At 61.3% G+C, this 222,727-nt stretch carries 226 protein-coding genes, 1 tRNA gene and 5 pseudogenes (1 of these 232 cut by a window edge); 104 read left to right on the forward strand and 128 right to left on the reverse strand.

Going from position 1 to position 222,727, the window contains the following annotated elements; all coding sequences use genetic code 11:
• From EFD55_RS16510 to EFD55_RS16525, 4 genes are all read right to left on the reverse strand, one after another.
• Positions 1-495: porin (locus EFD55_RS16510; RefSeq protein WP_148102905.1), on the reverse strand; the 495-nt coding region annotated here is incomplete at its 3' end.
• A 566-nt stretch (positions 496-1,061) separates the two neighbouring features.
• Positions 1,062-1,152: transfer RNA gene (locus tag EFD55_RS16515), tRNA-Ser, on the reverse strand.
• Positions 1,153-1,409: 257 nt separating this feature from the next.
• A complete protein-coding gene (locus tag EFD55_RS16520; protein ID WP_125846138.1) occupies positions 1,410-2,627 on the reverse strand; it encodes an NAD(P)/FAD-dependent oxidoreductase in 1,218 nt (405 codons plus the stop codon).
• Between the two features lie 87 nt (positions 2,628-2,714).
• Complete coding sequence (locus EFD55_RS16525) at positions 2,715-3,830, reverse strand: Gfo/Idh/MocA family protein (RefSeq protein ID WP_125846139.1); 1,116 nt, start codon at positions 3,828-3,830, stop codon at positions 2,715-2,717.
• A gap of 210 nt (positions 3,831-4,040) precedes the next feature.
• On the opposite strand from EFD55_RS16525, the gene EFD55_RS16530 reads away from it, so the two are divergent.
• From EFD55_RS16530 to EFD55_RS33190, 9 genes and pseudogenes are all read left to right on the forward strand, one after another.
• Positions 4,041-4,916 (forward strand): MurR/RpiR family transcriptional regulator, encoded by an 876-nt coding sequence (locus tag EFD55_RS16530; protein ID WP_125846140.1) that lies wholly within the window; start codon positions 4,041-4,043, stop codon positions 4,914-4,916.
• Positions 4,917-5,008: 92 nt separating this feature from the next.
• Positions 5,009-6,943: a bifunctional 5-dehydro-2-deoxygluconokinase/5-dehydro-2-deoxyphosphogluconate aldolase gene (locus tag EFD55_RS16535; protein ID WP_125846141.1), complete on the forward strand. Its 1,935-nt coding sequence runs from the start codon at positions 5,009-5,011 to the stop codon at positions 6,941-6,943.
• Positions 6,944-7,120: 177 nt separating this feature from the next.
• A complete protein-coding gene (iolD, locus tag EFD55_RS16540) occupies positions 7,121-8,971 on the forward strand; it encodes a 3D-(3,5/4)-trihydroxycyclohexane-1,2-dione acylhydrolase (decyclizing) (protein ID WP_125846142.1) in 1,851 nt (616 codons plus the stop codon).
• 66 nt (positions 8,972-9,037) lie between these two features.
• A complete protein-coding gene (gene iolE / locus EFD55_RS16545; RefSeq protein WP_125846143.1) occupies positions 9,038-9,955 on the forward strand; it encodes a myo-inosose-2 dehydratase in 918 nt (305 codons plus the stop codon).
• Between the two features lie 30 nt (positions 9,956-9,985).
• Positions 9,986-10,081: pseudogene (locus EFD55_RS34320) on the forward strand (endonuclease domain-containing protein); the annotation flags it as partial.
• A gap of 44 nt (positions 10,082-10,125) precedes the next feature.
• Entirely contained in the window at positions 10,126-10,923 is a 798-nt protein-coding gene (gene iolB, locus EFD55_RS16550; RefSeq protein ID WP_125846144.1) for a 5-deoxy-glucuronate isomerase, read from the forward strand.
• An 89-nt stretch (positions 10,924-11,012) separates the two neighbouring features.
• Positions 11,013-11,240, forward strand: coding sequence for a DUF1127 domain-containing protein (locus EFD55_RS16555; protein ID WP_125846145.1), 228 nt, complete (start codon positions 11,013-11,015; stop codon positions 11,238-11,240).
• A gap of 72 nt (positions 11,241-11,312) precedes the next feature.
• The gene (locus EFD55_RS16560; RefSeq protein ID WP_125846146.1) at positions 11,313-12,149 is read left to right on the forward strand and encodes a helix-turn-helix transcriptional regulator; all 837 of its coding nucleotides are present in this window, start codon (positions 11,313-11,315) and stop codon (positions 12,147-12,149) included.
• A 97-nt stretch (positions 12,150-12,246) separates the two neighbouring features.
• Positions 12,247-12,408: a hypothetical protein gene (locus EFD55_RS33190; protein WP_164737525.1), complete on the forward strand. Its 162-nt coding sequence runs from the start codon at positions 12,247-12,249 to the stop codon at positions 12,406-12,408.
• 44 nt (positions 12,409-12,452) lie between these two features.
• Here the strand turns inward: EFD55_RS33190 and EFD55_RS16565 are convergent, their stop codons facing one another.
• Positions 12,453-13,820 (reverse strand): MATE family efflux transporter, encoded by a 1,368-nt coding sequence (locus EFD55_RS16565; RefSeq protein WP_125846147.1) that lies wholly within the window; start codon positions 13,818-13,820, stop codon positions 12,453-12,455.
• 86 nt (positions 13,821-13,906) lie between these two features.
• Complete coding sequence (locus EFD55_RS16570) at positions 13,907-14,347, reverse strand: glyoxalase superfamily protein (protein WP_125846148.1); 441 nt, start codon at positions 14,345-14,347, stop codon at positions 13,907-13,909.
• Between the two features lie 356 nt (positions 14,348-14,703).
• On the opposite strand from EFD55_RS16570, the gene EFD55_RS16575 reads away from it, so the two are divergent.
• The gene (locus EFD55_RS16575; RefSeq protein WP_125846149.1) at positions 14,704-15,036 is read left to right on the forward strand and encodes a hypothetical protein; all 333 of its coding nucleotides are present in this window, start codon (positions 14,704-14,706) and stop codon (positions 15,034-15,036) included.
• Here the strand turns inward: EFD55_RS16575 and EFD55_RS16580 are convergent.
• Positions 14,987-15,238, reverse strand: coding sequence for a hypothetical protein (locus EFD55_RS16580; RefSeq protein WP_125846376.1), 252 nt, complete (start codon positions 15,236-15,238; stop codon positions 14,987-14,989). The genes EFD55_RS16575 and EFD55_RS16580 overlap by 50 nt on opposite strands.
• 91 nt (positions 15,239-15,329) lie before the next feature.
• Here EFD55_RS16580 and EFD55_RS16585 point away from each other — a divergent pair, with 91 nt between their 5' ends.
• Positions 15,330-16,196, forward strand: coding sequence for a LysR family transcriptional regulator (locus EFD55_RS16585; protein ID WP_125846150.1), 867 nt, complete (start codon positions 15,330-15,332; stop codon positions 16,194-16,196).
• A gap of 52 nt (positions 16,197-16,248) precedes the next feature.
• Here EFD55_RS16585 and EFD55_RS16590 read toward each other — a convergent pair whose 3' ends face one another.
• Positions 16,249-16,695, reverse strand: a complete 447-nt coding sequence (locus tag EFD55_RS16590) for a baeRF12 domain-containing protein (RefSeq protein ID WP_125846151.1) — start codon at positions 16,693-16,695, stop codon at positions 16,249-16,251.
• A gap of 161 nt (positions 16,696-16,856) precedes the next feature.
• Between EFD55_RS16590 and EFD55_RS16595 the strand changes: the two genes are divergently transcribed.
• The 3 genes from EFD55_RS16595 (at position 16,857) to EFD55_RS16605 (ending at position 19,086) form a co-directional block, all read left to right on the forward strand.
• Entirely contained in the window at positions 16,857-17,258 is a 402-nt protein-coding gene (locus EFD55_RS16595) for a DUF2177 family protein (RefSeq protein WP_125846152.1), read from the forward strand.
• A gap of 206 nt (positions 17,259-17,464) precedes the next feature.
• Positions 17,465-17,866 carry a PilZ domain-containing protein gene (locus EFD55_RS16600; RefSeq protein WP_125846153.1) on the forward strand — a complete coding sequence of 134 codons (402 nt, stop codon included), beginning with the start codon at positions 17,465-17,467 and terminating at the stop codon, positions 17,864-17,866.
• 104 nt (positions 17,867-17,970) lie between these two features.
• The gene (locus EFD55_RS16605) at positions 17,971-19,086 is read left to right on the forward strand and encodes a pyridoxal phosphate-dependent aminotransferase (protein ID WP_125846154.1); all 1,116 of its coding nucleotides are present in this window, start codon (positions 17,971-17,973) and stop codon (positions 19,084-19,086) included.
• A gap of 132 nt (positions 19,087-19,218) precedes the next feature.
• Here the strand turns inward: EFD55_RS16605 and EFD55_RS16610 are convergent, their stop codons facing one another.
• Positions 19,219-19,485, reverse strand: a complete 267-nt coding sequence (locus tag EFD55_RS16610; protein WP_125846155.1) for an SEL1-like repeat protein — start codon at positions 19,483-19,485, stop codon at positions 19,219-19,221.
• A gap of 246 nt (positions 19,486-19,731) precedes the next feature.
• On the opposite strand from EFD55_RS16610, the gene EFD55_RS16615 reads away from it, so the two are divergent.
• The 4 genes from EFD55_RS16615 to EFD55_RS16630 all read left to right on the forward strand — a co-directional run bounded on the left by EFD55_RS16615 (position 19,732) and on the right by EFD55_RS16630 (position 22,255).
• On the forward strand, positions 19,732-19,929 hold the full coding sequence (locus EFD55_RS16615; RefSeq protein ID WP_125846156.1) for a hypothetical protein: 198 nt from the start codon (positions 19,732-19,734) through the stop codon (positions 19,927-19,929).
• Positions 19,930-20,268 carry a DUF2147 domain-containing protein gene (locus tag EFD55_RS16620; RefSeq protein WP_125846157.1) on the forward strand — a complete coding sequence of 113 codons (339 nt, stop codon included), beginning with the start codon at positions 19,930-19,932 and terminating at the stop codon, positions 20,266-20,268. It begins immediately after the preceding gene.
• 216 nt (positions 20,269-20,484) lie between these two features.
• On the forward strand, positions 20,485-20,664 hold the full coding sequence (locus tag EFD55_RS16625; protein WP_125846158.1) for a hypothetical protein: 180 nt from the start codon (positions 20,485-20,487) through the stop codon (positions 20,662-20,664).
• Between the two features lie 88 nt (positions 20,665-20,752).
• Positions 20,753-22,255: an AMP nucleosidase gene (locus EFD55_RS16630; protein ID WP_125846159.1), complete on the forward strand. Its 1,503-nt coding sequence runs from the start codon at positions 20,753-20,755 to the stop codon at positions 22,253-22,255.
• A 9-nt stretch (positions 22,256-22,264) separates the two neighbouring features.
• Here EFD55_RS16630 and EFD55_RS16635 read toward each other — a convergent pair whose 3' ends face one another.
• The gene (locus EFD55_RS16635) at positions 22,265-22,480 is read right to left on the reverse strand and encodes a hypothetical protein (RefSeq protein WP_125846160.1); all 216 of its coding nucleotides are present in this window, start codon (positions 22,478-22,480) and stop codon (positions 22,265-22,267) included.
• A gap of 155 nt (positions 22,481-22,635) precedes the next feature.
• Here EFD55_RS16635 and EFD55_RS16640 point away from each other — a divergent pair, with 155 nt between their 5' ends.
• The 4 genes from EFD55_RS16640 to EFD55_RS16655 are packed head-to-tail and all read left to right on the forward strand — an operon-like array spanning position 22,636 to position 24,979.
• The gene (locus EFD55_RS16640; RefSeq protein WP_125846161.1) at positions 22,636-22,995 is read left to right on the forward strand and encodes a YciI family protein; all 360 of its coding nucleotides are present in this window, start codon (positions 22,636-22,638) and stop codon (positions 22,993-22,995) included.
• Between the two features lie 10 nt (positions 22,996-23,005).
• Positions 23,006-23,365: a YciI family protein gene (locus EFD55_RS16645; protein WP_125846162.1), complete on the forward strand. Its 360-nt coding sequence runs from the start codon at positions 23,006-23,008 to the stop codon at positions 23,363-23,365.
• Positions 23,366-23,368: 3 nt separating this feature from the next.
• A complete protein-coding gene (locus tag EFD55_RS16650) occupies positions 23,369-23,728 on the forward strand; it encodes a YciI family protein (protein WP_125846163.1) in 360 nt (119 codons plus the stop codon).
• 9 nt (positions 23,729-23,737) lie between these two features.
• A complete protein-coding gene (locus EFD55_RS16655) occupies positions 23,738-24,979 on the forward strand; it encodes an RNA polymerase sigma factor (RefSeq protein ID WP_125846164.1) in 1,242 nt (413 codons plus the stop codon).
• Here EFD55_RS16655 and EFD55_RS16660 read toward each other — a convergent pair.
• A complete protein-coding gene (locus tag EFD55_RS16660) occupies positions 24,947-25,909 on the reverse strand; it encodes a lysylphosphatidylglycerol synthase domain-containing protein (protein ID WP_125846165.1) in 963 nt (320 codons plus the stop codon). The genes EFD55_RS16655 and EFD55_RS16660 overlap by 33 nt on opposite strands.
• Positions 25,910-26,080: 171 nt before the next feature.
• On the opposite strand from EFD55_RS16660, the gene EFD55_RS16665 reads away from it, so the two are divergent.
• From EFD55_RS16665 to EFD55_RS16680, 4 genes are all read left to right on the forward strand, one after another.
• Entirely contained in the window at positions 26,081-27,568 is a 1,488-nt protein-coding gene (locus EFD55_RS16665) for an ArnT family glycosyltransferase (RefSeq protein WP_125846166.1), read from the forward strand.
• 148 nt (positions 27,569-27,716) lie between these two features.
• Entirely contained in the window at positions 27,717-28,733 is a 1,017-nt protein-coding gene (locus EFD55_RS16670) for a glycosyltransferase family 2 protein (RefSeq protein ID WP_125846167.1), read from the forward strand.
• 12 nt (positions 28,734-28,745) lie between these two features.
• On the forward strand, positions 28,746-30,245 hold the full coding sequence (locus EFD55_RS16675) for a glycosyltransferase family 39 protein (protein ID WP_125846168.1): 1,500 nt from the start codon (positions 28,746-28,748) through the stop codon (positions 30,243-30,245).
• Position 30,246: 1 nt separating this feature from the next.
• Positions 30,247-31,731 carry an ArnT family glycosyltransferase gene (locus EFD55_RS16680; RefSeq protein WP_125846169.1) on the forward strand — a complete coding sequence of 495 codons (1,485 nt, stop codon included), beginning with the start codon at positions 30,247-30,249 and terminating at the stop codon, positions 31,729-31,731.
• A gap of 76 nt (positions 31,732-31,807) precedes the next feature.
• Here EFD55_RS16680 and EFD55_RS16685 read toward each other — a convergent pair whose 3' ends face one another.
• Positions 31,808-32,308: a hypothetical protein gene (locus EFD55_RS16685; RefSeq protein WP_125846170.1), complete on the reverse strand. Its 501-nt coding sequence runs from the start codon at positions 32,306-32,308 to the stop codon at positions 31,808-31,810.
• A gap of 258 nt (positions 32,309-32,566) precedes the next feature.
• Here EFD55_RS16685 and EFD55_RS16690 point away from each other — a divergent pair, with 258 nt between their 5' ends.
• Positions 32,567-33,088 (forward strand): tetratricopeptide repeat protein, encoded by a 522-nt coding sequence (locus tag EFD55_RS16690; RefSeq protein ID WP_125846377.1) that lies wholly within the window; start codon positions 32,567-32,569, stop codon positions 33,086-33,088.
• A gap of 116 nt (positions 33,089-33,204) precedes the next feature.
• Here EFD55_RS16690 and EFD55_RS16695 read toward each other — a convergent pair whose 3' ends face one another.
• The 14 genes from EFD55_RS16695 to EFD55_RS16760 form a co-directional block, all read right to left on the reverse strand.
• Positions 33,205-33,780 (reverse strand): hypothetical protein, encoded by a 576-nt coding sequence (locus EFD55_RS16695; protein WP_125846171.1) that lies wholly within the window; start codon positions 33,778-33,780, stop codon positions 33,205-33,207.
• A 60-nt stretch (positions 33,781-33,840) separates the two neighbouring features.
• Positions 33,841-35,145 (reverse strand): DUF8689 domain-containing protein, encoded by a 1,305-nt coding sequence (locus EFD55_RS16700; RefSeq protein ID WP_125846172.1) that lies wholly within the window; start codon positions 35,143-35,145, stop codon positions 33,841-33,843.
• Positions 35,146-35,160: 15 nt separating this feature from the next.
• Positions 35,161-36,105 (reverse strand): type II secretion system F family protein, encoded by a 945-nt coding sequence (locus tag EFD55_RS16705; RefSeq protein ID WP_125846173.1) that lies wholly within the window; start codon positions 36,103-36,105, stop codon positions 35,161-35,163.
• Between the two features lie 7 nt (positions 36,106-36,112).
• A complete protein-coding gene (locus tag EFD55_RS16710; RefSeq protein WP_125846174.1) occupies positions 36,113-37,066 on the reverse strand; it encodes a type II secretion system F family protein in 954 nt (317 codons plus the stop codon).
• Positions 37,063-38,496: a TadA family conjugal transfer-associated ATPase gene (locus EFD55_RS16715; protein ID WP_125846175.1), complete on the reverse strand. Its 1,434-nt coding sequence runs from the start codon at positions 38,494-38,496 to the stop codon at positions 37,063-37,065. Before EFD55_RS16715 ends, EFD55_RS16710 begins: the two co-directional genes overlap by 4 nt.
• Positions 38,497-38,515: 19 nt before the next feature.
• Complete coding sequence (locus EFD55_RS16720) at positions 38,516-39,088, reverse strand: L,D-transpeptidase (RefSeq protein WP_125846176.1); 573 nt, start codon at positions 39,086-39,088, stop codon at positions 38,516-38,518.
• Positions 39,085-40,227, reverse strand: coding sequence for a response regulator/pilus assembly protein (locus tag EFD55_RS16725; RefSeq protein WP_125846177.1), 1,143 nt, complete (start codon positions 40,225-40,227; stop codon positions 39,085-39,087). The genes EFD55_RS16720 and EFD55_RS16725 overlap by 4 nt, the downstream gene beginning before the upstream one ends.
• 29 nt (positions 40,228-40,256) lie before the next feature.
• Entirely contained in the window at positions 40,257-40,880 is a 624-nt protein-coding gene (locus EFD55_RS16730) for a TadE/TadG family type IV pilus assembly protein (protein WP_125846178.1), read from the reverse strand.
• Positions 40,874-41,353, reverse strand: coding sequence for a TadE/TadG family type IV pilus assembly protein (locus EFD55_RS16735; protein WP_125846179.1), 480 nt, complete (start codon positions 41,351-41,353; stop codon positions 40,874-40,876). The genes EFD55_RS16730 and EFD55_RS16735 overlap by 7 nt, the downstream gene beginning before the upstream one ends.
• Complete coding sequence (locus tag EFD55_RS16740; RefSeq protein ID WP_125846180.1) at positions 41,350-42,951, reverse strand: TadE/TadG family type IV pilus assembly protein; 1,602 nt, start codon at positions 42,949-42,951, stop codon at positions 41,350-41,352. The genes EFD55_RS16735 and EFD55_RS16740 overlap by 4 nt, the downstream gene beginning before the upstream one ends.
• 94 nt (positions 42,952-43,045) lie before the next feature.
• Entirely contained in the window at positions 43,046-43,351 is a 306-nt protein-coding gene (locus tag EFD55_RS16745) for a hypothetical protein (RefSeq protein ID WP_125846181.1), read from the reverse strand.
• A complete protein-coding gene (locus EFD55_RS16750) occupies positions 43,332-44,819 on the reverse strand; it encodes a type II and III secretion system protein family protein (RefSeq protein ID WP_125846182.1) in 1,488 nt (495 codons plus the stop codon). The genes EFD55_RS16745 and EFD55_RS16750 overlap by 20 nt, the downstream gene beginning before the upstream one ends.
• Positions 44,820-44,875: 56 nt before the next feature.
• A complete protein-coding gene (cpaB, locus tag EFD55_RS16755; RefSeq protein WP_125846183.1) occupies positions 44,876-45,793 on the reverse strand; it encodes a Flp pilus assembly protein CpaB in 918 nt (305 codons plus the stop codon).
• Between the two features lie 99 nt (positions 45,794-45,892).
• Positions 45,893-46,090, reverse strand: a complete 198-nt coding sequence (locus EFD55_RS16760) for a Flp family type IVb pilin (RefSeq protein WP_125846184.1) — start codon at positions 46,088-46,090, stop codon at positions 45,893-45,895.
• A gap of 259 nt (positions 46,091-46,349) precedes the next feature.
• On the opposite strand from EFD55_RS16760, the gene EFD55_RS16765 reads away from it, so the two are divergent.
• Together EFD55_RS16765 and EFD55_RS16770 are read left to right on the forward strand one after the other, a co-directional pair.
• Entirely contained in the window at positions 46,350-46,880 is a 531-nt protein-coding gene (locus EFD55_RS16765) for a prepilin peptidase (protein ID WP_125846185.1), read from the forward strand.
• Between the two features lie 38 nt (positions 46,881-46,918).
• Positions 46,919-47,125, forward strand: coding sequence for a hypothetical protein (locus EFD55_RS16770; RefSeq protein ID WP_125846186.1), 207 nt, complete (start codon positions 46,919-46,921; stop codon positions 47,123-47,125).
• Positions 47,126-47,131: 6 nt separating this feature from the next.
• On the opposite strand, the gene EFD55_RS16775 is transcribed toward EFD55_RS16770, so the two are convergent.
• A complete protein-coding gene (locus EFD55_RS16775; RefSeq protein WP_125846187.1) occupies positions 47,132-48,499 on the reverse strand; it encodes an aspartate aminotransferase family protein in 1,368 nt (455 codons plus the stop codon).
• Positions 48,500-48,582: 83 nt separating this feature from the next.
• Here EFD55_RS16775 and EFD55_RS16780 point away from each other — a divergent pair, with 83 nt between their 5' ends.
• Positions 48,583-49,935 carry a glutamine synthetase family protein gene (locus EFD55_RS16780; protein ID WP_125846378.1) on the forward strand — a complete coding sequence of 451 codons (1,353 nt, stop codon included), beginning with the start codon at positions 48,583-48,585 and terminating at the stop codon, positions 49,933-49,935.
• Between the two features lie 19 nt (positions 49,936-49,954).
• Here the strand turns inward: EFD55_RS16780 and EFD55_RS16785 are convergent, their stop codons facing one another.
• Positions 49,955-50,899 carry a diacylglycerol/lipid kinase family protein gene (locus tag EFD55_RS16785; protein WP_125846188.1) on the reverse strand — a complete coding sequence of 315 codons (945 nt, stop codon included), beginning with the start codon at positions 50,897-50,899 and terminating at the stop codon, positions 49,955-49,957.
• A 300-nt stretch (positions 50,900-51,199) separates the two neighbouring features.
• Between EFD55_RS16785 and EFD55_RS16790 the strand changes: the two genes are divergently transcribed.
• The gene (locus tag EFD55_RS16790; RefSeq protein WP_125846189.1) at positions 51,200-52,429 is read left to right on the forward strand and encodes an MFS transporter; all 1,230 of its coding nucleotides are present in this window, start codon (positions 51,200-51,202) and stop codon (positions 52,427-52,429) included.
• On the opposite strand, the gene EFD55_RS16795 is transcribed toward EFD55_RS16790, so the two are convergent.
• Positions 52,388-52,792, reverse strand: a complete 405-nt coding sequence (locus tag EFD55_RS16795; protein WP_125846190.1) for a winged helix-turn-helix transcriptional regulator — start codon at positions 52,790-52,792, stop codon at positions 52,388-52,390. The genes EFD55_RS16790 and EFD55_RS16795 overlap by 42 nt on opposite strands.
• 103 nt (positions 52,793-52,895) lie before the next feature.
• Between EFD55_RS16795 and EFD55_RS16800 the strand changes: the two genes are divergently transcribed.
• Together EFD55_RS16800 and mgtE are read left to right on the forward strand one after the other, a co-directional pair.
• Entirely contained in the window at positions 52,896-53,909 is a 1,014-nt protein-coding gene (locus tag EFD55_RS16800) for a zinc-binding alcohol dehydrogenase family protein (protein WP_125846191.1), read from the forward strand.
• Between the two features lie 275 nt (positions 53,910-54,184).
• Entirely contained in the window at positions 54,185-55,558 is a 1,374-nt protein-coding gene (mgtE, locus tag EFD55_RS16805) for a magnesium transporter (protein ID WP_125846192.1), read from the forward strand.
• A 28-nt stretch (positions 55,559-55,586) separates the two neighbouring features.
• Here mgtE and EFD55_RS16810 read toward each other — a convergent pair whose 3' ends face one another.
• Complete coding sequence (locus EFD55_RS16810) at positions 55,587-56,108, reverse strand: Lrp/AsnC family transcriptional regulator (protein ID WP_183604852.1); 522 nt, start codon at positions 56,106-56,108, stop codon at positions 55,587-55,589.
• Positions 56,109-56,204: 96 nt separating this feature from the next.
• Here EFD55_RS16810 and EFD55_RS16815 point away from each other — a divergent pair, with 96 nt between their 5' ends.
• Positions 56,205-57,110 (forward strand): DMT family transporter, encoded by a 906-nt coding sequence (locus EFD55_RS16815; protein ID WP_125846379.1) that lies wholly within the window; start codon positions 56,205-56,207, stop codon positions 57,108-57,110.
• 47 nt (positions 57,111-57,157) lie between these two features.
• Here EFD55_RS16815 and EFD55_RS16820 read toward each other — a convergent pair whose 3' ends face one another.
• The 3 genes from EFD55_RS16820 to EFD55_RS16830 all read right to left on the reverse strand — a co-directional run bounded on the left by EFD55_RS16820 (position 57,158) and on the right by EFD55_RS16830 (position 59,934).
• Positions 57,158-57,388 (reverse strand): DUF6719 family protein, encoded by a 231-nt coding sequence (locus EFD55_RS16820; protein ID WP_125846194.1) that lies wholly within the window; start codon positions 57,386-57,388, stop codon positions 57,158-57,160.
• 126 nt (positions 57,389-57,514) lie between these two features.
• A complete protein-coding gene (locus tag EFD55_RS16825; RefSeq protein WP_125846195.1) occupies positions 57,515-58,135 on the reverse strand; it encodes a L,D-transpeptidase in 621 nt (206 codons plus the stop codon).
• 134 nt (positions 58,136-58,269) lie between these two features.
• The gene (locus EFD55_RS16830) at positions 58,270-59,934 is read right to left on the reverse strand and encodes an electron transfer flavoprotein-ubiquinone oxidoreductase (protein WP_125846196.1); all 1,665 of its coding nucleotides are present in this window, start codon (positions 59,932-59,934) and stop codon (positions 58,270-58,272) included.
• 254 nt (positions 59,935-60,188) lie between these two features.
• Here EFD55_RS16830 and EFD55_RS16835 point away from each other — a divergent pair, with 254 nt between their 5' ends.
• Complete coding sequence (locus tag EFD55_RS16835; protein ID WP_125846197.1) at positions 60,189-60,977, forward strand: SDR family oxidoreductase; 789 nt, start codon at positions 60,189-60,191, stop codon at positions 60,975-60,977.
• 10 nt (positions 60,978-60,987) lie between these two features.
• Here the strand turns inward: EFD55_RS16835 and EFD55_RS16840 are convergent, their stop codons facing one another.
• Positions 60,988-61,866, reverse strand: a complete 879-nt coding sequence (locus tag EFD55_RS16840) for a phosphotransferase family protein (RefSeq protein ID WP_125846198.1) — start codon at positions 61,864-61,866, stop codon at positions 60,988-60,990.
• A 268-nt stretch (positions 61,867-62,134) separates the two neighbouring features.
• On the opposite strand from EFD55_RS16840, the gene EFD55_RS16845 reads away from it, so the two are divergent.
• From EFD55_RS16845 to EFD55_RS33195, 6 genes are all read left to right on the forward strand, one after another.
• The gene (locus EFD55_RS16845; RefSeq protein WP_125846199.1) at positions 62,135-63,430 is read left to right on the forward strand and encodes an efflux RND transporter periplasmic adaptor subunit; all 1,296 of its coding nucleotides are present in this window, start codon (positions 62,135-62,137) and stop codon (positions 63,428-63,430) included.
• Positions 63,427-66,543: an efflux RND transporter permease subunit gene (locus EFD55_RS16850; RefSeq protein ID WP_125846200.1), complete on the forward strand. Its 3,117-nt coding sequence runs from the start codon at positions 63,427-63,429 to the stop codon at positions 66,541-66,543. The genes EFD55_RS16845 and EFD55_RS16850 overlap by 4 nt, the downstream gene beginning before the upstream one ends.
• Before the next feature lie 216 nt (positions 66,544-66,759).
• Positions 66,760-68,052 (forward strand): Hsp70 family protein, encoded by a 1,293-nt coding sequence (locus EFD55_RS16855; protein WP_125846201.1) that lies wholly within the window; start codon positions 66,760-66,762, stop codon positions 68,050-68,052.
• Positions 68,053-68,120: 68 nt separating this feature from the next.
• Positions 68,121-69,008, forward strand: coding sequence for a uracil-DNA glycosylase (locus EFD55_RS16860; protein ID WP_125846202.1), 888 nt, complete (start codon positions 68,121-68,123; stop codon positions 69,006-69,008).
• Positions 69,009-69,140: 132 nt separating this feature from the next.
• Positions 69,141-69,332 carry a hypothetical protein gene (locus EFD55_RS16865; RefSeq protein WP_125846203.1) on the forward strand — a complete coding sequence of 64 codons (192 nt, stop codon included), beginning with the start codon at positions 69,141-69,143 and terminating at the stop codon, positions 69,330-69,332.
• 45 nt (positions 69,333-69,377) lie between these two features.
• On the forward strand, positions 69,378-69,536 hold the full coding sequence (locus EFD55_RS33195; protein ID WP_164737526.1) for a hypothetical protein: 159 nt from the start codon (positions 69,378-69,380) through the stop codon (positions 69,534-69,536).
• Here EFD55_RS33195 and EFD55_RS16870 read toward each other — a convergent pair whose 3' ends face one another.
• Both EFD55_RS16870 and EFD55_RS16875 read right to left on the reverse strand, forming a co-directional pair.
• On the reverse strand, positions 69,537-70,409 hold the full coding sequence (locus EFD55_RS16870) for a hypothetical protein (protein WP_125846204.1): 873 nt from the start codon (positions 70,407-70,409) through the stop codon (positions 69,537-69,539).
• A gap of 246 nt (positions 70,410-70,655) precedes the next feature.
• Positions 70,656-71,594, reverse strand: a complete 939-nt coding sequence (locus EFD55_RS16875) for a DMT family transporter (RefSeq protein WP_125846205.1) — start codon at positions 71,592-71,594, stop codon at positions 70,656-70,658.
• Positions 71,595-71,934: 340 nt separating this feature from the next.
• Between EFD55_RS16875 and EFD55_RS34110 the strand changes: the two genes are divergently transcribed.
• From EFD55_RS34110 to EFD55_RS16900, 4 genes are all read left to right on the forward strand, one after another.
• Positions 71,935-73,041 (forward strand): methyl-accepting chemotaxis protein, encoded by a 1,107-nt coding sequence (locus EFD55_RS34110; RefSeq protein WP_125846207.1) that lies wholly within the window; start codon positions 71,935-71,937, stop codon positions 73,039-73,041.
• Positions 73,042-73,224: 183 nt separating this feature from the next.
• A complete protein-coding gene (gene pepN / locus EFD55_RS16890) occupies positions 73,225-75,873 on the forward strand; it encodes an aminopeptidase N (protein ID WP_125846208.1) in 2,649 nt (882 codons plus the stop codon).
• A 192-nt stretch (positions 75,874-76,065) separates the two neighbouring features.
• Positions 76,066-78,375, forward strand: coding sequence for a PAS domain-containing sensor histidine kinase (locus EFD55_RS16895; protein WP_125846209.1), 2,310 nt, complete (start codon positions 76,066-76,068; stop codon positions 78,373-78,375).
• 477 nt (positions 78,376-78,852) lie between these two features.
• Positions 78,853-80,799 (forward strand): methyl-accepting chemotaxis protein, encoded by a 1,947-nt coding sequence (locus EFD55_RS16900; protein ID WP_125846210.1) that lies wholly within the window; start codon positions 78,853-78,855, stop codon positions 80,797-80,799.
• A 33-nt stretch (positions 80,800-80,832) separates the two neighbouring features.
• Here the strand turns inward: EFD55_RS16900 and EFD55_RS16905 are convergent, their stop codons facing one another.
• From EFD55_RS16905 to EFD55_RS16970, 14 genes are all read right to left on the reverse strand, one after another.
• A complete protein-coding gene (locus EFD55_RS16905; RefSeq protein WP_125846211.1) occupies positions 80,833-83,790 on the reverse strand; it encodes a bifunctional [glutamine synthetase] adenylyltransferase/[glutamine synthetase]-adenylyl-L-tyrosine phosphorylase in 2,958 nt (985 codons plus the stop codon).
• 133 nt (positions 83,791-83,923) lie between these two features.
• Positions 83,924-84,400 carry an SRPBCC family protein gene (locus tag EFD55_RS16910; RefSeq protein WP_125846212.1) on the reverse strand — a complete coding sequence of 159 codons (477 nt, stop codon included), beginning with the start codon at positions 84,398-84,400 and terminating at the stop codon, positions 83,924-83,926.
• Positions 84,397-84,762, reverse strand: a complete 366-nt coding sequence (locus EFD55_RS16915; protein ID WP_125846213.1) for an ArsR/SmtB family transcription factor — start codon at positions 84,760-84,762, stop codon at positions 84,397-84,399. Before EFD55_RS16915 ends, EFD55_RS16910 begins: the two co-directional genes overlap by 4 nt.
• A gap of 103 nt (positions 84,763-84,865) precedes the next feature.
• Positions 84,866-86,275 (reverse strand): sensor histidine kinase, encoded by a 1,410-nt coding sequence (locus tag EFD55_RS16920; protein ID WP_125846214.1) that lies wholly within the window; start codon positions 86,273-86,275, stop codon positions 84,866-84,868.
• Complete coding sequence (locus EFD55_RS16925; protein WP_125846215.1) at positions 86,272-87,018, reverse strand: response regulator transcription factor; 747 nt, start codon at positions 87,016-87,018, stop codon at positions 86,272-86,274. Before EFD55_RS16925 ends, EFD55_RS16920 begins: the two co-directional genes overlap by 4 nt.
• A gap of 74 nt (positions 87,019-87,092) precedes the next feature.
• Positions 87,093-88,676 carry a Do family serine endopeptidase gene (locus EFD55_RS16930; RefSeq protein ID WP_125846216.1) on the reverse strand — a complete coding sequence of 528 codons (1,584 nt, stop codon included), beginning with the start codon at positions 88,674-88,676 and terminating at the stop codon, positions 87,093-87,095.
• Positions 88,677-88,906: 230 nt separating this feature from the next.
• Positions 88,907-89,362 (reverse strand): cytochrome c-type biogenesis protein, encoded by a 456-nt coding sequence (locus tag EFD55_RS16935; RefSeq protein WP_125846217.1) that lies wholly within the window; start codon positions 89,360-89,362, stop codon positions 88,907-88,909.
• Positions 89,359-91,347, reverse strand: a complete 1,989-nt coding sequence (locus EFD55_RS16940) for a heme lyase CcmF/NrfE family subunit (RefSeq protein WP_125846218.1) — start codon at positions 91,345-91,347, stop codon at positions 89,359-89,361. Before EFD55_RS16940 ends, EFD55_RS16935 begins: the two co-directional genes overlap by 4 nt.
• Positions 91,344-91,826, reverse strand: a complete 483-nt coding sequence (gene ccmE, locus EFD55_RS16945; protein ID WP_125846219.1) for a cytochrome c maturation protein CcmE — start codon at positions 91,824-91,826, stop codon at positions 91,344-91,346. The genes EFD55_RS16940 and ccmE overlap by 4 nt, the downstream gene beginning before the upstream one ends.
• Entirely contained in the window at positions 91,823-93,001 is a 1,179-nt protein-coding gene (ccmI, locus tag EFD55_RS16950; protein ID WP_125846220.1) for a c-type cytochrome biogenesis protein CcmI, read from the reverse strand. The genes ccmE and ccmI overlap by 4 nt, the downstream gene beginning before the upstream one ends.
• 81 nt (positions 93,002-93,082) lie before the next feature.
• Positions 93,083-93,505, reverse strand: coding sequence for an RT0821/Lpp0805 family surface protein (locus EFD55_RS16955; protein WP_125846221.1), 423 nt, complete (start codon positions 93,503-93,505; stop codon positions 93,083-93,085).
• Between the two features lie 118 nt (positions 93,506-93,623).
• On the reverse strand, positions 93,624-95,027 hold the full coding sequence (locus EFD55_RS16960) for an ATP-binding protein (protein WP_125846222.1): 1,404 nt from the start codon (positions 95,025-95,027) through the stop codon (positions 93,624-93,626).
• Positions 95,017-95,688, reverse strand: a complete 672-nt coding sequence (locus EFD55_RS16965) for a response regulator transcription factor (protein WP_125846223.1) — start codon at positions 95,686-95,688, stop codon at positions 95,017-95,019. Before EFD55_RS16965 ends, EFD55_RS16960 begins: the two co-directional genes overlap by 11 nt.
• A gap of 54 nt (positions 95,689-95,742) precedes the next feature.
• A complete protein-coding gene (locus tag EFD55_RS16970; protein ID WP_125846224.1) occupies positions 95,743-95,991 on the reverse strand; it encodes a hypothetical protein in 249 nt (82 codons plus the stop codon).
• Positions 95,992-96,238: 247 nt separating this feature from the next.
• Between EFD55_RS16970 and EFD55_RS33200 the strand changes: the two genes are divergently transcribed.
• Positions 96,239-96,394 carry a hypothetical protein gene (locus EFD55_RS33200; RefSeq protein WP_165504819.1) on the forward strand — a complete coding sequence of 52 codons (156 nt, stop codon included), beginning with the start codon at positions 96,239-96,241 and terminating at the stop codon, positions 96,392-96,394.
• 78 nt (positions 96,395-96,472) lie between these two features.
• Positions 96,473-97,696 (forward strand): MFS transporter, encoded by a 1,224-nt coding sequence (locus EFD55_RS16975; protein ID WP_125846225.1) that lies wholly within the window; start codon positions 96,473-96,475, stop codon positions 97,694-97,696.
• 222 nt (positions 97,697-97,918) lie between these two features.
• On the opposite strand, the gene EFD55_RS16980 is transcribed toward EFD55_RS16975, so the two are convergent.
• On the reverse strand, positions 97,919-98,224 hold the full coding sequence (locus EFD55_RS16980) for a Dabb family protein (protein WP_125846380.1): 306 nt from the start codon (positions 98,222-98,224) through the stop codon (positions 97,919-97,921).
• Between the two features lie 9 nt (positions 98,225-98,233).
• A pseudogene (locus tag EFD55_RS16985) lies at positions 98,234-98,928 on the reverse strand (hypothetical protein); the annotation flags it as partial.
• Between the two features lie 156 nt (positions 98,929-99,084).
• Here EFD55_RS16985 and EFD55_RS34115 point away from each other — a divergent pair.
• The gene (locus tag EFD55_RS34115; RefSeq protein ID WP_281015403.1) at positions 99,085-99,216 is read left to right on the forward strand and encodes a hypothetical protein; all 132 of its coding nucleotides are present in this window, start codon (positions 99,085-99,087) and stop codon (positions 99,214-99,216) included.
• Positions 99,217-99,425: 209 nt separating this feature from the next.
• On the opposite strand, the gene EFD55_RS16990 is transcribed toward EFD55_RS34115, so the two are convergent.
• The 4 genes from EFD55_RS16990 to EFD55_RS17005 form a co-directional block, all read right to left on the reverse strand.
• Positions 99,426-99,986 (reverse strand): TetR/AcrR family transcriptional regulator, encoded by a 561-nt coding sequence (locus EFD55_RS16990; RefSeq protein WP_125846226.1) that lies wholly within the window; start codon positions 99,984-99,986, stop codon positions 99,426-99,428.
• A gap of 18 nt (positions 99,987-100,004) precedes the next feature.
• The gene (locus EFD55_RS16995; RefSeq protein ID WP_125846227.1) at positions 100,005-100,466 is read right to left on the reverse strand and encodes a nuclear transport factor 2 family protein; all 462 of its coding nucleotides are present in this window, start codon (positions 100,464-100,466) and stop codon (positions 100,005-100,007) included.
• A gap of 78 nt (positions 100,467-100,544) precedes the next feature.
• Positions 100,545-101,477: a pyridoxamine 5'-phosphate oxidase family protein gene (locus EFD55_RS17000; protein WP_125846228.1), complete on the reverse strand. Its 933-nt coding sequence runs from the start codon at positions 101,475-101,477 to the stop codon at positions 100,545-100,547.
• Positions 101,478-101,523: 46 nt separating this feature from the next.
• On the reverse strand, positions 101,524-102,135 hold the full coding sequence (locus EFD55_RS17005) for a glutathione S-transferase family protein (RefSeq protein WP_125846229.1): 612 nt from the start codon (positions 102,133-102,135) through the stop codon (positions 101,524-101,526).
• A 149-nt stretch (positions 102,136-102,284) separates the two neighbouring features.
• Between EFD55_RS17005 and EFD55_RS17010 the strand changes: the two genes are divergently transcribed.
• Positions 102,285-103,211, forward strand: a complete 927-nt coding sequence (locus EFD55_RS17010; RefSeq protein WP_125846230.1) for a LysR family transcriptional regulator — start codon at positions 102,285-102,287, stop codon at positions 103,209-103,211.
• On the opposite strand, the gene EFD55_RS17015 is transcribed toward EFD55_RS17010, so the two are convergent.
• The 4 genes from EFD55_RS17015 to EFD55_RS17030 form a co-directional block, all read right to left on the reverse strand.
• Positions 103,181-103,549, reverse strand: a complete 369-nt coding sequence (locus EFD55_RS17015; protein WP_125846231.1) for a DUF983 domain-containing protein — start codon at positions 103,547-103,549, stop codon at positions 103,181-103,183. The genes EFD55_RS17010 and EFD55_RS17015 overlap by 31 nt on opposite strands.
• 258 nt (positions 103,550-103,807) lie before the next feature.
• A complete protein-coding gene (locus EFD55_RS17020) occupies positions 103,808-105,211 on the reverse strand; it encodes an aminotransferase-like domain-containing protein (protein ID WP_125846381.1) in 1,404 nt (467 codons plus the stop codon).
• 173 nt (positions 105,212-105,384) lie between these two features.
• Positions 105,385-105,597 carry a hypothetical protein gene (locus EFD55_RS17025; protein ID WP_125846232.1) on the reverse strand — a complete coding sequence of 71 codons (213 nt, stop codon included), beginning with the start codon at positions 105,595-105,597 and terminating at the stop codon, positions 105,385-105,387.
• Between the two features lie 34 nt (positions 105,598-105,631).
• Positions 105,632-106,585, reverse strand: a complete 954-nt coding sequence (locus EFD55_RS17030) for an SDR family NAD(P)-dependent oxidoreductase (protein ID WP_125846233.1) — start codon at positions 106,583-106,585, stop codon at positions 105,632-105,634.
• Positions 106,586-106,709: 124 nt separating this feature from the next.
• Here EFD55_RS17030 and EFD55_RS17035 point away from each other — a divergent pair, with 124 nt between their 5' ends.
• Entirely contained in the window at positions 106,710-107,654 is a 945-nt protein-coding gene (locus EFD55_RS17035) for an AraC family transcriptional regulator (protein ID WP_125846234.1), read from the forward strand.
• Between the two features lie 157 nt (positions 107,655-107,811).
• A complete protein-coding gene (locus tag EFD55_RS17040) occupies positions 107,812-108,717 on the forward strand; it encodes a S1C family serine protease (protein ID WP_125846235.1) in 906 nt (301 codons plus the stop codon).
• 24 nt (positions 108,718-108,741) lie between these two features.
• Here EFD55_RS17040 and EFD55_RS17045 read toward each other — a convergent pair whose 3' ends face one another.
• Positions 108,742-109,746: a LacI family DNA-binding transcriptional regulator gene (locus tag EFD55_RS17045; protein WP_125846236.1), complete on the reverse strand. Its 1,005-nt coding sequence runs from the start codon at positions 109,744-109,746 to the stop codon at positions 108,742-108,744.
• 189 nt (positions 109,747-109,935) lie between these two features.
• On the opposite strand from EFD55_RS17045, the gene EFD55_RS17050 reads away from it, so the two are divergent.
• The 3 genes from EFD55_RS17050 to EFD55_RS17060 are packed head-to-tail and all read left to right on the forward strand — an operon-like array spanning position 109,936 to position 112,988.
• Positions 109,936-110,850, forward strand: a complete 915-nt coding sequence (locus tag EFD55_RS17050; RefSeq protein ID WP_125846237.1) for a sugar phosphate isomerase/epimerase family protein — start codon at positions 109,936-109,938, stop codon at positions 110,848-110,850.
• Between the two features lie 40 nt (positions 110,851-110,890).
• Positions 110,891-111,814 (forward strand): TIM barrel protein, encoded by a 924-nt coding sequence (locus EFD55_RS17055; protein WP_125846238.1) that lies wholly within the window; start codon positions 110,891-110,893, stop codon positions 111,812-111,814.
• Positions 111,815-111,821: 7 nt separating this feature from the next.
• On the forward strand, positions 111,822-112,988 hold the full coding sequence (locus tag EFD55_RS17060) for a Gfo/Idh/MocA family protein (protein ID WP_165504820.1): 1,167 nt from the start codon (positions 111,822-111,824) through the stop codon (positions 112,986-112,988).
• Positions 112,989-113,082: 94 nt separating this feature from the next.
• Here the strand turns inward: EFD55_RS17060 and EFD55_RS33205 are convergent, their stop codons facing one another.
• The 4 genes from EFD55_RS33205 to EFD55_RS17075 form a co-directional block, all read right to left on the reverse strand.
• A complete protein-coding gene (locus tag EFD55_RS33205; RefSeq protein WP_165504821.1) occupies positions 113,083-113,253 on the reverse strand; it encodes a hypothetical protein in 171 nt (56 codons plus the stop codon).
• Between the two features lie 66 nt (positions 113,254-113,319).
• Positions 113,320-113,712, reverse strand: coding sequence for a hypothetical protein (locus tag EFD55_RS17065; RefSeq protein ID WP_125846240.1), 393 nt, complete (start codon positions 113,710-113,712; stop codon positions 113,320-113,322).
• Positions 113,713-113,778: 66 nt separating this feature from the next.
• A complete protein-coding gene (gene groL, locus EFD55_RS17070) occupies positions 113,779-115,413 on the reverse strand; it encodes a chaperonin GroEL (protein ID WP_125846241.1) in 1,635 nt (544 codons plus the stop codon).
• Positions 115,414-115,460: 47 nt separating this feature from the next.
• On the reverse strand, positions 115,461-115,778 hold the full coding sequence (locus tag EFD55_RS17075; RefSeq protein ID WP_125846242.1) for a co-chaperone GroES: 318 nt from the start codon (positions 115,776-115,778) through the stop codon (positions 115,461-115,463).
• Between the two features lie 514 nt (positions 115,779-116,292).
• Between EFD55_RS17075 and EFD55_RS17080 the strand changes: the two genes are divergently transcribed.
• The 4 genes from EFD55_RS17080 (at position 116,293) to EFD55_RS17100 (ending at position 117,792) form a co-directional block, all read left to right on the forward strand.
• Complete coding sequence (locus EFD55_RS17080) at positions 116,293-116,556, forward strand: hypothetical protein (RefSeq protein ID WP_125846243.1); 264 nt, start codon at positions 116,293-116,295, stop codon at positions 116,554-116,556.
• Positions 116,553-116,882, forward strand: a complete 330-nt coding sequence (locus tag EFD55_RS17085; RefSeq protein WP_125846244.1) for a hypothetical protein — start codon at positions 116,553-116,555, stop codon at positions 116,880-116,882. Before EFD55_RS17080 ends, EFD55_RS17085 begins: the two co-directional genes overlap by 4 nt.
• The gene (locus EFD55_RS34195) at positions 116,879-117,208 is read left to right on the forward strand and encodes a hypothetical protein (RefSeq protein ID WP_125846245.1); all 330 of its coding nucleotides are present in this window, start codon (positions 116,879-116,881) and stop codon (positions 117,206-117,208) included. The genes EFD55_RS17085 and EFD55_RS34195 overlap by 4 nt, the downstream gene beginning before the upstream one ends.
• A gap of 203 nt (positions 117,209-117,411) precedes the next feature.
• A complete protein-coding gene (locus EFD55_RS17100) occupies positions 117,412-117,792 on the forward strand; it encodes a VOC family protein (RefSeq protein WP_125846247.1) in 381 nt (126 codons plus the stop codon).
• A gap of 6 nt (positions 117,793-117,798) precedes the next feature.
• Here the strand turns inward: EFD55_RS17100 and EFD55_RS17105 are convergent, their stop codons facing one another.
• On the reverse strand, positions 117,799-118,761 hold the full coding sequence (locus EFD55_RS17105) for a LysR family transcriptional regulator (protein WP_125846248.1): 963 nt from the start codon (positions 118,759-118,761) through the stop codon (positions 117,799-117,801).
• 123 nt (positions 118,762-118,884) lie between these two features.
• Here EFD55_RS17105 and EFD55_RS17110 point away from each other — a divergent pair, with 123 nt between their 5' ends.
• From EFD55_RS17110 to EFD55_RS17125, 4 genes and pseudogenes are all read left to right on the forward strand, one after another.
• Positions 118,885-120,279, forward strand: a complete 1,395-nt coding sequence (locus EFD55_RS17110; protein WP_125846249.1) for an MFS transporter — start codon at positions 118,885-118,887, stop codon at positions 120,277-120,279.
• Positions 120,280-120,372: 93 nt separating this feature from the next.
• On the forward strand, positions 120,373-120,750 hold the full coding sequence (locus tag EFD55_RS17115; RefSeq protein ID WP_183736757.1) for a hypothetical protein: 378 nt from the start codon (positions 120,373-120,375) through the stop codon (positions 120,748-120,750).
• Between the two features lie 23 nt (positions 120,751-120,773).
• A pseudogene (locus EFD55_RS17120) lies at positions 120,774-121,108 on the forward strand (hypothetical protein).
• 811 nt (positions 121,109-121,919) lie between these two features.
• Positions 121,920-123,023, forward strand: coding sequence for a fatty acid desaturase (locus tag EFD55_RS17125; protein ID WP_125846251.1), 1,104 nt, complete (start codon positions 121,920-121,922; stop codon positions 123,021-123,023).
• A 9-nt stretch (positions 123,024-123,032) separates the two neighbouring features.
• On the opposite strand, the gene EFD55_RS17130 is transcribed toward EFD55_RS17125, so the two are convergent.
• Complete coding sequence (locus EFD55_RS17130) at positions 123,033-123,947, reverse strand: SDR family oxidoreductase (RefSeq protein WP_125846252.1); 915 nt, start codon at positions 123,945-123,947, stop codon at positions 123,033-123,035.
• Between the two features lie 115 nt (positions 123,948-124,062).
• Between EFD55_RS17130 and EFD55_RS17135 the strand changes: the two genes are divergently transcribed.
• Positions 124,063-124,623, forward strand: a complete 561-nt coding sequence (locus tag EFD55_RS17135) for a TetR family transcriptional regulator (protein ID WP_125846253.1) — start codon at positions 124,063-124,065, stop codon at positions 124,621-124,623.
• 6 nt (positions 124,624-124,629) lie between these two features.
• On the opposite strand, the gene EFD55_RS17140 is transcribed toward EFD55_RS17135, so the two are convergent.
• Positions 124,630-125,106, reverse strand: a complete 477-nt coding sequence (locus EFD55_RS17140) for a YcgN family cysteine cluster protein (RefSeq protein WP_125846254.1) — start codon at positions 125,104-125,106, stop codon at positions 124,630-124,632.
• Positions 125,107-125,302: 196 nt separating this feature from the next.
• On the opposite strand from EFD55_RS17140, the gene EFD55_RS17145 reads away from it, so the two are divergent.
• The 4 genes from EFD55_RS17145 to EFD55_RS17160 all read left to right on the forward strand — a co-directional run bounded on the left by EFD55_RS17145 (position 125,303) and on the right by EFD55_RS17160 (position 130,923).
• Complete coding sequence (locus EFD55_RS17145) at positions 125,303-127,465, forward strand: transglycosylase domain-containing protein (protein ID WP_125846255.1); 2,163 nt, start codon at positions 125,303-125,305, stop codon at positions 127,463-127,465.
• Between the two features lie 149 nt (positions 127,466-127,614).
• The gene (locus EFD55_RS17150; RefSeq protein WP_125846256.1) at positions 127,615-128,202 is read left to right on the forward strand and encodes a DUF1214 domain-containing protein; all 588 of its coding nucleotides are present in this window, start codon (positions 127,615-127,617) and stop codon (positions 128,200-128,202) included.
• Entirely contained in the window at positions 128,195-128,743 is a 549-nt protein-coding gene (locus tag EFD55_RS17155; RefSeq protein ID WP_125846257.1) for a DUF1254 domain-containing protein, read from the forward strand. Before EFD55_RS17150 ends, EFD55_RS17155 begins: the two co-directional genes overlap by 8 nt.
• A gap of 1,130 nt (positions 128,744-129,873) precedes the next feature.
• Entirely contained in the window at positions 129,874-130,923 is a 1,050-nt protein-coding gene (locus EFD55_RS17160; protein ID WP_125846258.1) for a DUF2336 domain-containing protein, read from the forward strand.
• 12 nt (positions 130,924-130,935) lie between these two features.
• Here EFD55_RS17160 and EFD55_RS17165 read toward each other — a convergent pair whose 3' ends face one another.
• The 3 genes from EFD55_RS17165 to EFD55_RS17175 all read right to left on the reverse strand — a co-directional run bounded on the left by EFD55_RS17165 (position 130,936) and on the right by EFD55_RS17175 (position 133,919).
• Positions 130,936-131,280: a DUF1491 family protein gene (locus EFD55_RS17165; RefSeq protein ID WP_125846259.1), complete on the reverse strand. Its 345-nt coding sequence runs from the start codon at positions 131,278-131,280 to the stop codon at positions 130,936-130,938.
• A gap of 166 nt (positions 131,281-131,446) precedes the next feature.
• Positions 131,447-132,367, reverse strand: a complete 921-nt coding sequence (locus EFD55_RS17170; RefSeq protein WP_125846260.1) for a peptidoglycan-binding domain-containing protein — start codon at positions 132,365-132,367, stop codon at positions 131,447-131,449.
• Positions 132,339-133,919: a sensor histidine kinase gene (locus tag EFD55_RS17175; RefSeq protein WP_210276242.1), complete on the reverse strand. Its 1,581-nt coding sequence runs from the start codon at positions 133,917-133,919 to the stop codon at positions 132,339-132,341. Before EFD55_RS17175 ends, EFD55_RS17170 begins: the two co-directional genes overlap by 29 nt.
• A 412-nt stretch (positions 133,920-134,331) precedes the next feature.
• Here EFD55_RS17175 and EFD55_RS17180 point away from each other — a divergent pair, with 412 nt between their 5' ends.
• Both EFD55_RS17180 and EFD55_RS17185 read left to right on the forward strand, forming a co-directional pair.
• Positions 134,332-134,826: a DUF5330 domain-containing protein gene (locus tag EFD55_RS17180; RefSeq protein ID WP_125846262.1), complete on the forward strand. Its 495-nt coding sequence runs from the start codon at positions 134,332-134,334 to the stop codon at positions 134,824-134,826.
• A gap of 334 nt (positions 134,827-135,160) precedes the next feature.
• On the forward strand, positions 135,161-135,583 hold the full coding sequence (locus tag EFD55_RS17185) for a SufE family protein (RefSeq protein WP_125846263.1): 423 nt from the start codon (positions 135,161-135,163) through the stop codon (positions 135,581-135,583).
• Between the two features lie 282 nt (positions 135,584-135,865).
• On the opposite strand, the gene EFD55_RS17190 is transcribed toward EFD55_RS17185, so the two are convergent.
• The 9 genes from EFD55_RS17190 to EFD55_RS17230 form a co-directional block, all read right to left on the reverse strand.
• Positions 135,866-136,297, reverse strand: coding sequence for a Ros/MucR family transcriptional regulator (locus EFD55_RS17190; RefSeq protein WP_008528845.1), 432 nt, complete (start codon positions 136,295-136,297; stop codon positions 135,866-135,868).
• Positions 136,298-136,737: 440 nt separating this feature from the next.
• Complete coding sequence (gene mnhG, locus EFD55_RS17195) at positions 136,738-137,070, reverse strand: monovalent cation/H(+) antiporter subunit G (protein WP_125846264.1); 333 nt, start codon at positions 137,068-137,070, stop codon at positions 136,738-136,740.
• Positions 137,067-137,420 (reverse strand): cation:proton antiporter, encoded by a 354-nt coding sequence (locus EFD55_RS17200; protein ID WP_125846265.1) that lies wholly within the window; start codon positions 137,418-137,420, stop codon positions 137,067-137,069. The genes mnhG and EFD55_RS17200 overlap by 4 nt, the downstream gene beginning before the upstream one ends.
• A complete protein-coding gene (locus tag EFD55_RS17205; protein ID WP_125846266.1) occupies positions 137,417-137,890 on the reverse strand; it encodes a Na+/H+ antiporter subunit E in 474 nt (157 codons plus the stop codon). Before EFD55_RS17205 ends, EFD55_RS17200 begins: the two co-directional genes overlap by 4 nt.
• Complete coding sequence (locus EFD55_RS17210; protein ID WP_125846267.1) at positions 137,887-139,440, reverse strand: Na+/H+ antiporter subunit D; 1,554 nt, start codon at positions 139,438-139,440, stop codon at positions 137,887-137,889. The genes EFD55_RS17205 and EFD55_RS17210 overlap by 4 nt, the downstream gene beginning before the upstream one ends.
• Before the next feature lie 58 nt (positions 139,441-139,498).
• Positions 139,499-139,876 carry a Na+/H+ antiporter subunit C gene (locus EFD55_RS17215; RefSeq protein WP_125846382.1) on the reverse strand — a complete coding sequence of 126 codons (378 nt, stop codon included), beginning with the start codon at positions 139,874-139,876 and terminating at the stop codon, positions 139,499-139,501.
• Entirely contained in the window at positions 139,876-140,295 is a 420-nt protein-coding gene (locus tag EFD55_RS17220; protein WP_125846268.1) for a Na(+)/H(+) antiporter subunit B, read from the reverse strand. The genes EFD55_RS17215 and EFD55_RS17220 overlap by 1 nt, the downstream gene beginning before the upstream one ends.
• Positions 140,296-140,299: 4 nt before the next feature.
• The gene (locus EFD55_RS17225) at positions 140,300-142,666 is read right to left on the reverse strand and encodes a putative monovalent cation/H+ antiporter subunit A (protein WP_125846269.1); all 2,367 of its coding nucleotides are present in this window, start codon (positions 142,664-142,666) and stop codon (positions 140,300-140,302) included.
• Positions 142,667-142,796: 130 nt separating this feature from the next.
• The gene (locus tag EFD55_RS17230; RefSeq protein WP_125846270.1) at positions 142,797-143,012 is read right to left on the reverse strand and encodes a hypothetical protein; all 216 of its coding nucleotides are present in this window, start codon (positions 143,010-143,012) and stop codon (positions 142,797-142,799) included.
• Between the two features lie 187 nt (positions 143,013-143,199).
• On the opposite strand from EFD55_RS17230, the gene msrB reads away from it, so the two are divergent.
• Together msrB and EFD55_RS17240 are read left to right on the forward strand one after the other, a co-directional pair.
• Entirely contained in the window at positions 143,200-143,613 is a 414-nt protein-coding gene (gene msrB / locus EFD55_RS17235) for a peptide-methionine (R)-S-oxide reductase MsrB (protein ID WP_125846271.1), read from the forward strand.
• A gap of 110 nt (positions 143,614-143,723) precedes the next feature.
• A pseudogene (locus tag EFD55_RS17240) lies at positions 143,724-144,246 on the forward strand (GNAT family N-acetyltransferase).
• A gap of 62 nt (positions 144,247-144,308) precedes the next feature.
• Here the strand turns inward: EFD55_RS17240 and EFD55_RS17245 are convergent.
• From EFD55_RS17245 to EFD55_RS17260, 4 genes are all read right to left on the reverse strand, one after another.
• Positions 144,309-145,010 (reverse strand): pentapeptide repeat-containing protein, encoded by a 702-nt coding sequence (locus EFD55_RS17245; RefSeq protein WP_125846272.1) that lies wholly within the window; start codon positions 145,008-145,010, stop codon positions 144,309-144,311.
• 149 nt (positions 145,011-145,159) lie between these two features.
• Positions 145,160-145,675: a GNAT family N-acetyltransferase gene (locus EFD55_RS17250; protein ID WP_125846273.1), complete on the reverse strand. Its 516-nt coding sequence runs from the start codon at positions 145,673-145,675 to the stop codon at positions 145,160-145,162.
• Between the two features lie 181 nt (positions 145,676-145,856).
• Positions 145,857-146,525, reverse strand: coding sequence for a PAQR family membrane homeostasis protein TrhA (trhA, locus tag EFD55_RS17255; protein WP_125846274.1), 669 nt, complete (start codon positions 146,523-146,525; stop codon positions 145,857-145,859).
• A 134-nt stretch (positions 146,526-146,659) separates the two neighbouring features.
• Positions 146,660-147,079, reverse strand: coding sequence for a universal stress protein (locus EFD55_RS17260; RefSeq protein WP_125846275.1), 420 nt, complete (start codon positions 147,077-147,079; stop codon positions 146,660-146,662).
• Between the two features lie 319 nt (positions 147,080-147,398).
• Here EFD55_RS17260 and EFD55_RS17270 point away from each other — a divergent pair, with 319 nt between their 5' ends.
• The 3 genes from EFD55_RS17270 (at position 147,399) to EFD55_RS17280 (ending at position 150,914) form a co-directional block, all read left to right on the forward strand.
• Positions 147,399-148,259, forward strand: coding sequence for a VOC family protein (locus EFD55_RS17270; protein WP_125846277.1), 861 nt, complete (start codon positions 147,399-147,401; stop codon positions 148,257-148,259).
• A gap of 177 nt (positions 148,260-148,436) precedes the next feature.
• Positions 148,437-149,603, forward strand: a complete 1,167-nt coding sequence (locus EFD55_RS17275; protein ID WP_125846278.1) for an AI-2E family transporter — start codon at positions 148,437-148,439, stop codon at positions 149,601-149,603.
• Between the two features lie 18 nt (positions 149,604-149,621).
• Positions 149,622-150,914, forward strand: a complete 1,293-nt coding sequence (locus EFD55_RS17280) for an NAD(P)/FAD-dependent oxidoreductase (protein WP_125846279.1) — start codon at positions 149,622-149,624, stop codon at positions 150,912-150,914.
• Positions 150,915-150,948: 34 nt separating this feature from the next.
• Here the strand turns inward: EFD55_RS17280 and EFD55_RS17285 are convergent, their stop codons facing one another.
• Both EFD55_RS17285 and EFD55_RS17290 read right to left on the reverse strand, forming a co-directional pair.
• Positions 150,949-151,746: a polysaccharide deacetylase family protein gene (locus EFD55_RS17285; RefSeq protein WP_125846280.1), complete on the reverse strand. Its 798-nt coding sequence runs from the start codon at positions 151,744-151,746 to the stop codon at positions 150,949-150,951.
• A gap of 102 nt (positions 151,747-151,848) precedes the next feature.
• On the reverse strand, positions 151,849-152,238 hold the full coding sequence (locus EFD55_RS17290; RefSeq protein WP_125846281.1) for a DUF930 domain-containing protein: 390 nt from the start codon (positions 152,236-152,238) through the stop codon (positions 151,849-151,851).
• A 249-nt stretch (positions 152,239-152,487) separates the two neighbouring features.
• Between EFD55_RS17290 and EFD55_RS17295 the strand changes: the two genes are divergently transcribed.
• A complete protein-coding gene (locus EFD55_RS17295) occupies positions 152,488-154,596 on the forward strand; it encodes a S9 family peptidase (RefSeq protein WP_125846282.1) in 2,109 nt (702 codons plus the stop codon).
• Between the two features lie 92 nt (positions 154,597-154,688).
• The gene (locus EFD55_RS17300) at positions 154,689-155,213 is read left to right on the forward strand and encodes a DUF1697 domain-containing protein (protein ID WP_125846283.1); all 525 of its coding nucleotides are present in this window, start codon (positions 154,689-154,691) and stop codon (positions 155,211-155,213) included.
• Between the two features lie 7 nt (positions 155,214-155,220).
• On the opposite strand, the gene EFD55_RS17305 is transcribed toward EFD55_RS17300, so the two are convergent.
• Positions 155,221-156,672, reverse strand: coding sequence for an MFS transporter (locus tag EFD55_RS17305; protein WP_125846284.1), 1,452 nt, complete (start codon positions 156,670-156,672; stop codon positions 155,221-155,223).
• 275 nt (positions 156,673-156,947) lie between these two features.
• Here EFD55_RS17305 and EFD55_RS17310 point away from each other — a divergent pair, with 275 nt between their 5' ends.
• The 3 genes from EFD55_RS17310 (at position 156,948) to EFD55_RS17320 (ending at position 161,561) form a co-directional block, all read left to right on the forward strand.
• Positions 156,948-158,450 carry a protein adenylyltransferase SelO gene (locus tag EFD55_RS17310; protein WP_125846285.1) on the forward strand — a complete coding sequence of 501 codons (1,503 nt, stop codon included), beginning with the start codon at positions 156,948-156,950 and terminating at the stop codon, positions 158,448-158,450.
• Between the two features lie 209 nt (positions 158,451-158,659).
• Entirely contained in the window at positions 158,660-160,999 is a 2,340-nt protein-coding gene (locus tag EFD55_RS17315; protein ID WP_125846286.1) for a glucose/quinate/shikimate family membrane-bound PQQ-dependent dehydrogenase, read from the forward strand.
• Between the two features lie 97 nt (positions 161,000-161,096).
• Complete coding sequence (locus EFD55_RS17320; RefSeq protein ID WP_125846287.1) at positions 161,097-161,561, forward strand: hypothetical protein; 465 nt, start codon at positions 161,097-161,099, stop codon at positions 161,559-161,561.
• 57 nt (positions 161,562-161,618) lie between these two features.
• On the opposite strand, the gene bla is transcribed toward EFD55_RS17320, so the two are convergent.
• The 3 genes from bla to dmeR form a co-directional block, all read right to left on the reverse strand.
• The gene (gene bla, locus EFD55_RS17325) at positions 161,619-162,536 is read right to left on the reverse strand and encodes a class A beta-lactamase (protein WP_125846288.1); all 918 of its coding nucleotides are present in this window, start codon (positions 162,534-162,536) and stop codon (positions 161,619-161,621) included.
• Between the two features lie 106 nt (positions 162,537-162,642).
• On the reverse strand, positions 162,643-163,647 hold the full coding sequence (dmeF, locus tag EFD55_RS17330) for a CDF family Co(II)/Ni(II) efflux transporter DmeF (protein WP_125846289.1): 1,005 nt from the start codon (positions 163,645-163,647) through the stop codon (positions 162,643-162,645).
• 24 nt (positions 163,648-163,671) lie between these two features.
• Positions 163,672-163,944 carry a Ni(II)/Co(II)-sensing transcriptional repressor DmeR gene (dmeR, locus tag EFD55_RS17335; protein WP_125846290.1) on the reverse strand — a complete coding sequence of 91 codons (273 nt, stop codon included), beginning with the start codon at positions 163,942-163,944 and terminating at the stop codon, positions 163,672-163,674.
• 336 nt (positions 163,945-164,280) lie between these two features.
• Between dmeR and EFD55_RS17340 the strand changes: the two genes are divergently transcribed.
• Positions 164,281-164,775: a GNAT family N-acetyltransferase gene (locus EFD55_RS17340; RefSeq protein WP_125846291.1), complete on the forward strand. Its 495-nt coding sequence runs from the start codon at positions 164,281-164,283 to the stop codon at positions 164,773-164,775.
• A gap of 65 nt (positions 164,776-164,840) precedes the next feature.
• Here EFD55_RS17340 and EFD55_RS17345 read toward each other — a convergent pair whose 3' ends face one another.
• From EFD55_RS17345 to EFD55_RS17360, 4 genes are all read right to left on the reverse strand, one after another.
• Positions 164,841-165,116 carry a hypothetical protein gene (locus EFD55_RS17345; protein WP_125846292.1) on the reverse strand — a complete coding sequence of 92 codons (276 nt, stop codon included), beginning with the start codon at positions 165,114-165,116 and terminating at the stop codon, positions 164,841-164,843.
• A gap of 72 nt (positions 165,117-165,188) precedes the next feature.
• On the reverse strand, positions 165,189-166,103 hold the full coding sequence (locus tag EFD55_RS17350) for a cytochrome c (protein WP_125846293.1): 915 nt from the start codon (positions 166,101-166,103) through the stop codon (positions 165,189-165,191).
• 184 nt (positions 166,104-166,287) lie between these two features.
• Positions 166,288-166,728: a c-type cytochrome gene (locus EFD55_RS17355; RefSeq protein WP_125846294.1), complete on the reverse strand. Its 441-nt coding sequence runs from the start codon at positions 166,726-166,728 to the stop codon at positions 166,288-166,290.
• A 131-nt stretch (positions 166,729-166,859) separates the two neighbouring features.
• Complete coding sequence (locus EFD55_RS17360; protein WP_125846295.1) at positions 166,860-167,495, reverse strand: LysE family translocator; 636 nt, start codon at positions 167,493-167,495, stop codon at positions 166,860-166,862.
• A 129-nt stretch (positions 167,496-167,624) separates the two neighbouring features.
• On the opposite strand from EFD55_RS17360, the gene EFD55_RS17365 reads away from it, so the two are divergent.
• Entirely contained in the window at positions 167,625-168,320 is a 696-nt protein-coding gene (locus tag EFD55_RS17365) for a helix-turn-helix transcriptional regulator (protein WP_125846296.1), read from the forward strand.
• A gap of 18 nt (positions 168,321-168,338) precedes the next feature.
• Here the strand turns inward: EFD55_RS17365 and EFD55_RS17370 are convergent, their stop codons facing one another.
• Together EFD55_RS17370 and EFD55_RS17375 are read right to left on the reverse strand one after the other, a co-directional pair.
• Entirely contained in the window at positions 168,339-169,184 is an 846-nt protein-coding gene (locus EFD55_RS17370) for a metallophosphoesterase (protein ID WP_125846297.1), read from the reverse strand.
• 139 nt (positions 169,185-169,323) lie between these two features.
• Positions 169,324-169,926 (reverse strand): superoxide dismutase, encoded by a 603-nt coding sequence (locus EFD55_RS17375; RefSeq protein WP_125846298.1) that lies wholly within the window; start codon positions 169,924-169,926, stop codon positions 169,324-169,326.
• 213 nt (positions 169,927-170,139) lie between these two features.
• Between EFD55_RS17375 and EFD55_RS17380 the strand changes: the two genes are divergently transcribed.
• From EFD55_RS17380 to EFD55_RS17390, 3 genes and pseudogenes are all read left to right on the forward strand, one after another.
• Entirely contained in the window at positions 170,140-170,466 is a 327-nt protein-coding gene (locus tag EFD55_RS17380; protein WP_125846299.1) for a hypothetical protein, read from the forward strand.
• 197 nt (positions 170,467-170,663) lie between these two features.
• Positions 170,664-171,316, forward strand: a pseudogene (locus EFD55_RS17385) (class I SAM-dependent methyltransferase).
• A gap of 50 nt (positions 171,317-171,366) precedes the next feature.
• Entirely contained in the window at positions 171,367-172,098 is a 732-nt protein-coding gene (locus tag EFD55_RS17390) for a sulfite exporter TauE/SafE family protein (RefSeq protein ID WP_125846300.1), read from the forward strand.
• A gap of 19 nt (positions 172,099-172,117) precedes the next feature.
• Here the strand turns inward: EFD55_RS17390 and EFD55_RS17395 are convergent, their stop codons facing one another.
• Positions 172,118-172,462, reverse strand: a complete 345-nt coding sequence (locus tag EFD55_RS17395; RefSeq protein ID WP_125846301.1) for a nuclear transport factor 2 family protein — start codon at positions 172,460-172,462, stop codon at positions 172,118-172,120.
• 326 nt (positions 172,463-172,788) lie between these two features.
• On the opposite strand from EFD55_RS17395, the gene EFD55_RS17400 reads away from it, so the two are divergent.
• Entirely contained in the window at positions 172,789-174,048 is a 1,260-nt protein-coding gene (locus EFD55_RS17400; protein ID WP_125846302.1) for a multidrug efflux MFS transporter, read from the forward strand.
• 21 nt (positions 174,049-174,069) lie between these two features.
• Here EFD55_RS17400 and EFD55_RS17405 read toward each other — a convergent pair whose 3' ends face one another.
• On the reverse strand, positions 174,070-174,684 hold the full coding sequence (locus EFD55_RS17405) for a TetR/AcrR family transcriptional regulator (protein WP_125846303.1): 615 nt from the start codon (positions 174,682-174,684) through the stop codon (positions 174,070-174,072).
• Between the two features lie 116 nt (positions 174,685-174,800).
• Here EFD55_RS17405 and EFD55_RS17410 point away from each other — a divergent pair, with 116 nt between their 5' ends.
• Complete coding sequence (locus EFD55_RS17410; protein WP_125846304.1) at positions 174,801-175,472, forward strand: glutathione S-transferase N-terminal domain-containing protein; 672 nt, start codon at positions 174,801-174,803, stop codon at positions 175,470-175,472.
• A gap of 12 nt (positions 175,473-175,484) precedes the next feature.
• Here the strand turns inward: EFD55_RS17410 and nadE are convergent, their stop codons facing one another.
• The 4 genes from nadE to EFD55_RS17430 all read right to left on the reverse strand — a co-directional run bounded on the left by nadE (position 175,485) and on the right by EFD55_RS17430 (position 180,639).
• Positions 175,485-176,318 (reverse strand): NAD(+) synthase, encoded by an 834-nt coding sequence (nadE, locus tag EFD55_RS17415; protein ID WP_125846305.1) that lies wholly within the window; start codon positions 176,316-176,318, stop codon positions 175,485-175,487.
• A 149-nt stretch (positions 176,319-176,467) separates the two neighbouring features.
• Positions 176,468-177,673, reverse strand: coding sequence for an adenylate/guanylate cyclase domain-containing protein (locus EFD55_RS17420; protein ID WP_125846306.1), 1,206 nt, complete (start codon positions 177,671-177,673; stop codon positions 176,468-176,470).
• A gap of 30 nt (positions 177,674-177,703) precedes the next feature.
• Positions 177,704-179,323, reverse strand: a complete 1,620-nt coding sequence (locus tag EFD55_RS17425) for an MDR family MFS transporter (RefSeq protein WP_125846307.1) — start codon at positions 179,321-179,323, stop codon at positions 177,704-177,706.
• A gap of 74 nt (positions 179,324-179,397) precedes the next feature.
• Positions 179,398-180,639, reverse strand: a complete 1,242-nt coding sequence (locus EFD55_RS17430) for an HlyD family secretion protein (protein ID WP_125846308.1) — start codon at positions 180,637-180,639, stop codon at positions 179,398-179,400.
• Positions 180,640-180,777: 138 nt separating this feature from the next.
• Between EFD55_RS17430 and EFD55_RS17435 the strand changes: the two genes are divergently transcribed.
• Positions 180,778-181,680 (forward strand): LysR family transcriptional regulator, encoded by a 903-nt coding sequence (locus EFD55_RS17435; protein WP_125846309.1) that lies wholly within the window; start codon positions 180,778-180,780, stop codon positions 181,678-181,680.
• A gap of 314 nt (positions 181,681-181,994) precedes the next feature.
• Here EFD55_RS17435 and EFD55_RS17440 read toward each other — a convergent pair whose 3' ends face one another.
• On the reverse strand, positions 181,995-182,879 hold the full coding sequence (locus tag EFD55_RS17440; protein ID WP_125846310.1) for a branched-chain amino acid aminotransferase: 885 nt from the start codon (positions 182,877-182,879) through the stop codon (positions 181,995-181,997).
• 334 nt (positions 182,880-183,213) lie between these two features.
• On the opposite strand from EFD55_RS17440, the gene EFD55_RS17445 reads away from it, so the two are divergent.
• A complete protein-coding gene (locus EFD55_RS17445) occupies positions 183,214-184,257 on the forward strand; it encodes a zinc-dependent alcohol dehydrogenase family protein (protein ID WP_125846311.1) in 1,044 nt (347 codons plus the stop codon).
• A 39-nt stretch (positions 184,258-184,296) separates the two neighbouring features.
• Here the strand turns inward: EFD55_RS17445 and EFD55_RS17450 are convergent, their stop codons facing one another.
• On the reverse strand, positions 184,297-185,115 hold the full coding sequence (locus EFD55_RS17450) for a sugar phosphate isomerase/epimerase family protein (RefSeq protein WP_125846312.1): 819 nt from the start codon (positions 185,113-185,115) through the stop codon (positions 184,297-184,299).
• 420 nt (positions 185,116-185,535) lie between these two features.
• Here EFD55_RS17450 and EFD55_RS17460 point away from each other — a divergent pair, with 420 nt between their 5' ends.
• Positions 185,536-186,000, forward strand: a complete 465-nt coding sequence (locus EFD55_RS17460) for a cupin domain-containing protein (RefSeq protein ID WP_125846313.1) — start codon at positions 185,536-185,538, stop codon at positions 185,998-186,000.
• On the opposite strand, the gene EFD55_RS34325 is transcribed toward EFD55_RS17460, so the two are convergent.
• Positions 185,984-187,048 carry an AraC family transcriptional regulator gene (locus EFD55_RS34325; protein ID WP_425376246.1) on the reverse strand — a complete coding sequence of 355 codons (1,065 nt, stop codon included), beginning with the start codon at positions 187,046-187,048 and terminating at the stop codon, positions 185,984-185,986. The genes EFD55_RS17460 and EFD55_RS34325 overlap by 17 nt on opposite strands.
• 12 nt (positions 187,049-187,060) lie before the next feature.
• The gene (locus tag EFD55_RS17470) at positions 187,061-187,885 is read right to left on the reverse strand and encodes an oxidoreductase (protein WP_125846314.1); all 825 of its coding nucleotides are present in this window, start codon (positions 187,883-187,885) and stop codon (positions 187,061-187,063) included.
• Positions 187,886-188,444: 559 nt separating this feature from the next.
• Between EFD55_RS17470 and EFD55_RS17475 the strand changes: the two genes are divergently transcribed.
• The 3 genes from EFD55_RS17475 to zwf all read left to right on the forward strand — a co-directional run bounded on the left by EFD55_RS17475 (position 188,445) and on the right by zwf (position 192,123).
• On the forward strand, positions 188,445-189,719 hold the full coding sequence (locus tag EFD55_RS17475) for a hemolysin family protein (protein WP_125846315.1): 1,275 nt from the start codon (positions 188,445-188,447) through the stop codon (positions 189,717-189,719).
• Between the two features lie 18 nt (positions 189,720-189,737).
• Entirely contained in the window at positions 189,738-190,508 is a 771-nt protein-coding gene (gene tam, locus EFD55_RS17480) for a trans-aconitate 2-methyltransferase (protein ID WP_125846316.1), read from the forward strand.
• Between the two features lie 106 nt (positions 190,509-190,614).
• The gene (gene zwf / locus EFD55_RS17485; RefSeq protein ID WP_125846317.1) at positions 190,615-192,123 is read left to right on the forward strand and encodes a glucose-6-phosphate dehydrogenase; all 1,509 of its coding nucleotides are present in this window, start codon (positions 190,615-190,617) and stop codon (positions 192,121-192,123) included.
• A gap of 18 nt (positions 192,124-192,141) precedes the next feature.
• Here the strand turns inward: zwf and EFD55_RS17490 are convergent, their stop codons facing one another.
• A complete protein-coding gene (locus EFD55_RS17490; RefSeq protein ID WP_125846318.1) occupies positions 192,142-192,435 on the reverse strand; it encodes a hypothetical protein in 294 nt (97 codons plus the stop codon).
• 335 nt (positions 192,436-192,770) lie between these two features.
• Between EFD55_RS17490 and EFD55_RS17495 the strand changes: the two genes are divergently transcribed.
• The gene (locus EFD55_RS17495) at positions 192,771-193,037 is read left to right on the forward strand and encodes a type II toxin-antitoxin system ParD family antitoxin (RefSeq protein WP_125846319.1); all 267 of its coding nucleotides are present in this window, start codon (positions 192,771-192,773) and stop codon (positions 193,035-193,037) included.
• 3 nt (positions 193,038-193,040) lie between these two features.
• Positions 193,041-193,355 carry a type II toxin-antitoxin system RelE/ParE family toxin gene (locus EFD55_RS17500; RefSeq protein ID WP_125846320.1) on the forward strand — a complete coding sequence of 105 codons (315 nt, stop codon included), beginning with the start codon at positions 193,041-193,043 and terminating at the stop codon, positions 193,353-193,355.
• A gap of 128 nt (positions 193,356-193,483) precedes the next feature.
• Here the strand turns inward: EFD55_RS17500 and EFD55_RS17505 are convergent, their stop codons facing one another.
• A complete protein-coding gene (locus EFD55_RS17505; RefSeq protein WP_125846321.1) occupies positions 193,484-193,876 on the reverse strand; it encodes a hypothetical protein in 393 nt (130 codons plus the stop codon).
• A gap of 227 nt (positions 193,877-194,103) precedes the next feature.
• Between EFD55_RS17505 and EFD55_RS17510 the strand changes: the two genes are divergently transcribed.
• The gene (locus tag EFD55_RS17510; RefSeq protein WP_125846322.1) at positions 194,104-195,669 is read left to right on the forward strand and encodes a helicase HerA-like C-terminal domain-containing protein; all 1,566 of its coding nucleotides are present in this window, start codon (positions 194,104-194,106) and stop codon (positions 195,667-195,669) included.
• Positions 195,670-195,876: 207 nt separating this feature from the next.
• Positions 195,877-197,472: an ABC-F family ATP-binding cassette domain-containing protein gene (locus EFD55_RS17515; protein ID WP_125846323.1), complete on the forward strand. Its 1,596-nt coding sequence runs from the start codon at positions 195,877-195,879 to the stop codon at positions 197,470-197,472.
• A 7-nt stretch (positions 197,473-197,479) separates the two neighbouring features.
• Here the strand turns inward: EFD55_RS17515 and EFD55_RS17520 are convergent, their stop codons facing one another.
• Positions 197,480-197,977, reverse strand: a complete 498-nt coding sequence (locus EFD55_RS17520; RefSeq protein WP_125846324.1) for a metal-dependent hydrolase — start codon at positions 197,975-197,977, stop codon at positions 197,480-197,482.
• On the opposite strand from EFD55_RS17520, the gene EFD55_RS17525 reads away from it, so the two are divergent.
• Together EFD55_RS17525 and EFD55_RS17530 are read left to right on the forward strand one after the other, a co-directional pair.
• Complete coding sequence (locus EFD55_RS17525; RefSeq protein ID WP_125846325.1) at positions 197,970-198,194, forward strand: hypothetical protein; 225 nt, start codon at positions 197,970-197,972, stop codon at positions 198,192-198,194. The genes EFD55_RS17520 and EFD55_RS17525 overlap by 8 nt on opposite strands.
• A gap of 171 nt (positions 198,195-198,365) precedes the next feature.
• A complete protein-coding gene (locus tag EFD55_RS17530) occupies positions 198,366-199,886 on the forward strand; it encodes an ABC-F family ATP-binding cassette domain-containing protein (protein ID WP_125846326.1) in 1,521 nt (506 codons plus the stop codon).
• Between the two features lie 74 nt (positions 199,887-199,960).
• Here EFD55_RS17530 and EFD55_RS17535 read toward each other — a convergent pair whose 3' ends face one another.
• From EFD55_RS17535 to EFD55_RS17545, 3 genes are read right to left on the reverse strand one after another with little or no spacing between them, the layout of a single operon-like run.
• Positions 199,961-200,740 carry a VOC family protein gene (locus EFD55_RS17535; RefSeq protein ID WP_125846327.1) on the reverse strand — a complete coding sequence of 260 codons (780 nt, stop codon included), beginning with the start codon at positions 200,738-200,740 and terminating at the stop codon, positions 199,961-199,963.
• Between the two features lie 51 nt (positions 200,741-200,791).
• Entirely contained in the window at positions 200,792-201,259 is a 468-nt protein-coding gene (locus tag EFD55_RS17540; protein ID WP_125846328.1) for a DUF1579 domain-containing protein, read from the reverse strand.
• Positions 201,260-201,309: 50 nt separating this feature from the next.
• Positions 201,310-202,038: a DUF899 domain-containing protein gene (locus EFD55_RS17545; protein ID WP_125846329.1), complete on the reverse strand. Its 729-nt coding sequence runs from the start codon at positions 202,036-202,038 to the stop codon at positions 201,310-201,312.
• An 88-nt stretch (positions 202,039-202,126) separates the two neighbouring features.
• Here EFD55_RS17545 and EFD55_RS17550 point away from each other — a divergent pair, with 88 nt between their 5' ends.
• A complete protein-coding gene (locus EFD55_RS17550) occupies positions 202,127-202,651 on the forward strand; it encodes a MarR family winged helix-turn-helix transcriptional regulator (protein WP_125846330.1) in 525 nt (174 codons plus the stop codon).
• Between the two features lie 60 nt (positions 202,652-202,711).
• Here EFD55_RS17550 and EFD55_RS17555 read toward each other — a convergent pair whose 3' ends face one another.
• A complete protein-coding gene (locus EFD55_RS17555) occupies positions 202,712-203,134 on the reverse strand; it encodes an organic hydroperoxide resistance protein (RefSeq protein WP_003546481.1) in 423 nt (140 codons plus the stop codon).
• Between the two features lie 125 nt (positions 203,135-203,259).
• Here EFD55_RS17555 and EFD55_RS17560 point away from each other — a divergent pair, with 125 nt between their 5' ends.
• Positions 203,260-203,748 carry a MarR family winged helix-turn-helix transcriptional regulator gene (locus EFD55_RS17560; RefSeq protein ID WP_125846331.1) on the forward strand — a complete coding sequence of 163 codons (489 nt, stop codon included), beginning with the start codon at positions 203,260-203,262 and terminating at the stop codon, positions 203,746-203,748.
• A gap of 12 nt (positions 203,749-203,760) precedes the next feature.
• On the opposite strand, the gene EFD55_RS17565 is transcribed toward EFD55_RS17560, so the two are convergent.
• From EFD55_RS17565 to EFD55_RS17615, 11 genes are all read right to left on the reverse strand, one after another.
• Positions 203,761-203,994: a hypothetical protein gene (locus EFD55_RS17565; RefSeq protein WP_125846332.1), complete on the reverse strand. Its 234-nt coding sequence runs from the start codon at positions 203,992-203,994 to the stop codon at positions 203,761-203,763.
• Positions 203,995-204,109: 115 nt separating this feature from the next.
• Entirely contained in the window at positions 204,110-204,346 is a 237-nt protein-coding gene (rpsU, locus tag EFD55_RS17570; protein WP_003569533.1) for a 30S ribosomal protein S21, read from the reverse strand.
• 53 nt (positions 204,347-204,399) lie between these two features.
• Positions 204,400-204,684, reverse strand: coding sequence for a cold-shock protein (locus tag EFD55_RS17575; protein WP_125846333.1), 285 nt, complete (start codon positions 204,682-204,684; stop codon positions 204,400-204,402).
• A gap of 159 nt (positions 204,685-204,843) precedes the next feature.
• The gene (locus EFD55_RS17580; RefSeq protein WP_008529019.1) at positions 204,844-205,053 is read right to left on the reverse strand and encodes a cold-shock protein; all 210 of its coding nucleotides are present in this window, start codon (positions 205,051-205,053) and stop codon (positions 204,844-204,846) included.
• Positions 205,054-205,347: 294 nt separating this feature from the next.
• The gene (locus tag EFD55_RS17585) at positions 205,348-206,082 is read right to left on the reverse strand and encodes a L,D-transpeptidase family protein (RefSeq protein WP_125846334.1); all 735 of its coding nucleotides are present in this window, start codon (positions 206,080-206,082) and stop codon (positions 205,348-205,350) included.
• A gap of 177 nt (positions 206,083-206,259) precedes the next feature.
• Positions 206,260-207,066: a L,D-transpeptidase gene (locus EFD55_RS17590; protein WP_125846335.1), complete on the reverse strand. Its 807-nt coding sequence runs from the start codon at positions 207,064-207,066 to the stop codon at positions 206,260-206,262.
• Between the two features lie 174 nt (positions 207,067-207,240).
• Entirely contained in the window at positions 207,241-208,164 is a 924-nt protein-coding gene (locus EFD55_RS17595; protein ID WP_125846336.1) for an alpha/beta hydrolase family protein, read from the reverse strand.
• 178 nt (positions 208,165-208,342) lie between these two features.
• Complete coding sequence (locus EFD55_RS17600) at positions 208,343-209,965, reverse strand: cisplatin damage response ATP-dependent DNA ligase (protein WP_125846337.1); 1,623 nt, start codon at positions 209,963-209,965, stop codon at positions 208,343-208,345.
• Positions 209,966-210,172: 207 nt separating this feature from the next.
• Positions 210,173-211,183, reverse strand: coding sequence for a ligase-associated DNA damage response exonuclease (locus tag EFD55_RS17605; protein ID WP_125846338.1), 1,011 nt, complete (start codon positions 211,181-211,183; stop codon positions 210,173-210,175).
• Between the two features lie 183 nt (positions 211,184-211,366).
• The gene (locus EFD55_RS17610) at positions 211,367-212,725 is read right to left on the reverse strand and encodes a tetratricopeptide repeat protein (RefSeq protein WP_125846339.1); all 1,359 of its coding nucleotides are present in this window, start codon (positions 212,723-212,725) and stop codon (positions 211,367-211,369) included.
• 209 nt (positions 212,726-212,934) lie between these two features.
• Positions 212,935-213,765, reverse strand: coding sequence for an alpha/beta fold hydrolase (locus EFD55_RS17615; protein WP_125846340.1), 831 nt, complete (start codon positions 213,763-213,765; stop codon positions 212,935-212,937).
• Between the two features lie 122 nt (positions 213,766-213,887).
• Here EFD55_RS17615 and EFD55_RS17620 point away from each other — a divergent pair, with 122 nt between their 5' ends.
• Entirely contained in the window at positions 213,888-214,859 is a 972-nt protein-coding gene (locus EFD55_RS17620; RefSeq protein WP_125846341.1) for a glycerophosphodiester phosphodiesterase family protein, read from the forward strand.
• A 3-nt stretch (positions 214,860-214,862) separates the two neighbouring features.
• Here the strand turns inward: EFD55_RS17620 and EFD55_RS17625 are convergent, their stop codons facing one another.
• A complete protein-coding gene (locus EFD55_RS17625) occupies positions 214,863-217,160 on the reverse strand; it encodes a sensor domain-containing protein (protein WP_125846342.1) in 2,298 nt (765 codons plus the stop codon).
• A 246-nt stretch (positions 217,161-217,406) separates the two neighbouring features.
• On the opposite strand from EFD55_RS17625, the gene EFD55_RS17630 reads away from it, so the two are divergent.
• Positions 217,407-218,777: a TIGR03808 family TAT-translocated repetitive protein gene (locus tag EFD55_RS17630; protein WP_125846343.1), complete on the forward strand. Its 1,371-nt coding sequence runs from the start codon at positions 217,407-217,409 to the stop codon at positions 218,775-218,777.
• Between the two features lie 153 nt (positions 218,778-218,930).
• Entirely contained in the window at positions 218,931-219,596 is a 666-nt protein-coding gene (locus EFD55_RS17635; RefSeq protein ID WP_125846344.1) for a glutathione S-transferase family protein, read from the forward strand.
• A gap of 45 nt (positions 219,597-219,641) precedes the next feature.
• On the opposite strand, the gene EFD55_RS17640 is transcribed toward EFD55_RS17635, so the two are convergent.
• Both EFD55_RS17640 and EFD55_RS17645 read right to left on the reverse strand, forming a co-directional pair.
• Positions 219,642-220,646, reverse strand: coding sequence for an inorganic phosphate transporter (locus EFD55_RS17640; protein ID WP_125846345.1), 1,005 nt, complete (start codon positions 220,644-220,646; stop codon positions 219,642-219,644).
• The gene (locus EFD55_RS17645; protein WP_125846383.1) at positions 220,646-221,290 is read right to left on the reverse strand and encodes a DUF47 domain-containing protein; all 645 of its coding nucleotides are present in this window, start codon (positions 221,288-221,290) and stop codon (positions 220,646-220,648) included. The genes EFD55_RS17640 and EFD55_RS17645 overlap by 1 nt, the downstream gene beginning before the upstream one ends.
• 95 nt (positions 221,291-221,385) lie before the next feature.
• Between EFD55_RS17645 and EFD55_RS17650 the strand changes: the two genes are divergently transcribed.
• Positions 221,386-221,922 carry an NUDIX hydrolase gene (locus tag EFD55_RS17650; RefSeq protein WP_125846346.1) on the forward strand — a complete coding sequence of 179 codons (537 nt, stop codon included), beginning with the start codon at positions 221,386-221,388 and terminating at the stop codon, positions 221,920-221,922.
• 26 nt (positions 221,923-221,948) lie between these two features.
• On the opposite strand, the gene EFD55_RS17655 is transcribed toward EFD55_RS17650, so the two are convergent.
• Positions 221,949-222,727: the 3' portion of a LysR substrate-binding domain-containing protein gene (locus EFD55_RS17655; RefSeq protein WP_125846347.1), read on the reverse strand. It continues 118 nt past the right edge of the window; only the last 779 of its 897 coding nucleotides appear in the window; its start codon lies off the right edge, out of view — the gene reads right to left on this strand; the stop codon is at positions 221,949-221,951.

Consider the following 222,727-nt stretch of genomic DNA (forward strand, 5'->3'; position numbering starts at 1 on the left):
TTCATACTGATAGCGGATGGAGTTGTGCAGCGTTTCGACCGAACCGATGTCATCGGTTTCACCCGAGAGGCCATCGTCCCACCAGCTGTAGAACAGACCAGCGCGGAGGCCCGCGATGTCGAGATAAGCGGAGTCGAGCTTGGCTTCCTGAGTCGACGCATTGTCAGCATTGAACTGCATGACGATAACGCCAGTCAGTGGACCATACTCGGTGTCGCTCTTGGCCGTGAACTGAACCTGACCGCGGGTCACTGCATCCCAGTCAGAATCGCCGCCGACGTCTTCGCCAACGTTAACCTGGAAACGGATGTAGCCTTCGATCTTGAGGCAGGTTTCGGTGCCCGGGATGTAGAAGTAGCCGGTGCCGTAAGCGTCGCAGACGCGAACATATTCAACCGGTTCCGGCTCAGCAGCAACAATAGCGTCAGCAGCCTGAGCACCGGAAACTACTGCGAGAGCAGCAGCGGAGCCGAGAAGAAGGCTCTTGATGTTCATAAATGACCTCCAATTCAAAGTTTCGATCGGGTTTGGGATCTTTCGCTGAGCAGCGTTCCCTGCCCCATCCCCGTGTTTCAAGAAGTGGACGATCAGTCGCCCTCGCTTCCGAGGCTGAAAATACAAGACGGGCGCCGTCACGCAATCACCAACTTACTCCGATGGGGGGTTTGCTAGAGCCTTCCCGACATTCTGTTGCTGAAAGGACACAAGTCGGGCAGGCGGGCCTGATTTCCTTTATGCTTTGTTAAGAAAACGCTGATTTTGTGGCTGCTTAGGCGAGATCGAAGAGGCGCTGGACATGCGCTTCTTGACACATTTATGACACCTTTCAGACAAAATCCGGTCTTTGGGGTCGAGATCGCAATCAGTGGAAGCGTAACCCAACGTTCACGGACCCGCTTTCACCGGCCCATCTGGCTAGGGGCGCGAAAGGTGATTCCCGCAGGCGATTCTCTCAGTCGAAACGGAAGATTTTTGCACCATTTGACCGTCAGCCGTAGCCGACTAAGCGAACATGACTCCCCGCCGAGTGCTAAAGACCGATATATGCTGGGAAATCAAAATGGCGGAGAAGATGGGATTCGAACCCACGATACGCTTTTGACGTATACTCCCTTAGCAGGGGAGCGCCTTCGACCACTCGGCCACCTCTCCGGTGCGGCCTAACTATGGTGACCGGTCTGTGAATGCAAGGGTTTTTTGAGCTTTCACCAGAAGAAATACGCTGGGCGGCATTTCTGATGGTTGTGAAAACGGACCTGGTTTCACACCGCGATCTATGGAGAATTTGATCGCGCTTCGTTCTCTGCAATAAAGAAGAAGAGCTTTGCCGCGGGCGGCAAGGAAGGATTGGCAAGCCTGAGGCGGCATTCCTACCGGCAGCAATCCTTTTGCAACGATCGATTCCCGTCTTAGCCCAATAGGCTCTTTAGGTCTGCGGAGGGGTCGGCGAGAATCGATTTGTCGGGATTGGTCCCGGATTCCAGCAGTTTCTTGCCTGTTACATAGGCTTTCGCGTCGTTGATCGCATCGACAGCGATCAGCAACCCCTCCCTGAAGTACCAGACCGAATGAGCGCCTTCTCGGGCGCCGGGGCGCTGCAGCGTCTCGTCATAACCGAGATTGAAGCCGGCGATCTGCAGTTTGACGTCGTACTGGTCGGACCAGAACCACGGTTTCGGTTCATAAGGCTCGCTGCCGCCGGCGATGACGGCTGCCGCCGCTTCCGCCTGATCGACGGCATTTTGCACGGATTCGAGTCTGATGCGGCCGCCCTGCCAGGGAAGTGCTGCGCAATCGCCCGCCGCGAAGATCGCCGGATCGGAGGTGCGGGCAAAGTCGTCGACGATGATGCCGTTGGCGACTTCGAGGCCGGCTTCCTTGGCAAGCTGGTCGTTCGGCACGACGCCGATGCCGACGACAACGAAATCGACGTCGATGTCAGACCCGTCGGAAAGTGCCGCACCGGCAACACGGCCATCTTTGCCGATCAGATGCTTGAGGCCCGTCTTCTCGCGAATCACAACGTCATGGGCCTGATGGATCTCGCGCATGATGTCGGCGGTTTCTTTCGCTGCAACGCGCTGCAGGATGCGGTCAGCCATCTCGATGACAGTGACTTCCAAGCCGCGATGACGGGCGACGGCTGCCGCTTCAAGACCGATATATCCGCCTCCGATGATGAGGACGCGGCGACCGGGGCGCATCTCATCGGCCAGCAGATCGGCATCGCGCTTGTCGCGGGCTACATAGACGCCTTCAAGGTCGCCGCCGATCGCGGCCGGCAGCCGGCGCGGTGTCGAGCCTGTGGCGAGCACAAGCGTGCCGTAATCGAGAACAGAGCCGTCCTGCAGCAGAACCTGCTTGCTGTCTCGGTTGATTTGCTCGGCCCAAGTCGAAAGGCGAAGATCGACGTCATTGTCGGGATACCAGTGCTCCGGACGAAACAGCAGACGGTCGAAGCTCATTTCGCCGAGCAGGTATTTCTTCGAAAGCGGCGGGCGCTGGTAAGGAGCCACGTCCTCGGCGCCGATGAGGGTGATCGGGCGCGTATCCTTCAACGCACGCAGCTTGGCTGCCAATGCGAAACCGGCCTGGCCCGCGCCGATGATCACCAATCTATCCGTCACGATCTCACTCCTGAAACTGCGCCCGACAATTACGCCAAGGCCTATCCCCTGCCCCGTGCGCCGTCAACGGAAAGCGGCTTCTTACATTCAGCCGATCTCGATCCAGCGACGCTCGTGGAAGGACTGTGCCATGGCATGCACCGACTTCTCTATCCTGAGACCGTCTTCGAATGTCACGATCGACGACGGTTCACCTGAAATTGCCCGGATCAACTCGCGGCATTCGATGATCTTCAGGTCGTTGAAGCCGAGCCCATGGCCAGGCGCCGGGATGAAGCGATCATAAGGCCGATGGGCAGGTGCCGCCAGTATCTTGCGGAAGCCCTGTTCCGAGCCGCGCCCGTCGGCCTGGTAAAGTTCGAATTCGTTCATGCGCTCCTGATCGTAAACGATCGAGCCCTTCGAGCCGAAGATCTGCAGCACGATGCGGCCCTTGCGCCCCCAGGCGGCCCGATTCGCCATCAATACCGCGGAAATGCCGCCGCCAAGCCGCATCAGCACGTTGGCGGCATCATGGTTTTCGACCGCACGGCGGCCACCCTCGCTCAAAGGGCGATCCGGATAGGGTTTTGCCATATCCGTAATGACTGCCTCGACATGACCGAAAAGATACCAGAGCAGCGACAGCGGGTGCACGGCGAAATCGTCGAGCGCGCCGTAGCCGGCGGAAAGCTCGCTCTTCCAATAGAAGAAAGCATCGGGATCGGCCATGAAATCCTCGTCCATCTCGACGCGGATATGATTGACCGCGCCGATGGTGCCCTCGCCGACAAGCGTCTTGATGTGGCGCATGACCGGATTCTGGATGTAATTATAGCCAAGCGCGGCGACCTTGCCTGACATCCTCGCCGTTTCCAGCATGCGCTCGGCATCGGCATAGGCCGGCGCCATCGGCTTTTCGCACCAGACGTGCTTGCCTGCCTCGAGGGCTGCAATCGCCATCTCGGCATGGAACTGGTTGGGCGTTGTGACGGAGACGACGTCGACATCAGGGTCGGCGATCAACGCCCTCCAGTCGGCTGTGGCCTTCTCGAAGCCGAATTCGCCAGCACGCGCCTCAGCTAACCCGGCATTGGCTTCCGCAAGATGCACGAGACGCGGACGCTCGACATCACCGAATACCGTCTTCACCGCATTCCACGCCAATGCATGGCACTTTCCCATATATCCGGTGCCGATCAAACCGATGCCGAGTGGCCTCATTTTCTGTCTCCTCAAGAGCTGCGCGGCGGATTTTTGGAATATTTGGATCATTTTGACAAGGGACCACCGGCCTGTCTTTTCCGGCTTGCTATCGGATATTTTGTCTAAAATCCTTCAATTACAGGGCATTAAAAACAATTAGGCGCGCCCTTTGAAATCGTCTATGCTCGGCAATTATGGAATATTTGTTTCATCTCGAGAGCCGCAAGCATGGATAACGATTCCCCGAGGCACGCGCGCGTGCCGCGCGATTTCGAAAGTCTGCGCAGCACCATCATCGAGCGCAAGGCGAACATGCCGAAGCGGCTGGCGCAGGTTGCCGCCTTTGCGCTCGGCAATCCCGATGAGATCGCTTTCGGCACAACCGCAAGTATCGCGGCTGCTTCCGACGTCCAGCCTTCGACACTGGTGCGCTTGGCGCATCATTTGGGCTATGAAGGCTTTTCCGACCTCCAAAGCATCTTCCGCGAAAGGCTGCGCGATCGGACGCTAAGCTATGAAGAGCGGCTGGTCACTCTGGAAAAATCGAGCGGCGACGATGAGGACGCCAATCTGCTTTCGGGCTTCATTGCCGCGGCAAACCAATCGGTCAACCGGTTGGCGGCGACTGTGCAGACCGACACTTTTACGAAAGCGGTGGACATCCTTGCTGGCGCCGAGACGATCTATCTGATCGCAAAGCGGCGTTCCTATCCGCTGACGGCGCATATGACCTACGCTTTTTCCAAGCTCAACATCCGCCATCAGATCGTCGCCTCGCCGAATGGCGTCGACCCTGAAATGGTGCAGTTCGCGACACCCAAGGATGCGGCGATCGCGGCGAGTTTCTCACCCTATGCGGCCGACAGCCTCAACCAGAGCCAGGAGCTTGCCGATCGCGGCGTGCCCGTCATCGCAATCACCGATTCGGCCTTCTCGCCGCTTGCCGCCTGCGCCACCCATTGGTTTGAAGTGGCTGAGGCCGATTTCGCTGGCTTCCGTTCGCTTTCCGCCTCGATGGCGCTCGCCATGGCGCTACCGGTCGCTATCGCCGAGCGGCGGCGCAAGCGCCAGCATTCAAAACCCACAAAAGTGAAAATGGAATAAATATTCCGAATTGACAATTTTGTGGAACCAATGTTTCATTATTGAAAATTCGCTGGCACTGGAAGCCGCGCAAAATCTAGCGGGAGGACATCATGGTACAATCGAATCCGGGTATACAGCCGGAGCCGGCGCTTGATGTAATCACCATCGGCCGCTCCTCGGTCGATCTCTACGGCCAGCAGATCGGTTCGCGACTGGAGGATATCGCCTCCTTTGCCAAGTCCGTCGGCGGCTGCCCATCAAATATCGCGATCGGCACGGCGCGGCTCGGCCTCAAGTCCGGCCTCATCACCCGCGTCGGGGACGAGCAGATGGGGCGCTTCATCCGCGAGCAGGCGGCGCGCGAAGGCGTAGCGACAGATGGCATTATTACCGACAAGGAACGGCTGACGGCGTTGGTGCTGCTTGCGGTCGAGGCCGAAGGTGTGTCGCCGATGATCTTCTATCGCTCCGACTGCGCCGACATGGCGCTCGAGGAAGGCGATATAGACGAGAATTTCATCAAATCCTCGCGCGCCGTTCTCGTTTCCGGCACCCATTTCTCGCGGCCGAACACCGAGGCCGCCCAACGCAAGGCGATTCGCATCGCCAAGGCGAACGGCCGCAAGGTAATCTTCGACATTGATTACCGGCCGAACCTCTGGGGTCTTGCCGGCCATGCGGAAGGTTTCGAGCGCTACGTGAAATCAGACCGCGTCTCGTCCAAGATGAAGGAGACGCTGCCGGATTGCGACCTCATCGTCGGAACCGAAGAGGAAATCCTGATCGCTTCCGGCGCAGACGACGTGCTCGGCGCACTGAAGGAGATCCGCCGCCTGACGCCGGCGACGATCGTGCTCAAGCGCGGCGCCATGGGCTGCATCGTCTATGACGGGCCGATCGCCGACGACCTCGAAGCCGGCATCGTCGGCCAGGGCTTCCCGATCGAGGTGTTCAATGTGCTCGGCGCCGGCGATGCTTTCATGTCCGGCTTCCTGCGCGGCTTCCTCCGGGATGAGCCGCTGAAGACTTGCGCCACCTGGGCCAACGCCTGCGGCGCCTTTGCCGTCTCTCGCCTGCTCTGTTCACCGGAATATCCGACCTGGGCAGAACTCGATTTCTTCCTCAAGACCGGCAGCAAGCATCGCGCACTTCGCAAGGACGAGGCGATCAACCATATTCATTGGGCATCGACCCGGCGAGGCGAAATCCCTCTGCTGATGGCGCTGGCGATCGATCACCGCTCGCAGCTCGTCAGCGTCGCCGATGAACTCGGCGTCGGCCACGACAAGATCGTTGCGTTCAAGCGGCTGGCGGTTGCGGCAGCGGCCCGGGTTTCAAACGGCCGCGATGGCTACGGCATGCTGATCGACGAACGCTTCGGCCGCGACGCCTTCTTCGATGCGGCAACGAAGAATTTCTCCTGGATCGGCCGACCGGTGGAACTGCCGGGCTCGAAGCCGCTGCGCTTCGAGTTCAGCCAGGACATCGGCTCACAGCTTGTGGAATGGCCGCTCGGTCATTGCATCAAGTGCCTGTGCTTCTATCACCCCGATGATCCCTCAGAATTGAAGACGGAGCAGCAGGAAAAGCTGCGCACGCTTTTCGAGGCCGCGCGCAAGGTCGGCCGCGAGCTCTTGGTGGAGATCATCGCCGGCAAGAACGGGCCGCTCACCGACGATACGATCGCCACCGCGCTGGAAGAGCTCTATGCGCTCGGCATCAAGCCGGACTGGTGGAAGCTGGAGCCGCAAGCCTCCCGCGAAGCCTGGAAAAAGATCGATGCCGTTATCGCCAAAAATGATCCATGGTGCCGTGGTATCGTGCTCCTGGGGTTAGAGGCACCCGCCGAGGAACTGATATCCTGCTTCGAGGCGACGCTGGCGGCTCCCTCCGTGAAGGGCTTCGCCGTCGGCCGGACGATCTTTGCCGATCCGGCGCGCGCATGGCTCTCGGGCGAAATGAACGACGAGGAGGCGATCGCCGACATGGCCGGCCGCTTCCGGCAACTGACAGAGGCCTGGCTTAAGACGCGTGGGCTTCAGTAAGAATGGAATTTAGACCCCTCCCCAACCCCTCCCCACAAGGGGGAGGGACTTAACTTGAGGCAGCGCCTCACGCTATGAGCGAGCGTCCTTTGGACGAGCCGTCGCGGGTTAACCCCTCCCCTTGTGGGAGGGGTTGGAGAGAGGAAAACGCGAAAAGAAAAATTGCGGGAGGCCCCGATGGGCAAGACGATACGGTTGACGATGGCGCAGGCTGTCGCGCATTTCCTCAAAGTTCAGATGACGATCGTCGATGGCAAGAAAGTGCCGATCTTCGGCGGCGTCTGGGCGATCTTCGGCCATGGCAACGTCGCCGGCATGGGCGAGGCTCTTTATCAGGTGCGCGGCGAACTCACGACCTATCGCGCTCATAACGAACAGGGCATGGCGCATGCCGCAATCGCCTATGCCAAGGCGAGCTTCCGCCAGCGTTTCATGGCCTGCACGACCTCGATCGGTCCGGGCGCGCTGAACATGGTGACGGCCGCCGGCGTGGCGCATGTCAACCGCATTCCGGTTCTCTTCCTGCCCGGCGACGTCTTCGCCAACCGCGCGCCCGACCCGGTGCTGCAGCAGATCGAGGATTTCGGCGACGGCACGGTTTCCGCCAATGACGCCTTTCGCCCGGTTTCCCGCTATTTCGACCGAATCACCCGGCCCGAGCAGATCATCACGGCGCTGAAGCGCGCCATGCAGGTGCTGACCGATCCGTTCGATTGCGGACCGGTGACATTGTCGCTCTGCCAGGACGTTCAGGCCGAAGCTTTCGATTATCCGGAAAGCCTGTTTCAGGAAAAGGTCTGGACGACCCGCAGGCCGCAGCCAGATGCGGACGAACTGGCAAATGCCATCGCACTGATCAAGGCGTCGCAGAAGCCGGTGATCGTTGCCGGCGGCGGCGTGCTTTATTCGCAAGCAACGAAGGAACTTGCCGCTTTTGCCGAGGCCCATGCGATTCCTGTCGTCGTCACCCAGGCCGGCAAGTCGTCGATCAACGAAACCCACCCGCTGGCGCTCGGCTCGGTCGGCGTCACCGGTACGTCGGCGGCGAATTCGATCGCCGAAGAGACGGACCTCGTCATCGCCGTCGGTACGCGCTGCCAGGATTTCACCACCGGCTCCTGGGCGCTGTTCAAGAACGACAGCCTCAGAATGATCGGCCTCAACATCGCGGCCTATGACGCGGTAAAGCATGACAGCCATCCGCTGGTGGCCGATGCCCGTGAAGGGCTGAAAGCACTTTCATCGGGGCTTTCCGGCTGGAAGGCGCCGACGGCACTTGCCGAAAAGGCTGCCGCGGAGAAAAAGGTCTGGATGGAAGCTGCCGCCAAGGCAATGGCGACGACCAATGCTGCCCTGCCCTCCGATGCTCAGGTGATCGGCGCGGTAGCGCGCACGATCGGCGGCGAGAACACGACGGTTCTTTGCGCTGCAGGCGGCCTTCCCGGCGAATTGCACAAGCTCTGGCCGGCGACAGCCCCGGGCAGCTATCACATGGAATACGGTTTTTCCTGCATGGGCTACGAAATCGCCGGCGGGCTTGGCGCCAAGATGGCGCGTCCGGAGCGCGATGTCGTCGTCATGGTCGGCGACGGTTCCTACATGATGATGAATTCCGAGCTTGCGACCTCGGTCATGCTCGGCCTCAAGCTCCATATCGTCGTGCTCGACAATCGCGGCTATGGCTGCATCAATCGGCTGCAGATGGGAACCGGCGGCGCCAACTTCAACAATCTGCTCAAGGACTCCTATTACGAGGTGATGCCGGAGATCGATTTCCGCGCGCATGCCGAAAGCATGGGCGCCATCGCCGTCAAGGTCAGCTCTATCGCAGAACTCGAGCAGGCGATCGTCGATTCCAGAAAGAACGACCGCACGTCGGTCTTCGTCATCGACACCGACCCGCTTGTTACCACCGAAGCCGGCGGCCACTGGTGGGATGTCGCGGTGCCTGAAGTCAGCCCGCGCGAAGAGGTCAACGAGGCACGCAAGGGCTATGTCGAGGCACGTGCCGCCCAGCGCATCGGCTAAACGATTGCCGTCATTTTTTCGGAAGAGCGGAGCGGCTCTTCCGTAATATTTTTAAGGAGAATGTTGATGAAAGCCAAACTTGGCATGTCGCCCATCGCGTGGTGGAACGACGACCTTCCTGAGCTCAGCGACGACGTGTCCCTCGAAGAATGCCTGCGGCAATCCCGTGGCGCCGGTTTCACCGGCATGGAGCAAGGCCGCCGCTTCCCCAGCAATCCGGAAGAGATGCTCCCGATCCTGCGCGCCGCCGACGTGACGCTGTGCGGCGGCTGGTTCTCGGGCACGCTTGTTAATGAAGAACTTGCCGCCAACAAGGACCGCATCGCGCCGATGATTTCGCTTTTCAAGGCGGTCAATGCGCCCTGCATCGTCTATGGCGAAGTCGGCCGCTCCATCCAGGGCGACCGCTCCAAGCCGCTCGCGACCAAGCCGCGCCTTTCCGATGACGAGATGAAGGCCTATGCGCGCCGCGTCACCGAATTCGGCGAATGGTGCGCCGAACAGGGCATGCCGCTCTCCTATCACCACCACATGGCGGCGGTCGTCGAAACCGAACCGGAACTCGACGCCTTCATGCGCTATTCGGGCGAAGGCATTCCGCTGTTGCTCGACGCCGGGCACCTGGCCTTTGCCGGCGGCGACGTGCTGCGCGCCATCGACAATCACCACGCCCGCATCAACCACGTCCACGTCAAGGACATTCGCAAGCCTGTAGTGGACGGGCTGGACCGCAGCCGGCAGTCCTTCCTCGATGCGGTGGCGCTTGGTGCCTTCACGGTGCCCGGCGACGGCTCGCTCGATTTCGGCGCCATCGTCCAGCGGTTTGCCGATCACGGCTATGAAGGCTGGTTCGTCGTCGAAGCCGAACAGGATCCGCGTAAGGCGCCCCCGCAGAAAATGGCCGAGATCGGCCACGCTGAATTGATGCGCGTTATGACGGCCGCGGGTTACACAGTGGAAACGGAAGGCTTCCCGAAGGGATAACGGAACGCCCCCAGACTCAGGAGCAAGAAGCCCCCTCATCCGCCCTCCGGGCACCTTCTCCCCGCTGGGGAGAAGGGAAACAGAGACGGTGCGGCATATCCCTTCTCCCCTCGGGGGAAGGTGGCGGCAGCCAGAGGGGGCCGCACCCGCTAACTTACGAGGAAACATCAATGCCAAACCTCAAGGTGAAACCATCGGGCACGCATGGCCGCGTCACGCATGTCACCCCTGAAAGCGCCGGCTGGACCTATGTCGGCTTCGATCTGCATCGCCTGAAGCCCGGCGAGAGCATTTCCGGCGAGACCGGCGAGCGCGAAGTCTGCCTCGTCTGGGTGAGCGGCAAGGGCAAGGCCTCCGCCGGAACCAGGGATTTCGGCACGCTCGGCGAGCGCATGAACCCCTTCGACGGCGCGCCGCATGCGCTCTATATTCCGATGGAATCGACTTGGTCGGTCACGGCGGAAACCGATCTGGAACTTGCTGTCTGCTCCGCCCCTGGCGGCGGCACCTATGAGGCGAAGGCGATCCCGCCGGGCACGCATCCGCAGGTGACGCGTGGCAAGGGCACGAATGTACGCTATGTCAACAATATCATGCCGGAAGACGACAGCTCGGCGCATTCGCTGCTCGTCGTTGAGGTGATCACGCCGGGCGGCCACACCTCCTCCTATCCGCCGCACAAGCACGACCAGGACGATCTGCCGAACGAGAGCTTCCTGGAAGAGACCTATTACCATCGCCTCAACCCGCCGCAAGGTTTCGGCTTCCAGCGTGTCTACACCGACGATCGCTCGCTCGACGAGGCAATGGCGGTCGAGGATGGCGACGTGACGCTGGTGCCTAGGGGTTATCACCCTTGCGCGGCAACACATGGCTACGATCTCTATTATCTCAACGTCATGGCCGGGCCGAAGCGGATCTGGAAATTCCACAACGCGCCCGAGCACGAGTGGTTGCTGAAAGCGTGAGAGCAGCGTTCGATCGCTAAATAATCTGACAGCGCAAAGCCGTCACTGATGGTTCACTGCCTCCATCCAAACAAGGATGGAGGATCATCATGCACAGCACGAATTTCACGATACCGGCCCGCAATATTCGCTCTTTGCGCGAGATACAGCCGGGCTTGCTTCCGGCCGCAATCACGGCCGTCCGCTGGCTGGCCCGGAAGATCAGCGAACGGCGCAACCGCAATGCGCTGATGGAACTTTCCGACGATCAGCTGAAGGATATAGGCCTTTCCAGGGGCCAGACGGAAAGCGACGTTCACGTCTACAGTCGCTACTGAACACGAGCGTTAGTTGTGATATTGTGCCCCGGGCCGCCTTACCGGGCGGCCTTTCCAACCCCGGAACATACGATGTCGCAGTTTTCAACAGCACTGCTCCTGAAAACGAAGACCGTCACGATTCGTGACGTCGTCTGTAATGGCGAGTGCCGTCACAAGAGCGACGAGGAATGCACCCACAAGACGAGTCTCGTCTATCCCTATCGAGGCGTCTTCATGCGGCATGTCGGCCGCAATGATACGGTGGCCGAAGCCAATCAGATGCTGTTCTTCAACGCCGGCCAGGGATATCGGATCAGCCATCCCATTGAAGGCGGCGACGCCTGTATCGATCTGGCGATCGACGAATCCATGCTCGAAGAGCTGGCGCCGAAGGAGCAGGTGCAGCGAGACCCCGCCTTTTCATTCCGTCGCCAGCGCCGGCGGATCGATCCGCGTGCGCAGGCGCTGGTCGCTCTCCTGCGTCATGGTCTCGTCCGCAACGTCGCCGAAACGCTGGAGGCGGAAACATTGGCGCTGACGCTCGTGCGCCGCTCGCTCGGCGAGCGCACTTCGCATGCGGCGGGCGCCAGCGTTGGCCGGCAGAAGCTCGTCGATCGGGCAAAGCTGGTGCTTTCCTCCGATCTGGCGCGGCGCTGGACACTCGGGGAAATCGCCTCCGAGGTGGGTGTCTCACCTGTTTATCTCACCCAGGTCTTCCAGCAGGTCGAGGCGACGCCTCTCTACCGCTACCAGCTGCGGCTGCGGCTTGCCCGCGCGCTCGATCTTCTCGGCCAGTATGACGACCTGACCGCGCTCGGCCTCGATCTCGGTTTTTCCAGCCACAGCCATTTCAGCGCTTCCTTCAAGCAAGCCTACGGGCAGACCCCGGCCGAATTCCAGCGTTCGGCGCAATTGCGGCGCAGATAGCGCCGGTCGATCGCTAAAGATTTCGACAGCGGCGATGCGGCCTCGATGATCTTATGAGCCTGTCCCAATCCCGGGACATCAACCGGAGGATCATCAGATGAAAAAGACCACATGCGCTGCCTGCGATTGTGAACTCGGCCCGGAGACCATCACCGTCAAGCTCGGCGGCAAGACCGTCGAGGTCTGCTGCCAGGAATGCGCTGAGGCCTTGAACGAGGCGGAAGCGGCGGCATCAGCGACTTCGAGAGGCCAGAAATAGACGAACCAGGCAAAAGCCGCGTTCTGGAGCGCGGCTTTTCCATTTCAGGCGGGCAGAAGCCCGTAGCGCCAACCGCGCCGTTTGGCGTTCTGCGACAGCACCAGGAAGGCAAGCACGAGCATTCCCGCCTCGGCAAAGACCGGCACCATCCAGATTCCTTGCTCGCCGAAGAGCAAGGGCAACAGGAAGGTGAGCGGCAGGGTTAGCAGGTAAGGCCGGGACAGACCGAAGATCGCTGCGCGCGGTGCATCGCCGATCGACTGGAAATAGGACGAGAAAATCAGCATCTGCCCGAAGAGGAAATAGGCGCCGATCGTCCACGGCAGAATGCGCCTGACTTCGGCAATAATGGCGGGATCGGCGACGAAGACGGCGCCGAGGCGGCTTGCCAGCAATTCGACGGCGATTTCCACCAGTGTGCAATAGACAAGTGCGGCAAGCATGGCGATCTGTAGACTGCGGCCGACGCGAAGCCCGAGACCGGCGCCATGATTGTTGCCGGCGATCGTCTGCAGCGCGATGCTGAGGCCGAGTAGCGGTAGATAGGTGAAGGTCATGATCCGGGTGATGATGCCATAGGCGGCAACCGTTGCCGCGTAATCACGCACGCTCCAGAGCGAAACGTTGATCAAAATGGCGGCCGAGGCCAGCGATATGCCGATGAAGCCGAGGCTCATCGGCGCACCGAAGACGACGATGCCGCGCCATTCGGCAAGAGCCAACCCCGCTGAAGGCCTGAGTGCCGCCGACCGGCGCCAGCGGTAGGCGAGCACGGCTGCGAGACAGACGAATTGCGATGCGATGGAGCCCGCCGCCGAACCGAGCACACCCCAATGCATCACTGCCATGAACAGCCAGTTGGCAAGAATGTTGAGCAGCGAGGCCGACAGCGTCACCAGCGTCATGAAACCGATCTTGCCTTCGCAGCGCAGCCCGTCGAGATGCAGCGACAGGAAGAAGCTGACCGGCGCAAAGGTGATCATCGCACCCATGAACAACATGGCGCCATGGCCGACAGCAGCGTTTCCGGCTGCGCCCGTTTCGATGATCTGTCGGCCCAGGGCCCAATAGACGATGTTGAGGATCAAGGTCACGGCAAGCGCCAGCGTATGGGCTCCAGCGAATACCTGGCGTGCACTTTCGCGACTGCCGGCGCCGAGCCGGCGGGCGAGGATACTCGCCATGCCGTTCGAGACGAGCGATTGCAGCGCGACCAGCAGCATCAGGCCGGGGAAAATCAGACTGACGGCAGAGAGCGCGTCGGGGCCGACATAGGCGCCCAGGAAATAGGCGTCGACCACGGTGAAAAGGCCGTTAACTGTGGTAATCGCGACGATCGGCGCCGCCGTCTTGATGAAGACGCCCGGCAGCCAGCCGGTAAGAAAACTATTGCCTGCGGAAAGATCGGTCATGGAGAAATCCGTGCAAAATCGGGAAGGGCCTGGATCCGACTGAAATCATCCGGATCGGGCGGCCTCAAAAGAAGAGGAGAAGCAATTTAGAGGTCGAGCACCAGATGCGGCAGTCCGTTCGAGGTTTTCCTCGGCGAAATGCCATCGGCGTCGATCTGGGCGGTCACACGTCGGCGAAAGGCGGAAAAGCTCTCGAAGGTCACGACATCCACCGGCTCGTCGAAATGGATGGTGATCCTGTGGAGATCGCCGCCCGGCAAGGCCGAAAGTGCCAGAATCTCGCCTGTGAACGGCTGGTTGAGGTAACGGCCGCGAATATGGGCGCCGACGAAGAGCGGCGTCTTCGCAGCCGCATTGGGCTTTGCCGCCAGGGCCGCGAGCGTGTTCCAGTCGCGCGCGCCGTGCTGGCGGGCAATCAATTCCAGGGCCGCGCTGTGAGTCAGAGCGGTGCCGCGATCGTTCATCGCCTGGCGCAGGCGCTTGGCCTGGGCCTTCAATTCTTTAATACCGGGATAACTGGTCATCATGGAGTGAGCCTTCGAAAGGCATGCTCTTCGACTGCAGATGGGAGCTCGCATTGCCGCCAGTCAGCATGCACAAGGGGCTGTGACCATGATCGCGAGGACTTCACCATGGATTTTCATCCGCGAGCGGCCGGTGCCTCGAACCGGCTCTTTGTATGCGCGAACACCGCCGGCATGTCAAGAATGGCGCATGTACGGCAATGAATGAGCAGATTTGGAGCAAATCTGCACGAAATCGGCGCGATTCCCCCGCAGGTTTTGCGGAAGGCTTCAATCTTAACGATGCTCTTCAGCAATTGTCAGCACTCCTGCGTTATTATTCTGTCGTACAATAAGCGGAGGCTAAAAGGGCCTTTCAGATGCACCTCGACACAGAACACCCCAAGCCGGAACGTGCTTACAGGGAATTCAATCTCGACAGACCCGGCAACATCATCTTCGTCGGCCATCACCTCAGCACCGGAACGCAGGTGCGCTGCCTGATCCGCACGATCACGCTTGCCGGCGCATTGCTCGAAGTGAGCCCGAGCCTTGAGATGCCGAGCCATTTCTTCCTCGAAATTCTCGGCATCCACGACGAAATCGGCGCTACCGTGGTCAAACGCGAAGGCGAATTGGTGACGATCAGCTTCAATATGCTGCTCAACCCGGAATTCCTGCATCACGTGCTGCGGCTGAGCTTCGAAACCTGAGGCTTTCTCCAGTCTTCTCCTCCTTGCGGCGCGCAGCCTCTGCAGCGGCGCTCCTTCTCGCGACCAGACGTGCGATGATCAGAACGGCCCAGTGGAGACCGCACCATTCCGGCTGCTCGAGCGGATCGGCAAAGGGATCGTGACGAATCCGGCGCTTGCGGCTTTCGACTTCCATGAAGAGAACAACCCAGTTGAGATCCATTGCTTCATCCTCCATCTATTTCCTGGAGCACTTGAGCTAAGTCCTCGCGCCGCTCAGATGTAGAGACGCTGGGGAAAGGGGGTTTTCATCCATGAAAGATGCAAGCTGGGACGACCTTCAACTTTTCTTCTATGTCGCGACCGGCGGCGGACTTTCGGCAGCGGCGGCGAGCACCGGGCTCAGCGCGCCGACGATCGGCCGGCGCATGCTGGCGCTCGAACGGGTGACCGGCCGCTCCTTGTTCAGTCGCGGTCCGACTGGCTATCTGCTGGCGAAGGACGGGCAGGAGCTGCTCGATCGGGTCCGACTGATGCAGGAGGCGGCGCGCGCAATCTCCGACTGGCGCGGCGAGGTGCTGACGCTGCCGATCGTCTCGACGGCCGCCGACAGCTGGACCTCGCGCTTCATCGCCGACCATCTGGCCAGCGTCTGGACGCCGAAGGACAGCTTCCGCATGTGCTACAAGACCTGTGACGCGAGCGTCGATTTCACCTATCGCGAGGCCCATATCGCCATTCGCCACAGTCGGCCGGAGAGCGGCAATGTCGCGATCCGCCGTTCGGTCAAGGTGGCGCACGCGGTTTATCAGTCGGCCGGCTACGACGAGACCAACTGCAACTGGATCTCGCTCGGCACCGATACCGCCACTACGCCGGCGGACAAATGGACTTTCGAACAGCCGGATTACTGGATCACCAGCTGGACGACCACGCCGCATATGCTCTTTTACCTCATCCGCGGCGGTGCCGGTCGCGGCGTGCTTCCCTGTTTCATCGGCGATCAGGAGCGCGCACTTATTCGCGCCGGCCCTGTGATCGACGACCTGACTTACGAAATGTGGATTGTCGCGCATGACGACGAACGGCAACGGCCGGAGGTCAGGATCGTTATCGATCGTCTGGCGGCGCTCTTTGCCGATCATGAAGACCTGTTTGCCGGGCAGAGACCATCGGTGTGACACGAAAACGCGGGCCTCTCGACCCGCGTTTCCTTTGGTTGGTGCTCACAGCTCAGGCCGCGAGATGTCGCTCGATCTCGTCAACCGGCATATTGGTATAGTCCTTCGCCAATTCCGCGGAGATTGCGGCCTGCGTATCGGCGCTGAGTGCCGGCCGCAGCGTGCCGAGCGCCTTCGGCGGCGCAACGAGGACGATGTGGCGGGTATCCTTTTCCTGCGCCAGTTCGTCGAGCTTTTCGGCTACCTGTTTCAAAAATTGGGCTTCGGCCTGATCCTGCCAGTTGGTTTCCTCGACAGCGCTGCCGCTGAAGCCGCCGGCGGCATGGCTGCGCCCGGGCTTGTCGGTGCCAATTTCGCGATCGGGCTCGCTCGGCTGCGTTAGAGTTTCCAGCACCTTCAGGTTCATCAGTTGGGCATCGCCGGCATTCTGCATGATCAGAGCCTTGGCTCCATTGCAGACCACGACCCATGATTTCCATGGGACTCTGACGTCGTTCATCTTCAACTCCTCGCTGTCGTCATTCGAAGCGCGCCGTGCTTCATCGATCAAGGCAGAACGCCCGGCCATTGAAAGAGTTCAGGAAAATTGCGCCGAAATCGAACGGGTGGCGATCCGGCCGGCCTTTGCTGCGTAGAAGAGGCATCTTCTGGAGATTGACAATGAAGACAGCCCTGCTCGCCTATGCCGGCGCCTTTCTCACTCTTCTCGTCTGCGACGGGGTATGGCTCGGCCTTATCGCCCGCAGTTTCTATCGCGAGCAGCTGGGAGCACTGATGCTGCCCTCGCCCAATCTTACGGTCGCCGCGCTATTCTATCTGTTCTTCACCGCCGCCGTGGTCGTGCTTGCCGTGCTGCCGGCGCTGTCGGCAGGATCGATCACAACCGGACTTCTCCACGGTGCCATTCTGGGACTGGCGGCCTATGGCACCTACGACCTCACCAATCTCGCCACGCTCCGGAACTGGCCGCTCACCATGAGCCTGATCGACATGGTCTGGGGCACGGCTCTGACGGCGCTGACCGCTGCCGGCGGATATTTCGCCGTCAGGTTCATCGGCTGAAGCGAGAGCCCGCGTCCCGATAATGGACATCCGGGCGTCCCGCTTGGGAACAAAGTTTAAACTCGTTAAAATGGTAATTTTATATTTGACGAATGCGCAAAACATTCATGTGACCTTGGTTCGAGCAAGGCCAGCTTGAATGCGATCAAGACGGCTCTGTTTGACATTAAGACCCCGAATGTGCCCTGTCTGACGGAGAATGTGAGATGACTATGCTCCGCGCTACACACCTTGCCACGGTCAAATCCGCTGTCTACGACCTGCGCTGGGAAGAATTCAACGTTAAACGGCCCGCCCGTATCGTCGCCGTCCGGCCATGCCTCACCGGCGTCTCGATGCGAAGCGCCGAGATTATCGATATCTCGCAGGGCGGCGCCACCTTCATCGTGTCGACCACTGCCGGGCTGCCCAAGCACTACTATCTCAACATTCTCGGCCTCGCCTATCGCATCGGCTGCGCCGAGGTCTACCGCAACAAGGAACGCATCGGGGTGCGGTTCATCAACATCCTGGATCCTGAGGTTCTGCGCCGCGTCGTTCGTACCGATTTCCTTGTCGGCAATATGGAAGCGATCAACGCCCGGCGCGCACCGATCTTCCGCGCGTGATATAGACTGGCGATCGTCCGGTTGCGGAATAATCTTGCTTGCCTTGGCCGTGCCCGGGCCTATTGTTGCGCCTGATGTCACCGTGCCCGGGAAATTGCCTTCGCATGTCCGCCTTTTCGCGCTTTACGCCCCTTGCCAGCGCCCTGCCCTCCACAGTTCCCTTCGTCGGTCCAGAGGCGATCGAGCGTCAGCGCGGACTGGCCGTTTTGGCCCGCATCGGCGCCAATGAGAACGGCTTCGGCCCCGCCCCTTCCGTTCTCGCAGCGATGCGTGAGGAGGCCGGCAACATCTGGAAATATAACGATCCGGAAAATTTCGCGCTCAGGGAAGCGCTGAGCGCCCATCTCGGCGTGACTGCCGCCAATATCGCCATCGGCAGCGGCATCGATGAATTGCTCGGCCAGATCGTCCGGCTGGTGATCGAGCCGGGCGCGCCGGTCGTCACCTCTCTCGGCGCCTATCCGACCTTCAATTTCCACGTCGCCGGCTTCGGCGGCCGGCTGGTGACCGTTCCCTATTTAAACGACCGCGAGGATCTCCACGGGCTCCTTGAGACGGTGAAGCGCGAAGACGCGCCGCTCGTCTATTTCGCCAATCCTGACAATCCGATGGGAAGCTGGTGGAATGCCGACCGGATCATCGCCTTCGCCAAGGCACTACCCGAGACGACGCTGTTGGTGCTGGATGAAGCCTATAGTGAAACGGGGCCCGCGGATTCGCTGCCATCGATCTCCTCGCTGATCGACCTGCCGAACGTCGTTCGCACCCGCACTTTCTCCAAGGCCTATGGGCTTGCCGGCGCACGCATCGGCTATGTGATCTCCACCCCAGGCACGGCGCAGGCTTTCGACAAGATCCGCAATCATTTCGGCATGAACCGGCTGGCGACATCAGCAGCCCTCGCGGCCCTCAAGGACCAGGACTATCTCGTCGAGGTGGTCGGGAAAATCCATGCGGCGCGGGAGCGGATCGCCGGCATCGCCCGGGCGAACGGACTTCAGCCCCTGCCCTCGGCCACGAACTTCGTGGCGATCGACGCTGGGCGTGATGGCATATACGCAAGGGCGATCGTCGATGGCCTGATGGAGCACGGCGTCTTCATTCGCATGCCCGGCGTGGCGCCGCTCAACCGCTGCATCCGTGTCAGCGTCGGCCCCGAGGCGGATATAGCGCTCCTCGAAGAAGCGCTGCCGCAGGTGCTGAAGAAAATCAGCCGATAAAACAGAAGAACCGCGCCCGGTGGAGGATCCGGCCGCGGTTCCCTTCTCCTGACATCGGCCCCGTCAAAAGCGCCCCGCCAGCCCCCTCTTTCGAGGTTGTTATTCCTGTCGAATTCTCAACTGGAGACGGTCTCAGTGAACCGTCATCCATTCGCGGGCAGCGCGCAGCGCTGCTACGATCTGCATCTTGTCCATGGACGCGGCCACGTCGGCGCGAAGCTCGGCGGCGCGGTCGTTACCCTTGATTGCGGCGATGTTCAGCCACTTGTGGGCAGCGACGAGATCGACTTCGCAGCCGCGGCCGGTCGCATACATCAGACCCATTTCGCAGAAGACATCGGCGCTATTGTCGCCACCCATGGTGGCCGTTTCAGCATTGTGCATTTCAAAGCGTGCCATCGGTTTTATCCCTGTTAGCCTGTTTATGACTTACCCTGTTTTACCTTCAGGCCTTGCCGTCTATCGCGGCTTTCGGCCCTACCGGTCCGGCGGGTTTGCCCCGCTCGTTTGATGGGTTCACTATGCCAAACGGCTTTCAAAAAACGCCTAAAATGCATGATTAATTTGAGACAAACAAAGTGCAAATGCTTGGTAAAATTGGGTTTTTGTTAAACATCGGATTCCTTGCGTTTTAAGGATTTTCGCTTGGATTTTACGAAAGATTCAGATTTGAAAATAAAGGGATCGTTCATCATGAAATCAGCAGGCGATTTCGTTATGGGCTTGCCGAACGCTTTTTTCTGCCCTGGCTTCCATGGCCGGCAGGATCGCGATCACGCTTATTTACCTTTACGTTCGCGTCAGCTATTTTCGCGACCGACCAAGGACATCAAGGAGGAATAGATGATCCGTAGCCTCGCTCTCGCCGCCGCCATCGCAGTGATCGCCGGCATAGCGCATGCAGAAGAGCCGATCGTCGGCAACTGGAAGACGGCCGCCGGCGATACGGCGGTGATCGCATCCTGCGGCGGCAGTTACTGCGTGACACTGAAGACCGGTAAATATGCCGGCCGGAAGATCGGCACGCTTGCGGGAACCGCGGGCAGCTATGCCGGGGAGATCACCGACCCTGCCGCCGATAAGACCTATAGCGGCTCGGGCAAGGTTTCCGGCAATTCGCTGAGGATGCAGGGCTGCGTGATGAAGGTTCTCTGCAAGACGCAAACCTGGACGCGGCTCTGACGCTGCAACGACCCCACTTCACGATCATCGAAACGCAGAAGCGTGCCGGCACATCGGCATGCTTCGAAGCTCTTCAAGGCTTCCCGATATTCTCCACAACCCCGCCCCAGCCTGGCCGGCAAGCTGAACGGCGGATGAACCGGCATCTCAGCACTCATTCAGCCGCCCTATGGCAAAACTCTTGTCACGATCGAGTTGCGTATCGGGGGCAAGGCAATGAACATGTATATTCTGGCAAGACGCTTTAGCATCATCACGCTATTTGCGGCGATCTTCGCGATCACGTTTTCAGCGGTCGTGGTGCACAAAGGCGGCGGCGGTGCGCAGTCGCATTTCGGGGCAAGCTATACCTGCCTGGAGAGAAACGGCAACTTCTGCGCGCCAGCGGTGCAGTGACCGGCATCCGACACGGAAGAGGATAAAATAATCGGATTCCGTCGGCGCGCGTCGTTTGCTTGTCAAAAACAACTCTCTATAATGCGTCATGAACAAACGAATCTCCCCTTTGTCGCCGCTCGACATATCCTCACCACCCCTTTTCCAGCCACAAAGCTTTGATGATCCCGCCAAGGCCGTGGAAGCGCTGACAGCGCTTTACGACCGTAATACGGCGTTCCTGATCAAGAGCTTCACCGAGCTTGCGCAGGGGGCGCCGATCTCTTCGCGCTACCGCGCTTTCTATCCGCAGGTCAGCATTGAGACGACAAGCTTCGGCCACGTCGATTCCCGCCTTTCCTACGGTCATGTCACGGCACCGGGCATCTATACGACGACAGTCACCCGGCCGAAGCTCTTCAAGCATTACTTGAAGGAGCAGTTGGCGCTGCTGGTGAAGAGCCACAATGTTCCTGTCATCGTCTCGGAATCGACGACGCCGATCCCTTTGCACTTCGCCTTCGGCGAGGGCGCGCATGTGGAAGCATCGACCAACGCCTTCATCGACATTCCGATGCGCGATATTTTCGACACGCCCGATCTCAACACCACCGATGACGAGATCGCCAACGGCGAATATATCCCGCCGCCGGGAGAGCCCTCGCCGCTTGCGCCATTCACGGCGCAACGCATCGATTATTCGCTCGCCCGTCTGTCGCATTATACGGCGACGCATGCCGAGCACTTCCAGAATTTCGTTCTGTTCACGAACTACCAGTTCTATATCGATGAATTCTGCAGCTGGGCGCGCAAGCTGATGGCGGAGGGCGGCGACGGCTATACCGCCTTCGTCGAGCCGGGCAATGTCGTCACCCTGCCCGGTTCGAGCGCGCCAGAAACGGATGCGACCCTCGCCCGCCTGCCGCAGATGCCGGCCTACCATCTGAAGAAGAAGGGCCATGCCGGGATCACCATGATCAATATTGGCGTCGGCCCCTCCAACGCCAAGACGATCACCGACCATGTGGCCGTGCTGCGCCCGCATGCCTGGCTGATGCTCGGCCACTGCGCCGGCCTTCGCAACAGCCAGCGGCTCGGCGACTATGTGCTTGCCCATGCCTATATGCGCGAGGACCATGTTCTCGACGACGACCTGCCGATCTGGGTGCCGATCCCGGCGCTGGCCGAAGTGCAGGTGGCGCTGGAAGCGGCCGTCGCCGAAATCACTGGTTACGAAGGCTTCGAGCTGAAGCGCATCATGCGCACCGGCACCGTCGGTACGATCGACAACCGCAACTGGGAACTACGCGACCAGCGCGGGCCAGTGAAGCGGCTTTCACAGGCGCGCGCCATCGCGCTCGATATGGAGTCGGCAACGATTGCCGCCAACGGCTTCCGCTTCCGCGTGCCCTACGGCACGCTGCTCTGCGTCTCAGACAAGCCGCTGCATGGCGAGCTGAAGCTGCCGGGCATGGCAACCGCGTTCTATCGCACGCAAGTCAACCAGCATTTGCAGATCGGCATCCGCGCCGTGCAGAAGCTTGCCGCCATGCCGAAGGAAGCGCTGCATTCACGTAAGCTGCGCAGCTTCTTCGAAACGGCCTTCCAATAGGCCGTTTTCTCATCGGTCTGCCACAAAAGGCACCGACTGTTGCGCAAGCGTCTGCGGCCTGCCGGCGGCAATGTTCAGCCCTGCGATCAACAGGGTGAAGGCCAGGAAAGCGACAGCGACGCGCTGGAGAATCTTCAACCCATCGTTTTCGAGGAACTCCAGCTCACGCTTTTCATGGCGGCGCGCCCAGATGTGGCTTGCCACCGCGATTTCAAGAATACTCATTGCCATTCTCCTCGACAGGTTTCAACGATGCCTTGTCGAGTGCTGCCCTGCGATTTCGACACCGGACCGGCACAAAGATTTTTCTCGCTGTTGTCGAAAGGCGCGAAGGTCGTTCGTCTAGGGTTATTGGAACACGGCAAGGGAGACTGTCCGCGATGAAATATCTCTGCCAGGTCTGGTTCGATGGCGCGACACTCGACGCCATGACGAATGAGGAGAAGGCCGAACTCGACGCGAATTCCTTGAACTACGACAGAGATCTCGTCAAAAGCGGACATATGATCGTCGCCCAGGCGCTGCAGTCGCCGAAATCGGCCGTGACCGTCCGGGTGCGTCGCGGCGAGATGTCGGTGACGGACGGCCCCTTTGCCGAGACCAAGGAGGCGCTCGGCGGCTTCATCCTGATCGAGGCCAAGGATCTCAACGAGGCGATCCGGATTGCCGCCGGCATCCCGCTCGCCAAGCTCGGTGCGATCGAGGTACGGCCTATTCATTCCTTCGGCGAGCACGCGTGAGGAGACGGCGATGAAATATCTGTGTCAGGTCTGGTTCGAAACCGCAAAGATTAGCGCCATTTCCGCCGAGGAAGGCGCAAAGCTGACGAAGGATTCGATCGTCAACGACGACAGGCTGCGTGACAGCGGCCACCTGCTGGTGGCGTTGGCGCTGCGCGAACCTTCGACGGCCATGACGGTCAGGGTTCGCAACGATGCCGTGACGGCGACGGACGGCCCTTTCGCCGAAATCAAGGAGCATCTCGGCGGCTTCGTGCTGATCGAGGCGAAAGACATGGAAGAAGCAACTGATATCGCCGCCACCTTTCCCGTAGCGCGATACGGCTCCATCGAGGTGCGGCCGGCCTATTCGATCAAGGAGGAGTGCTGAGCCATGCGCTACATCTGCCTGATCTACAATTCCACCGACACCGACGGCACGCTGACGCCTGATGAAACCAATGAACTGATCAAAGCCCATTTCGCCTTCGACGAGGAACTGCTCCGCGACGGCATCATGATCCATTCCGACGCATTGGAGACGCCTGACAAGGCGACGGTGCTGCGCGTTCGAAACAATACGCTTTCGGCCACCGACGGGCCCTATGTCGAGACGAAGGAGTATCTGGCCGGCTTCTATGTCATCGAAGCCCCCGACGTGGCGGCGGCAAGGGAGATTGCCGGGCGGATCCCTTCGGCGCGTTTCGGCGCGGTCGAACTCAGGCCGGTGCGGATACTGACCCTGCCGGATTGAGGTGCGCCGTTGGAAAGCGTGATCGAGGAAATCTACCGAACGCAATCGCGCCGGGTGCTGGCGACGCTGATCCGCCTGCTCGGCGATTTCGACCGGGCAGAGGAAGCGCTCCACGATGCCTTTGCCGCGGCTGCGCGGACATGGCCGCACGACGGCATTCCCGGCAACCCCTTCGCATGGCTCGTTTCAACGGGACGCTTCAAGGCAATCGATACGATTCGGCGCCGGGCCCGCTTCGACGCCTCGCAGCAGCACATCGAGGACAGTCTCTACACGGTCGACGAAACGGAGATCGGCGACATGGAAGCAATCGAAGACGACATGCTACGGCTGGTCTTCACCTGTTGCCATCCCGTTATTCCTGCCGATGCGCAGACGGCGATGGCGCTTCGGGAAATCTGCGGATTGACCACCGAAGAGATCGCCCATGCTTTCCTCATTCCGGCGCCGACAGTCGCCCAGCGGATCGTGCGCGCCAAGGGCAGGATCCGGGAGGCGAAAATCCCCTACGAGGTGCCTGGCCGCGAGGCGCTGCCGGAGCGGCTCGACCGGGTGCTGCACGTCATCTATCTCGTCTTCAACGAAGGCTATTCCGCCTCCTCCGGCGATGAGGTGGTCCGCGCCGACCTGACCGCGGAGGCGATACGGCTGGCGCGGCTGCTTCTGACGCTGCTGCCGCACCCCGACGTCTCCGGCCTGCTGGCCCTGATGCTGCTGCAAGACTCCCGCCGCAATGCCCGCTGCGGCGGCGAGGGATCGCTAGTGCTGCTTGCGGATCAGGACCGTTCGCTCTGGGACAATGCGAAGATCGCGGAAGGTCTGACCCTGCTTGCCGAGGCGATGCGGGCGGGAGAGATCGGCACCTATACGCTGCAGGCGGCCATCGCCGCCGAACATGCCCGGGCATCGGCAGCCGAAGAAACCGACTGGCGACGGATTGCCTTCTATTACGATCTGCTTCTGGCGGCGCAGCCCTCCCCGATCGTCGAGCTCAATCGCGCTGTGGCGATCGCTATGGCGGACGGGCCGGCGAAAGGGCTGGATCTGATCGACGCCATTCTGGGACGCAGGGAGCTGCAGGCCTATCACCTCGCTCATTCGGCCCGCGCCGATTTCCTGCGCCGCCTCAGCCGGAGAGAAGAGGCGATCGCGGCCTATGAAACGGCGCTGTCGCTCTGCCGGCAGGAACCGGAGCGGGCCTTTCTCAGGAAGCGGATTTCAGAGCTTGCCGCGACGTCCGAGCGGCAGTGAGATCGCCGTCCCGGTGAGCGCCGAGACGATGATCAGCAGGTGAGCATTGACGCTCGCCTGTGCCAGCGCGTCAAGGGCCAGCCGCTCGCTCGAGGCGCCGAAAGCAATCGCGCCGGCGGTGATTCCGGCAGGATAGGTGCCGACGCCGCCCGGCGCATGCACCGGCAGCACGGAGGAGAGCTCGCCGCCGAGCGCACCGCCGAAGCTTGCCGCCATCGGCAGCACGCCCATTAGACCGAGTGCCCAGGCAAGTACCACCACCTTCACCAGCCAGTTGACGATGGTCATCGCCCAGGCGCGCGCAAAGGCGACGGCATCGAGCGGCAAGCCGTTTTCGATCTCCGCAACGAATTTCTGCGCCTTGGCGGGCAGCAGCCTGGCGGCAAGGCGCAGCAGCGGCTTGCGGGCGGCGAAGCACGCGACAGGCAAAAGCAGAAAGGCTGCCCAGAGCAACCAGGCGACAACCATATTTGCGGCGGCGAGCGCAAAGCCGATGCCGGCAGCGGCCAAAAGCGCGTGCAGGTCGAGCAGCCGCATGACGAAGAGTGCGGAGGTTCCCCGCGCCAGCGGAATGCCGAATTCAGTGCGCATCAACAGCGGAAAACTGGTCTCGCCAGTGCGGAAGGGCAGCATGATGTTCAGAAGATTGTGGATCTGCGTGACGCGGAAGAGCGTCGCGAAGCGGCCCGCCGTTTCTTTGGGAAAATAATCGTAAATGCGCCAGGTGCGTAGGAAATAGGTGCTCGTCAGAGCGATCAGCGCGCCGATCACGGGACCGGCGCCGACATCGGCCCATTGCTTGATGATGACAGGCCAGCCCCAGAACCATTGCACGAAGAGCGCATAGGCTAAGACAATGACGATCGTCAGCACGGTCATACGATTGCGCATAAACCAGGACTGCCGGCTTTCAACGATCGAACTCTTCATGTAGTAGGCAATCCTCACTTGGCGTCGGCACAGGCCCCGGTCCCGTCGGCTTTTAAGAGAAATGAAGGTTGCGCACAACGTCGGAGTTGATGGGCGACGGCGGCGAACGCTCTTCCGCGCCGGCGACCGACAGGTAGACGATGGCGCCTTGCCGGCTTGATGTGGAGATCGATGTTGGAGCGGATTACCAAAGGCATTACCGGCGCAAGCATTTTTCTTGCATGCTATTTCCTGCTGAATATCGCGCTCCGGCTGACATTGCCGCACACACTTGATCTCGACGAAGCGGAGCAGTCGTTCTTTTCGCAATATCTGCTCGCCGGTTATAACGAGCAGCCGCCTTTCTACAACTGGATGCAATATGCCGTCGTCTCGGTGACCGGCATATCGATGTGGGCGATCTCCGTTCCAAAGAACATCCTCCTATTCTCTTGCTATCTCTTCTACGGCCTTGCCGCCCGCGAAGTGCTGAAAAACCGATCCCTCGCCGCGGTCGCCATGCTGAGCCTCATCACCTTGCCGCAGGTGGGCTTCCTGGCGCAGAGGGAACTCACTCACACGGTAGCGCTGCTGTTTGCCAGCTCGCTGTTCCTCTTCGGTTTCTTCCGTACGCTGCAACGACCGACGCTCGGAAGCTATCTCGTCATCGGCATCGCCACCGGCATCGGCCTGATCTCGAAGTATAATTTCGTCATCCTTCCGTTCGCCGCCCTGATGGCGGTGCTGCCGAACCGGGAATGGCGCAGCCGTCTGTTCGACTGGCGTTTGCTGGTGGCGATCGTCGTCGCCATCCTCATCATATTGCCGCATGCGCTCTGGCTGCCCGACAATCTCGCCCGCGCCTCCGCCTCGACACTGAAACGGATGGCCGCCAAGGACGAAGCGGCCGCCGGCCTTCCCCGCATCGGACAGGGACTGCTCTCCTTCATCATCGCCGTCCTCGGCTTTGTCGCGCTGCCGGTCGTTCTCTTCGCGGCAGCCTTCCGGCGGGACTTCTTTCGTGCGCTCTCCTCCTCCAGTCCAATGATACGGGTGATCGAGCGCATGATGGCCATCAGCCTGCTCGCGGTCCTCAGCCTGGTCTTCATTGGCGGCGCAAGCGATATCCACGAGCGCTGGCTCGACCCGTTTCTGCTCGTCCTGCCGCTCTATCTGTTCCTGAAACTGCAAAGCTCGGGCTTCGACCTTTCCGCCGGGCTTGCGCGTTTCCGGCCCGTGGTGCCGGTCTTCATGGTCATCATCCTGCTGATCCTGCTGATCCGGATCGTCGGCGTGCAATATGTCGGCTACACGAGAACGAACGTTCCCATTTCCGGCTTCGCAGCCGAATTGACCGCCGACCGCAAGCCCGTTCTCATCGTGGCATCGGACAAATACCTTGCCGGCAATCTGAGATTGGAGCTTGATGTTCCCAGCGCAATGCCGTTCTTCGCCGGTTCCGGCGTTCCCGAATATGCACAGGCGAAAGGGCCGGTGCTGGTCGTCTGGCGCGGCAAAACGCCTGACGACAAAGCCATCCCGCCAGACTTCGCAGCCGATCTCGAAGCATCGGGCATTCATCTGCAAGAGTTGAACACGCTGACGCTGCCCTATCTCTTTGGTGACGACAAACACCTCTTCTCGATCGGCTATTCCTGGGTCGAGGGCGGCACGAAATAGGATAGGGACGGACGGCGCCATATTAGCCGATTACGGGGAAACCGGCATTGGCCGCTGGCAACAGGCGAACACTTCATGTAGTAGGCTTTCCCAAGTGCTGCGGCGGCTATGAAAGCCGTTCCGCCCGACGGCCTTTTGGAGATAAGAGTTGCAAACAACGGTAGAAACCATTCGCGGTGCGAATGATCCGGTACAATCGCTCGAACTGTCGCTGGTCGTGCCTATTTTCAACGAAGAGGAAAGCGTCGGCCCGCTTGTAGAGCGTGTCGTGGCTGCGATGGCCGCCTATCCGCATCGCTGGGAACTGATCCTCGTCGACGACGGCAGCACGGATGCGACGCTCGTCAACGCCCGCAAGTTCGTCGGACGCGAGGGACTGACGCTCAGAATCGTCGAGCTGCAGCGCAACTTCGGCCAGACCGCCGCAATGCAGGCCGGTATCGACACCGCCCAGGGCCGCCTGATTGCGACGATGGACGGCGACCTGCAGAACGACCCGAAGGACATTCCTGCGATGGTCGCCGAACTGGAACGGCGTGAACTCGACCTCCTGGTCGGCTGGCGCAAGAACCGCAAGGACGGGCTGTTCTTGCGCAAGATCCCCTCCTGGTGCGCCAACTACCTGATCGGCCGCATCACCGGCGTCAAGCTGCACGATTACGGCTGCAGCTTGAAAATCTACCGTGCCTCGATCATCAAGCAAGTGAAGCTGATGGGCGAAATGCACCGCTTCATCCCGGCCTGGGTTGCCGGCGTCGTCCCTAGCTCGCGCATCGGCGAGATGGCCGTTACCCATCATGCCCGCGAGCATGGCGTTTCGAAATACGGCATTTCACGCACCTTCCGCGTCATCCTCGACCTGCTTTCGGTGATGTTCTTCATGCGCTACAAGGCGCGGCCCGGGCATTTCTTCGGCTCGCTGGGTCTTGGCCTCGGCGCGATCGCGATGCTGATCCTCATCTATCTCGGCTTCGACAAGTTCATCCTGGGCAATGATATCGGCACGCGCCCGATGCTGATGGTCGGCGTCGTGCTTCTGCTGTCCTCGGTGCAGATGATCACCACCGGCATCTTGGCGGAAATGATCGCGCGGACCTATTACCGTGACGACGCTTCTCCGAATTATATCGTGCGGCAGATTTTCGACGACCAGACCAAAGCATAAGCCGGCGGCACGATGCTGGAGCGCGCGACGAAGACGATCAGAACCGCGGGCCTGCTGCTTGCAGCCTATTTCCTGCTCAACATCGTGCTTCGCATCGCGCTTCCGCATTCGCTTGAGCTTGATGAAGCCGAGCAATCCTCCTTCTCGCAATATCTGCTGGCGGGCTACGGCCCGCAGCCGCCTTTTTACAACTGGATGCAATATGCCATCGTCTCGGTGGCGGGCATGTCGATGGGCGCGCTTGTTGTTCCGAAGAATATCCTGCTCTTTCTGTGTTACCTCTTCTACGGTCTTGCGGGACGCGAAGCACTGAAAGATCAGGCGCTTGCCGCCGTCGCCATGCTGGCACTGATCACCCTGCCCCAGGTCTCGTACATGGCCCAGCAGGACCTGACCCACACGACCGCCCTGCTCTTTGCCAGTTCGCTGTTCCTCTACGGCTTCTTCCGCACGCTCGACCGGCCCGATACCGGCGGTTACCTCCTGCTCGGCCTTGCGACTGGCATCGGGCTGATCTCGAAATATAACTTTGCCCTGATGCCCGTAGTCGCGCTGATCGCGATCCTGCCCGATGCGGAATGGCGGCGAAGGGTGCTCGATTGGCGTCTGCTCATCGCAATCGCCGTCGCGCTCGTCATCGTCCTGCCGCACGCGATCTGGCTGCGGAACAATCTCGCCTTCGCTTCCTCCGATACTCTGGTCAAGATGGCCGCCGGCAGCGAGCCCGCCGGCACCTTGCGCATCGGGAAAGGCCTTCTCGCCTTTGTCGTCGCCATCATCGCCTTTGCGGCGCTGCCCGTTGCCGTCTTCGCCGCCGCCTTCCGGCGAGATCTCTTCAGGGCATTCTCGGCGGGAAACCGTTGGACGCGGTTGATGGAGCGGATGATGCTCGCAAGCCTTGCCGGCATCGCTCTCATCGTGCTCTTCACCGGCTCCACCATGGTTCGCGAACGCTGGCTGGACCCGTTCCTGCTCGTGCTGCCGATCTATTTCCTGGCGAAGATGCAGGCAGCCGGGCTCGACCTTTCGGGCGGACTGCGCCGCTTCCGGCCCGTTGTGCCGGTGCTGATGGCCTGCGTGCTGGTCGCGCTCGGCTTCCGCGTCGTGGGCGCCGGCCTGATCGGCACCTACAGCAGGCCGAACGTGCCGATGGCCGGCTTCGCGCGCGAAATGACGCGGCAGGCCGAACCGGCGCTCATCGTCGCGTCGGATACCTATGTCGGCGGCAACATGCGGCTGCAGTTTCCCGATGTGCCGGTCGTGATCCCCGATTTTCCTGTGCCGGGCATTCCGGCCTATGCGTCAGCCGACGGCCCTGTGCTCATCGCCTGGCGCGGCAAAAAGACGGCGACGGCTGCGGATGCCGTCATGCCGGAGCGGTTTTCATCGGCGCTGACGGCGGCCGGCATCACGCCGCAAGAGGTCGGCTCGTTGTCGCTTCCCTATTATTTCGGCCGCCAGGGCGACAATTTTTTGCTCGGTTATGCCTGGGCTCGGCCGAGGAACAGATAGAATGACCGAAACCAGCCTTCGCGACATGCGATGGATTTTCATCCTGCTGGCCGCCTATTTCACGCTTCAATTCGGCGTGCGGCTCGCGACCTCCCATTCGCTCGATCTCGACGAGGCCGAGCAGGCCTTCCGCTCGCAATGGCTCGCCGCCGGTTATGGCCCGCAGCCGCCTTTCTACAACTGGCTTCAGTATACGGTCTTCCAGTTTGCCGGCGTTTCGCTTGCCGCCCTTTCAGTGGTGAAGAACCTTCTGCTCTTCACCTCTTACCTGCTCTATGGCCTGACCGCGCGTCTCATCCTGCGCGACAAGGCGCTTGCCGCGATCGCAACGCTCGGGCTGCTGACGATCCCGCAGATGGCTTTCGAAATGCAGCGAGACCTGACGCATACGGTCGCCGTGTTCTTCTCGGCCACAGTCTTCTTCTACGGTTTCGTTCGCAGCCTGAAGCAACCGAGCCTCAGCTCCTACCTCGTCGCCGGCATCGGCATTGGCTTCGGCCTGCTTGCCAAGTACAATTTCGCGATCCTGCCGGCCGCAGCCCTGGTTGCGGCGCTGGCGGATGCGCGCCTGCGGCCGCGGATCTTCGACTGGCGACTCGCGCTGACTGCAGCGGTGGCGCTCCTCATAACCCTGCCGCATCTCTTCTGGCTCAGGGACAATCTCCATTTTGCGACCGCGCGAACGATGGAAAAGATGACCGCGAGCGACAATGCGAGCTATCCGATGCAGGTGGCCATGGGCGTCGGTTCGCTCGGGCTCGCCATCATCGGCTTTGCCGGATTGACGATGGCCGTGTTTGCGGCCGTCTTCGGCAAGAGCCTGCGCGCGGCGTTCGCTGCCCATTCGGAATGGACGCGGCTCATCGAGCGGATGATGCTCGTTTTCGTCATCGGCATTCTGTTGCTGATTGTCTTCGGCGGTGCTGCCGGCATCAAGGATCGCTGGCTGGTGCCGATGCTCTTCATCCTGCCGCTCTATCTTTGCCTGAAGATCGAGGCGGCAGGCGTCGTGACAGACCGAGCGTTCCGACGGTTCATAGCCGTCATCGCCATCATCATGATCGGCGTGCCATCAGCCCTTTACGGCAGCGTCGCAGCCGCACGCTTCACCGGTCATTACGAGCGGCTGAACAGGCCCTATGCCACGATGTTGGAAACCTTGCGCCAACAGGCCGAACCGGCGGCAATCCTGGCCGGCGACAGCCTGCTTGCCGGCAATCTCAGGCAGGATATTCCCGGCGTACCAGTCGTTTCCATGGATTATCCCGGCTTCAACCCGGATCTCTCCAGCCGGCGACCGCTTCTCCTGGTGTGGCTCCTCCCCAGGGGCGGAAGCGAAGCGCTTCCGCCAGCCATGGCTCAATGGTTGCAAGCCAATCTCGGCGCATCCGCGCCTGAGGCATTGGTGATCGACGCACCCTATTTCTATCAGCGCGGCGACGACCGCTATCGTTTCGGCTATGCCTGGGTCAACCAGCCGGACTGAACGAAATCAGGATTTCAGCTCCTTCCAGGCCGCGTCCAGCGCCAGCTTCCGGCGGGGGCGGTTCAACGCTTTTCTATCACGCCGATATTGCACGCTTGATGACTGTCAAGTGCCAGCAGATGCATGCCAAAAATACGGATATGAAAAGGAAGGTCCCAAGCGGTTGGGCTAGCGGCAGGAACGACCAGTCGCCTCGTTGAAATTGAGGCAGCGCAAAGTCGGAAAGGCCAGCTTGTGCAACTGCTGCCTTCCCCACAGATAGACCGGTCGCGATCAGCGCGATATGGGCATGGATGAACCCTGAACGGTGGTGTCGTTGCGGCTGCACGGCCACTCGAATCCCGAAAATCGATGCAAGCACCAACAGGACCGTGGCACTCCAAATTCCAACGCCGGGTACAGCCAAAAGCAGATAGATGGGCTCGCGCATGACCGGAAGTATTGTCATATACAGCCACCAGGCGAACGCACTTGAGGGGTGGCTTTCCAAGAGCGGCATGCTAAGAACGAAGAGCAATGCTATTGCGTAGGCCAGCGATGGGCCAAGTCGCATCATCGTGAAAATAGCGATCCACATGCAGCGTTCCATCCTTCGACCTGAGGAGGGGGATAGGCGACGTTGATTGATTTCCACTCAAGGAGTCACGCGGCACATAATGCCTACTTTGGATAGTAGGCATTTTTATCACGCCCTCGCATTCCGGCGATGACCGTCTCTCTCGCTTTTTTGTGAGTATATGCTTAAATTCTTGAGTTGTTAGCTTTTTTTCACGATGATTGCCGGTGAACGCATCCGAGTCTTAGGTAAGAGTGTCTGATGGGGATCAAATTGCCAATGTTGCAGATCAGAGCTGGGACTAAATGCATTGCGCTTTTGATAGCGACTGGAGCGATTTTAGCTGGTTGCCAGTCATCCGGCGTTGATGGCCTTGCTGCTTATGGCGATAGTGCAAAGACCGTCGAGGATGACTCCGCTGTCGCCTTCTATAAGAACGACGAGTTGATAACCACCGGCAAACTGCAGTTTCAGGAAAAGAACTACGGAAAATCCTACGCCATTTACAAGCGAGCGGTTGACGTTTTTCCGCAGGATCCGGCCGCTTGGCTAGGCTTAGCGGCCTCCGCCGACATGGTTGCCCGCTTCGACACGTCCGATCGCGCCTACAAGCAGCTCTCGCGAATGATCGGCAACACCCCGGTCTACTACAACAATATCGGATATTCTCACCTATTACGCGGTGATTTGCGCACTGCCAGAGGGTATTTCCTGAAAGCCTATGAGCTTGATCCCGGAAATGAAATCACTGCCCGTAACCTCGAATTGATGAAGAACAGCGTAAATTACGCTCAGCGGTGATAGGCCTTTCAGCGATCGGCAATCTGCGTCGAGATTGGAGCGCCTTTGTCGCATCGCGAGCATCGGCGCGGCGCCCTTGGCAGCGATTGCTTTGGAGATTTCGGCGACGTCGTTATTTACCGGGCCTTGCGAAGTATGAGCTGGCCTTCCGGCGAGAGTGTTCGTTCGTAACGCGGCAGGTCATTCACTGAAATGCCCCCGGCTTGGATGGATGCAAGAGTGCTATCCGGAGTTTGAGTTTCCGCCGGCACGGCAGGGAGCGGCGGTGCGAAAAATTGTACCGGTTCCTTGCCGGGCGCGCTAAGGACCAAAGCTGAACCCATGCGTGCGCCGCTTGTGTCATTACTCATCCGTTCGTTCATCGACAAAACAGCCTTTTGCAGGCTATCCACCTCCTGGCGGACAAGTGCGACGTCGTCGGCCTTGGCATTATCCGCGATGTTGTGCGACTGCTTTTCCAGTTGTCCTCTCAGGCCATCGATAGACCTTTTAAGCGCGCCAATGGTCTCGCGGCTCTCGCGAACATCCGCTGAGTTTTTGGCGGTATAGATGAGAACGCCAGCATTCACAGGCAAGAGCATCAGGAGCAAACCGACGAGTAGCGGGCTTTTTGAGCCTCTCTGCTCTATTGTTCGCAAATTGCTTGGTTTTGCGCGGTCGGCTTCGACCTCGATATTCGGAATGCTGGTCATTCGATTACTCCCCGTAAGTCATTTAATCTGCGTTGGCCGCGATCAGCGCCAAGTCCGCGATCATTCCGATGTAAACACGCCTTCCCAGGCCCGTTCGAGCATGTCGAGCGATGCGTTTCCGGCTATACCGTTGAAATTGCAGTAAGAACTGACGAAATCCAGAAGATATTTCGGATGATAGCAAGATGCCGGCATATCGCCGTTGTACTTGCGATCGTAAAACAGGTTCAGGTCTGGATCACTGACAACCAATCCGGTGCCACTGGCATAGGATCTGAAGATTCTGATATATTCGTCGCGCGACGGCGTGTTCACAAAGATCTTGTATTTGAGGCGCCGCAAGCCCGCCTCGTCGGAAAGGTCCTTCGGTGCGATATTCGTCGAAAATACCACCAACTCGTCAAAGGGAACCCTGAACTTCTTGCCGGTGTGCAGCGTCAGGAAGTCATATCCGCGCTCGAGCGGTACAATCCAACGATTGATGAGCGCCTGCGGCGCCACTTGTTGGCGCCCGAAGTCGTCGATGATGAAAACGCCGCCGGACGCCTTCAAGTGGATGGGCGCTTCATAGACATTCGGTCCTTCGTTGAAGGTGAGATCGAGCTGATCGAGGGTCAATTCCCCGCCCGTCTTGATCACCGGACGGCGGCATTCGATCCATCGTTGATCGGCTTTCGGATGGGATTCTGTGCCAGCCTCCGATACGGGGTGATGCACCGCTTCGTCATAGAAACTGATGACATGGCCGCCGACCTCGATGGCATAGGGCACCCAGATTGTTTGGCGAAACAGTTGCGACGTCCGCTCGGCGATGCTCGTCTTTCCGTTGCCGGGTGGTCCGTAAAGCAGGATGGAGCGACCGGAGTTGATGGCCGGGCCGAGCTTTTCAACCAAGGTGTTTGAGAGCACAAGCCCGTCAAGGCTGTCGTTCAACCGCTCAGGGGTCACGCGTTCGTCATGGATGGACTGCAAAACTACTTGCCGGCAGAACGCGTCCAGCGATACCGGCGCCGGCCCGACATATTGGCATTGACGCGACGCCGCGTGGGCATATTCGAACCCCTTCATGGAAAGCGCATATCGAATATCGGATCGCACATCCTCACCGGCCAAGCCGCGAGCCTCGAGATATGCGAGTTTCACGAGTTCCTTGATCAGGACATTGACGATCACTTTCGGCAATCTCATGCGGTCCGCCAGATGAGATGCCGTGGTTGTATCCTGCTCGGCCGCGCATTTTACCGCCAGCCGAAGCAGGAACGACAAATCCAGTCCGGCTTGTTCTATGCTTGCCGGTGCCATCGGCATACGCGGATCGAGGGAAATGATGGCATCCTTACGATCCTGTTCGAGCGAATACTGCATACGACCTCGCTTGGCTCAACCGCCGGGTTTCATGCTGACGAGAAGACTGACGACGCGGATAACTACGGGAACGAGAACGATGATGAGGCTTACCGGAAAAAGGAACGCGCCGAGCGGCAGCAGCATTTTGACCGGCAAGGCGTTTGCCTTTTCCTCCGCACGAACAATACGGAGGTCGCGCATTTCCTTGCAGTAGACCCGCAGCGTCTGCGTTACGCTGGTCCCGAGTTCTTCCGATTGACGGAACAGAACGGAAAGGGCCCGGGCTTCGTCAATCCTGAGGCGGATGGCAAGGTTAGCGAGCGCCTCGCGCAATCGCCGGCCGCCCCGCACTTCCAGCATCATGATCGAGAGATGCAGGCCGAAATCCTGCCGCTTGGCAACGAACTCGCGGGCAACACGGTTCGCCGCAGCCTCGATGCTCATCCCCGCATCGAGGCAGACGATCAGCATATCCATGAAATCGGGGAAGAGGCGGCGGTACTCCCTCTCCTTGGCGCCGCCACGCCGGTCGATATAGATGTTGACCAGAATAAAGGCTACGCCCGCAGCAAACATGGCAACGATCAGCGTCGCCACCCGCGACATGTTCGGCGCGAGCCCGTTTAGAGCCCAGACCGCCGCGACCAGCACGCTGATACAGACCACCGCGCGAACCACCTGGAAGGTGCTCACGGCGCCGGCACCGAAATACCCCGCCCGGATCAGGCGGTTCTGGGTGGAGTTCGCATTGGTGTCACGTCGAGTAATCTCGAAATAGCGACGGATCAGGCGGTTTTCCGCCTCGCCGAGATCGGCAATCGTCGTATCGCCAAGGTGGAACTCTTCGCCTGTTGCCGCCGAGCTCTTCGATACCCGAACCGAAACCTCGCGCTGCCGAAAAAACAATTCCGATGCCGCTGCAGAAAAGATCAGCACGGCAAAGAAGACGATGAGGTAAATTCCATACTCACTCGACATGACCGCCTCAGTACTCGAAGTTGACCATCTTGTAGAGAATGACATTCCCGATCGCCATGACGGCCAGCAGCACGCTCACCACCGTGGTTCCGTGGCCGCTATCCCAGACGGGATCGAAGTAGGTCGGCGACAACGCCTTGATCATCGCGTAGAGCAGAAACGGATAGAGCGACATGAAGATCGCCGTGATGCGTCCTTCCGAGGAAATCGCCTTGACCTTTGCCTTCAGCATATACCGGTCGCGCAGCGTCTTCGACAGGTTCTGCAGGATCTCCACGAGATTTCCGCCGGTTCCCGCCTGAACGCCCAGCGATATCGCAAGCAGGTTCAGGTCCTCGACGCCGACCCGGTCGGCCAAGTTGACAAGGGCATCGTCCAGCGTCACGCCGTAGGTGAGTTCATCCGAGAGGAGACCGAATTCGGTGCCGATCGGATCAGGCATCTCGCGTGCCACCAAAGAAATCGCCGCCGGTAGAGGGTGGCCGGCGGCCAGGCTTCGATTGGCGACATCGAGCGCTTCAGGAAGCTTCAGTTCGAATTTCCTCATGCGACGCGCCCGTGCGCGCCAGACGACCAGTGCCGGGATGAGTAGGCAGACGAGGAGAAAGACGGGGATCCTAAACAGAGTGCTCGGCACGAGGAACCCCACGGCCAGCCACGTCACAAGGGCGCCCGCGATCGCAAAGAGAGCGAATCGCCTGGCATCGAACTTGATTCCGGACTGGGCGTAGAACTGCAGCAGCCGCTGCATGATGGGGGTTTGCCGCCAACCGCCGCCGGCACCGCGCTCCTTCAGCATATCGTTATAGGTCTTGCGATGATCATCGCTGACCTCGAGCAAGCTTAGCCGATGGTTCACGGCGCGGTGGCGTTCGGATGTCTTGAAGTAGCCGCGCAATATCGCTTCGACAGCAACAAGGGCGGCGGTGAAAACAGCCGCGTAAAGGAGAGTCAGGGTCATTGAACGGGTCCCGTTTGCAGCGGTTTGCCGGGATCAAAAATCGTCAAAGGGACCTCGATCCCGAGTTCGGCAAATTCCTCGACGAACCGCGGCCGGATGCCGGTGGCGCGGAATTCTCCATGGATCCGCCCGCCTTCATCGGTGCTGATTTTCTTGAATTTCATAATCTCCTGCATCTGCACGACTTCGCCCTCCATGCCGGTGATCTCGGAAATCGAGACAACCTTGCGGCTGCCGTCGCTTAGGCGCTGGACCTGCACGATCATGGTGATGGCGGACGAGATCTGCGAGCGAATGCTCAACTGCGACATCGGCATCCCTGCCATGCCGACCATCTGCTCGAGCCGCCCGACGGCGTCGCGCGGCGTGTTGGCGTGAATGGTCGTCATCGACCCCTCGTGACCGGTATTCATCGCCTGCAGCATGTCGAACGCCTCGTCACCGCGTACTTCGCCGACGATGATGCGGTCGGGACGCATGCGCAGGGCGTTTTTCAAAAGTTCGCGTTGCCGGATCTCGTTGCGTCCGTCGAGCGTCGGCGGCCGGGTTTCCAAACGCCCGACATGTGGCTGCTGCAGTTGAAGCTCGGCCGCGTCCTCGATGGTGATCAGGCGCTCCTTTGGAGAAATCTGCGACGAGAGCGCGTTCAGCAAGGTGGTCTTGCCAGAACCGGTGCCGCCTGAAATGACCATGGACACCTTGCCCTTGACCGCGGCGCTGAGGAGGATGCGCATCGCATCGGCCATGGCGCCATATTGCACCAGGCGCTCCATTGTCAGCGGCTTGCGCGTGAATTTACGAATGGAAACGAGCGGCCCATCGACCGAGATCGGCCTGATGGCGACGTTGACACGCGAGCCATCCTTGAGGCGGGCGTCAACCATCGGTGTTGACTCGTCGACACGGCGGCCAACCGCCGAGACGATCTTGTTGATCACCCGAAGGAGATGGTCCTCGTCTTTGAACCGCACGGCGGTGCTCTCGAGCTTGCCGCTCCGCTCGACATAGACGCTGTTGTAGCCGTTGATGAGAATATCTGCGATTGTGTCGTCGGCCAGCAGCGGCTCGATCGGTCCCAGCCCGAGCATCTCGTCGGTAATATCGCGGATCAGATCATTGATTTCCTTGGCATTCAGCGGAAAGTTGTTGGTCCGGATATAGTCCTTGACCAACGGCCGGATCTCGGTGGCGATCTCCTCGTTGTCGAGTGTGTCGAGGATCCCGAGGTTGATGCGATCGAGCAGGTAGCGGTGCAGGTTGACCCGCTCGGAAACCATGTCCGGCCCGAGCGAAGCCTCTTCGCCACTCGCCGTGGGTTGGGCAGGCATGTTCTCAACTGCGCCGACCAAAGACAGTTCGGCCGCCTCCAGATGTTCCCGGCTTTCCGGCTCCCGCTGCTTGTAGAAACGCCCCATGATACCGTTCGCCATGTTTCCCGCCCCCGAACTCTTATTTTACAATGACCGTGGAACCGACTTTCACCCTCTGATAGAGATCGATGACGTCGGCATTGCTCATGCGAAAACAGCCCGATGACGCGAAACCGCCGACCGTCGACTGCTCGTTCGTTCCATGAATGCGGTAGAGCGTGTCGGTCCCGCCCTTGTAGAGATAGATCCCGCGAGCACCCAATGGATTGAGCGGCCCGGCAGGTACCAGGTCCGGAAGTCCAGCCGCGCGCGCCTTCATCTCGGCAGGCGGGCGCCAGTCAGGCCACTCTGCCTTGCGTCCAACCTTGACCGTACCGCTCCAGCGAAATCCGTCTCGTCCGACGCCGATTTTGTAACGGATCGCGCGTCCTTCGGAGATGACGAGATCCAGCGTACGATTGCCGCTGACGATGACGATAGTCCCAGCCGCGTACCTTTTTTCGATCGTCACCACGGCGCTTGTCGTCGGCCCAAGGCTTCGCGGCACAAGCCCGCCTGCCGCGGCATCTCCGACAGCGGCCAGAATTGCCAAAACCGCAAGGCCGACATCGGCGGCGCAGGACCTTATGCGCCCATTGTCGATCGACCTCATCGCACCAGTGCTCCAAGCTTACCGACCGCGCCGCAGAAGCGCGCCCGGGAATTCACTTGAAATGGCAGCACGCCGCGGTTGACCGCCTCGCTCAAAGTATCCCAGTCATCCGCAATGACATGCGTCGGGATCTCCTTGAATATCTTTTCCGTTTGTTGTCGGCGCAGGCCGAGGCCGAAAAGCTTGGAGCGGTATTTGTTGATGACGATGAATATCTGATCCGAACTGCCACGCAGCCGTACCAGATTGGCAAACAAATCCTTGGCTTGAGAAAGTGCAGGGACCGTCATTTCGGTGACGATGCAGACGCTGTTGACCGAAGTGAGCACCTCGTATTTCCACGGCGTGTCATAATAGGGAATGTCGATGATCGTATGGTCGCTCTCGAAGGCGGCCACGTCGAGCATACGCAGCACGAGTTCCCTGCCCTTCGGTGCCAAAAGGACTGATGGCTGCTTGAAGGACAGCAGTGAAAAGCCCCCCGAATGACGCTTTCGCACCAGATCGATGAATTCCAGATCGACCCGGGAAGGATTGGCGATGACTGGTTTCAAGTCGTAGTCGTTGACGAGGTTGAGATAGTAGCCAAGCGTCCCGGAGCAAAAATCCATGTCGAACAGGTCAATCCGAGGCGTGGAATTCTTGGTCGGCTGGGCCAGCACATGTGCAAGCGACGAAGCGATCATGCTGGCGCCTGCGCCACCGACGGCTGAGACCACGGCATGCACCCGGCTGTCGCTGGCTCCAGTGCCTGGCGCATGGGTCGAAATCATGTCGATCAGTGCGCGGCGCTCGAGCGGCTTCTTCAGCCAGTCATTGCCGTTCAGGCGGAAGAGCAGCCGCAGCATGTCATCCGGCAGGTCTTCGGAAACGACGACGAGCGGAATGTCCCGATAGCTGGTGCGAAATGCGAAAAGCTCCGGCTGGTGCAGCAAATTCCCGTTGTCGACGTCGAGAACGATCAGGTCGAACTTCGTCGGATCGAAACGGCCCTTTTCCCCCAGCGCCTTCAGCGCCAGATGGCGGACATCGTAACGCGAAAGCGACCCGAACGTATCGAGCATGAAGCTCGCTGCAGCCGCATCGTCGGAGAGAACCAGGATCTTGGTAGATGCGGCAATGTTCATGTGAGCTGTCATTTTCGCTTTCCTACGCGTAATTTAAGGAGTCAGCAGGTTGAGCACGTCTTTAGATCTTCCGTCGTGATCGTCACCGGATGAGCCGGGATGGTGACGTCGTTAAGTCCCAGCAGCCCGCCGAGGATCGGCAGATCGAAGGTGATATTGCGCACCTCCAGCCGCATCGTCAGCACAGGCCCGTCCGGCCGGCCCCAATAGCCGAGCCCCGATCGCTGATAGGTGACCATCAGCTTATCCGGCGTGATGCGCCAATTGAGGTCGCAAATGCCGGGGTGAGGATCAGTTCCCGCGCTGCAAGCGCCGTCGCTCCCCAGGACGATCCGGTTCAATGCCGCCGTGCAGTTGGCAAGAGCCGGTCCGCAGGTCGAGGATATTGTTGCATCGTTCGGCGCCGCTTTGCCGTTGTTGAGTGGATCGGCAGCTCCGACCGGGAAAACGGCATTGAAATTCGTTGTCACCGGATCGGATACAGCGGCCAAACGGGCACCATATTGCAGTGCCTTGACCGTCTGATTCCACTGAGACATTGCATAGCCGAACTCGATGAAGGCGGCGAATACCAGCATGACGATCGGAAAGGTAAGCAATGCTTCGATAAGGCTGGCACCACTGCTATCCTGCCAGAATGTCCTGATCGCCCGAAAGGTCACCATCCGATGTATCTCTCTTCGTGGGAGGAACTGATCGTGATCGCATCGATTCCCAGAAAGCCGAACACCGGCGAAGCCTGGTAAAGATGAGCAGTGGAAATGGTGATGTTCCCGTCTGCATCGGGTGCAGTGATGGTGATATCGGCAGCGTTCGTCCAGCCGGGTACACGGGGTTGAGCGTCTGCCGCAGGTGTTTGGGTTCCGTAAAAGGCGATCGTCTTCGCAGTCGCCTGATTACATGTCGGCACATAGGTTCCCGACGCCGGTCGGCATCGCGAAAGGTAACGCCCCGCATCGCGCAAGCCTGCGTCGATCTGCATACGCTGCCAGAAGATGCTGCCAAACTCCAGTATCCCCGCCGCAAAGAACGTCACAAAGGGAATGGCGAGCAACGCTTCGGCAAGCACCGCGCCTTCCTCCCGCCGCCAGAAGCCGAGGCAAAGCCGATGCCTGATAAAGTTGCGGAGCGCCATCATCTGACCAGCTCCGCTTCTTCCCGCAGGAATTCGTCCAGCGTACCGCGACCACCCTTGCCGGTGATGTCGATCATCTCCAGGGAAAGGTATCGTTCGCCGGCATCCTTTATCGCCGGCTTGGTCAGGAACATGCGCGCGAAGGCCACGGCGCGAGTGGCCTTATGACCGTTTAGATGGCCGACTGAGGCTTCATAGCCACAATTGACAATGGCTGAGAAGATCTCGCGGCGATCACCATATTCGGCCGCCGTATAGTTCGAAAGGTCCGGGCCGCTATAGCACTGGCCGCCAGTTGCCGGTGTTCCGGTCTCACCATTCGCCGAGGCATGGCTGATGAGAGACGGGTTTGCAAGCTCGTAACGATAAACATCGTAAGCGGAGGGTTGGCCTGGTGTTCCAGTCGGCGCTGGATAACTGGAGTAGTTGCTCAGGACCGTGCTCACCGAGGGCACGGCCGTTCCCTGCGCGACGTTCCAATATGTCGTGTACTGCCAATTGTTGCTGCTGCTGATCTGGCCGCCGGAAAGCGAGGTCATGGCCGCTCCGTAGCCTAGCGGCAAAGCCTTGGTGGCATCGCCGACAACGGCTCCGACCGTGACCGGATTGTAGGTATCGCAGGCCTTCTTTCCCTTACCGGTGATTGTCTGAGCGGAGCGTACGTTTTGGGCGGGTCGGTAACGATAATCTCCGTTCGCCTTGTTAAAGGATGAGGAGTAATAGCCGAAGCGCGTATTCACGCCGTCCTCGACTGGCCCCGCCATTGCGCCGGTCTCCGTATCGAGGCTGTCCTGTGTGTAGCAGGTACCAGGATTGCCGGTGGCAAGAGCCTCCGCCAGGACGGACGCACCATTGCCCAGGGGGGTCCGCAGGAACCCGAAATTGCCGGGACCGGGATTGGACGCCGAAGTGCTGTGAAGCTCGATCTGTCGCCCGTAGAGATTGCCGGCCGCAAAATTGGTGTGCAAGGCCGCAGCTGCAGTTTCGCTGGCGCTTTCACTCGTGTTCCCCGCCGGCTCGAACGGATTGCAGATAAAGATCGGCGTCACGTCGCAGGCGCTGGCGTGGTATACCGCCACGGCGTCGGCAGAGATGTTGATCGTATTGCGGGTGAAGCCAACCGGGATCGGAAAGATCGTCGTCATCGCCTGCGGCTTGGCGATGACCCAGGCGTAGGAAGCTTCGCTGGCCGTTGTCGTTTCCATCGAAGACGGGATGGGCGTATCGTCGTCGGCCGGGATGCTCTTCAGAAAAAGCACGGTGACCGTGCTCCCGGCATCGTTTCCGGCATGGTAGGCCACGGTAATATAAGAGCCAAGCGACATGCCGGTCCCGCCGCCTGAAAAAGCCGCACTATTGGCGATTTTCTCGACCGCCGTTTGTGCCCTCGAAATGGCATCATCGCGGCCATCGAGTTCGCGGGCTCCGGCCAGCGCCATCGCATCGACCGCGTTCTGGAGATCAGTATGGAGGTTGCTGCTGCGGCCGACATCGATGATCAGAAGCGAAAAGCCGAGAAGCATTGGCATGGCGATGAGCGTCAAGGCGATGACATAGCCACGATGATCGTTCCAGAACCGTCTGACAACCCTGCTCAGCATTGGCATACCCCCATCACGGCGCTATCGCCGTGACGACCCTGTTTCGTGCATTTTCCCTTCCGGCGCGCGGCCGCCGTTCATGCCTTTCGAACAGCTACTGGCTAACAGTGGCCCCACTGGACGCACCATTGGCCTCCATGGCCGGCGGCTGAATAACGCCCGCCCCGCCGTTCTGGTACTGAGTGACCACCCTGCGGATCACCTTGCCGTCGCTTGCGATACGGGTTCGCTGAGCTTCCGGCGGGAACGGGTCCTCGGTATGGATCGCCTTGTTGGCTTCCATCGCGTTGCCGGCCCCGAAGGTGATGGTGTCGCGATGGTTCATGTAATCGGCGCAGCCCGAAGCCAGGCCGGCGGCTGCAAGGACGAGAAGGACGCGCTTAGCGTTTTGTAAGAGCAACTTGGCCTCCCTGGTTCAGGTCGAGACGATGGCCATAAGGCCCAGTCACACCTACGCCATTGCGAAAGCGTCGGAGCATATCCTTGTCGACCTCCAGGACACCGAGCGCGAAAAGCTCGGCGTCGTTGGACGAACGCGTCTGATCGAGCGGACTGTAGAGGTCTTCACCCGGGCGGGCCGGCCGCACAATGTGCGGAGTGACGACGATAACGAGGTCGGATTCCTTCTTCTGGAAACTCGTCGAACGGAACAGTGCGCCGAGGACCGGTATCTGCCCGAGGCCAGGCAGTTGCTGGATGTCTTTGGCATTGATCGACTGCAGCAGGCCCGCCATGGCAAAGCTCTGGCCGTCGCGAAGCGCTACCGTGGTGCTGGCAGCGCGCGAGATGAAACCCGGATTGCCGTTGACGTTGATCGACGGATCAATCTCGGAAACCTCAGGCTCGATCTCCAAATTGATGACGCCGTCGTCAAGCACCACCGGCTTGAAGGTCAGCCGCACACCAAAGGGGCGATAGTCCGTCTCGGTGGCGACTGTCGTGCCGTTGTTCGTCGTCTTCAGGATCGGCACTTCACCGCCGGCATGGAAGCTGGCGGTCGAGCCGCTCATTGCGATGAGGTTGGGCTGAGCCAGACGACGCACCAATCCCTTCTGCTCGAGCGCGTTGATGACCACGTCGATGCGGCCGCCCGAAATTTCCAGAACCTTGGCGATCAACTGGCCGAAGGGTAGCATACCTGTTGCCGCACCCTTGGGGTCAACGAGGGTACGTACCAGGCTGCCGTTATCGTCCACGCCGATACCCTGGCTGGTCGTTGCCTTGCCGATGCCGTTGTTGCCGCGCCCGGACCAGCCGATCCCGAGGTCACGACCCGTCTGGCGTGAGGCTTCAATGACACGGACCTCCAGCATCACCTGCTGGCTGTCGCTGACGCGCAACTGGTTCAGCACCGGTTGGTCGGAGTAGGACTGGGCGACTTCCATCACCCGCTGCAATTCGACGCCGTCACGGACCATGCCTGTCAGGCGAATGCGATCGTTGGAGTTGACCACGGTAACCCGGGCCGAGGGCGCGGCAGAGCGAATGGCGGCGGCGACTTCGGTGAAATCGCTGGCAACGCGGATGTCGATGACACCGAGAAGCGCCTTGTCGTCGCCATAGACCGAGATATTGGTGGCGCCGATCTTCTTGCCACGAATGAACAGCGACTTGTCGGAAAGCGGCACCACGTCGATCATTTCGGCGTTGCCGATGACGAGATCGCCGAAGGGCTGGCCGGTATTGAGTGTCAGCGTCGCGTTCGGAGGCAATGTCACATGCTGGACCGATTTGCCTAAGGTGACCGACTTTTCCTGTGCGTTGGCGCAGCCGGCAAATCCAGGCCCTAAACACACACAGGCCGAAAACACTGCCGCCAGTGCCGCAAGGCTTTTCGTCCCTGCGATTCTTCTCTTGCCATTCGCCATGCCTGCGTTAGCCCCCCTCATTCGGCTGACCGCACCTGCGGCAGGCCGCATAAACATCATTGGACCAGGCCGACTCGGTGCTCCTCGCGCTTCGTCGTGTTCCAGACCCCTACCGTCACCCATTTCGGCTCGACCGGCAACACCGGCTCGACTTTTTGTTCCACAATCTGCACTTGTTTTTCAGGTTCTGGCAACTTATTCTTTTCCAGATCGTTGCCGAGCTCCGCCGCCATCGCCCCGCCACCAAGGTCGGCGACGGTGATCGGGCGGGTCTGCTCGACTGAGGAAGAGGCAATATTGCGAAGCGCCAGCGAAAGCGTGCCGATACTGGAGCCGAGGGTAAGGCGCTGCGCCTCATCGGTCGTGACCTCAAAGGTCACGGTTTTGACGACGGATGGCTCGTCCTTGCGCTCATCTGCCGTCTGGTCCACCGCCAGCACCTTGACGCCTTGCAGCAACACGTCAACGAAGGTCTGATCGTTGCCTGCCGGCCCGCGCTCGACCCGCGTCAGAAGCACGTCGACGCGATCGGAAGGCCTTACGAAGCCGGCAACGCCGAGCACGTCGTTGACGCGGATGGAAACCGCCTTCATGCCCTGATCGAGGGCTGCCGACAGCGTGGCGCGTTCGCCGGTACCAGTGATTTTCGAGGATAGCACCGGCTCGCCCGGGTCGATCGCCGCCATGGCATAGCGGGGCTGGGCATCGCTGCCAACGACCGCCTCAATGCTGACGAACGAGCCTGCGGGTGTTTCATTGGAGGGCCATGCAATGGCTCTGAGGTTTTCGGATCGAATCCGGTCGCCGAAACGCATTGGAGTGGCCGCGACAATGAGTGTCCGTTCCTCGGCCTTCATGCCGTTCATCGCCAGCAGCCGGGCCTTTTGATCGGAGAGATACTCGCGCATGCCGAAAACTGCTGCTGCTGCGAGTACAAATGCAATAACGAGACTTAAAATCGTTGAAGAACGCATCGCGGTTACTCGCTACACTGGACGGAGCGCATCCATTCATTGATGCTAATTTAGAAGAGAGGGGTTAATAAAAACCCCTCGCTTCTTCGAACGCCAATATCAGGCTGCCGGGGCGCTGAGGTGGGCGGTAAACCAACCTGCCCAGCCGTTCCAAACGGTGGCAAGATTGGTGCCGGCCAATGTCACCGCCGTGATCACACCACCAACCAGCAAGGCAAGCAGAATGAGGTATTCGGTAAGTGCGACGCCATCTTCTTCTCGCGCGAAAGCGCGTACGCTATTTACAAAGGCTTTCATCGAGAATTTCCTCCCAGATAAGTTGTGCGCCGTAATTCCCCCCGGCCGCCTTGTCGTCGAGACCGCCTCTTCGACTGGGACCATTAATAGTCTCTTAACTCTAATTTAGTCAATCGTTTTATACGTGCCGGTTCGACATCTATACTTTATGGTTAAGACCAAAGTCCGCGGTACCATTCGTAAAAACCGACTCGCCGGTCGGGATTTATTGGAACAAAACTTGGAAAACAGGCCATAATAGCCCAAAAGGTTGAATTCTATGCTAAAGATGATCGATGTTATTAATTCTATTTCAGTATTTCTTTTTCTATACGCCGCGTGGACCGATTTCCGCTCATGGAAGATCCCCAACACGGTTGTGCTCGCTCTCGTTGCGCTTTATGCATTGCGCACGGCAGCCGTGATACTTGGCTCCGAGGATGTCGGCGCTGCGCTGTTTGCTTCGAGCGGAATTGGCGGCGACGTCGGGGCCGGTCTGCTGATGTTCATGCTTGGGGTGATGCTCTGGGCGTTCCGGCTGTTTGGCGCAGGAGACGCCAAGCTTTTCCTGCCGATCGGCCTTTTTATCGGATGGCACGGAATGCTGCCGTTTTCGTTTTTACTCCTCGTCCTCGGCGTCGTGACGCTCCTGCTCCTGCGGCTGCCGGTGCCGCTGCCCGTCGCACATCTCGCCTTTTTCATACGCGTCGAGGAAATCCGGGTGAGCCGGAAAGTACCTTATGGAGTCGTCATGGTTTTCGCCGCGCTCCTCACCTTGGCTTTGCCCATTATCCGACAGCAGCTAGGGTGACCTTGCATCGACATAGCTGCTTCCTCGCAAGCGCCCCATTGCCAAAGCAGGACGTTGCGCGCCTGCGGCCGCGGATCTTCGATCCGGCTGGCGAAAGCGAAGCGCTGCAGCCAGCCATGGCTCAATGGCAGGCCAATCTCGGCGCATCCGCGCCTGAGGCATTCGTGATCGACGTGCCCTATTTCTGTGGGCGCGGCGGCGACAGCTACCGTTTTGGCTACGCCTGGATCAGCCAGCCGGGTTGAACGAAATCAGGATTTCAGTTCCTTCCAAGCTGCATCCAGCGCCAGCTTGGTGATTCTTGCCATCTCATCCACCTCCGCATGGCTGATGACAAGCGGCGGCGAGGCCAGCATGCGGTCACTGGTGGCGCGCAGGACAAGGCCGTTTGCCAGCGCGTGGTTGCGCACCAGCGAACCAATCTGATCGAGCTTTTCATAACGGGTGCGCGTGCTCTTCTCGGCGGCAAGCTGCAAGCCGCCCATCAGGCCGATGCTGTCAGCCGCGCCGACGAGATCATGCTCCGCCAGTGCGGCCCAGGCCCTGCCGAAATACGGGCCGATATCGTCGCGCACGCGTTCGACCAGCCGTTCCTCCTCGATGATGCGCAGGTTTTCGAGCGCCGCGGCGGCGCAGACCGGATGGCCGGAATAGGTGAAACCATGATTGAAATCGCCGACCTCGTTGATCAGCACATCTGCGATGCGGTCGCTGACGAGCACGCCGCCGATCGGCAAATAGCCCGAGGAAAGTCCCTTGGCGATCGGCGCGAGATCCGGCTCGACGCCGAAATGCTGATGGCCGAACCAGGAACCCAGGCGACCGAAACCGCAGATCACTTCGTCGGTCACGAGCAGGATATTGCGCGCCTTGCAGATCCGGTCGATCTCCGGCCAGTAGGTTTCGGGAGGGATGATGACGCCGGCGGCCCCCTGCACCGGCTCGGCGACGAAGGCGGCGACATTTTCCTCGCCCAGTTCGTCGATCTTGGCTTCGAGCTCGCGTGCAACCTTCAGACCGAATTCATCGGGCGAGAGATCGCCGCCCTCGCCGTACCAGTAAGGCTGACCGATATGGACGATGCCTGGTATCGGCAGGTCGCCCTGCTCGTGCATGTATTTCATGCCGCCGAGGCTGGCACCGGCGACGGTCGAGCCATGATAGCCGTTCTTCCGCGCGATCACGATCTTCTTCGACGGCTTGCCGACGGCGCTCCAATAGACTCGGGCCATGCGGAACCATGTATCGTTCGCTTCCGAGCCGGAGCCGGTGAAGAAGATATGGTTGAAACGTGCGCCGGCATGAGAGGTGACCTTCTCGGCGAGCAACGCGGTCGGCGTCGAGGTCGTGCCGAAGAAGGTGTTGTAATAGGGAAGTTCGTTCATTTGCCGCGCGACGGCTTCGGTGATTTCCCGGCGGCCATAACCGATATTAACGCACCAGAGACCGGCAAAGCCGTCGAGATATTTCCTGCCGTGATTGTCGAAGATGTAGACGCCCTCGCCGCGCTGAATGACGCGCGTGCCTTCGGCATTCAGCTTCTTCATATCAGCGAAGGGATGCAGGTGGTGCGCGGCGTCGATCGCGGCGAGATTCGAAAGCGGGTAAGTATCGGGCATGGCTGGTGAAAAACCCTCGTGGATTGAAAGGCTGCTGTCGATGGGGTAGGAGCTTGGCCTTGTACCGGAGGATTTTCAAGGTCATGGCGAGCGACAGGATGGACAGCAAGGCCGAAGGCGGCGACCCGCGTTTCGAAATCCTGATTGTCGGCATGAATGGCGACCTGCGCGGCAAGCAGCTTCCATCAGGCGCCGAAGGCAAGGTCTGGAGCGGCGACGTCCGCTTGCCGGCCTCGACGCAATCGCTCGACATCTGGGGCGACGACAATGACGACATCACCGGCGTGTCGCTGACGATCGGCGATCCCGATGGCAAGCTCATTCCCGACCGGCGCAGCCTCGCGCCGATGCCATGGGCGCCCGAAGGCTCGATGCAGGTGCTCGCCACCATGCACGAATTCGACGGCAGTCCGAGCTTCATGGACCCCCGCGCCATCCTCGCTTCGGTGCTGGAACGTTATGCCGCACGCGGATTGACGCCTGTCGTGGCGACCGAGCTGGAATTCTATGTCATGTCAGGGGATTGGCGCGAAACCGGGCGTCCTTCCCCGCCCGAAAGCCTCACCTATCGCGGCGAGCCGAACGGTTTCCAGCTCTACGACATGAACGCCGTCGACGCACTCGATGACTACCTCGGCACGCTGAGAGCCTATGCAAAGGCACAGGGACTGCCGGCGGATGCGACGACGGCGGAGTTCGGTCCCGGCCAGTTCGAGGTCAACCTGCTGCATCGTCCCGACGCGCTGGCAGCCGCCGACGACTGCCTCTATCTGAAGCGCATCGCCGAGCAGGCGGCGCGACGCCACGAGCTGAAATCGACCTGCATGGCCAAACCCTATTCCGAACATGCGGGCTCCGGCCTGCATGTGCATACGAGCATCATCGACAGGCAAGGCCGCAACATTCTCGACGCCAAGGGCGGCGAGCCGAAGCTCATCAAATCCGTCACGTCAGGGCTGCTCAATACCATGCGCGAGGCGCAGCTGATCTTCGCCCCCTTCGCCAACTCCTACCGGCGCTTTCAGCCAGGCTCCTTCGCACCAGTCGATCTGACCTGGGGCAGCGGCCATCGCGGCACAGCGATCCGCATACCCGATAAGGACGGACCAGCCGCGCGCATCGAGCATCGCGTCGCCGGCGCCGACGCCAATCCCTACCTGTTGCTGGCTGCGATCCTCGGCGGCATGCTCTCCGGTCTCGACGGCGAACTCGACCCCGGCGAGGAGACGACGCCCTCGTATACGCCTGCGAACACGGCGCGGCTGACGCATGATTTCCTCAGCGCTGTCGAGGCCTTCCGCACCTCGCCCTTCATCGCCGACATCTTCGGCCCGCGTTACCAGGCGCTCTATGGCGACACCAAGCGCAAGGAAGCGCTGGCGCATCTGCGCACGGTCTCGGATTTCGACTACCGCACCTATCTGCCGCGGCTCTAAAGCCTATGCCGTGGGCAACTTAGGCAGCGGGCTCGCGGCGTTCGCTTGCATCCACCTGGGCAGCGAGACCCTGCTTGACGAGGACCTTCAATTCGCCCGGATGCAGCCGGATCGAGACATCGCGTTGGAGCGGCAGCAACTCGCCGTCCATGACGCAATTGGCCTTGGAACGCAGTTTCGGGAAATGCAGATGCACCTCGGCTGGGTGCATCACCATGACGTCAGCGTTCTCGCGGACCTTGCCGCGCAGCATGTCGATGGCAAGACGGGCGACCCCAAGAGGCTTCAGCGGATTTGCCGTGTAGAAGCCGAGTTCGCCGCTTGTCAGATTATCGGCGTAGAGCAGCGCGTTCTCGCCGAAGGGATTGTTGGAGACCGAGATCGCCGACACCCAGCGGCGCTCCCGCATGCCTGCCGCCTCGAACTCGACCTCGAATTCCGGTGGATTGAACACGACGCCCAAGGCCGCCTTCGTGCTCGCCCTGATCTTGCCCAGTCGGGAGCGATAGCTGTAGGCGTTGCGGTAGCGCACCATGCGGGCGTGCAGACCGGCGGAAAACTGATGGATGAAGGGCCGTCCGTTGGCGCTGGCGATATCGACATTGTCGACCTCGCCGGAGGCGAGCACATCAAGCGCCTGCCAGATATCGAGCGGCACGCGCAGCGAGCGGGCAAAGAGGTTCATCGTGCCGGCAGGCACGACGCCAAGCGCAATACCGTTCTTCCAGGCGATCGACGCCGCCGCCGAAATCGTGCCGTCGCCGCCGCCGGCGACGATGCCATCGATATCATCACGTTTGGCGGCCCGCTCCATGGCGGGAATGATTTCCCTTCCTGAGAAAACGATGGCGTCGAAATCGTGCCCTGCTTCGCGGAAAGCCGCCTCCGCCCTCTTCTCGTAGGCCAGCATGTCGGTGGTCTTGAAGGTACCGCCGTCGCGATTGAAAAAGCCTACAAGCTTCATGAGGGCTCCCGTCTCTGGCGCGGAAATGATCCTGCCTTGCCCTTGAGATGGTTGCTCTATGGGCGATTTCAAGCGCCGGCGCTTCTCCCGCGAAATGGACGAAATGCAAATATTGCAACGGACATATGCACATAGCAGGACGCTGCACTGCGAAAAACGCACTCGACGCCTGCCGATATATCACGGATAGATCAGATATCGGAGAGATCGTCTCCACCTCCCGCTATTTTACGATCGCCCTGCGGCCACGCCCGCGCCAGAGGGCCTTTGCCAAGCAGAAAACCGCCTCGAGGAGCTCTCGTGAGTGAGATCACAGTCAATGATTCCATCGATAGCCGGGACGAAGAGCTGCTGCCGTCGGCGACGACAGTAGCGCTGGTTCAACTGGCGCTCGCCTGTGGTGGCTTCGGCATCGGTACCGGTGAATTCGCGATCATGGGGCTGCTGCCCAATGTCGCCGAGACTTTCTCGGTGACGACACCGCAGGCCGGCTACGTCATCAGCGCCTATGCACTCGGCGTCGTCATCGGCGCGCCCGTCATCGCCGTGCTCGCCGCCAAGATGGCGCGCCGCACGCTGCTTTTGACGCTGATGCTCGTTTTTGCCGCCGGCAATATATCCAGCGCCGTGGCCCCGACCTTCGAGACCTTCACGTTCCTGCGTTTCATCAGCGGCCTGCCGCATGGTGCCTATTTCGGCGTCGCGGCCCTCGTCGCCGCCTCGATGGTGCCGGTGCATCGGCGCGCCCGCGCGGTCGGGCGTGTCATGCTCGGCCTCACCGTCGCCACGCTTGTCGGTACGCCCTTGACGACGTTCTTCGGCCAGTCGCTCGACTGGCAGGTGGCGTTTTTCTCCGTCGGCGTGCTGGGCCTGCTGACGGTCGCACTGATCTGGTTCTACGTTCCGAAGGACAGGGTTTCCGAGGAGGCGGGGTTCCTGCGCGAACTCGGCGCCTTCCGCCGGCCGCAGGTATGGCTAACCCTCGGCATTGCCGCCGTCGGCTATGGCGGCATGTTCGCGATGTTCAGCTATATCGCCTCGACGACGACCGAGGTGGCGATGCTGCCGGCAAGCGCAGTTCCGGTCATGCTGATCCTCTTCGGCGTCGGCATGAATGCCGGCAATTTCATCGGCTCCTGGCTCGCCGACAAGTCGCTGCTCGGCACGATCGGCGGCTCGCTCGTCTATAATATCGTCGTACTCACCACCTTCTCGCTGACGGCGGCCAACCCTTACATGCTCGGCCTCTGCGTTTTCCTCGTCGGCTGTGGTTTTGCGGCCGGCCCGGCGCTGCAGACGCGGCTGATGGATGTCGCCGCCGATGCGCAGACGCTTGCCGCTGCGTCCAACCATTCCGCCTTCAACATCGCCAATGCGATCGGCGCCTGGCTCGGCGGCCTCGTCATTGCCTGGGGTTACGGCTTTGCGGCAACCGGTTATGTCGGCGCAGCGCTCTCCTTCCTCGGGCTCTTCGTCTTTGCAGCCTCGCTACGTCTGGAGCGTCGCGACCGGAGCACACAGGCCGTCTGAGGCCATGCGGAGCTCGCGGCCTTCCGGGCTGCAGAAGACATAGTCGTCGCCCCAGGCGGCGAGCGCTCGAATGACCGGCTTCAGCGTCATGCCAAGCGGCGTCATTGCATATTCGACGCGCGGCGGCACCACCGGAAAGACCGCGCGCGACAATAGGCCGGCCTCTTCCAGTTCGCGCAGTTGCTTGGTCAGCATGCGCTGGGTCACGGCCGGCAATTTACGGCGCAGTTCGTTGAAACGCAGGGTACCTTCCATCAGATGGAAGAGGATCACGCCTTTCCATTTGCCGTCGAGATAACTCAACGTCGCCTCGACCGGACAGCCGGGAAAGTTCTTGACGAGCTTGGCGCGCGGCAACGACATTTTACAGTATCCTTTTAGGTACTACGTACAGAATTTGTGCATTCTTGCGTTGTCAGAACATAATGCGCATCTAGCTTCCGTGCAACGAACACAGGAGTTCCCCATGCGCGCCGTCGCCTATAAAACGCCACAACCGATTTCTGCCGAGACCTCGCTGGTCGATGTCGAGCTGCCGATGCCGGAGGCCAAGGGTCACGATCTGCTGGTCGAGATCAGGGCCATTTCGGTCAATCCCGTCGATGTGAAGGTCCGCGCCCATTCCGCACCACCTGCAGACGAGCTCAAGGTGCTCGGCTGGGACGCTGCCGGCATCGTCAAGGCGATTGGAGCGGAGGTCACGCTGTTTGAGCCTGGCGACGAGGTATTCTACTCCGGCATCATCAGCCGACCGGGCAGCAATGCCGAATTCCATCTCGTCGACGAGCGCATCGTCGGCACCAAACCGAAAAGCCTCGATTTCGCGGCCGCGGCCGCCCTGCCGCTGACCTCGATCACCGCCTATGAAGCTCTCTTCGACCGGTTGAAGGTGCAGGATGCGGTTTCGGGAGCGGCACGCTCCATACTGATCATCGGCGGCGCGGGCGGCGTCGGCTCGATCGCCATCCAGATCGCCAGGGCGCTGACCGATCTCATCGTGATCGCGACCGCGTCACGGCCGGAAACGCAGGATTGGGTGAAAGAACTCGGCGCGCATCACGTCGTCGACCATTCCAAACCGATCGCGCCGCAGGTGGCAGCACTCGGCATCGGCGCGCCGGGATTCATATTTTCGACCACCAATACCGACAGCCATATCGGCGACATCGTCGAGGCGATTGCGCCGCAGGGCCGCTTCGCGCTGATCGACGACCCGAAGACGCTCGACATCGTGCCCTTCAAGCGCAAAGCCGTCTCCGTTCATTGGGAACTGATGTTCACCCGTCCGCTCTACGGTACGCCTGACATGATCGAGCAGCACAAGCTGCTGAACAAGGTTTCCGAACTCGTCGACGCCGGAAAGGTCCGCACGACGCTTTCGGAGATCGTCGGGCCGATCAATGCTGCGAATCTCAAGAAGGCGCATGCCATGGTCGAAAGCGGCAAGATGAAGGGCAAAGCGGTGCTTGCAGGATTCTGAGGTCGCCAGCTGGGCCGGTGTTGAATGCCGCATCGCGGGGTGCGACATTCTGGCGTTAAGCATTTAGCCCGCTTGACTTTTTCCGCGTTCGGGACCACCTAGCATCCCACGTGGACGGCACTTGTCTTCCGCGGATTTCAACGGAGTCATCTTAACGATGCCAAGCGACAGTAGCAGTCGATTGCCTTTGCCGTACGCGGCCCTCGTGCGCTGACCGACTCCTGTCGGCTCGCTCGTCGGACGCTACGGCGGATCGACGGAAAGGCGAGCCTCAAATGAATATCAATCGCTTCCCTCTTCGGGCAGGCCATGCCGCCCGTGCCTTCATCAACAACAGCCGCGGCGCAACGATCGCCGAACACGTCGATGCGTTGAATGCGCTGAGCGTCCAGGACGCCGGGCGCGTGCTGTCGGGCATGCCGCTGGACTATGCCGTCAACATTCTCGACCGGCCGGAGCTTCGCAACGCCGCACAGATCCTTGCGCTCATGGGCGCGGAGGACGCTGCCCGGCTGCTACATGGCATGTCCAACGACCGCGTCGCCGACGTGCTGCTCGAACTCGACGGCGAGACCCGCGCTCGTCTGTTCTCCAGCCTCGACGAGCCGGTGCGCATCGCCATCCAGCACCTGATGGGCTATCCGCCGCGCACGGCCGGCGGCATCATGACGACGGAATTCGTCAGCGTGCCTGATAGCTGGACCGTCGCCCAGACACTCGACCATGTGCGCCAGGTCGAACGCTCGCGCGAGACGGTCTATGCCATCTACGTGCTCGACGAGGTGAGCCATGCACTGATGCATGTGGTGACGCTCCGCCGCCTCATCACCGGCGAGCCGGACGCGTCTATCCTCTCGGTGGCGCAGAAGGGCACGCCGGTTTCGGCCGATCCACTGATGAAGCAGGAAGATGTCGCCCGGCTGATCCGCAAACACGACCTGCTCGCCCTGCCCGTCACCGACGAACATGGGCAGGTGCTCGGCATCGTCACCGTCGACGACGTAATCGACACGATGATATCGGACACGACGGAAGCAGCCCAGAAGTTCGGCGGCATGGAAGCGCTCGGCCAGCCCTACATGAAGATCAACTTCGCCGGCATGATCCGCAAGCGCGCCGGCTGGCTCGCAGCGCTTTTCCTCGGCGAGATGCTGACGGCAAGCGCCATGCAGCATTTTGAAGGCGAGCTTGAGAAGGCTGTGGTGCTGACGCTGTTCATCCCGCTGATCATGAGCTCGGGCGGCAATTCCGGTTCGCAGGCGACCTCGCTGATCATCCGGGCGCTGGCGCTGGGCGAATTGAAGCTTTCGGACTGGTGGAAGGTGCTCTTGCGCGAATTGCCGACCGGCATCGTGCTCGGTGCGATCCTCGGCCTCGTCGGCTTCATCCGCATCGTCTTCTGGCAGTCGGCCGGCCTCTATGATTACGGCCCGCACTGGCAGATGGTCGCCATCACGGTGTTTGCCGCCTTGATCGGGATCGTCACCTTCGGCTCGATCTGCGGCTCGATGCTGCCCTTCTTGTTGCAGAAGCTCCGGCTCGATCCGGCTAGCGCGTCGGCTCCCTTCGTCGCCACGCTGGTCGACGTCACCGGGCTCGTCATCTACTTCTCGGTGGCGCTGCTCATCCTCAGCGGTACGCTGCTGTAGAGCATGCATACGGCAAGCCCGAGCGGAATTATTTTCCCTCGGGCAACTTCAACGGACCGTGCGTCTTGATGCTGCGGATGGCGAAGTTCGAACGGATGTCGCTGACATTCGGCAGGGTCAGCAGCGTCTCGGTTAGAAGCCGGTCATAGGCGGCGAGATCCTCCACCACCACTTCGGCCAAGAAATCCGCGGTACCCGAGATCAGGAAGCAGGAGACGATCTCGGGGATGGCGAGCAGCGCCTTCTGCTGCGCCTCCGAATTCTCGCGACTGTGATGAACAACCTTGAATTCCACGAAGACGGTCAGGCCGAGGCCGACTTCCTTGCGATCGATATCGGCGGTGTATCCGCGGATGATGCCGGTACGTTCGAGATTGCGGATGCGGCGCAGACAGGGCGACGGCGAGAGATTCACCTTCTCGGCGATCTCGACATTGGTGGCCCGCGCATCCTCCTGCAGGCATTTCAGGATGGCAATATCGAATTTATCGAGATTTGGCATTTTCACGATATCCATAGGCGCCAGTTGGCAGAAGATTGCGTGTAGCATGATTTTTGAGCCACAGATAGCAAGGACATGCCCCGGCCTCTGGCGCTAATCTTTTCCTCAACCGGACAGGCTCCGGACTAGGGAAAGGACAGGATGATGACCACCCTTGCATTCTCGAACGACAAGTCGCCATCGCAGGCAATCGGTTATGCCGGGGGCACCATCACCGTACTGATCTGGGCGACATGGTTTCTTGTCACGCGCCACAGTGCGACAACGCCGCTCGGCTCGATCGACATCGGGCTGATCCGCTTCGGCATTCCAGCCATCGCGCTTGCGCCCATCTGGATGAAAACAGGCCTGTTGCCGAAGGCCGTGCCGCTTCACCTGCTCGCCATCATGGTGTCCGGCTCCGGCGCCATCTTCTTCCTTCTAACCACTTTTGCAATTCATTCCACGCCGGCCGCCTCTTCAGGCATCCTGCTCGGCGGCTCCATGCCGCTCGCCACGGCGTTGATTGGGGCTGCGCTGTTTCGCGAAAGGCCTGACGGTACACGCATCGCGGGGCTCGTCGCGATCGTCGCCGGCGTGCTGATCCTGCTCACGCGCAGCCTTGCGGACGCCTCATTGCCGTGGACGAGCTTCGTGCTGCTGCCGGCCGGCGCCCTTCTCTGGGCGAGCTATACCCATGCTTTCCGCCGCTCCGGTCTGACGGCCGTGCAGGCGAGCGCCCTGATTGCCGTCTGGTCCTTCCTGATGATGGGCGCGCTTGCGGTGATCTTCGGCATCTCGCTGCCTCAGGTTCCTCTGCAGGAAATCGGCCTTCAGACGCTGAGTCAGGGCATTCTTTCCGGCCTCGTCGCCATGGTGGCCTACGGCACCGCCGTCAGAACACTTGGCGGAACGCAGGCCGCCGCCTTCACGGCCCTGACGCCCGTGCTGGCAACCCTCGGCGGCGGCTTGCTGCTTGGCGAACAGATCGGCGTTACCGAAATCAGCGCCGCCGTGATCACAGGCATCGGCGTGGCACTTTCGACCGGCATTGCCGCCAAGCGTCGCTGAGCGTTTCGATCAATCAAGAGCCGCCGTTAGCGATATGCTGCGGCGGTTCAATTCGAATGAACGCAGGATTTTTTGAGTTGACCCGACTTCTCTTTATGCACGAATTTGGCAATCTGCCCTGCAGGACACTGCCCGTCATTAAAAAGCACCGCATGCCCCGCCGGCAATGACTGAGTTGTCGGCCTCTGCGTAACGGTCTTGATGGCCGCCAGCGCGGGTAAAGCACTGGCAAACGTAGACAACGCCACGATAGAAACTATTACGCTTATACTACGCATTGCGGCCTCCCTCCATGAATAGACCGCAGTATACTGAGCACACTTGTCCCGTTCGTCAATTCACTTGCATCAGCGATGTTCGCTCTGCTCTCCCTGAGGGCATGGCTTTGCTTTCGGCCCTAGGGCTTAGGCCGTAGCCTGAATGACGACAACCCTGGCGCCGACATCGACACGGCCATAGAGATCGATCACGTCGTTGTTCATCATACGGATGCAGCCGCTCGACATCGCCAGGCCGATCGATTCCGGCTGGTTCGTGCCGTGAATGCGGAAATGCGTATCATCGCCGCCGCGATAGAGATACATCGCCCGCGCGCCGAGCGGATTGTTCGGACCGCCCGGCATGCCGCCGGCAAGCTTGCGATAGCGTTCTTCGCGGCGCTGCATGTTTTCGGTGGGCGTCCAACTCGGCCACTCGGCCTTGCGGCCGATATAGGCGTCGCCGGCAAATGCCAGCCCCTCGCGGCCGACGCCCACGCCATAGCGCATCGCCCTGTTATCGCCGAGGATGTAGTAGGCGCGACGCGCCGGCGTATCGACGATGATGGTCCCCGCTGCATGCGTCGTTTCATAAGCCACTTCCTGGCGACGGAGCTCCGGCTTGATCTTGTCGATCGGCACCTGCCTCAGCGGAAATTTTTCATCAGGAAGTGCCGCGTAATTCGTCTGGCTGTTCAAACCGGTCGAGGAGCAGCCGGCCACGACAAGGGGCAGAGCAATCAGAAAGCCCCGGCGGGAGATCGTCATGAAGGTGTCCTTAGTGCGTCGAGAGATGTCGCAGGCTAAGGAATTTATGGTTAACGAATGACTAAGGACCGCAGCCGGCAAGCGATCACGAAAGCGTCAGCCCCGTGAAATGCCGGCTGCGATGCCGATCCGCTTCACATATTCGGATAGACCGGTCCTTCACCGCCCTGCGGCGGCACCCAGTTGATGTTCTGGTTGGGGTCCTTGATGTCACAGGTCTTGCAGTGCACGCAGTTCTGGGCGTTGATGACGAAGACCTCTTCGCCGTCCTTCTCCACCCATTCATAGACGCCGGCCGGACAGTAACGCGTCGATGGACCGGCATAGATGTCGTGTTCGGAACGCTTCTGCAGGCCCATGTCCTTCACCTGCAGATGCACCGGCTGATCCTCCTCGTGGTTGGTGTTCGACAGGAACACCGAGGACAGCCGATCGAAGGTTAGGACGCCATCCGGCTTCGGATAGGCGATCGGCTTATGCTGCGAGGCGGGTTCAAGCGATTGGGCATCGGTCTTGCCATGTTTCAGCGTGCCGAAGAAGGAGAAGCCAAACAGCGTGTTCGTCCACATGTCGAGACCACCGAGCGCGACACCGAGGGCCGTGCCGAACTTCGACCACAGCGGCTTGACATTGCGAACCCGCTTCAGATCTCGGCCGATGTCGCCCTTGCGCCATTCATTTTCGATCTCGACGACCTCGTCATGGCTGCGGCCGGCTTCGATCGCAGCCGCAATCTTCTCGGCCGCCAGCATGCCCGACAGAACCGCATTGTGGCTGCCCTTGATGCGCGGCACGTTGACAAGACCGGCCGAACAGCCGATCAGCGCTCCACCGGGGAAGGAAAGCTTCGGCACCGACTGGTAGCCGCCCTCGGTGATGGCGCGCGCGCCATAGGAGAGCCGCTTGCCGCCCTCGAAGGTGCCGCGGATCGCCGGATGTGTCTTGAAGCGCTGGAATTCCTCGAAGGGATAGAGATAAGGGTTCTTGTAGTTCAGATGGACGACGAATCCGACCGCCACCAGATTGTCTTCAAGGTGGTAGAGGAAGGAGCCGCCGCCGGTCTTGAAACCAAGCGGCCAGCCGAAGGAGTGCTGCACCAGCCCCTGTCGGTGGTTCTCCGGCTTGACCTGCCAGAGCTCCTTGATGCCGATGCCGAATTTTTGGGGTTCGCGGTCTTTCTGCAGATCGAATTTCGCGATCAACTGCTTGGCGAGCGAGCCGCGCACGCCCTCGCCGATCAGCACATATTTGCCAAGCAGCTCCATGCCGCGGGTGTAGTTCGGGCCGGGCTCGCCGTTCTTCTCGATCCCCATGTCGCCGGTGGCGACGCCGATCACCGCACCTTCGTCATTGTAGAGCACTTCGGTCGCGGCAAAGCCCGGATAGATCTCGACACCGAGTTCCTCGGCCTTACCAGCCAGCCAGCGACAGACATTGCCGAGCGAGACGATGTAATTGCCGTGATTGTTCATCAAGGGCGGCATCAGTACGTTCGGCAGGCGGATCGAGCCGGCGGGGCCGAGTACCAGGAAGTGATCTGATGTCACCTCGGTCTTGAAGGGATGGTCGCTCTCGCTGCGCCAGCCGGGCAGCAGCCGGTCGATGCCAACGGGATCGACGACGGCGCCGGACAGGATATGGGCGCCGACTTCCGAGCCCTTCTCCAAAACGACAACCGACAGCTCCGGATTGACCTGCTTCAGACGGATCGCCGCAGACAGACCGGCAGGTCCGCCACCGACGATCACCACGTCGAATTCCATGCTTTCGCGTTCGGGCAGCTCACTCACCTCGGTCATCCATTCGTCTCCACTTGGCCGCCGGCGGCCATCATCCCCTGATCGGCACTTTCTTGTCAAAACGAGAAGGGATTGTCGAGCCGGGATACGACAGCCGATCTTCCAATTCGCACAATGATATGCATCCCGCATCAGGATTATATGACGTTTACGTTAACGTCAATTATCAAACGCCGCCGAACCGATCGCACTCCCTTTCCTTTTCCGCCGCTTGCGCCTTATACATCGCTCGGACATATCGGAGGGCAAAGTTCATGGATCTCGGCATCGAAGGCAAACGCGCACTCGTTCTCGCCTCCTCACGCGGCCTCGGCCTCGGCATCGCCGTGGCGCTGGCGCGGGAGGGCGCAAACGTACTGCTCTGCGGGCGCAGCGGCGAACAGCTGGAGGCCAATTGCAAGGCGATCAATGCCGAAGGCAGGGGCAAGGCCGACTGGATCTGGGCCAATCTCGGCGATGAACGCTTCGTCGAGATGACGACGACGGCTGTGAAAGAGAAGTTCGGCGGGCTCGATATCCTCGTCAACAATACCGGCGGACCGACGCCCGGCACGACCGAAGACATGACGGCCGAAAAGCTCGAGACCTATTTCCTCTCCATGGTCGCCCGCGTGATCACGCTCACCAATGCGCTGCTGCCCGGCATGAAGGCGCAGGGCTGGGGCCGCATCCTGACCGTTGCTTCGTCAGGCGTGATCGAACCGATCGCCAACCTGGCGCTGTCGAATACGCTGCGCCCGGCCCTTGCCGGCTGGAGCAAGACGCTTGCCTCCGAAGTGGCGGGCTTCGGCATCACCACCAACCTGCTTTTGCCGGGCAGCATCCTGACGGCGCGGCTCGACGATCTCGACGGGGCTGCGGCAAAACGGACGGGCAAGAGCCTCGAGGAGATCCGCACCGACAAGGAAGCGCGCATTCCAGCCGGCCGCTACGGCCGGGTGGAGGAATTTGCCGCAGCGGCTGCCTTCCTGTGCAGCCAGCCGGCAAGCTACATTACCGGTTCCCTCATCCGCTGCGACGGCGGCGCGGCGCGATCCGTCTGACGGCTGCGCCTCAGCCGACGCGGGCCGCCGCGGCCCAAGTCGCGACACTTCGGATCATCTCTTCGACGTAAGCCGGATCGTCCGCAAATTCGGCGAGTTCGGACAGACGATGGAAACCCGTGAGGATCGCGATGCGCCGTCGGTCGAGCCTGCGTCCGGTCAGGATTTCATATGCCGATACGATGCGGGCGGTCAGATCGGGCGAAATGAAATTCGAGTAGATGAATTCCTGGTGCAACGGGCCAAAGCCGGAATCGGCGAAATCGTAGATGCCGTTGAGCCTCCTCTGCGCGTGGTCGAAGGCCATGTTCCAGCCATGGCCGCCGAAGAAGCCGTAGATGTTGCCGTAAGGATCGGGCGACAAGGCTTCGAAATCCGAAACGACGGCCCGCGCAAAGCTCGTAATGTCGGGCGGCAGCAGCGGCAAAGCCTTCGCTCTCACAGCCTCGGGCGATTGCCAGGGCAGGATTGCCGCCGCGCCGGCCGTCCGCATGCGGTCGGCATCGAGCACATGCAGTTCGGCGTAAAATCGCGCGAGGTCTTCCGCCAGGTGCTGACGATCGCTGCCCCCGAGCGCATCGTAGTCTTCGGCGATGAGATGTTCGCCCTCGATCTTGGTGTGGCTGGAGAAGACCGGTGGCCCGTCGTGAATTCGCATATCGGGAATCGCCATCGAAAGCGACGGCCGAATGACATCGAGCAAGGCAGCTTCCTTCTGAAGCACCCGCTCTGCGGTGAGATTGCGGGGAAACTTGAAAATCAGCGTGTCATCGACGTCAATCGCGATCGAATCCCAACCCTTTGCTGCCAGTCTGAAGACCGCGCCGGTGAGATGAGGAAACACGCTTATGATGAGAGAGCGAAACTCGCTGGCGTCCAACTCAGCCATGACAACCCGCCTTTTCTGTTTTCTGCGTTCTTCCGCGCAACAAAGGCATACGCTTACAGCCGTCGGACTGCATCAAGTTGCGCGCTCCTATATTAGTACAGTTTGAATATTACGGAATATTCATTACAAAAATTTAAGCCGTTATAACCACTTAGTGATCGTGTCCGGACAATTATGTCTTTTTTGCGCCGCAATATAAGCGGCTCAATCAGGGCATAAAATTTGCACCCTTGCCCCCCGCAACCTTGCCCAAAGTCCGGTCTCGCCCATGAAGAAATTTTGGATCACCGTCAGCCTTATCGCAGTCGCCGCCGTCGGCCTCTGGCAATTCGGGAATCTCATCCCCTATGCCTCCCGCATTCCCTACCTCTCGCAGATCATCAAGCAGCCGGCAGGCGGCAATGGCGGTGAGCAGCAGGCCCAGGCTGATCAAGCTCCAGACGGCGGGCAGCATCAGGGCGGCGGCCGCAGACGCGGCGGTGGCGGTCCAACTGTCGTCAAGACAGTTGCCGCCGTGAAAACCGTGCTGCCGACGGATGTGACGGCGACCGGCTGGGCCGATGCCGATGACAACACGACCATTGCCGCGCAGGAGCAGGGCCTGATCGTCGGCATCAACGCCAAGGACGGCGCGACCGTCAAAGACGGTGACCTCATCGCCAAGCTGGACGACCGGACGGCCAAGGCTACCGTCGACAAGGACAATGCGATGATCGTGCGGGATACGGCGACCCTGTCGCAAGCTGAAACCGCGCTGGTGCGCGCGCAGGATCTTTTCGACCAGAAAGCCGGAACCCAGCAGAGCCTCGACCAGGCAAGAGCCGCGCGCGACAGCGCCGTAGCGACGGTTGAAGCTGATAAGGCGACACTCGCCGCGGATCAGATCATACTCGAAAACACTAGTATCCGCGCTCCCTTCGACGGCCGGCTCGGCGATATCGCCGTCAGCAAGGGCGCTTTCCTCAATGCCGGCGCAGCAATCGTCACTATCGCCAAATACGATCCGATCTATGTGAAATTCCACCTGCAGGAGCGCTATCTGCGCGCACTGAAGGCCGCTCTGGCAGCCGGTCCGGTCGCGGTCAGCACGGTCCCCTCTTCCACCAAGGGACAGGTCCGCAAGGGCGAGATCAGCTTCTACGACAATACGGTCGACACGGCCTCGGGCACGATCCTCGCCAAGGCGAAGTTCGAGAACGCCTCCGGTGCGCTCTGGCCCGGCCAGTCGGTCAATATCGTGGTGCATTTCAACAATGCGGAACAGCAGGTGGTCGTGCCGACGGTTGCCGTCAGCCCCGGTCCGGACGGTTTCTTCGCCTTCGTCGCCAAGGATGGCAAATCGCATCTGACGCCCGTCACCGTTGCCCGCGCGAATGGCGGCTTCACTGCAATTGCCTCAGGCCTTTCGGAAGGCGATCACGTCGTCGTCGAGGGCCAGGGCCAGCTCAGCGACCAGCAGGCCATCAACGAGCAGTTCGATGAAAAGACGCTTGATGTCGCGTCCGCCGAAAAGCCTCGGCAACAGCAGCAGTCCGAGACGATCGCGGTGGGAGCTGAGCAATGATCCCCAATTTCTGCATCCAGCGCCCCGTCGCGACGACGCTGCTTGCCATCGGCGCCATTCTGGCCGGTCTAGCCGGTTATCAGCTTGTGCCGGTCGCGGCCCTGCCGCAGGTCGATTTTCCCACAATCAACGTTTCGGCGCAGTTGAGCGGCGCCTCGCCGCAGACGATGGCGACGTCGGTCGCCACGCCGCTGATCAAGCAGTTCGAGACTATCCCCGGCATCAGCGAAATCAGCGCATCGAGCTCGCTGGGCAGCACCAGCATCGTGCTGCAGTTCGACCTCAACCGCAACATCGACGCGGCGGCAGCGGACGTGCAGGCCGCGATCTCGCATGCGACCCGGCAGCTGCCCGACAACCTGACGACGCCGCCGAGCTACCGCAAGACGAACCCGGCCGATGCGCCCGTCATGCTGCTCTCCGTGCAGAGCAACACCATGCCACGCAGCAAGCTCGACGAGATCGCCGAAGACATCATCTCGCCGTCGCTTTCCACCCTTCCCGGAGTTGCCCAGGTCAGCGTCTACGGTGCGCAGACTTATGCCGTGCGCGTCGAGGTCGATCCCAACAAGCTGCTGACCCGCGGCATCGGCATCGATACAGTCAACAAGGCGCTTGCTGCCGCCAACAGCCAGCAGCCTGTGGGAACGTTGCAGAACAATTCGCAGGCCATGACCATTACCGCGAATACGCAGCGCACCAACGCCGATCAATTCCGTTCGCTTGTCATTGCCAATCCGAATGGTGCGCCGATCCATCTCGGCGATATTGCCGATGTACAGGACAGCGTCGAGAACCAGTATACCGGCAGCTGGTATGACGGCCAGCGCGGCATCATCCTCGCCATTCAGCGTCAGCCGGATGCCAACACCGTCGACGTCGTCGATGCGATCAACGCCAAGCTGCCGCAGCTTCACGCCGAAATCCCGCCTTCGGTCAACACCGTCGTCATGAACGACGCCGCAAAACCGATCCGCGCCGCCATTGCCGACGTGAAGTTCACGCTGCTCCTGACGATCGGCCTCGTCGTCCTCGTCATCTACCTCTTTACCGGCCACGCCACAGCGACGATCATTCCGGGCCTTGCCGTCCCGCTGTCGCTGATCTCGACCTTCGGCATGATGTATGTGCTTGGCTACAGTATCGACAATATATCGCTGCTCGGGCTGACGCTCGCGGTGGGGCTCGTGGTGGATGACGCGATCGTCATGCTCGAAAACATCCTGCGCCATGTCGAGGAAGGCATGCCGGTGCGGGAGGCGGCGATCAAGGGTGCGGGCGAAGTCAGCTACACCATCATTTCCATGTCGGTTTCGCTGATTGCGGTCTTCATCCCGATCCTCTTGATGGGTGGCGTCGTCGGCCGCGTGTTCAACGAATTCGGCATGGTGGTCGCCATCGCCATCATCTCGTCGGCGATCGTCTCGCTGACCGTGACGCCGATGCTCGCCTCACGTCTGTCCAACCACCAGAGCCGCCCACCGCTCCTCATCCGCATCTTCGATGCCGGCTTCGAGCGGACGCTGCGCGGCTACGACCGGGCGGTCGGCTGGTGCCTTCGTCATCGCGTGACGATCCTCGGGGTTTTCCTCGGTTCGGTGGCGCTGACGGTCTATTTCTTCATGACGTTGCCGACGAGCTTCTTCCCGCAGGAGGATATCGGCCGCCTGACGATCAGCACCCAGGCCCGGCAGGACATTTCCTATCCCGCCATGGAGGCACTGCAGCAGCAGGCGGCAGCCGTCGTCAAGGCGAACCCGGCGATCAACCACGTGATGTCGACGATCGGCGGCAACCCGAACAAACCGCAGAACAACGGCTCGATGTTCGTCGAACTCAAGGACAAGACGGAGCGTCCGCCGCTTGACCAGACGCTGCGCGAGCTGCGTACCGCGATCAACAAGATCCCGGGGTTGCAGGCCTTCGTGACGCCGAACCAGAGCCTGCGCTTCGGCGGCCGCCAGACCGCCAGCCAGTATCAGCTGGTGGTACAGGCGCTGAGTGCTGATCAAACCAACCTCTGGGCCGGCAAGATCCAGGCGGCGATGCGTAAGGATCGACTGTTCACCGACGTGACGTCGGACGCCCAGAACAACGCGCTCCAGGCCAATATCGTCATCGATACGGAGCGGGCAGCCGCCTACGGGATCGATAACGGCACGCTGCGCAAAACGCTGCAGGAATCCTTCAGCGGATACTCAGCGGCGGAAATACAGTCGACCGGCGACAGCTACAACGTCATCGTCGAATACGATACGAGCAAACCCTGGGACGACCAGAAGCTCTCGGAAATCCGTGTCGCCTCGGCCAATGGCAGCCTGGTGCCGCTTTCGAACTTCGCGCACGTCCAACGCACCACCGGCCCGGTCACCGTCAACCAGACGGGCCAGTTGGTCTCGACCACCGTTTCCTTCAACTTGCCGGAAGGCGTCTCGCTCAGCGATGCGACGGCGGCGATCGACCAGATCAAGAAGGACATCGCGACACCGACAGACGTCTTCACCTCCTATGGCGGTACGGCCGAAATCTTCCAGCAGTCTCAGGGCAACACGCCCTATCTGATCCTGGCGGCCATTCTGACGATCTATGTCGTCCTCGGCGTGCTCTATGAAAGCTTCATCCATCCGCTGACCATTCTTTCCGGTTTGCCTGCGGCGGCGTTCGGCGCGCTGCTGGCCCTGAAGATCATGGGCTTCGACCTGTCGATCATCGCCCTTATCGGGCTCCTGATGCTGATCGGCATCGTCAAGAAGAACGCGATCATGATGATCGACGTGGCGGTGGAGACGATGCGCACGACCGGCGAAAAGGCTACGGCGGCGATCCACGAGGCCTGCGTGCGACGCTTCCGGCCGATCATGATGACGACCTTCTGCGCCCTGCTCGGCGCCCTGCCGATCGCGCTCGGCACCGGCGCAAGCTCCGAGCTGCGTCAGCCGCTCGGCATCGCGGTGGTCGGCGGCCTCATCGTCTCGCAGCTGCTGACGCTCTTCATCACCCCCGTCATCTTTGTCGAGATGGACCGCTTCGGCAATTTCCTCGGCCGGCTGATCGGCGAGAAGAAGGTCGAAGAACCCGAGGTGCAGGAAGCAAGGGCAATGGCCGCCGAGTGATGACGACCCTCTGAATTCGGCATTGCCGATTGCCCCTTGCGGCGCACTTCTTCTTCCACCGGGAGAAGAAGTGCGCCTGCAATCACATCAACTTCCTCTCCTCTTGAATGTGTCACGCCTCTATGGCATCACCCGCCCTCCTTGATCCGGGCGTTCGCACGCCCTTGCGGAGCAACGCTCCGTCTCCAATAACAATCGACATGAAGAGGTGCGGGCATGGCTCAGGCGCTGGGTTTGGACTTCGGCACGACGAATACGGTTCTCGCCATGGCGGATGGCGGGGCGACGCGCTCGATGGCGTTCACGAGCACGGCAGGCACGGCCGACAGCATGCGCACGGCGCTGTCCTTCATGAAGGACGCGCAGCTCGGGGCTTCGGCGCTGAAGGTGGAGGCGGGCCATGCGGCGATCCGCCAGTTCATCGACAATCCCGGCGACTGCCGTTTCCTGCAGTCGATCAAGACCTTTGCGGCAAGCGCGCTCTTCCAGGGCACAATCATCTTCGGCAAGCGGCAGAGCTTCGAAGACCTGATGGAAATCTTTATCCGGCGCCTTCGCCATTACGCAGGCGAGAGTTGGCCCGATGAGACCAGCCGCATCATCGCCGGCCGTCCGGTGCATTTCGCCGGCGCCAATCCGGACCCGGCGCTTGCGGTGCAGCGCTACAACGAGGCGCTGACGCGGTTCGGCTTTCCGGAAATTCATTATGTCTACGAGCCGGTTGCGGCCGCCTTCTACTTCGCGCAGAACCTGAAGTCCGATGCGACCGTGCTCGTCGCAGACTTCGGCGGCGGTACGACGGACTATTCGCTGATCCGCTTCGAGACCAGGGCCGGCAAACTGACGGCAACGCCGATCGGCCATTCGGGTGTCGGTGTGGCCGGCGACCATTTCGATGCGCGCATGATCGACAACATCGTCGCGCCGCAGATCGGCAAGGGCAGCCATTTCAAGAGTTTCGACAAGGTCCTTGAGGTGCCGTCAAACTACTATGCGAGCTTCAGCCGCTGGAACCAGCTGTCGATCTTCAAGACCTCGCGGGAATTCGAGGATCTCAAGAAGCTGGTGCGCACGGCGCTGGAACCGGAGAAACTGGAAATCTTCGTCGACCTGATCGACCATGACGAGGGCTATCCGCTCTATCAGGCCGTCTCTGCAACGAAGATGGCGCTTTCCTCCGCCGAAGAGGCTCCGTTCGATTTCGCCCCACTCGGCCGCGGCGGTCGTCGCACGATCAAGCGCAGCGATTTCGAAAGCTGGATCGTCGATGACCTCGCCCGTATCGAAGGAGCGCTCGACGAAGTGCTAGACAAGACCGAGACGAAGTCTGGGGGAATCGACAAGGTGTTCCTGACCGGCGGCACCTCCTTCGTGCCGGCGGTGCGCCGGATCTTCACCGAGCGCTTCGAGCGCGGCCGGATCGAAAGCGGCGGCGAACTGCTGTCGATCGCTCACGGCCTGGCGCTGATCGGCGAGCGCGACGACATCTCGCAATGGACGGTACAATAGAACGGGCAAAGGCAAGCAATATGCCGCCTGCCCTTTCAATGCCCACTTCCCTCCGCTAGACTTGCCGCATGATCTCCGCCAACGACCTTTCTCCCGCCGAGCTTGCAGCGCTTCTGCATTTCCATGCGGATGCCGGTGTGGAATGGCTGCTGGAGGAAGAGGCGATCGACCGCTTCGCCGAGTTCGAGGCGATGAAGGCTGCTCGCCGTCCGGCGACAGCGGCGCAGCAGGAGAGCCCTGTTGCAGGGGAACGTCAGATATCGCCGCGTCCGAATGCGGCGGCGCGCCCGGCTCCGGCCGAACGCGCAACCTCCGGCCCGCAACCTGCCATTCCCGACGGCGAGGCCGTGCAGCAGGCGCGTTTCGTCGCCGAAAGCGCACGATCTCTCGGCGAGCTCAAGACAGCGATCGAAGCCTTTAACGGCTGCAATCTCAAGCATAGCGCCCGCTCGACCATCTTTGCCGACGGCGATGCCGAAAGCGGCATTATGGTGATCGGTTCGGCGCCGAGCGCCGAAGATGATCGCGAAGGCACGCCCTTCTCGGGAAAATCCGGCCAATTGTTCGACAAGATGCTGGCCTCGATCGGACTGACCCGTTCGAGTGTCCTGCTGACGCAGGTCATCCCCTGGCGCCCGCCCGGCAACCGTGCGCCCTCGGCGGCGGAAATGGACATTTGCCGACCCTTCATCGAGCGGCAGATCGCACTGGCCGAACCTCGGGTCATCCTGCTGCTCGGCAATTTTTCGGCGCGCTTTTTCTTCGGGGAAAACGATACGATTCACGGCCTGCGCGGCCGCTGGAGGGAAATCGCCGTTGCGGAGCATGTCATTCCCGCAATCGCCAGCCTGCATCCTCAGGATCTGTTAACCGCACCTGTCAACAAACGGCTGGCCTGGAATGATCTGCTCGCTTTTCAGGCGAGACTTAAGTCACTCTCCCTGCTTAGAAATTAGCCAAAGTTGAATAATTTGTGAAACATCCTATGCGTTTTTGGAATAGCTGCATCGCGTCATGATGCATTGCAAAATGCATGCTGCATTGCAATATAACCTTGTGTCTTGGGAGGAATCACAGGAACCAAGGCCATGAACAAGCGTTTTCGTCCTATCCATTGCGGGTTTGAAACCCTCCGCCTCGCCGGCGACCAAGTTCGCTCCACTCAGGGCTACGGCCGTTTCGGCTTTGCCACGAACGAACAGATGGTTGCCCGCGGCACCGGCGTTAGCAGCCGCATCGCGCGCCCGACCGCCATTTTTGCGGACTTCCAGCAATATTGAGCGGCAGGCGCTTCGCCTGCCCTTTCCCGTCAAGAGTAGCCTGAAATGTCCACGATCCTGATATCGCTTCTGTGCAACATCGATACGTTCGAGCACATTCGCGCAGCGGTCTGCGCCGCGCGGGAATATGAGCGCGAGCTTTCGGTCAAGCCGGCAGATGCCAGCGAGCGAATTGGCGCAGGCACTGCTGCAATCGTTCTTTGATCAGACGGTCATTTCCTCGATTTGGGCTTTCGCCCATTCGAAGGCTTCATCGACATAGGCGAACTTGACCGCCTGCCAGGCGCAATATTCCTTTACGAAATCCCGTGATAACCAAAGGTGCGTCTTGCGCGTTTCGTCGTGCCAGGCGACGCAGCCGCGTTGCGCCGCCTTCGCCAGCAGCCGCTGTAGATGAGTGCGCGACATCATGAAATCGCTCGCGAGCGCGCGGGTTTCGACGCGCCCGACAGGAAACCTGTCCGGTTCCGCGTTTTCGATGTCCATCCGGGCCATGAAGTGGTCGACGACGAGTCCGCCGGCCTCTGTCCAGAGAAACAGCGCCACCTGCTCCGGCGGTTCGCGCCAGGCGGCATCTTCCAGGCAATGGCGAGCAATGCGCGGCTGGACGAGCTTCATCAAAGCGGGGTTTGCCTGAAAAAAAGCTGCCCTTTGACCGCCGTCGAGCAGGTCGAGCGCGGCGAGATTGGCAAGAATCCACCCGAACATCGCCTGATGGCTGACTTCGGCCGGTTCGAAATGGCGCGGCCGCCGCCGCTCGTCGCCGGGCGTGTGCACAATGAAGCGGTAGGTATGAAGTTCTTCGATGAAGGCAAGCACGGTGTTGCGGCTCGCTACCTTGTGCGCGGTGATGCGCCCGGTCAGCCGCACGGCGGTGAAACCCGACGTCGGGTCGCGCGGATCATATTCCAGGTTAAGGGCATAGGCCGTCTGGGTCAGAAGCCAGCGCTGGTGGGAGGCGAGCAGCCGCGCCAGCCGCGGGCCGGCATCGAACATGGTACGCGTCTGCCCGGCCAAGAAGCGGATGCTCATCAGGAAGGAAGAATTCCCCGCCAATTGCTCCGCCGTGAATGCCATTATGCTTTTCTCCACCTCCGCTCGCAGGCCAGCGTTCGGAGCAGCGATGCCGGAAGCTCCCCCGGCATCAGCAGCTATTCAAACATGCACAGCTTCGAATAAATGATAGTCTCTCACGTTCAACAATCATATTTCACGGACCGGGGAAATCCCAAGAATTCACCATTCCTTTCGCTCTTTGATCGCAAGTTTCGCACCATGGCAATCCCTGGGTTAAAACCTTTTATATCATGAGCTTGCCGCCGCTCAGGATTGCGGCGTGGTGGCCTTGCGCGCCTCCTTCTGCCCGATACCCAACTGGTGCTCGCGATAGATGATGAAGATGCCGGCAGCGACCACGATGACCGTGCCGATCAGCATGGTAACGCTCGGGACGTCGCCAAAGACGAAATAGGCGACGATGCCGCCGAGCAGGATCGACGTGTATTCGAACGGCGCGATCGTGGAGACATCGGCATGACGGTAACTTTCCGTCAGCAGGATCTGCGCGACGCCGCCGCAAAAGCCGGCCGCGATCAGGCAGAACGCCGAAGGCCATGGCAGGACCAGCCAGCCGAACGGAAGAGACGCCAGCGAAAAGACCGAGGCGGTGATCGAGAAATAAAGCACGATCGTCGTGGTCTTCTCCTCCTCGACGAGGCGGCGCACCTGGATCATCGCCATGCCGCCAAGAACGGCCGAGAGCAGCACCGAGAGCGCGCCGACCGCCTGTTCGGCCTCCATGCCGCCGTCGCGAAACAGCGTAAGCTTCGGCCAGGAGACGATGGCGACGCCGACGATGCCGAACAACACGGCGCTCCAGCGATAGATGCGCACGGTCTCACCGAGAAAAACTGCGGCGAAGATGACGGCGACGAGCGGCATCGCGTAGCCGAGCGCGATTGCCTCCGGCAGTGGCAGGTGCAAGAGGCCATAGAAGCCGAAACCCATCGACATGATGCCGATCGTGCCGCGCTTGAGATGCCCAATCGGATTGGCCGTATAGAAAGCCGACTGCAACTGCCTGTTATAGGCGAGAAACGCCATGATCGGAAAGAGCGCGAAGAAGGACCGGCAGAAGGTGACCTGCCCCGGCGGAATATCCGAGCCGGCCAGTTTGATGAAAGTCTGCATGGCCAGGAAGACCACGACCGACGAGACTTTGAGCGTAATGCCCCTCATCGGATTTCTGAGAACCGAGTGCATGATCCTGGCTCTTGATGCTGACTTAACAGGGTGGGAGACGCGTTCGACTCGGGAACGCAGCGGATGATTTCCGGCATCGTAACGAAAGAAAATTCCGATGGGCGAAAAAACCGCAGGCAATCCAGGAGAATCGCAAAATCACTTCCGCACCTGCTCGATCTGCGCAGGTACATCCGCATTGCGTCGAAAACTCTCTTCCTTGAGGTCATTCCCCCTAAAATGTCCGCCCACGGCCGCTTGGCATTAACCAATTGAAAACCATAGCCGAGCATCGTTTTTCGTCATCTAGTTGAAAAACACCTTCACCGCCAAACGATTGCCCACGCTCCAGGATACTTTGATGAAGCCGCTTAGCGCAGAAACAATTGCCCAATCGCAGACTGCGACACCGCGCTCCATGCGCGTCGTTACCGACGGCATCAGCACCGACCTTGAGCGCTTCAGCGCCGACAACACGCATATCGTCAAGCAGATCAAGCTGCTTGCGATCAATGCGCTGATCGAGGCGGCAAGAGCGGGCGAGACCGGGAAGGGCTTTGCGGTCGTCGCCAACGAGGTACAGCGGCTGGCACAGATTGCAACCGACATCACCGGCAGGTTCGAGAGCAACGTCCTCGGCCGCATCGGCCTCAGCCGCGCCATGGCCGATTCACTCGTCGAGGAGATGGAGGGGGTGCGCCTGACGGATCTCGCGCAGACGCTGGTGCAGCTCATCGTTCGCAATCTCTTCGAGCGCACGGCCGATGTGCGCTGGTGGGCAACGGACCCGGCACTCTGGCAGACGCTGCAGGAACCGGGCCGGGAAACCGTCGCCTTCGCGGCGGAGCGTCTCGGCGCCATCAACCGTTTCTACACCGTCTATCTCGATCTAGTCATGACCGATCTCTCGGGCAAGGTGATCGCTTCCGCCAATCCCCATTTCCAGCGCAAGATCGGCGGCACGAGCCTTTCCGGCGATCCGTGGTTCCGTGCGGCATCGGCTTGTGCTTCCGGCGACTCGTATATCGTCGACGAGGTCAAATCCAGCCCGCTCCACGACAACAGGCATGCGCTTGTTTATGCGACCGGCATTCGCGAAAACGGCAAGCTCGACGGGCGACTGATCGGCACGCTCGGCGTCTATTTCGACTGGCAGAACCAGGGCCAGGCGATCGTCGAGAAAGAGGCGAACCTGCCGCCGCAGCTGGCGGAAAAGACGACGGTCATGCTGCTCGACGGCAAGAGCCGGGTCATCGCTACCACCAATCCCGCGCTGCTCTTTTCCCATTTCGCGCTCGCCAACCCATCCGGCCAGGCAAAAGGCAGCTACTACGACAACAACGGCTCGATCGTCGCCTTCGCGCGCACCCTCGGCTACGAGGATTATGACGGGCTCGGCTGGTATGGCGTCGTCGTGCAACGGACGGAAAGCGATGCGGCGATCAAGATGGCACTCAATCTTAAATAGTCGCATCAAAGCAGCCGCACCCACTGGTTTCAAACGGAATATTTGACCGGGAACTTCATGTTCAAGGGCAATTTGCTTTAACTTTAGTTCAGACTTTAATGTAATTATGCCCGGCAAATTTATGGCAGAGTGCGCCCGCCTCTGTATTCCGCGATTGTCCAATAACGGTCTTCAGGAACCACCATGCGAACAGATACCGGCCAGGTTATTCATCTGGCAGACTACCGCCCCACCGACTTCGTACTGGAACGCGTGGACCTGACCTTCGAACTCGACCCGACGGAGACAAAGGTCGAGGCCCGTCTTATCTTTCACCGCCGCCCGGGCGCAGATCCCACGGCACCGATCGTTCTTGACGGCGACGAACTGACCCTGTCGGGGCTGCTGTTCGACCAGGTGGAGCTGGACCCTTCGCGCTACGACGCCACCGCGGACAGCCTGACGGTGCGCGACCTGCCTGAAAGCGCGCCGTTCGAGCTGACGATCACCACGATCATCAATCCCGAGGCCAACACCAAGCTGATGGGCCTTTACCGCACAAGCGGAATCTATTGCACGCAGTGCGAGGCGGAGGGCTTCCGCCGCATCACCTATTTCCCCGACCGGCCGGATGTGCTCGCGCCGTTTACGGTCAACATCATCGCCGACAAGGACGCCAATCCGCTGCTCTTGTCGAACGGCAACTTCCTCGGCGGCGCGGGCTACGGCCCCGGCAAGCATTTCGCCGCCTGGTTCGACCCTCATCCGAAGCCGAGCTATCTCTTCGCGCTCGTCGCCGGCGATCTCGGCGTCGTCGAAGACACGTTCACGACCATGTCCGGCCGTGAAGTGGTGCTGAAGATCTACGTCGAGCACGGCAAGGAGCCGCGCGCGGCCTATGCCATGGACGCGCTGAAACGCTCGATGAAGTGGGACGAAGAGGTCTTCGGCCGCGAATATGATCTCGATATCTTCATGATCGTCGCCGTCTCCGACTTCAACATGGGGGCGATGGAGAACAAGGGTCTCAACATCTTCAACGACAAATACGTGCTTGCCGACCCCGAGATCGCGACCGATGCCGACTACGCCAATATCGAGACGATCATCGCGCATGAATATTTCCACAACTGGACCGGCAACCGTATCACCTGCCGCGACTGGTTCCAGCTCTGCCTCAAGGAAGGCCTGACGGTCTATCGCGACCACGAATTCTCATCCGACCAGCGCTCGCGCCCGGTCAAGCGCATTGCAGAGGTGCGCCATCTGAAATCGGAGCAGTTTCCCGAGGACGGCGGCCCACTCGCTCATCCGGTGCGGCCGACGAAATATCGAGAGATCAACAATTTCTATACGACGACGGTCTACGAGAAGGGCAGCGAAGTCACGCGGATGATCGCGACGCTGCTCGGGAAGGACGGCTTCAAGAAGGGCATGGACCTCTATTTCGACCGCCACGACGGCCAGGCCGTGACGATCGAGGATTTCGTCAAATGCTTCGAAGAGGCGAGCGGGCGCGACCTCGCGCAATTTTCGCTCTGGTACCACCAGGCCGGCACGCCGCTCGTCACCGCATCGGGCAGCTACGATGCCGCGGCCGCCAGCTTCACCCTGTCGCTCGAACAGATGACGCCTGCCACCCCCGGTCAACCGGATAAAGAGCCGATGCATATTCCCCTGAGCGTCGCTCTCTTCGGCGAAAACGGCGGCAAGATCGAGCCGACTTTGGTCGAGGGCGCCGAATATGCCGGCGAAGTGCTGCATCTCACTGGCCGCACGCAGACGGCGGTCTTCCATGGCGTTGGATCGCGGCCGGTCGTTTCGATCAACCGCAGTTTCTCGGCTCCGATCAACCTGCATTTCGATCAGAGCCCGGCCGATCTCGCCCATCTTGCCCGCCATGAGACTGACCATTTCGCCCGCTGGCAGTCGCTGACCGACCTCGCACTGCCGAACCTCCTGAAAGCGGCGCGCGATGCCCGCGAGGGCAAGCCGGTGGTCTGCGAGGTGACTTTCGTCGAGACGCTGATTGCGGCCGCCGCCGATGAGAGCCTCGAACCCGCCTTTCGCGCCCAGGCGCTGGCGCTGCCGAGCGAATCCGACATCGCCCGCGAACTCGGCAGCAACAACGATCCCGATGCCATTCATGCCGGCCGGCAAGCGATCCTGAAACAGATCGCCGATGCAGGAAGGGACGTCTTTGCCACCCTCTACGCAACAATGACGACATCGGGCGATTTCAGACCGGACGCAAAAAGCGCCGGCCTGCGCGCACTGCGCAATGCCGCCCTCACCTATCTCTCTCATGCCGAAGAGACGCCGGCTCGTGCCAAGGCCGCTTTCGATGCGGCCAACAACATGACCGATCTCAGCCATGCGCTGACGATCCTGGCCCATCGTTTCCCCGACAGCGCGGAGACGAGCGAGGCGCTGGCGACATTCCGTGACCGTTTCGCGGAGAATGCGCTCGTCATCGACAAATGGTTTGCGATCCAGGCCGGCATTCCGGGCGCGAAAACCCTGGATCGGGTCCGCACACTGATGGACAATCCGCTTTTCAAGCGGACCAACCCGAACCGGATGCGCTCTCTCGTCGGCAGCTTCGCCTTCAGCAATCCGACCGGCTTCGGCCGCGCCGACGGCGAAGGCTACCGCTTTCTGGCCGACCAGATTCTCGATATCGACGGGCGCAACCCGCAGCTTGCCGCACGCATCCTCACCTCCATGCGCTCCTGGCGCTCTCTGGAACCGGCGCGTGCCGATCATGCTCGCGCCGCGCTCCTTGAGATCGAACGGGCTCCGGCTCTTTCGACCGACGTGCGCGACATCGTCGAACGCACGCTTAAGGGGTAATTTGTTTCGGCCAGCCGCCGCACAAAATGCGGCGGCCAGCCGTCAAATGATTCGAATCACCCGGAAAAACCCGAAAATATAAATAGTTAACGGATTTTTACCTTTGCCTCTGGACAAGGCGAATCACCCATGATTCTCTAGGTCAGGTTCGAGCGAGCGGCGCGCGAATCACATGAGGGACAAGGCGAAGAGATGATGGACGTGCGGCGGGCAACCGTGGCCGGAGGACGGCTGCGTGTCGATTTTGACGGGCTGAAAGCCTGGCGAGGCAGCCTTTCCGGTCATGCGACATCGGAGCCGCTGCTTCGTCATCTGCCAAAGGCGGAGCTCATCTTGAAGCGCGCCATTCCGGCGCTGATCGTCGCCTTCCTCACCGTCGTCGCCGCCTCACATTTCTTCGGCATGATGAGTGAATACGGCCGGATGGAGGCCTCAGCCCGCCACGCCACCGCCCTTTCGGCGGCGACCGCCTCTGCCGTCTTTGCCGATGCGGCCGATATCTTCGACAGCGGCGATATCACCCAAGCACAGGACCGGCTTGCCAAGTTCCTGCCGCAGGACCGGCTGGACAGCGGCGCCTTCGTGCTGCTCGTGCAGGCAAGCGGCAAGGTTTTTGCCGCGACGACCGCCGGGCTTTCGCATGTCGGCAGCAATGTCGGCGACTTCTTCCCCGAGGTCTCGGCGATCCGGCGCTTCGGCGATCGCGCCGGCGTCATCGAAACGACGATCGGCGGCGTTCCGCACTATGCCGAGATCACGCTGATGGGCAATGCCGGCGGCTATATCGTTGCCGCCACCTCGCTCGACGAGATCGGCCGGCTCTGGCGTGAGGAACTGGCGCTCAACGTGACGCTGTTTGCCGGCATCTCCTCGATCCTGCTCGTTATCCTCTATGCTTATTACACGCAGGTGAAGCGCGCCCGCGACGCCGACGACATCTTCCTGGAATCGAACTTGCGGGTCGAGACGGCGCTGTCGCGCGGCCGCTGCGGCCTCTGGGATTTCGATTTCGAGAACCGCGAATTCTTCTGGTCGCGCTCAATGTACGACATGCTCGGCCTGCCCGGTTCCGACAAGACGATGGGCTTCGGCGAGGCAGCACGGCTGATGCATCCCGATGACGGCGGGCTGTACGAGATCGCGCGCGCCATCGCCAATGGCCACTCCGGCCAGGTCGACCAGATCTTTCGCATGCGCCATGCCGGCGGCCATTACGTCTGGATGCGGGCCCGCGCCCAGGTGATCCGCAGCAATTCCGGCCGCATGCACCTGATCGGCATCGCTATGGACGTGACCGAACAGCATCGGCTTGCCCAGCGCTATGCGGAAGCCGACCAGCGGCTCGCCGATGCCATCGAATGCACCTCGGAGGCCTTCGTGCTCTGGGACAAGAACGATCGCCTCGTCATGTGCAACACCCATTTCCAGCAGGCCTATGGGCTGCCGGACAGCGTGCTCGTGCCCGGCACCGAGCGCTCGATCGTCAATGCCGCTGCCGCCCGCCCCGTCATCGAACGGCGGATCGCCGATGCCGACGGCTCCGGCTATTCGCGTACGACCGAGGTGCAGCTTGCCGACGAGCGCTGGCTGCAGATCAACGAACGGCGCACCCGCGACGGCGGGCGGGTCTCGGTCGGGACCGATATCACCTTGATGAAACGTCACCAGGAGCGGCTGCGCGAATCCGAACGCCGGCTGATGGCGACGATCGGCGATCTCTCCGCCTCGCGCCAGACGCTGGAGGCCCAGAAATCCGAGCTTTCGACTGCTAACGCCAACTACCAGGCGGAGAAGGAGCGCGCCGAGGCCGCCAACAAGGCGAAATCGGAATTCCTCGCCAACATGTCGCATGAGCTGCGCACACCGCTGAACGCTATCCTCGGCTTCTCGGAAATCCTGCAGAACCAGATGTTCGGCCCGCTCGGCTCGCTGAAATACGACGAATATGCCCGTGATATCCACGACAGCGGCAAACATCTGCTCAACGTCATCAACGACATCCTCGACATGTCGAAGATCGAGGCCGGACACCTCAGGCTGCACCGCGAGCGTATCGACCTCGTGCCGCTGATTGAGGAAAGCCTGCGCTTCACCGCCATTCCGGCGGCTGAGAAAAATATCGTCATCGACCAGCGCATCTGCTCCGGCCTGACGCTAATGGCCGACCGCCGGGCGATGAAACAGGTGCTGCTCAACCTGCTCTCCAATGCCGTGAAATTCACCGACAATGGCGGTCGCATTGCGGTGCGCACACGCCGCATCGACGGCACCGTCGTCGTCACCATAGCCGACACCGGCATCGGCATTCCGCGCTCGGCGCTCTCCAAGATCGGCCAGCCCTTCGAACAGGTGCAGAGCCAGTATGCCAAGAGCAAGGGCGGCTCCGGCCTCGGGCTCGCCATCTCCCGCTCGCTGACCTCACTGCATGGCGGGCGCATGAAGATCCGCTCTCGCGAAGCGATCGGCACCGTGATCTCGCTGCGCATTCCGGATGATGTCTAGGGTCGCTCCATATTAAACGAAAGATTCGGGGCGACGGCATCAAGCACCCGATGAATCAGCCGGTTATCCCTCTGCCTCGGGGCAAGCGGGAATGGATCACGTACCCCGGCAATGGTTTCGAACTCCATCTAACGCCCGTCGTTGCCCGTCCGTGTGATACTTGTGTCATACGGCTCCACGAAGTTCCGCGCCAACAATGAAACTTGCGGAAACACTAATGTATCCAAAATGCGAAGTAAAAATTGCGTTTACGCCGCACAATTTATGCGGATATGCGAAGGTAATGATTTAGCAACTGCCGCAACCGATAACTGGTCCATAGCTGACAAACACTCTTCATCTGCCTGCTCAGCTTAAACAAATCAATTTCCGTTGGATGAATCACTCATCCGACTACCGTTTCTGCGAGCTATTCTCAGGATCTTAAGACGGGGGATCATGACGACATCCCGTCAGCTTTCCATACAGAGAAATCTAATGTTGCCGTCATCCTTCTTCTCCCGCATCAGCTCCAAACTTGCAATCATGTCTGGTCTCGGAATGGTCATGGTCATCACCATGCTGACGACCACGTGGCTGACGAACCGAATGGTCGGCGAAAGCTCCAGTCTCGAACGGCAACAGCTGATCATTTCGCGTAATGCCGTGGATACCAAGGCTTCTGTTCGAGGCATGCAGGTCGGCGTACGCGACCTCCGCCTTGCCGATTCGACGGACAAGGTTGCGGCTGCCGTTGCCTTCATAACCGAGAACCACGAATCGGCGAGCAAATACCTGAACGAGGCGATATCCGCCATGGCAGTGGGTGTCGACTCGGATCGAATGCAGAAGGTCAAGGGCATGACCGACGCTTACTTCGCCTTGGCGGGCGATCTCGCGAAGGTCATCGGCGCAAAGCTCGGTCAATCGGCGACTGATACAAACCTGAAAGGGCAAGAGGAAGAACTTAGGGCAAAGCTCCTGGGAATTGCTCAAAATGCGACCAAGACGTTGGACGAGGGCGTTAACGCCGCCAAGGAGAGTGCGCAGCAAGCAGACGTTGACAAGATCGCGATCCAAAGTTTGGCCCAGAAGCTGAATCTCGGTGTTGGCATGCTTGTTCTCATGACTCTCGCAGCGTCCGCTGCTTTCGGCAGCCGCGCTATCGCCAAGCCGATTGCGCGGATCACCAGCGCGATGGGCAATCTCGCTTCCGGCGATACAACGGCACAGGTCCCGTTCGTCGGTCGTCTGGATGAGATCGGGGCAATGGCGGCCGCGGTGGACGTATTCCGGGAAGCGGCCATTACCAACAGCCGTCTCGAAGGTGACGCACGGGCGTCGCGTGAACAACAGGACGCCGAGCGGGCCGCTACGCAGAAGCGCATGGAAATGGAAGCCGAGCAACTGCGCTTTGCCTCCGAACATCTCGGTGCCGGCCTGAAGCGCTTGGCGGCCGGTGACCTGGCCTTTCAGCTGAACGAGGCTTTTGCACCGGATTTCGAACCTCTGCGCCGTGATTTCAACGAGTCGGTCCGCCAGCTGAATGCGGCCCTGTCCACGATGGCTGAGAGCATCACCATTATGGACGGCGGCACACGCGAAATCGCCACTGGCGCCGGGGATCTCGCCAAACGCACCGAGCAGCAGGCCGCCTCGCTGGAGGAGACCGCAGCCGCGCTCGATCAGATCACCGCCAATGTCAGCTCGTCGACGAAGACGACGGAAGAAGCCCGCACCGTCGCTACCCAGGCCAACCAGAGTGCGGCGAAATCCGCCGAGGTGGTTTCACAGGCCGAAGAGGCGATGCGGCGGATCGAGCAGAGCGCACAGCAGATCTCCAACATCATCGGCGTCATCGACGAGATCGCCTTCCAGACCAATCTGTTGGCGCTCAACGCCGGGGTCGAGGCGGCGCGTGCCGGCGAGGCAGGCAAGGGCTTTGCGGTCGTCGCGCAGGAAGTGCGCGAACTGGCGCAACGTTCGGCCAAGGCAGCCAAGGAGATCAAGGACCTCATTCAAAATTCGACGGCCGAAGTGGAAGGCGGCGTGAAGCTGGTGCACGATACCGGAGAGGCATTGAACGTCATCGGTAGCTTCATCAGGCAGATCAACGACCATATGAGCTCGATCTCCGTCTCCGCAAAGGAGCAGGCGACAGGTTTGGCGGAGATCAACACAGCGGTCAATTCGATGGACCAGAGCACGCAGCAGAATGCGGCGATGGTGGAAGAATCGACGGCTGCCGCATCAAGCCTGGCACAGGAAGCCGCGAAGCTTCGCGACCTAGTCGCTCGCTTCAAATTCGGGGCGGCCGCACCGCGCATGGCCAATCATGCCAGCCAGCCAGTCACTTCGCCTGCCCGCGCACTGACTCAGAAAATTGCCGGCGCCTTCGGCCGCGGGAGTACGGCTGTCGCCGCTCAGACGTGGGAAGAATTTTGATGAGCGCTCAACTGCTGGGCTGAACTGGAATTGCTAAGCTTTTACAGCGGTCAGGAATATTTTCCTGACCGCTTTCGAAAGCCGCTTCACCTCCCCCTCCAACGTTTTGATGTCAGGGCAGTCGCCGGCGCGACAGACGAGTTCGGTGAGGCCGGCGGGTGCATCGTTCGGATCGAACGAGCCGTCGATGGAGAGGCGGATCAATTGTGAAAGGCCGGTATAGAGCGCGAAGGCCTCGAGGCATATGTCGAGATCGGCCGTCGCCATCAGCCTGTCACCAAGCACCTTCAAGGCCTCGCCGGTGCTCATGCCGTTCACGGCAATGCCAACGCCCCTGGTCGGGGCGATCAACGCCAGATACTGGGCGATGAATTCGAGGTCGATGACGCCGCCGGGGATCAGCTTCAGGTCCCAGGGACCTGATGGCGGCTTTTCCTTGTCGATCAGTTCGCGCATTTCGGCGACGTCATGCGCCACTTTGGCAATGTCGCGATCGGCCGACAGCACCTCCCGAATGATCTGCTCCGCCTCGGCGACGAGGCTCTCGTTGCCACAAATCAGCCGAGCGCGGCTCAGCGCCATATGCTCCCAGGTCCACGCCTCCTCGCGCTGGTATTTGCCGAACGAATTGATGCGGGTGGCGACCGGTCCCTTGTTGCCGGAGGGGCGCAGCCGCATGTCCACCTCATAGAGCACACCCTCGGCAGTCGGCGCCGAGAAGGCGGCGATCAGCCGTTGGGTGATGCGGGTGAAATAGCGCGTTGCGTCGAGCGGTTTCGGCCCATCGGATTCGGCAGCGGCGTCGTCATAGTCGTAGAGCAGGATCAGATCGATGTCTGAACCTGCCGTCAGCTCGAAGCTGCCGAGCTTGCCCATGCCAGCAATCGCGATGCGCCCGCCGGGATAGTCGCCATGGGCTGCCCGCATCTCGTTCACCACGGCATCGAGCGCCGCTGATATAATGAGGTCGGCCAGATGGGTGAAGGCGCGTGCGGCCATCGCGCCGTTGATCGCGCCGGTGAGCAGGCGGATGCCGATCAGGAAGCGCTGTTCGGCAGCGAAGATGCGCAGCCGGTCGAGCACCTCCTCATAGTGGCGCGCCTGGGCAAGCGAGCCCTTCAGCCGCTCACCGAGATACTCGCGCGTCGGCAGCTCGGCCATCAGGCCGGGATCGAGCATGCCGTCGAAGACATGCGGCTTGGCGGCGATCACCTCGGCAAGCCGTGGTGCGGAGGACATGATATTGACGATCAGCGATAAAAGCGCCGGGTTGCTGCCAAGCAGCGAGAAGAGCTGGATGCCGGAGGGAAGGCCCGAAATGAAGCTGTCGAAGCGCAATAGCGCTTCGTCGGCACGCTTGCTTTCACCGAAGACGCGCAGCAGCTCCGGCGCCAGCTCCGTCAGCCTTTCGCGCGCCTCGACCGATTGCGTCGCGCGGTAGCGGCCATAGTGCCAGGTGCGGATGATGCGGGAAATGTCGGACGGCCTGTTGAAACCGAGTTTCTTCAGAGTCTCCAGCGTATCCGGGTCGTCGCCCTGGCCGGTGAAGACGAGGTTTCCGGTCTCGGCAGAAAGCTTGCTCTCCTGTTCGAACAGCTGGGCATAACGCCGCTCTACCGTCTTCAGCACACCGACCAGCCGTTCGGAGAAACTCGGCGTATCGGTGAAGCCCATCATGAAGGCGATACGTTTCAGGTCGGCATCCGTCTCCGGCAGCAGGTGGGTCTGCTCGTCGCGCACCATCTGGATGCGATGCTCGACATCGCGCAGGAACCAGTAGGCCTCCGTCAGTTCATCGCGGGTCTCCGCATCGATCCATTTCGCCTTGGTGAGTTCGCCGAGCGTCTCCTCCGTCACCCGGCCGCGCAGCGATGGCATGCGGCCGCCTGCGATCAGTTGCTGCGTCTGGACGAAGAATTCAATCTCGCGGATGCCGCCGCGGCCGAGCTTGACGTTATGGCCCTTCACCGCGATCGCGCCGTGGCCCTTATGCGCATGGATTTGCCGCTTGATCGAATGGATATCGGCAATCGCCGCATAATCGAGATATTTGCGGAAGACGAAAGGGGCGAGCCCGCGCAGGAATTCTGCACCCGCAGGAAGGTCGCCGGCAACGGCCCGCGCCTTGATGAAAGCTGCCCGCTCCCAATTCTGGCCCCTGCCCTCGTAATAGATCATCGCCGCATCGACCGGGATCGCGAGCGGCGTCGAGCCGGGGTCCGGACGCAGTCGGAGATCCGTGCGGAAGACGTAACCGTCAGCCGTGCGCTCCTGCAGGATGCGCACCAGACGGCGCATCATCCTCGGGAAAATCTCGATCGCGTCATCCGGGTCGGGCACGATACCCGCCTGCTCGTCGAAGAAGACCACGAGGTCGATATCGGAGGAATAGTTGAGCTCGCAGGCGCCGAGTTTGCCCATGCCAAGCACGATTAGCCCCGAGCCCTTGCTTGGCGCCGCCAGATCCAGCAGCCGCAGCTTTCCGCCCTCATGGGCGGCCAGCAGCAGATGGTCTATTGCGGCGGCAACCGATGCTTCGGCAAGCTCACTCAGCCAGGCCGTCGTCGCCCGTCCGTCGAAGATGCGCGCAAGATCCGCAACGGCAACGAGGAAGGCCACCTTGCGCTTGATGGTGCGCAGCCTGGTCATCACCACGGATTCCGCAGGTGCGGCGCCTTCGCCATCAGGTTGCCAGCAGCGCCGCGCCTCGGCGATCAACGCTTCGATCTGCGGTTCCAGCGGTTCGCTGACGGCGCCGGCAAGAACGGCGGGGTCGAGATTGACGATTTCACGCAGATAGGGCGACAGCGTCAGCACCGCCGCGATGAAATCGCGCAACGGCCCCTCGGTCTTCAGCATCGTGGCCACCGACGGCTCGTGTCTGCCCGCCTCCTGAAGGTCGGCCAGCGCCAGCTTCAGCTCCGTCTGGTTCAGCGGACGCAATAATCCTTCGGCCACATCCTTCAGACCATGCGTCGATTTCGTCAGCATGCGCTCTCCTAGCCTTACCGCCGAAGGAAGTACCACGCAGAATCGTGGACGACCTCCTTCGACCGGCATTAAACTAGGGTCTTGGCGGCAAACCGCCAATACGCGATTCGACCGATGGTATCTGACAAAGGACTCAGGCGGCGGGCATAGTCGCCAACAGCGCTTCGAGCTTGTCGTAGGCATCCGAAACGCCGGTCGACATGCCTGTTTTCAGCACGAAGTCGCGCGTCTCCTTGCTGTCGTAGAGAATGGTGTTGGTCATCACGGTCCGTCCGCCCCTCTCTTCGAAGATCAGCGTCGACAGCGATTCCGCGCCGCCGTCGAAGATTTCGGTGGCGACCAGACGTTCCGGCGGAACGATTTCCTTGAAGATGCTCGTCAGGCCGAGGTCCGGCTGGCCTTCCATCCTCCAGACGAGACGCAGCTTTCCGCCGACGCGGAGGTCGACCTCGCAGACGGCAAGTTCGGAATCGAACGGCACCAGCCAGCGCTTCAGCAACTCCGGCATCGTATAGGCCTTGAAGATCATTTCGCGCGGGGCATCAAAGCTGCGCGCCATGCTGATTTCGCGGTCGCTCGGCAGGCTGACTTCCAGATCTGTCTTGCTCATGCTTCATTTCCTCCTTCGGCCTTCATGGCCTTTTCCTCGTCCTTCAACTCTTCCAGCAACGTGTCGAGCCGTTGGAACTTCGCCTCCCAGAGGGTGCGGTAACGGTCCAGCCAATGGTTCACCTGGCTAAGAGGCTCAACCTCGATCCGGCAGGGTCGCCGCTGGGCATCGCGGCCGCGCGTAATCAGCCCGGCATTCTCCAGGACTTTCAAATGCTTGGAAACAGCCGGCTGGCTCATCGCAAAAGGTTCGGCAAGTTCCAGCACCGATGCCTCGCCCTCGAGCAAGCGGGCAAGGATCGCCCGCCGTGTCGGATCGGCAAGAGCGGCGAATGTTGCATCCAGTCCCGACGTCGAAAGCATTTATATAACCTTTTAGTTTTATAACTTACTGGCTATATAAATGGCTAACCGAAGGCGGTCAAGCCCCTCGCGCGGCCCGCCATATTGACTGACATCGGTAAAGTCAGGCGGCCTTGGCCGGGAAGATCATGCTGACCGTCAATCCGCGCCGTTCAGGCTTGTCGGGATCGGTATCGGAGAGTTCCAGCCGGCCGTTGTGCAGCTCCATTACCGCTTCAACTAGGGAAAGCCCAAGTCCCGTACCGGGCTTCGAGCGGCTTTCGTCAAGGCGAACGAAGCGCTTCACCACGTCGTCGCGCCTTTCGGCAGGCACACCCGGCCCGTGATCGGCGACCGAAAGACAGATACCATCAGGGTGGCGAGCAAGCTTCAGCGACACCTCGCCCGCTCCCTCCGTATCGGAGGAATATTTGATCGCATTGTCGAGCAGGTTGAAGATCGCCTGGCCGATCAGTTCACGATTGCCCTGCACTTCCACATCGGGCTCGATGCTGGAGCTGAGGCCGAGCCCAGCCTCTTCCGCCGCCGGTTCGTAAAGCTCAGCGCTATCGGAGACGATCGCCGAAAGCTCGACCGGCGACATTTCCGCCGCGACTGATCCCGCCTCGACACGGGAGATCATCAACAGCGCGTTGAAGGTACGGATCAGCTGGTCCGATTCGGAAATGATGCCTTCGAGAGCTGTGCGCCGGGTATCGCCGTCGGTTAGATCGAGCGCATCGGCCGCCTTGTTGCGCAGGCGGGTCAGTGGCGTCTTGAGATCATGAGCGATGTTGTCGGAGACCTGCCGCAGGCCCTCGTTCAGCTTCTCGATGCGTTCGAGCATGGTATTCAAAGACACCGACAACCGGTCGAATTCATCGCCCGATCCGCCCACCGGCAGGCGCTGCGACAGGTCGCCGGCCATGATTTTCTTGCTTGCATCCGACATGCGGTCGATGCGTTTCAGCGCGTTGCGGCCGATGGCGAACCAGATGATGATCGCGCCGAGCCCCATGATCGCCAAAGCCACCATCAGCGCCTGGCGCACCAGCAGACGGAACCGCTCAGGATCGCCGAGGTCGCGGCCGATCAGAATTCTGAGGCCGTTGTCGAGCACGAAGATATTGGCGATCGCTCTGTGGCGGCGCTCGATGCCGCTGTCGGTATAACGCTGATAGATGAAGGGGGCGGAGGTCCAACCGATCTCCTCGAAGACACCCGGCTGCACCGAGGCGACGTTGCCGGCGAGGATATCGCCGGAGGGACCGGCGATGATGTAGAGGTTGGCGCCCGGCTGGCGGGCGCGCCGCTCCATGGTGCGCAGGAGAAGGTTCATGCCGCCGGTGTCATAGGCGCGCTGCACCTGCTCCACCTCCTGCCTGACGGCGTCTCGGATCTGGCCGGTCAGCAGCCGTTCCGACATCGCCGTCACATAAAAGACGAGTGTCGCGGCGCAGATGGCAAAAAGCAGGATGTAGAGTGCCGAAAGGCGGACTGCGGTGGACTTGAAGAGAACCCTGAAGCGGCTCATCCCTCATCCTTGATCATATACCCCGCGCCCCGAATGGTCTTCAGGAGCGGCTGGCTATAGTCTTTTTCGATCTTCGAGCGCAGGCGCGAGACGTGCACGTCGATGACGTTGGTCTGCGGGTCAAAATGATAGTCCCAGACGTTTTCGAGCAGCATGGTGCGGGTCACCACCTGGCCGGCATTCTTCATCAGATATTCGAGCAGGCGGAATTCGCGCGGCTGCAGCAGGATCTCCTTGCCGCCGCGGCGCACCTCGTGGGAAAGCCGGTCCAGCTCGAGATCGCCGACGCGATAGACGACATCCTGATCCGGCGTGCCCTTGCGGCGGCCGAGCACCTCGACTCGCGCCAGCAATTCGCTGAAGGCATAGGGCTTCGGCAGATAGTCGTCGCCGCCAGCGCGGAGACCGGTCACACGGTCATCGACCTGACCCAGCGCGGAGAGGATGAGGACCGGCGTATGGATGGCCTTGCGGCGCAGCTCGCTGATGACGGACAGCCCGTCCCGGCGCGGCAGCATGCGGTCGATGACGATGACGTCGTAGGTATTTTCGGACCCCATAAACAGGCCGCTCTCGCCGTCGCTGGCGTGATCGGCGACGATGCCTGCCTCACGAAAGGCTTTCGTGAGGTAGACTGCGGCTTCGAGATCATCTTCGATGATGAGAATCTTCATGCGGCCGACATTACCCACCGGCTGCGTTTCGGCAAGGCTCAAAGCATGTTCCTGCGGGGCGGCGCTCATTGAGATCGTCCTTCAAAGATCAGAGGAATCGAGCCGCGCGGACTTTCGTCCGCGCGGCTGCTATTTCCCGGGGATCAGCCCTGGCCGTTGATCGGAAGCGCTACGAAACGGCTTCCCTCGCCGGACTGGATCTGGAAGAGCGCGCGGGTGCGGCCGTCCTTCTTGGCCTGGTTCAGCACCCTGACGACATCGGCGGCGCTAGAGACTTCCTGATTGTTGACGGAGGTGATCTTTTCGCCTTCCTTGATGCCCTTGTCGGCAGCGTCGGAGTCCGGGTCGATACCCGTAATCGCCAGGCCCTTGCCGTCATCGGAGGGACCGACCGTCAGGCCGAGATCGGCGAGCGCCTTCTCGGAAGCCGGTGCCTCGGGCTGCTGCGGCTGGTTGTTGTCATCAGCGGACGCATCCTTCTGGTCGGCCGGCAATGTGCCGAGTTCGACGGTGAGAGACTGCGCCTTGCCGGCACGCCAGACCGAAAGCTCGGCCTTGCTGCCAGGCTGCATCGCGCCGATGCGGCGGCTGAGGTCACGCGCATCCTTGATCGTTTCGCCATTGAGGGCGGTAACGACGTCGCCAGCCTTCATACCGGCCTTGTCACCCGGCGATCCGGCCTGCGGGGCAACCACGAGCGCGCCGCTCGGCTCGGAGAGGCCGATGGATTCGGCGATATCCTTGGTCACCGGCTGGATCTGGACGCCCAGCCAGCCGCGCGAAACCTGGCCGTCCTTCATCAGGTCGGCAACAACATCCTTGGCGGTCGAGGCCGGAATGGCGAAGGCGATGCCGACGCTACCGCCGGACGGCGAGAAGATCGCGGTGTTGATGCCGACGACTTCGCCGTTGAGGTTGAAGGTCGGGCCGCCGGAGTTGCCGCGGTTCACCGCGGCATCCACCTGCAGGTAGTCGTCATAAGGACCGGAGCCGATGTCGCGGCCGCGGGCCGAGACGATGCCTGCGGTGACCGTGCCGCCGAGGCCGAAGGGGTTGCCGACGGCGACGACCCAGTCGCCGACGCGGACGTTATTGTCGTCGGCCCAGTTGACGTAGGTGAACTTCTTACCCTTGCCGTCGACCTTCAGGACAGCGAGGTCGGTGCGCGGATCCTTGCCGATCAGCTTGGCATCGAGTTCGGTGCCGTCATTCATGACGGCGACGAAAGCCTGGCCATCGGAAACGACGTGATTGTTGGTGACGATGTAGCCGTCCTCAGAGATGAAGAAGCCGGAGCCCTGGGCGACGGGGCGCAGGCGACCCTTGCCGTTCGGACCGCCGGGACCGTTCTGGCCGAAGCGGTGCTGATGACCCTGCTGGTCATTCGGATCCTGCTGGCCGAACTGCTTGAAGAAGCGCTTCAGCGGATGATCGTCGGGAAGGTCATCGAAGCCGCGGCCGTTGAAATCGAAGGAGAAGCCTTCATTGTTGTCGGCGACGGGATTGACGCGGTTTTCGACACGGACGGAAACGACCGCCGGTGAAACGGCATCGACGACATTGGCGAAGCTCGGAACGGCAGGCGCCTGAACCTTGACAGCTTCGGCATAAGACCGGGTGATTTCGAGCGGAACGCCGGTTGCGAGCACAGCGGCTGCAATACCGGCGACGGTAGAAGCCTTGAGCACGGTGGCGAGGGACGGACGTCCGTTGAAATTCTTGAGCATTGGAGCACCTTCTCTTGTTCTTAGATCTTCAGACCGGCAGCGCCGGATCAGTCGATGACTGAAGATATAGGACGTCGCACCTTACTGCGAACTGTCCGGCCAATGAAAAATTCGTAATGTTTAAAATGTTTGGCGGAGGGCCGAGCTCGCCCCAACTGCTTCACCGACACGGCCGGAATTGGTCGTCGCCCAGCTCGACCCGTCGCGACGGAAAATTGCCGTTCGGTCGGCTATTTTTTCAGAAGCTCGCTCAGCCGTGCCTGTTCGTCGGCCGTCAGCTTGCTGCCGGTCGGCTTGCCCGTCCTCTTGCGTGCAAAGAGGAGCAGTGACAGTCCGCCGGCAAGCACCAGCAGTACCGGCGCACCCCAGAGCAGCGCCGTCTTGACGCTGAACCGCGGCTTCAGCAGCACGAACTCACCGTAGCGCGAGACGATATAGTTGAGCACCGCCTCGTCGCTGTCGCCGTCGGTGATGCGCTCACGCACCAGCAGGCGCAGATCCTTCGCCAGATCGGCGTTGGAATCGTCGATCGACTGGTTCTGGCAGACCATGCAGCGCAGTTCGGCCGACAGCGCGCGAGCCCGTGCCTCGAGCGCCGGATCGGCCAGCACCTCGTCCGGATTGACGGCAAAGGCGGGGGCCGCCATCAGCAGCAAAGCGAAGGCCAGGAGGAGACACCGCATCATTCCGCCGGCTCCATTGCAGGCGTTGCCGGCTTCGCCTTCCTGCGCGGGGCGCCGACGCGCAGGCGCCGGTCGGAGAGTGAGACGAAGCCGCCAAAGGCCATGATCAGCGCTCCGCCCCAGATGCAGAGGATGAACGGCTTCCACCAGATGCGCACGACGATGCCGCCGTCCTTGGTGGCGTCGCCGAGCGAGACGTAAAGCTGGCTGAGCCCGAAGGTCAGAATGCCGGCCTCCGTCGTCGGCATCTGGCGGGCCGTATAAAGGCGCTTGGCCGACCAGGTGTCGGCGACCGCAACACCGGCGCGCCGGACGGTGAAGTGGCCGCGGTCCTCGGTATAGTTCGGCCCCCTGCCCGGCTGCATGCCGTCGAAATTCAGGCTGTAGCCGCCGGCATCGACCGTCTGGCCGGGCTTCATCTCGATGACGCGCTCCGTCTGGAAGGTCGTGACGGCGACGATGCCGAGCACGGTGATGCCGAGCCCGGCATGGGCGAGCGCCGTGCCGAAGGCAGAACGCGGCAGACCGGTCAGACGGCGCCAGGCGACACTGCCCGAAACCTTGCCGATGCCGGCGCGATACCAGAGATCGGTCATAGCGCCGAGGACGAGGAACAGCCCGGCGGCGAGCCCGAGCACCGAAAGCACCGGCCCGCCATGTTCGATATAGAAGAAGATCAGCGCCGCAACGAAGGCCAGCCCGGCCACGACGTAGAGCCGCTGCAGGGCGCCGAGCAGATCGCCGCGCTTCCAGGCGAGCAGCGGCCCGAAGGGCACGATGACGATCAGCGGCGCCATCAGCAGGCCGAAGGTCATGTTGAAGAAGGGCGGCCCGACGGAAATCTTGTCGCCGGTCAGGGTCTCCAGCAACAGAGGATAGAGCGTGCCTGTCAGCACCGTGCCGCAGGCAACCGTCAGGATCAGATTGTTGACGACGAGCGCGCCCTCGCGCGAAATCGGCGCAAACAGCCCGCCGGCCGACAGCCGCGGCGCGCGGAAGGCGAAGAGCGACAGTGCGCCGCCAATGAAGATCAGCAGGATGCAGAGGATGAAGATGCCGCGTGAGGGATCGCTGGCAAAGGCATGCACCGAGGTCAACACACCGGAGCGCACGAGGAATGTGCCCATCAGCGACAGCGAGAAGGTGAGGATCGCCAGCAGCACCGTCCAGATCTTCAGCGCCTCGCGCTTTTCCATGACGAGTGCGGAATGCAGAAGCGCGGTACCGGCAAGCCACGGCATGAAGGAGGCGTTTTCCACCGGATCCCAGAACCACCAGCCGCCCCAGCCGAGCTCGTAATAGGCCCAGTAGGAGCCCATGGCGATGCCAAGGGTCAGGAAGGTCCAGGCGGCCAGCGTCCAGGGCCGCACCCAACGGGCCCAGGCGGCATCGATACGCCCTTCCAGAAGGGCCGCGACCGCAAAAGAGAAGCAGACGGAGAAGCCGACATAGCCGAGGTAGAGCAGCGGCGGGTGGATCGCGAGACCGACATCCTGAAGGACCGGATTGAGATCGCGGCCTTCGGCCGGCGCCGGATCGAGGCGGAGAAAGGGATTGGAGGTCAGCAGAATGAACAGCGTGAAGGCAACCGAGATCCAGCCCTGCACGGCCAGCACGTTGGCTTTCAGCGTCTCCGGCAGATTGCGCCCGAAGACGGCAACCAGCGCGCTGAACAGTGTCAGGATCAACAGCCAGAGCATCATCGATCCCTCGTGATTGCCCCAAACGCCCGAATATTTATAGATCGGCGGCACCAGCGAATGCGAATTCTCCCAGACGTTCTGCACGGAGAAATCCGAGACGACATGAGCATAGGTCAGAACGCCGAAGGAGAAGGCGACAAGCGAAAACATCGTGACCGAGCCGATCGTCGCCACATCCATCATCGCGGAATCATGACGGCGGGCCCCCAAAACCGGCACGATGGAGAGGATGAGCGCCGTTGCAAGCGCCAGCACCAGCGCGTAATGGCCGATCTCGATGATCATGGCGTCGCCTTCGCTTCCTTCCCCGAACCTTCCTGGCCCTGGCCTTCCTTCCACAACCCCTGGGCTTTCAGCCTGTCGGCCACGTCCTTCGGCATATAGGTCTCGTCATGCTTGGCAAGCACCGTGTCGGCGACGAAGACGTTCGTTCCCGGCGTAAACATGCCTTCGGTGACGACGCCCTGTCCCTCGCGGAAGAGATCGGGGAGGATGCCGGTATATCTGACCTTTACGGCATTGGTGCTGCCGTCGGTGACGGAAAACTCTACCGTCGAGCCGGTATCGCGCACGACGCTGCCCTCGCCGACCAGGCCGCCAAGCCGGATACGGGTTTCCGGCGCCACCGGCGACTTTGCGAGATCCGCCGGCATGTAGAAATAGGCGACCGACTGGCTGAAGGCGAACATGACCAGCAGCACGGCGGCGGCGATGAAGCCCATGCCGCCTGCTATCACCGCGAGGCGTTTCTGCTTGCGCGTCACTCCGTCGATCCTTCCGTTGATATGCCGAGTTCCCGCGCAAGCGCCAGCAATTGCCTGCCCTGCTCACCGGACGGCGGAAAGGCCACAAGCCCGCGCCTCAAGGCGCCGGCGGCGCGATCCTTGTCGTTCAATACGGCGTAAGAGCGGACGAGCCGCATCCATCCCTCGAAGTTTTTCGGATCCTGGCTGAGCTTGGCATCGAGGCTTTCGACCATACCGCGGATCATCTGCTGCCGGTCGCCGGCGCTCATATTCTCAGCCGCCGCCACATCTTCCTGCGTGGGGTTGCCGGGGCGCGCCGGCGCGCCGGGGGTAGCCGCAGCGCCCGAGGCAGCTGAATTCGCGCCGGGATTTGCCGGTGGGCCGCCGTTCATGGCGATATGCTCGTTGACAAGCGGCAGCCAGGGCGCATCGGCGGGCGATTGTTTCGCCAGCGCCTCGAAGGCCTGGCGCGCCTCGTCGGGCCGTCCCGCCTGCTCCATACTGAGGGCGATGTAGAAGCGGGCACGCGGATTGATTGGTTCCAGCGTCAGCGACTGCTCGAGCACCCCGCGCGCCTCTTCCGTCACCACGCCGTCGGAGACCGCCATCAGCGTCTCGGCAAGGCCGTCAAGCCGGATCGGGCTCGGGCCGAGAAGCCGGATGGCATTGCGGTAGGCGGTCTGCGCGTCATTCGCCCGCATCGTGCGGAAATAGATCGGCGCCAGCACATCCCAGCCTCTGCCGTCATCGGGATTCTGCGCCAAATGGCGTTCCGCCTTGGCGATCAGCACGGCCACGTCGTCGCCGGGGTTTTCCAGCCGCGCTTCCAGCGGCTGCGAGGGCAAATCCGGCCGGCCCGTCGTCAAATACAGGCAGAGCCCGAGAACCGGCAGGAGCAAGAGGACAAAGGCCTCAGTGAAACGGTGATGCCTTGCCGCCTTCGGAATTTGAACCGGCTCATCGGCAGAAACGGCGATCAGCCGCCGGCCGATTTCGGCCCTGGCATAATCAGCCTCCTCCGGCGTAATCAGGCCACCATTGAGATCCCGGTCGAGTTCGCGCAACTGGTCGCGATAGACCGCCGCCTCGCCTGCGCGGCTATTCTCCGCCGCCTTCGCTCCGCGCAAAAGGGGGTAAAGCAGGATGGCGGCGACGACTGCCGTCAGAACGGCAACGAGAATCCAGAACAGCATATCGGCCCAAATACTTGAAGCGCGGCCTCATTCCAACTGCCAAAGCTCGAATGACGAAGATTTGAGGCTATAAGCCGCAATTCAGAGCGGCGACCAACTGCCGTCGTCGTTGCGGCAGGCAGCGCCCCGCACCACGGTATCCTTGCCGTCAACGGTCAGCGTGTGGGTATATTGCCGGCAATTCTGTGAGCCGACCTGATAGGGTGCTGCCGCGACAACCTTGCCGCTGATGTCCTTGCCGGTCCAAAGCATCGGCTGGCCGACGGCGGCTCCCTCCAGCGCCCGATATTCCGCCTCGAGCGCCCGCTGCTTGTCGCTGTCGCTGAGCGTCACGCCGCTGCGGCCGACGAGGCCGCCCTGCAACGCAGTGATGAAAGCGGTCGATGCCGAGGGCTTGCTCGAAAAAATGCCGCGTGACGTGGCGCCTTTCGTCGTCACGCAGCCGGACAGCGCGACGGCGACGAAAAGGGCGGAAACGATCATGCCCTGCGAGCGAAAAATCATTGCGTCGAACCACGATCAGAGGTCAAATTCAGCCGATCGAAGTGCAGCGTCCCCGTGTCAGCATTAAGGCAAAGCATGCTATACATTTGCCACTATCTTTGTGACATCAAGTAGTTGCTCATGCAACATCCTTTGTGACGCCGGGCAGGATAAGCTTCGCCTTCAGCCCGCCCCACTCGCCGCGGGAAAGCTCGAGTCGCCCCTGATATTCGTTTGATATCTCGGTGACGATCGAAAGACCGAGCCCGGTTCCGGGCTTGCTTTCATCGAGCCTGCGGCCGCGCTTCAGCGCCTCGCGGATCTGGTCAGGCTCCAGGCCCGGCCCATCGTCCTCGACAGCGAGCTCCACCCAGTGGCGGCGTGCGCTCGCCTCCGTCCCCTTCACGTCCTCGCCGGCTTCCACGGCCGAAAGCCGCACCCTGCTTTTGGCAAAACGCGCAGCGTTTTCCAGGAGATTGCCGACGGTCTCCTCAAGATCCTGCTGCTCCATGGCGACGGCGAGATGTGGCGGCGAAACCACGAGATCGAATTCGGTATCCACATTCAGCCGGCGCATGACGCGCACCAGGCGCTCCAGTGCGGGTTCGGCATCGGTGCGGGCGAGCACGGATTCGCGCTGTGCGGCGATGCGCGCCCGGTTGAGATAGGACTGCACCTGCCCCTGCATGGATTCCGCCTGGCTGCGCACCAGCTCGCCATGGGATTTTTCCAGCACGCGCGCCTCGTTCAGGAGCACGGCGATCGGCGTCTTCAGCGAATGGGCGAGATTGCCGACCTGCATACGAGCCCGCTCGACGATGCGGCGGTTGCTGTCGATCAGGGCGTTGACCTCGTTGGCAAGCGGCAGGATTTCACGCGGGAAATCACCCTTCAGCTGCTCGCTCTCGCCAGCGCGGATGCGCTCAAGTGCTGCGCGCGCCTTGTCGAGTGGCTTCAGGCCGTAGAGAATTGCCAGCGCATTGACGATCAGGCTGCCGACGCCAAAGCCGGCGAGCGCCAGATAGAGACTGTGGGAAAAGTTGCGGACATCGTCCTCGACGACATCGACATTGCCGGTGACGCGAAAGCGCGCGGCGCGCCCGTCGGTATCGAGCACCACTTCGGTTTCGGCCACCTGCACGCGGTTCCCGGAGGCATCCGTCACCTGGTAGTAACGCTCGTAATTCTTGTCGAAGGGCGCCTCGACGACGGAAGGAACCGGAATGAGCGCCGAGCCGAGCGAAGGCGATACCAAAGGGGCGGTCGTATAGGTGCCGAGCGGTTCCACCACCCAGTACCAGCCGGTCTTCGGTTGGGCAAAGCGCAGGTCGCCGAGCTGCGGACTGCCGCTCAACGCCCCCTGATCGCCGATCGTCACCGAATTGATGACGTTATAGAGCTGCGCCCGCAGCAGATCCTGGAAGCCGCGTTCGGCGCTCTTGCGATAGAGCGTGGAAATCAGCAGGCCGATCACAACAAGCGCCACCGTCGACCAGACGGTGGTCAGCAGCAATACACGTGCTGTGAGCGACTTAATTCGCATGTTTCGGCGCTTGGATGCGGTAACCGAGACCGCGCACCGTTTCTATCAGGTCGACGCCCATTTTCTTGCGCAGGCGCCCGACGAAGACTTCGATCGTGTTGGAATCGCGGTCGAAATCCTGGTCGTACATATGCTCGACCAGTTCCGTGCGCGAGACGACCTCGCCCATATGATGCATAAGATAGGCAAGCAGGCGATACTCATGCGAGGTCAGCTTCAGCGTGGTGCCGTTGACCGTCGCCTTCGAGGACTTGGTGTCGAGACGCACCGGCCCGCATATGATCTCGGAGGAGGCATGTCCTGCCGCACGGCGGATCAGCGCCCGAATGCGCGCCAGCACCTCTTCGACGTGGAAGGGCTTGGTGACGTAATCGTCGGCGCCCGCATCGATGCCGGCGACCTTGTCGCTCCAGCGGTCGCGCGCCGTCAGGATCAGCACCGGCACGCCGCGGCCGGCGCCCCGCCATTTTTCGAGAACGGTGACGCCGTCCATCTCGGGCAAGCCGATATCCAGAATGATGGCGTCATAGGGTTCGGTGTCACCGAGGAAATGACCTTCCTCGCCGTCGAACGCCTGGTCGACGACATATCCGGCCTCCTTCAGCGTATCGGCCAACTGCCGGTTCAGATTAACGTCGTCTTCGACTACCAGGATGCGCATCGGTCCGCCTTCGTCCGCTTCAAATCGATTATGTCCTGAATAAGCCGATTCCGCTTACATCGGAACCTTTACCGTCACCTTGCGTGGACGTTGTCCGTTGCCCTGTACGAGAACGGTGATGATGCAGGTATCGCCCACCGGTTGCACGGACAGAAGCTGGCCGCCCGTCTCCTCGACGACCTGGGCTGCGGCGGCGCTGCAATCGCCTGCTACGCGCACGACAAAAGTGCCCGTCGCGTCCGGTGAGGGCGTCGATACCACCAGTCCGGCGGCCAATGCTGCGACGCTCAGAGGAAAGGCCATGTCTTATGCTTTCAAGGTAATGCCAACTTGTTCCGAATATGTACTCACGCGACCTGAATGGCAAATGAATGCACGGTAATCCAGGGTGTTTAGAACTGTTCTCGACCGTTCGGGACGATCGATTTCCGCCGCGGGAAACCGCCTCTGCAGCAAGCGTTGGCGGTCTTCCCCGCGGAAAAAACTCCTCAACACAGGCTCAGCGAGTTCGCTCCCCCCTTTTCACAAAGGCAAGCCGACGAGTTTCACCATGACCGCCGCAGCCGAATCGGCCGCGCCCGTGTCGATGCCCCGGCATACCGGCAGATGGCAGCAGACGCCCAGCCGCGCCGGTCGCCCTGAAATTGTACCGATATTTCATGTCATCATTTCATCGTTTCCCGCGTTTATGGAAAAGCACGGGTGACCGCGTGCCATAGCTTTCACCGCCCGATTGAAACTGTTACGCTCCTGCTACCCCGCATTTCAAACCGTTCCAGCATTAATGCCTAAATCCCTCCGCTTCCGCTCGGCGCAGACAGTCATCGTCCTCGCCATTACCCAGCTCATCGGCTGGGGCACGACATTCGACATGCTCGGCGTCATGGGCCGTGTCGTGGCGCCCGATCTCGGGCTGCCGAACGAGGTGGTGTTTGCCGGTCTCACGATCATGATGATGGTCAGCGCAATTGTCGGTCCTGCGACCGGCCGCTGGCTTGGCCGCTATGGCGCCGCCCGCGTGCTTTCGGCCGCCTCGCTGATCTTCGCGCTCGGCCAGCTTCTGCTTGCCGCCGCAAACGGCATCGCGCTCTATGCCGTAGCGTGGACTATCATCGGCATCGGCGGCGCACTCGGCCTTTCGGCGCCGGCCTATACCGCCGTCGTCGAGCGCGAAGGGGCGAATGGCAAACGCGTCATTGCCATCCTGATGCTGTTCACCGGGCTTTCGAGCGCCATCTTCTGGCCGATCCTCAGCCTGCTCAACGAGGCGATCGGCTGGCGCCTCACCTTCCTCGCCTGCGCGGCGCTGCAATTCTTCGTCTGCCTGCCGCTGCATCTTTTCGCCCTGCCGAAACCGATTGCGGCGCATGTCCAAGGCGGCACGGCGGAAATCGCCCCGGTGCCGCTTTCAAAGACAGCGCAGCGCAAAGCCTTCCTGCTGATTGCCGCAGCCACGACGATCTCCACCTTCGTCACCTTCGGCCTCTCGCCATCACTGCTCGAAATCTTCCGGCAGTCCGGCGCCTCACCGGCGCTGGCGCTGCAGCTCGGCTCGGCACGCGGTGTCCTCGGCATCTCGGCGCGTTTCCTCGACATGCTGCTCGGTCGACGCGGCAATCCCATCCTCAGCGCTGCAATGGGCATCAGTCTGATGGTGGCAAGTTTCCTGATGATGCTGATCGCCAGTCCTTCGACGCCGCTCCTCATCACCTTCGTCCTGCTCTATGGCTTCGGCTCCGGCGTCATGACCGTCGCCCGCGCGCTGCTGCCGCTGGCGCTGTTTTCGCCGCACGAATTCGGCCTGCAATCGGCCCGGCTGTCGCTGCCGCAAAACCTCGCCAATGCCGCCGCCCCCGTTATCATCACCGCCATTCTCGACCGCGCCGGCACCGGCCCGGCACTCCTTGCCTGCGCCGTTCTCGCAGCATTGGGGCTGACCTTCGTGCTGATGCTGATGGCGCTGGTGCGCGGGGCTCGCACATCGGAGCCGAGCCCGGCCGTTTCGTGATACGGGTCTTTGTGCCCAAGCAGGCGGGCCGCTGCGACCGACTTTTCATGAACGTGCAGCCGCTTTGGCGAATCTTTTGAAACGCTTGCTACCGCTTTTTCAAGAGTTGAGTCCAGCGGCTTAGAAGTTGATTCAACGTCGCAACGGCCGGATTCGGGAGAGCCGGTCATCCATCTGAATTTCCGATGAAATAGCAGTCCGCGCTGCGGAATCTCACGGAATTCAGAGCGGCCGCGTCACCGCTGCATGGCTGTCATAATCGGCGGCAATCCGCTTTTCCCGGAGCGGCCGCACGCGCTCGATCGAGAGCTGATAATCGGGATGCGCTTTGTAGGCGGCTAGGGCCGCTTCATCGTCGAATTCGCCATAGACCACGAGATCGATCTCGGTCCCAAGCTGATCGGTCTTCACATTGGTGCCGATCTCTAGCAGCCGTGCATGCGGAATGCCGGTCAGGATCGAAAGCCCTGCCCTCACCTCCTCCAGATGTTCCTCCTGCACGGTGAAGAAGACGATATGGCGGATCACGCGGGAGCTCCTGTCAGATGAGGCGGTGATCCGCGCGATAACACGCGCGTCCCGGGCCTTCAACCGCTCGATCGCGTGCGCGAGGGATCCGGACGTATCGCCGCATCAAAGACTACGGCATAGCTTGCGAGCTTTTCCGCCCGGTCGATACCGTTGACAATGCGGCGCGCGTTCACCCAATCCTCGGTCGCAGCATTCAGGTGATCTTCGAGCTTATGGCCGGTGAAGCTGCCCTGCAGCATGCCTTCGATCAGGATCGTCACCGCCACCTCCATCTCCATCGCCCGGTCAGGATTGGCAACCAGGTCGATGCCCGTCAGCACACTCATCGCCTCATAATTCCGCTTGTGGGTGAGCTGCACCAGGCCGCGTCCGAGCCAGCTGCGGCCGTCCTCGTCCGGCCGCCAGTATGGTGTCTTCACCCAGGAGAGCCTGCCCGCGGCGAAGGCGGCCTCCAGGATCTCGACCGCGCGTCCATCGCTTTCCGCCAGCGTCTCCCGCACCGGCTGCATCGTATAGGCGGTCTCGTGGTAGGCGGTTGCGAGGATATAGGCGAGCCACCGCAGATCAGCATGGGAAAACCGCTTTTCCCAGGCGTCGAGAATCGCCGTGATACCCACTACCTGAGGATGAGTCAGCTTTCCTTTGAAGAGCTTGTCCCGCACCGCATCGAAAAAGAATACCCGGTCCATGTGGACAACCATTCCGCGCTTCCCACAAATATCATGGTTAAAACCGTCTTAATCGATTAAAATTCATTTAATCGTTTAAAGTGTTTAAGCCACTGATTTACACGCCTTTTGTCTTGTGCAATGCATCTCCCTGCCCTGAAGCCTTGACCCCGAAAGAGGAGACTTCCGATGCAGACGCCCGCCAACACACAAACCACCATTCCCCAGCACCTGGTCGACCAGATGGAAAATGAGTGGCGCCAGATTCGCCTTGAACGGGAAAATCCCCGTCCGGCGCAGCAGCCACAACAACAACGCTGAGAAATATACGCAAAGCGGCGCCGATGTAAGAGGAGCCCTTAAGTGAGCCGCTTCCAGGCGGTTCGCCGTCTCCCCAGCTCGTGCGCCGCCGATGCCCGACCAATACCCCGGCTATCTCATGGCGGCCGGGTATCTCTGTTGAATAACTCATCCCGGCGGATTGATCGACAGGCGATGCGGATGTCCTTGATACTGCAACCGCGACAGGCTCATCGCGCCGCAGCGTCAAGCCGCTTTGCCAGCGTCTGCAGCGACCTGATAAAAACCGCTCTATCATCAAGCGCACGCGATAGCACCAGCGCGCCTTGAACGCCGGCGACGCTTTCCTCGGCGAGTGCTCGCGCCTCCTCCTCAGGGCAGCCAGCCCGCACCAGCGCCGCGCGCAATGCGTCGATCCAGCGAATGAAATAGTCGCCGATCGCCGCCGAAAATCGCTCCCGTGTCTCGTCAAGCGCAAAGGCTCCGACAAGACAGATGCGACCGCCGGAACGGAAATAATCGTTGACATTCACCCACATCGCCGCGATCGCCTGACGGGCGTCGTCATTTCTCAGCGGCCGATAGATCGCCTGTTCAAACCAGGCATCGATCTCGGCGATAACAGCGCTCGCCATCTCCTCCTTGCCACCAGGAAAGAAGTGATAAAGGCTGCCCTTGCCGATGCCGGTGCGCGCGGTGATCCGGCTGAGCGACGTGCCCTCGTAGCCGAACTCACGGAAGATTTCCGCCAGCAATGGCACGATGTCTCCGCGTTCATAGACGGTCTTCACCCGTAGACTTCCCCGGCTTCAGAGGCCGAGTTCGGTCAGGCCGGGATGGTCGTCCGGTCGCCGGCCGAGCGGCCAATGGTATTTGCGCTCCGACTCCCGGATCGGCAGATCGTTGATGCAGGCGAAGCGGCGCTGCATGAGGCCGGCGGCATCGAACTCCCAGTTCTCGTTGCCGTAGGAGCGGAACCAGTTGCCGCTGTCATCGTGCCATTCATAGGCGAAGCGGACGGCGATGCGATTATCGGTGAAGGCCCAGATTTCCTTGATCAGCCGATAGTCCAATTCTTTCGCCCATTTGCGGGTGAGGAAGGCGACGATCTCGGGGCGGCCGGTGATGAATTCGGCGCGGTTCCGCCAGCGGCTTTCCGGCGTATAGACAAGTGAGACGCGCTCGGGATCGCGGCTGTTCCAGCCGTCTTCGGCAAGACGGACTTTCTGGGTGGCGGTCTCCAGGGTGAAGGGTGGAACGAGGCTGGACATGAGATCTCCTGTACTGATCAGCTAGCACTGTACCTATCGGTACAATAATTGGCAAGGCGCCTTTGGTGGCATCCGGCGTTAGAGGTCGATACCGAGGCTCCAACGCAGCGGCAAAGCATCCGGTCGAAATACGATGTGTTCGGGCGTGAAACGCCACAGCCTTTCCGCCCGTTGAATGGTTGCAATCTCAGGCGAATCCAGCAGCACCTCGACCCTTCCCGTCATCTGCAGCACGTCGCCGGTTTCGAAGTCGACAAAGACCAGCCCCGCCCTGGGGTTGACCAGGAAATTGCCGAGCGTGTTGAAGAACCGATTGCCGGGAAAATCGGGAACGGTCAGCACGCCATCGGCGCCGACGCGCACGAAGCCGGCATTGCCGCCGCGATGGGACACATCGACCTGCCGCTCGCCATTGTCGCGATCGACATAGGAAGCGACGAAAAACGTATCGGCGCCTTCAATCATCCGCCGCGCCCGATCGTCGAGCTGGGCGGAATGAAGCGGCTGCATCGCTGTGGGTAGATCGGGATCGCGGACAAAGGCGGAAGAGCGAAGCTGGATATATTGCGGGCAATTGCCGAAACTCTGGCCGACACGTACCGAAAAACTTTCCACGCCGGTCCTGTGTATCACGCCGTTCAACCGGTTGCGCCGCCGGGTCTCCAATTGGATGCCGAGCATTGCGATTGCGTCGCCCTCTTCCATACCGGCATCGGCGGGATCGGCCGCGTCGCGCGGCAGGGTGACATCGAGGATCTCCGGCTCCGGTGAGGACATGAAACCCGGCCGCCCAGCCCGGACCGTTGCCCAGGTATCTCCCCTGGCATCGACCGTGCCGAGTACGACGAAAGGCAGCATCGGAAAGAAAGCACGATGCTGTTCCGGCATGGCCCGGCGCACAAAATTCCGCCCAGGCCCGTCCATGCGTTCGACGACGCCGACGCTGCGCTGCATGGCAAGCTCGCCCTCATGCCAGGGCGATGTGCCATCCTGTCTTGTCTGTTCCAGCATTGTGGCTTCCTTCCAGGTAACATTCGGGAAAGCGGGAGGGCGATCTTCAGGCGGCAAGGCCGATCTTCGTCTTGCGAAAGCCGACGAACCCCGGCAGCGCTTCGATGCGCGCCAGCCAGGCGCGGACGTTTGGATAGGCCGAAATATCGACATTCCCCTCCGGTGCGTTGGCGATGTAGCTATAGAGCGCGATGTCGGCGACGACAGGATTGTTACCGAGCAGGAAGTGGCGGTCTTCCAGTTCCGCCTCGACCAGTGCGAGGATGCGGTGCGCCCGGGCGATGACTTCCTCGACGCGGAAATCGGCGCCGAAGACTGTGACCAGACGAGCGGCACAAGGCCCGTAGGCGATCTCGCCCGCGGCGACCGAGAGCCATTTCTGTACCCGCGCCGCGGCCAGGGCCTCTTCCGGCAGCCAGTCGGTGCGGCCGTATTTGCGCGCCAGATAGACAAGGATGGCCGAGGAATCGGTAATGACCACACCATTGTCGTCGAGTACCGGCACCTGGCCGAAGGGATTGAGCTTCAGAAAGTCCGGGGACTTGTGAGCGCCTGCCGCCATGTCGACCTCGATCAATTCATAGGGCACGCCAAGCAGTGACAGGAACAGGTGAGCCCGGTGCGAATGGCCGGAAAGCGGGTGATGATAAAGTTTCATGACGGTTCCTCTGGTCTTCTGATGGAGGCAGGGCCTGCGCCTCCGGCGATGGCCGCTTCGAACCATCTGCATGGGAATTTAATGTCTTCCACTCAGCTGCAGTAGAATGCTAATTTGGAAGGAAAACTACCAATTTATGGAAGGCTGGAATGGACCGCCTCGACGCCATGACCGTGCTTCTTGCCGTTGTCGAACAGGGCAGCCTGTCGGCGGCCTCACGGCATCTGCGCTCGCCGCTTGCCACCGTCAGCCGCAAGGTTTCGGAACTGGAAGCACACCTCAACGCCCAGCTGCTGCAAAGGACCAACAGGAGGATCGCGTTGACGGAGGCCGGTCGCTCCTATGTGGAGGCAGCGCGGGAAATTCTCGATCGAGTGGAAGAGGCGGAACGGACGGCCGCTGGCGAATACAGCGCACCGAAGGGCGAACTGACGATGACCGCGCCGATCGTCTTCGGGCGACTGCATGTCCTGCCCGTCGTGGTCGATTTCCTCAAAGCCTACCCCGATATCAATCTGCGGCTGATGCTTGGCGACCGGCTATCGAACCTGGTCGAGGATCATATCGATGTGGCTCTCAGGATCGGCAACCTGCCGGACAGCAACCTGATCGCCACAAGGCTCGGCGCGATCCGCCGCACGGTCTATGCCAGCCCGGATTATCTCACACAGCACGCCGCACCCCGGCATCCGGGCGATCTCGCGACACATGACTGTATCACCTTCGAGGGCATGGCTTCGACGGTGAGTTGGACATTCACGGATGGAAAACGCGATCTCGCCGTGCCGATACGCTCACGGCTTGCCGTCAATACCGCCGAGGCCGCGGTCGATGCGGCCGTCGCCGGCCTCGGCGTCACGCGTGTGCTCTCCTATCAAGCCGCGCTCGCCGAAATGGCGGGGCTGCTGGTGCCGCTGCTTGCCGATTTCGAACCGCAGCCGGCACCGGTGCATCTCGTCTATCCCTCGCAAGGGCTGGTGCCCCTGAAATTGCGGGCGCTCATCGATTTCGCGACGCCGCGCCTGCGGGCGACGCTGAGCAAGGATCAGGCGAGCTTGCCCTCTTCCGCCTTGTAAAAATACTGGCTGGCGACCAACCAACCCTTCAGCGGTCGTAGCGGCGGAATGCAGGTCGCGAGCATGAAGGGACCGGTGACGAGGAGCTGCACCCAGAAAGGCGCAGAGAACGCCACCTCAAGCCAGACGCCAAGCAGCACGCTCGGTATGCAGGCGAAGCAGATGACGAAGAAAGCCGGGCCGTCGGCCGGATCGGCGAAGGAATAGTCGAGGCCGCAAGCCTCGCATTCCGGCCGCAATGTCAGGAAGCCCTTGAACATGTGTCCCTGGCCGCAACGCGGGCAGCGTCCCCTGATGCCGGTCTGCATTGGAGGAAGCGGAGGATATTCGGTGTCCATAACGATCTCGCTTTCGTGCGCCGCGGACATTGATGCGATCAATGTCCTTGAATGTATGCATTCAATATAATTACACTATGCGAGATTGTCCAATCAATTTGCCAGAAGGACGCAGATGCCCGCCAGCAGGTTGCGAGCTGATCGCGGTTTCGCAAGTTCAGTTTGAGAGCCGAGACGGGCCGGAAGGCAGATGTCGCGGTCGATCTGACCCCCGCCCCGACGTTCGACCGCGTCGGCAGGCAGGTTGTCGACCTGCTGTCAGAAAAATGAAGCCGCCATCTCCGGCGGGCCTTCGAGCGCATGCGCCATGAATTCCAATGCGCCTTGCAGCTTCTCCCGGGTGACCGGGCCGCCGAGGCAGACCCGCACCGCTTCCGGTGCAGGGCCCTCGACCGTGAAGGCATCGCTTGCCAGCACGGCGATGCCGGAGGATTGCATGTGACTGGCGAAGGTGGAGCGGGTCCAGCCGTTCAACAGCGGCAGCCAGATGTTGAAACTGAGCGGATCGGCGCGGTAGCTGCCGGCGGGCAGGATGGCGGCGACCATCTGCTGGCGGGCTGCGGCCTCGGAACGGATGAAGCGCAGGATCGCATCGGCTGTGCCGTCCTCGATCCAGCGGGTGAGGAGCGCCATGTTCAACGGCGAGGCCATGACATTGTTGGCGCGCATGGCGCTGACGAAGGGCCAGACGGCCTTGGTATCCGGCGCCACGACATAGGCAAGGCGCAGACCTGCACCGATGCATTTCGCCAGTCCGCCGATATGCCAGGTCAGATCAGGCGCTGTCGCCGCAAGCGGCGACGGGCCTTGCAGCGGAATGAAGCCGTAGGCGTCATCCTCCACGATCGGCACCTGATATTTGCGGGCAACGGCGCAGATCTCCTCACGGCGTTTGGCCGGGATCGTCAGTGTCGTCGGGTTCTGCAGCGTCGGATTGAGATAGAGCGCCTTCGGCTTCAGCCTCTCGCAGGCTCTAGCGAAGGCGTCGGGCAGGATACCCGCCTCATCCATCGGCAGGCCGGCGAGATTGAGCCGCAACTGGGCAGCGATCGAGCGCATGCCGGGATAGGTGACGATCTCCGAAAGCACGGTCTCGCCGGGTTTTGCGAGCAGGCCGAAGATCGCCAGCAGCGCCGGATGGGCGCCAGGCGTGACGAATATCCGCTCCTGCGAGGGCTTGAGCCCGCGGCGACCGAGCCAGGCGGCGGCGGCTTCCTTGTCCATACCGGAGCCGCCGAAACCTTGATAACGCAGAAGCGGAACAAGGTTTGCGGCCACCGCCGACATGCCATCGCGCATGCGGGCAATGAGTTCCGGATCGTCAGGCTCCGGTGGCATGTTCATCGAGAGATCGACGACGGATGCGCGGCGGGGATCGGGCGCCATGTCGAGCGTCAGACCCTGGTTCTCCGTGCCCGCGCTACCGGTGACGAAAGTGCCGCGGCCGACATGCGAATCCACGAGCCCGCGTTTCTGCGCCTCCACATAGCCTCTGGCCACGGTGGTGAAATCGACATTCAGCCGCTTGGCGAGCTCGCGTTGCGGCGGTAGCCGGTCCCCGACCGCCAGATGCCCGCTGCGCAGATCCATTTCGATCAAATCGGCGATCGCCATATAACGGGGGCTGCTGCTGCGGCTGAGATCGGGATGCCAGTCTTTCATTTCGCGATCCATGCCAGTCTGATTCCTGATAGGATTGACTGTATATTGTTGCACACAACCGCTGTCACGAAAAATGTCGCGCCCCAAGTCCGGAGAGCGACGCAGGACGGAATGCCGCAGCTTTTGCGCATGCCTTGGTACATTTTAATGACGAATGTCACCGGATTTGACTGCTATCTGCGCCACCGCGCTGCCGCAGCCGATTCGGCAGCGTGCGCGCCGATGACGTGCTGACGATCCGCTCCGCTTGCTGCCGCAAGCGCGAAGCCATTGCGCGGCTTCCGCTTGGGCGAGGCGCCGCGGATCCAGTTGATCGAGCTTTCGCCCGAGAAGGCCGGGTGAGGCGCGAGAACGGCAACACAATCGGCAGCATCTTCAGCGCGCATTGACGAGGGTTTACCGCGAGCTATGGCTTCAGACCTACGCCGCGAAAGCGTCAATGCCGGTCAGCCTTGCCGACAAGATCCAGAGGCGTGCCGCCTCCTCGGGATCGGCTGCATGGCCGCTGACGCCGCCGGGTTCTCCATCCGTTGCGCAGATGGCGATATCGCAGTCCTCGCAATAGAGGCCCCCCATACCGTCGAGTTGCGGCGAGGTCGCCGCCCAAACCTGCGTGGCGGCGCCCTGGGATGGCGTCTTGAATGTCGGATCAATCGGATTGCCGGCCTCATCGATCCAGCCGGCACTAACCATTTCCTCCTTTGCGAGATAGCGCTGCAAGGGGGTAAAGATATTGCCCGGGTGCAGCGAAAAGGCGCGGATGCCGGTGTCGCACCCGAGCCTGTCCAGATGCACGGCGAAAAGTGCGTTGGCGGTCTTAGACTGACCGTAGGCCCGCCATTTGTCGTAACCGGTCTCGAATTGCACATCCTCCCATCGTATGGCGGAGTTGCCATGGCCACCGGAGGAAACCGAAACGATGCGAGCGCCGCGCGAGATCGCCGGCCAAAGGCGGTTGACCAAGGCGAAATGGCCGAGATGATTGGTCGCGAACTGTGCCTCCCATCCGTTGCCGACACGCGTTTCCGGGCAGGCCATGATGCCGGCGCTGTTGATCAGGATGTCGATGCCGCGGCCAGACGCGACGAACCGCTCGGCAAAGACGCGCACGCTTTCGAGGTCGGAAAGGTCGAGCCGATCAATCTCTACGCCATCGATACCGGCGACCGCGCTGCGCGCCACCTCGATGTTCCTTGCGCCGATGGTCACCTTAGCGCCGGCGCCCGCCAGAGCGCGCGTGGTCTCGAGCCCGAGGCCGGAATGGCCGCCGGTGACGATGGCGCGCTTGCCGGAAAGATCGAGACCGGCCAGAACCTCGTCGGCAGTCGTGTGGGCTCCAAATCCGGAGCCGATCGGGACTTGTTTGTCATTCATGATAGTTGCCTTTGTTCTGCGAAGGTGCCGTCGCTCGGGGCGACGTCGCGAGAATAAGGCGTGGTCTCCAGACGATCCATGCGCTAAAGTCCGGCATATCTTCGCCATCGTCCGGATTTTTTGCATGGATCCATTATCCGATGTTCTCGCATTGCTCAAACCGCGCAGCTATGTTTCCGCGGGGCTTGACGCTGGCGGCGCTTGGGCGATCGATTATCCGCCCCCTGATGGCATCAAGTTCAACGCGGTGATATCAGGCGCGTGCTGGCTCAGCGTCGATGGCGTCCCCGAAGCTGTCCGCCTGGAGGAAAGCGACTGCTTTCTGCTGACGAGCCGCCGAGCCTTTCGTCTCGCCAGCGATCCGGCTCTCGAAGCGATCCCGTCCGATGCGATCTATTCGATCGCCCGCGACGGCATTGCGACTTGCAACGGCGGAGGCGATTTCTTCCTGATCGGCAGCCGCTTTTCCTTTTCGGGAGGAAATTCGGACATCCTACTCGGAATCCTGCCGCCAATCGTCCATGTGAAGAGGGATTCTGATCACGCCGCCGTGCTGCGCTGGTGTCTCGATCGGATGACGCGCGAATTGCGCGACCAGCAGCCGGGCGGCTTTCTGATGGCGGAGCATTTTGCTCATGTCATGCTCATGCAGGTATTGCGCCTCCATATCGCATCGCCGAATGCGCGCGGCGTCGGCTGGCTTTTCGCGCTTACCGACCGGCGGATCGGTGCGGCCATCGGTGCCGTGCATGCCGATCCAGCCCGCAAGTGGACATTGCAGTCGCTGGCTGAACGGGCCTCGATGTCCCGGTCAAGTTTTGCTCTCCACTTCAAGGAAAAGGTCGGGCTTGCGCCGATGGATTATCTGACGCGCTGGCGCATGCTTCTCGCAGGTGACCGATTGACAAACTCGGCCGAAGCAATTGCCGGTGTCGCCCTGTCGCTCGGTTATGAATCCGAAAGCGCATTCAGCACCGCTTTCAAGAGAGTGATGGGATGCTCGCCGCGGCAATATGGTCGCGCTCAGCCGCCCGCCGGTGCCATCCGAGATAGTCTCGGCGTTCAGTGAACCCTTGATTGGTGCAGGCATCACAGGGAGGTCGCGCGTTGGCCTGCCGAAATTCCGTCCGATACGGTCTTGCGCCCGCCCCTCCATCTTCTTACCTATTTAAGGCGGAATGCGCCGGCTTTCAGCCTTCCGTGCCGGCGCCCCATGGGATGAAAGCATGAATATCGATCCGATTTTGCGGTCAGTCGTGGCCGTACGTTCCTCAATTCCGGAAAATGCCTTCACAGCGGAGACGCTGGGCACCATCCGGGAGGGTAGCGGCGTGGTCATCCGGGACAACGGGCTGGTGCTGACCATCGGTTATCTCATCACCGAAGCAGAAGAAGTCTGGCTGACGACCCAGGATGGGCGCGTGGTTCCTGCCCACCCCCTCGCCTACGATCAGGAAAGCGGCTTCGGCCTGGTGCAGGCGCTCGGCAACCTCGATGCGCCGGCCGTGGCTTTGGGCGACGCGACCGGGGCCAAGCCCGGTGATCCCGTCGTGCTTGCTGATGGGATCGGTGAATTCGTCGAGGCCAACATCGTCGCCCGGCAGGAATTCGCCGGCTACTGGGAATATCTGCTTGATGAGGCAATTTTCACTGCACCGGCCCATCCGTCCTGGGGTGGCGCGGCGCTGATCGGCTCGGACGGCAAGCTTCTCGGCATCGGTTCGCTTCGGCTGCAGATGAGCCAGGGCGGCGAGACCGCCGATATCAATATGGTCGTGCCGATCGACCTGCTGCTGCCGATTCTCGACGACCTCTTGAACCGGGGCCAGGTCAACAGGCCGCCGCGGCCCTGGTTGGGTGCATTCTCCGCCGAGAGCAATGGCGGCGTCGTGGTCATGAGCGTAGCCGAAGGTGGCCCGGCAGCTCAGGCCGGCTTACGCCAGGGCGATATCATCTCGGAGATCCGGGACGAAGAGGTCGATGGACTGGCCGATTTTTATCGCAAGGTATGGAGCAGCGGCCCCGCCGGCGCCGAAATTCCCCTGCGGATTTTGAGGAACGGCCGGGAAGCATGGCTGCGCATCAAATCCGCCGACCGCAACAGCTTTCTCAGAAAGCCGCAATTGCAGTAGGTCCTCGGATATCCTTATCCCGCTTTAAAGATTCTCCGACGTGATCGTCAGGAAACGCACGGGTTCGGAGCTGACTTCCACCTCGATGAGGCCTAGCCGGTTCAGGGCCAGGTCTATCGATCGTCTGGCCTGCACCTCCGGCGCCTGGTCGAGCACGATCGACATGATGCCACGGCGCAGATAGTCCCGCGTCTCTGCCGTCAATTCGTGGCCGACCCAGAAGGGCCGCTCCGTTCCGCTTGCCTCGACCACCCGTGCGATACCCTTGTTGTCTCCACCGGCAGTGTAGACACCGATGATGCCCGGCTCCCGCCGGAGCGCCGATCGCAGCAGTTCCATCGCATTGTGTTCATCATCGAGGTCGAACATGACCTCGATGAAACGGTGTTCGTTCGAACCTCTCTCCGCGAGATAGGCGGAAAAGCCGCGGATCCGCTCCTTGTGATTCTCATAGGCTCCACTGTGGCAGAGAGCCACGAAGGAGCCGGGACGTTTCGCCAGCATGCCCGACATGTAATGCGCTGCCGTGCGGCCGGCGGCATAATTGTCGATGCCGACATAGGGCAGTTCGGGAGCCGGACGGGTCATGATCTGGACAACGGGAATGCCGAGATCCGCGGCCTTTCGCACGCTGGTGACGACATCGACATGGTCGGGCGCAACCACGATCAGTGCCGAGCGGCGCGCCGTCGGGTTGGCAATATAGCGCGCAAACTGCGCCGGCTCGTCTTCGCGGACGAAGGTTCGATGAACGACGATGCTGTCGTCGAGCGAGGCGGCGATGCGTTCAAAGGCCCGGTTCAACCGCGAATAAAAGTGGGTTTCCGGGCGGACGAGGATCACCTCTATCCGGATGAGGCCGCGATGGGCGACCTGCAGGCTTTGCCGGTATTCAAGCCGTCTTGCCGCGACGAATACCTTTTCCACAGTCTCCGGCCGCACGCCGCCGCGACCGTTCAGCACGCGCTCCACGGTTGCCGTGCCAACGCCGGCTTCCCTGGCGACATCCTTCAAAGTCACCTTCGTCACGGGCCACCTGCTCCTCAACCTGGCACAGCAGAACATCGGCAAGCCACGCAGTCAATGATCAAATTTGATCAAGGAAGCATTGGAGCGCGGAGGCAAGCGAGCAGTATCGTGCCGGCAAATCGGGAGGAGCACCGGAGCCCGAAACAACTCAAGGAATCGCCCGCCGGCGCGGGATGACGGAGGAACCACATGAAGATCGCACTCGACCCCCATATGCATCGTCACCTCAACCTGCGCGATCTTTGCCGCAAGACGGCGGACCTTGGCTTTGACTACATCGAGCTTTCGCCGCGCGACGATTTCCTGCCCTGGTGGGTGCGCCCGAGGGCACACAAGGAACGCATCGCGGAATTCAAGGCGGCGCTGAAGGATCATGGCGTCCAGCTCGCCTCGATCCTGCCGATGTATCGGTGGGCAAGCCCGCACGAGGACGAACGGCAGGCGGCGGTCCGCTACTGGAAGGAAGCGATCGTGATCGCGGCGGAGATGGGCTGCGATACGATGAATTCGGAATTCGGCCGGGGGCCGTCGCCCGATCGCGGCCACCGCTCCAGCTGCTGCGGCGGCATGCACGCGCATGAGCACAGCGAGGCCGCCTGGTGGCGTTCGATGGAAGAGCTCGTTCCCGTCTTCGAGCGCGAGGGCGTCACGCTCAACATGGAACCGCACCCGGAAGACTGGTGCGAGACGCTGCATCCGGCGATTGACATGCTGAAGACCATCGGCTCGAAGAACGTCAAATTCCTCTACTGCGCACCGCATACCTTCTATTTCGGTGACGACATGGCGCAGATGATCCGCGATGCCGGATCGTTGATCGCCCATGTGCATGTGGCCGATACCTATGATCACAAGAAATCGTCAGGCCTGCGCTACATCGTCAATCCGCCGGGCGCGAAGGTCACGATCCATCAGCACATGGACATGTATCAGGGTGAGATCAACTGGGACGTCTTTTTCTCCTCGCTCGCCGGGGTCGGCTTCGACGGCATCATCACCGCCTGCGTTTTCGGCTGGGAGGACCGCGCCGACGAGTCCGGCCGCTTCATGCGCTCCGAAATCCAGAAATACGTCGACAAATACTGGCCCGGCAAACTGGGCTGACCCTCGGCATCTCATGCACCCCACTATCAGGAATTAGACCGTGACCATCACGATTACGACCGCCCCCTGCTGCTGGGGCGTGGACGACGTCAGCAATCCGAACCTTCCCGCCTGGGAGCGTGTCTTCGACGAGGCGGCGGCCGCCGGCTATGGCGGCCTCGAACTCGGACCCTATGGCTATGTGCCGCTCGATGACGCGCTCGTCGCCAAGGCGCTCACCGAGCGCAATCTCTTCATCGTCGCCGGCACGATCTTCGATGATCTCGTCTCCCCCGGCAACCGAGAAACTTTGTTGCGGCAGACGGACGAAATCTGCGCCGTCATCACCCGGCTGCCGCAGCCGGCACAGGCGGCGGGCCAACGGTTCAGGACGCCCTATCTCACGGTCATGGACTGGGGCCATGACGAGCGGGACTATGCGGCGGGCCATTCCGACCGCGCGCCGCGCCTCGACGACGGTGCCTGGGCCGGTATGATCGCCAATATCACGGCGATTGCGGAGCTCGCAGCGCGCAAATACGGCGTGCGCGCCGTCATCCATCCGCATGCGGGCGGCTATATCGAATTCGCCGACGAGATCGAGCGGGTGGCAAACGACATTCCGCGGGAAATTGCCGGCTTCTGCCTCGACACGGGCCATACCTATTATGCCGGCATGGATCCGGTCGACACGCTTCGCCGCTATGCCGACAGGCTCGACTACGTCCATTTCAAGGATATCGACCAGGCTGTCTTCGACCGCGTGCTAGGCGAGAAGATCCGTTTCTTCGAAGCCTGCGGACAGGGCGTCATGTGCCCGATCGGCCGCGGCGTCATCGACTATCCCGCCGTCAGGCGAACGCTTGAGGAGATCGGCTATCACGGTTTCATCACCGTCGAGCAAGAGCGCGATCCTCTCAATGTCGCCGGCAGCCTCGAAGATGTGAAACAAAGCCTGGATTACCTCAGGTCGGTTGGATTTTAGGAAAGACATGATGACGAATGACAGGAGAAAGCCAATCCGCTGGGGCATGGTCGGCGGCGGCAGAGGCAGCCAGATCGGCTATATCCATCGCTCGGCGGCTCATCGCGATGATGTCTTTTCCCTTGCGGCCGGCGCCTTCGACATCGATCCGGAGCGCGGCCGCGCCTTCGGCGTCGATCTCGGGCTCGACGAAGGCAGGAGCTATCCGGACTATGCGGCGATGTTTGCGGCCGAAGCCGGGCGTGCGGATGGCATCGAGGCCGTCTCGATCGCAACGCCCAACAACACGCATTTCGCGATCTGCAAGGCCGCACTCGAGCATGATCTGCATGTGATCTGCGAAAAGCCGCTCTGCTTCACGGTCGCCGAAGCCGAAGAGCTGAAGGCGCTTTCCGAAGCGCGGGGCCGTATCGTGGGGGTGACCTATGGCTATGCCGGCCACCAGATGATCGAGCAGGCGCGCGCGATGGTCAGGAATGGCGATCTCGGCGAGATTCGCATCGTCAACCTGCAATTCGCCCATGGCTTCCATAGTGCTGCGGTAGAGGATCAGAACCCCTCGACGCGATGGCGCGTTGATCCGAGATTCGCCGGCCCCAGCTATGTCCTCGGCGACGTCGGAACCCACCCGCTATACATCGCGAAGGTCATCCTGCCGCATCTCAAGATCAAGCGGCTGCTGTGCACCCGCCAGAGCTTCGTCAAAAGCCGCGCGCCGCTCGAAGACAATGCGGTGACCCTGATGGAGTATGACAACGGCGCCATCGCCACCATCTGGTCGAGCGCCGTCAATGCCGGCTCCATGCACGGCCAGAAAGTCCGCATCGTCGGCTCGAAGGCCAGTATCGAATGGTGGGACGAGCGGCCGAACCAGCTTTCCTACGAAATCCAGGGCGAGCCGGCACGCATTCTCGAGCGTGGCATGGACTATCTTTATCCCGAAGCCAGGATCGACGATCGCATCGGCGGCGGTCACCCGGAAGGTCTCTTCGAAGCCTGGGCGAACCTCTATCGCCGCTTCGGCTTCGCCATCGACGAACATCGGGGCCTTGCCCCCGCCGGCATTGAAGACCTCGTCTTCCCCGATGTCGGCGCCGGCCTGGAAGGGGTGCGCTGGGTCGAAAACTGCGTGCGTTCCGCTGATGCCGGCGGGGTCTGGCTGAACTATCACTAGGTCGTCAACAGCGGTGCGGCCCTTTCCTCGGACGCACCATACCAGGCCCGTACTGCTGCGCCGGAGGCCTGTTCGACGGCGTCGATGCATACACTCAGATAAGCCGGTCGTCATCTTCCGCCGCCCGCGGCGCGCGGCGACGCGTGCTGCCGGTGGCGGCTTTCTTGTGCTCGTCGGCGGCTGCCTCGCCAATTTTCTGGAAACGGTTGTCGCCGCGGTCTTCTGCGGCGGGCTCGGGGTCGCTCTTTTTCACGAAACGGATCATGGGTCATTTCCTGCTATGACAGTGACAGCGCTCCGCACACATATCGGAGCGCCCTCGAAATCGGCGTCAGACGGCAAGTGCAGTGGCGCAGCCTTGAACACTTCGGCTGTCGGGTGAGGTCTGCCCAGGCATGGTTGCCCAGCCGCCGGCCTCAACAAACTGACGCTGCTTGTAGCCGTCGTTAAGTGCCTTGAACTCGATCAGTTTGGCGCTCGCATCCGGCGCCGCATTGAACCGCTCGACGCAAATGGCCGACGCCAACTCTCCGCGTGCGATGTCGCCGGCCGCCGCCGCCGCTTTGCTTGACGTCCCGCCTGTTACCCAGCCTCCCCAGCTGAAGCCGATAATCATCGTGGCGATCGCCGTGACGACGCAGGCCCAGACGAGAAGCGTCTTGGATGGCTGGTAACTGTCGAAACGCTGGGTGATCGATGTCTTGCTGCTGCTCTGCACGGACATTGGAATTCTCCCTGTCTATTGTGCGGGTTGCGCCGTCCGGCGACGCCGGAACGGTTCAGGCTGTTTTCAGTATCCCATATCGCCCATGCCGCCATTTCCGGCTGCAGGGGCAGAGTCTCTTGCGGGAATGTCGACGATCATCACCTCAGCGGTGATCAGAAGTGCTGCAATCGAGCCGGCGTCCTGCAGGGCAGTGCGCACGACCTTGGCGGGGTCGACGATGCCGGCCTCGATCATATCGACATAGGTCTCCGTCTGTGCGTCGAAGCCCTGATTGTGATCGTTGCTGCCGGCGAGTTTTCCGACGACGATGGAGCCCTCGAAGCCGGCATTGTCGGCGATCTGGCGGATCGGGGCTTCGAGCGCCCTGAGCACGATCGAGATGCCCGCCGTCATGTCGGCGTTCTCACCGGTCAGTCCTGTCAGTGCAGACTTCGCGCGCAGCAAAGCCACGCCGCCGCCGGGCACGATGCCTTCCTCGACCGCCGCGCGGGTAGCGTTCAGCGCGTCATCGATGCGGTCCTTCTTTTCCTTGACCTCGGTCTCGGTCGCGCCGCCGACGCGGATGACCGCAACGCCGCCGGCGAGTTTCGCCAGGCGTTCCTGCAGCTTTTCCTTATCGTAGTCGGAGGTCGTCTCCTCGATCTGCGCCTTGATCTGCTGAATGCGTGCCTGGATGGCCGCTTTATCGCCGGAGCCGTCGATGATGGTGGTGCTTTCCTTCTCGATCAGCACGCGCTTGGCACGGCCGAGCATATCGAGCGTGACATTTTCGAGCTTGATGCCGAGATCCTCGGAGATCATCTCGCCTGCCGTGAGCACGGCAATGTCTTCCAGCATGGCCTTGCGGCGGTCGCCGAAGCCTGGCGCCTTGACGGCTGCGACCTTCAGGCCGCCGCGCAGCTTGTTGACGACAAGCGTCGCCAGCGCCTCGCCTTCGACATCCTCCGAGATGAGAAGCAACGGTTTGCCGGTCTGCACGACGGCTTCGAGAATCGGCAGCATCGCTTGCAGACTGGCAAGCTTCTTCTCGTGAACGAGGATGTAGGGATCCTCCAGCTCGACGCGCATTTTCTCGACATTGGTGACGAAATAGGGCGAGAGATAACCGCGGTCGAACTGCATGCCCTCGACGACGTCAAGCTCGGTCTCGGCGGTCCTCGCCTCTTCGACGGTGATGACACCCTCATTGCCGACCTTGTCCATCGCCTTGGCGATCATCTCACCGACGGCGGCGTCGCCATTGGCGGCAATGGTGCCGACCTGCGCGATCTCGCCTGACGATTTGACCTTCGTCGCCCGCGCCTGAATTTCCTTAACGACGGCGGCAACGCCGAGATCGATGCCGCGCTTGAGATCCATGGGATTCATGCCGGCCGCGACGAGCTTTGCGCCCTCGCGAAAGATGGAGGCGGCAAGGACAGTCGCGGTCGTCGTGCCGTCACCGGCAAGATCATTGGTCTTCGACGCCACCTCGCGCACCATTTGCGCGCCCATGTTCTCGAATTTGTCGGCGAGCTCGACCTCCTTGGCGACGGTAACGCCGTCCTTGGTAATGCGCGGCGCGCCATAGGCCTTGTCGATGACGACGTTACGGCCCTTGGGACCAAGCGTCACCTTGACGGCATTGTTGAGCAGCTCGACGCCGCGCAGCAGGCGATCGCGCGCATCGGTGGAGAATCTGATTTCCTTGGCAGACATGATGTTTCGTCCTGTTCGGTCTTGAGATCTGGGGCGAAATTCGCCCCTCAGGCGGCTTTGTCGGCGGCCTCTTCGGTCTTTTCGACGATGCCCATGATGTCGGTCTCCTTCATGATCAGAAGGGTTTCGCCATCGATCGTGACCTCTGTGCCGGACCATTTTCCGAAGAGGATGAGATCACCGACCTTGACATCGAGCGGGACCAGATTGCCGCTGTTGTCGCGCAGGCCCGGGCCGACTGCGATCACTTCGCCTTGCTGCGGCTTCTCCTTGGCGGCGTCTGGTATGATGATCCCGCCCTTGGATTTGACATCGCCTTCCGCACGCCGAATGACGACGCGGTCGTGAAGTGAACGGAATTTCATTGAGGTCTTTCTGCTGCCGGCGCGTATGGCGGCTGCAATTCATAAATAGCACCCGTGGCACTCGATTGATAGGAGTGCCAAGAAATATTATTTACCGGGGGAGATTTTTTTGAAAAATTGATAAAATCATTCCGGCCGATTATTTCGTAATACTATGAAACGAACAGAAATTCTTGGCCGACACGCTCTATTTTTATTCGCCGACCTGAAGAATTAATTGGTTCTTTTTTATAAATAAATCCGAATATATCTTGATTTAAACTCAATCGAAGCGCTATCATAATTTTCGTTGATTTGGCCGACTTGGCTTCGCGGTGTCAGAGACCTACGACCCGCCATACACCACCGAATTGTCGATAGCGAATATAGAACGCCGTTCCGGCACTCATATCGCTTGTTCGATCCGGGATGAATCCGGCGCTGACCGCGGATGTACCGGCAGCGTCCGGATCGTTTCGGTTCGGACGTCAAGATACAGGAAACGCATCGGCGTATTCCTGCGGAGGCCTGAATCATGACAATTCGCACCACACAAACCGTCGTCCGCTTTTCATCTCCATTTCGCCTGCCTGGCTTCGATATGGCGCAGCCGGCCGGAGAATATCGGGTCGATTATGACGAGGAATTGATTGACGGCATTTCGCGGCTTGCCTGGCAACGCGTCGGCGCCTTCATCCATCTGCCGGCGATCGCCACGCAGAGTTCGACGCAGCAGATGATGCCGATCCACCTGTCGGATCTCGAAAACGCACTCGAAAAGGACCAGAAGCAGCCATGACCGCGACAAGCAACCGGCAACCCAATGGACGTCCGATCCGACGCGAGGCAGCGACACATATCTTCAAGGTGGGGCAGACCGTCCGGTTGAAGGATGGGTTCTTTGTCGTCCCCTCCAAGCTCCCCGACACATACCGCATTACCGCCACGCTGCCGCCCAGAGGAAATATGATGCAATACCGCATCCACAGTGACGACGAGCGTCATGAGCGGGTCGCGACCGAAGACAGCCTGGAGCTGGTCAACATGTCGCCCGCCGGCAACGGCGCAACACTGATCGAGAAGACGTTTGGCCACGGCCCGAATGACGGAAGGGTGACATCGTGAACAGCCATGAAGACGAAGTCGAACAAAGACGGAATGCTTTTGCCGTCGCCACTAGGGCAAACAAGGGTGGCGCGAGCGGCCGCTACTCGATGAACATCGAACGCGACCGTCGGATAGAACCCGCCCGTTCGTGGTCCGTCTATCATGTCTCTGCGCGTGTTCCAGTGCACGCGGACCAAGCCGTGATCGGCGAGAGCCGATCCGAGGCCAGAAAAGACATGATGTCCTTCAACCTTCTCAACATAGGATACCGGAAAGAATGGATCAGGCTGTCAGGCGCCAACCGGGGCGCTCATGAGGCCCCGCCGGTTCACCCCTGGCGCTAGAGCCTCTGGCGATGGGGATACCTCTTGGTACGTCCGAGCCGATCGCTTCTGATCCTGGCTAGGGATGCCCGCCCCTTCGGGTTGACCAGCGCGGCAGGACCTCGTTGACTTCGGATATCGCTTGAAAGATGGTGACGTCGTGCCACCTCGGGGATGGGCAGTCCATCTCTTGGGATGAACCGGCGTGAAGGAGTTTGCGGTCCATGTTCGATCATGTCTCCATCGGCGTAAAAGATCTTGAAAGAGCCCGCCGTTTCTACGACGCCGCACTGGCGCCGCTCGGATATGAGCGCCTGTCCAATTCCGACGCCATGATCGGCTACGGTCCCGAGAGGGTCGGGCTCTGGGTCATGCAGGTCGATCATCCTATCGTCCCCGACATGCAATCCGGACTGCATTTCTGCTTCGTCGCCCCTGATGAAGCCGCAGTCGACGCCTTTCATGCGGCCGCCATCGCCTCCGGCGGCACAGATAACGGCGAACCGGGCATCCGGCCGGATTACGGGCGGTTCTACTATGCCGCCTTCATCATCGATCCCGATGGCTACCGCCTCGAAGCCTATTTCCACAAAGGCGAACTGTGAGAACCGTCAGGCCGCTGTTCTCGATATCGATACGCAGCATCCCGAAGCTTCGAGCGCCTCGTTGGCGACCTCAATGAACAGGCGGCGGAACCAGCGCACGCGCCCGTCCGCCTGGTCCACCCGGCGATAGAGCATTGTCACGGGATCGGCCGGCAGCGAAAGCGGCGGCTCGCAGATCGTCAGCCCGTGCAATTGCGCCATGCAACGGCCGATCGATTCCGGGACGACAGCAATGGCGGGCATTGCCCTCAGCGCCGTCGGCAGAGCGGAGAAACGCGGGACGGTCGCCACCACACGGCGGCTGCGGCCGGTGCTTCCGAGCGCGATGTCGATGCCGGTTGCGGCATTACCTTCGAACGAGACAGTGACATGCGCGACATTGGCGAAGTCATCGAGGCTCAGCGGCGCCTTCAGCCCGAGTTGAGCGCTGTCGTAAATGCAGATCGAGACCTGGTCGAACAGCGGCGCGCGAATATGCCAGGAGGCCGGCTCCTCATGCACGGAGACGCTGAAGTCGAAGACGCCCTCGTCCAGCCGGCGGGCGGCATCGCGCTTTTCTGCCGCGATGCCGATAAGCCGGGCTCCGGGCGAAAGCTGGAGAAGGCGAGCCGCGAGCGGGCCGAAGAAAGCGGATTCGAGATTATCGCACATGCCGATGCGAAACTCGCCCTGCCAGGTCGCCGGATTGAATTCCTCCGGCGGGCGGATGGCGCACTCGATGCCCGATAGCGCATTCTCGATTGCCGGGGCGATGGAAAGCGCGCGCGGCGTCGGCTGCAGGCCCCGACCGACACGCACGAACAGTTCGTCGTCCAGCGCCTCGCGCAGGCGCCGCAGAGCGGCCGAGAGACCTGGCTGACCGAGCAGCAGGCGTTCGGCAGCACGGCTGACATTGCGCTCCTGCATCAGCACCGAAAAGGCGAGCAGAAGATTGAGGTCGATCTTACGAAGAGTGGCGTCATTCATCATCGTGAGTAATACCTGACATGGTTACTATCAATTTGCAATAAGAAAGGAAGCTGTACATTTTCTCGTTCCCTACCGCCCGGCAAACCTCCCCGATAAGGCGGCAGCAAAGAAGGAACGATTTCGATGACTCTTTCCAAATCGCGAAGTGGAGCGGGGCTGGCATTGCTGCTGCTCTGCGCCGCCAACTTTCTCGACGCCATGGATGTCTCCACCATCGGCGTAGCGCTCCCCGCCATCCAGGCCGAACTCGGCATGGAGGCGACCTCGCTGCAATGGGCCGTCAGTGCCTATGTACTCGGTTATGGCGGCTTCCTGCTGCTTGGCGGCCGGGTTGCCGACGTCTTCGGCCACCGCCGCGTCTTCCTCTGGTCGCTGGCGATCTTTGCGGCCGCCAGTATCGCCGGCGGCTTCGTCGACAGCGGGCCGACCCTGATCGCCGCCCGACTGATCAAGGGCATTGCCGCTGCTTTCACGGCGCCTGCGGCCCTTGCCCTGCTGCTCTCGGTCTTTGGCGAGGGAAAAGCGCGGGCAAAGGCGCTCGGGGTCTTCTCCTCCACCGGTGCTGCCGGCTTCGTGCTCGGCATGGTGCTCGGCGGCGCGGCGACGATCTTCAGCTGGCGGGCGACGCTTGTCATGGGCGCGCCCGTTGCCATCCTGACGCTCGTTCTTGCGCCGCTGGTGCTGCCCGCCGACCCGAAGAGGACGGGACCGCGGCCTGCCTTCGACTGGGCCGGGGCACTGACGATCACGCCCGGCCTGCTGCTCTTCGTCTTCGGCATCACCAATGCCGCGGCCACCGGCTGGCAAGCCTTCCCGACCTGGGGTTCGCTGCTCGCATCGCTGGTGCTGATCCTGCTCTTCCTGCTGGTTGAAGCGCGCCATGCCGATCCGATGGTGCCGCTCGGCATGTTCCGCCGGGCCAGGCTGCGGCATTCCAATGCGGTTGCCGCCCTCTTCCAGGGCGCTTATGTCGGCTTCCAGTTCCTGGCGACGCTCTACTACCAGAACGTCATAGGCTGGTCGGCCTTCACCACCGGCTTCTGCTTCGCGCTTGGCGGCGTCTTCGTGATGTTCCTGGCGCCGCGTTTTGCGACGCTGGCGCAAAATCGCGGCACCACCGGCCTGATGGCTACGGGTGTCGGTCTGCAGGCGTTCAGCTACATCTTCTGGGTGACCGCATTCGGCCATGTCGACCCGATCCTGCTCGTCCTGTTCTCGCAGATCCCGCTCGGCCTCGGCTACGCCATGACCTACCCCTCGGTGCAAGTTGCGGCACTTTCCGACGTGGAAGAGAATAAGTCGGGGCTCGCCTCCGGACTGCTCTTTGCTTCGTTCCAGATCGGCGGCGGCATCGTGCTTGCAGCCGCCTCGGCAGTCTTCAGTGCATCGCCGCAATTCGGATGGGATCCCTATGTCGCCGGCATCGCCTTCGTAGCGCTGCTTGCGGTGGCGATCACCCTGCTTGCGGCCGCCGGCCCGCGGACATCGGTCGCGCCCGCCTATCAGGCGGCGGAATGACCATCATCGGCCCGCACCCTGACCGGTGCGGGCTCCTCATGAACAGAAGCGATATATGCAAGAATCCTGTTGCTCCGCCTCGGCGAAAGGCGCATGGTCCCACCTTCGGCAGCCATTGCACGGGCGCTGCCGACTGAGGGTCCTTATCCCCTCGCCCCGACGAAAGGAGGACCGATGTCTTCCACTTCCGAAAAGCCATATCTGACCTCATCCGATCTCGACATGCTTCAGGGCGTGCTCGACGATGCCGGCTATGACGCCAAAATCCTGATCGACAACGAACGGGTCTTCAACGTCGCGGCTATACTGCTGATCAGACTGTTTCAGGAGGGCGTCACCTCGCCGGCCATGCTGGCACGGGCGCTCGAATACCATTTCGGCAAGTCAAAGACGCCGCCGAAAGCGGTGACCCCCGTCTTCAACCGATATGCGATACAGGGATTGCCGCGTGAAAGACGCGTCGCCAGCTAAGCGCCCACCTCCGAAGGATCGTTATGCGGAAAACCCTGCTCCCTTGTATCTCAGTCGCAGCGGCCGGTTATTTCGGATGGATGCAGTTCGAGGCATATCAACAACGACAGCAGGCACGGGATCTTGCAGACATCGACAGGGAGCGCCGGGTGGCGCTCCTCAAAATTGACGGCTGCCAGGCACGGGTCGATCTGCTTCTGTCGGTGACCGACCGCCTGCTCAAGGCCGGCGGCATGCAGGTGCCACTCGACATCGGAAGGGACATAGAGCTTTGCCTGGCTCGCGACATCATGTCGGCATCGGGCAGAGCGGACATGGAAAAACGAAGCTGATCCGCCTGTTTCCCATGCTTGACTAAGCCCTGTGGAAATGTGGCTTTCCTGCGGCAGCGGCCTTAATGGCACCTCAATTTTGTTCTATAGGAAAAGCTCGCTGATTTGGCCGATGCGGCATTTGCGGTGACCGGATTTCCGGCCCGCCATTTTCCCGATCGCGAAAGCATGGTGACGTCCCGTCTCAACGTCGGGTTTGGCTTTCGGTGACCTCTCCGGTCATCCGCCTCCAGACTGCGATGCGGTTTCAGCAGGCATCATTTTCATTTCACCCCTGCGGCCCGGTGTTGTCGGGCTGCCCCTCATGACGATCCCGCGATCTCCAATCGCGATCGACAAGCGGGGCGAATACCACGCAGGCTGCGGCTTTCAATTTCGATCTCAAAGGGAGATATCATCGATGGCAAAAGGACAAGTCAGAAGCAATCGCGAGGTCCGGAAGCCGAAGAAGGACAAGCAGGCCGCGAAGGTGGAAAGCACATTCGCCAATCAGATGAAGACGGCGACCCAAACCGCGCCACACGGCAGTGCTCCAAAGAAATAAGCCTCTTATCGAGCCGCCGGCTTTCGCCCTCGCAGCGCATGGCAGCGCAAATCAGGATCGATTTGCGAGAGCATTATGCGTGAATTCAAAGTGATAGCGCGCCCTCTCGGATGCGCCGCGCTCCAGCGCGACATTATCATCCATTGACATGCTTTGGAAAAAACAGGAATTGCTGCAACCATGATCACTCTCCATACGATGTACCACTTCGACTATCCGCTCTTCCTCATTCGCTCGGCCGTGGTGATTGCACTCGGCTTTTCAGCCATCGCGGCCTTTCATGGCGGCGCTCTGTGATCGAATCTGCGCGCCGTAACGAGTACGAGGAAATCCGAGTTGCGCCTTCGGGCGAGCCTGGCGAAAACCCGGAGCGATCCGGAGGAGATGCCGCCCTTTTTGCCGAAAAACGCTGGTTGAAGATCCTTGCCGGATATCGCCAGCCGAGAGCCGGACGGAGCACTTTCGAGCTTGCCGTCACCGTCGTTCCCTTCGCACTGTTCTGGGCTGCCGCATGGGCGGCGGTTCATTACAGCTTCTGGCCCGGCCTGATCCTCGTCGTCCCTGCCGCCGCTTTCTTGCTCCGGCTGTTCATGATCCAGCATGATTGCGGTCACGGCTCGTTTTTTGCCCATCGCGGCGTCGACGACTGGGTTGGACGCGTGATCGGCATCCTGACGCTGACGCCTTACGACTATTGGCGCCGGGCGCATGCGGAACACCACGCCTCGGCCGGAAACCTGGACGAGCGCGGCGTTGGCGACATCGAGACGCTGACGATCGCCGAATACAACGCGCTGTCGCGTTGGGGCCGGCTCGGCTACCGGCTCTACCGGAACCCGATCGTGATGTTCGGGATCGGACCGGCATGGCTGTTCATCATCAAGCAGCGCCTGCCTTTCGGCATGATGCGCTCCGGCGCACTGCCCTGGATCTCGACCATGGCGACCAACCTTGCCATCGCAGTGGCCGCCGCACTTCTGATCTGGACGGTCGGGATCATTCCGTTTCTCCTGGTGCATCTGCCGATCGTGCTGCTTGCGGGCGCAGCCGGCGTCTGGCTGTTCTATGTGCAGCACCAGTTCGAGGAAACGCATTGGTCGAAGAAGCCGGACTGGCAGTTCCAGCACGCGGCACTCCACGGCGCCTCGCACTACGATCTGCCGCCGGTGCTGCGCTGGATTACCGGCAATATCGGCATCCACCATGTGCATCATCTGTCGAGCCGGGTGCCCTACTACCGGCTGCCTGAGGTGCTGCGGGACCATCCGGAACTTGCCGAGATCGGCCGCATCACGCTCATGGAAAGCCTGCGCTGCGTCAAGTTGGTGCTGTGGGACGAACAGACGAAGCGGCTGGTCTCGTTTCGCGATGCGGCGCGGCTCGCCGCCGCGGGATAGTGAGCGGCCTTAGCGGTAGCCCGTCGCATCTGCCGGCTTGCTCGGCTCCTGCACTTCGACCAGGTAACGCCAGCAATCCGGCCGTGAACCGTCGATATCGTCGAAGCCGTAGATCTTTGCCATTCCGCCACTCGACAGCGACTGACCGTTCCAGCGAGCGCGGTCGGGATCGGCGGCGACGGCCGCGACGGCGCGGCCGACGAAGCGCGGCGTTTCGGAAATGGCGAAATGCGGCTGTATCTTCGTCGCCTCGCGCCAGTTCTCCTCTCGCACGCCATAGGCCTCCAGCATCATTTCGGAACGCAGCCAGCCGGGTGTGATCGATATAGCCGTGGCCCCATGTTTTGCCAAATCCTGGGCATGCGCCCAGGCCATCCGGGTGACGCCCGTTTTGACGAGATCGTAGAAGGGCGAAAGCCGATAATGCGTGGCGTTGTATTCGGCCGTGCCGTCAGTCACTTCCACCAGCAGTCCGCCCGGCCGCTCGATCATCAGCGGCAGGGCGTAGTGGGCGGTGATCAGATGCGTCTCGATGCCGAGCTGTAGCATCCGCAGGCCCTTGTCCAGCGAATGCTCCCAGACTGATTTGTCCCATTCGAACAGCTTCTCGCAGCCCCAGATGTCGTTGACGAGGATATCGAGCTGACCGGCCTCGCCGCGGATACGGGCGACCAGCGCCTCGACCTCCTGCCTGACGAGATGATCAACCCGCACGGCAATTCCCGTTCCGCCTGCGGCCGTTACCAGCTCAGCCGTCTCCTCGATCGTCTCAGGCCTGGCATATTCAGATTGCTGCGCACGTGTCGTCCGCCCCGTCACATAGACAGTGGCGCCGGCGGCACCGAGTTCTATCGCGATGCCACGGCCGGCGCCGCGCGTCGCGCCCGCCACCAAAGCCACTTTGTCCCGCAAGTCCGCTGTCATCTTTCCATCCTCCACGCTAGAACGGCATTCATGCCGCGATGGGAATTGATCGGCCGCAACCGGCGTCCGTTGCATATAAACGAATGATCGTTTATAAATATGCAAGAGGAATTTCATGCCGCGCCGCCGTACCCTTTCCGATGAGCAGCTTCTCGCCATGGTGCTGGCGGTGATCCAGGCCGAAGGGCCGGATGCCGCAACCTTTGCGGCAGTGGCGAAAGCGAGCGGTCTTTCCGGCTCGACACTCGTGCAGCGTTTCACGACGAAGGCGGCAATGCTGCGCGCCGCGCTGCTTTATGCCTGGGACAGGCTGGACGCGGAGACGGCTCGGCTTGCCGAGACGGTGCCGAAAACGCCGAGGGGCGCTGTCGCGCTGCTCGTCGGCCTGTCTCAGGATTACGGCGACGATGCCGCGGCCTATGGCGAGGGATTGCTGGTGCTACGCGAGGATTTCCGCGATCCCGTGCTGCGCGCCCGTGGTGCAGCGTGGGGCAAAGCACTGAGGGCCGCTCTCGTCCAATGTTTTGGATCGGCGCAGGCGCCGGAGACGATCGCCCGGCTGATGCTGTCGCAATGGCAGGGCTCGCTGCTCTGGTGGGGTTTTGGCGCAGACGGGCCGATCTCTACCTATGTGGAAACCGAGCTGCAACGTTTCCTCGCAGCCGTGAAATCCTAAGCCCGCTTACGCTTTCTCGTCGTCCTTCTCCTCACCGACGGTCAGCGGCCAGTCGACGACATAATCCTCGAGATCGTCGATATCGATCTCGCTTTCGCTGATCGTGCGTCCTCGCGCAGAAATACCCGCAGCGTGGACGGTTTCGGGATCGCCGGAGACGAGCGGATGCCACCAGTAGAGGTCGCGCCCCTCGCCGACCAGCCGGTAGCCGCAGGTGGGCGGCAGCCAGGCGATGTCAGGCACGTTCTCCTTCGTCAGCTGCACGCAATCTGGCACGAAATCCCAGCGGTTCTCATAGCTGGAGCAGCGACAGCTTTGGCCGTCGAGCAGCTTGCAGCTGACCGAGGTGAAATAGATATCGCCGCTATCCCATTCCTCGATCTTGTTGAGACAGCAGAGGCCGCAGCCGTCGCAGAGGCTTTCCCACTCGGCGACGGTCATTTCGGCAAGCGTCTTGCTCTTCCAGAAGGGCAGATCGTTCATCGTTCGTTTCTTGCAACAGCGGCCCGCAAATTCACGTGACCGCCATTCATCTCTCTTGTTATCAGCCGCAAAATCAATCAATTCTTCAGCATGCTCCTAGTATCGGGGAGCTTTGCGGCCCTATGGTGGCTTCGCGCTTTCGCCGCTTTCCGGCAGCCGGGCATGACCGAAGCGCGATCAGGCGGGAATACAGGACGTGCAAGATCCGGACAACCCAGAAAACGGGCCAGAAAAGGAAGCGGACAAGCGGCCGGCGAAGAGCCGTCACATTCTGCTGCGCATCGATTCGTGGATCGATTCGACCGTCTGGAATGCCGGCTTCCGCGCCGCCGAGATCTGGGAAGATACCACCATCTTCTTCCGCCGCTTCCGCGTTCGTGGCTGGAAGCGCATGGTTTTCGAACTGGCGGGCGAAGGGCTGACGCTCGGCGCTGCCGGCATGGTACTGATGCTGGCGCTCGCCCAGCCGGCTTTCGAAGCCACCAAGGAAGACTGGCGCAACCGCGGCGATTTCGCCGTCACCTTCCTCGACCGCTACGGCAACGTCATCGGCCATCGCGGCGTCATCCACCAGAATTCCGTACCGATCGACGAGTTGCCGGATTCGCTGATCAAATCAGTCATCGCGACCGAGGACCGGCGTTTCTTCGACCATTTCGGCATCGACGCCATCGGCCTGTTCCGCGCCATGGTCACCAATGCCCAGGCCGGCGAAGTCGTGCAGGGCGGCTCGACGCTGACGCAGCAGCTCGCCAAGAACCTCTTCCTTTCCAACGAGCGCTCGATCGACCGCAAGATCACCGAGGCCTTCTTGGCCCTGTGGCTGGAGGCGAACCTCTCCAAGAAGGAAATCCTCTCCACCTATCTCGACCGCGCCTATATGGGCGGCGGTACCTTTGGTGCTGCTGCCGCGGCGCAATTCTATTTCGGCAAGAACATCACCGACGTGAACCTTGCCGAATCCGCCATGCTTGCCGGCCTGTTCAAGGCGCCGGCGAAATATGCGCCGCATGTCAACCTGCCGGCGGCACGTGCGCGCGCCAACGAGGTGCTGACCAATCTCGTGCAAAGCGGGCTGATGACAGAAGGCCAGGTGATCGCCGCCAGGCGCAACCCGGCGACCGTCGTCGACCGCGACGAGGTGGAATCGCCCGATTTCTTCCTCGATTGGGCTTTCGACGAGGTACAGCGGCTTTCTCCACGCTTCCACCAGCATGCGCTGATCGTGCGCACGACGATCGACATGGGCATCCAGCAGGCGGCTGAGGATTCGATCGAAACTTCGCTGCGCGAATATGGCGAGGCCTATCACGCCAAGCAGGGCGCCATGGTGATGATCGAGAATGGCGGCGCGGTGCGCGCCATGGTCGGCGGGCGGGATTATGGCGAGAGCCAGTTCAACCGCGCCACCAAGGCGCTGCGCCAGCCGGGCTCCTCATTCAAGGTCTATACCTATTCGGTGGCCATGGAGAGCGGGATGACGCCGCAGACGACGATCGTCGACGCGCCGATCTCCTGGGGCAACTGGAGCCCGCACAATTATGCCAACCGCTATGCCGGCCGCATAACGCTCGAGACCGCGATAGCCCAGTCGATCAACACCGTGCCGGTACGGCTTGCCAAGGAGAAGCTCGGCATCCAGCCAATCCGGGCGATGGCGAAAAACCTCGGCGTCGAGACCCCAATCCGCGACGACGTCACCATCCCGATCGGCACATCCGAAGTGACGGTGCTCGACCAGGCGACCGCCTATGCCACCTTCCCGGCCGGCGGCTACCAATCGCGCCGCCACGGCATCACGCAGATCCTCGATTACGGCGGCGACGTGCTCTACGATTTCGATCACGACGAGCCTGCTCCGAAGCGTGTGCTGTCCGAACAGGCCGACGCCTATATGAACCAGATGCTATCGCGTGTTCCCTATGTCGGCACGGCACGCAAGGCAGCCCTCGACAACGGCATCGTGACAGCCGGCAAGACCGGTACGACCCAGGCTTATCGCGATGCCTGGTTCGTCGGCTTCACCGGCAATTACACCTGCGCCGTCTGGTTCGGCAATGACGACTACACCTCGACCAACAACATGACCGGCGGCTCACTGCCCGCGATGACCTTCAAGCGCGCCATGGATTATGCTCATCAAGGTGTCACGCTGCGAGCCATCCCCGGCATCGAAAATGCCCTGCCTTCGGAGAAGGACCTCGCCAAAACAGCCGCCGCCAAACCGCAGGACGGGTTGCCGCAGCTCATCCGGCCGCGCATGCTCTCGGTTCAATCGACCGACCTCCTCAAAAATCTCGGCGAGAAGCTAAAGAGCGCCGCCCCGCTTGCGCCGCAGAAGGTCGCGAGCGCCGAGTAGCCGGCGTGCGCATGTTCAAATTGCGTAAGCCGGCACTCCCACGCGGGGCGTGACCGTGGATAGATCAGCGCCTATCTCCCGGCCCGGCATTCCACCCTGCCAGAATCAGTGGTAACCCTTTCACCCGATGTGGTTTCCAAGGTCATGATGTGTTTCGATTTCCCCTTTTCATCCTGGTCACGCTGATCGTCGCCTTCGGCGGCGGGATCATGATCACGCTCTACGCACTGGATGCGACACAGGGTTTTGGGGCGATCAAGCTCGGCGCCTGGGAAGCCTTTCCGGCATTGCAGACCGTCGATGCCGACCCTTACGCCAAGTCGCACCGGGCACGCGCCGGCAAGCTGCTTTACGGCAGCGCTGAGGGATTGACCTTCACGGCAAGCGTCGATGACGAAGGCGCGCGGTTGAATGCCGGCTGCCGCTACCGCATCAGCGGACAGACGCCCCCTGCCCGGCTCTGGACCCTCTTCACCGCCGACAACGGCGGCAATCCGGCGGCGATGAAACCCGGGCTTCCCTCAGCCCTGAACTCATGGACGGTGCTGCGCCAACCCGACAGCAGCTTCTCTATCGAAATATCGGCCGGTGCGCAGCCGGGCAATTGGCTGGCGCTGCCGCAGGCCGGCACGTTCCGGCTGGTGTTGACGCTATTCGACACGCCGACTGCCGGCAGTTCCGGCGTGATCGATCTCGCCATGCCGAAGCTCACGAAGACCGGATGCGGCAATGTTTAGGATATTCTTCGCCGTCCTCACCGGTCTTTTCGGCGCAGCGCTGCTGCATCTGATCATTATCCTTTCGCTGCCCCATTTCACCGGCAAGGACGCAGCGACCCGCATTGAGGCGGAGGGCGACCTCAACAATTTCTACCTGCTGAGCAACGCGTATGACGACGCCGGCCTTGCCAACAGCGACCCGTTCGTGCGCACCGCCGTCTGTTCCTTCGATGTCGAGGATGCCCCGGTGCACTTCACGGCCAAGGGCAAAGTGCCGTTCTGGTCGATCGCGATCTATGACAGCGCTTCCAACGAGGTCTTCAGCATGAACGACCGGACATCGGTCGGCGGCGCGCTCGATGTGCTGGCCGGTGGCCCGATCCAGCTTACGGACCTGCGCAAGAACCTGCCGCAGGAGCTGCAGCAGACAATCCTGGTGGAAATGGCGCGGCCGGACGGTTATGCCGTGCTGCGGACGCTGGCGCCGCAGACGAGTTTCGATGAATCCGCGCGGAACTTCCTCTCGGAAGCGGGCTGCGAACAATTCACCACGCGCTAAGGTTGAAGACGCGTTACTTCTTGTTGACGCGCGGCGCAGGCGCCGGACGATGTTTCGGGCTCTCGGCCAGCCGCTCATAACGAACGCCGGTGAACCATAGGATTTTGCCTTCACGAGGCTCTTTATCCGGGCGACGCGGCGTCCGTGGCTGCCGATCCGCCAATGCGACTATTATTGCCATTCTCGTCTCCATGCACTGCCCGAGACGGATGAACTTGCGATGGATTTCACCCTGCCCGCCAATCTGCGGGCCGGCGCGTCCTGCGATGCCGGGATGACCGGACCGAGGGCATTCGCGCCTTTCCCACGGCACCTGATCGAAATACCGTGATGCGGAGTTTCAACGATCCAGATACTCAAATCGCGTCGTTCCTATCCGAATTGAGACACATGACAGTTAACAGTTTACTAATATTTGGCTGATGCCAAACATAGTTCCCGTGATTTGCTTGTAACGCGTGAACAGTTGTTTTGGTTTCACGCCGCCCACACAAAAGCACCACGTGAATCGAACCATAAAATTAAAAGAAATTCATATGGTTGGGGAGAATGTGCTGGTTTAGCCTGGGCGCAGGGAATGGTGTTGCAAATATACGTCACGAAAATATTCGTATTTTCGCCCGTGTCGTCAAACGTTCCGGGCAGCGATCGATCGGGGATCATTCACACCCTTGGCGGAAATGCTGAGGGCAAGCGATATTCTCGCCCTGGGATCGCTGTGCTGTCGCGCCGCGTCTGATACCAGGTGAGCGGACCTGCGCGCTGACACCAAGAGCGTCGGGGCGCAATCTGACGCATCCAGGGCATTCCGACCTTTGTCACGCCGGTCACGACAGCTGCCAGAGCTGCCGCACGCACTGCGCGATCAGCGGAACACCTGACCTTTTCCAGAGCCACAACTCGATGCTCAATCGCCGCAATGCCCCTTCAAAAACAAGTCGATTTATATTGCCGGCTAATAATATTAGAGCACGCTAAACGTGTGTATTTCTGTTGCATTTTAATAAAATCTTCAGCATGCATTAACCGTACCGGTGTAGGATTTGTTCATAACCGTATGGCCTGACATGCGTTCCGCCAGCGCATATTGGCCCGTGGTTCCCCTTGTTCTGCGTTTTCAGGGTGTGCTTGTGCGTGACCGGTTTAGAGACCTAGAGGGCCCCTTGGCCGTCAGGAAAAAGGACGTGGTATTGATGGCGACTGTCAGCAGTTTCGAGAATCTGTGTCATCCGACACGATCCGAGCTGCGCCAGTTTGCCGAGCTTTTCACACCGCTGTTCCAGGCTTCCTCCGACGAGGCCAGGCGCCAGGCGGTCGCCGCCCTGTCCCAATGCGAACACATGCCTGCAGCCGTGGCGCTGTTCATCGGCAGCCAGTCGATCGAGATCGCGGCTCCTTTCCTTACCGCTTCACAGGCAATCAGCGACGATACGCTGATCACCATCGCCCGCACGCAAGGCAAGGCGCATGTGAAGGCGATTGTCAGCCGCGATTCGCTCTCGCCGAAGGTCATCGACGCCCTGGTGGCGCTGCGCCAGGCCGGCCCGAGGTCCGCCGCCCCGGTGGCTCCCATTAGCGAAACACCGGCCGTGCCGCTTTCGCCGATACCGACCGAAACGAATGAGGCAGATGCGCTGGAGGAACAGCGGGTTGCCAATGAAACGGCATTGCGCGAGCGCATCCTCGACCTTGCTGGTCATCTCGGCCGCAACGATGAGGACAGGCTCGGCCTGCGGACGCTCACCGACATTCAGGAGGCGCTGCTGGTGCGCTTCGCCCGCTCCCGCGAGGCGACGCATTTCGCAACCGCGCTTGCCGATGCGCTTTCCGCCAGCCGCTGGCTTGCGGAGCGCATCATGCTTGATCTTTCCGGCCAGCAGCTCGCCACGACGCTGACGAGCCTCGGCATGGGCTTTCTCGACTCCGTCTTCGTGCTTGAAAAGCTCTATCCGCACCTTGCCGAACAGCAGCACAACGTCACGCGCGGCTGGATGGTGCTCGATGCGCTCGACCCGGAAGAGTGCCACGAACGTGTGGAAGCCTGGCGACGCGCCGATCGCTACACTTACAAATCGGACGTGCCCCACACGTCCGCGCCATCGGAAGCGACCAACTATCGCGTCATCCGCCAGGCGCCACCGCAGCGCGACATGCGCGCCTTGGGGCGGCGGTCTCGCTGAGTTTAAAGGCCATCAGCCGTCCCGCGCGAGCGGGATGATGTCGCCCAATTCCTCCGCCTCGAGCTCGACGATCCAGAGATCGGGATCGAACTTGCGTTCGCGCTCCAGCATGGCGCGCACCGCTTCCGGCTCGGCTCGCGTCAGGCGGATCTCGAACAGGCGGTCGCCGGCCTGGTCTTCGTCGAAGGCGGTCTGCGGCGCCGGTGCGTAAAGCGTTTCCAGGCCGTCGCGGAAATGCTGGCGGATGAAGATCGCACCGGCCTCCTCCGCGCCCTTTTTCTCCACCGCGGCAAAATCGCCGCTGGCGAAGACGCGGCGCAGGAGGGCGGAAACGAAGATATCGGCGCGTAATCTCATCGGCGCGGTATAGACCGGCGCGCAGGCGGCGGCAATCCAAGGTCAAGCCTTGATCCGGTAAGGCCGACACGATCGGCGAAGATGCGGCGGTTGAATGTTCCAGACGGGTCGTCAGGCCCCTGCTGCTGCAAGAGCTTCCGCTTGCGGGGCAAATCCGGCCGCGCTGCTAAATCGCGCCGATTTCCCTGAGTTTTTTCAGCACGGCTTCGTTCGGCTCGCCGTTTTCGGGCAGGTTGTAGTGCTTCTGGAAATGGCGGATGGCCGCGCGGGTCTGCTCGCCGGCGACGCCGTCGACGCCGACATTGGCATAGGCCATGTTGGAAAGACCCTTCTGGATCTTCAGCACCAGATCGACATTGGTGACTTCGCTCGACGGAACCTGCTTTGCGGCTGATGGGGCCGTTTTGATCGTCTTTTCGGCGCTGCGGATCGCTGCTGCGACCGGATCTTCCGCCGACGCTTTCGAACTCACATCCTCATGCGGCTTTTCGGCGGGCACGGTCGAGGGACCGGCAGCATCGGTTTTCAGCGCCGCCAGGACCTCCGGCGTCGCATCCCCGGTCTGAGCCATGCCGACCGTCTCCTCGAAGAAGAGGATCGCCGCACTGGTGCGGGGGCCGATAATACCGTCGGGGGTGCCGTTATAGAGGCCGCGGCGCACCAGCTGCTGCTGGATGTCCATGACGAGCTGGCTCGGCTGCTGACCCGGCGCGGCAGGCGCCGGCGTGGCGTTGGTGGTGGATGCGTCCTGCGGCCGTTCGATCCGGAATGTGGTGACGTCGCCCTGTTGTTCCTCGGCCGGGCGATGGGCGCCGAGCACATTCGGAAACTGCGGGTCGCGGGTGCGGAATATCGGGTGCGGGTGCGAGCCCGGCTGATACCACAGTGCGTTGGCTGCGACGAAGGAGAAGATGACGACGAAGGCGATCGTGCCGCCGGCGACCGACGGATTGCGGCCGATGACGCCGCCGAGCACGGAAGCTCCCTGCAAGCCGAGACCGCCGAGGGCGGCGGCGCCCGTTATCAAAAGGCCAGGCTGCTGCCGACCCCTTTTTCCTTTAGGCGATTTTCGCTTGCGCGCGGCCATCGAAAAGCCCCTCTTCCAATTCTACCCCGGTATTGACCGCGCCCTTCAGCCGCGGAGGAAACTCGACAGTCGCGGCGTGACCGGCATCTTCTGCGCGCTTGGCGCCCGAGCCGTCAACCGCGATCTCAATGGTAATGATCGTGCCTTCGCCGGGCTGGCTGGCGATGGCGAAGTTTCCACCATGCAGTGCTACCAGCCCCTTGACCAGTGAAAGGCCGAGGCCCGTGCCTTCGAACCGGCGGGTATAGTCATTCTGGATCTGGACGAAGGGCTGGCCGAGTAATGCCAGCTTATCGGCCGGAATGCCGATGCCAGTGTCGCTGACCGTCAGCTTCAGAATGCCGTCGCGCGCCGCTGCATCGACGGAGACGACGCCGCCGGCCTCGGTGAACTTCACGGCGTTGCCGACAAGATTGATGAGGATCTGCTGGATGGCGCGCTGATCGGCGACGATTTCGCCGAGGCCGCGCTGGATACGGCTCGTTAGGGTGACGCCCTTGGTTTTGGCCTGCAATGCCAGCATCGATTCGCAGGATTTGACCGAGCTTGCGATATCGAAAGCTTCGAGAATCAGCTCGTAGCGACCAGCCTCGATCTTGCTCATGTCGAGCATGGTGTTGACGACGGACAGCAGATGCGCGCCGGATTCGCGAACCAGGCCCACATATTCGCGCTGTCGGTCGTTTTCGAACTTGCCGAAATATTCACCGATCAGGATATCGGAAAAACCGAGAATGGCGTTCAGCGGCGTGCGCAGCTCGTGGCTGACGGCGGCAAGGAAGCGCGATTTGGCATCGTTTGCGGATTCGGCATCGGCCGCGCGGCTCTGGGCTTCGTCACGCAGCTGCTGTTCGACGGAGACGTCGCGCAACTGGGCGATGACGGCGGCAAGCTCGCCGTCCGCGTCGCGGCGGGCGGTCATGTCCATTCTCAAATATGCAAACTGACGTTGATCGCGCGAGACCGAGGGCCGGTCGAGACGCAGATCGACGCTCGCGGCATCTTCGCCCCTGCGCAGGAGATCGAGTGCCCGCAGGAAAAGGATGCGGTCGGAGACATGCACCTGTTCGAGGAAGCCCCTGCCCTTGGGATCGCGCATCCAGGCGAGGAAATCACGGCGGTCGCGGCCGCCGACCGTCACGACACTGCCGTGCGGATCGAGGAAGAAGACGAGGCCTGGGGAGGCAGCAAGGAAAAAATCCTCGGCCGACTGCGTGGCGATGCCGGCGGGCGAGCCCTGACGGGCAAGCGCGATGCTGCCGACGGCTGAAAAGAGAAAGGCGGCGCAAACCATGGCGACACCCGCCGGCAGGGCAACGGCAGGGCTGGTGACGGCCGACAGCCCGATCGGAGCAGCAACGAGAGCGGCCGACGACATGAGGACGAGCCGGCGCAGAATTGCGAGCTCGCGTTGGCGCACAGCTTCGCCGCCTCCCGTCCGGGAGAGCCAGCTTGTCGCTGCCCGGTCTACGAGGGCCGTCGCCCAGCCGCCAATGTCACTCAATACACGCACGCAATACCCGCCCAAAAGGCTGTCTATCGATCCGGACAATAGGCCCCGCCGACTTAAAGAAAGGATAAGGCAAAAGCGCTGTTCACAGCCTGAAAGGGCCGAAATTCCCGTTTTGAGGCATATGGAAGGCTCTTTGCCTTTTGTGGTTAATGGGGGGTAAGCGACGGATTTTCCTCATATTTCAGTATCGCGTTAACTCCTGTGGCAAGGCGAGCGGGCAAAAGCCCTGCAATTGCAAGGAGGTGCTGCCCTGATGTTTAACGGCGATCGCTCACATTCGAATTAAATGCGGCTCAAATACCCTTCGCTAAAATTTGAACTAAATTTGCCGCAAATGCGCGTGAGTTTCGAAAAGCGGCATTCGCAACTTGGCGGTAGGGTGAAAGCACACCGGACAACCGGCCTGATTCGGCGACAAGAACCGGACGGGAAAACAGGATGGGCAACGACAATGTGGTTTCTGATCAAAGGATCCTTCTGGTTTGGCCTTGTGCTCGTGCTTCTTTCCGTCTTCAGCACGGAGAGTTCCGACAAGCTGGCCAATGGCCCGCAATTGCAGCTTTCCGACGCGTTTACGGCGGCAAGCGGCGCCTATGACTATCTCACCGGCATGTGCTCGGAAAAGCCAGAGGTCTGCGCCAAGGGCGCGGAGACCTTCACAGCGCTCGGATACAGGGCCCGTGAAGGCGCCCGTGTCGCCTATGAACTCCTCGACAGCCAATTCAAGGACGAGGCGCCGGCGACCGCAAAACTTGCTGGACCGCAGACGCCGGTCGCACTCAACATTCCCTCCCTCGCTGCGCCTTCGCTTCAGGAAAAGGTGCGCGAGGCCAAAGCCGCGCTGAACCAGCCGATGCCTTACCGTCCGCCGGTCGATGACGAGGATACAGCCGCGACGGTGGTAACAGGCGCTATTCCGCTGCCGACGCCGAAACCGGCGACCTGACGAAATTTTCGCGGGCACACGCCCGCAGCACCTTCGGGTTTCTAGCTTGCATCGGTGGTCCGCATGACGCGGAAATGCCCCATGCCTGACGTGCCTGCCCTGTTCAATTCAGCATGTTGCTGCGCCGTGAGGATGCCCATCCCTCACGGCGTTTCTTCTATTTTTTTGCGTAATTCGCTGCAAAATCGCTGCGCGCTTTGCCTGGGATTGCTTTAACGGTTCAAATCCGCTGGTCTTTCACCTATATGCACTTCAAGAGCTTTTCCTGACGCATTCCGGATGCAAAACCGCTGCGCATTTTGCTGGAATTGCTTGAACGGTGAAAGGCTTTTCCATGTCATCCCTCGACCAGATCATTGACGACTTCACCTTCCTGGACGATTGGGAAGACCGCTACCGCTATGTCATCGAGCTCGGCAAGGCGCTGCCCGACCTGCCGGAGGAGAAGCGCACCTCCGCGAACAAGGTGATGGGATGCGCAAGCCAGGTATGGCTGGTGACGCATACGACAGGCGACCCCGACAATCCCGTCATGAGTTTCGAGGGTGATTCGGACGCCCATATCGTGCGCGGACTGGTCGCCATCGTGCTTGCCACCTATTCCGGTAAGAAAGCATCCGAGATCGCTGGCCTCGATGCCTTCGAGATATTCTCGAAGATCGGCTTGGTGGAGAATTTGTCGTCGCAGCGCTCGAACGGACTGCGATCGATGGTGAACAGGATCCGCGAAGAGGCAAGGGTCCGCGCTGCGGCTTGAAAACGATTGAAGTTGATCGGCGTCGAGAAACGTTCGCCGCAAACCGATCGATTCGGAAGCGCCGTCCGGGCATCCGAGTATATTAACACTTGCTCATAATACAGGAATACATTCTGCGCCTCCCTGCGAAGCAAAAGACGGGAGGCCTCGCAATATCACCTCCCGCGCCTGGTTCCGCCGGCGAAGGGCGTGAAATACTGGAGAGAATTTTCCTCGTCCTGAATGAATACAAAAAAGCCGGGCGTAAGACCCGGCTTTTGTCGTTGTTGCTTTCGAAAAAGCTCAGCCGCGGCCGCGCTTGCGGCGCTGCCCCAGGCCCATTTCCTTTGCCAGGCGCGAACGCGCTTCAGCATAAGCGGGCGCTACCATCGGGTAATCGGTCGGCAGGTCCCACTTCTCGCGGTATTCTTCCGGCGAGAGGCTGTGATGCGTCATCAGGTGACGCTTGAGGGACTTGAAGTTGCCGCCGCATTCCAAACACGTGATCTGCTCGTCCTGCACCGATTTGCGGACAGAAACTGCAGGCTTCTGCTTTTCGACGATCGCCGCAGCGGGCTGCGGTACGGACGTGTTGCTGAGTGCCGAATGCACGTCGGAAATCAGATTGGCCAGGTCGCTGACCGGTACAACGTGGTTGCTGACATAAGCCGCGACGATGTCGGCCGTCAGTTCCACAAGCAGCTCCGGCCCATTGCCGGTCGCTATATCAGTCATATTCTTTCTCCTGTTAGCATGCTCAAACGGCCCTTGACTGACGCGTCAAAGACCCTCCTCGTAGAAGCAAACAGCAAAAGTACAGGAAGCGACCTTCTGTTCCGAAAAACACGAAATCCACCCCTAGATTCCGAAGACCGAGACCTGCTCTTATACTGCCTGATCGAAAACCACTACGTCGTGCCCCAGGCGATGGCCTCAGTTAGACATTGAAAATCAAAACTGAGGGACTTGGAAGCAGTAGGATTGTAATTCACAATCAGAACTCTACTTGCATTTTCAAATACCATCGTTTGGCCGAAACGCCAATTATTATTTGTCGTTTTTCTTGAGAAAAAATAGCTGACGAAGAATTGAGGGGCCTGCTATCAAGCTTTACTCACAGCTTCCTGTGCATAAGTTTTGCATAAATCTGGTAAAGTCGCCAAACAGCATATCTGTCAGCGCTTGGCCATATCGTCGCGTACCGAGATATCGCCGAGATCATATCCCGAGCGGTGGGCCGCCCTCGCAAGCAGATGTGCGGACACCGGCGCCGTCAGCAGGAAGAAGATGAAGCCGGCAAGGGCGCGGGCGAGAATCACCGAATCTTCGGAATAAAGGCCGGCGGCAAAGAGCAGCAATCCCGAGCCGACAGTCCCCGCCTTCGAGGCCGAATGCATGCGGGTATAGAGATCGGGCAGCCTGACGAGGCCGATCGCCGCCGAAAGCGCAAAGAGCGCACCGGCAATCATCAGCAGGGCCGTGACGGCTGCGACGATATAATCCATCATTGCCTCTTCCTCCCCGTCCGGCGTTTTTTGGCCTTGCTCTTCGCCACCGCGGCGGAAGGCGGGGATTTGATGCTGCCGCGCGACAGCACGAAGCGGGCGAAGGCGACGGTTGCCAGGAAGCCGACAAGGCCGAGCGAGATGGCGATATCGATATAGAGCGAAAAGCCGGTCTTGATCGCGATGACGGCGATGAAGCCGATCGCTATGCCAGTCAGCATGTCGAGGGCGAGGATGCGATCCGGCAATGTCGGACCGGCAATAACCCGCCAGACAGTCAGAAGCAGCGCCAGGCCGAGGATGACGAGGGCGCCCGAGGATGCGGCCGTGATGATGGCGGCGGGCGTGATCACCGGAAGGCCTCCATGATCTTGCGTTCAAAACCGTTGGCAATATTCCGCCTCGTCGCCTCGGGATCGGAACAATCGAGCGCGTGGACATAGAGCGTGCGGCGATCTGTGGAGACGTCGACCGAAAGCGTGCCTGGCGTCAGCGTAATGAGGTTTGCGAGCAGAGTGATCTCGAAATCGCTCGTTACCGTCAAAGGGAAGGCAAAGATGCCGGGCTTCAGCTTCATGTCGGGCGAGAGAACCGTGATTGTGACCTTCCAGGCCGACAGCGACAATTCCTTCAGAAACAGAGCGGCGAGCGAGAGCAGCGGTCCAACGCGGCGCGGATAGGTCTTGCCGCCGAAGGGTTCGCGAATGATGAAGAGCGCCAAAGCCGCGAGCAGGAAGCCGAAGATGAGATTGAGCAGCGAGACGCTGCCGGTGACGGCAACCCAACCAATGGCGAGCAGCAGGTTGAAGAGGAAGGCGGTCACGGCGCGCGCCCTCCTGGAAAAACCGAATGAAGATAGGCTTGGCGGTCGACAAGACCGGCTGCGGCCGATTGCGACAATCGCAACAGCTGTTCCGGGGCGATGCCGAAGCCGATGACCAGCGCCGTCAACGCAGCGAGCGACAGCCCGGTGCGCCAACACCTCCTCGACGGGGCGAGCGCTATCGGCGCTGGGCGCCAATAGGCGAGCAGGAAGAGGCGCCCGAAGGCGATCGTCGTCAGAAAACCTCCGGTGAGGATCGAGGCCGCCAGCCACCAGGCGCCGATATCGAGCGAGGCCTTGACGAGAATGACTTTCGGCCAGAAGCCGGAAAAGGGCGGCAGGCCGCAAGCGGCAAGGAAGAGCACGAAGGAGACTGCGGTGAAACCGCCGCTTTGCCTATAGAGCCCGCCGAGAGCCGAGAGCGAAAAGCCGCCGCCGCGCCGGGCGATCTCGCCGGCGGCAAGGTAGAGCGCCGTCATCAGCACCATGGAATGGACCGCATAGAAGACCGCGCCGCTGATGCCGCCAATCCCGCCGAGGGCCACGCCGGCGAGCATGTTGCCGATGCCCGAGATGACGACATAGCCGAACAGCCTGCGGATGTCGTTTTCGGCAAGCGCGCCGAGGGCGCCGACCAGAATGGTCGCGGCCGCAGCGAGCGCGATCAGGAAGCCAAGATCCTCGCGCTCGACCGGCAGCAGCATGATCATCACCCGGATCAGGGCGTAGATGCCGACCTTGGTGAGCAAGCCGGCAAAGAGCCCGGAGACGACGATGCGCGGCGTATGGTAGGAGGCCGGCAGCCAGAAATTGACCGGAAACGCGGCTGCCTTCATGCCGAAGGCAAGCAGGAAGAGACTTGCAAGCGTCATCAGCGGCGCCGTGCCACGCAGGGCCGTCGCCTTTGCGGCGATATCGGCCATATTGAGCGTGCCGAAAATGGCATAAAGAATGCCGACGCCGGCCAGGAACAAGGTCGTGGCGATGAGATTGAGCACCGCATATTTCAGCGCGCCGTCGATCTGTTCGCGTTCGGAGCCGAGGATGATCAGCCCGAAAGAGGAGATCAGCAGCACCTCGAACCAGACGTAGAGATTGAAGATATCGCCGGTCAGAAAGGTGCCGGTGACGCCTGCCATCAAAAGCATGAGCAGCGGGAAGAAACCATACCGCCGGCCGCTTTCACCAATATCGGCAAGCGCATAGATGCCGCCAGCGAGCGCGGCAAGAGCTGCGGTGAACGCCATCAGTGCACCGAAAAGATCGACGGTGAAGGCGATTCCGAAGGGCGGCAGCCAGCGGCCCATGACCATGGTGAGCGGGCCTCCGGCTGCGACCTTCGCCAGCAGTGCCGCATCCATCAGCGCCAGCAGCATGAGACCCGATATGGCAAGCCAGGCCTGCAGCCGTGGATAGGCGCGCAAAATCAGCAAGACGGCGCCGAGCGTGATGCAATGGGCGACCGGTAGGATGGCGAGCCAGTGCCCGATCGGTACCGGAGCGGTGATCATGGCGGCGGAGAGATCGATAGGCGTGGTGGGGGCAGCCATCAGATGGCGCCTCCACTATCGGAAGAGAGGGGGGTGAGCATCCGCACAAACATCCGCCTCAATACCCCAATGGCGGCAACGGGCGGTCGTCGGGCTCGGCAGCATGCATTTCGCTGGTATCGTCGGTGCCGAGGTCCTGATAGGCGCGGTAGGTCAGCACCAGCAGGAAGGCGAGGAAAGAGAAGGAGATGACGATCGCGGTCAGGATGAGCGCCTGCGGCAGCGGGTTCGCCGTGCCGGAGGGCAAGGCGTCGAGATCCGCCGGGATGATCGGCGGCACTTCGCGCGTCAGCCGGCCCGATGTAAAGAGCAGGAGGTTGACCGCGTTGCCGAGGATGGCGATGCCGAGCATGATGCGGATCGAGAATTTCGACAGCATCAGATAGATGGCGGCGGCAAAGAACAGGCCGACGAGGATCGAAAGAAGCGGTTCCATCATTCCACCTCCCTTTCTTCCAGCGCCAGCGCGATCGAGGCAATGGCGCCGAGCACGACCAGATAGACGCTGATATCGAAGAGCAGGACGCTCGACAGCGGTACCTCTACGCCGAAAAGCTTCGGATAGATCCAGAGACCGGTCATGAAGGGAACCGCAAAGAAGATGGAGAGAAGGCCCGCCATCGTCGAAAGCAGCAGGCCGGCGCCGGCAATCGATAGCGGATGGAAGAACAGCGCACGGCGCACGGCCGAAACGCCGCGAGCGATACCGTAGACTGCCAGTCCAGAGGCTGCGATCAGCCCGCCGATGAAGCCGCCGCCCGGTTCGTTATGGCCGCGCAGCAGCACGAAGACGGAAAAGAGCAGCATCAGCGCGGTCAGGAACGGAGCGACGGTGCGGAAGATAAGGGTGTTCATTCGATCAGCCCTCCGCCTCGATCGAGTCAGGATCATTGGCAGCAAGCTTGCGCTCCGTGCCGGCGCGGATGCGGATCAGCGCCAGGATGGCAAGGCCGGCGACGGCGACGACGGCGATTTCGCCGAGCGTGTCGGTGCCCCGGAAATCGACGATGATGACGTTGACCACGTTGGCGCCGTGGGCGATCGATTTGGAGTAGGCGTTGAAGAAGGCTGTCAGCGTATCGTTGAACGGCATCTGCGTCGCCCGTATCAATAAAAGCGTGAAACCGAGACCGCAGCCAAACGCGAGCGTACCATCGAAGATCCTGCGGCCGGGCGGGCGCCGGTCGGCGGAAACAAGGCGAAGCCTGGTCATGACGAGGGCGAGGATGACCACCGAAAGGGTTTCGACCATGAACTGGGTGAAGGAGAGGTCCGGTGCGCCGAACAGCAGGAAGATGATGGAGACCGCGAAACCCTGAATGCCGAGCGAGACGATCGCCGTCAGCCGATCGCGGGCGATGAGCACGCCGGCAAGGCCAACGGCGGCGATCAGGAATACCGCCCATTCATGGAGCCTGACATCGGCCGGCCAGACGGGAAGGCGCGGCAATTCTCCATAGACGACAAGCGGAACCAACAGAATGGCTGCAACGCAGACGAAGGTGCAGGTGACATAGATATCGAGCCGCCCCGGCTGGGTAAAACGCGTGATGCGGCCGGCGAGCCGCACGAGACCCGATACGGCAAGGTCGAAACCGTGATCCGGCCCCCGCCCCGCCGAGCGCAAAAGGACGGCCATCAGCAAGCGTGCGTGTGCGAACTGCCAGTAGACGCCGATGCCGAGCAGCACCGTCAGGACGGAGAGCGCCAGCGGCAGGCCGATATGCGGCGTGAGCGAAATGTCTATTTCGGCCGGGCCTCCGCGGATGGCGGCTGATATTGGCGAGGACAGAGCTGAATGGGTGAACCTTGAAAAGACTGCCGCAAACAGACCCAGGACGGCGAGGATGGCCGGGCCGAACCAGAGCAGGACGGGCGCTTCGTGCGGATGTTTCGGCGTCTCCACCGGTCGACCGAGGAAGGGCTTCAGAGTCACGACGAAGGCGACAGCGAACATCAGCGCATTGCCGAAGACGGTGATTGAAGTGAAGGTCAGCGCGCGAATATCGCCGCCGGCGAGCGCGGCATAGATCTCCTCCTTGGCGAGGAAACCGAAGAAGGGCGGCAGGCCGGCCATGGAGAATGCGGCCGCGAGCGCGATAACAGACGTCAGCGGCATCGCCCGCATCAGGCCACCGAGCTCGGTGATATCGCGCGTGCCGGTCTCATGATCGATGATGCCGGCGACCATGAAGAGCGAGCCTTTGAAGAGGGAGTGCGCCACCAGATAGAGCGCTGCCGCCTCCACCGCATATTCCGAGCCGAAGCCGACCAGCAGGACGAGCAGGCCGAGCGAGGAGACGGTGGTATAGGCGAGCTTGAGCTTCAGGTCCGTCTGGCCGATGGCGAGCGCCGCGCCGACCACCAGCGTCAGCCCGCCGAAGAAGGGCAGAAGGATTTCCCAGGCGGGTGTCGCGCCCATGATCGGATTGAGCCGCATCAGCAGATAGACGCCGGCCTTCACCATGGTGGCCGAATGGAGGTAGGCCGAAACCGGCGTCGGCGCCTCCATGGCGTTCGGCAGCCAGAAATGAAAGGGAAATTGCGCCGATTTGGTGAAGGCGCCGACCAGGACCAGAATGAGAGCGGCGAGATAGAACGGGCTCTCACGCACGACATCGCCGGATCCGATGAGCAGCGACATCTGCGTGACGCCTGACATGTTCCAGAGGAGCAGCAGGCCGGCGAGCAGGAAGAGCCCTCCCCCGCCCGTGACGACCAGCGCCTGCAGGGCGGCGCGGCGAGCTGCCTCACGCTCGTGATCGAAGCCGATCAGCAGGAAGGAGGTGATCGATGTCAGTTCCCAGAAGATTAAGAACATCAGGAAACTGTCGGAAACGACGACGCCGAGCATCGCGCCCATGAAGAGGAAGATGAACGAGAAGAAGCGGCCCTGATCCTTGTGACCTCTCAGATACCCGCCGGCATAAAGCACGATCAGCGTGCCGATACCGGTGATCAGGAGCGCGAAGGCCAGCGACAGGCCATCAAGGAACCAGGAGAAGGAAAGATTGTAGCTCGGCACCCAGACATAACCGCCGGCGACGACCTCGCCGCGGGCGATGACGGGAACGAAACGGAGGAAATGCAGGAAGGCGAGCAAAGGAGCGATCGCCAGGAGCCATGCACCGTTTGCCCCGAAGACGCGGATAACGAAGGGAGCAACGACAGCGCCGGCGAGCGGCAGACACAAGGCCAGAAATGTCAGAGCCGTGACATCGGCCATGTCTCCTCCTCTACCGGCAACAGACGAAGGCCGGCGGGGCCAGCTCATTTCCTGACTTAGGCGAAATGGTAGAGGGTCTCAAGCAATTTCGATCACAGGGCGAAGCTGCCCGTCATGTTCGAAAAGCGTATCAGGCCATCGACCGGGAAAGACGTGTCAACAGCCGGGCGAGGCAACCGTGAAGGATGAAAAGCAAAAGCGTCAGCGGCCAGACAAGGCAGGCAAAGAGCCCGACGAGACGATACAGCGTCAAGCCGTCGTGATTGGCCCAGCCTTCCAACATCGTGACCGCCATGGCGGCCACGGCCACGAGGCCGTAGAGCAGGAAGATTGCAGCTTCAAACAACAGTGACTCTCCAATGCACGTCACATTAACCCTAACGGAAAATCCCTAACGGATGTAAAAGCAATCGTCTTCCCTCATTGCGGTATGCCGCGAATCTCGCGACGCTGCGCCGCAGACTTGATGAAACCAGGGCAACGCACCACATTTCTCGCGAAACGGAACCGCCCCTCGGCAAAAGGAGCACGTCATGTCCGAAACTGCAACCACCGCCAAGATTCACAAGACCGATGCCGAATGGAAGGAGCAGCTCACTCCCGAGCAATATCGCATCACGCGCCAGCACGGCACCGAGCGTGCCTTCACCGGCCCCTACTGGGATTCCTTCGAGACAGGACTTTACCGCTGCGTCGGCTGTAATGCGCCGCTTTTCCGCTCCGACACGAAATTCGATGCCGGCTGCGGCTGGCCGAGCTATTTCGAAGCAGTATCATCAGATGCAGTAACCGAGCATCGCGATACCACCTACGGCATGGTGCGCACCGAAATCCGCTGCGGCGCCTGCGACGCCCATCTCGGTCACGTGTTTCCCGACGGCCCGCCGCCGACCGGCCTGCGCTACTGCATCAACGGCCACGCCATGGTGTTCGAACCCGGGAAGTAAGCACCGGGCCTTGTGATCGGCAAGCGGCTCATCCGATGCGATGAGCCGCTGATTTTCTCCGTCGCTCGCGCTGTCGATGAGCCGGCGATTCCCCCTGCAGGATAAGGCCGATGACGCGAGATATTCTGAGCACCGACCGGCTGCGACTGCGGGAGATCACGCCCGCCGACCTGCCGTTCCTTCATCGCATTTTCGGCGATGAAGAATGCATGCGCTATTACCCCGGCATAAAGACGTTCGACGAGACCGAAAGCTGGTTTCGCAGGCTCGCCTTCGACAGCTATACCAATCACGGTTTCGGCCTCTGGGCCGTGGTTGACCGAAAGAGCGGCGCGTTGCTCGGCGATTGCGGCATTACGCTCCAGGAAACGTCCGCCGGCCTGGAACCGGAGATCGGCTACCACCTGTGGCGCGATCATTGGGGCAAGGGCTATGCCGTCGAAGCGGCTACCGCGGGATCATGCGCTGCAAACCCTTGGCCTTGCGCGCATCGTCTCGATCGTCAGGCCCGACAACATTCCCTCCCAGCGCGTGGCCGGGCGGGTGCATCGACGGCGGGAAACATCCCTCAAATCAGCACGTCCCGACGACAGCCGGACAGAGTTCTACCTCTACATCACGGACAGGACATAGAGCTGATCCCGTTGTGAGCCGATGCCTGTGCAGCTCGACAGTTGGCGACGCCAGTTCGCCGATCACTCGTGATCGGCGGGGCAAGGCCAGGTCGCCGGTGCGGAGAGGCCCGTCGGCAGCTTGGTCGAGGCGTCACCGCAGGCAAGGTCGATCTGCGCTTGCTCGAGGCCGGCGGCGGCCGAGAGGTCAAGGCCCTCGATGCGGGTCAGGAACATGAAGGCACGGTCGAACATCACTGGGCCTTCGAAGGTCGCCCCGGAGAGGTCGGCACGGGAGAGATTGGCGAAAGAGAATTTCGCTCCCGTCAGCACCGCCTTGTCGAAATCGGCGCGGCCGAGTTCGGCCTTTTCGAATGTGGCGCCGGAGAGCTGGGCGCCTGCAAAATTGGCGCGCTGCAACTCCGCGCCGGCAAAGGACGCGCCTTCGGCGGCGATATTGGCGAAGCTGGACCGATAGGCCTCGATTTTGGCGAAGTTGGCGCCTTCGGCGTGGGCACCCTCTAGCGAGGCGCGCACCAGAGTCGCCTTCTCGAGATTGGCGGACTTGACGTTGGCGCCGCTAAGATCGGTCAACGAGAAATCCGTGCTGAAGAGGTTGGCGCCTTCGAGATCACTGCCCTGCAACATCAGGTTCTTCTTGGTGCATTCCTGCCAGTCGAGCTTCGGCGAAGCCATGCTGCCGCACTCGGCAGCTCGCGTGGAGATCGGGGCAAAGGCAAGAAGAACGAGAGCAAAGAGGCCGAGCGGCGATCCGTGCATTGCCATTGAACTGTTTACCTCCGTGACGCTTTCAGGCCACCTCTCGCGAAGCAGGCCGTCACTCATTTCTACACAGCTCAGACTACAATAAAAAGATGGCGAACGCTTGCTGACGTTGGATTTAGCGGATCAATCCGTCTTGCCGGGCAGTAGGATCAATCCGTCTTGCCGGGCAGGCGAAGCTCCATGCAGGTGAGATCCAGCCAGCGGCCGAATTTGGTGCCAACCTCGGAAAATCTGCCGGCGATGCGGAAACCGAGCTTTTCGTGCAGCCTGATCGACGCCGCGTTTTCCGCTTCGATGCCGGCGATCATGACATGGATATTGCCGGCTGCGGCCCGCGCGATCAGCTCCCGCATCAGGCGCTCGCCGATGCCGGCGCCGCGACAGTCCTGGTCAACATAGACGGAATGCTCGACCGTGTGGCGGTAGCCGTCGAAGGCACGCCAATCGCCATAAGAGGCATAACCTGCGACCTTGCCTGATATCTCGGCCACGATGACGGGAAAGCCTCGCGCCTTGCGCGCCCTGAACCACTCCAGCCGATTTTCGAGATCGACCAGCGTGTCGTTCCAGATCGCCGTCGTGTGCTCGACGGCGTGATTGTAGATATCCCGGATGTCGGAAAGATCGGCCTCGGTGGCATCGCGGAGGAGAACGGCGTCTGTCATGATTGCCTGGTTCGAATTGCCTGCTACCGCGTCTTTGGGAAGGCGTGACGCGAGGATTGAAAGTGTTAGAGCGTCTTTGCACGTTTGAAAGTAAGCGCGGCGCTCTAAGCGGGCATACGCTCCGCATCGGGAGATGTAAACGGCGGATGCGAAAGACGGACAACTGAGGAATGATCGTCGTTCAGAGACCCGGCGGCGACAGGCTGAAACAGGTGAAAACAGCCGAATAGTGCACGGCGGCGGCGGTGACGACGAAGCCGTGCCAGATGGCGTTCTGGAACCGCAGCTTCTCCCAGACATGGAAGACGACACCCAGCGAATAAATGATGCCGCCGATGATGATCAGTAGCATCGAGGCGAAAGGAATGCGCGAGGCGACAGGCTCGGCGACCACAATTCCGCTCCAGCCCATGGCGAGATAAAGCAGGATGGCAAAACGGTCATAGCGCCCGGGAAAGACGCATTTCAAAATAATGCCGGCGGCGGCGAACAGCCAGATCGCGACCAGCATGAAGAGGAGCAGCGGCTCGTCGGCGCCGCGCTCGAGAAACGGGGTATAGGTGGCGGCGATCAGGATGAAAATTGCCGAATGATCGAAACGGCGCAGATACCATTTCGTGCGCGAGACCGGCCAGGCGTTGTAGGAAAAGGAAATGGCAAGCGTCAGCACCAGCCCGACGCTGTAGATCCAGGCGGCGGCAAGCGCGCCGTAAGAACTCCAGACCGTAGCATAAAAGATCAGCACGGTCGCTCCGATCAGCGCCAGCACAAGGCCGACGCCGTGTACGATGCCGTCGGCGATCAGTTCGTATCTGTCGTAAGCCCAGCGAATGCCGTTGAACTCGGCCATGCACGCCCGTCCGTTTCACAACCCGAATGAGATCGTCTCATCGAACGGGCGGGTGCGCAACTGCGACGAACCGAGCGGCGGTAAATCTTCGTGACAGACCGCAAGAGCCCGCCGACGTATCCGGCTATGTGAAATCAAACTTTCTGCCTGTCGACCAGTACCGAGCATTTGGCATGACGCACGACGCGGTCGGCCGTGGCGCCGATGAAGTAGTTGGAAAAGTCCGGAAGGTGCGAGGCGACGATAATGAGATCAGCGCCCAGATTTTCGGCGGACGAAATGATGGCTTTTGCCGGTGGACCGTTGCGGATTTCGACGGTTGCCCGGATGCCGGTCCGGGCGATCAGCCCTTCCAGCTTCTCGCGGCCGTCCCTCATCGCGTCCTCGACGATATTGGCCGGCAGTTCGACCGCGACATAGGTCGGCACATCCTCGATGACATTGAGCAAGACGATCTCGCCGCCTTCATCCAGCAGGGAGGCGGCCTTGCGCAGGATTATTTCTCCCTTGTCCATGTTTCCGATTGCGACCGCTACGATGATCTTCCTGTACATGCTGCCCTCCATGACGATGCATGCATAAGCTTCCTCTAAAGAAGATATGGGCGCATTGACCGCAATCAAGTGAGCGATGGGGATCGTCAACGCCTGCTCAACGCTTCATCCTCAAAAACGAGCCTTCTGTGAACAATCGGAATCCGCCATATAGGGGTCAAGTACGGCACCGAGGGCCATCAGAGCGAATGAACCGGCGAAACTTCCTCGGGCTTGCCACCAGCGGCATGTTTGCCGCCACCGCCGGTGCGCTATCCATCCCGAGCATTCCCCATCGGGGAATTGCTCGAGGGCCAATTCGGAGTAAGGAGAACAACCCATGACGACAGAAGCTTCTTATGCGCTGACGCGGCCCGCCTATATCGACCAATCGCACCTAGTCGTGACCGACCTCGGTCTCGTTTCCGGCTTCTATCAATCGATACTCGGCTTGAAGGTCATCGAGAAGACGGCAAGCGGGGAAGTGCTCGGTGTCGGCGGCGTGCCGCTGCTGACGCTGACGACCGTGAAAGATGCCCGCATCGCGCCGCGCGATGCCGCCGGCCTTTTCCACACCGCGTTCCTGATGCCTGACCGCACCAAACTGGCCCGCTGGCTGCGCCATGCCGCCCATAACAACGTCGCGCTGGACGGGGCCTCGGACCATCTCGTCAGCGAGGCGATCTATCTTTCCGACCCCGAAGGCAACGGCATCGAAATCTATGCCGACCGGCCGCACGAACAATGGAAATTCCACCAGGACGGCATGGTGGAGATGGCAACGCTGCGCCTCGACCTGCAGGCGCTCTACAACTGCGCCCCCGACGAGCGCTGGGCCGGCATGGCCGATGGGACGGCGATCGGCCACCTGCATCTGCAGGTCGGCGACATCCCCCAGGCCGACGCCTTTTACCGCGACGTCCTCGGCCTGACGTTGATGGCGAGCCGTCCCGGCGCCAGCTTCTTTGCGACCGGCGGCTACCATCACCATCTCGCCGCCAATATCTGGAACAGCCGTGGCGCCACGGCGCGCGCCGGCAACATGACCGGGCTTTCCGACTACAAGATCCGTTTCAACGACAAGGCGACGCTGGATGCGGCGGTCTCCAAGCTCGATCAACTGGAGATCAAGAGCGAGAGGCGTGATGGCGGCGTGTTTCTGCGCGATCCCTGGGGCATCGGCCTGACACTTTCGGCGTAATTTCCACGTTGCAATCGACCAACCATGGCGGTTGAAGACATTGACGCCATGCGAGCAAAGCCTTGAGCGCGAAGGCATGCCGCTTGCGCTTTGCCGGACGGCCGGCAGCCTCAGGGAACCGGAACCGCATCGGCGCGTTTCCGTGACGAAGCAATGGGGCTTCGGGGACCTCGCCGCATGGGCATCGCCAATGGCATCCGCAAACAAGCAAAGAAGATCGCCATCGGCGAACGCCATACCAGCGCCTGGGCACAGTCGCTGAAGGAAGCAGCGGAAGAGCTACCGCCGCCGCCGCTGCACCGTCTGGAAAAGGACGGTCTCGACGTCAGCATGGCCTGGGCAATCATCGGCATCTTCGGCATTCTCTTCCTTGCCGCGGTCTATCTGATGTCGCTCATCCTCATCCCCATCACACTTGCCGTCGTCGTCGGCATGATCCTCGGCATGGCGGCCGAAAAGCTCAGCAAGATGGGGGTGCCGCGGCTTGCCAATGCCTTCTTGCTGTCAAGCGGCGTCGCATTGGTGATCTTCCTGCTGATCAACTCGCTTGCCGACCCGCTGATGACGTTTGCCAATGAGGGCCCGGCCTTTGCCGAGCGAACCATCAACCGCGTCATGCCTTACCTGGAGCACATCAAGTGGCTGCATATCACGCCGGCGACATTCGAAAGCGGGTCGATGTCGATCGGTGCACTGCTCGAAAATACCGGCAACGTGCTGCATGTGGTGACGAGTAGCCTAACGCCCGCACTGGTGCAGGGGATGATCTTCTTTGCAGCGCTGCTGTTCTTCCTCGCCAGTCGGGTCAACCTGCGCAAGTCGATCATCATGACCTTCCGCACTCGCACGCAGCGACTGGCGGCAATCCGTGTCATCAACGCCGTCGAGCAGGTGCTTGGCTTCTATTTCGCGACGGCCTCGCTGATCTATGTCGGGCTCGGCGTCGTCATGACCGTCATCGCCTACGCCGGCGGGCTGTCCGCCCCGATGCTCTGGGGCTTCTTTGCCTTTCTGTCGAGCTTCATTCCTTACCTTGGCATCACGCTGATGACGCTTGCCATCGCCATCGCCGGCGTCCTTACCCATGATGGCCTCCTCATCGGCCTGATACCGGCAGCGGCCTTCTTTACCGTGCATCTCCTCATGGAGAACCTGATCTTCCCGGCGGTGATGGGACGGCGGCTCGAGATCAATCCCTTCGTCGTCTTCCTCGCCATCCTGTTCTGGACATGGATGTGGGGCGCCGTCGGCGCGATGCTGGCACTGCCTCTCTCGCTGATCGTCATGACTGTTATCGACGAGCTGCTGATCGAAGAAAAGCCGCAGCCGCAGTTGCCGAAATGATCAACCGGGGGGACGTTCGTGGCATCTGATCTCGATCTTGCCGAATCCGATCACGACCAGATGGTCAGCGGCCGTTCTCTCTGGGGGAAAAGCGGCATCCGGCCGCACTGGCTGCCGATCGAGCGGAGCTTTTCGATCGACGTCACCGTGATCGGTGGCGGCATCACCGGCGCATTGGTTGCCGAACACCTGACGGCGCGCGGTTTTTCCGTTGTCGTCATCGACCGGGAGGAACCCGGTTTCGGCAGCACCGCCGCGAGCACGGCCATGCTGCAATGGGAAATCGACAGCACGCTCACCGAGCTCGAGGATTATTACGGCTTCGAGCGCGCGGCCAGGATCTACCGCCACAGCGGTGCGGCGGTCGCCGGGCTTTCCAAGCTGATCGCCGCAAACGGGATCGCCTGCGGCTTTCGGCCGCGCAATACGCTCTATCTGGCCGACGGCCGCGAAGGCGCGCGCAATCTCCTGGAAGAACGTCAGCTTCGCCGTCGGGCGGGCCTGCCCGGCGTCTATCTCGAACATCCCGATCTCTTCACACAGTTCGAGCTCGACCGGGATGGCGCGATCTATTCTCCAGGTTCGGCGGAGTGCGATCCGCTGCTTTTGACCTGGGGATTGATCAAGATGGCCGTCCGGCGCGGCGCGCGGCTTGTCAGCGCATCCGTGGCTCAGCTTTACAGCGAGGGCGATCACGTGACAGTCGAGACGGACGACGGCCACGTCATCGAGGCGCGGCACGTCGTGCTTGCGACCGGCTATGCGATGCCCGGCCTCGATATGCCGAAGCTGCATCGATCGAGTTCGAGCTGGGCGCTCGCGACCGTGCCGCAGGACCCGGCAAATTTCTGGCGCGACAGGGCGTTGATCTGGGAGGATAGCCACCCCTATCTCTACATGCGCACGACGCCTGATAACCGCATCGTCGCCGGCGGCGAGGACGACGGCACGACCGATCCAGAAGCGCGCGACCGCAAGCTGCCGGCGAAGACCGTGGCGATTCAGGAAAAGATGAAGCGGCTGTGGCCGAAGGCCGATACGCGCGTGGCCCATGCCTGGTGTGGCACCTTCGGCGAGACGGCCGACGGCCTGCCGCTGATCGGCCCGGTGCCGGAGATGCCGCATGTCTTTGCCGCCTATGGCTATGGCGGCAACGGCATTACCTTTTCCTATCTCGCCGCTCAGATGATCGGCGCCATGCTTGCCGGCATGCACCGCGACTGGTTCGAGGATTTTGCGCTCGACCGCGACGGGCCGCGCATGCCGCGTTTTGGAGAGGATATCGTGCGGGTCCGGAATGAGCTGAGGTAAGGACGCCGTATGGATAGCGGGCCGTACGGCGGAACTACTCCGTCGTCTTGTCGTCGCCGGTATCCTCGACATCCTCGAGGCGAACGAACTGCGTGCCCTTGGCCTTGAGATCGACTAGCGCTTTCGCCACCCCCTCACCCGCCGCATGGGTCGGCTGGTTGATGTGAGAGATGATGACGTCGCCGTCCTTGGCGGAGGCGATGCGTTTTTCGGTGATTGCCGCTCCGAGCAGCGAGCCGCCGTCGCCGTTTACCGAATAACCGGCAATGCGATAGCCCATGGCACGGATCTCGCCGATGGCGGAAAGGTCATATTTGGCGGTCGAGCCCCGGAACCAATGCGGCGCCGGAATGCCGGCCGCGACCATGGCGGCCGCGCCGCCTTCGACTTCCTGCCTGACAGCCTGCGGCGAGCCGGCGGAGGCGATGCCGTAGATCAGCGTCGGCGTGTCAACGGCCGGAATATGGTTCTCGCCATGGTTTTCGAGTTCGAAGAGATCGGGATTCTGCAGGAGGACGGCGACGGCAGCGGGATTGTGCTTCAGCCAGCGGGCGGTAACGAAGATCGTTGCCGGAATGCGTTCCTGCACCAGTGTCGACAGAATGCGCTCGTCCGCTCGCCCCATGCAGGCATCGAAAGTGAGCGCGATGCGGACATGGCCAGCGATATTGGAACGGGCGATATGCAGATGCGGTTCGACGAGTTTTGGCGCTGGAGCCTTCGGGGCCGAACCCACTGCGGCCGGAGCCGGCAGCGCCGACGGTATTTCGTCCGCTGACGCAGCTGATAGGGTAGCCAGAAGGAACGCCGAAGCGAGCAGGATGCGGTTCATATCGTCGATTTCTATGATTCGAGCTGCCTATTTTAGCGATTGCTTTCGCCTGCCGCCATGTGGCCGGATGTCACTGCAGCCGCTGGGACACATGCACCGGCATCAATCATAGAGATAATACTTGTCCCACTTCTCGCGCGGCACCTTTTCGCCGATCTGATAGTCGAGTTCGCGCACGTTGATATGCTGCGGGCCGGTGATGCAATTGTAGGAGAGATGGTACCAGTCGCCCTTGCTGCGGAAGACCGCACCCGGCGCCTGCAGCGAATTGTCGCCCGGGATCGGATCCTTGAAGGTATAGGCGATCACCTTGTCGGGCTTGAAGCCGGTGCTGTCGCTGTTGATGCGGCTCATCGCCTCAGTGTCGCAGCTCTGTTCCAGGCGGGTCGAAGGATCGAGCTTTTCTAGCTGCTTCTTGATCGCGGGATCGACGGCAAGGGCGGGGCCGGCAAGGCCGACCAGCGACACAAACAGGATCAGACGTTTCGGCATTGCGGACAAAATCCCTTACTGTTCTGCAATTCTCACCCTACCGCCGACAGCTTGCCGGAGGCTTGGCACGTGCAATTTCGCTGAGATAGCGGACTTTCTTAAACAATGTGGTGACATCAAGGCAATGCGGGCAGCGCGTCCTCCTTGTCTGTGGAAGGTCACCCGTACCCTTGGCGCAGCCTTGCCGCTTGATCCGGCGCCGGTGCGCCTCTATCTCTTGCCAACCCGACATTCCCACGGAGCCATTCCTTGTCCGCTTTCAAGAGCCTGCCGACCCCGCCTGCCGCACCGAAGAAACCCGCCTCCGATACGCGCCACGGCATTACCCGCACGGACGATTACGCCTGGCTGCGCGCCGACAACTGGCAAGCGATGTTCAAGGATCCCTCGATCCTCGATCCCGACATCCGCCGGCATCTCGAAGCCGAAAACGCCTATATGAACGCGGCGATGGAAGACACGAAGCCGCTGCAGAAGGCGCTGTTTTCCGAAATGCGCGGCCGCATCAAGGAGGACGACAGCTCCGTGCCGATGAAGGACGGCGCCTATGCCTACGGCACCTTCTATGTCACAGGCGGCGAGCAGCCGCGCTATTTCCGCATCGCCCGCGATGGCGACGTCGCCGACGAGACGATCCGCACGGTTCTGCTCGACGGAGACAAGGAGGCCGCCGGCAAGGCCTATTTCCGGCTCGCCGGCCTCGACCATACAAGCGACCACAGCCGCGGCATCTGGGGTTATGACGACAAGGGCTCGGAATTCTTCACGCTACAAGTGCGTGACCTCTCAACGGGCGAAGACCTTAGCGACCGGATAGAGAATACCGGCGGCGGCGGTGTCTGGGCGCCAGACGGCAAGAGCTTCTTCTATTCGGCGCTCGACGAGAACCACCGGCCATCGAAGGTGTTCCACCATATTCTCGGCACACCGCAAAGCGAGGATCGATTGGTCTACGAGGAAGAGGATGCCGGCTTCTTCATGGGCGTCGGCGGATCGCTGCTCGACGACTTCATCTATATTGACATTCACGACCACGAGACGAGCGAATACCGCCTGCTGTCGACCAAGGACCTCTCCGCCGAGCCGAAGCTAGTTGCGGCGCGCGAGGAAGGCATCGAATATTCGCTGACCGAGGGCGGCGACGTCTTCTACATCCTCACCAATGACGGCGGCGCCAAGGATTTCAAGATCATGGAAACGCCGGTTGATAAGCCGGGCAAGGAAAACTGGCGCGAGGTCGTGCCGCACAAGCCGGGCACCCTTATCATCAGCCATATGGCCTACGCTCGCCATCTCTTGTGGCTGGAGCGCAAGGACGGGCTGCCGCAGATCATGATCCGCGACCGGAAGACCGGCGAGGAACATGCTATCGCCTTTGCCGAGGAAGCCTATTCGCTGGGGCTCTCGGGAGCTGCGGAATACGACACGGATGTCATCCGTTTCTCCTATTCCTCGATGACGACGCCGTCGCAGCTCTACGACTACAATATGGTAACGCGCGAGCGCACGCTGCTCAAGACGCAGGAGGTGCCGTCGGGCCACAATCCCGACGACTACGTCACCCGCCGCGTCTTCGCTCCGGCCTGGGATGGCGAGAAGGTGCCGGTCACCCTGCTCTATCGTAGGGATACCGCGCTCGACGGCACGGCACCCTGCCTGCTCTACGGCTATGGCGCCTACGGCATCACCATTCCTGCCGGCTTCAACACCAATTGCCTGTCGCTTGCCGATCGCGGCTTCGTCTATGCCATCGCGCATATCCGCGGCGGCAAGGACAAGGGCTTCTCCTGGTACGAAGACGGCAAGATGGACAAGAAGACCAACACCTTCAAGGACTTCATTGCTGCCGCTGACTATCTGAATCAGGAGAAGTTCACATCCTACGCGAAGATCATCGCCGAGGGCGGATCGGCCGGCGGCATGCTGATGGGCGCCGTTGCCAACATGGCGCCTGAGAAGTTTGCCGGCATCATCGCCGCCGTTCCCTTTGTCGACGTGCTCAACACCATGCTGGATGACACCTTGCCGCTCACCCCGCCGGAATGGCCGGAATGGGGCAACCCGATCGACAGCAAGGAAGAGTACGAGCAGATCGCGTCCTACTCGCCCTATGACAATGTCGAAGCAAAATCCTACCCGCCGATCCTGGCGCTCGGCGGCTTGACGGACCCGCGCGTCACCTATTGGGAGCCGGCCAAGTGGGTTGCCAAGCTGCGGGACAAGACGACGGGCGACGCACCGATCCTGCTCAAGACGAACATGGACGCCGGCCATGGCGGCGCGTCAGGGCGCTTCCAGCGGCTGGAAGAGATTGCGTTCGAGTATGCGTTTGCAATCAAGGTTGCAGACAAGATGTGAACGCTAGACCCGGCTTGGGTCATGCCGCTGGATACCCCTCTGCGCTGCCGGCCAGAGGGGCTCGACACAGTGCGCCGTCGAAGGAGAGAGAAATGCCCGTCTATGTCGCCCTACTCCGCGCCGTAAATGTCGGCGGCACCGGCTCCCTCCCTATGGCCGAACTGAAAGCGATCTGCGAAGGCCTCGGCTTTACCGACGCGAAGACCTACATCCAGAGCGGCAATGTGCTTTTCCGCTCGGATGAATCCGAAAAGGCGGTAGAGGAAAAGCTCGACGAGGCTCTCGGGAAAAAAATGGGCAAGCAGCCCGGGGTGATGGTGCGCAGCCGAAAGGAGCTTGAGGACATTGCCGCCAATGCGCCCTTCCCCGATGCCAAGCCGAACTTCCTGCTCGTCTACTTCCTTCCCGAGAAGGCGGCAGGCGATGCGCTGGAGAAGATGGTGGCGCCCGACGGCGAAGAAGCAAAGCTCGCCGGCCGGGAAATTTATGTGCACTATCCCAATGGCTCGGGCCGCTCGAAACTGAAGCTCCCGGCGCTGAAGCCGGGAACGTCCCGCAATCTTAATACCGTGCGCAAACTCGCCGAAATGGCGGGTGAGATGGAAGGCAGGAGCTGAAGCGGCGTCAGGCTCCGGCAGCGCCTTTCGTCCGTTTGGCCTTGTAGCCGCTGATCTCCTCGCCGGCAGTCGGCGAGAAGCGCAGGTTCCAGAAGGTCGCGGTGATCGAGATGAGCGTGACGACGACGAAGGCGGTTGAGAAATCGCCAAGGGCAGGCGTTTCGACACCTGACAAGGCCATGGAGCCGTGCAGCGCTAAGGCCCCGATGCAGATGCCGAGCGACAGCATCAGCTGCTGGAAGGTGGTGTAGAAGCTGGTGGCCGAGCTCATCCGCTCCTTGCTGATCTCATCATAGGCAATGGTGTTATAGGCGGTGAACTGGAACGACAGAAAGAAGGCGCTGAGCATCAGGACGACGAAGATCAGCGGCATCGGCCAATCGGGCCGGAACGCGGCACAGAGGCCGTAGCCGATCGTACCGAGGATGCCGTTGATGATGAGGCTTCTGCGGAAACCGAGCCTGCTGAAGACGGCCTTTGCCATCGGCTTCATGGCGAGTGCGCCAAGTGCGGTCGCTATGACGATTTGACCGGCCGCGGCGGCAGACAGGCCGAAGCCGATCTGGAAGAGCAGCGGCAGCAGGAAGGGCTGAGCGCCCTGCGTGATGCGCGTCAGCGAACCGGCGACGACCGATGTGCCGAAGCTCGGCACCTTCATCAGCGAGAAGTCCATGATCGGCGACGGATGCTTGCGGGCATGCTTGAGATAGGCGATGCCGAAGATGAGGCCGAGAGCGATCAGGAAGATCGAGAAAGCGCCCTCGCCTTCATGGCTCGACATTTCGAAGCCAAACAGCATCGAGCCGAGCGAGATGCCGGAGAGGACGAAGCCGATCGTATCGAAGGGGCCGCTTGCCTTGCCCTTCACCTCGTCAATGTAGATCGAGACGAAGATCATGCCGACGATGCCGATCGGCACGTTGATGTAGAAGATCCACCGCCAGTCGAGATAGGTGACAATGAAGCCGCCGAGCGGCGGTCCGACGATCGGGCCGATCAGCGCCGGCACCAGCAGCCAGGACATGGCGCTGACCATATCCTTGCGGTCGACGCTGCGCATCAGCACGAGACGGCCGACCGGCATCATCATCGCGCCGCCCATGCCTTGCAGCAACCGCGCCAGCACCAGGAAAGACAGTGTCGGCGCGAGCGCACAGAGGATGGAGCCGGCGACGAAGACTGATATGGCCGCTCGGAAGACGGTGCGCGAGCCGAAACTGTCGGCCATACGGCCGCTTGCGGGAATGAAGATCGCAAGGCTGAGGAGATAGGATGTCAGCGCGATCGACATGGCAGGCGCGCTGACGGCGAAATCGCGAGCCATGGTGGGCAGCGCGGTCGCAAGCACGGTCGCATCAACGTTTTCCATCAGCATCGCACTTGCGACAATCATCGCGATCACCCGGAAATTGGGCGCGGCGCGCCGAACCATCGGCGCCTGGTAAATCTGATCCGACATCGTCCGGAATCACTCGCGGTGGCGCGGCGGAGCACAGGAGGCAGCAAGGCCGCGGGGATGACATGGCGCAAGGCCAAGGGGAGATGACTTGCTATACGCCTGCGATCATGGCGGCGCTATGTCCTTTATGGCAAGGCAGCTTTGACGAGAGGTAAAGGCAGATCACGATTCCTTGCATCGGCCTGCTCTTCGTGAAGGTTGTCACTCCCGCGCGAAGGTCTTGCGCGCGACAGAACCGGCTTGCACCGCAGGCATCCCGGCCCTACCTATGAACCATGACCCCTGCCCTGCAGAAAAACCGGCCCGGCGCGGCCTTTCCATTCGACAACAGCTATGTCGGCTTGCCCGAGCGCTTCTTCGCGCCCCAGACACCGACACCGGTGACCGAGCCGTGGTTGATCAAGCTCAACGAGCCGCTCGCCGCGGAACTCGGGCTCGACGTGGGAGTTTTGCGCCGCGACGGCGCGGCGATCTTTTCCGGCAATCTCGTTCCGGAAGGGGCTCAGCCGCTGGCCATGGCCTATGCCGGGCACCAGTTCGGCGGCTTCTCGCCTGTGCTCGGCGACGGGCGGGCGATCCTGCTTGGCGAAGTGGTCGATGCCAAGGGCAAGCGCTTGGACATCCAGCTGAAGGGCGCGGGGCCAACACCTTTTTCGCGCCGCGGCGACGGGCGGGCAGCGCTCGGGCCGGTGCTGCGCGAATATATCATCAGCGAGGCCATGTTTGCGCTCGGCGTTCCCGCAACGCGGGCGCTGGCCGCCGTGACGACGGGCGAGCCGGTCTATCGCGAAGAGGTGCTTCCGGGCGCAGTTTTCACCCGCGTGGCGGCAAGCCATATCAGGGTCGGCACCTTCCAGTTCTTCGCCGCAAGGGGCGATACAGAAGGCGTTCTGGCGCTGGCCGACCACGTGATCGACCGGCATTATCCCGCGCTGAAAGAGGCCGACAATCCCTATCTCGCGCTGTTCGATGCGGTCTCCGACCGCCAGGCGGCGCTGATTGCGCGCTGGCTGCATGTCGGCTTCATCCATGGCGTCATGAACACAGACAATATGACTGTCTCCGGGGAAACGATCGATTTCGGCCCCTGCGCCTTCATGGATAGCTATGATCCCGCAACCGTCTTCTCGTCGATCGACCAGCATGGCCGCTATGCCTATGCCAACCAGCCCGCCATCGGCCAATGGAACCTCGCAAGGCTTGGCGAAACGCTCTTGCCGCTGATCGACGCAGATCCGGACAGTGCGGTCGACAAGGCGAATGTCGTGATCAGGACTTATGGCGAACGCTTCCAGGCACAGTGGCTGGCCGGCATGCGACATAAGATCGGACTCGCCGGGGAAGAGGACGGTGATCTCGAACTGGTGCAGGCATTGCTGGCCCTGATGCAGGCCCAGGTCGCGGATTTCACGCTGACCTTCCGCCGGCTGTCGGATTTTGCCGGCGACGATACCGCAGAACCTGCTTTTGCGGCGAGTTTCCGGGAGCCGGACGCCTGCCGCGACTGGCTGGCGCGGTGGCGGGAGAGACTGTCACGCGATCCGCAAACGGCCACCGAGCGCGCCGTCGCCATGCGCCGCGTCAATCCGGCCTTCATCCCGCGCAACCACCGGGTCGAACAGGCGATAGATGCAGCAGTGGAGGATGGCGATTTCTCGCTGTTCGAGGCACTGCTGACAGTGCTTTCGAATCCCTACGAGGACCAGCCGGCCTTTGCAGCCTACATGGAGCCGCCGAAGCCGAACGAGCGAGTGCTGCAAACCTTCTGCGGGACCTGACGGTCGACGGCGCCCGTTTCATCGCAGCAGCCCGGCCACGGCGATTCGCTTCCCTCAAGCCCGGCGGCCCAGTCCGACGCATCTGCACCGTGACCGTAGCCTGCGGCAATTGTGGCCGTTGAAAGGCATCTCCTTTGCGCTATCTGCCTGATCGGCGGTGCTTTTCCGCCGATCCCTCACCCCGGCTCACCTTAGCGGGAGACAGCCTTATGGCGATCGTCATCACTTCCATCTTTTTCATCGTCATCGGGCTGGCCCTCGGCGGCGGCGGGCTCTGGCTCGTGACGCTCGGCGGCAGCATCTTTTATCTGTTCGAGGGCCTGATGTTCCTCATCACCGCCGGCTTGCTTTTGATGCGCAAGGCGGTGGCGCTCTGGGTCTATGCGGCGCTTGTCGTCACAGCTCTCGCCTGGGCGATTTGGGAGGTTGGTTTCGACTGGTGGCAGCTCGGCCCGCGCGGCGGCATGATCATCCTGCTCGGGCTCTGGCTGCTGACGCCATGGATCCGCCACCCGCTCGGTCTGCGCAGCCCGACGGGCATCACCTATGGCGCCAACCCGTGGCCGCTCGCCGTGCCCGTCATCCTCGCTATCCTCGTCGCCATCTATTCGATGACGACGGACCCGCACGATCTTGCCGGTGCGTTGCCCACCGATGCGGTTGCCGCCAACCCTGCTTTCGGCGGCAGTGTGCCGGATGGCGAGTGGCACCAATACGGCCGCACGCCCTTCGGGCAGCGCTATTCGCCCCTCGACCAGATCAATGTGCAGAACATCGCCACGCTCAAGGAAGCATGGCGATACCAGACCGGCGACGTCAAACGGCCGGAGGATATCAGCGAGACGACCTACCAGGTGACACCGCTGAAGGTGAAGGACACACTCTATCTCTGCACCCCGCACAACTGGGCAATCGCGCTCGACGCCAAGACCGGCAAGGAAAAATGGAAGTATGACGCCAATTCCGGCATGAACCCGGACCGGCAGCATCAGACCTGCCGCGGCGTCACCTATTATGCCGATCCCGCCGTGGCCGCCGGTCAGCCCTGCGCCGAGCGGGTCTACCTGCCGACATCCGACGCCAGGCTGATCGCGCTCGATGCGACAGACGGGAAGATCTGCACCAGCTTTGCCGACCAGGGCGTGCTGCATCTCGAAACCGGCATGCGCTACAACCCCGCCGGCTATTATTATTCCACCTCGCCGCCGGTCGCAGTGGCGGGCAAGATCATTATCGGCGGGGCGGTGAACGACAACTACTCGACGCAGGAGCAGTCCGGCGTCATCCGCGCCTTCGACATCAATACCGGCGCGTTGCTCTGGAACTGGGATTCCGGCAACCCCGATGTGACGACGCCGATCGCCAACGGGCAGACCTATACCACCAATTCGCCGAATAGCTGGTCGGTCTTCAGCGTCGACGAGACGCTCGGCATGGTCTACCTGCCGCTCGGCAACCAGGTGCCCGACCAGCTCGGCATCAACCGCAGCGACAATGTCGAGAAATTCTCCTCGTCAATCGTCGCGCTCGATATCGCCACCGGGCAGCTGCGCTGGGTGCGCCAGACGGTGCATCATGATCTCTGGGACATGGACGTCCCGGCCCAGCCGGCGCTGATCGACCTGACGAAGCCGGACGGCACCGTCGTTCCCGCTCTCGTCGGCGCGACCAAGCAGGGCGATATCTATGTGCTCGACCGGCGCACGGGCGTGCCGATCATCCAGGTCAAGGAAATCCCGGCGCCAGGCGGCGCTGTTACCGGCGATCATACCTCGCCGACGCAGCCGATTTCGGATCTCACCTTCTCGCCTGAGCCGCTGAAGGAGAAGGACATGTGGGGCGTGTCGCTGTTCGACCAGCTTGCTTGCCGCATCGACTTCCACCGTTACTATTACGAGGGCCGCTACACGCCGCCTTCGCTCAAGGGAACGATCGTCTATCCCGGCAATTTCGGCACCTTCAACTGGGGCTCGATCGCGGTGGATCCGGAGCGGCAGATCATGTTCGGCATGCCGACCTACCTCGCCTTCACCTCGCGCCTGGTGCCGGCCGCCGACATTCCGCCGAGAGGCCAGGATGAGAAGGGCAGTGAACAGGGGCTCAACCGCAATGACGGCGCGCCCTATGGCGTCTTCATGGGTCCCTTCCTCGGGCTGCTCAAGATCCCCTGCCAGGCGCCGCCATGGGGCTACGTCGCGGGCGTGGATCTGCGCACCGGCAAGATCGCCTATATGCACAAGAACGGCACCGTGCGAGACATGACGCCGCTGCCCCTGCCCTTCAAGGTGGGCGTGCCCGGCATCGGCGGGCCGATGCTGACCAAAGGCGGCGTCGCCTTCCTGGGTGCTGCGGTCGACAACTATCTGCGCGCCTACGACGTGACGAGCGGCCGCCAGCTCTGGCAGGCACGGCTTCCCGCCGGCGGCCAGGCGACGCCAATGACCTATATGGCTGATGACAACAAGCAATATGTCGTCATGGTCGCCGGCGGCCACGGATCGGTCGGCACCAAGCCCGGCGACTACGTGATCGCCTATACGCTGCCTTGATGCGAAAATTCCCTCTCCTCTCCAGGAAGAAGGACGAGCACAAGCTCTAGGCAGGGTTGCAACGCCATGTTCTCTCCGGTATTCGGGGAGAACATTTATGGAAATCTCTAGCAGTATTCGCAATTACTACGGGGTCGGCGGTCTTTTCGACCGGTCGGCCAAATCCACGAATCAGCAGACGACGGAATTTGCCAGCACTGCGCGTGGCGCCGCGCCCGGTCTCGAACCGAGCACCACGCCGCCTTCGATCGCCAATACCATCTGGACTCTGCAAAGCACCGAAGGCCCTTACATCAATCCGCCTTCAGACAAAGAGGCCGCAGCGAGTGCGGCCCATGACTCGCTGGTCGACGAATTCTCCAAATGGGGCAACATGACGCCGGCGGAATATATCCGCGCCCGCTATCTCGATCAGCATGATCTGACCGAAGCCGGCCTGGCCGCCATGCCGGCCGATCAGCGCGCCGCGATCGAGAAGGAAATCGCCGACCAGATCAAGCGCGAGATGGCTGGCATCGACGATGACGGCACTGAGACGGCCGAGGCCATTCAGGCGGCCTGAGCCAAAAAACCAGGTCAAGATGCGGCGGGAGAGCGCTCTCCGCCGCATTTTCATGATTCAAACCATCTCGACGATCATGCGACCGACCTCGGCAAAGACCGGGTTGAGTTCCTTTACCGGCACGGTCGCCTCGCCGATATAGACGGCGGCGACGATCGGGCCGCGATCCGGCGGCCAGATCACCGCGATATCGCCGAGAGAGCCGTTGGGGCCGGTGCCGGTCTTGTCGCCGATCTTCCAATCCTGGGGCAGGCCGGCCCTCAGCCGCTCCTTGCCTGTCGTGCTTGCCACTAGCCAGGCGATCAGCCTGTCGCAGGAAGCTTCGGTCAGGATCGAGCCAAGCGTCAGATTGCCAAGCGTGTCGAGCATCGCATCCGGTGTCGTCGTGTCGCGCGGATCGTCCTTCCTCCCCTCGTTCAGCGTGGGCTCCGTGCGATCGAGGCGCGTCGTGCCGTCGCCGATCGAGCGCAGCCAGTCGGTTAGCACGGGAGGCCCGCCGAAGCTTTCGAGCAGCAGGTTGGCGGCCGTGTTGTCGCTGACGGTCACCGCCGCTTCGCAGAGCTCGGCAATCGTCATGCCGTCGGCGCCGGCATGTTTTTCGCTGAGCGGAGAATAGTCGACGAGCTTGTCCTTGCCGTAGCTGACCCGGCGCTGAAGGTTCTCCTCCCCCTTGTCGACGCGGGCAAGAACGAAGCCTACAGCTAGCGCCTTGAAGGTGCTGCACATCGGAAAGGCCTCGCTGCCGCGATAATTGAAGGAGATACTCGTCTGGGTATCGAGCACGGAGACGCCGAGACGACCGCCGGTGCGTTTTTCGAGGGCGGCGAGACGGCGCTGGATGTCGTCGTCACCCTCTTCGGCATTCTTCTCGGCCTTCTCCTGGGCATTGGCCGGACGCGTCAGCGCGGGCAGGCCCATCGCAGGCAGGCAAAGTGCCGAGCCTATCAGCAGGCGGCGGGTCAAACTGAGATCCATGAAATCCTCCGGCGGGTGGGAGGACAGAGCTAAAGGGCGATTGCGGCGGCATCTCGTCAGCGCGGCGACCTTTGTCGTCCATGGCGGCCTGACGCTCACGCGGCGATCACGCGGCGCGCGTGACCTCGACCGTCACATGCGACAATTCCTCCAACGCCAAAAGCCTTCCCTTGTAGAAAGCCGCGTCACGCGGCTTGGCGGTGACGATGGCGACGATCGCGGCATGATGGCCGGGGCCGACCTGCCAGACATGCAGGTCGGTGATCCGGTCGTCCTCCGTCTCGATGGCATTGCGGATTTCCCCCGGCAGCGTCTCGTTTTCGGGCACGACATCGAGAAGGACGCCGCCAGAGGATTTCATCAGGCTCCATGACCAGTTGGCGATAATCAGGCCGCCGACAATGCCCATGATGGGATCGAGCCACGACCAGCCATAGAGGCTGCCGAGTGTCAGCGCTGCGATGGCGAGCACGGAGGTGAAGGCATCGGCGATGACGTGCAGATAGGCGGCGCGAATATTGTTGTCGCCGCCTTTTCCATGATGGTCGTGACCGTGATGATGGTGCCCGTGGTGATGGCCGCGCGAATGATCACGCCCGTGATGTGCGTGATCTCCATGCGCTTGATGATGCGCATGGCCGCCTCCGCCGGCCAGCAGCCAGGCGCTGGCAAGATTGACGGCGAGGCCGACGACCGCCACCCCGATCGCCTGGGCAAAACCGATCGGCACGGGATTTGCGAGGCGGAGCACGCTTTCCCAGGCCATCAACAGGGCGATCAAGGCAAGGATAATGGCACTTGCGAAGCCGGCGAGATCGCCAAGCTTGCCGGTGCCGAAGGTGAAGCGTGGATTGTGCGCCTGCTTTCGGGCGAAGAGATAGGCGAGCGCCGAAATCAGGAGAGCGCTGGCATGGGTCGACATGTGCCAACCATCGGCGACGAGCGCCATGGAGCCGTAGACGGTGCCGGCGGCGATTTCCGCCACCATCATCACGGCCGTCAGCGCGATCACCAGCCAGATGCGCCGCTCGTTGCGCGCGTGGTCGGCGCCGAGGAAAACATGGTCATGTTCCAGCGCGTCCATTGCCGCCTTCTCGATCCCGGCACTCATTGCAGGCTCCTTCTTCAGAGGCATTCAGCGGATATAGGTTCTCAGCACTTCCGATATTTCCTCGACCGCCTCCGCCCTTGCCGCATCATCCTCGGCATTCAGCACATGTTCGTGCAGGTGATCGTCCAGCACCTCACCGGTCAGCCCCGTCAGGGCGCCGCGCACCGATGCGAGGAGCTGCAGGATTTCCCCGCAGGGACGCTCGGCCTCCAGCGCGCGCTCAACCGCTTCCATCTGCCCTTTGAGGCGGCTGACGCGGGCAATGAGCTTCTTCTTCTGCAAGGTGGTGTGGGACATAACAAACCTCAACTTAATATAGGGGGGTATACTATTATGAACATGCCGTCCACTGAAATGGTATGTCTCTCGCTGTCGCTTCAGCGCGACGAAAGCCCGTGCTGGCGCGGCATTTGCCGCGGAAGGCTGATACTCGGCGCAATCCGCCATTGACAAAAACCGCATTTGCGACGATTTATGAGCCCATGATCGAAAACGCGCACCAGAGCCGCTCGTATTTTTGGCTGTACCTGTAAAGGGCGGCCGGACAAGATCATATTGTCAACAAGCCGCCGTCAGGCGGCTTTGTTGTATCGGCAGCGTCCTGACGGCGGAATATCAAAGGACGCGAAGACCATGACCGAAATCGAAGACAGCGAAATTTCACTGATGCGCCCGTCGGTGGTGACGATCCGTGCCGCCAAGCCGCGCGACCTCCCCGAACTCATCGAGATGATCGCCCTGCTTGCCGCCGATCACGGCGATGCCTCGGGCACCACCCCGGAGCAATTGGAGCGCGATCTCTTCGGCGCGATGCCCTGGATTCATGCGCTCGTTGCCGAGACGAGCGAAGGGCTGATCGGTTACGCTATTCTGGTGCCGCTCTACAGGGCGCAGGAAGGCAAGCGCGGCATGGACCTGCATCATCTCTTCGTGCGCGACGGCCATCGCGGCCACGGCACCGGCCAATTGCTCGTCGACCGGGCGCGGGAAACGGCGCGCAACGCCGGCTGCGGCTACCTCTCCGTCAGCGCCGCGACCGGAAACGTGCTGGCGCACCGCTTCTACGAACAGCTGGATTTCACCCCGCGTCCGGTTACCGGCATGCGCTACATGCAGTCGATCGGTTGAGACGCATCGGACGAGGATTGTCCGAAGCTATCCCTAAACGCTGCGCGTTTTGGACGGCCCCGCATCTATTTCGCGGAACGTTTCCCGGTCACGGCCTCCGGCTGTCTCTCGTGCGGCGGCCGTGTCGCCCATTGATGGAGAGCAGCCTTGACGAAGGCGAACGCTGCTGCGCGGGCCGGCGCAAGATCCCGCGGATCTTCCTGCGCCTCGGCGAAGCGTGCCTCCATCACCGCCATGGTCTCGACGAACCAGACCGCGAGCAGCGCATTGCGTCCGGCAAGCCGATCGCGCATGCGGGTTATAACGAGGTCAAGCTGCTCGAGGGTCGGTCTTGCGTTCATTGGTCCTGACGGTACGGCGCATTGCATCGATGGCCGAGAATGAAGCACCGCGCTTGCCCGGAGCGGGATAGTCTAGCGGCCCGGCACCGCCTTCAGATAGGCTGCGATCGCCTCGCGGTCGGAGGCCGGCAGATGAGTGATATTCTTCTGCACATCGACCATCGAGCCGCCGACGGAATCGAAATCGGGCGTGAAACCGGTTTCGAGGTAGCTCGCGATATCGGCTTCGCTCCAGCCGCCGATGTTCTTTGAAGCCGGGGTGATGTCGGGTATGCGGCCCTTCCCTTCCGGGTTGGGAGCACCCGCAAGCCACATATCGGACTTGAAGCCGCCGAGCGCATCCCGCTGCGTATGACATTCGCCGCAATGACCCGGGCCTTCGACGAGATATTGCCCGCGCTTCACTTTGTCATCGCTCTTTGCCAGAGCCACGCGCGGCTGATCGCTGAAATAGAGAAACTTCCAGCCGCCGAGCGCAAGCCGGATGTTGAAGGGGAACGGCAGTTCGTGCGGCGGCGCGACGCTCGTGCTCTTTGGCAGGGTTTTCAGGAAGGCGAAGAGATCGTTGACGTCCTTGTCGCTCATGCGGGAATAGGAGCCATAGGGAAAGGACGGATAAAGGTGCTTGCCGTCAGGGCCGACGCCGCGTTTCATCGCGTTGCCGAACTCGGCAAGCGTCCAGGCGCCGATGCCTGCTTTTTCATCCGGCGAAATATTCGGCACATGGAAGGTGCCGAAAGGGCTCTTCAGCGCGAGGCCACCTGAAAGCGTCAGCTTGGCGTCACCTTCCGAACCCGGCGCGGCATGACAGCTGACGCAACCGCCGGCCCAGAAAACCATCTCGCCGTTTGCCGTATCCGGCGCGCCGAGATTGGCCCAATGGCTCTCCGGCAGCGGATCGGGCGCGGTGATAAGATAGAAGGCGCAACCGCCGAGGACGGCAACGCCGATCAGACAGAGCAGAAACCGGATGAACCTGCGGACCATGCGCCGCCTCCCCTTTTGCCGAGATTTTCCTGCGCGGAGCGATTCTGCGACCAGCCCGCACGGGCGGAGAATAAGATGATCCGCGTCAGCGGCAAGGCCGGCGCGGATCGGGGATGTTTCGCCTGCTCAATTCCGGGGCGCAAAACCCGCTCTAGAATTGCTTTAGACCAGAACGGCCTATCGCTCATTTGCTGAGGCGATAGGCCTTATGACAGCCGCCGCAGCTGGCGCCGAGCGTGTTGAGCGTGGCGCCGACGGCCGCGGGGTCGGCCGGAAGCTGGGCGAGCGCGATTTCGGCATCGCTGGAAAGCTTGGCGGCGTGCGCCTTGAAGTCATCCATGTTTTCCCAGATCTTCGGGCTTGCGCCTTCGTCGTTCGTGTCCGAGCCCGGCTTGAACTGATCGGGGAAAACCTTGGCCGTTGCGGCGATTGTCGTCAGCGCCGTCTTCACTGCCTCGGCGTCATAGGGTTTGGTGCCCTTGGCGATGGCTGCTAAGGCCCCGGCAGAACCGCCGATCTGCTTCATCAGCGCAACGCGTGAATCATGAGTACCGTCAGCGGCGGTCACCGAGCCGACGGCCATGCCGGCCATCGCCACAGCCGCAGCTACTGCTTTCCAGTTCATATTCCTCTCCATTTTTCCTCGACCAAGGCGGCCGCCGGTCAATCTGCACCGGGAGCATGCCAAAATCCATGCGCCGAGATAGTCACGTTTTGCCGTATCAACATAAAAACAATGTGATAAGCCGCGATGACTCAGGCGGTTTTCCAGCCTTGCCAGAGACTGAAAGCGGAAACCGCGATCAGCAGCATCCCGGCGAAGCGGCCTACAAAGGCCGTGACGTCAGGATTTGCGACCAAAAGGTCGCGGCTGCGGCCGGCCGTCATCGCCAGCGTGCCGTAGACGGCGAGCTGGGTGACGACGGTCATGATGCCCATGATCAGGCCCTGCCTCCAGATCGGGCCATACTCCGGTCTCAGGAACTGCGGATAGACGGCAAACATGAAAATATAGGCCTTCGGGTTGACCAGACAGGTGACGGCGCCCTGGCGGAAGGCGCGCCAGCTGGAGCGCGCCGTTCCCGGCCCGACGGCCTCGACGGTGATCGAGCTGCGGACCAGCGAAATGCCGATCCAGATCATGTAGGCGACGCCGGCAAAGAGCAACAGGTTGAAGAGCTGTGGCAGCATGGTGACGAGCACGCCGACGCCGGCCGCGCCATAGGCCGAATGCACGGCGCCGCCGGCCATGACGCCGCCGGTCGCGGCCAAACCGCGCTTGGTGCCACCGGTCAGCGAATTGGCGAGCACGAACAGCATGTCCATGCCCGGCACGATGATGATGCCGAAGAGAAGGGTGAAGAAGAGCCAGAGGTTTTCATGGTAATTCATGTCAGTTATCCGTCGTTGGTTTTATCGGCCTTTCGAGAGACCTTGATTGATTTCAATTCGATAGGCGGATCTATAGGCAAACCCAACTGACAGTGTATTGTCAGGAGCGTTCAGAGCGGAGACAAGAAAATGCGCAAGGCCTCACGGCTTTTCGAGATCATTCAGATCCTCAGGCTGGCAAGAAAGCCGATGACGGCGGCTGTCATGGCCGAGACGCTTGAAGTGACCGTGCGCTCGATCTATCGCGATATCGCAGCGCTTCAGGCGATGCGGGTGCCGATCGAGGGCGGGCGAGGCATCGGCTACATCATGCGGCCGGGTTTCGACCTGCCGCCGCTGATGTTCTCGATCGAGGAGATGGAGGCGATCGTGCTGTCGCTGGCGCTGCTCGAAAGGACGGCGGACGAGGAGTTGAAGCAGGCCGCACGCCGGGTCAACCGGAAGATATCAGGCGCGGTGCCGGCCCCGCTGCGCCAGGCGATGGACAACAAGGCGCTTTATGCCTGGGGCACGATCGCGCAGCCGCCTGTTGGATTCGACCTTGCGATCGTGCGGCGCGCGATCCGCGACGAACGAAAGCTCACGCTCGGCTACCGCGACGAGCTTGGCCGTGCGAGCGAGCGGACGATCCGGCCGATCGCGCTGATCTATTACTCGCAGACCGCCAATATCGTCGCCTGGTGCGAGTTGCGCCAGGCGATCCGCAACTTCCGCAGCGACCGGGTGGAGCGTTGTGCGGCAGCGGAGGATTTCTTCAAGGGCGACGGCGACAGGCTGCGGGAAATCTGGACGAGCGGCTGGACAGAGACGACTATACCGGCGTGACGCCGGCCAGCGCACAGCCTAATAGGGCAGCGTGCGGCTCTCTTCCCGGCCGAAGCCGCGGATTTCGATACGGTCGGCATGAACCTCGACGATCGCAAAGGCGTTTTCGCTCTCGGTATCGACTACGCCCTTGAAATTGACGAAGTGGCAGGCGCCGGCCACGCCGTAATTGCCGACGTGGTCATGGCCGTTGAGATAGGCGACGACATTGCCTTGCGAAGCGAGCAGTGCGACGATGCGCTCGCTGTCCCACATGCCGTGCTCGCTGGGCGGATGCACCGGATAGTGATTCATGACGATCACCTTCTCCTCGGCCGCAGCGGCGCTGGCGATTTCATCACTCAGCCAGGTAAATTGCTTGTCGCTCAGCGCAGCATTCCATGGATGAGCGTTCCTCGCGCCCCTGGCCTGCAGTTCCGCCAGCATCTCGGCGGCAAGCGCGCGATGAGGATGGCCTTCAGGCGGCGCGAAGGTGCTGACCTCATTGCCGTCGAGCATGATGAAACGCCAGCCGTGACGGGAGAAGCTGTAATAGGGCGACGGCATACCGAGGCGCGTGGCGACTTCGGACAGATGCCCTGAAGAAACCGAGAAATCGTGATTGCCGAGCAGGAAGAGCGCCTCGTGGCGCAGTTTCTCATAGACCGGCAGGATATCGTCGAAGCTTGCGAAGCTGCGGTCGATGACATCGCCGAGCGTCATGACAAAGCTTAGCTCCTCGCCATTAAAGACCTCGATCGCCTCGGCAACCTTGGCAAGGCTGTTGGCGTAATAGCGGTCCATGGCCGCATGCGGCGCGATCGCCGCATATTGCGGGTCGGCAATGATGCCGAAACGGAACAGAGGAAGACTCGAAGAAGACATGGAGCGTGATTAGGAGCGGGTGGTGACAGGGATGTGACGGCTTCCGCCGGAAACAAAACACCCGGCGCTTGGAAGGCGCCGGGTGCAGAATTCAAAGAGGCGGATGACATCGCCGCCGTGGTGGCGAGTCTTGTACCGCTTACTTCGTGGCTTCTTCGTAGCGCTCCAGGACGTAGTCCCAGTTGATCAGGCTATCGACGAAGGCTTCGAGATATTTCGGGCGGGCGTTGCGATAGTCGATGTAATAGGAGTGTTCCCAGACGTCGACGCCGAGGATCGGGGTGGCGCCGTGAACGAGCGGGTTTTCGCCGTTCGGGGTCTTGGAGATTTCAAGCTTGCCGTTCTTGACGGAAACCCAGGCCCAGCCGGAACCGAACTGGGTGGCGCCGGCGGTGGCGAAATCGGCCTTGAACTTGTCATAGCCGCCGAGATCGGAGGCGAAGGCTGCTTCGAGCTTGCCGGGCAGCTTGCTTCCGCCGCCGCCCTTCTTCATCCACTTCCAGAAATGGATGTGGTTGTAGTGCTGGGCAGCGTTGTTGAAGAGGCCGGCATTGGTGCCGAACGACTTCTTCACGACGTCTTCGAGCGAGAGATCCGAAAGACCGGCTTCGGCGGCGAGCTTGTTGCCGTTGTCGACATAGGCCTTATGGTGCTTGTCGTGGTGAAACTCCAGCGTTTCCTTCGACATGAAGGGAGCAAGCGCTTCGTAATCATAGGGAAGTTCAGGCAATTCGAAAGCCATGTCAGATCTCCTCTTGGCAATAGATTGCGTCATCGGCAGGTGAGGCGGAACATAGGAGGGGAAAGGGGGAGAGGCAACCGGCGAAATATCAAAAAACGACCGGCCGGAGGAAAATTTGCCTCAGTTGCAGGGCTGTAATCGCGCCTGCAAATCACCGAGGATGCTTGCCCCGAAAACCGCTTCGCCGGCGACACCAATCAAGGAAGAACCGATATGAACAGGAATATAATCCGGCTTCTGGCCGCAGCCACGCTTCTTTCCCTCGCAGGTGCGGCGCACGCCTCCTCCGACGCGGCCTGGCAGCAGTTCGCCGCTGATGTGGAAGCCAAATGCAAGAAGGCGGCGGTGACGATCGAAAAGCCTACCGCCACCATCGATCCCTTCGGCTCCACCCACTACGGGCTCGCCCTGCTGACCGGCAAGCCGAAGGGCGCCAAAGGACTGATCGCCCAGATCTGCGTCTACGACAAGCAGAAGAAAACAGTCGAGATCGGCAGCGAATTGGACGGCAAGAAGCTCGGGCTCATGCCGGCAAAATAGGCCGCCACGGCGCCGGCCGGCTTTTGCGCCTTATCCGTGAGGAACCCGAGGCAGCTCTCAAGAGTTTAGAGGCTGGGCCTTACGGCTCAGCTTTTTTTGTGAAAACGCAGAACCGCTCTAACTGTTTTATTTTACGCAATTCCGAACGCAAAAACCGCTCTGCAATTTTGCCGGATTTGCTTTGGGGAGGCGCCGGCATGTCAGAGCTTCGCAACAGGGCGGAAGATCAGCAGAAAATCTATCAGCGCTGGGCGCCGGTCTATGACCGCATTTATCGCGGCATCCTGCGTGACGGTCACCGCAAGCTTGCGGCGCTCGCGGCGGCGGCCGGTACGGATATATTGGAGATCGGCGTCGGCACAGGCCTGACGCTCGGGCACTACCCGCGCCGCTGCCGGGTGACCGGCATCGATATTTCCGAACACATGATCGCGCGTGCCCGCGAAAAGACGAGGCGCGAAAACCTGTTACATGTGCAGGCGCTTGAGGTCATGGATGCGCATGCGCTCCCTTTGCCGACCGGTCGTTCGATGCGGTCTGCCTGCCCTTCGTCATCACGCTCATCCCCGAGCCCGAACGGGCGCTCGACGAATGCGCCAGGGTGCTGCGTCCGGGCGGCGAGATCATCCTCGCAAGCAAGCTCGGCGACGGCGCCGGTCTGCAGGGCGCGATCGAGGTGGCGGTGGCGCCGCTGGTGCGTCACATCGGCTGGTCCTCCGCCTTCCGAATCCATCGCATCATCGCCTGGGCCGAGCGCCGCGGCGATTTTGCGCCTGCCGATATCCTGCCGGTCTTTCCGAACGGCTTCTTCAAGATCGTCCGGCTGAAACAGCGCGGATTTGCCGCCTGAGGCGGAGAGTTTCATCCCGCGTCGCCTCTATCGTTCGTTCGAGGGACCGCATGACATCGGATATCTTCTTCTTCATCGCCGTCGGCTTCTGCGCGCAGATCGTGGATGGCGCACTCGGCATGGCCTTCGGCGTGCTGTCGACGACCAGCCTTCTGGCTTTCGGGGTGCCGGCGGCAAATGCCAGCGCCATGACGCATGTGGCGGAAATGTTCACGACCGCGGCGTCGGGTCTCTCGCATGCCTATCATCGCAATGTCGACTGGCGTCTGGTGGTGCGGCTTGCGCCCGCCGGCATGATCGGCGGCGCGATCGGCGCCTATCTGCTCGCCAACATCGACGGCAAGACGATCGAGCCCTATGTGTCGGCTTATCTGATCGCGATCGGGCTGCTGATCCTCTATAAGGCCTTCCGGCCGCCGGTGCAGCGTGAGGTGCGCGACTGGGCCGTACCGCCCGTCGGCCTCTGCGGCGGCGTGCTCGATGCGATCGGCGGCGGCGGATGGGGACCGATCGTCACCAGCACGCTCATCGGCCGCGGCCATGACCTGAAGCGGGTGATCGGCTCGACCAACTTCACCGAATTTGCGGTGACGCTGACGATTTCCCTGACCTTCGTTGCCACACTCGGCTGGTCCCAACTCAATTCCGCGATCGGCCTCATCATCGGCGGCGTCATTGCAGCACCCTTGGGCGCGATTCTCGTCAACCGCCTGCCGGTGCGGCCGCTGATGGTGGCGGTCTCGATGATCATCATCGCAACGTCGGCGATACGGATCCTGTAGACCGCACTATTGCATGAGATCACAGATTCCGGCCGAAATAGACCTCCACGGATGCGATCTTGTCATCGCGGAAGCGGAGACTTTCCATATTGCGGAAACTGGTGCCGTCGAGCTTCTCGGCACGGTAGCGGACGATTGCCTCGTCGCCGTCGATCGCCAGGAACTCGATGTGAAGGCCACGGAAGATCGGCTCCTTCGACCAGCAGCGCTCGAAATACACGGCGCGGGCGATGTGGTCGTCACGCGGACTGGAGAAGGTAAAATCCTCCGTCAACATGGCGCCGGCGATATCCTTGCGGTCATCGAGATAGGCGGCGTAGAGATCGCGGACGGTCTGCTCGCGCGATATGCGCATGTCGCTCATAGCAATGTCCTCCGAATTACTGATTGCATATTGCAATCAGCCTAACAGTTTCGCCTGAGACGGTCCAGATCGCTTCGGCAATTTCTGAAAACAGGCCATCGCTGCCGGGAGCGCCGTCTTGAAGGACTGGCCAAACGGCGGTTATATGGGCGCGTGCCCACCCTGGAACGACGAGCGCGTGCGCCGCTACGGTCCCATGCGCCCGACGTAGAAAGCTTGATCTCAGGACAGTTTCATCCGCGCCGATCCGCTCGCCGCGGCAAAGGGGCACATCATTTCATCAGGCGCGCAAGAGCTGCGCTCTCTGATCAATGCCGAGGCAACGAATGACCGATACGCAATGGGATGCCGCCAGCGCCAGGCCGGGCTCGATCTACTGGAAGCGCAACCTCGCCGTCTCGCTGATCGGTTCCTTCACCACGATCGTGGCGATGACGCTGCTGCTGCCCTTCCTGCCGCTCTATGTCGAGGAACTCGGCGTCAGCGACCATGCGGCGATCGTGCAATGGTCGGGCATCGCCTATGGCGCCACCTTCTTCGCCGCGGCTCTGGTCGCGCCGCTCTGGGGGCGGCTCGGCGATATCTATGGCCGCAAGCTGATGCTGGTGCGCGCCAGTCTCGGCATGACGGTGGCGATCTCGCTGATGGGAATGGCCGGCAATGTCTGGCAGCTGGTGGCGCTGCGCCTCTTCGTCGGGCTTGCCGGCGGTTACTCCTCCGGCTCGATGGTGCTGGTGGCGACGCAGACGCCGAAGGACCGTTCGGCCTGGGCGCTCGGCGTTCTCTCATCCGGCATCATGGCCGGCAATCTCGTCGGGCCACTGCTCGGCGGGGCGCTGCCTCCCGTCATCGGCATCCGCGGTTCGTTTCTCGCCGCCGGCGGCATGATCTTCCTCGCCTTTCTCGCCACGGCCTTCCTGATCAAGGAAGAGAAATCGCCCGCCCGCAAGCAGGCAGCGAAGGCGAGCGGCGGCTGGAAATCCATTGCCGACAAGCGGCCAGTCATCGCCATGCTGGTAACGGGCATGCTGCTGATGTTCGCCAATATGTCGATCGAGCCGATCATCACCGTCTATGTCGCGCAGCTCGTGCCCGTCGAAGCCCAGGTGACAATCATATCGGGCATCGTCATGTCGGGCGCTGCCCTCGGCAGCATCCTTTCGGCCTCATGGCTCGGCAAACTCGCCGACAGGATCGGCCATTGGCCCGTCATAGCAGGCGCACTCGCCGTCGCCGGGCTGTTGCTGATCCCGCAGGCCTTCGTCACCAGTTCCTGGCAGCTGATTATCCTGCGTTTCATGATGGGCATGGCGCTCGGCGGGCTGCTGCCCTGCATCACCGCGGTCATCCGCCACAGCGTGCCGGATAGCGCGGCCGGCAGCATTCTCGGGCTATCCATCTCCTCGCAATATATCGGCCAGGTGGCCGGTCCCATCCTCGGCGGTTTTGTCGGCGGACATATCGGCATGCGTGCGGTGTTCCTCGGCACCTCGCTACTGCTTCTGGCCGGTGCTGCCTATGCCTGGATGGTGCGGCCGATGAGGAAACATCAAGCTCCGGCTGAAGATGATGCCGATGACCTGTGATAGCCGGGTCCGGGATCAGCTTCACGCGGCACTCGCGCAGATCAGCTCGACGCCCGAGCGGGCTATCGCTTCCAGCACCTCGCGGCTGTCGCCGGCACGAGCGCGGACGGCGAGCGAATGCATGACGGCGGAGGCAAGCCTTGCAAGCATCCGGGGATCGGCGCGCTCGGGAAGCTCGCCTCTTTCCACGGCAAGGCGCATGCGCTTTTCGATCTCGCCGTCGAAATCGTTGAGACTGCGGCCGAGCACCTCGCGCACGCGCTCATGCTGGACTGCCTCGGCAGTCGCCGTGCCGATCAGAAAGCAGCCGCGGGCGGCGGTTTCACCATGCAGATAGATTTCCAGCGCCCCAGCATAGACGCGGGCAATATTGTCGCGAAGCGGCAGTGACGGATCGAGCGCCTCGGTCAGCACGTCCATCCCATCCTGCCGATACCCTTCCAGCGTATCGAGATAGAGATCTTCCTTGTCGCCGAAGGCGCCGTAGAGGCTCGGGCGATTGAGGTTGGTCGCCGCACTCAGAGTGTCGAGCGAGGCGGACGCAAACCCCTTGTCCCAGAAGACATCCCGCGCCTTGCCGATTGCCGCCTTCGCGTCAAAGGCCCTCGGGCGGCCGCGCTTCTTCTCATCCTTCATATTCTGTACCGTTTCGCATTAAATTCTTGACGAGAACTATTTTATGCGAAACAGTACAAATGTCCAACGATATCGGCGGTCGGCGTCAGCTGTCTGCGCAAGAGAGGAGATCCATAATGAAACTCTATATGCACGCTGCAGCATGTTCGCTTTCGCCGCACATCATCTGCCGGGAGCTGGGGCTCGATATCGAGCTCGTCCAGGTCGACCGGCAAACCCACAGGACGAGCAAAGGCGAGGATTACCTCGCCATCAACGGCAATGGCTATGTGCCGGCGCTGATGCTCGACGACGGCAAGGTGCTGACCGAGGGGCCGGCCATCGTGCAGTTTCTCGCCGAAGGCTCGGCCCTGCTGCCCGACGTCGGCAACCTCAGCCGCAACGAGGTGCAATCCTACCTCAATTTCATCACCGCCGAGCTGCATAAGCCGATGGTGCTGCTGTTCAATCCGATTTATTCCAGCGTACATGGGGAGATCCGCGCACTGATCTCGAAGCGGCTCGCCTGGCTGAATGGCCGTCTTGCCGGACCCTATCTCACCGGCGATGCCTTCACCGTGGCGGACGCCTATCTTTTCGTCTGCCTGAACTGGTCGCCCTGGACCGACATCGATCTTAAGCAATGGCCGGCGCTGCACGGCTTCATGGCTCAGGTTGCGGCGCGGCCGAAGGTGCGCGAAGCGCTGCAGGCTGAAGACCTCGAAGCCTTCGACGCCGACGGCGTTTATTTCGCACCGCATGCCTATCTCGCCTCGGCCGGACGGACGGGTGAGCCGGTCAGGCCGTAACGCCGACGATTGTCAGAGCGCGTTTACGGCCACCGGCAGGGCGCGCTTGTGAGCGGTCGCCCGATAGGCCGCAAGAATCCGGCGGCGGGAGATCTCGCCGACCGGCTTGCCTTCGAGGAAATCGTCGATCTCGTCATAGGTGACGCCATAGGCCTCCTCATCAGGACGCAACGGGCGCTGGTCTTCGAGATCGGCGGTCGGCACTTTGAACACCAGTTCATCTGGGGCGCCGAGCCTCTTTGCCAGCAGGCGGACGCGGCGTTTGTTGAGACCGGCGAGCGGCAGAATATCGGCCGCACCGTCGCCGAACTTGGTGAAGAAGCCCATCACCGCCTCGGCGGCATGATCGGTGCCGATGACGAGACCACCCAATGCGCCGGCAAGAGCGAACTGTGCGATCATGCGCTGACGAGCCTTGATGTTGCCGAGGATGAAGTCCTGCCGGCCGGCATCGGCAAAAGCGAGGCCGCCGCTACGGGCCGCCGCAAGCATCGCATCGGCCGGCTCCTTGATATTGACCACCATCGAGCGGTCCGCGCCGATCGTTTCGAGCGCCCGACTCGCATCGGCTTCGTCGGCTTGGACACCATAAGGAAGACGAACGGCGATGAATTCGGCGGTATGGCCGCCGTCCCGCAGCTCGCGCACCGCCTTTTGGGCCAGCAGCGCCGCCGTTAGCGAATCGACGCCGCCACTGATGCCAAGGACGTAATTGCGCATGCCCGACGCGACGAGATAATCCTTGAGGAAGGCGGTTCGGCGTTCGATCTCATGCTCAGCATCGATATCGGCGGCAACGCCCAGTTCACGGATGATATCGCCTTGTTCGTCGAACAGCACAGTCATAAGCCTCTTCCTCCCACTTACGGAATTTCGGCGCCACTATGGAGAAAAGATGGGGGGAAGGCGAAGCCGTTTCGGGCAGACCTGCCATGCATTTGGTGCAAGTGGGCGCCGGGACGCAATATCTCTAGGTAGAGAGGGTGAGCTCGCACCTACCGCACGATCGTAAATAGCTCCACCGGCTCCGCAAAGCCCTTCAACATGTGCGTCCCGACCGACACCACATCCCCTGCCCCGGCCTCGTCGCGAAACGGCTCCGACATCAGCACGGCCTCGCCGAGTTCACTGCAAGCGGTCTGGATGCGGTTGACCAGGTTGACGTCGCCGCCGATCAGGGTGAAGTCGAGGCGGCGGCCGGAGCCGACGTTGCCGTAGCTGACTTCGCCGTAATGAAGGGCGATGCCGGCTTTCACGCCGATGCCTTCGTACTGGAAATGGTCGACCTCATCGAGGATGGCGCGGGCCGATGCCAGCGCGGCGCCACAGGAATGGGCGGCATCGTAGCCCGGAAAGAAGGCAAGCACGGCGTCGCCCATGAATTTCAGCACCTCGCCGCCCTCACGAGTAATGGCTGGCACGATCCTGTCGAAATAGGCATTCAGCAGGCCGAGCACGGTGCTGCCCGGCAGCCGGTTGGACAGTTCGGTAAAGCCGCGCAGATCGCAGAGCAGCAGAGCCGCCTCGATCGATTCGATCTGGTCCCGGCGGATGCGGCCGGCCAGGATGCGGCTTGCCGTCAGCGGGCCAATATAGGTATCGAGCAGGCTGAGCTCGACCTGGCGCAGAATGCGCAGCTCGCTGGTATTGCGCAGCGCCGGCAGGATGCGTTCGATCACGTGACGGTCGGAGGCGGTGAAGCCGCCCGGCCGCTTCGTGCCGAAGACGGCGGCGCTGACCGGCCCATCGGCATTGCTGAGCGGCGCAATGACGAGCTGCATCAGGCCGCGATCGGCAAAGACATCGATATGCCGCCAGCGGCCGTGCACGCTTTCGCCTGGGCCGACGACAAGCGGTTCGCGGGTTTCCATGACCTTGCGCAGCGGCGTGTTTGATATGGCGACCCGCGCGCCGTGTTCGCGGTCGTGGATCTCGACCGGCTCGCCCGGCGCCCAGGCGATGGTGCGTCCGATGAACTCCGGATGCAGCGTCATCAGATGCAGGGTCAACCGGTCGACTGGCAGGCCGAGCGCCTGAAGCCTGCGGCCGAGGCCGGAGACGAGGCCCGCTTCGTCGAGCGCGTGGCATTCGTCGCCGGAGAGCCATTCGATGATCGAGAGCAGTGCACCGACGCTGACGGCATCACGGGCAGTCTTGGGCTGGAGCCTGTCGGTATCGGCGGCATAGATCGCGGATGTCATGGCTTTCTCCTCCTTGAGTCGGACGAGGCGCTAGTGAGCGCCGCCGCCGGAGAGTTGACCGGGTTTCCTGAGAAGCAGGCTTGCAAGCAGGGCGACGACGAGGGCGACGCCGAGCAGGAAGAAGGTGTCGCTAAAGGCCATGATATTGGCCTGCTTGCGCAGCTTCAGCGCGATGGCGACGACGGCCTTGTGGCTCGCGAGCGCCTGGTCGCTGACGCCGTGGCTGATGAAGTAGGCGGTGAGCCTGGCGACACGATCGCGGGTGGCTTCCTCGAAGAGGGAAACCGAGTTGGTCAGGATGTTCGAGTGGAACTGCTCGCGCTTCGACAGGAAAGTCTGAAGCGAAGCGATGCCGACCGCGCCGCCGAGATTGCGCATCATGTTGAAGAGTGCCGAAGCCGAACCGGCATTCTCCTGCTCGATGCCCGCAGTGGCGATTGCCGAGAGGGGCGTGAAGACCAGTGCCTGGCCGATGGCGCGGACGATATTCGGCCAGAAGAGCTGGTCGCTCGCATAGTCGCCGGTCATGTGCACGTTCATGAAGTTCGAAGCGGCGAAGAGGGCAAAGCCGACGACGATCAGCAGGCGGACGTCGAAGCGCTTCATCAAACGCGGCACCAGCGGAATCAGCAGCAGTTGCGGGATGCCGGTCCAGGCGAGAACCATGCCGATCTGCTCGGAATTATAGCCCTGGATACGGGTCAGATAGATCGGCAGTACGAAGACCGAACCATAAAGCGCAATGCCGAGCAGGAAGTTCGCGACGATGCCGAAGCCGAAGTTCCGGCGGACCAGCAGGCGAAGGTTCAGCAGCGGATTGGCAGTCTTCAGCTCGATGATCAGGAACAGCGTCAGCGAGACGGCGGCGATGACCGACAGGCGGAGGATGAAATCGGAGCCGAACCAGTCTTCCTTGTTGCCCTCCTCCAGTACGGTCTGAAGGGCTGCGAGGCCGATCGCCATGGTGATGATACCCGGCCAGTCGCCCTTGGCGAGCAGCTTCAGGTTCATCGGTCCACGATCGAGCGAGGCCCAGAGCATGCCGACCATCAGCGCGCCGGGCACGAGGTTGACGTAGAAGATATATTCCCAGCCCCAGTTTTCGGTGAGGTAACCGCCGATCGTCGGGCCGATGGCCGGTGCAAAGGTGGCCGAAAGCGCAAAGAGGGCAAGGCCGATCGGCTGCTTGGGCTTGGGCAGCAGCGTGATGATGATGGTGAATGCCATCGGGATCAGCACGCCGCCGGAAAAACCCTGAATGGCGCGCAGAATGATCATCTGCTGCAGATTGGCCGCGAAGGCGCAGGCGACGGAGAAGACGAGAAAGAGGATGGCGTTAACAAGCAGATAGTTGCGGACCGAGAAGACCCGCGCCAGCCATGCGCTGAGCGGAATGACGACGATCTCGGCGATCAGATAGGAAGTCGAGATCCAGCCGCCGTCATCCGTGCCGGCGCCGATGGCGCCCTGGATATCGGCAAGCGAGGCATTGACGATCTGGATATTGAGGACTGCCATGAAGGCGCCGAGCGTCGAGCCGACAACGGCCGCCCACATGCGAAGCAGGCTCATGGCGGCAGGTTTTGCCGGCGCGGCAGCGGTGGGGCGTGCGCTCGAATTGCTATTTGCGGCGATCTGAAGAGTGGCCATGACATATCTCCTTCCGGCTTTCACGGAAAACTTCTCATGACGGGGTTCGGGTGATCATTCGGGAAATGGAGGGATCATCCAGCGGGACTGGATGATCCCTCCTCGGCTGCCGCGGAGGTCTGGGCAGCCTTAGCCTGGGCAGCTTTGGTATCGATTTCGGGCTCGACCGACATGCCCGAGCGCAGCAGGCCGCTCAGAGCCTCGTCGTCGATGACGATCTTGACCGGAATGCGCTGGACGATCTTGGTGAAGTTGCCGGTGGCATTATCAGGCGGCAGCAGCGAGAATTCGAGGCCGCTTGCCGGCGAAACGCTGTCGACATGGCCCTTGATCGATATGTCGGGAAAGCTGTCGACCTTGATCTCGACCGGTTGGCCGGGGCTGATATAGGTCAGCTGCGTTTCCTTGAAATTGGCGACGACATAGACCGCATGCAGCGGCACGACGGCCATCAACTGCGTGCCCGAAGTGACATACTGGCCGACGCGGATCGACCGGGCGCCGACCGTACCATCAACGGCGGCGACGATATCGGTATAGGAGAGATTGAGCTCCGCCTGGTGGGCGGCGGCGGTGGCGCGGTCACGCTGGGCAACCGTCTGTTCGCGCTGAGTTTGGAGCACCGGCACCTTATTCTCAGCCGCGACGAGGGCTGCCCGGTCGCGCTCGACGGCGGCGGAAGCCTGGTCGCGGGCCGACTGGGTCTGCTCGGCGCGGGACTGCGTGCCGGCGCCATTGCTGATGAGGCGGGCCGAGCGGGCGGCATCGGACACTGCGAAATCCAGCGACGCCTGCGAAGCATCGATCGTCGCCTTCGCCTGCTCGATCACCGACTGCTGCAGGGCGATCTGGGCGTCGATATTGGTAATCGCGGCCTCTGCCGCCTTCACATCGGCTCTCGCCTGCGACAGGGCAGCCTGGAAGTCGCGGTCGTCGATGCGGGCGAGAACCTGGCCGGCCTTGACGGCGTCATTGTCGCTGACGAGCACTTGCCTGATATAGCCGGCGACCTTCGGGGCGACGGTGGTGTAGTCGGCCTTCACGTAGGCATCGTCGGTAGATTCAATGAAGCGGCCGACCGTCCAGTAACGGTAGCCGAAATCGCCTGCGAAAGCGACGCCGGCAAGGAGGGCTGCGGCAATGACGGCGCGCTTGACGATGCTGCGGCCGGTCTTTTTGGGCGCATTCGCAACTGCTCTTTCGGCAACAGGCATGGCAGGCGCCTCGGCGGCGGGCGCCCTGGCGGCGTCCTCGGCCAAAATCTGCTCGACCTCCCTCGCACCTTCGAAAACATCCTTGCGGGGTAACTCGACCATCATCCTTCTCCTTCGCAATTGGCCTCGTCTGTGAGAGGCCGTGTTCAATGAGACGGAAATTGGACCCTGTCATTCATTTTGATAATCTGCTTATATCGGGAAGGATCATCAACTCTCAGCGGATAATCCGAGGACAATATGGATCGGCTGACAAGCCTCACAGTCTTTGGCCGCGTGGTGGAATGCGGCGGTTTTTCCGCCGCCGCGCGCCGGCTCAACATGTCCGTCACCATGGTCGGCAATCACGTGCAATCGCTGGAGGATCGGCTCGGCGTGCGGCTCCTCAACCGCACGACGCGCAAGGTCAGCCTGACGGAAACCGGCAAATATTACTATGAGCGCTCGTCGCAGATCCTTGCCGAACTCGAAGAGGCAGACCGGACGGCGGGTGCGCTGAGCTCGACGCCGCGCGGCACGCTGAAGGTCTATACCAGCAGCGCCATCGTGCGTTTCCTGCTGCCCGTCGTCAGCGAATATATGGAACTCTATCCGGCGATCTCACTCGATTTCAGCGTCGGCGAGCGGATGGTCGACATGATCGAGGACGGCTACGATCTGGTGATGCGCACCGTGCCACCGCCGGATTCATCGCTCGTCGCGCGCAAGCTGACGCCCTGGCGCCATATGCTCGTCTGCTCGCCGGCCTATCTCGAAACCCATCCGAACCCGAAGACGCCGGCCGAGGTCGCCGATCACAATTGCCTGCAATATGCCTATTACCCCTACGGAGACGAATGGCGCTTCGAGGATGGCGAAGGCAAGCAGGAGAGCATCAAGATCGGCGGCAACGTCGTCTCGAACAGCGCCGAGATGCTGCGTTTCCTGACGCTGAATGGGCGGGGCATCTTCCTGGCGCCGAGCTTCGTGGTGTTCGACGACATCGCCGAAGGACGGCTGGTGAAGATGATGCCGGACTACCGGCCGGTGGAACTCAACATCAACGCGGTCTACCCCAACCGCAGCCATCTGCCGACGAAGGTGCGGTTGTTCATCGATTTGCTGGTGGAGCGATTTGCGGAACATCGGAAGTGGATGACGTGAGTGCGCGAGGGATGATCGCCTGACCTCAGCGCAAGACGCTGCCCCTCACCCTAACCCTCTCCCCGTAAACGGGGCGAGGGGACGTGCCATGCGAGACGCAGGTTGGGTACGGAAAGGTCGCGGCATATCCCTTCGCCCCGCAAGCGGGGAGAAGGTGCCGGCAGGCGGATGAGGGGCGGATGCGTGGATTTTGGTAGAGGCGACCGCCCCGGCCCTGCGCTTGCGCTTCGGGCGTTCTTCGCTGCAATCGACTCACTGGATCGATTGCTCCCGCTTCGCGGGACCGCTCCTCACCCTCACCCTCACCCTCACTCTCACTCCTCGCTCTCGCTTCTGCCGTAGGCCCAGTCCATGTAGAGTTCCAGCGCCTTGCGGGTGACCGGACCTTCCTGGAGATCGCGGCCGTCGAGGCGGATGACGCCGACGACCTTGGAATAGTTGCCGGTGGTGAAGATCTCGTCGGCTTGAAGGAAATCCTCGACGGAAAGCGTTGCTTCAACGACGTCGAACCCGGCCTTGCGCAACAGGCCGATGACGCGGGCGCGAGTGATGCCGGCAAGGAAGGTGCGGTTGGCCGCAGGCGTCATCACCACGCCGTCGCGCACCATGAAGACGTTCGATGAGGCGGTCTCGACGACATTGCCATTCAGGTCGCGCACCAACGCATTGTCGAAGCCGCGGCTACGCGCCTCGGCGATCATGCGGCCGCTGTTCGGATAGAGCGAGCCGGTCTTCGCCTCGGTCATCGCCGTTTCCGGCGACGGACGGCGATAGGGCGAGACCGTGAGGCTGGTGCCGCCATGACCGCCCATCGGAGCCTCGAACAGGCAGAGCGCAAAGCGGGTCGATTCCGCATCGACGGAGACGCTGCCGGGCGAACCATGTTCGCCCCAATACATCGGCTTGATGTAGATCGCGGTTGCGCCATCGAATTTCTCAACGCCTTCCCAGGCGAGCGCCGCGATTTCCTCGGCAGTCTTCACCGGCTTCAGGCCCATCGCAAGCGCCGAGCGATTGATCCGCTGGCAGTGCAGGTCGAGATCCGGAGCGACGCCATCGAACCAACGGGCGCCGTCAAAGACCGACGAGCCGAGCCACATGGCATGCGAGGTCGGCCCGATCAGCGGCGGATTGCCCGGAAGCCATTCCCCATCGACATGGGTCCAGGTGGTCGAGCGCGGTGATGTATCGACGGCCATTTTGCCCTCCCTTATGAAGACGGGCATTTCCGCACGGAAATGCTCTATCTCTTTGTTTTCAGCGCATTCCCTGGGAAAGTTGCTTGGCACTTTGCTGGAATTGCTCTGCAAAGCAAAACCCACCGCGGCAACCCGGGTCAAGGACAAATCCGGCCGGGAAATGCGGAAGCAAGAAAATACCGGAGGACGGCACCGGACCGCAATATTCGTGCGCGGCAGCAAGCGCTCAATCGATGGGTGCATCAGCAAAAATGATGGAATGGAATATTGGAACGGCTGCCCACCGCATGTCATCATGCGCGTACTCTCGGATAGCCAGCAAGGGAAGACGCCGATGAAAGCCATGTTCTACGAAGCCTTCGAACAGGCGCCCGACATCCGCACCCTGCCCGATCCGACGCCCACTGAAGACGGCGTCGTCATATCGGTCGGCGCAAGCGGGCTCTGCCGCAGCGACTGGCACGGATGGATGGGGCATGACCCCGATATTCGCCTGCCGCATGTGCCGGGACACGAGCTTGCCGGACGGATCGTCGCCACCGGCCGCGGCGTCATGCGTTTCAAGGTGGGCGACCGAGTGACGGTGCCGTTCGTTTCCGGCTGCGGCCATTGCGCCGAGTGCCATTCCGGCAACCAGCAGGTCTGCCCGAACCAGTTTCAGCCGGGTTTCACCCACTGGGGTTCGTTCGCCGAATATGTGGCGATCGATTATGCCGACACCAATCTCGTGCACCTGCCCGATACAATCGACGATGCGACGGCGGCAAGCCTCGGCTGCCGTTTCGCCACTTCGTTTCGCGCCGTCGCCGACCAGGCCCGCACCGGGCCCGGCGAATGGATCGCCGTGCACGGCTGCGGCGGCGTCGGCCTGTCGGCGATCATGATCGCAACGGCACTCGGAGCCAATGCGATCGGCATCGACATATCAGAGGAGAAACTCGCCTTCGCGCGAAGCTGCGGCGCAGTGGCGACGGTCAATGCCTCAAGCGTCGCAGATGTCGCGGAGGCGGTGCGGGAGATCACCAAGGGCGGCGCGCATGTCTCGATCGACGCGCTCGGACACCCCGCCACCTGCTTCAACTCGATCAAGAACCTGCGCCGGCGCGGGCGGCACGTGCAGGTCGGGCTGATGCTCGCCGAGCATGCGACGCCTCAAATCCCGATGGCGCAGGTGATCGGCCATGAACTGGAGATCTACGGCAGCCACGGCATGCAGGCCTGGCGTTACGACGCCATGCTCTCGATGCTCGCGGCCGGCAAGATCGCGCCGCAGAAGCTGATCGGACGGCAGATCAGCCTCGAAGAGGCCGTGCCCGCGCTGATGGCGCTTGACAAGGCCGAGACGACCGGGATCAGCGTCATCACGCGGTTTTCTTAAGGCAACTCCACCGGCCCCAGCGGTGGCGAGCAGCGCCCCTTATTCAGCCACGCCGATCGAAGCGAGATAGGCAGCAGACGCCGGGATCTTCGACTTGTCCTTGATTTCGATGATCAGGCGCGGGTTGCATTCGAGCTGAGCAAGGGCCGCGAAGACGGCGTGCCAGTGGATCGAACCTTCGCCGAGGCTCCAGTGGCGGTCCGCATATCCGTCGGCATCTTGCAGATGGACATGCTGCAGGCGGTTGCCGGCGGCCTTGACGTAATAATCGACCGGCGGAGCGCCGGTATAGCCGTGGGCATAATGGGCGTGGCCGGTATCGATCGAAACCGCGACAGCGGATGAATTGAAGCTTTCGGCAAGCGCGACACGGATATGCGGATCCTTGTCCTCGATATTCTCTATGACCATGGTGCAGCCCACGTCCTCGGCGCGCCTGACGGCCTCGCGCAGGGTCAGATGTGTGCGTTCGACGAACGCTTCGCGAGCGCCGTCATTGTTGTCGAGATTGTTGTAGGACCAGGAGGTGTAAGGGCTATGGATGACCATCTGCGTTGCCCCGATGGCGGCGCAGACGTCGAGACCCTGCAGCAGGCGCCTGTTAACGATGGTGCGGATATCGGGATCTTCCGAGGCGATGGTAAAGCCCCAGAACGGGCCGTGAATGCCGAGGCGGCCGCCATGACCGTCGAGAAGCCGCCGGGCGCGGTCGGCAAGCGGCGCCCAGTCGCCGTTCAGGATGTCGGCATCGACGAAGCTCTGCAATTCGAGATCACGGGACTTTTCGAAAAGCCAATCTCGATAGAGCTCGACTTCATCGAGCGTCATGGCGGCGCCGACGACGGGAAGAGAAGACATGGATGCGCTCCGTAAATGTGAATGCCGAGACGGCGTGAAGGGATGGCTCAAGAACGGCCGAGAACAGCCGCGGCGTTCTATGCGCCCCTTCTGTGTCGGCGGTATTACGGACTGGGAATCTTTCAAAACCCTCTGACCCCAGTCATATCAGCACAGCTGGTGCGACATCGTCGGACCTTGCAAAAACGACCCGCCGTTCCGATATCGGCCTCGTGACGCAATGGCGCACGAGCGGCGTTGAACCCCTGGCAACGGAGCGCGTTGTTCATCGCTTCAGCTGCCGTAGCGCGCCGCTTTGAAGGTGTTCGGCGATGTTGCCCCCGACAACAAGGCGGTTGTCAAAGGCGGCGCAAAGGTCTAACGGCTGCGCCCGCAAGAAAAAGCTCGTCAGAAGAAGCCTTGTAAGAAGAAGAAAGAGACATGATGTCCAACTCATTTGTGAAAGTGCATGCCGAGGACCCGAAGCGATTTTTCGTCCTTGGCGACCGTATCGAGCGTCAGCTTCGGATCCGCGGAAACTGGCTCAATATCTTCGACGTCACAGTGCCGCCCGGCAGCCGGACGCCGAAACATGCGCATGCGAGCCCCGAGGTGTTCCGCATTCTCGAAGGAAACCTGACGATCTGGCGTCTGAGCGACAGCGGTCCCGAGGAGATCGAGGCCAGCGCCGGCGACATCGTCACCATTGCGCCGTTCATGGTGCACGGCTACTCCAACCGGGGAACCGTCCCTGCGGTCTTTTCTGCGATTGTCGATCGCGAAATGGCGGAATTCATCGAAGCGGAAGGCACGACGGAGCCGCCAAAGGCCAGCCCTTCGACTGAGACCATCGCCCGCATGACGGCAGCCGCCAACGCTTACGGGATCACTATCCTCGCGGCCTGATGAGGCTAATGCACGGAGACGCCGGGGACCACCTGGCGTCCGACGTGTCCCAGATTGCGTTCGCGCCACTGCTTGGGCGTAACGCCTTCCCAATCCCGAAAAGCGCGGTAGAAGGAGCTTGTATCTTGATAGCCGAGCAAGCATGCGACCTCGTCTCGGCTGAGGGATCGGAGAGCAACTGCCTCCCCAATTCCTGACGTGCTTCGACGAGCAACTCGCGGAAGGTCGAGCCCTCGTCCGTGATCCGGCGCTGGAGTGTGCGCTCACTCATGCCCAGGTCGAAAGCCACGTCGCACAGTTCCGGTCGGCCGCTGGCCAGGCTTCTCTTCAGAACGATCTTGACCTGCTCGCGGATCGAACTGCGCGCCTGGATTTCGCCGAGCGCCGAGGCAAGGGCGGGCGTGAGGAGTTCGAGCAGTTCCGGATTATGCCCGGGAAAAGGTCGGTCGAGATCGGCGGATTTGAGGATCAGGACGTTGCGGGATTGCCCGTAGCGGACCGGGCATTCGAAATAAGACCGATGCGCGTTACTCTTCGGATCGGCTCGCTGGAATTCCACGCGAACCGGCGTCAGCCGCTGTCCAGTACCGCGCCGACCCAGTTCGACCAGCGTAGCGAAATCCACGTCCACGGCGATTGGCGGCTCCGCCTCGGTGGCATAAATCCGCTCCCACGTGATCGAGCACTCCCCGCCCTGCTCGGAAAGGTGCAGTTGCTCCGGTGTGCAAAGCCGCTTGAACCGGGCTAGCCGCGACAGGCCATCTCGATAGTCGCGGGCATGAAAGGCCGCGAGGCTGGAGGGCGGGTACACGGCGGTTTCAGCCGATTCAACCAGTTTGATCCCGAGCCCTGGATCCGCCGTCAACTCTTCCAGTGCCCGCCATAGAGCGAAGAACTGCGCCGTGCTGACCAGACCCTGGCCATTCAGATGCAGTGTCACCGGCAGGCGCGCCTGGCGGAGCAGCGCTGCCGGACGCACGCCGACATGTTCGACCGCGAGCCAGAAAGCCCGCGGTATCTTGCACCTGTCTGCCGGCGATCCGCTCATGGCTGCCCGCTCCTATCGCATCTGACTCATGATCACGCGGTCGAACACGCGGTCGCCAAACCAGTTGCGGATCATGATCATCGGCTTCGCATATTTGCCGGCGACGTATCGCGTGCGCGGTCTCCTCGCCTTGACCGCCTTGGAGACGATATCGGCGATCACGCCGGGATCGGTGCCGCGACCGGGGCCGTAAGCCGCGCGCGTCGACATGGCGACAGCCTGCGTCACCTTAGCATAGGGACCGTTCCCCGAACGCTTGAGCAGTCCGTCGGCGACAACATCGCCAAATCCCGTCTCGATCAGGCCGGGTTCGACAATCACGACCCGGATGCCGAACGGGGCAAGTTCCAACCGGAGACAGTCCGACCAACCTTCAAGTGCATGCTTGGTGGCGTGGTACCAAGCACCGAGCAGGGTGTAGATCTTGCCGCCCATGGAGGTGATGTTGACGATTGTGCCGGCGCCTTTCCCGCGCATCGCCGGAAGCAGAAGCTGCGTCAGTCGCGCGAGGCCGAAGATGTTCACCTCGAACTGGTAGCGGGCTTCGTCAATACCGATCTCCTCGACCGGACCATAGAGCCCGAAGCCGGCATTGTTGACCAGCACGTCGATGGTCCCGACATCCGCCAGAATAGCGCCGACAGCGGCTCTGATCTCCTCTTCCTTCGACATGTCCATACGCAAGGGTATGGCACCCAGCCGGGCGAGATCCTCCATCTTCTCGACCTGGCGTGCGGCGACGTAGACCTTGTAGCCATCGGCGAGCAGGCGCTTGGCGATCGCCTTGCCCATTCCGGAGGATGCGCCCGTGACGAGCGCGGTTTTCTTGTCAATCATCTCGACCTCTTTTCGTGATGAGATGCTCTTAGGGCTCGTGCGGGCCTCGATCACTGACGAGAAATGCCAGGGCACTTGCATAATACGCCAAATATGCCCCCATCCGTCCTAGGCAACACCCTCCCACCTCCGACCCACGCAAATCTTTCGTTGTAGAAATACGGAGAATTCCATGCAAATCCTCAACCAGGACGTGGTACTGCCGCCATTCTCGAAACCGTCACATCAAGACGCTATAAGGATTTTCGCTTGGCGCCCCTTGCGCCGGAAGCGTTTCACCGCCAAAATTGCGACATGCCTGACAGCGACCCATCCAGTACAAGCTCCGCCCGTTCCAGCCGGGATCTCCCGGCCGAGGAAGGTGGCGATTATTGTAGAAGGCGCGATGACGTCCGCCTCGCTTCAGCTATTTCGGGGCTGCGCCAAAGGCAGCCGCTTTCCAGATCACTGCGAATGATGGAAAGACGACAGGCGATGCGCATGTGTATCGCGTCCCTTCGAATGCCTCGCCGCGTCGCCTGATGAATGCGGCATTACAACCTCAACGAATAGGGTCCCTGTGTTTCTGGAAATTGGAATTGTGGCGTTTCTCACCATCCTGAATGGTGTGCTCGCCATGTCGGAGCTGGCCGTTGTGTCTTCTCGAACGGCCCGCCTAAAGGTCCTCTCTGACAATGGAAGCAAGGGTGCAGCTCAAGCGATCAAACTTGCCGAAAACCCCGGTCGTTTTCTCTCCACGGTGCAGATCGGCATCACGCTGGTCGGTGTTCTCTCGGGCGCCTTCTCAGGGGCCACGCTTGGGAGCCGCCTGACCGGATGGCTGGAAGCCCAGGGGATGTCATCGACGGCCGCGGATGCCATTGGCGTGGGTTCCGTCGTCATGGCAATCACATATCTTTCGTTGATCGTCGGCGAGCTCGTTCCCAAGCAGATCGCATTGCGGGAACCCGAAGCGGTTGCGGCGAAGGTCGCGCCGGCCATGACCGTACTTTCAAAAATTGCGCTACCCCTCGTGTGGCTTCTGAACGCTTCCGGAAATCTTGTTCTCAAGCTCCTGGGCCAAGCGGGAAAAGGTGGCGACAATGTCTCCGACGAGGAGATCAAAACCGTTCTGGCCGAAGCCCAGTCGGCTGGAGTTATCGAAAGCGAAGAGTCCGCGATGATATCAGGCGTCATGCGGCTGGCGGACCGCACCGCCCGAGCGCTCATGACGCCCCGACGAGACGTCGAAATTATCGATATTGACGACAGCCTTGAAGAAATTCGGATCCAGTTGCACCGGACGAAACGGTCGCGGTTGCCCGTTCGGAAAGGCAGCTCGGACGAGGTGATCGGCATCCTTCCGGTCAAAGACTTCTACGACGCGATGTCCGAACACGGCAGTGCCGATATCAAGGCTCTGACGCAGGACGTCCCGGTGGTTTCGGATCTTTCAACGGCAATCAATGTTATTGAAGCAATCAGGAAATCGCCTGTTCACATGGTGCTGGTTTTCGACGAATACGGCCACTTCGAGGGGATTGTTTCGTCAGGCGACATTTTGGAAGCGATCATGGGGGCTCTCCAGGAGGGACCTGTCGATGAGCAGGCCATCGCTCGTCGAGACGACGGTTCGTATCTGGTATCGGGCTGGACGCCGATTGACGAATTCGCTGAGTTCTTAAATCTCAAGCTCGATGACGATCTCGAATATCAGACCGTGGCTGGCCTGGTGTTGGAAGAGTTGAAACATCTGCCGGAATTGGGTGAGAGCTTCACGAGAGATGGATGGCGTTTCGAAGTCGTCGATCTCGACGGAAGGCGCGTGGACAAAATACTTGTATCTGCTGATTGAAGGTCAGGAGTGATCGCCATGGCATGGTCTGCCAGCCAGTATGTGAAATTCGAGAACGAACGCACGCGACCGGCGCGTGACCTTCTGGCGCAAGTGCCGCTTCAAAGCGTGCGCCACGCCGTCGATCTCGGCTGCGGACCGGGCAATTCGACCGAGCTCATCATCGACCGCTATGGGGCGGCCGGCGTCTCCGGTGTCGACAGCGATGTGAACATGCTGGAGGCGGCCCGCAAGCGGCTTCCGGGCACAGCTTTTGTCGAGGGCGATCTCGCGAGCTGGCAGCCAACTGAACCGGCCGACCTGCTGTTTGCCAATGCCGTCTTTCAATGGCTTCCTGAGCATCTCGATATCTTCGACCGGTTGATGGACGGGCTTTCCCCAGGTGGCGCGCTCGCCGTGCAGATGCCCGACAATCTGGGCGAACCCTCGCATCTGGCGTTGGAGGAGACCGCGCATGCCGGGCCCTGGAAAGCCGCCTTCGAGGCGAAGAGCGTGCGCCGCAAAGGACTGCCGCCACCGTCGGCCTATTATGACAGGCTGATCGCCAAATCTTCGCGCGTCGATATCTGGCATACCGTCTACAATCATCCGATGGCGGATGCGGCAGCGATCGTCGAATGGGTGAAGGGAACCGGGCTGATGCCTTATCTCGCCCATGCCGGCGAGGAGCACCGCGAGGCCTTTCTGGCGGATTACCTCAAGCGAGTGGAAAAGGCCTATCCCAAGCTGTCGGACGGGCGGGTGCTGCTCAGGTTTCCGAGGATATTCATCGTGGCGGTGAAGGGGTAACGCCGGCCGCAAGGGTGTCAAATGCCTGTTATCCCTCGGCGGCATGGTGCTTGCGGCAAAATCGGCACGGATTATAGTCGGCCGGAAATCAAGGGAGATGACACACATGGACGCTGCCCCCACTCCACCAGTCACCCTCGTCATCTTCGGCGCCACAGGAGACCTGACGCGCCGTCTGCTGGTACCGGCGATCATCAACCTGACGCGCAGCCGCCTCGTCGGCGAGGATATGCACATTCTCGGTGTCGGCATAGAGCCGGGTGACGACGAATTCCTGCGCAAGCGGCTCGACGAATTCCTGAATCATCTCGGCGGCGAAGAGCAGACGGCAGAGGACGAGGCGTGGGAGAGCCTGCGCCAGCGCATTTCCTATACGTCGGGCGATTTCACCAAGGACGATATTTTCATCGAGATCGGCAAGCGACTGGGGCCGCATGCCAATGCCGCCTTCTATCTCGCGGTGCCGCCGATGTTCTTCGGCACCATCGTCGAGAAGCTCGCCGCGCATGGGCTGACCGATGAAAGCGACGGCGTCTTCCGCCGTATCGCCATCGAGAAGCCGTTCGGCACCGACCTCGCCTCTGCGCGGGCCCTCAATGCGCAGATCCTCGCCCAGGTCGAAGAAAGCCAAGTCTACCGACTCGACCATTTCCTCGGCAAGGAGACGGTGCAAAACCTGATGACGGCGCGTTTCGCCAACATGATCATCGAATCGCTTTGGAACAGCCGCTACATCGACCATGTGCAGATCACTGCCGCCGAGATCGTCGATGTCGGCAGCCGCGGCAAGTTCTACGATGCAACGGGCGCACTGCGCGACATGGTGCCGAACCATCTCTTCCAACTGCTGGCGATGATCGCCATGGAACCGCCGAACAGCTTCGACGCCGAGGCGATCCGCAACGAGAAGAGCAAGGTGCTGAAGGCGCTGCGTATCTATACGCCCGAGGAAGCCAAGACGCATGGCGTGCGGGGCGCTTATGCCGGCGGTCCGCTCAACGGCGTCGACCTTCCGGCCTATCGCGACAGCAAGGATGTTTCACCTGATAGCAGGACCGAAACTTTCGTGGCGCTGAAGCTCTATGCCGATACCTGGCGCTGGGCTGGCGTGCCCTTCTATCTCAGGACGGGCAAGGTGCTGACAGCCCGCGATACCGAGATCGTCATCACCTTCCAACAGGTGCCCTTCGCGCAGTTTCGCGAGACGGAAGTCAATCGCCGCCTGCCGCCAAACCGGCTGGTCATCCAGGTGCAGCCGGACGAAGGCATGAGCATGGAAATCTCGATCAAGTCGCCGGGGCTTTCGGTCGATACGGTGCCTGTTTCACTCGACTTCCGTTATGCTGACAAATTCGATATCGGCAAGACGACCGGCTATGAATCGCTGCTCTACGATCTCTTCATCGGCGACCAGACGCTGTTCCAGCGCGCCGATGGCATCGAGGCCGGCTGGGCGGCAGTTCAGCCCTTCCTCGATATCTGGGCGAAGGACCCGGCCACGCCCGAGAGCTATGCGCCGGGCAGCATGGGGCCGGCCTGCGCCGCTGAGCTCATCGAGCGCGACGGGCGGCAATGGCATGAACTCGGCGTTTTGCTGCACAAAAACGGCAAATAACCGTTCCCGGTCTTCGCGTCAGCGGCAGGCGGCTTTCAGCGTGCCGTCGCGCTCGGCCGCGCGATACTGGCGTGTTCCCGGGCGCGGGCAAGCCGTCCGGTCGGACGGGATGACAACGTTGATATTATCGCTTTCGATGGGAGCGAAATCGAGAGGAATCCTGAGTCCGCCGCTCGATTCCGCATCCGGCACGGTGCCGGGCGGCATACCGCCGAAACGTCCGCTGTAGTCCATATCGGCGAGGGCCTGGGAGAAGGCAGGAGCGGCGAAGCCGAGGAGAATGATCGAGGCTGCTGCAATCAACGTACGCATGACCATATTCCTTCTGATATGGCCGATATGAAACGAGCGGGATGCACCGTTCCAGCCGATCCGGCCATCAGTGAAAACCGGCATGACTTAAGGTAGGGTCGGTCGATGCGGATTTCCATCTTGCGACGCACGCAGCCGGATTGGATTGGCCAGACCTTGGAAGTCGATCGACGCGTTGACGATCAAAGTTTGGTGATCGGCCTTTGCCGCCTCAGGACGGCGCACCGAGATGATATCCCTCCACTCTCTAGATTTTGGCCTCTTGAGGTCAAAGATTGACATCTATTGCCATAGGCGAGTGGCTGTCGCATACTGATGACAACGGAAGGAAAGCCATGCCCAACGTCGCGCTCGGGAACCACTACGAGGAATTTGTCCGGAAGCAGCTGGAGTCCGGCCGCTATAACAATGCCAGCGAAGTCGTCCGCGCAGGCCTGCGGCTGCTGGAGGATCATGAAGCGGCGCGCGAGCGCTGGCTCAATGAGGAGATCCCGGCGCGCTACAACGACATGGTGAACAATCCAGGCCTCGGTATCCCGGCCGAGACAGTGCGCGCCCGCTTTGAAACCAAGCGCCGGAATGACGCTGCGAAAGCCAAGTAGGGCATGGCCTACCGCATTATCTACCATCCGAAGGCAGAAGCCGAACTCGACAAGCTCTATGCCGATATCGCCGTTGAGGCGGGAACCGGCATCGCCGGCGACTTCGTCGACGCAGTAATCACCTTCATCGAAGCCTTGGAGACGTTCCCGGAACGGGGAACGGTGCGGGAAAGCCGGATCCCGGGCCTGCGGGTTATCGGTTACCGGCGCAGTGTCAGCGTAGCGTTCTCGGTGAGTGGCGATGTCGTCAACATATTAGGTGTGTTCGCCCGTGGGCGCGATATCACTGACGAAATCCTGGAAGAGCGACAACGGTAAGCCGACAGACAGCCTCTTCCGAATGAACGCTAGGTTGCAGGCCCTTTCGATTCGGCTCAAGTGGAACCAGGGCAAAACATGATGAGCCTCGCGGCGACGCCGCGAAGGCCCTTGCTGGTCGTCATCGCTCAGACGAACTGGCTGAGCCCCGGAACAGAGCCCACGACCTCGTCGACAACCTCCTCGCCGGCATATTGCTTGGCGATCACAATGGTCTCCTTGGCGAGCGAGGTGATCTCGCCCATGCCGAGGCCTTCGCTCATCAGTTGCTGGCCGAGCCCCATGATGCCGCCGCCGCCGAGCGAGCTCATCAGCCCGCCGAGCAGACCGCCGCCGCCGGCGCCCTCGCCGTTGAACTGGGCGACGAGGTCGGCGCCGCCGGGGATCGCTTCGATCATCTTGGCAACCGGGCCGTCGGCAGCTTCGCGCTGCAGGAAGCCGAGCATCATGCCGAGCGCCTTTTCGGCCAGCTCCGGAGAGATCCCCACGCGATCGGCGATCTGGGTTACAATTTCATTCATCGTCAGCCTCCTGTTTTTTGACGTTAACGTCAACGTTAATCGAGATTCGGCCGCGACTCAAGCCGGCCCGTTTCCGGCGCGCTTTGTCCGGTTTTGCTTTCACTGCAACCAGTTGTCCGCATCCGCCTCCCTGCTTATAACAGGGAAACGATGGTTCGATGAAGGCGGCGGAAAAGAGCCATGCCTTCAGGCACAAACGGCGGCATGGCCGAAGGGAGATACTCCGAATGATCGAGGAAGGCAAAATTTTCATCGGCGCGAGCCGCAATCCCGATGATAGCATCAACAAGCCGGAATATCTCGACCTGAAGTTCGGTAACCGCCACGGCCTTGTCACCGGAGCCACCGGCACCGGCAAGACGGTGACCCTGCAGGTGTTGGCCGAAGGCTTTTCACGCGCCGGCGTTCCGGTCTTTGCGGCCGACATCAAGGGCGATCTTTCCGGTATCGCCGCGAAGGGCGAGCCCAAGGATTTCCTCACCAAACGCGCCGAGCAGATCGGTTTCACCGACTACGAATTCGACCAGTTTCCGGTGATCTTCTGGGATCTCTTCGGCGAGAAGGGCCACCGGGTGCGCACCACCGTCGCCGAGATGGGACCGCTGCTGCTTGCACGGCTGATGGATGCCTCCGAGCCGCAGGAAGGCGTCATCAACATTGCCTTCAAGATCGCCGACCAGGCCGGGCTGCCGCTGCTCGATCTCAAGGATTTCACCTCGCTGCTGAACTATATGGGCGAAAACGCCACCGAGCTTTCCAACCAGTACGGCCTGATCTCCAAGGCTTCGGTCGGCTCGATCCAGCGAGCGCTGCTCGTTCTCGAACAGCAGGGCGCCGAACACTTCTTCGGCGAACCGGCGCTGAAGATCTCCGACATCATGCGCACGAGCAACAACGGCTACGGCCAGATCTCGGTGCTTGCTGCCGACAAGCTGATGATGAACCCGCGCCTCTACGCCACCTTCCTGCTCTGGCTGCTCTCGGAACTCTTCGAGGAATTGCCCGAAGTGGGCGATCCCGAGAAGCCGAAGCTGGTCTTCTTCTTCGACGAAGCACATCTGCTTTTCAACGATGCCCCGAAGGTGCTGACCGAACGTGTCGAGCAGGTGGTGCGCCTCATCCGCTCCAAGGGTGTCGGCGTCTATTTCGTGACGCAGAATCCGCTCGACGTGCCGGAAACGGTGCTCGCCCAGCTCGGCAACCGGGCGCAGCATGCGCTGCGCGCCTATTCGCCGCGCGAGCAGAAGGCGGTGAGGACGGCGGCCGATACCTTCCGCCCGAACCCGGCCTTCGATTGCGCCACCGTGATCACCAATCTCGGCACCGGCGAGGCCTTGGTCTCGACGCTGGAAGCCAAGGGCGCGCCCTCGATCGTCGAGCGCACGCTGATCCGCCCGCCATCCGGCCGCGTCGGCCCGGTGACGGATGCCGAGCGCCAGCAGATCATGGACAAGAGCCCGGTTCTCGGCGTCTATGACGAGGACGTCGACCGCGAATCCGCTTTCGAGATCCTGGCCGCACGGGCGAAGAAGGCGGCGGATGCCGATGCCGCCAAACGAGCCCCGGAGGAAGCGCCTCAGCAGCAACCGGGTACCACGAGCTCCGGCTGGACCCTGCCGGGCTTCGGCGGCAGCAATGACGATGATCAAGGCCGCAGCCAATCACGCGGCCGGGCCTCCGGCTACCAGCGGGAGACGGTGGTGGAGGCTGCGATGAAGAGCGTGGCGCGCACGGTGGCGACGCAAGTCGGGCGGGCGCTGGTGCGCGGGATATTGGGAAGCCTGAAGCGGTAAGCTTCGATCCGTCTCAGCGACTTCGCTCCGGTGACACCGGAGCGCATAACGCCGCCGCCCTTGCGCTGGAGCGTCAGGCGCGCCTTGAACCGTCAGTATTCTTCGCCTAAGTTATAGCCATCTACCATTTCAACAGGATGTGTGCCGCAATGGATTTCAACCCGATCGCAACGCCAATTCGCCTTGCCAACGGGGAAATCCATATCCATGCCTGCATCCATCACTCTCTCCCATCTTTCGTGGTCCGCGCCTGACGGGCGGCTGCTTTTTTCCAATCTCGATCTGAGCTTCGGGGCGGAGCGCACCGGTCTCGTCGGGCGCAACGGCGTCGGTAAGACGACGCTGCTCAAGCTCATATCAGGCGAGATTCGTCCTGTTTCTGGGACGATATCCGTCAACGGCGGCCTCGGCGTCCTGCGCCAGAGCGTTCAGGTGGCCCCTCAGGAAACGGTGGCCGATCTCTTCGGCGCAACCGGGGCGCTTGCCATTCTTCGCCTTGCCGAAGCGGGTGACGCGACTGCCGACGAGCTTGCATCCGCGGACTGGATGCTGGAGGCCCGCATTGCCTTGGCGCTCAATCGGACCGGGCTCGACGTGCCGGCGGAGACGCCACTTGCCGTACTCTCCGGCGGGCAACGCACGCGTGCCGGGCTTGCCGCTCTAATCTTTGCGGAACCGGATTTCCTGCTGCTCGACGAACCGACCAACAATCTCGATCGCGAGGGCCGCGAGGCGGTGATTGCGCTGATTGGGAGCTGGCAGGCAGGCGCGATCATCGTCAGCCATGATCGGGAATTGCTCGAAAGCGTGGATGCGATCGTGGAGTTGACATCGCTCGGCGCCACGCGCTACGGCGGCAACTGGAGCCATTATCGCGAGCGCAGGGCACTTGCGCTCGCGGCCGCACAGCACGATCTCGCCGACGCGGAAAAGCGCATCGCCGAGGTTGCGAGGAGCGCGCAGGCGACGGTGGAGCGGCAGGCGCACAGGGACCGTGCGGGACGAAAGATGGCAGCCAAGGGCGGCATCCCCCGCATTATGCTCGGCGGAATGAAGGAGCGGAGCGAAACAACAAGCGGCGACAATGCCCGCCTCGCCGAGCGCCGGCGGGCTCAGGCACTGGAAGATGCAACGGCAGCACGCGAAAAAATCGAGATCCTCCAGCCGCTGTCGGTAACCTTGCCGCCGACCGGGCTGCCCGCCAGCAAGATCGTGCTGAAGATGGACGGCGTCACATCCGGCTATCGGCCGGGCGATCCCATCATCCGTGACCTCTCCTTCGACGTGACGGGACCGGAACGCATCGCCGTCACCGGCCGGAACGGATCGGGCAAGACGACATTGCTTTCGCTTGTCACCGGCGATCTGAAGCCCTGGGCCGGCACCATCGCCGTCATGACTGCCTTCTCCATGCTCGACCAGAAGGTGAGCCTTCTCGATCCGTCGGTTTCGATTCGCGATAATTTTCGCCGCATCAACCCGCAAGCCGACGAAAACACCTGTCGGGCCGCCCTTGCCCGCTTCATGTTCAGGGCAGATGCAGCGCTGCAGATCGTATCGACGCTCAGCGGCGGACAATTGCTGCGGGCGGGCCTTGCTTGTGTTCTGGGTTCGGCGCCGCCGCCGCTCCTGATCCTCGACGAGCCGACCAATCATCTCGATATCGACTCGATCGCCGCGGTCGAGGCCGGGCTGCGTGCCTATGACGGAGCGCTGCTCGTCGTCAGCCACGACAAGGCGTTCCTCGAAAGCATCGGGATAACGCGGCGGCTGAAACTGCCTGCCGCCGATCCGGCCGGATAATTCCGGCTCATGCTCGCTCTGCGCTTCGAACGCGGCGGTTGCGGCAAACGGCAACGATCAACGCCGTCGTACAGATCAGAAGTTCCAGACCGAAGGTCCAGTGCAGCATGAAACTGACGACCCAGTTGCTGTAGGTCGCCGGCACCGTCGTCAGCTCGAATCTGGACCAATCGAATGGCGCCAGCCAGAGCATCGGCGCGGCGACCGTATCCATGATCATGTGGAGCATGACGGCTGCGAAAAAGACGGCGGCTGCGGGAAACCAGCGCGGCGCCAGCCGCCCGACCATCGGCAGAGCCACGACGGCGAGAGCAAGCCAGAAGAGCGGCCAGTGGGAGACATAGTCGTGATGATGGACCTTGCCGCCGGTCAGAAAGAAATAGACCATGTCGAAATCCGGAAGCACGCTGCCGACCAATGCCGCAGTCATGATGCGGGGCGCAGCGGATCGCTGCCGCGCGGCGCTCGCCAGAATGTAGCCTGCAGGCAAATGAGCAATGAGCATGCGTCTTCTCCTCCCGGTCGACCCCGAGGAATCCTCTATGCACGGTTTGTGGCTGGAAATCGGCGCACGTCCGGCTCCCTTGCGTCCTTTTGCGGGCAATGTTATTTGCTTTCTCGCAACCCTTTCGAGAAAGGAGGATCACGCAATGCAATATTATTTCCGGTTTAATCGCCAGCGTGGTCCCGTCAACGCCCTGCAAATGCGTTTGCAGGGCTGACCAGAGACCGTTTCTCGACATCTCTTCCTGGTCTGCCCTTCGTGGCCGATGCGGCGCTGTAGAAGATTTCAGCGCGCATTCCTGCAATTTCCCGGGCCTGATACGTGCAATCCTGTGATGGCTGAACGCCCCGGATCGCGCCGACCAGCCGGTCAAGACCAGAGAACGATCATGACCCTCATCAATATCCGCAATCTCGGCGTAACGCTGGGCAATCCCTTGTTTTCCAAACTCAATCTTGTCGTCAATGCCGGCGATCGGATCGGCCTTGTCGCTGCCAACGGGCGGGGAAAGTCGACACTGCTTGCCTGCATCACCGGCGCACTGGAACCGACCGAGGGCGAGATCACCCGGTCGCGCGGGCTCACCGTCGGCCATGTCGCGCAGAATGTGCCGCCTGCCCTCTTCGACACGCCATTCTACGACGCGGTGCTACAGGCACTGCCGGCCGATCAGGTCGAAAGCGAGTGCTGGCGCGTCGATGTGGTGCTGGAATCGCTGGATGTGCCGGAGGCGATGCGCCAGCGGGTGCTGAAGCAGTTGAGCGGTGGCTGGCAGCGGCTCGCCATGCTTGCCCGCACCTGGGTGGCAGAGCCCGACGTGCTTTTGCTCGACGAACCGACCAACCATCTCGACCTCGAAAAGATCGCGCAGCTGGAAGGTTGGCTGAACACGCTGCCACGCGACGTGCCGGTCATCCTGTCCAGCCACGACCGTGCCTTCCTCGATGCGACCACGAACCGGACGCTGTTCCTGCGGCCGGAACAATCCCCGGTCTTCGCCCTACCCTATACGCGGGCGCGCGTGGCCCTCGACGAGGCCGACGCTTCGGAGGCGCGGCGCTACGAGCGCGATATGAAGGTGGCAGAGCAGCTGCGCAAGCAGGCGGCGAAGCTCAACAATATTGGCATCAATTCCGGCAGCGACCTGCTCGTCGTCAAGACGAAGCAGCTAAAACAGCGGGCGGAGAAACTCGAGGATGCGGCAAAACCGGCGCATCTGGAGCGCTCGGCCGGCGCGATCAGGCTCGCCAATCGCGGCACGCATGCCAAGGTGCTGGTGACGCTGGAGGATGCGGCGGTGACGACACCCGATGGAACGCTGCTCTTCAAGACGGGCCGGCAGTTCATCTGCCAGGGCGACCGCATCGTGCTGCTAGGTCTCAATGGCGCCGGCAAGTCACGGCTGGTCTCGATGCTGAAGCAGGCGATCGAAAGACCGGAGGCAGGACAAGACGGCATCAAGGCGACACCGTCGCTCGTTCTCGGCTATGGCGACCAGGCGCTTGCCGATCTGGCCGACAAGGATACGCCGATCGGCACGATCATCCGCCGCTTCGATGTCGGCGACCAGCGGGGGCGGGCATTGCTCGCCGGGTCCGGCATGACGATCGACATGCAGGCAAAGCCGATCGGTCAGCTTTCCGGCGGCCAGAAGGCGCGGCTCGGCATGCTAGTGCTGAGGCTCACCGAACCGAACTTCTACCTCCTCGACGAGCCGACCAACCATCTCGACATCGAGGGGCAGGAAGCGCTGGAGAGCGAGCTGATGGCGCACGAGGCGAGCTGCCTGCTGGTATCGCACGACCGCAGTTTCGTGCGAGCGGTCGGCAACCGGTTCTGGCTGATCGAGAAGAAGCGATTGGTGGAGGTGGACAGCCCGGAAGGGTTCTTCGCTTCTGTGGCGAGGTGATGGATGGTGAGGGCCGGAGCGTGATTGTTTTGACGGCGTGCCGCGCGGCACGCCGCCAACATGGGCCTAAACTCTTACCGCTTCGGTGCAACCAGACAGAAGAAGGCGCCTTGCGGGTCCATGGCCTGGATGATCCAGCTGCCGCCGGGAACTTCCATGGGACCGTGGACGACCTTGCCGCCGCCTGATGTGACGCGGTCGATCGCGGCATCGATGGCCGGCACGATGAAATAATAGCTCCAGAAGGGCATCGGGATATTTTCCGGCTTGGTCATCATGCCGCCGATCTGCTTCCCGTTATGGGAGAAGAGATAGTAGACGCCCATCGCGCCCATGTCGAAATCGCTGTCCCGCTTCCAGCCGAACAGCTTGGAATAGAAGGCCAGCGCCTCTTCGCCATTGCCGGTGTAGAGTTCGTGCCAGCCGATATTGCCGGGTGCGTCGGCGGCCAGTTCAGGCATGGGATTCTCCATCGGCGCCGGTGTCATGATGCAGAGCACCGCGCCATGGGGATCGGCGACGACAGCAAAGCGGCCGACGCTCGGGATGTCTGCCGGTGGCCGGCGGACCGAACCGCCATTGGTGGCGAAATCCCTGGCCGACTGGTCGACGTCGTCGACAGCGACATAACCCGTCCAGTTCGGTGGAATGCCCTTGCCTTCGAGTTCGGCCGGGAATTCCATCAGGCCGGCGACGCCGATGCCGTTTGCCTCGAAGATCGTATAGGGTGGCATGCCTTCCACCGTCATATCGGAGGTCGTCCAGCCGACGACCGAACAGTAGAATTTAGCTGCAGCTGATGTGTCGGGGGTCATCAGTTCGCACCAGATGAATTTTCCATGCGTCTCGGACATCATACTCTCCCTTTTTCGCGCCCGTTTTCAATGTCCGGGACGCCATGATTGTCAGATCTTGCGAGCGTAATGCGCTTCCATGAACTGCTTCCATGAACCGTCAGGCTGTCTGGTGCTGGAGGTGAAAGTGCGGTGATCGGCGTCGGTGAAGGTTATCCGCTCCCGGTAATCGGCGAGCCCTTCGCCATTGAAGTCAGGACCTGCCGTATAGAGATCCAGCACGTTGCCCGAGGCATCGACCTCACCTTCATAGACCCACATATAGTCCATCATGCTGCCGATCCAGCTGCCGACGTACTTGCCTTTCGAAGCGTTGTAGCCGAGCGTCAGGATGGTGGTGGCATCCTTGCCGTCGGCCGTGCGGCCGCTGCCTTCGGCGACGAACCAGATGCCGTGCAGCGACCGGACTGTCTCCGTCCAGTCGTCATCGCCCGTCATCTGGGGCGCGGTGACGGTCCATTTTCCGAGCAGACTTTCCAGGAAAAAATATTCCTTCGGCACCTCAGCGGCCTTCATCATCCTCTCCTCCCTTGAGCAAGGGCGACCTATCCTGCTGGAACTGCTCCATCTCAATGACAGCAGGATGCTGTCTTCTGGGCCTCCTCATATTCGTCATGGCGGCGTACGAAATTCATCGTACTGTCCTCGTTGCGGCCCTTCGGGGCACGGTCCAGGATCATCAGCGTACCGATCAGTTCCTCCGGCCCGCGGGCATAACTCGAATAGGTATGGAAGACCTCGCCCTTGTCATTGCGATAGAAAGCGCTCAGTCCCGGCAGTTCGTCATGAGCGTTTGCCGGTTCCATGGGAGTGAAATTGTAAAAGACCTTGTCTTTGGCAAGGTCCTCCGGACTGAAAGAGACGTGATAATCGAAATTGAAATCGCTGCCGAAGGAAGAGACCCATGGAAACGTCCACCCCATGCGCCGCTTATAGGCGGCGATCTTGTCGAGCGGCGCGCGCGAAACGGTGACCCAGGTGACATCGTGGTGGTTCAGATGCGGCAGGGCGCCATCGACATGGTCTGACAGGAAGGAGCAGCCCGTGCAGCCGGCATCCCAATTGGGACCGAGCATGAAATGGTAGATCAGCAGTTGGCTGCGGCCATCGAAAAGATCGGCAAGCGACTTCTTTCCCTCCGGCGTTTCGAAGACGTAATCCTTGTCGACCTTCACCCAGGGCAGCGCCAGGCGGGCGGCATTGAGGCTGTCGCGCAGCCGCGTCGCCTCCTTTTCCCTCGCCAATAGGGCGCGGCGGGCTTCGAGCCATTCCTCGCGGGACACAACCTCATTCTGCATGGCCTGCGCCCTCCTCCGGCGCCGCCGGCGGAAGCCGGCTCCGTTCCTTCTCCTTGACTAAATACATTGATATCAATAGATATAAGACATGTCAAACTCGATCGAGATTCCTTTTTCCACGACGCTGCTGGTACGCGACACCTGCCTCTGCCTGCATGTGCAGCGAGCGGCGCGCGCGCTTGCCCGGCTGTTCGACGATGCGCTGAGGCCGGTTGGGCTGACCAACGGGCAGTTTTCCTTGATGATGTCGCTGAACCGGCCGGAGCCGCCGCCGATGGGGCCGGTCGCCACCCTGCTCGCCATGGACCAGACGACGCTCACGGCTGCCCTGAAGCCGCTGCAGCGCCGGGGTTGGATAGATGTAATGGAAAATCCGAAGGACCGGCGCCGCCGGCTGCTGAGCCTCACCGCCGAAGGCAAGGCGACGCTGGCGAGAGCACTGCCGATCTGGGAAAGCACGCATGCGGCAATCGACGGCAGATTGCCGGATGGCGGCCCCGCGCGGCTGCGACAGGATCTGCAAGCGGTGTCGTCATCGATGAGTACAGAAACGGCAAAACCGGCGCGTTCGCCGCGCCCGCCCCGTCGCGGCGGGGAAGCAGCTGCCAAATAACCGGCGCGCCCCCCCAGGAAGGCCGCGGCAGCCGATAAGGCTGCCGCGTTTTAAAGCAGATCAGGCAACAGTGACCGGCACTTCGGTCGAGGTGCGCATGGCGTGGCTGTAGGGGCAGACGATGTGAGCCGCGGCAGCGAGCTTTTCGGCCGTTTCGCGGTCGAGACCCGGAATGTTGACGGTCAGGGCCACTTCGATGCCGAAGCCGCCGCCATCTTCACGCGGGCCGATGCCAACCTTGGCGGAGACCGTCGTGTCTTCGGGAATCTTGACCTTCTGCTGGCCCGCAACAAATTTCAGAGCACCGAGGAAGCACGCGGAGTAACCGGCAGCGAAGAGCTGTTCAGGATTGGTGCCGGTTGCGCCGTCGCCGCCGAGTTCCTTCGGAACGGTCAGCGTCACGTCCAGGACGCCGTTTTCGGAAACGGCGCGGCCTGCACGGCCGCCGGTGGCAGAGGCTTTGGTCGTATAGAGAATAGGCATGACGATCTCCTTTGGTTGGCCCTTCGATCGGGTTGGATTTTTAATATCGCACAATTAAATCGCACACAAGCGAATTTTGCAAATTGCATTTGGAATTCGAAAAGAGGACAATCGGCGCCTCGGGGATGATGGATATGAAAGCGCAGACGACAAAGACGATGGAGATACCGGAGGAGGAAAAGCGGCTCGAGAAGCAGCTGTGCTTTGCGGTCTATGCGACGGCGCATGCCTTCACCCGCGCCTACAAACCAATTCTGGAAAGAGTCGGCCTTACCTATCCGCAATATCTGGTGATGCTGGTGCTGTGGGAGCGCAGTGAGTTGCCGGTGAAGACGATCGGCGAACAGCTGGATCTCGATTCCGGCACGCTGTCGCCGCTCTTGAAACGGCTGGAACAGAGCGGGCTCATCAAGCGCCTGCGCGACCTGCGTGACGAACGGCAAGTGATCGTTTCGCTGACACCGAAAGGTCAGGCGATGAAGGGGGAGATCAATACGATCATGACGGCAATCGGTGAGGCCGCAGGCTGCACGCTCGAGGAAATGGCCGAACTGCGCGGCATGCTGCATCGGCTGCGGGGCAATCTCAGCCGGGCCGGCGTGGGCGGCGGTTGACCGCCGCCGAGATCAGGGCCGCCGTGCGGGGGACTTGGCCGGCGACCGACGCTTCTTTGCAGGCGCCGCTTCAGGCCCGGCCTCGGCCGCCTGCTGCAGACGCAGCGCTCTCAGCTTCTCCGTCTTCTTGTCGCGCGCCGAAGCCTCAGCCTCGATGATGGCGCGCGCCGTATGATCGGTCGCTTCCGCCTTGTCGCGAGGCGAAAGTTTGGCGGGATTGAAGAATTCTCCCTTGGTGGCTGTCATGTGCCCTCTCTCAGGTGATGGCGTTCTCAAGCCACAGCTCCGCGGCGGCTGAAAAGCCATAATCCCACAAATGGAATCATGGCTCCATGGCTGACGCCGTGATTCCACGGCGGGATTAGCGGGCGCGGAGAACCTTCTTCGGTGCCGGCAGCAGACCTTCGCGCTGCAGCTTCTTGCGGGCGAGCTTGCGCTGGCGGCGGATGGCCTCGGCCTTTTCACGGGCGCGCTTCTCGGACGGCTTTTCGAAGGCGCTGCGCGCCTTCATTTCCCGGAACAGGCCTTCCCGCTGCATCTTTTTCTTGAGCACGCGGAGCGCCTGATCGACGTTGTTATCCCTGACGAGTACCTGCAAAACGATATCCTTCCTGTCGGCGGCGAGGCCGCACTATCAATAATAAGGCGAGTCTACTTCCCGATCCTGATGCTAGAAAACTTCAGCCAGGGTTCGGCGCTATCGGTCCTGGCCGCCGCCTCGGGGGAAGTGCTCGATGGAGATTCCCCGGCATCGATGTCGGCTTCGGTGATGCGACGCTCGAAATTCTCCGCCGCGAATTGAACGCGATATTGCACATGCCCGTGGTCGTTGGGCAGTATGCTGGCAATCCGGCATCGCTTGTCGGTCTTCGCCGTGCGGGTGAGACCGGATTTCAGCACGATCATGTCGCCGACTTTATAGCTTGCTCTGCTCATTTCAGCGCCCCTTCGACGACTCGATCAATCAAGAAAAGCCAAGCAACGAAAACAAAAAGGCCGGGCTGAAACCCGACCTCTTCCCGTCACTCAGCCCGCTGCCAGTACGTCCGTGGTCAGCTCGCCGCCAATAGATGGTCAGCGCAGGCGAATGACAAATCATGCGGCCTGAAGATTGTCCGCCGAATTCTTGCCGGAACGCTTGTCGCGAACGATATCGTAGCGAATCTTCTGACCTTCTGCGAGATCGCGCATACCTGCGCGCTCAACCGCCGAAATATGGACAAAAACGTCCGTGGAACCATCATCGGGCTGAATGAAGCCAAAACCTTTGGTGCCATTGAACCACTTGACGACGCCTGAATTCATAACGATTTCCTTTTAACCGTTGGAGGGAGCCCGGCGAAAATATCCGCGGGCAATATCGATGTTGAGAGGAGATCTGACGAAGCGCTTCAGCGCATGGACAAAGGTCACAAGCAATTCGATACGCACCATGTAGGATATTTATCGAATTAAGCAATGGTATTTTGAAAATAAAACTTTTCCGGGCACGGAAACGCGAAACGTTTTGCTCAGGGGCAAGGCAAACGCCTGCCCGACAAAGCGAAGCTCGCCTGAGATTGATGCGAGGCGGCCCGCTTGCAGCCGCCTCGGCGACGATTACTGCCAGACGACGATCGGCGCCTTCGTGGGAACGCGATCGTAGAGATCGATGATATCCTGGTTCAGCAGTCTGACACAACCCGATGAGACGGCCTTGCCGATCGAGCGCCAGTCGGGATTGCCGTGCAGGCGGTAGAGCGTATCCTCTCCATTCGAGAAGATGTAAAGCGCGCGGGCGCCGAGCGGGTTTTTCAGGCCCGGCTCCATGCCGCCGTTGTCGATCGAATATTTGACGAGTTCAGGCTGGCGGGCGACCATCTCGTTCGGCGGCTTCCAGCGCGGCCATTTCTGGCGCCACTGGATAACGCCCGATCCCTGCCAGGCGAAACCCTCACGGCCGATGCCGACGCCATAGCGCATCGCCATGCCGTCATTTTCGACAAGATAGAGGAAGCGCGACGGCGTATCGACGACGATGGTGCCGGGGCGCTGTCCGGTCGGATCGACGACGCGCTGGCGATAATAGCGGGGGTCGATCTGCTCGTAGGGAACGGCGGGAATGAGAAAGCCGCCGTCCTCGACGGGACCATAGATGACGGCAAGCTCTGCGTCGCTGGGCACGCTCGACGTTCCCATGGACTGGAACAGGCGCACAGGCGAGCGGTAGATGATCGTCGAATCGCCCGACGTCACCGTATTGGCCGATGAGGCGCAGCCGCCGAGCGCGGAGGCGGCGGTCAGTGCCGAAAAGGAAAGAAAGCTGCGGCGGGAAAGATGTCTATCGAAGCTCATGACGCGGGACTGATTTCCTTTTGATGCGGGAAGCCGAACGAGGCGCCTTATAAGCCGACGATTCGTCCAATGCCGATAACAACATCAGAAAATCTATCGGCTTGCGCCAAATAAACCATAGCTTCACGCAGACGTGTCCCGCCGGGAGCGGACGATATGGGCAGCGCTGTTGCAGCGCTACATCACAACGATCACGGCCTTGGCGGGAACGCGGTCGTAGAGATCAATGACATCCTGGTTCAGCATGCGCACGCAGCCCGACGAGGTGGCCTTGCCGATCGACTGCCAGTCGGGCGTACCGTGGATGCGGTAGAGCGTATCCTGCCCGCCCTTGAAGATATACATGGCGCGCGCGCCGAGCGGGTTCTGCAGCCCCGGATTCATGCCGCCGTTTTCCGCCGCAAAGGGGCGAACCTCAGGCTGGCGCGAGACCATCTCGACCGGCGGCGTCCAGCGCGGCCATTTCTGTTTCCACTGGATGACGCCGCGGCCCGACCATGCATAGCCATCGCGGCCGAGACCGACGCCATAGCGCATCGCCTTGCCGTTACCCTCGACCAAATACAGGAAACGGGCCTTGGTATCGACGATCACGGTGCCGGGGCGCTCGGTCGTCTGATAATCGACCTCCTGGCGCAGGAATTGCGGCTGCACGCGACTGACGGGGATCGACGGCAGGGTGAAATCCTCGTCGCGCAGCTCACCATACATCGCCATGTGCACCGGATTGGTGACCGGCAGGCCGAAGGTCTGATGGAACTGCGTCTTGTAAAGCTCGCGCGTCTGCGGCACCGGCTGATCGGGAATGGGCCGCACCCGGCGCGGATCGACACCGGGCGGCTGATAGAAGACCGGCGAGGTTTCCTGCACGAAGCGGGCGGGCGAATCGGCAGCGACATCGGGAATGAGGATGTTGCAGCCGCTCAGCGACGCGACAACGATCACGAGCCCGGCAATCGGGAAGACCCGGCGCAGAAAATTCATGGAACCACCCTTATCAACGATCGGCAAGACAGCGATATCTGCCGGGACGATGGCATCCGCGGCTGGCGCGAGGCTGGCGTTGGGGTGGAAAAACCAAAATCAGGAAACCGTGAACCGGCTGGTTCGGGTTTATCCGACGTCACATTCGGCCGGCGTTGCCGGCAGCGGCCAAACTCAGGCCGCCACCCCATGGAAGAAGCGGATGCTCTGTTCGATCTCGGCCGGCAGCGCCGAAGTGTGATTGCCGGCAACGGTTTCGGTCTCGATATGGGCGCCGGCGGCACGGGCACGGCGGGCAAGTAGTTCGGCGCGGTCGTTGAAATGGGCCTCTTCGGTGCCGTGGACCACGCGGACCGGGCATTTGAAGCTGTGGGCGTAACACAAGGCCGAGCGCACCTCGAATTCATGGGTGTTGCTGTCGTCGAAGCGGATGTCCTCGGGATAGCGGTTGAAGAAGCGGAAGGCATCGGGATTGCCCGAAATCGGCGCAGCGGCGCGGAACTTGTGGGTGCTCATCGCCGTCAGCATGGTCAGCGTGCCGCCGATGCTGTGGCCGGCGATGAAGAGACGCTGGGGATCGACACCCGGCAAATGCGCCAGACGCTCGCTGGCGGCAAGAACGTCGTCGACCTCATCGTAGAAGCCGGAGAAATTGCCCATCTGGCCGTTTTCGCCGCGCAGCGACGGCATCATCACGACGTAACCGGCATCCATATAGGGCTTCAACAGCTGCCAGTGGCCGATGCCCATGGCATTGCCACCGTGGAGAAAGAGCACGGCGGGCTTGGAGGTGCGCTCGCGCTTGTATCTCGAGACCCAGGCCGCAAGCTCCAGCTCGCCGCCATAGCCGGAGCGATAGAAGATCTTGTCGGCGTCTGCAGGCGCATTCAGCAGTTCGTACTTGTCGGGCGCCGGCCCCTTCTTCAGCAGCTTCGTGCGGAAATGGCTGCGGACCTTGACGTAATCGTGCTTGGCAAGCCGCGGCTCGTCCGGAACATCGAAAGCCGCCGCCATGCGCGGCAGGACGAGTGCACCGGCAAGACCCGCCAGCACGGTGCGGCGTTGGCGGAAAAAGGAATTTCGTTCATGCGAGCTCATTGCGCAGCACCCAAATCATCTCCCCCGGCCCATCTAAATTAAACAGTTAGAACATGATGTCATCCGAAAACCGCTTACACTTTTCGGCGTCATGCTCAGAAAAATCTGCACCGGAAGACCGTTGCCGCCAATACACGTCCTGTTGAAAATATCGCCCTGCGTCATTGTTGCGCAGGGGTCACTCGGCCTTGGCGTCGATCATGGCGATCAACGTGCGCAGCCGATCGGCCTCGTAGGAGGGCTTGTCGGGACGAAGGCGGGCGATGCGGGGGAAGCGCATGGCCACGCCCGATTTATGCCGGGTCGAGCGATTGATGCCCTCGAAGGCCACTTCAACGACGAAGCCGAAATCCTTGTCGGCGCGCACGGCGCGCACCGGCCCGAAGCGCTCGGTGGTGTTGTTGCGCACGAATTTGTCGAGCAGCTCGAGTTCGGCATCGGTGAAACCGAAATAGGCCTTGCCGACGGGCACCAGCTGTTCGCCGTCCTCGTCATCGGCCCAGACGCCGAAGGTGAAATCGGAATAGTAGCTGGAGCGCTTGCCGTGGCCGCGCTGGGCATACATCAGCACTGCGTCGACATTATAGGGGTTGCGCTTCCATTTGAACCAGGGGCCTTTCATCCGGCCGGCCTGGTAGATGCTGTCGCGGCGCTTGATCATCACGCCCTCGATGACAGGGTCGGGCGGGGCCGCGCGCAGGGCGTCGAGTTCCTCCCATGAGGAGAAAGGCACGAGCGGCGAGAGGTCGAAACGGTCGTGGGGGGCGCGGTCGATGATCTCGGCCAGCCGGTCGCGGCGATCGACATAGGTGCGGCCGCGAACATCCTCTTCTGCGTCGAAGAGCAGGTCGTAGGCGCGGATGAAGGCCGGGTAGTCGTCCAGCATCTTCGCCGTCACCGTCTTGCGGTTCAGGCGCTGCTGCAGGTCGGAGAAGGTGCGGGTCGGGCTATTGGAGCGGGCGGTGCCGCCGACCAGCAACTCGCCGTCGACGACGCCTGAAAAATCGATCGCTTCGAGAACATCAGGAAAGGCGCCGGAGATGTCGTCGCCGGAGCGAGAATAGATCTTGCGCCGGTCACCGGAGCGGGAGAGCTGGACGCGGATGCCATCCCATTTCCATTCGGCGGCGTAGTCGGCCGGATCGAGACCATCGAGATCCCCCTCCTCCACCGGATTGGCGAGCATAACGGAATGGAAGATCGCCGGTGTCGCCAGCACAGGTCTTTCGCCGCCTGCCAGCCATTCGAACAATGTCTCGTAAGGCGGCTGCAAGCCATGCCACAGGGTTTCGATCTCGGTGATATCACGCCCGCCGAGGTCGGCCACCGCCTGCTTGGCGAGACGGGCGGAAACACCGATGCGCAGCGCGCCGGTCGCGAGCTTGATGAAGGCGAAACGGCCGGACGAATCCAGCCGGTCGAGCAGGTCACGGACGAAGCCGCGCACTTCGGTGCGGCCGAGCGCATTCATGCGGGTAACGACCTCGCCGAGGCGCGGCTGGGCGAAGGCTGAGCGGTCTATGTCCCTCTCATTGTCCCAGACGAGCGAGATGGTTTCGGCGAGATCGCCGACATAATCGTAGGAATAGCGAAACAGCACCTCGTCCATGCGCTCCAGCACCAGTTCGCGCAGCATGGCGGGCTTGACGTTGCGTACTTCAAGCGTGCCGGCGATGGCTGCAAGGCCGTAGCCGCGGTCCGGGTCCGGCGTGTCGCGGAAATAATCGGTGAGCAGCTTCAGCTTGCCGTTGCGGCTGGGGGTCAGGACCAGGCGGTCGAGGAGATCGGCGAAGGCTTTCATGTTGGCCTCCTGACTGGGGAAAAAGTTCCCTCCCCAACCCCTCCCCACAAGGGGGAGGGAATAACCTGCGGCCACGCCTCGCCCCAAAGCAACGTCCCTGCATGCGGGGTCGTCAGACGTAAAATGCGGCGTGCGAGGCGCGGCAGCCCCTCCCCCTTGTGGGGAGGGGTTGGGGAGGGGTTTTGGCGCAGGATGCAACTCACGTCCTCAATCCCCCTCGTCCTCATATCCCACCAGATGCAGCGGCTTTGCCTTGATGCCCTGCAGCTCGCACCAGCGCACCAGCGCCTCTTCGCGGCCATGCGTCACCCAGACCTCGGCCGGCTGCAGCTCCCGGATCGTTTCCGTCAGTTCCGGCCAGTCGCAATGATCCGATATGACGAGCGGTAGTTCGACGCCGAGTTGCTTGGCGCGCTGGCGCACCATCATCCAGCCGGAGGCGAAAGCCGGCAGCGGCTCGTTGAAGCGCCTCGCCCAGCGGTCGGCGAAGGCCGATGACGGACCGACGACGACCGCGCCCTTGAAGGCGGATTTGTCGCGGCTTTCGATCGTTGCCGGCAGCAGCTCGCCGAGATCGATGCCCTGCCCGACATAATAGTCGCAGAGTTTTTCCATAGCGCCGTGGATATAGATCGGCTCGGCATAACCGGCATCGCGCAGCAGCCGGATGACGCGCTGGGCCTTGCCGAGCGCATAGGCGCCGACGAGATGGGTGCGCTCGGGAAATTGCCGCAACGATGCCAGCAGTTTGCCGGTCTCATCCATCGGATCAGGATGATGGAAGACCGGCAGGCCGAAGGTCGCCTCGGTGATGAAGACATCGCAGGGAACCGGCACATAGGCCTCGCAGGTCGGGTCTGGGCGGCGCTTGTAGTCGCCGGAGACGACGATGCGAGTGCCGTTCTTCTCGATGGCGATCTGAGCGGAGCCGAGCACGTGGCCGGCGGGATGAAAACTCACCTTGACGCCGTTGACCAGCAGTTCCTCGCCGAAGGCCGCCGCCTGCTCACTGGCGCAAAAGCCGTCGCCGTAGCGCAGGCGCATGATATCGAGCGTCTGGCGGGTGGCGAGCACATTCACATGGCCCGGCCGGGCATGATCCGAATGGCCGTGGGTGACGAGCGCCTGCTCAACCGGTCGCACCGGATCGACATAAAAGCCGCCCTCGGGACAATAGAGCCCTTCGGGGGCGGGATAAAGCAGCGCGTCAGGTCTCATGAAGCTAGAGATAGCGGGAATTGGACGCGTGGCCAGAGGCCTGAGGAAGGGGACCACAGAAAGCGCCAGCACGACGACTGCGCAAGCTCGTCGCCATCGTGACACCGGCCGAGTGGAATCGACCATGGCTGCCTTTCAAGACGGCCATGATGATCTTCCCTCGCTGCGACAAAAGCCCGTTGCTCAGACTATCGGCGTCATCAGCAGGCTCGTCCTGTCGTGGCCAACCACCATATCAAGTGAGGTACCGGCCCGGACGTCCACCGGCTGCGGGAAGGTGTGAAGAACCTGAAGCCAGCCGCCATCATGATAGCCGTCGGGGTGGTTGTCGAAAACCACGCCCTCGATCAGATCGACCTTCATCCATTGGACGACCCCGACCGCAGTGCCATCCGCGTGAACCGGCACCGATACTTTGCGCAGCGCTGCGGCATGTTTGCGGGCGGTGAGGTCGACTGCAGCGATCTCGAAATCGTCGGAAAGCCTGGTCCATTCGGTCATCGTGCCGTGAACGGGCAGACGCAACGGGGCAAGCGCATTGAATTGCGACATGTCGAAACCGGAGACCTCGCCGACATGGGCATAGTTGGAGAGTGTTTCGCTGGCGACGAGGCAGCCCATGGCGGAGGCAGCGCGCGGAATGACGATGGCATCCTCGCGGATCAGCCGCGCATGGGCGTCCTCGAAAGTGTTCAGGACATCTTCGGCCAGAAGATCGCTCGAAAGAATCTCGGAAATCAGGATATCGGCGCGGGTCTTCATCTCCCTGCCGACGGAAAGTTCGGTGGAGGGCTTTTCGAAAATATCGATCTGCTCGCGATAACCGTTGGCGGCGATGATCCTCTCCGCTGTCTGGGCGATGGCCGGCACGCTCTCGCAGGTCACGATGTTGGTGGCGCCGGCGCGCGCCGCCATCATCGACAGCAGGCCGCTGCCTGCGCCGATATCGAGGATATGCGCATCGGCGCCGCGCAGCTCTAAGGCCCGGCGGATCGCCGCTTCGAAGGCGTCGTTGCGTCTGGTGTCGTTCATCATGGCGATGTGCCAGAAGGGCACGATCGCGGAGGAGATGCGTCTTATCTGGTGCCAGGCATTGATATTGTCCGGCTGCAACCGCAGAACATGACGAAATTCGGCCAGCGCCTCCGACTGCCGGCCGGAGTCGGCCAGTGCAACGGCAAGGTTGTTCCGCACGACAGGATTTTCGGGCGACAGGCCACGTGCCATCTCATAGCAGCCGACCGCTTCCGCCGACCGGCCGAGCTGGCGCAGCAGCGCGCCCTTTTCCATGAGTGCGACGAGATGGGCGGGATTGAGGCCGAGCAGCTTGTTCCAGTAGTAGAGAGCGGTTTCAGCATCGCCTCTCTTTGCGACAACGCCCGCCAGCAGCGGCAGGATGTCTATCGTGCGATAGTCCTTGTGCAGGACTCTGACATAGGCTTTTTCGGCGTTTTCGAAATCGCCCGACGCCTGAAAACTCATCGCGTCGCTCAGCGATTTGCGCGCGATCGAAATTCTCTCTTCCATATCTTTGCTGATCATTCCGGCTCCCTGGGCCTTCTCGAGATAAGCGGAGGAGCCGCGGACGAGCACACGCCTTCGGCGCAACCTGCCATGCACAGGACTGACATGAGCGGGCGGCGGCTCGAAAATTTCCGTGAGCGAACGACAAAACGAATCCTTCACGGAGGACCCTACGTTTGCCGTTCCAAAAAAGTTACTGAATTCTTAAGAAATTCCGCTGCCGCGGCTCAACGCCGCAAGCCTTCATTTTTTCGTGTTCCGATGCCGTCGAGGAAGTTGACCACCGCGGCATTGAACTCGGCCGGCCGCTGCAGCGGCGCAAAATGGCTCACACCGTGGAGATAAATCATCTGCGCGTCCGGAATGCTGCGGGCAAGATATTCGGCATGGTCAGGCTTGATGAATTCGTCATGCTCGCCGAGCACGATTGCGACCGGCACGTGGATGAGGCCGAGGTCAGCCGCATCATAATTCGGCTCCGTCCGCATCATCAGGCCGACCGCCTCGACGAAGGGATGAAAATCGTCCGGCGTAGCGGACAAGGCAGCGTAATCCGCGGCGTGTCGACTGAAGCATCGGTCGATCACCGGGGTCGGATGAAATTCCAGCGTGCCGCTCGGATCCATGTTGCAGGCAAAAAAGAAGACCCCTTCGACACGGGACGGCACCGTCATCGCGAGGATCAGGGCAATGCAGGCGCCATCGCTCCAGCCGACGATCGCCGCCTTGTCGAGGCGCAGTTCGTCCATGACGGCAAGCACATCGGCTGCCATCAATTCATAGCTATAGGGACGGGCATCGCGGCTACTGCGGCCATGACCGCGACTGTCGATCAGCACGACGCGACGACCGCTCCGCAACAGCGCGGGCACCTGATAGCCCCAGTTGCCGCTGTGACCGAGGCCGCCATGCAGCAGGATGACGGCAGGACCGGCGCCATAGCTCGAATACCCGATGCGGGCGCCGTCGCGCTCGACATGACTTTCGATCGTTGCGGGCGGCAAAGGAGCGGCGCCATGGACCTCGAAGTGGATGAGTTCGTCGTCGTGTGTTTCCATGCGATGACAGCCCCGTGCGGCAAATGACCCGATAGCATAGAAAAGCCGGAAAACAGCCCAAGAACAACCGGAATCGCTTTCTAGCCCTTCCATCATTCGATGCAACCAGAGGGGGATAAATCTTGGGCAGGAAGCTTTTCTATTGTGCCGCCGTGATTGCCGTCGCTGCCGCCGGCATCTATCTCAACAATACCAGCCTGCTTGCAGAACATCGGCCGGGAAAGCCGGTGCTGCTTGCCCATCGCGGCATCGCCCAGCGGTTCGACGAAACCGATTTGAAGAACGACACCTGCACGGCGACCCGCATGCTGGCGCCGAAACACGACTATCTCGAAAACACCATCCGGTCGATGCAGGCCGGCTTTGCCGCCGGCGCCGATATCGTCGAGATCGACGTGCATCCGACAACGGACGGCGAGTTCGCCGTCTTTCACGACTGGACGCTCGACTGCCGCACCGACGGGCACGGCGTCACACGCGAGCATTCGATGGCTGACATGCGAGCGCTCGATATCGGCTACGGCTACACCGCCGATGGCGGCAAGACCTTTCCCTTTCGCGGCCGCGGCATCGGCATGATGCCGACGCTTGCCGAGGCGCTCTCGACCTTTCCGGACCGGCGCTTCCTCATTAACGTCAAGAGCCGCGATCCTTCCGAGGGCGAAAAGCTCGCCGCCGTGCTCAACGGCCTTTCCAACGAGCGACGGGCAAAGATCATCGTCTATGGCGGCGACGAGCCGATCGAAATCGTCCGCCAGCTCACGCCCGATATCAGGACCGCGTCACGCAAGAGCCTGAAGGGCTGCCTGTTCGGCTATATCGGCTATGGCTGGACCGGCCTGCTACCCGACGCCTGCAAACATGCGATGATGCTGGTGCCGATCAACATCGCCTCGTGGCTCTGGGGCTGGCCGGACCGTTTCCTCAACCGGATGGAAGATGCCGGAACCGAGGTTTTCGTGCTCGGCCCTTATCGCGGCGGCGATTTTTCCACCGGCATTGACGACCCCTCGCAATTGGCGCGGCTGCCTGAGAATTATGCGGCCGGCATATGGACGAACGAGATCGACGTGATCGGCCGGCTTGTGAAATGAAGCTCAGAGACTGCCGGCCTTCAGCAGTACGGCGATCTCTTCAGGAGAAACAGGCTTGGAGAAGCGGTAGCCTTGCGCCTCATCGCACCGCGCCTCGCGCAGGAAATCCAGCTGCGCGTCAGTCTCCACGCCCTCGGCGAGAACCGAAAGCTTCAGCGTCTGCGCCAGCGAAATGACGGCCGAGACGATAGCGACGGCGGTCTTGTCACCCGGCAGGGCCTCGACCAGCGAGCGATCCATCTTCAGGCGGTCGAAGGGGAATGTCTTCAGCGCCGCAAGGCTGGAATAGCCCGAGCCGAAATCGTCGATCGACAAGCGCACACCAAGCGCACGCAGTGATTCCATCATCGCAAGCGCGCGTTCGGCATCCTGCATCACCACGCTTTCGGTGACCTCAAGCTCCAGCCAGCGGGACTGCAGCCGATGGCGCTCCAGCGCCTCGGCGACATGGGTTGCGAAATCAGGATCGGCGAACTGCTTGGCGGAGACGTTGACGGCAATCGTCAGTGGCGTCAGGCCCATATCCTGCCAATGGCGGGCCTGGCGGCAGGCCTCGTTCAGCACCCAGAGACCGAGCGGCACGATCAGGCCGGTCTCTTCTGCGAGCGGAATGAAATTGACCGGCGGCGCCCTGCCCTTGGCCGGATGGTTCCAGCGCACCAGCGCCTCGAGCCCGGTGATGCGGCCTGTGGCGACATCGACCTGCGGCTGGTATTGCAGGAAGAGCTGGTCGCCGGTGATCGCCTGATGCAATTCCTCCTGCTCGCCGAGCGGCATTCCAACGGGCGTGCCGCCGCCCTCGTGATGCTGCAATGTGTTGCGGCCACCCTCCTTGGCTCGGTACATGGCCCGGTCCGCATTGGCGAGAAGCTCTTGCGAGGTCACGCCATCGAAGGGGAAGGCGGCAACGCCGATGCTCGCGGTGACGGCGATCTCGCCATCCTCACCGCGGATCGGCCGGTTGATCGCCTTCTGCAGCTCGCGAAGGCGACGCGTGATGCCGGCATCGTGGCTCGACTGGTGGACGAGCACCACGAGGAATTCGTCGCCGCCGAGACGCACCACCATATCGGACGCCCTGACACTGTTGGCCATGCGGGCGGCGACCTCTTTCAACACCTCGTCGCCGGCGGCATGGCCGCGGCCGTCGTTGACGTCCTTGAAGTTGTCGAGATCGATATAGGCGACGGTCACCTTTCGATTATGGCGGCGGGCCTGGTCGAGGATATTGGCCAGCCGCTCCTTCAGGAAGGCGCGGTTCGGCAGGCCCGTAAGATCGTCATGATGGGCCATGAAATGGATGCGGTCGTCGACGCGTTTGCGTTCGATGGCGATGCCGGCGATGTGAGTGGCAAGTGCCACCAGCGTCATCTCGTGCTCGGTGGGACGGCGGACTTCCCTGGAATAGAGCGCAAACGTGCCGAGCACGTTGTTCTGCGAGGTCATGATCGGCGTCGACCAGCAGGAGCGGAAGCCGAAGGGCGCGACCAGCGCGCGGAAATCCTCCCACAACGGATCGACCGTCACGTCCTCGACGATGACAGTCTGGCCACGCCACGCGGCGGTTCCGCAGGAGCCGACCTTGGGACCGATCGTGACGCCGTCGATCAGACGGCTATAGCCGCCGGGCAGATTGGGAGCGGCGCCGTGATAGAGCCTGGTGCCCTCGCTGTCGAGCAGCAGCGCCGATCCGTCAATGCCTGTCAGCTGCGCCTCGATCATCAGCACGAGCGCCTCGAGGATCATCGGCAACGGCTCGTTGCGGGCGATCATTTCGAGCAGTTTCGCCTGGCCGCGATAAAGATCCTCCTGCAGCTTGCGCTCGGTGATATCGCGGGAAACGCCGATCAGGCCGACGACCTCGCCGCGGTCATTGCGCAGCGGTATCTTCGAGGTCAGCCGGCATATCTGCCTCTTGCTGCCGGGAAGGACGTATGATTCCTCCATGTCAATGCGAGCTTCGCCCGTCGCCATGATCTGCTGCTCGATGTCGAAGTGGCGGCGCGCCGTCTCGAAGTCGAACAGATCGAAATCGCGCTTGCCGGTGATCTGGGCAGCGCTTTCCAGGCCGAGGCTACTTGCGGTGACGGCGTTGGCGAAGACGAAGCGGCTGTCGCGATCCTTGACGAAGAGGAAATCAGGGAGTTCATGGACGATCGCCTTGAGCCGGAGGTTCTCGATGCCCTCGGACAGATGGTGGGCGGTCGATGCCATCATTGCCTCCGTTGCGGCGACGATACGGCGCGTTTCGGCCGTCAGGGCGTCGGTCGGTTCCCGTCGCCTGGCACTCAATTCCGGCATGACGCCATTCTCCCCGGCGGCCGAAGGCCGCATCCCGCAATAGTCATCATTGAAACTCTCTTATGAGAGTAGTCCGCATTTCCTTCGGCTTGCTTAAATGAAAGAGTGAACAAGACGACAAAATCCGCGGCGATATCCTGCCCTCGTCTGCTGCGGCAACTGCGATTCCGACCGCCTGTACCAAAACAATACATGCCGGATTGGCATGTTTCCTGCTACGGGTGCGCTATGACAAGAGATCCTGGGATGCCTTCACGCCGCGACATGCTTCTGTTCTTTGCCGCCTCGGCGGTTGCGGGATGGACGGCGCCACGCGCGCTCGCCGCACCCCTGACGGCTGCCGCGGAGCCCGGTTTGCGCGGCGCGATCGACGCCGTGGATTATCGCGCCGTTCCTGAAAGCGGCGACAGCAAGACACGAAACCTGCAACAGATGATCGAGCAGGCCGCGCGCGAAAATGTGCCGGTTTTTCTGCCGCCAGGCACCTACCGGATCTCCAATCTCACCCTGCCCGACAATACGCGCATTTCAGGCGTGCCGGGGGCTTCACGCATCGTCTATACCGGCGAAGGCCATCTCTTTGCCGCCGAAAACGTACGACGCATCGAGCTTTCTAATCTCGTCATCGACGGCGGCAATCGTTGGCTGGGCGACTATGCCGGCGGGCTTCTGCAATTCACCGGCGTCGACGAGGTGCTCATCGACAATTGCGAAATCGGCGGCAGCCGCAAGCACGGGCTGCAGCTCGAGCGCTGCGGCGGGCGGATCGAGCGCAGCCGCATTTCGGGTGCGGCCCAATCCGGGCTTTACGCGGTGGAATCGGCAAACCTTTCGATATCGGGAAATACCGTGTCGGATTGCGGCAATGGCGGCATCCTTGTCCATCGCTGGAAGAAGGCGGAGGATGGCACTGTCGTCTCAGGAAACCGCATCTCCAACATCCGCGCCAATGATGGCGGCACCGGCGAAAACGGCAACGGCGTCAATATCTTTCGCGCCGACGGCGTCATGGTTGTGAATAACCACATCTCCGATTGCGCCTTCACGGCGATCCGCGCCAATTCGGCCTCGGATATCCAGATCAGCAGCAATCAATGCCGGCGTTCCGGCGAGACGGCGATCTATGTCGAATTCGCCTTCGAGGGCGCCGTCGTTTCCGCCAATCTCATCGACGGGGCCGCGAACGGCATTTCGATCGCCAATTTCGACGAGGGCGGCCGGCTGGCGAGCGTCACCGGCAACGTCGTGCGCAACCTGACGCTGCGCGGCCCCTACAAGCACGAGGTCGGTTTCGGCATCGGTATCGCGGCAGAGGCCGACACGCTGATCTCAAGCAATGTGATCGAGGGCGCACCGCGCTGGGGGCTGCAGATCGGCTGGGGGCCCTACCTTAGAAACGTCGTCGTCAGCGGCAATGTGGTGCGTAAGGCGCCCGTCGGCTGCGCCGTCTCGGTCGCCGATGGCGCCGGGACTGCCGTCATTACCGACAATGTGTTCCAGGAAACTGCCGAAGGGGCGGTTCTCGGATTCCAGTGGGAAAAGAAAGTCTCCGGCGAGATGGCGGGCGGCGGCGCGCCTTATGCGCAGCTCACCGTCGAACGAAACCGCGTCTCCTGACTTTGCATTCGCGCACTTCCGGACGCAAAACCGTCGCGCACTTTTGCTGGAGTTGCTTGCATCAAAAGCTTTCATCGTACCATCAGCGGCAAGGACTTTTCCGAGCGCGATCCGGCGTTTACGGTCTCTCCGACACATTAAGGGGATACGTCCATGCTGACAATCTACGGAGTCTATCGATCGCGCGCATCACGCGTCTACTGGATGGCGGAGGAGCTTGGGCTCGAATTCCAGTCGGTGCCGGTGCTGCAGGCAAGGCGGCTTGCAAATCCACTGGCGCCGGATGCACTGCTCAACACGCACTCACCGGATTTCATTGCCGTCAATCCGATGGGGCAGATTCCCAGCATCAAGGACGGCGACCTCGTCATGCACGAGTCGCTGGCGATCAATCTCTACCTTGCACGCAAATATGGAGGGCCGCTTTCCGGAAAAACCGTCGAAGAAGACGGTTTGTTGACGATGTGGACAGTCTGGGCGGCTGCAGAGGTCGAGCCCCATACGGTAAAAATCGTTCTGACCTATGACAACGGGCTTGAAAACAGCGAAGACGGCAAACAAACGATCGCGGTCGCCTGCCGCTCGCTGCGCAGGCCGCTCGCGGTCCTCGAGAGCCACCTTGCCGGCCGGCAATGGATCGTCGGTGACCGCTTGACCGTTGCCGATCTCAACCTCGCGGAGGTGCTGCGCTACGCCCAGAGCGAGGACGCGCTTTTCCAAGCGCATCCGAACATCAAGGCCTGGATCGAACGCTGCCAGTCCCGCCCGGCCTACAAGGCAATGCAGGCAACACGCAGCAAGGAGCCGATCGAGGTCTGAGGGTTAGAGCATGGTGCCGAAAAACCCCTGCCTCCTTACCCGATTCTATTGCAGCAGAGATGCAAGGCCGTAGAACGTCGCGGATATCACTGCCGCCGCCGGCATCGTTACGATCCAGGCGATCACGATGTTGCCGGCTAATCCCCAGCGCACGGCTGAAACGCGCCGGGCTGCGCCCACTCCGACGATTGCTCCGGTGATGGTATGGGTCGTCGAGACGGGAATACCGAGCCAAGTCGCCGCGAATAGTGTCAATGCTCCGCCCGTCTCGGCGCAGAATCCTTGCATGGGGTTGAGTCGAGTGATCTTCGACCCCATGGTATGAACGATCCGCCATCCGCCAAACAGCGTGCCGAGAGCCATTGCCGACTGGCAGGAAAGGACCACCCAGAAAGGCACATAGAATGTCGAGCCGAGATATCCCTGGCTGAACAAAAGCACTGCGATGATGCCCATCGTCTTCTGCGCATCGTTTCCGCCGTGGCCTAGCGAATAGAGCGAGGCGGACACAAACTGCATGATGCGAAATGTCTGATCCACCGCAAACGGCGTTTGCCGGACGAAGGACCAGGAGACGACGAGCACCAATACCAGAGCAAGCAGGAAGCCGATGGCCGGAGAAAGGAAAATGGCGCCGACAGTCTTCAGGAGACCACTCCAGACGATCGAGCTGAAGCCCACCTTTGCCAAACCGGCGCCCACCAGCCCGCCGACAAGTGCATGTGACGAGCTGGATGGAATCCCGAAAATCCAGGTGAGAATATTCCAGATGATAGCGCCCATGAGTGCGGCAAAGATCACTTGGGGCGAAACGATCGCAGGATCGATGATGCCGGTCCCCAGCGTCTCGGCCACATGCAGGCCGAAGAATAGAAATGCGATGAAATTGAAGAATGCCGCCCAGACGACCGCATATTGCGGCCGCAGGACGCGGGTCGACACGATCGTCGCAATGGAATTGGCCGCATCATGCAGGCCATTGAGAAAGTCAAAGAACAGGGCGACAACAACCAGGCCGACGAGCAGCGGCAGAGCGAGGGAGGCTTCCATCAGACGTTCTCGATGAGAATGCCGCTGATTTCGTTGGCGACGTCCTCGAAGCGGTCGACGACTTTCTCCAGCTCTCCGTAGAGTTGACTTCCGATCATGTAGGCCATCGCATTGCCGCTGGCACCATGACGTAAAAACAGATCCTTCAGGCCCTGGTCGTGGAGTTCGTCGGAACGTCCCTCCACCCGGGTGACTTCCTCCGCGATGGCCGCAAGACGATGCGCATTGGCGCCCAATCTGTCGAGGAGAGGGATCGCTTCCGCGATGAGGTTCGCTGCCTTGACGATTTCGCCGCCCATCTGCTGCATGAGCGGATCGAAGCTCACTTGCTCGAACAGGCGGATCGTCTTGACTGTCTTATGCATCATGTCGATCGCATCATCCATTGACTGAATGAGATCCTTGATGTCGCCGCGGTCGAAGGGCGTGATGAAGCTTCGCCGAACGGCAAGAAGAACCTCGCGCGTCACATCATCGGCCTCGTCTTCCAATGTGACGATACGTTCGCAGTTTTTCTGGACGTCATTGCCTTTCAGGAGTTGGTCAAGGGCGTGCGCTGCGGCAACCACAGTCTTGGAGTGCTTGGAAAACATTTCAAAGAACCTGTCCTCCCGTGGCATCAGCTTGCGAAAAATACTCATCATGCCAACGGACCCTTCAGCGTGGCTAACTGTCATAAATCTGTCATAAACACGCTCAGGCAATTGAAGCAACAAGCAAATTCGACAAGCCAATCACTATGAAGTCTACGAAAAAAAGCCCGGAGCCCCGACCAGACAAGTCCCAGACATTGCTTCGGCAGCTTGCGACCGTTCCCGCCAAGCTGTTCTCCGGTGAATTCCGTCAACAGTACGGCGCTCTTTGCTTCCGCTACAGCAATGGCGGACCCCAGGTCGAAATCCTTGTGGTTACATCACGCGAGAGCGGACGCTGGATCATCCCGAAAGGGTGGCCGATGAAAGGGAAGAAACCCTTCGAAGCTGCGGCGATCGAGGCGTGGGAGGAGGCGGGCGTGCGCGGGGCGGTGAGGAAGAAGCCGGTCGGCTACTACACCTATCTGAAAGAACTCGAGAATGGCGACGTGGCGCCCTGCATTGTCGACGTGTTTCAGGTTGAAGTCACGGAGATCAGGGGTGACTTCAAGGAGCAGGGCCAGCGTGTTCTCGAATGGGTGAGCCCTGATGAAGCGGCGCGACGCATTCGCGAGATCGAACTCAAGTCACTGCTCGTCGAATTTCAGCCCCGCGGCCGCAAGAAGGGCAATGGTGGCGCGTGATCATGCTTTGATGCAGCCTCCCCGCGCTAGCGGAAAAGCGCGAGGGTACCGGCCATTTCCTCACGGATCCAGGCTTTAAAATCCTTGACCTTCTTCGGCTCGCGCGTGCCTGCGGCCGTGACGAAGTAATGGCCGAAGCCGGTCTTGGCGCGAATGCCGAAGGGCGCCACCAGACGGCCTTCGGCGAGCGAAAAGCCGGCAAGGGTCTGCCAAGCCAGCATGACGCCTTGGCCTGCAATCGCCGCATCGAGGCAGAGCGAGGCGTCGTTGAAGACGTGGCGCGTGGCGAGGGTTGCGCCTGAAAGTCCGGCCTCGCGCATCCAGACCTCCCAGGTGAACATGGCATTGCCATCGATGATGGCAGGCAGTTCGAGGAGATCGGCAGGTCCCTTCAATCTCGCCGCCATGTCTGGGGAGCAGACCGGAAAGACCTCCTGCTCCAGCAACAGTTCAGCCTTCACGTCAGGCCATGTGCCGGCGCCGACGCGGATGCCGATATCGACATCGCAAAGGGCCGGATTGACGAGGTTGGTCGTCGCATCCAGCCGCAGCTTGATGTCGGGATGACGCTCGGCGAAGCGATCGAGACGGCAGACGAGCCAGCGGGCGGCGAAAACAGGGGCGACCGAGATGGTCAGGATCGTATCGTCCTTGCGGCTCGCGATCGATACCGCGGCCGAAAGACGGGCGAACCCCTCGGCAAGCGCAAAAAGCACCGGCCGACCGGCTTCGGTCACGATCATTCCCCTGGCAGTGCGCTCGAAGATCACCTGACCGAGCTGGGCCTCCGCCTTGATGACCTGCT

It is taken from the genome of Rhizobium pisi, from assembly GCF_003938655.1.
Lineage (GTDB): Bacteria > Pseudomonadota > Alphaproteobacteria > Rhizobiales > Rhizobiaceae > Rhizobium > Rhizobium pisi.

Excerpts from the sequence above, each read along its gene's own strand:
- EFD55_RS16525 (WP_125846139.1), bottom strand. The coding sequence starts at position 3,830 with ATGAGGCCACTCGGCATCGGTTTGATCGGCACCGGATATATGGGAAAG.
- EFD55_RS16530 (WP_125846140.1), top strand. The coding sequence starts at position 4,041 with ATGGATAACGATTCCCCGAGGCACGCGCGCGTGCCGCGCGATTTCGAA.
- EFD55_RS16535 (WP_125846141.1), top strand. The coding sequence starts at position 5,009 with ATGGTACAATCGAATCCGGGTATACAGCCGGAGCCGGCGCTTGATGTA.
- iolD (WP_125846142.1), top strand. The coding sequence starts at position 7,121 with ATGGGCAAGACGATACGGTTGACGATGGCGCAGGCTGTCGCGCATTTC.
- iolE (WP_125846143.1), top strand. The coding sequence starts at position 9,038 with ATGAAAGCCAAACTTGGCATGTCGCCCATCGCGTGGTGGAACGACGAC.
- iolB (WP_125846144.1), top strand. The coding sequence starts at position 10,126 with ATGCCAAACCTCAAGGTGAAACCATCGGGCACGCATGGCCGCGTCACG.
- EFD55_RS16555 (WP_125846145.1), top strand. The coding sequence starts at position 11,013 with ATGCACAGCACGAATTTCACGATACCGGCCCGCAATATTCGCTCTTTG.
- EFD55_RS16560 (WP_125846146.1), top strand. The coding sequence starts at position 11,313 with ATGTCGCAGTTTTCAACAGCACTGCTCCTGAAAACGAAGACCGTCACG.
- EFD55_RS33190 (WP_164737525.1), top strand. The coding sequence starts at position 12,247 with ATGAAAAAGACCACATGCGCTGCCTGCGATTGTGAACTCGGCCCGGAG.
- EFD55_RS16565 (WP_125846147.1), bottom strand. The coding sequence starts at position 13,820 with ATGACCGATCTTTCCGCAGGCAATAGTTTTCTTACCGGCTGGCTGCCG.
- EFD55_RS16570 (WP_125846148.1), bottom strand. The coding sequence starts at position 14,347 with ATGATGACCAGTTATCCCGGTATTAAAGAATTGAAGGCCCAGGCCAAG.
- EFD55_RS16575 (WP_125846149.1), top strand. The coding sequence starts at position 14,704 with ATGCACCTCGACACAGAACACCCCAAGCCGGAACGTGCTTACAGGGAA.
- EFD55_RS16580 (WP_125846376.1), bottom strand. The coding sequence starts at position 15,238 with ATGGATCTCAACTGGGTTGTTCTCTTCATGGAAGTCGAAAGCCGCAAG.
- EFD55_RS16585 (WP_125846150.1), top strand. The coding sequence starts at position 15,330 with ATGAAAGATGCAAGCTGGGACGACCTTCAACTTTTCTTCTATGTCGCG.
- EFD55_RS16590 (WP_125846151.1), bottom strand. The coding sequence starts at position 16,695 with ATGAACGACGTCAGAGTCCCATGGAAATCATGGGTCGTGGTCTGCAAT.
- EFD55_RS16595 (WP_125846152.1), top strand. The coding sequence starts at position 16,857 with ATGAAGACAGCCCTGCTCGCCTATGCCGGCGCCTTTCTCACTCTTCTC.
- EFD55_RS16600 (WP_125846153.1), top strand. The coding sequence starts at position 17,465 with ATGACTATGCTCCGCGCTACACACCTTGCCACGGTCAAATCCGCTGTC.
- EFD55_RS16605 (WP_125846154.1), top strand. The coding sequence starts at position 17,971 with ATGTCCGCCTTTTCGCGCTTTACGCCCCTTGCCAGCGCCCTGCCCTCC.
- EFD55_RS16610 (WP_125846155.1), bottom strand. The coding sequence starts at position 19,485 with ATGGCACGCTTTGAAATGCACAATGCTGAAACGGCCACCATGGGTGGC.
- EFD55_RS16620 (WP_125846157.1), top strand. The coding sequence starts at position 19,930 with ATGATCCGTAGCCTCGCTCTCGCCGCCGCCATCGCAGTGATCGCCGGC.
- EFD55_RS16625 (WP_125846158.1), top strand. The coding sequence starts at position 20,485 with ATGAACATGTATATTCTGGCAAGACGCTTTAGCATCATCACGCTATTT.
- EFD55_RS16630 (WP_125846159.1), top strand. The coding sequence starts at position 20,753 with ATGAACAAACGAATCTCCCCTTTGTCGCCGCTCGACATATCCTCACCA.
- EFD55_RS16635 (WP_125846160.1), bottom strand. The coding sequence starts at position 22,480 with ATGAGTATTCTTGAAATCGCGGTGGCAAGCCACATCTGGGCGCGCCGC.
- EFD55_RS16640 (WP_125846161.1), top strand. The coding sequence starts at position 22,636 with ATGAAATATCTCTGCCAGGTCTGGTTCGATGGCGCGACACTCGACGCC.
- EFD55_RS16645 (WP_125846162.1), top strand. The coding sequence starts at position 23,006 with ATGAAATATCTGTGTCAGGTCTGGTTCGAAACCGCAAAGATTAGCGCC.
- EFD55_RS16650 (WP_125846163.1), top strand. The coding sequence starts at position 23,369 with ATGCGCTACATCTGCCTGATCTACAATTCCACCGACACCGACGGCACG.
- EFD55_RS16660 (WP_125846165.1), bottom strand. The coding sequence starts at position 25,909 with ATGAAGAGTTCGATCGTTGAAAGCCGGCAGTCCTGGTTTATGCGCAAT.
- EFD55_RS16665 (WP_125846166.1), top strand. The coding sequence starts at position 26,081 with ATGTTGGAGCGGATTACCAAAGGCATTACCGGCGCAAGCATTTTTCTT.
- EFD55_RS16675 (WP_125846168.1), top strand. The coding sequence starts at position 28,746 with ATGCTGGAGCGCGCGACGAAGACGATCAGAACCGCGGGCCTGCTGCTT.
- EFD55_RS16680 (WP_125846169.1), top strand. The coding sequence starts at position 30,247 with ATGACCGAAACCAGCCTTCGCGACATGCGATGGATTTTCATCCTGCTG.
- EFD55_RS16685 (WP_125846170.1), bottom strand. The coding sequence starts at position 32,308 with ATGTGGATCGCTATTTTCACGATGATGCGACTTGGCCCATCGCTGGCC.
- EFD55_RS16690 (WP_125846377.1), top strand. The coding sequence starts at position 32,567 with ATGTTGCAGATCAGAGCTGGGACTAAATGCATTGCGCTTTTGATAGCG.
- EFD55_RS16695 (WP_125846171.1), bottom strand. The coding sequence starts at position 33,780 with ATGACCAGCATTCCGAATATCGAGGTCGAAGCCGACCGCGCAAAACCA.
- EFD55_RS16700 (WP_125846172.1), bottom strand. The coding sequence starts at position 35,145 with ATGCAGTATTCGCTCGAACAGGATCGTAAGGATGCCATCATTTCCCTC.
- EFD55_RS16705 (WP_125846173.1), bottom strand. The coding sequence starts at position 36,105 with ATGTCGAGTGAGTATGGAATTTACCTCATCGTCTTCTTTGCCGTGCTG.
- EFD55_RS16710 (WP_125846174.1), bottom strand. The coding sequence starts at position 37,066 with ATGACCCTGACTCTCCTTTACGCGGCTGTTTTCACCGCCGCCCTTGTT.
- EFD55_RS16715 (WP_125846175.1), bottom strand. The coding sequence starts at position 38,496 with ATGGCGAACGGTATCATGGGGCGTTTCTACAAGCAGCGGGAGCCGGAA.
- EFD55_RS16720 (WP_125846176.1), bottom strand. The coding sequence starts at position 39,088 with ATGAGGTCGATCGACAATGGGCGCATAAGGTCCTGCGCCGCCGATGTC.
- EFD55_RS16725 (WP_125846177.1), bottom strand. The coding sequence starts at position 40,227 with ATGACAGCTCACATGAACATTGCCGCATCTACCAAGATCCTGGTTCTC.
- EFD55_RS16730 (WP_125846178.1), bottom strand. The coding sequence starts at position 40,880 with ATGGTGACCTTTCGGGCGATCAGGACATTCTGGCAGGATAGCAGTGGT.
- EFD55_RS16735 (WP_125846179.1), bottom strand. The coding sequence starts at position 41,353 with ATGATGGCGCTCCGCAACTTTATCAGGCATCGGCTTTGCCTCGGCTTC.
- EFD55_RS16740 (WP_125846180.1), bottom strand. The coding sequence starts at position 42,951 with ATGCTGAGCAGGGTTGTCAGACGGTTCTGGAACGATCATCGTGGCTAT.
- EFD55_RS16750 (WP_125846182.1), bottom strand. The coding sequence starts at position 44,819 with ATGGCGAATGGCAAGAGAAGAATCGCAGGGACGAAAAGCCTTGCGGCA.
- cpaB (WP_125846183.1), bottom strand. The coding sequence starts at position 45,793 with ATGCGTTCTTCAACGATTTTAAGTCTCGTTATTGCATTTGTACTCGCA.
- EFD55_RS16760 (WP_125846184.1), bottom strand. The coding sequence starts at position 46,090 with ATGAAAGCCTTTGTAAATAGCGTACGCGCTTTCGCGCGAGAAGAAGAT.
- EFD55_RS16765 (WP_125846185.1), top strand. The coding sequence starts at position 46,350 with ATGCTAAAGATGATCGATGTTATTAATTCTATTTCAGTATTTCTTTTT.
- EFD55_RS16775 (WP_125846187.1), bottom strand. The coding sequence starts at position 48,499 with ATGCCCGATACTTACCCGCTTTCGAATCTCGCCGCGATCGACGCCGCG.
- EFD55_RS16780 (WP_125846378.1), top strand. The coding sequence starts at position 48,583 with ATGGCGAGCGACAGGATGGACAGCAAGGCCGAAGGCGGCGACCCGCGT.
- EFD55_RS16785 (WP_125846188.1), bottom strand. The coding sequence starts at position 50,899 with ATGAAGCTTGTAGGCTTTTTCAATCGCGACGGCGGTACCTTCAAGACC.
- EFD55_RS16795 (WP_125846190.1), bottom strand. The coding sequence starts at position 52,792 with ATGTCGTTGCCGCGCGCCAAGCTCGTCAAGAACTTTCCCGGCTGTCCG.
- EFD55_RS16800 (WP_125846191.1), top strand. The coding sequence starts at position 52,896 with ATGCGCGCCGTCGCCTATAAAACGCCACAACCGATTTCTGCCGAGACC.
- mgtE (WP_125846192.1), top strand. The coding sequence starts at position 54,185 with ATGAATATCAATCGCTTCCCTCTTCGGGCAGGCCATGCCGCCCGTGCC.
- EFD55_RS16810 (WP_183604852.1), bottom strand. The coding sequence starts at position 56,108 with ATGCTACACGCAATCTTCTGCCAACTGGCGCCTATGGATATCGTGAAA.
- EFD55_RS16815 (WP_125846379.1), top strand. The coding sequence starts at position 56,205 with ATGACCACCCTTGCATTCTCGAACGACAAGTCGCCATCGCAGGCAATC.
- EFD55_RS16820 (WP_125846194.1), bottom strand. The coding sequence starts at position 57,388 with ATGCGTAGTATAAGCGTAATAGTTTCTATCGTGGCGTTGTCTACGTTT.
- EFD55_RS16825 (WP_125846195.1), bottom strand. The coding sequence starts at position 58,135 with ATGACGATCTCCCGCCGGGGCTTTCTGATTGCTCTGCCCCTTGTCGTG.
- EFD55_RS16830 (WP_125846196.1), bottom strand. The coding sequence starts at position 59,934 with ATGACCGAGGTGAGTGAGCTGCCCGAACGCGAAAGCATGGAATTCGAC.
- EFD55_RS16835 (WP_125846197.1), top strand. The coding sequence starts at position 60,189 with ATGGATCTCGGCATCGAAGGCAAACGCGCACTCGTTCTCGCCTCCTCA.
- EFD55_RS16840 (WP_125846198.1), bottom strand. The coding sequence starts at position 61,866 with ATGGCTGAGTTGGACGCCAGCGAGTTTCGCTCTCTCATCATAAGCGTG.
- EFD55_RS16845 (WP_125846199.1), top strand. The coding sequence starts at position 62,135 with ATGAAGAAATTTTGGATCACCGTCAGCCTTATCGCAGTCGCCGCCGTC.
- EFD55_RS16850 (WP_125846200.1), top strand. The coding sequence starts at position 63,427 with ATGATCCCCAATTTCTGCATCCAGCGCCCCGTCGCGACGACGCTGCTT.
- EFD55_RS16855 (WP_125846201.1), top strand. The coding sequence starts at position 66,760 with ATGGCTCAGGCGCTGGGTTTGGACTTCGGCACGACGAATACGGTTCTC.
- EFD55_RS16860 (WP_125846202.1), top strand. The coding sequence starts at position 68,121 with ATGATCTCCGCCAACGACCTTTCTCCCGCCGAGCTTGCAGCGCTTCTG.
- EFD55_RS16865 (WP_125846203.1), top strand. The coding sequence starts at position 69,141 with ATGAACAAGCGTTTTCGTCCTATCCATTGCGGGTTTGAAACCCTCCGC.
- EFD55_RS33195 (WP_164737526.1), top strand. The coding sequence starts at position 69,378 with ATGTCCACGATCCTGATATCGCTTCTGTGCAACATCGATACGTTCGAG.
- EFD55_RS16870 (WP_125846204.1), bottom strand. The coding sequence starts at position 70,409 with ATGGCATTCACGGCGGAGCAATTGGCGGGGAATTCTTCCTTCCTGATG.
- EFD55_RS16875 (WP_125846205.1), bottom strand. The coding sequence starts at position 71,594 with ATGCACTCGGTTCTCAGAAATCCGATGAGGGGCATTACGCTCAAAGTC.
- EFD55_RS34110 (WP_125846207.1), top strand. The coding sequence starts at position 71,935 with ATGAAGCCGCTTAGCGCAGAAACAATTGCCCAATCGCAGACTGCGACA.
- pepN (WP_125846208.1), top strand. The coding sequence starts at position 73,225 with ATGCGAACAGATACCGGCCAGGTTATTCATCTGGCAGACTACCGCCCC.
- EFD55_RS16895 (WP_125846209.1), top strand. The coding sequence starts at position 76,066 with ATGATGGACGTGCGGCGGGCAACCGTGGCCGGAGGACGGCTGCGTGTC.
- EFD55_RS16900 (WP_125846210.1), top strand. The coding sequence starts at position 78,853 with ATGTTGCCGTCATCCTTCTTCTCCCGCATCAGCTCCAAACTTGCAATC.
- EFD55_RS16905 (WP_125846211.1), bottom strand. The coding sequence starts at position 83,790 with ATGCTGACGAAATCGACGCATGGTCTGAAGGATGTGGCCGAAGGATTA.
- EFD55_RS16910 (WP_125846212.1), bottom strand. The coding sequence starts at position 84,400 with ATGAGCAAGACAGATCTGGAAGTCAGCCTGCCGAGCGACCGCGAAATC.
- EFD55_RS16915 (WP_125846213.1), bottom strand. The coding sequence starts at position 84,762 with ATGCTTTCGACGTCGGGACTGGATGCAACATTCGCCGCTCTTGCCGAT.
- EFD55_RS16920 (WP_125846214.1), bottom strand. The coding sequence starts at position 86,275 with ATGAGCCGCTTCAGGGTTCTCTTCAAGTCCACCGCAGTCCGCCTTTCG.
- EFD55_RS16925 (WP_125846215.1), bottom strand. The coding sequence starts at position 87,018 with ATGAGCGCCGCCCCGCAGGAACATGCTTTGAGCCTTGCCGAAACGCAG.
- EFD55_RS16930 (WP_125846216.1), bottom strand. The coding sequence starts at position 88,676 with ATGCTCAAGAATTTCAACGGACGTCCGTCCCTCGCCACCGTGCTCAAG.
- EFD55_RS16935 (WP_125846217.1), bottom strand. The coding sequence starts at position 89,362 with ATGATGCGGTGTCTCCTCCTGGCCTTCGCTTTGCTGCTGATGGCGGCC.
- EFD55_RS16940 (WP_125846218.1), bottom strand. The coding sequence starts at position 91,347 with ATGATCATCGAGATCGGCCATTACGCGCTGGTGCTGGCGCTTGCAACG.
- ccmI (WP_125846220.1), bottom strand. The coding sequence starts at position 93,001 with ATGCTGTTCTGGATTCTCGTTGCCGTTCTGACGGCAGTCGTCGCCGCC.
- EFD55_RS16955 (WP_125846221.1), bottom strand. The coding sequence starts at position 93,505 with ATGATTTTTCGCTCGCAGGGCATGATCGTTTCCGCCCTTTTCGTCGCC.
- EFD55_RS16960 (WP_125846222.1), bottom strand. The coding sequence starts at position 95,027 with ATGCGAATTAAGTCGCTCACAGCACGTGTATTGCTGCTGACCACCGTC.
- EFD55_RS16965 (WP_125846223.1), bottom strand. The coding sequence starts at position 95,688 with ATGCGCATCCTGGTAGTCGAAGACGACGTTAATCTGAACCGGCAGTTG.
- EFD55_RS16970 (WP_125846224.1), bottom strand. The coding sequence starts at position 95,991 with ATGGCCTTTCCTCTGAGCGTCGCAGCATTGGCCGCCGGACTGGTGGTA.
- EFD55_RS33200 (WP_165504819.1), top strand. The coding sequence starts at position 96,239 with ATGACCGCCGCAGCCGAATCGGCCGCGCCCGTGTCGATGCCCCGGCAT.
- EFD55_RS16975 (WP_125846225.1), top strand. The coding sequence starts at position 96,473 with ATGCCTAAATCCCTCCGCTTCCGCTCGGCGCAGACAGTCATCGTCCTC.
- EFD55_RS34115 (WP_281015403.1), top strand. The coding sequence starts at position 99,085 with ATGCAGACGCCCGCCAACACACAAACCACCATTCCCCAGCACCTGGTC.
- EFD55_RS16995 (WP_125846227.1), bottom strand. The coding sequence starts at position 100,466 with ATGTCCAGCCTCGTTCCACCCTTCACCCTGGAGACCGCCACCCAGAAA.
- EFD55_RS17000 (WP_125846228.1), bottom strand. The coding sequence starts at position 101,477 with ATGCTGGAACAGACAAGACAGGATGGCACATCGCCCTGGCATGAGGGC.
- EFD55_RS17005 (WP_125846229.1), bottom strand. The coding sequence starts at position 102,135 with ATGAAACTTTATCATCACCCGCTTTCCGGCCATTCGCACCGGGCTCAC.
- EFD55_RS17010 (WP_125846230.1), top strand. The coding sequence starts at position 102,285 with ATGGACCGCCTCGACGCCATGACCGTGCTTCTTGCCGTTGTCGAACAG.
- EFD55_RS17015 (WP_125846231.1), bottom strand. The coding sequence starts at position 103,549 with ATGGACACCGAATATCCTCCGCTTCCTCCAATGCAGACCGGCATCAGG.
- EFD55_RS17020 (WP_125846381.1), bottom strand. The coding sequence starts at position 105,211 with ATGAAAGACTGGCATCCCGATCTCAGCCGCAGCAGCAGCCCCCGTTAT.
- EFD55_RS17025 (WP_125846232.1), bottom strand. The coding sequence starts at position 105,597 with ATGCGCGCTGAAGATGCTGCCGATTGTGTTGCCGTTCTCGCGCCTCAC.
- EFD55_RS17030 (WP_125846233.1), bottom strand. The coding sequence starts at position 106,585 with ATGAATGACAAACAAGTCCCGATCGGCTCCGGATTTGGAGCCCACACG.
- EFD55_RS17035 (WP_125846234.1), top strand. The coding sequence starts at position 106,710 with ATGGATCCATTATCCGATGTTCTCGCATTGCTCAAACCGCGCAGCTAT.
- EFD55_RS17040 (WP_125846235.1), top strand. The coding sequence starts at position 107,812 with ATGAATATCGATCCGATTTTGCGGTCAGTCGTGGCCGTACGTTCCTCA.
- EFD55_RS17050 (WP_125846237.1), top strand. The coding sequence starts at position 109,936 with ATGAAGATCGCACTCGACCCCCATATGCATCGTCACCTCAACCTGCGC.
- EFD55_RS17060 (WP_165504820.1), top strand. The coding sequence starts at position 111,822 with ATGATGACGAATGACAGGAGAAAGCCAATCCGCTGGGGCATGGTCGGC.
- EFD55_RS33205 (WP_165504821.1), bottom strand. The coding sequence starts at position 113,253 with ATGATCCGTTTCGTGAAAAAGAGCGACCCCGAGCCCGCCGCAGAAGAC.
- EFD55_RS17065 (WP_125846240.1), bottom strand. The coding sequence starts at position 113,712 with ATGTCCGTGCAGAGCAGCAGCAAGACATCGATCACCCAGCGTTTCGAC.
- groL (WP_125846241.1), bottom strand. The coding sequence starts at position 115,413 with ATGTCTGCCAAGGAAATCAGATTCTCCACCGATGCGCGCGATCGCCTG.
- EFD55_RS17075 (WP_125846242.1), bottom strand. The coding sequence starts at position 115,778 with ATGAAATTCCGTTCACTTCACGACCGCGTCGTCATTCGGCGTGCGGAA.
- EFD55_RS17080 (WP_125846243.1), top strand. The coding sequence starts at position 116,293 with ATGACAATTCGCACCACACAAACCGTCGTCCGCTTTTCATCTCCATTT.
- EFD55_RS17085 (WP_125846244.1), top strand. The coding sequence starts at position 116,553 with ATGACCGCGACAAGCAACCGGCAACCCAATGGACGTCCGATCCGACGC.
- EFD55_RS17100 (WP_125846247.1), top strand. The coding sequence starts at position 117,412 with ATGTTCGATCATGTCTCCATCGGCGTAAAAGATCTTGAAAGAGCCCGC.
- EFD55_RS17105 (WP_125846248.1), bottom strand. The coding sequence starts at position 118,761 with ATGATGAATGACGCCACTCTTCGTAAGATCGACCTCAATCTTCTGCTC.
- EFD55_RS17110 (WP_125846249.1), top strand. The coding sequence starts at position 118,885 with ATGACTCTTTCCAAATCGCGAAGTGGAGCGGGGCTGGCATTGCTGCTG.
- EFD55_RS17115 (WP_183736757.1), top strand. The coding sequence starts at position 120,373 with ATGGTCCCACCTTCGGCAGCCATTGCACGGGCGCTGCCGACTGAGGGT.
- EFD55_RS17130 (WP_125846252.1), bottom strand. The coding sequence starts at position 123,947 with ATGACAGCGGACTTGCGGGACAAAGTGGCTTTGGTGGCGGGCGCGACG.
- EFD55_RS17135 (WP_125846253.1), top strand. The coding sequence starts at position 124,063 with ATGCCGCGCCGCCGTACCCTTTCCGATGAGCAGCTTCTCGCCATGGTG.
- EFD55_RS17140 (WP_125846254.1), bottom strand. The coding sequence starts at position 125,106 with ATGAACGATCTGCCCTTCTGGAAGAGCAAGACGCTTGCCGAAATGACC.
- EFD55_RS17155 (WP_125846257.1), top strand. The coding sequence starts at position 128,195 with ATGTTTAGGATATTCTTCGCCGTCCTCACCGGTCTTTTCGGCGCAGCG.
- EFD55_RS17165 (WP_125846259.1), bottom strand. The coding sequence starts at position 131,280 with ATGAGATTACGCGCCGATATCTTCGTTTCCGCCCTCCTGCGCCGCGTC.
- EFD55_RS17170 (WP_125846260.1), bottom strand. The coding sequence starts at position 132,367 with ATGGCCGCGCGCAAGCGAAAATCGCCTAAAGGAAAAAGGGGTCGGCAG.
- EFD55_RS17180 (WP_125846262.1), top strand. The coding sequence starts at position 134,332 with ATGTGGTTTCTGATCAAAGGATCCTTCTGGTTTGGCCTTGTGCTCGTG.
- EFD55_RS17185 (WP_125846263.1), top strand. The coding sequence starts at position 135,161 with ATGTCATCCCTCGACCAGATCATTGACGACTTCACCTTCCTGGACGAT.
- EFD55_RS17190 (WP_008528845.1), bottom strand. The coding sequence starts at position 136,297 with ATGACTGATATAGCGACCGGCAATGGGCCGGAGCTGCTTGTGGAACTG.
- mnhG (WP_125846264.1), bottom strand. The coding sequence starts at position 137,070 with ATGATGGATTATATCGTCGCAGCCGTCACGGCCCTGCTGATGATTGCC.
- EFD55_RS17210 (WP_125846267.1), bottom strand. The coding sequence starts at position 139,440 with ATGGCTGCCCCCACCACGCCTATCGATCTCTCCGCCGCCATGATCACC.
- EFD55_RS17215 (WP_125846382.1), bottom strand. The coding sequence starts at position 139,876 with ATGGAACCGCTTCTTTCGATCCTCGTCGGCCTGTTCTTTGCCGCCGCC.
- EFD55_RS17220 (WP_125846268.1), bottom strand. The coding sequence starts at position 140,295 with ATGAACACCCTTATCTTCCGCACCGTCGCTCCGTTCCTGACCGCGCTG.
- EFD55_RS17225 (WP_125846269.1), bottom strand. The coding sequence starts at position 142,666 with ATGGCCGATGTCACGGCTCTGACATTTCTGGCCTTGTGTCTGCCGCTC.
- msrB (WP_125846271.1), top strand. The coding sequence starts at position 143,200 with ATGTCCGAAACTGCAACCACCGCCAAGATTCACAAGACCGATGCCGAA.
- EFD55_RS17245 (WP_125846272.1), bottom strand. The coding sequence starts at position 145,010 with ATGGCAATGCACGGATCGCCGCTCGGCCTCTTTGCTCTCGTTCTTCTT.
- EFD55_RS17250 (WP_125846273.1), bottom strand. The coding sequence starts at position 145,675 with ATGACAGACGCCGTTCTCCTCCGCGATGCCACCGAGGCCGATCTTTCC.
- trhA (WP_125846274.1), bottom strand. The coding sequence starts at position 146,525 with ATGGCCGAGTTCAACGGCATTCGCTGGGCTTACGACAGATACGAACTG.
- EFD55_RS17260 (WP_125846275.1), bottom strand. The coding sequence starts at position 147,079 with ATGTACAGGAAGATCATCGTAGCGGTCGCAATCGGAAACATGGACAAG.
- EFD55_RS17270 (WP_125846277.1), top strand. The coding sequence starts at position 147,399 with ATGACGACAGAAGCTTCTTATGCGCTGACGCGGCCCGCCTATATCGAC.
- EFD55_RS17275 (WP_125846278.1), top strand. The coding sequence starts at position 148,437 with ATGGGCATCGCCAATGGCATCCGCAAACAAGCAAAGAAGATCGCCATC.
- EFD55_RS17285 (WP_125846280.1), bottom strand. The coding sequence starts at position 151,746 with ATGAACCGCATCCTGCTCGCTTCGGCGTTCCTTCTGGCTACCCTATCA.
- EFD55_RS17290 (WP_125846281.1), bottom strand. The coding sequence starts at position 152,238 with ATGCCGAAACGTCTGATCCTGTTTGTGTCGCTGGTCGGCCTTGCCGGC.
- EFD55_RS17300 (WP_125846283.1), top strand. The coding sequence starts at position 154,689 with ATGCCCGTCTATGTCGCCCTACTCCGCGCCGTAAATGTCGGCGGCACC.
- EFD55_RS17305 (WP_125846284.1), bottom strand. The coding sequence starts at position 156,672 with ATGTCGGATCAGATTTACCAGGCGCCGATGGTTCGGCGCGCCGCGCCC.
- EFD55_RS17310 (WP_125846285.1), top strand. The coding sequence starts at position 156,948 with ATGACCCCTGCCCTGCAGAAAAACCGGCCCGGCGCGGCCTTTCCATTC.
- EFD55_RS17315 (WP_125846286.1), top strand. The coding sequence starts at position 158,660 with ATGGCGATCGTCATCACTTCCATCTTTTTCATCGTCATCGGGCTGGCC.
- EFD55_RS17320 (WP_125846287.1), top strand. The coding sequence starts at position 161,097 with ATGGAAATCTCTAGCAGTATTCGCAATTACTACGGGGTCGGCGGTCTT.
- bla (WP_125846288.1), bottom strand. The coding sequence starts at position 162,536 with ATGGATCTCAGTTTGACCCGCCGCCTGCTGATAGGCTCGGCACTTTGC.
- dmeF (WP_125846289.1), bottom strand. The coding sequence starts at position 163,647 with ATGAGTGCCGGGATCGAGAAGGCGGCAATGGACGCGCTGGAACATGAC.
- dmeR (WP_125846290.1), bottom strand. The coding sequence starts at position 163,944 with ATGTCCCACACCACCTTGCAGAAGAAGAAGCTCATTGCCCGCGTCAGC.
- EFD55_RS17340 (WP_125846291.1), top strand. The coding sequence starts at position 164,281 with ATGACCGAAATCGAAGACAGCGAAATTTCACTGATGCGCCCGTCGGTG.
- EFD55_RS17345 (WP_125846292.1), bottom strand. The coding sequence starts at position 165,116 with ATGAACGCAAGACCGACCCTCGAGCAGCTTGACCTCGTTATAACCCGC.
- EFD55_RS17350 (WP_125846293.1), bottom strand. The coding sequence starts at position 166,103 with ATGGTCCGCAGGTTCATCCGGTTTCTGCTCTGTCTGATCGGCGTTGCC.
- EFD55_RS17355 (WP_125846294.1), bottom strand. The coding sequence starts at position 166,728 with ATGAACTGGAAAGCAGTAGCTGCGGCTGTGGCGATGGCCGGCATGGCC.
- EFD55_RS17360 (WP_125846295.1), bottom strand. The coding sequence starts at position 167,495 with ATGAATTACCATGAAAACCTCTGGCTCTTCTTCACCCTTCTCTTCGGC.
- EFD55_RS17365 (WP_125846296.1), top strand. The coding sequence starts at position 167,625 with ATGCGCAAGGCCTCACGGCTTTTCGAGATCATTCAGATCCTCAGGCTG.
- EFD55_RS17370 (WP_125846297.1), bottom strand. The coding sequence starts at position 169,184 with ATGTCTTCTTCGAGTCTTCCTCTGTTCCGTTTCGGCATCATTGCCGAC.
- EFD55_RS17375 (WP_125846298.1), bottom strand. The coding sequence starts at position 169,926 with ATGGCTTTCGAATTGCCTGAACTTCCCTATGATTACGAAGCGCTTGCT.
- EFD55_RS17380 (WP_125846299.1), top strand. The coding sequence starts at position 170,140 with ATGAACAGGAATATAATCCGGCTTCTGGCCGCAGCCACGCTTCTTTCC.
- EFD55_RS17390 (WP_125846300.1), top strand. The coding sequence starts at position 171,367 with ATGACATCGGATATCTTCTTCTTCATCGCCGTCGGCTTCTGCGCGCAG.
- EFD55_RS17395 (WP_125846301.1), bottom strand. The coding sequence starts at position 172,462 with ATGAGCGACATGCGCATATCGCGCGAGCAGACCGTCCGCGATCTCTAC.
- EFD55_RS17400 (WP_125846302.1), top strand. The coding sequence starts at position 172,789 with ATGACCGATACGCAATGGGATGCCGCCAGCGCCAGGCCGGGCTCGATC.
- EFD55_RS17405 (WP_125846303.1), bottom strand. The coding sequence starts at position 174,684 with ATGAAGGATGAGAAGAAGCGCGGCCGCCCGAGGGCCTTTGACGCGAAG.
- EFD55_RS17410 (WP_125846304.1), top strand. The coding sequence starts at position 174,801 with ATGAAACTCTATATGCACGCTGCAGCATGTTCGCTTTCGCCGCACATC.
- nadE (WP_125846305.1), bottom strand. The coding sequence starts at position 176,318 with ATGACTGTGCTGTTCGACGAACAAGGCGATATCATCCGTGAACTGGGC.
- EFD55_RS17420 (WP_125846306.1), bottom strand. The coding sequence starts at position 177,673 with ATGACATCCGCGATCTATGCCGCCGATACCGACAGGCTCCAGCCCAAG.
- EFD55_RS17425 (WP_125846307.1), bottom strand. The coding sequence starts at position 179,323 with ATGGCCACTCTTCAGATCGCCGCAAATAGCAATTCGAGCGCACGCCCC.
- EFD55_RS17430 (WP_125846308.1), bottom strand. The coding sequence starts at position 180,639 with ATGGTCGAGTTACCCCGCAAGGATGTTTTCGAAGGTGCGAGGGAGGTC.
- EFD55_RS17435 (WP_125846309.1), top strand. The coding sequence starts at position 180,778 with ATGGATCGGCTGACAAGCCTCACAGTCTTTGGCCGCGTGGTGGAATGC.
- EFD55_RS17440 (WP_125846310.1), bottom strand. The coding sequence starts at position 182,879 with ATGGCCGTCGATACATCACCGCGCTCGACCACCTGGACCCATGTCGAT.
- EFD55_RS17445 (WP_125846311.1), top strand. The coding sequence starts at position 183,214 with ATGAAAGCCATGTTCTACGAAGCCTTCGAACAGGCGCCCGACATCCGC.
- EFD55_RS17450 (WP_125846312.1), bottom strand. The coding sequence starts at position 185,115 with ATGTCTTCTCTTCCCGTCGTCGGCGCCGCCATGACGCTCGATGAAGTC.
- EFD55_RS17460 (WP_125846313.1), top strand. The coding sequence starts at position 185,536 with ATGATGTCCAACTCATTTGTGAAAGTGCATGCCGAGGACCCGAAGCGA.
- EFD55_RS34325 (WP_425376246.1), bottom strand. The coding sequence starts at position 187,048 with ATGAGCGGATCGCCGGCAGACAGGTGCAAGATACCGCGGGCTTTCTGG.
- EFD55_RS17470 (WP_125846314.1), bottom strand. The coding sequence starts at position 187,885 with ATGATTGACAAGAAAACCGCGCTCGTCACGGGCGCATCCTCCGGAATG.
- tam (WP_125846316.1), top strand. The coding sequence starts at position 189,738 with ATGGCATGGTCTGCCAGCCAGTATGTGAAATTCGAGAACGAACGCACG.
- zwf (WP_125846317.1), top strand. The coding sequence starts at position 190,615 with ATGGACGCTGCCCCCACTCCACCAGTCACCCTCGTCATCTTCGGCGCC.
- EFD55_RS17490 (WP_125846318.1), bottom strand. The coding sequence starts at position 192,435 with ATGCGTACGTTGATTGCAGCAGCCTCGATCATTCTCCTCGGCTTCGCC.
- EFD55_RS17495 (WP_125846319.1), top strand. The coding sequence starts at position 192,771 with ATGCCCAACGTCGCGCTCGGGAACCACTACGAGGAATTTGTCCGGAAG.
- EFD55_RS17500 (WP_125846320.1), top strand. The coding sequence starts at position 193,041 with ATGGCCTACCGCATTATCTACCATCCGAAGGCAGAAGCCGAACTCGAC.
- EFD55_RS17505 (WP_125846321.1), bottom strand. The coding sequence starts at position 193,876 with ATGAATGAAATTGTAACCCAGATCGCCGATCGCGTGGGGATCTCTCCG.
- EFD55_RS17510 (WP_125846322.1), top strand. The coding sequence starts at position 194,104 with ATGATCGAGGAAGGCAAAATTTTCATCGGCGCGAGCCGCAATCCCGAT.
- EFD55_RS17515 (WP_125846323.1), top strand. The coding sequence starts at position 195,877 with ATGCCTGCATCCATCACTCTCTCCCATCTTTCGTGGTCCGCGCCTGAC.
- EFD55_RS17525 (WP_125846325.1), top strand. The coding sequence starts at position 197,970 with ATGAGCATGCGTCTTCTCCTCCCGGTCGACCCCGAGGAATCCTCTATG.
- EFD55_RS17520 (WP_125846324.1), bottom strand. The coding sequence starts at position 197,977 with ATGCTCATTGCTCATTTGCCTGCAGGCTACATTCTGGCGAGCGCCGCG.
- EFD55_RS17530 (WP_125846326.1), top strand. The coding sequence starts at position 198,366 with ATGACCCTCATCAATATCCGCAATCTCGGCGTAACGCTGGGCAATCCC.
- EFD55_RS17535 (WP_125846327.1), bottom strand. The coding sequence starts at position 200,740 with ATGTCCGAGACGCATGGAAAATTCATCTGGTGCGAACTGATGACCCCC.
- EFD55_RS17540 (WP_125846328.1), bottom strand. The coding sequence starts at position 201,259 with ATGATGAAGGCCGCTGAGGTGCCGAAGGAATATTTTTTCCTGGAAAGT.
- EFD55_RS17545 (WP_125846329.1), bottom strand. The coding sequence starts at position 202,038 with ATGCAGAATGAGGTTGTGTCCCGCGAGGAATGGCTCGAAGCCCGCCGC.
- EFD55_RS17550 (WP_125846330.1), top strand. The coding sequence starts at position 202,127 with ATGTCAAACTCGATCGAGATTCCTTTTTCCACGACGCTGCTGGTACGC.
- EFD55_RS17555 (WP_003546481.1), bottom strand. The coding sequence starts at position 203,134 with ATGCCTATTCTCTATACGACCAAAGCCTCTGCCACCGGCGGCCGTGCA.
- EFD55_RS17560 (WP_125846331.1), top strand. The coding sequence starts at position 203,260 with ATGATGGATATGAAAGCGCAGACGACAAAGACGATGGAGATACCGGAG.
- EFD55_RS17565 (WP_125846332.1), bottom strand. The coding sequence starts at position 203,994 with ATGACAGCCACCAAGGGAGAATTCTTCAATCCCGCCAAACTTTCGCCT.
- EFD55_RS17575 (WP_125846333.1), bottom strand. The coding sequence starts at position 204,684 with ATGAGCAGAGCAAGCTATAAAGTCGGCGACATGATCGTGCTGAAATCC.
- EFD55_RS17580 (WP_008529019.1), bottom strand. The coding sequence starts at position 205,053 with ATGAATTCAGGCGTCGTCAAGTGGTTCAATGGCACCAAAGGTTTTGGC.
- EFD55_RS17585 (WP_125846334.1), bottom strand. The coding sequence starts at position 206,082 with ATGAGCTTCGATAGACATCTTTCCCGCCGCAGCTTTCTTTCCTTTTCG.
- EFD55_RS17590 (WP_125846335.1), bottom strand. The coding sequence starts at position 207,066 with ATGAATTTTCTGCGCCGGGTCTTCCCGATTGCCGGGCTCGTGATCGTT.
- EFD55_RS17595 (WP_125846336.1), bottom strand. The coding sequence starts at position 208,164 with ATGAGCTCGCATGAACGAAATTCCTTTTTCCGCCAACGCCGCACCGTG.
- EFD55_RS17600 (WP_125846337.1), bottom strand. The coding sequence starts at position 209,965 with ATGAAAGCCTTCGCCGATCTCCTCGACCGCCTGGTCCTGACCCCCAGC.
- EFD55_RS17605 (WP_125846338.1), bottom strand. The coding sequence starts at position 211,183 with ATGAGACCTGACGCGCTGCTTTATCCCGCCCCCGAAGGGCTCTATTGT.
- EFD55_RS17610 (WP_125846339.1), bottom strand. The coding sequence starts at position 212,725 with ATGATCAGCAAAGATATGGAAGAGAGAATTTCGATCGCGCGCAAATCG.
- EFD55_RS17615 (WP_125846340.1), bottom strand. The coding sequence starts at position 213,765 with ATGGAAACACACGACGACGAACTCATCCACTTCGAGGTCCATGGCGCC.
- EFD55_RS17625 (WP_125846342.1), bottom strand. The coding sequence starts at position 217,160 with ATGCCGGAATTGAGTGCCAGGCGACGGGAACCGACCGACGCCCTGACG.
- EFD55_RS17630 (WP_125846343.1), top strand. The coding sequence starts at position 217,407 with ATGCCTTCACGCCGCGACATGCTTCTGTTCTTTGCCGCCTCGGCGGTT.
- EFD55_RS17635 (WP_125846344.1), top strand. The coding sequence starts at position 218,931 with ATGCTGACAATCTACGGAGTCTATCGATCGCGCGCATCACGCGTCTAC.
- EFD55_RS17640 (WP_125846345.1), bottom strand. The coding sequence starts at position 220,646 with ATGGAAGCCTCCCTCGCTCTGCCGCTGCTCGTCGGCCTGGTTGTTGTC.
- EFD55_RS17645 (WP_125846383.1), bottom strand. The coding sequence starts at position 221,290 with ATGATGAGTATTTTTCGCAAGCTGATGCCACGGGAGGACAGGTTCTTT.
- EFD55_RS17650 (WP_125846346.1), top strand. The coding sequence starts at position 221,386 with ATGAAGTCTACGAAAAAAAGCCCGGAGCCCCGACCAGACAAGTCCCAG.